The organism is Fundidesulfovibrio butyratiphilus (assembly GCF_054657235.1).
In genome coordinates, this window is the sequence record NZ_BAAHXA010000003.1 from 1 (window position 1) to 230686 (window position 230686).

At 63.2% G+C, this 230686-nt stretch carries 193 protein-coding genes, 2 tRNA genes, 1 other RNA gene and 2 riboswitches (1 of these 198 cut by a window edge); of the genes, 77 read left to right on the top strand and 119 right to left on the bottom strand.

Annotated features, from left to right (window positions below; genetic code table 11):
- The 30 genes from ACYQ01_RS16120 to ACYQ01_RS16265 form a co-directional block, all read right to left on the bottom strand.
- Positions 1-700, bottom strand: a 700-nt coding sequence (locus tag ACYQ01_RS16120) for a terminase large subunit domain-containing protein (RefSeq protein WP_459934870.1), incomplete at its 3' end; no start/stop codon positions are given.
- Entirely contained in the window at positions 697-1236 is a 540-nt protein-coding gene (locus ACYQ01_RS16125; RefSeq protein ID WP_459933921.1) for a phage protein Gp27 family protein, read from the bottom strand. The genes ACYQ01_RS16125 and ACYQ01_RS16120, both read right to left, overlap by 4 nt.
- Positions 1237-1247: 11 nt before the next feature.
- Positions 1248-1544 carry a VpaChn25_0724 family phage protein gene (locus ACYQ01_RS16130; RefSeq protein WP_459933922.1) on the bottom strand — a complete coding sequence of 99 codons (297 nt, stop codon included), beginning with the start codon at positions 1542-1544 and terminating at the stop codon, positions 1248-1250.
- The gene (locus ACYQ01_RS16135) at positions 1541-1909 is read right to left on the bottom strand and encodes a DUF2730 family protein (RefSeq protein ID WP_459933923.1); all 369 of its coding nucleotides are present in this window, start codon (positions 1907-1909) and stop codon (positions 1541-1543) included. The genes ACYQ01_RS16130 and ACYQ01_RS16135 overlap by 4 nt, the downstream gene beginning before the upstream one ends.
- Positions 1910-1912: 3 nt before the next feature.
- Entirely contained in the window at positions 1913-2113 is a 201-nt protein-coding gene (locus tag ACYQ01_RS16140; RefSeq protein WP_459933924.1) for a TraR/DksA C4-type zinc finger protein, read from the bottom strand.
- A gap of 1 nt (position 2114) precedes the next feature.
- Positions 2115-2531, bottom strand: coding sequence for a hypothetical protein (locus tag ACYQ01_RS16145; RefSeq protein ID WP_459933925.1), 417 nt, complete (start codon positions 2529-2531; stop codon positions 2115-2117).
- Positions 2532-2672: 141 nt separating this feature from the next.
- Positions 2673-3236 (bottom strand): transglycosylase SLT domain-containing protein, encoded by a 564-nt coding sequence (locus ACYQ01_RS16150; RefSeq protein WP_459933926.1) that lies wholly within the window; start codon positions 3234-3236, stop codon positions 2673-2675.
- Between the two features lie 188 nt (positions 3237-3424).
- Positions 3425-3652: a hypothetical protein gene (locus ACYQ01_RS16155; RefSeq protein WP_459933927.1), complete on the bottom strand. Its 228-nt coding sequence runs from the start codon at positions 3650-3652 to the stop codon at positions 3425-3427.
- Between the two features lies 1 nt (position 3653).
- Entirely contained in the window at positions 3654-4232 is a 579-nt protein-coding gene (locus ACYQ01_RS16160; RefSeq protein ID WP_459933928.1) for a Rha family transcriptional regulator, read from the bottom strand.
- 277 nt (positions 4233-4509) lie between these two features.
- The gene (locus tag ACYQ01_RS16165) at positions 4510-4860 is read right to left on the bottom strand and encodes a hypothetical protein (RefSeq protein ID WP_459933929.1); all 351 of its coding nucleotides are present in this window, start codon (positions 4858-4860) and stop codon (positions 4510-4512) included.
- Between the two features lie 157 nt (positions 4861-5017).
- Entirely contained in the window at positions 5018-5428 is a 411-nt protein-coding gene (locus tag ACYQ01_RS16170) for a hypothetical protein (RefSeq protein WP_459933930.1), read from the bottom strand.
- Positions 5421-5954, bottom strand: coding sequence for a hypothetical protein (locus ACYQ01_RS16175; RefSeq protein WP_459933931.1), 534 nt, complete (start codon positions 5952-5954; stop codon positions 5421-5423). Before ACYQ01_RS16175 ends, ACYQ01_RS16170 begins: the two co-directional genes overlap by 8 nt.
- Position 5955: 1 nt before the next feature.
- A complete protein-coding gene (locus tag ACYQ01_RS16180; RefSeq protein WP_459933932.1) occupies positions 5956-6201 on the bottom strand; it encodes a hypothetical protein in 246 nt (81 codons plus the stop codon).
- Positions 6198-6395, bottom strand: coding sequence for a hypothetical protein (locus ACYQ01_RS16185; RefSeq protein WP_459933933.1), 198 nt, complete (start codon positions 6393-6395; stop codon positions 6198-6200). Before ACYQ01_RS16185 ends, ACYQ01_RS16180 begins: the two co-directional genes overlap by 4 nt.
- Positions 6396-6407: 12 nt before the next feature.
- Positions 6408-6821, bottom strand: a complete 414-nt coding sequence (locus ACYQ01_RS16190; RefSeq protein WP_459933934.1) for a hypothetical protein — start codon at positions 6819-6821, stop codon at positions 6408-6410.
- Positions 6822-6835: 14 nt separating this feature from the next.
- Positions 6836-7372, bottom strand: a complete 537-nt coding sequence (locus ACYQ01_RS16195; protein WP_459933935.1) for a phage protein GemA/Gp16 family protein — start codon at positions 7370-7372, stop codon at positions 6836-6838.
- A complete protein-coding gene (locus ACYQ01_RS16200; RefSeq protein ID WP_459933936.1) occupies positions 7369-7569 on the bottom strand; it encodes a hypothetical protein in 201 nt (66 codons plus the stop codon). The genes ACYQ01_RS16195 and ACYQ01_RS16200 overlap by 4 nt, the downstream gene beginning before the upstream one ends.
- Positions 7569-7913, bottom strand: a complete 345-nt coding sequence (locus tag ACYQ01_RS16205) for a hypothetical protein (RefSeq protein ID WP_459933937.1) — start codon at positions 7911-7913, stop codon at positions 7569-7571. Before ACYQ01_RS16205 ends, ACYQ01_RS16200 begins: the two co-directional genes overlap by 1 nt.
- The gene (locus ACYQ01_RS16210) at positions 7910-8278 is read right to left on the bottom strand and encodes a hypothetical protein (protein WP_459933938.1); all 369 of its coding nucleotides are present in this window, start codon (positions 8276-8278) and stop codon (positions 7910-7912) included. Before ACYQ01_RS16210 ends, ACYQ01_RS16205 begins: the two co-directional genes overlap by 4 nt.
- 9 nt (positions 8279-8287) lie before the next feature.
- An RNA gene (locus ACYQ01_RS16215) (hammerhead ribozyme type II) lies at positions 8288-8354 on the bottom strand.
- Positions 8355-8584: 230 nt separating this feature from the next.
- Positions 8585-8878 carry an HU family DNA-binding protein gene (locus tag ACYQ01_RS16220; RefSeq protein WP_459933939.1) on the bottom strand — a complete coding sequence of 98 codons (294 nt, stop codon included), beginning with the start codon at positions 8876-8878 and terminating at the stop codon, positions 8585-8587.
- Between the two features lie 8 nt (positions 8879-8886).
- Positions 8887-9498, bottom strand: a complete 612-nt coding sequence (locus ACYQ01_RS16225) for a DUF3164 family protein (RefSeq protein ID WP_459933940.1) — start codon at positions 9496-9498, stop codon at positions 8887-8889.
- A complete protein-coding gene (locus ACYQ01_RS16230) occupies positions 9495-9725 on the bottom strand; it encodes a hypothetical protein (protein WP_459933941.1) in 231 nt (76 codons plus the stop codon). Before ACYQ01_RS16230 ends, ACYQ01_RS16225 begins: the two co-directional genes overlap by 4 nt.
- On the bottom strand, positions 9722-10075 hold the full coding sequence (locus tag ACYQ01_RS16235) for a hypothetical protein (RefSeq protein WP_459933942.1): 354 nt from the start codon (positions 10073-10075) through the stop codon (positions 9722-9724). The genes ACYQ01_RS16230 and ACYQ01_RS16235 overlap by 4 nt, the downstream gene beginning before the upstream one ends.
- A 110-nt stretch (positions 10076-10185) precedes the next feature.
- Positions 10186-10587 (bottom strand): hypothetical protein, encoded by a 402-nt coding sequence (locus ACYQ01_RS16240; protein ID WP_459933943.1) that lies wholly within the window; start codon positions 10585-10587, stop codon positions 10186-10188.
- Positions 10584-11183 (bottom strand): hypothetical protein, encoded by a 600-nt coding sequence (locus tag ACYQ01_RS16245; RefSeq protein ID WP_459933944.1) that lies wholly within the window; start codon positions 11181-11183, stop codon positions 10584-10586. Before ACYQ01_RS16245 ends, ACYQ01_RS16240 begins: the two co-directional genes overlap by 4 nt.
- Positions 11180-11908, bottom strand: coding sequence for an AAA family ATPase (locus tag ACYQ01_RS16250; protein ID WP_459933945.1), 729 nt, complete (start codon positions 11906-11908; stop codon positions 11180-11182). Before ACYQ01_RS16250 ends, ACYQ01_RS16245 begins: the two co-directional genes overlap by 4 nt.
- 64 nt (positions 11909-11972) lie before the next feature.
- Positions 11973-14003 (bottom strand): Mu transposase C-terminal domain-containing protein, encoded by a 2031-nt coding sequence (locus ACYQ01_RS16255; RefSeq protein ID WP_459933946.1) that lies wholly within the window; start codon positions 14001-14003, stop codon positions 11973-11975.
- Positions 14004-14023: 20 nt separating this feature from the next.
- Entirely contained in the window at positions 14024-14260 is a 237-nt protein-coding gene (locus tag ACYQ01_RS16260) for a hypothetical protein (RefSeq protein ID WP_459933947.1), read from the bottom strand.
- Positions 14257-14685, bottom strand: a complete 429-nt coding sequence (locus tag ACYQ01_RS16265) for a hypothetical protein (protein WP_459933948.1) — start codon at positions 14683-14685, stop codon at positions 14257-14259. The genes ACYQ01_RS16260 and ACYQ01_RS16265 overlap by 4 nt, the downstream gene beginning before the upstream one ends.
- Before the next feature lie 272 nt (positions 14686-14957).
- Between ACYQ01_RS16265 and ACYQ01_RS16270 the strand changes: the two genes are divergently transcribed.
- Positions 14958-15437, top strand: a complete 480-nt coding sequence (locus ACYQ01_RS16270) for a helix-turn-helix domain-containing protein (protein WP_459933949.1) — start codon at positions 14958-14960, stop codon at positions 15435-15437.
- A gap of 620 nt (positions 15438-16057) precedes the next feature.
- On the opposite strand, the gene ACYQ01_RS16275 is transcribed toward ACYQ01_RS16270, so the two are convergent.
- The gene (locus ACYQ01_RS16275; RefSeq protein ID WP_459934871.1) at positions 16058-16942 is read right to left on the bottom strand and encodes a DUF2333 family protein; all 885 of its coding nucleotides are present in this window, start codon (positions 16940-16942) and stop codon (positions 16058-16060) included.
- A gap of 566 nt (positions 16943-17508) precedes the next feature.
- Positions 17509-17702: riboswitch (cobalamin riboswitch) on the top strand.
- A gap of 116 nt (positions 17703-17818) precedes the next feature.
- Here ACYQ01_RS16275 and ACYQ01_RS16280 point away from each other — a divergent pair.
- The 7 genes from ACYQ01_RS16280 (at position 17819) to ACYQ01_RS16310 (ending at position 24851) form a co-directional block, all read left to right on the top strand.
- On the top strand, positions 17819-19816 hold the full coding sequence (locus tag ACYQ01_RS16280) for a TonB-dependent receptor plug domain-containing protein (protein WP_459934872.1): 1998 nt from the start codon (positions 17819-17821) through the stop codon (positions 19814-19816).
- Positions 19806-20531: an adenosylcobinamide amidohydrolase gene (locus tag ACYQ01_RS16285; RefSeq protein WP_459934873.1), complete on the top strand. Its 726-nt coding sequence runs from the start codon at positions 19806-19808 to the stop codon at positions 20529-20531. Before ACYQ01_RS16280 ends, ACYQ01_RS16285 begins: the two co-directional genes overlap by 11 nt.
- Positions 20528-21556 (top strand): ABC transporter substrate-binding protein, encoded by a 1029-nt coding sequence (locus ACYQ01_RS16290; protein WP_459934874.1) that lies wholly within the window; start codon positions 20528-20530, stop codon positions 21554-21556. The genes ACYQ01_RS16285 and ACYQ01_RS16290 overlap by 4 nt, the downstream gene beginning before the upstream one ends.
- Positions 21553-22557, top strand: coding sequence for a FecCD family ABC transporter permease (locus ACYQ01_RS16295; protein WP_459934875.1), 1005 nt, complete (start codon positions 21553-21555; stop codon positions 22555-22557). Before ACYQ01_RS16290 ends, ACYQ01_RS16295 begins: the two co-directional genes overlap by 4 nt.
- Before the next feature lie 62 nt (positions 22558-22619).
- Complete coding sequence (locus tag ACYQ01_RS16300; protein WP_459934876.1) at positions 22620-23471, top strand: ABC transporter ATP-binding protein; 852 nt, start codon at positions 22620-22622, stop codon at positions 23469-23471.
- A 116-nt stretch (positions 23472-23587) separates the two neighbouring features.
- On the top strand, positions 23588-24259 hold the full coding sequence (locus ACYQ01_RS16305) for an energy transducer TonB (RefSeq protein ID WP_459935440.1): 672 nt from the start codon (positions 23588-23590) through the stop codon (positions 24257-24259).
- 154 nt (positions 24260-24413) lie between these two features.
- Entirely contained in the window at positions 24414-24851 is a 438-nt protein-coding gene (locus tag ACYQ01_RS16310) for a nucleoside 2-deoxyribosyltransferase (RefSeq protein WP_459934877.1), read from the top strand.
- A gap of 102 nt (positions 24852-24953) precedes the next feature.
- On the opposite strand, the gene ACYQ01_RS16315 is transcribed toward ACYQ01_RS16310, so the two are convergent.
- The gene (locus ACYQ01_RS16315; RefSeq protein WP_459934878.1) at positions 24954-26075 is read right to left on the bottom strand and encodes a response regulator; all 1122 of its coding nucleotides are present in this window, start codon (positions 26073-26075) and stop codon (positions 24954-24956) included.
- A gap of 298 nt (positions 26076-26373) precedes the next feature.
- A riboswitch (cyclic di-GMP riboswitch) is annotated at positions 26374-26448 on the bottom strand.
- A 248-nt stretch (positions 26449-26696) separates the two neighbouring features.
- Between ACYQ01_RS16315 and ACYQ01_RS16320 the strand changes: the two genes are divergently transcribed.
- Positions 26697-27062 (top strand): translation initiation factor Sui1, encoded by a 366-nt coding sequence (locus tag ACYQ01_RS16320; protein WP_459934879.1) that lies wholly within the window; start codon positions 26697-26699, stop codon positions 27060-27062.
- A gap of 59 nt (positions 27063-27121) precedes the next feature.
- Here the strand turns inward: ACYQ01_RS16320 and ACYQ01_RS16325 are convergent, their stop codons facing one another.
- Positions 27122-27883: an exodeoxyribonuclease III gene (locus tag ACYQ01_RS16325; RefSeq protein ID WP_459934880.1), complete on the bottom strand. Its 762-nt coding sequence runs from the start codon at positions 27881-27883 to the stop codon at positions 27122-27124.
- 95 nt (positions 27884-27978) lie between these two features.
- Complete coding sequence (locus ACYQ01_RS16330) at positions 27979-28641, bottom strand: metallophosphoesterase (RefSeq protein WP_459935441.1); 663 nt, start codon at positions 28639-28641, stop codon at positions 27979-27981.
- A 75-nt stretch (positions 28642-28716) separates the two neighbouring features.
- Between ACYQ01_RS16330 and ACYQ01_RS16335 the strand changes: the two genes are divergently transcribed.
- The 13 genes from ACYQ01_RS16335 to argB all read left to right on the top strand — a co-directional run bounded on the left by ACYQ01_RS16335 (position 28717) and on the right by argB (position 40959).
- Positions 28717-29319: a 5-formyltetrahydrofolate cyclo-ligase gene (locus ACYQ01_RS16335; protein WP_459934881.1), complete on the top strand. Its 603-nt coding sequence runs from the start codon at positions 28717-28719 to the stop codon at positions 29317-29319.
- Complete coding sequence (locus ACYQ01_RS16340; RefSeq protein ID WP_459934882.1) at positions 29310-30041, top strand: purine nucleoside phosphorylase YfiH/LACC1 family protein; 732 nt, start codon at positions 29310-29312, stop codon at positions 30039-30041. Before ACYQ01_RS16335 ends, ACYQ01_RS16340 begins: the two co-directional genes overlap by 10 nt.
- A gap of 173 nt (positions 30042-30214) precedes the next feature.
- Positions 30215-30466, top strand: coding sequence for a hypothetical protein (locus tag ACYQ01_RS16345; RefSeq protein WP_459934883.1), 252 nt, complete (start codon positions 30215-30217; stop codon positions 30464-30466).
- Between the two features lie 115 nt (positions 30467-30581).
- Entirely contained in the window at positions 30582-31673 is a 1092-nt protein-coding gene (locus tag ACYQ01_RS16350) for a BMP family ABC transporter substrate-binding protein (protein WP_459934884.1), read from the top strand.
- Between the two features lie 330 nt (positions 31674-32003).
- Positions 32004-32657: a type I phosphoribosyltransferase gene (locus tag ACYQ01_RS16355; protein WP_459934885.1), complete on the top strand. Its 654-nt coding sequence runs from the start codon at positions 32004-32006 to the stop codon at positions 32655-32657.
- Positions 32654-34156 (top strand): ABC transporter ATP-binding protein, encoded by a 1503-nt coding sequence (locus ACYQ01_RS16360; protein WP_459934886.1) that lies wholly within the window; start codon positions 32654-32656, stop codon positions 34154-34156. The genes ACYQ01_RS16355 and ACYQ01_RS16360 overlap by 4 nt, the downstream gene beginning before the upstream one ends.
- A complete protein-coding gene (locus tag ACYQ01_RS16365) occupies positions 34153-35190 on the top strand; it encodes an ABC transporter permease (RefSeq protein WP_459934887.1) in 1038 nt (345 codons plus the stop codon). The genes ACYQ01_RS16360 and ACYQ01_RS16365 overlap by 4 nt, the downstream gene beginning before the upstream one ends.
- A 43-nt stretch (positions 35191-35233) precedes the next feature.
- Positions 35234-36151 carry an ABC transporter permease gene (locus tag ACYQ01_RS16370; protein ID WP_459934888.1) on the top strand — a complete coding sequence of 306 codons (918 nt, stop codon included), beginning with the start codon at positions 35234-35236 and terminating at the stop codon, positions 36149-36151.
- Entirely contained in the window at positions 36151-37419 is a 1269-nt protein-coding gene (locus tag ACYQ01_RS16375; RefSeq protein ID WP_459934889.1) for a M16 family metallopeptidase, read from the top strand. Before ACYQ01_RS16370 ends, ACYQ01_RS16375 begins: the two co-directional genes overlap by 1 nt.
- Positions 37416-37970 carry a macro domain-containing protein gene (locus ACYQ01_RS16380; protein ID WP_459934890.1) on the top strand — a complete coding sequence of 185 codons (555 nt, stop codon included), beginning with the start codon at positions 37416-37418 and terminating at the stop codon, positions 37968-37970. The genes ACYQ01_RS16375 and ACYQ01_RS16380 overlap by 4 nt, the downstream gene beginning before the upstream one ends.
- Positions 37971-37984: 14 nt before the next feature.
- Positions 37985-38527, top strand: coding sequence for an ATP-dependent protease subunit HslV (hslV, locus tag ACYQ01_RS16385; protein WP_459934891.1), 543 nt, complete (start codon positions 37985-37987; stop codon positions 38525-38527).
- Positions 38524-39897, top strand: a complete 1374-nt coding sequence (gene hslU, locus ACYQ01_RS16390) for an ATP-dependent protease ATPase subunit HslU (RefSeq protein WP_459934892.1) — start codon at positions 38524-38526, stop codon at positions 39895-39897. The genes hslV and hslU overlap by 4 nt, the downstream gene beginning before the upstream one ends.
- Positions 39898-40071: 174 nt before the next feature.
- Positions 40072-40959 (top strand): acetylglutamate kinase, encoded by an 888-nt coding sequence (gene argB / locus ACYQ01_RS16395; RefSeq protein ID WP_459934893.1) that lies wholly within the window; start codon positions 40072-40074, stop codon positions 40957-40959.
- Positions 40960-41054: 95 nt separating this feature from the next.
- Here argB and radA read toward each other — a convergent pair whose 3' ends face one another.
- From radA to ACYQ01_RS16425, 6 genes are all read right to left on the bottom strand, one after another.
- Entirely contained in the window at positions 41055-42401 is a 1347-nt protein-coding gene (gene radA / locus ACYQ01_RS16400) for a DNA repair protein RadA (RefSeq protein ID WP_459934894.1), read from the bottom strand.
- 5 nt (positions 42402-42406) lie between these two features.
- Positions 42407-43414 carry a DUF3426 domain-containing protein gene (locus ACYQ01_RS16405; RefSeq protein WP_459934895.1) on the bottom strand — a complete coding sequence of 336 codons (1008 nt, stop codon included), beginning with the start codon at positions 43412-43414 and terminating at the stop codon, positions 42407-42409.
- Between the two features lie 2 nt (positions 43415-43416).
- Entirely contained in the window at positions 43417-43947 is a 531-nt protein-coding gene (hpt, locus tag ACYQ01_RS16410; RefSeq protein ID WP_459934896.1) for a hypoxanthine phosphoribosyltransferase, read from the bottom strand.
- Between the two features lie 4 nt (positions 43948-43951).
- Positions 43952-44419: an N-acetyltransferase gene (locus ACYQ01_RS16415; protein WP_459935442.1), complete on the bottom strand. Its 468-nt coding sequence runs from the start codon at positions 44417-44419 to the stop codon at positions 43952-43954.
- A 4-nt stretch (positions 44420-44423) separates the two neighbouring features.
- Positions 44424-44894 (bottom strand): TlpA family protein disulfide reductase, encoded by a 471-nt coding sequence (locus ACYQ01_RS16420; RefSeq protein ID WP_459934897.1) that lies wholly within the window; start codon positions 44892-44894, stop codon positions 44424-44426.
- Positions 44895-44996: 102 nt separating this feature from the next.
- Positions 44997-47417 (bottom strand): homocysteine S-methyltransferase family protein, encoded by a 2421-nt coding sequence (locus tag ACYQ01_RS16425; RefSeq protein WP_459934898.1) that lies wholly within the window; start codon positions 47415-47417, stop codon positions 44997-44999.
- Between the two features lie 118 nt (positions 47418-47535).
- On the opposite strand from ACYQ01_RS16425, the gene ACYQ01_RS16430 reads away from it, so the two are divergent.
- The 5 genes from ACYQ01_RS16430 to tkt all read left to right on the top strand — a co-directional run bounded on the left by ACYQ01_RS16430 (position 47536) and on the right by tkt (position 53685).
- Positions 47536-48597, top strand: coding sequence for a sigma-70 family RNA polymerase sigma factor (locus tag ACYQ01_RS16430; RefSeq protein ID WP_459934899.1), 1062 nt, complete (start codon positions 47536-47538; stop codon positions 48595-48597).
- 4 nt (positions 48598-48601) lie between these two features.
- Entirely contained in the window at positions 48602-50320 is a 1719-nt protein-coding gene (locus ACYQ01_RS16435; protein WP_459934900.1) for a tetratricopeptide repeat protein, read from the top strand.
- On the top strand, positions 50317-51138 hold the full coding sequence (locus ACYQ01_RS16440; RefSeq protein WP_459934901.1) for a hypothetical protein: 822 nt from the start codon (positions 50317-50319) through the stop codon (positions 51136-51138). The genes ACYQ01_RS16435 and ACYQ01_RS16440 overlap by 4 nt, the downstream gene beginning before the upstream one ends.
- Before the next feature lie 95 nt (positions 51139-51233).
- On the top strand, positions 51234-51677 hold the full coding sequence (gene rpiB / locus ACYQ01_RS16445; protein WP_459934902.1) for a ribose 5-phosphate isomerase B: 444 nt from the start codon (positions 51234-51236) through the stop codon (positions 51675-51677).
- Positions 51678-51687: 10 nt separating this feature from the next.
- Positions 51688-53685, top strand: coding sequence for a transketolase (gene tkt, locus ACYQ01_RS16450; protein ID WP_459934903.1), 1998 nt, complete (start codon positions 51688-51690; stop codon positions 53683-53685).
- Positions 53686-53842: 157 nt separating this feature from the next.
- Here the strand turns inward: tkt and glpX are convergent, their stop codons facing one another.
- On the bottom strand, positions 53843-54826 hold the full coding sequence (gene glpX, locus ACYQ01_RS16455) for a class II fructose-bisphosphatase (RefSeq protein WP_459934904.1): 984 nt from the start codon (positions 54824-54826) through the stop codon (positions 53843-53845).
- A gap of 604 nt (positions 54827-55430) precedes the next feature.
- On the opposite strand from glpX, the gene ACYQ01_RS16460 reads away from it, so the two are divergent.
- Both ACYQ01_RS16460 and ACYQ01_RS16465 read left to right on the top strand, forming a co-directional pair.
- Positions 55431-58454: a response regulator gene (locus ACYQ01_RS16460; RefSeq protein ID WP_459934905.1), complete on the top strand. Its 3024-nt coding sequence runs from the start codon at positions 55431-55433 to the stop codon at positions 58452-58454.
- Complete coding sequence (locus ACYQ01_RS16465) at positions 58423-59517, top strand: HD-GYP domain-containing protein (protein ID WP_459934906.1); 1095 nt, start codon at positions 58423-58425, stop codon at positions 59515-59517. The genes ACYQ01_RS16460 and ACYQ01_RS16465 overlap by 32 nt, the downstream gene beginning before the upstream one ends.
- Positions 59518-59667: 150 nt before the next feature.
- Here the strand turns inward: ACYQ01_RS16465 and ACYQ01_RS16470 are convergent, their stop codons facing one another.
- From ACYQ01_RS16470 to ACYQ01_RS16485, 4 genes are all read right to left on the bottom strand, one after another.
- Positions 59668-60015, bottom strand: coding sequence for a cytoplasmic protein (locus ACYQ01_RS16470; RefSeq protein WP_459934907.1), 348 nt, complete (start codon positions 60013-60015; stop codon positions 59668-59670).
- Positions 60016-60167: 152 nt separating this feature from the next.
- Positions 60168-60677 (bottom strand): ferritin, encoded by a 510-nt coding sequence (locus ACYQ01_RS16475; RefSeq protein ID WP_459934908.1) that lies wholly within the window; start codon positions 60675-60677, stop codon positions 60168-60170.
- Positions 60678-60680: 3 nt separating this feature from the next.
- Positions 60681-61058 (bottom strand): desulfoferrodoxin, encoded by a 378-nt coding sequence (locus ACYQ01_RS16480; protein WP_459934909.1) that lies wholly within the window; start codon positions 61056-61058, stop codon positions 60681-60683.
- A gap of 133 nt (positions 61059-61191) precedes the next feature.
- Positions 61192-62121 (bottom strand): sulfite exporter TauE/SafE family protein, encoded by a 930-nt coding sequence (locus tag ACYQ01_RS16485; protein ID WP_459934910.1) that lies wholly within the window; start codon positions 62119-62121, stop codon positions 61192-61194.
- 387 nt (positions 62122-62508) lie between these two features.
- On the opposite strand from ACYQ01_RS16485, the gene ACYQ01_RS16490 reads away from it, so the two are divergent.
- From ACYQ01_RS16490 to ACYQ01_RS16505, 4 genes are all read left to right on the top strand, one after another.
- Positions 62509-63480, top strand: a complete 972-nt coding sequence (locus ACYQ01_RS16490; protein ID WP_459934911.1) for a FlgO family outer membrane protein — start codon at positions 62509-62511, stop codon at positions 63478-63480.
- 9 nt (positions 63481-63489) lie between these two features.
- Complete coding sequence (locus tag ACYQ01_RS16495; RefSeq protein ID WP_459934912.1) at positions 63490-63747, top strand: hypothetical protein; 258 nt, start codon at positions 63490-63492, stop codon at positions 63745-63747.
- Between the two features lie 20 nt (positions 63748-63767).
- The gene (locus ACYQ01_RS16500; RefSeq protein ID WP_459934913.1) at positions 63768-64433 is read left to right on the top strand and encodes a FlgO family outer membrane protein; all 666 of its coding nucleotides are present in this window, start codon (positions 63768-63770) and stop codon (positions 64431-64433) included.
- Between the two features lie 225 nt (positions 64434-64658).
- The gene (locus ACYQ01_RS16505) at positions 64659-66623 is read left to right on the top strand and encodes a monovalent cation:proton antiporter family protein (RefSeq protein ID WP_459934914.1); all 1965 of its coding nucleotides are present in this window, start codon (positions 64659-64661) and stop codon (positions 66621-66623) included.
- Positions 66624-66740: 117 nt separating this feature from the next.
- Here ACYQ01_RS16505 and ACYQ01_RS16510 read toward each other — a convergent pair whose 3' ends face one another.
- Complete coding sequence (locus ACYQ01_RS16510; protein ID WP_459934915.1) at positions 66741-67244, bottom strand: hypothetical protein; 504 nt, start codon at positions 67242-67244, stop codon at positions 66741-66743.
- Between the two features lie 10 nt (positions 67245-67254).
- Positions 67255-68097 carry a pseudouridine synthase gene (locus ACYQ01_RS16515; protein WP_459934916.1) on the bottom strand — a complete coding sequence of 281 codons (843 nt, stop codon included), beginning with the start codon at positions 68095-68097 and terminating at the stop codon, positions 67255-67257.
- A 51-nt stretch (positions 68098-68148) separates the two neighbouring features.
- Between ACYQ01_RS16515 and ACYQ01_RS16520 the strand changes: the two genes are divergently transcribed.
- A complete protein-coding gene (locus tag ACYQ01_RS16520; RefSeq protein ID WP_459934917.1) occupies positions 68149-70284 on the top strand; it encodes an AsmA family protein in 2136 nt (711 codons plus the stop codon).
- 134 nt (positions 70285-70418) lie between these two features.
- Here the strand turns inward: ACYQ01_RS16520 and ACYQ01_RS16525 are convergent, their stop codons facing one another.
- Positions 70419-70742 (bottom strand): hypothetical protein, encoded by a 324-nt coding sequence (locus ACYQ01_RS16525; protein ID WP_459934918.1) that lies wholly within the window; start codon positions 70740-70742, stop codon positions 70419-70421.
- Between the two features lie 186 nt (positions 70743-70928).
- Here ACYQ01_RS16525 and ACYQ01_RS16530 point away from each other — a divergent pair, with 186 nt between their 5' ends.
- Together ACYQ01_RS16530 and ACYQ01_RS16535 are read left to right on the top strand one after the other, a co-directional pair.
- Positions 70929-74123 (top strand): UvrD-helicase domain-containing protein, encoded by a 3195-nt coding sequence (locus ACYQ01_RS16530; protein WP_459934919.1) that lies wholly within the window; start codon positions 70929-70931, stop codon positions 74121-74123.
- Entirely contained in the window at positions 74120-77095 is a 2976-nt protein-coding gene (locus tag ACYQ01_RS16535; RefSeq protein ID WP_459934920.1) for a PD-(D/E)XK nuclease family protein, read from the top strand. Before ACYQ01_RS16530 ends, ACYQ01_RS16535 begins: the two co-directional genes overlap by 4 nt.
- Before the next feature lie 67 nt (positions 77096-77162).
- Here the strand turns inward: ACYQ01_RS16535 and ACYQ01_RS16540 are convergent, their stop codons facing one another.
- Entirely contained in the window at positions 77163-77936 is a 774-nt protein-coding gene (locus ACYQ01_RS16540) for an OmpA/MotB family protein (protein ID WP_459934921.1), read from the bottom strand.
- 304 nt (positions 77937-78240) lie between these two features.
- On the opposite strand from ACYQ01_RS16540, the gene ACYQ01_RS16545 reads away from it, so the two are divergent.
- A complete protein-coding gene (locus ACYQ01_RS16545) occupies positions 78241-79464 on the top strand; it encodes a C45 family autoproteolytic acyltransferase/hydrolase (RefSeq protein ID WP_459934922.1) in 1224 nt (407 codons plus the stop codon).
- A 135-nt stretch (positions 79465-79599) separates the two neighbouring features.
- Here ACYQ01_RS16545 and ACYQ01_RS16550 read toward each other — a convergent pair whose 3' ends face one another.
- From ACYQ01_RS16550 to ACYQ01_RS16580, 7 genes are all read right to left on the bottom strand, one after another.
- Entirely contained in the window at positions 79600-80100 is a 501-nt protein-coding gene (locus ACYQ01_RS16550; RefSeq protein WP_459934923.1) for a DUF2127 domain-containing protein, read from the bottom strand.
- Between the two features lie 100 nt (positions 80101-80200).
- Positions 80201-81184 carry a tyrosine recombinase XerC gene (locus ACYQ01_RS16555; RefSeq protein WP_459934924.1) on the bottom strand — a complete coding sequence of 328 codons (984 nt, stop codon included), beginning with the start codon at positions 81182-81184 and terminating at the stop codon, positions 80201-80203.
- Positions 81159-82118 carry a GGDEF domain-containing protein gene (locus ACYQ01_RS16560; RefSeq protein ID WP_459934925.1) on the bottom strand — a complete coding sequence of 320 codons (960 nt, stop codon included), beginning with the start codon at positions 82116-82118 and terminating at the stop codon, positions 81159-81161. The genes ACYQ01_RS16555 and ACYQ01_RS16560 overlap by 26 nt, the downstream gene beginning before the upstream one ends.
- Position 82119: 1 nt before the next feature.
- Positions 82120-82959, bottom strand: a complete 840-nt coding sequence (locus ACYQ01_RS16565) for an HDOD domain-containing protein (protein WP_459934926.1) — start codon at positions 82957-82959, stop codon at positions 82120-82122.
- Between the two features lie 13 nt (positions 82960-82972).
- The gene (locus ACYQ01_RS16570) at positions 82973-83296 is read right to left on the bottom strand and encodes a hypothetical protein (RefSeq protein WP_459934927.1); all 324 of its coding nucleotides are present in this window, start codon (positions 83294-83296) and stop codon (positions 82973-82975) included.
- 21 nt (positions 83297-83317) lie between these two features.
- Positions 83318-84724: a DNA-processing protein DprA gene (gene dprA, locus ACYQ01_RS16575; protein ID WP_459934928.1), complete on the bottom strand. Its 1407-nt coding sequence runs from the start codon at positions 84722-84724 to the stop codon at positions 83318-83320.
- Positions 84725-84728: 4 nt separating this feature from the next.
- Positions 84729-85955, bottom strand: coding sequence for a tetratricopeptide repeat protein (locus ACYQ01_RS16580; RefSeq protein WP_459934929.1), 1227 nt, complete (start codon positions 85953-85955; stop codon positions 84729-84731).
- Between the two features lie 513 nt (positions 85956-86468).
- Here ACYQ01_RS16580 and ACYQ01_RS16585 point away from each other — a divergent pair.
- Entirely contained in the window at positions 86469-87395 is a 927-nt protein-coding gene (locus ACYQ01_RS16585) for a hypothetical protein (RefSeq protein WP_459934930.1), read from the top strand.
- A gap of 73 nt (positions 87396-87468) precedes the next feature.
- Here the strand turns inward: ACYQ01_RS16585 and ACYQ01_RS16590 are convergent, their stop codons facing one another.
- Genes ACYQ01_RS16590 through ACYQ01_RS16620 form a run of 7 tightly spaced genes read right to left on the bottom strand, consistent with a single transcriptional unit; the run spans position 87469 to position 96384 of the window.
- Entirely contained in the window at positions 87469-90552 is a 3084-nt protein-coding gene (locus tag ACYQ01_RS16590; protein WP_459934931.1) for an Hpt domain-containing protein, read from the bottom strand.
- Positions 90553-90588: 36 nt separating this feature from the next.
- Positions 90589-90957 (bottom strand): response regulator, encoded by a 369-nt coding sequence (locus ACYQ01_RS16595; protein WP_459934932.1) that lies wholly within the window; start codon positions 90955-90957, stop codon positions 90589-90591.
- A gap of 9 nt (positions 90958-90966) precedes the next feature.
- On the bottom strand, positions 90967-91644 hold the full coding sequence (locus ACYQ01_RS16600) for a chemotaxis protein CheW (protein WP_459934933.1): 678 nt from the start codon (positions 91642-91644) through the stop codon (positions 90967-90969).
- On the bottom strand, positions 91641-92417 hold the full coding sequence (locus ACYQ01_RS16605; protein WP_459934934.1) for a ParA family protein: 777 nt from the start codon (positions 92415-92417) through the stop codon (positions 91641-91643). Before ACYQ01_RS16605 ends, ACYQ01_RS16600 begins: the two co-directional genes overlap by 4 nt.
- A gap of 40 nt (positions 92418-92457) precedes the next feature.
- Positions 92458-93336, bottom strand: a complete 879-nt coding sequence (locus ACYQ01_RS16610) for a CheR family methyltransferase (protein ID WP_459934935.1) — start codon at positions 93334-93336, stop codon at positions 92458-92460.
- On the bottom strand, positions 93337-95265 hold the full coding sequence (locus ACYQ01_RS16615; RefSeq protein ID WP_459934936.1) for a HEAT repeat domain-containing protein: 1929 nt from the start codon (positions 95263-95265) through the stop codon (positions 93337-93339). It lies immediately after the preceding gene.
- Between the two features lie 21 nt (positions 95266-95286).
- On the bottom strand, positions 95287-96384 hold the full coding sequence (locus tag ACYQ01_RS16620) for a protein-glutamate methylesterase/protein-glutamine glutaminase (RefSeq protein WP_459934937.1): 1098 nt from the start codon (positions 96382-96384) through the stop codon (positions 95287-95289).
- Between the two features lie 178 nt (positions 96385-96562).
- Here ACYQ01_RS16620 and ACYQ01_RS16625 point away from each other — a divergent pair.
- A tRNA-Pro gene (locus ACYQ01_RS16625) sits at positions 96563-96640 on the top strand.
- A 229-nt stretch (positions 96641-96869) separates the two neighbouring features.
- On the opposite strand, the gene ACYQ01_RS16630 is transcribed toward ACYQ01_RS16625, so the two are convergent.
- The 3 genes from ACYQ01_RS16630 to ACYQ01_RS16640 all read right to left on the bottom strand — a co-directional run bounded on the left by ACYQ01_RS16630 (position 96870) and on the right by ACYQ01_RS16640 (position 99901).
- A complete protein-coding gene (locus ACYQ01_RS16630; protein ID WP_459934938.1) occupies positions 96870-97478 on the bottom strand; it encodes a hypothetical protein in 609 nt (202 codons plus the stop codon).
- 24 nt (positions 97479-97502) lie between these two features.
- Positions 97503-98771 carry a hypothetical protein gene (locus ACYQ01_RS16635; RefSeq protein WP_459934939.1) on the bottom strand — a complete coding sequence of 423 codons (1269 nt, stop codon included), beginning with the start codon at positions 98769-98771 and terminating at the stop codon, positions 97503-97505.
- Between the two features lie 479 nt (positions 98772-99250).
- A complete protein-coding gene (locus ACYQ01_RS16640) occupies positions 99251-99901 on the bottom strand; it encodes a hypothetical protein (protein ID WP_459934940.1) in 651 nt (216 codons plus the stop codon).
- A gap of 828 nt (positions 99902-100729) precedes the next feature.
- Between ACYQ01_RS16640 and ACYQ01_RS16645 the strand changes: the two genes are divergently transcribed.
- The 7 genes from ACYQ01_RS16645 to ACYQ01_RS16675 all read left to right on the top strand — a co-directional run bounded on the left by ACYQ01_RS16645 (position 100730) and on the right by ACYQ01_RS16675 (position 108609).
- Positions 100730-101806 carry an HD domain-containing phosphohydrolase gene (locus ACYQ01_RS16645; RefSeq protein ID WP_459934941.1) on the top strand — a complete coding sequence of 359 codons (1077 nt, stop codon included), beginning with the start codon at positions 100730-100732 and terminating at the stop codon, positions 101804-101806.
- Positions 101807-101879: 73 nt separating this feature from the next.
- On the top strand, positions 101880-103649 hold the full coding sequence (locus tag ACYQ01_RS16650; protein ID WP_459934942.1) for a methyl-accepting chemotaxis protein: 1770 nt from the start codon (positions 101880-101882) through the stop codon (positions 103647-103649).
- 23 nt (positions 103650-103672) lie between these two features.
- Positions 103673-104236, top strand: coding sequence for a chemotaxis protein CheW (locus ACYQ01_RS16655; protein WP_459934943.1), 564 nt, complete (start codon positions 103673-103675; stop codon positions 104234-104236).
- A complete protein-coding gene (locus ACYQ01_RS16660) occupies positions 104233-104589 on the top strand; it encodes an STAS domain-containing protein (protein WP_459934944.1) in 357 nt (118 codons plus the stop codon). Before ACYQ01_RS16655 ends, ACYQ01_RS16660 begins: the two co-directional genes overlap by 4 nt.
- Positions 104586-106685: a chemotaxis protein CheA gene (locus ACYQ01_RS16665; protein ID WP_459934945.1), complete on the top strand. Its 2100-nt coding sequence runs from the start codon at positions 104586-104588 to the stop codon at positions 106683-106685. Before ACYQ01_RS16660 ends, ACYQ01_RS16665 begins: the two co-directional genes overlap by 4 nt.
- A 159-nt stretch (positions 106686-106844) precedes the next feature.
- On the top strand, positions 106845-107711 hold the full coding sequence (locus tag ACYQ01_RS16670; RefSeq protein WP_459934946.1) for a CheR family methyltransferase: 867 nt from the start codon (positions 106845-106847) through the stop codon (positions 107709-107711).
- A gap of 235 nt (positions 107712-107946) precedes the next feature.
- Positions 107947-108609, top strand: a complete 663-nt coding sequence (locus ACYQ01_RS16675; RefSeq protein WP_459934947.1) for a metallophosphoesterase — start codon at positions 107947-107949, stop codon at positions 108607-108609.
- A gap of 162 nt (positions 108610-108771) precedes the next feature.
- On the opposite strand, the gene ACYQ01_RS16680 is transcribed toward ACYQ01_RS16675, so the two are convergent.
- From ACYQ01_RS16680 to ACYQ01_RS16705, 6 genes are read right to left on the bottom strand one after another with little or no spacing between them, the layout of a single operon-like run.
- On the bottom strand, positions 108772-111381 hold the full coding sequence (locus tag ACYQ01_RS16680) for a PEP/pyruvate-binding domain-containing protein (RefSeq protein ID WP_459934948.1): 2610 nt from the start codon (positions 111379-111381) through the stop codon (positions 108772-108774).
- The gene (locus ACYQ01_RS16685; RefSeq protein ID WP_459934949.1) at positions 111378-113792 is read right to left on the bottom strand and encodes a PEP-utilizing enzyme; all 2415 of its coding nucleotides are present in this window, start codon (positions 113790-113792) and stop codon (positions 111378-111380) included. The genes ACYQ01_RS16680 and ACYQ01_RS16685 overlap by 4 nt, the downstream gene beginning before the upstream one ends.
- A gap of 2 nt (positions 113793-113794) precedes the next feature.
- Positions 113795-114229 carry a response regulator gene (locus ACYQ01_RS16690; RefSeq protein WP_459934950.1) on the bottom strand — a complete coding sequence of 145 codons (435 nt, stop codon included), beginning with the start codon at positions 114227-114229 and terminating at the stop codon, positions 113795-113797.
- A complete protein-coding gene (locus ACYQ01_RS16695) occupies positions 114226-116790 on the bottom strand; it encodes a PEP/pyruvate-binding domain-containing protein (protein WP_459934951.1) in 2565 nt (854 codons plus the stop codon). The genes ACYQ01_RS16690 and ACYQ01_RS16695 overlap by 4 nt, the downstream gene beginning before the upstream one ends.
- Before the next feature lie 5 nt (positions 116791-116795).
- Complete coding sequence (locus ACYQ01_RS16700; protein WP_459934952.1) at positions 116796-117542, bottom strand: TIGR02186 family protein; 747 nt, start codon at positions 117540-117542, stop codon at positions 116796-116798.
- A gap of 2 nt (positions 117543-117544) precedes the next feature.
- Complete coding sequence (locus ACYQ01_RS16705; protein ID WP_459934953.1) at positions 117545-118486, bottom strand: sulfite exporter TauE/SafE family protein; 942 nt, start codon at positions 118484-118486, stop codon at positions 117545-117547.
- A 296-nt stretch (positions 118487-118782) separates the two neighbouring features.
- On the opposite strand from ACYQ01_RS16705, the gene ACYQ01_RS16710 reads away from it, so the two are divergent.
- The 9 genes from ACYQ01_RS16710 to ACYQ01_RS16750 all read left to right on the top strand — a co-directional run bounded on the left by ACYQ01_RS16710 (position 118783) and on the right by ACYQ01_RS16750 (position 128262).
- Complete coding sequence (locus ACYQ01_RS16710) at positions 118783-120237, top strand: sensor histidine kinase (RefSeq protein ID WP_459934954.1); 1455 nt, start codon at positions 118783-118785, stop codon at positions 120235-120237.
- Entirely contained in the window at positions 120227-121570 is a 1344-nt protein-coding gene (locus ACYQ01_RS16715; protein ID WP_459934955.1) for a sigma-54-dependent transcriptional regulator, read from the top strand. Before ACYQ01_RS16710 ends, ACYQ01_RS16715 begins: the two co-directional genes overlap by 11 nt.
- Positions 121571-121794: 224 nt before the next feature.
- Positions 121795-122868, top strand: coding sequence for a protein-glutamate methylesterase/protein-glutamine glutaminase (locus tag ACYQ01_RS16720; protein ID WP_459935443.1), 1074 nt, complete (start codon positions 121795-121797; stop codon positions 122866-122868).
- A gap of 165 nt (positions 122869-123033) precedes the next feature.
- Complete coding sequence (locus tag ACYQ01_RS16725) at positions 123034-123474, top strand: MarR family transcriptional regulator (protein ID WP_459934956.1); 441 nt, start codon at positions 123034-123036, stop codon at positions 123472-123474.
- 114 nt (positions 123475-123588) lie between these two features.
- Positions 123589-124725, top strand: coding sequence for an HlyD family secretion protein (locus tag ACYQ01_RS16730; protein ID WP_459934957.1), 1137 nt, complete (start codon positions 123589-123591; stop codon positions 124723-124725).
- A gap of 21 nt (positions 124726-124746) precedes the next feature.
- Positions 124747-126354, top strand: coding sequence for a DHA2 family efflux MFS transporter permease subunit (locus ACYQ01_RS16735; RefSeq protein WP_459934958.1), 1608 nt, complete (start codon positions 124747-124749; stop codon positions 126352-126354).
- Positions 126351-126779 carry a universal stress protein gene (locus tag ACYQ01_RS16740; RefSeq protein ID WP_459934959.1) on the top strand — a complete coding sequence of 143 codons (429 nt, stop codon included), beginning with the start codon at positions 126351-126353 and terminating at the stop codon, positions 126777-126779. Before ACYQ01_RS16735 ends, ACYQ01_RS16740 begins: the two co-directional genes overlap by 4 nt.
- Positions 126780-126954: 175 nt before the next feature.
- Positions 126955-127527 (top strand): UbiX family flavin prenyltransferase, encoded by a 573-nt coding sequence (locus ACYQ01_RS16745; RefSeq protein WP_459935444.1) that lies wholly within the window; start codon positions 126955-126957, stop codon positions 127525-127527.
- 15 nt (positions 127528-127542) lie between these two features.
- On the top strand, positions 127543-128262 hold the full coding sequence (locus ACYQ01_RS16750) for a metal-dependent hydrolase (RefSeq protein ID WP_459934960.1): 720 nt from the start codon (positions 127543-127545) through the stop codon (positions 128260-128262).
- Between the two features lie 52 nt (positions 128263-128314).
- On the opposite strand, the gene ACYQ01_RS16755 is transcribed toward ACYQ01_RS16750, so the two are convergent.
- From ACYQ01_RS16755 to ACYQ01_RS16765, 3 genes are all read right to left on the bottom strand, one after another.
- The gene (locus tag ACYQ01_RS16755; RefSeq protein WP_459934961.1) at positions 128315-128755 is read right to left on the bottom strand and encodes a hypothetical protein; all 441 of its coding nucleotides are present in this window, start codon (positions 128753-128755) and stop codon (positions 128315-128317) included.
- Positions 128756-128844: 89 nt separating this feature from the next.
- A complete protein-coding gene (locus ACYQ01_RS16760) occupies positions 128845-130455 on the bottom strand; it encodes an AlbA family DNA-binding domain-containing protein (RefSeq protein ID WP_459934962.1) in 1611 nt (536 codons plus the stop codon).
- 107 nt (positions 130456-130562) lie between these two features.
- Positions 130563-133037 (bottom strand): glycogen/starch/alpha-glucan phosphorylase, encoded by a 2475-nt coding sequence (locus ACYQ01_RS16765; RefSeq protein WP_459934963.1) that lies wholly within the window; start codon positions 133035-133037, stop codon positions 130563-130565.
- A gap of 171 nt (positions 133038-133208) precedes the next feature.
- Here ACYQ01_RS16765 and ACYQ01_RS16770 point away from each other — a divergent pair, with 171 nt between their 5' ends.
- Positions 133209-133667, top strand: a complete 459-nt coding sequence (locus ACYQ01_RS16770; RefSeq protein ID WP_459934964.1) for a hypothetical protein — start codon at positions 133209-133211, stop codon at positions 133665-133667.
- A gap of 333 nt (positions 133668-134000) precedes the next feature.
- On the opposite strand, the gene ACYQ01_RS16775 is transcribed toward ACYQ01_RS16770, so the two are convergent.
- Positions 134001-136061 (bottom strand): DEAD/DEAH box helicase, encoded by a 2061-nt coding sequence (locus ACYQ01_RS16775; RefSeq protein ID WP_459934965.1) that lies wholly within the window; start codon positions 136059-136061, stop codon positions 134001-134003.
- Positions 136062-136424: 363 nt separating this feature from the next.
- Between ACYQ01_RS16775 and upp the strand changes: the two genes are divergently transcribed.
- The 8 genes from upp (at position 136425) to ACYQ01_RS16815 (ending at position 144804) form a co-directional block, all read left to right on the top strand.
- Positions 136425-137051 carry a uracil phosphoribosyltransferase gene (upp, locus tag ACYQ01_RS16780; RefSeq protein ID WP_459934966.1) on the top strand — a complete coding sequence of 209 codons (627 nt, stop codon included), beginning with the start codon at positions 136425-136427 and terminating at the stop codon, positions 137049-137051.
- 38 nt (positions 137052-137089) lie between these two features.
- Complete coding sequence (locus ACYQ01_RS16785; RefSeq protein ID WP_459934967.1) at positions 137090-138364, top strand: uracil-xanthine permease family protein; 1275 nt, start codon at positions 137090-137092, stop codon at positions 138362-138364.
- Between the two features lie 520 nt (positions 138365-138884).
- Complete coding sequence (locus tag ACYQ01_RS16790; protein ID WP_459934968.1) at positions 138885-139709, top strand: tetratricopeptide repeat protein; 825 nt, start codon at positions 138885-138887, stop codon at positions 139707-139709.
- Complete coding sequence (locus ACYQ01_RS16795) at positions 139709-140350, top strand: HDIG domain-containing metalloprotein (RefSeq protein WP_459934969.1); 642 nt, start codon at positions 139709-139711, stop codon at positions 140348-140350. The genes ACYQ01_RS16790 and ACYQ01_RS16795 overlap by 1 nt, the downstream gene beginning before the upstream one ends.
- The gene (locus ACYQ01_RS16800; RefSeq protein WP_459934970.1) at positions 140313-141257 is read left to right on the top strand and encodes a D-alanine--D-alanine ligase; all 945 of its coding nucleotides are present in this window, start codon (positions 140313-140315) and stop codon (positions 141255-141257) included. Before ACYQ01_RS16795 ends, ACYQ01_RS16800 begins: the two co-directional genes overlap by 38 nt.
- A gap of 79 nt (positions 141258-141336) precedes the next feature.
- Positions 141337-142464 carry a glutamine-hydrolyzing carbamoyl-phosphate synthase small subunit gene (gene carA / locus ACYQ01_RS16805; RefSeq protein WP_459934971.1) on the top strand — a complete coding sequence of 376 codons (1128 nt, stop codon included), beginning with the start codon at positions 141337-141339 and terminating at the stop codon, positions 142462-142464.
- A gap of 72 nt (positions 142465-142536) precedes the next feature.
- Complete coding sequence (locus ACYQ01_RS16810) at positions 142537-143346, top strand: tetratricopeptide repeat protein (RefSeq protein WP_459934972.1); 810 nt, start codon at positions 142537-142539, stop codon at positions 143344-143346.
- A gap of 3 nt (positions 143347-143349) precedes the next feature.
- Positions 143350-144804, top strand: a complete 1455-nt coding sequence (locus ACYQ01_RS16815) for an FAD-binding protein (protein ID WP_459934973.1) — start codon at positions 143350-143352, stop codon at positions 144802-144804.
- Here ACYQ01_RS16815 and ACYQ01_RS16820 read toward each other — a convergent pair.
- The 6 genes from ACYQ01_RS16820 to ACYQ01_RS16845 all read right to left on the bottom strand — a co-directional run bounded on the left by ACYQ01_RS16820 (position 144796) and on the right by ACYQ01_RS16845 (position 154564).
- The gene (locus ACYQ01_RS16820) at positions 144796-146310 is read right to left on the bottom strand and encodes a nucleotidyltransferase family protein (RefSeq protein ID WP_459934974.1); all 1515 of its coding nucleotides are present in this window, start codon (positions 146308-146310) and stop codon (positions 144796-144798) included. The two genes, ACYQ01_RS16815 and ACYQ01_RS16820, sit on opposite strands and share 9 nt — an antisense overlap.
- A complete protein-coding gene (locus ACYQ01_RS16825) occupies positions 146297-147454 on the bottom strand; it encodes a hypothetical protein (RefSeq protein ID WP_459934975.1) in 1158 nt (385 codons plus the stop codon). Before ACYQ01_RS16825 ends, ACYQ01_RS16820 begins: the two co-directional genes overlap by 14 nt.
- A gap of 241 nt (positions 147455-147695) precedes the next feature.
- A complete protein-coding gene (locus tag ACYQ01_RS16830) occupies positions 147696-147845 on the bottom strand; it encodes a hypothetical protein (protein ID WP_459934976.1) in 150 nt (49 codons plus the stop codon).
- Positions 147846-148311: 466 nt separating this feature from the next.
- A complete protein-coding gene (locus ACYQ01_RS16835; RefSeq protein WP_459934977.1) occupies positions 148312-150429 on the bottom strand; it encodes a methyl-accepting chemotaxis protein in 2118 nt (705 codons plus the stop codon).
- A gap of 257 nt (positions 150430-150686) precedes the next feature.
- Complete coding sequence (locus ACYQ01_RS16840) at positions 150687-152873, bottom strand: RelA/SpoT family protein (protein WP_459935445.1); 2187 nt, start codon at positions 152871-152873, stop codon at positions 150687-150689.
- The gene (locus tag ACYQ01_RS16845) at positions 152870-154564 is read right to left on the bottom strand and encodes a peptide-binding protein (RefSeq protein ID WP_459934978.1); all 1695 of its coding nucleotides are present in this window, start codon (positions 154562-154564) and stop codon (positions 152870-152872) included. The genes ACYQ01_RS16840 and ACYQ01_RS16845 overlap by 4 nt, the downstream gene beginning before the upstream one ends.
- 77 nt (positions 154565-154641) lie before the next feature.
- Here ACYQ01_RS16845 and ACYQ01_RS16850 point away from each other — a divergent pair, with 77 nt between their 5' ends.
- The 3 genes from ACYQ01_RS16850 (at position 154642) to ACYQ01_RS16860 (ending at position 159380) form a co-directional block, all read left to right on the top strand.
- Positions 154642-157863, top strand: coding sequence for a DEAD/DEAH box helicase (locus ACYQ01_RS16850; RefSeq protein ID WP_459935446.1), 3222 nt, complete (start codon positions 154642-154644; stop codon positions 157861-157863).
- A gap of 234 nt (positions 157864-158097) precedes the next feature.
- Complete coding sequence (locus tag ACYQ01_RS16855) at positions 158098-158484, top strand: RidA family protein (protein ID WP_459934979.1); 387 nt, start codon at positions 158098-158100, stop codon at positions 158482-158484.
- Between the two features lie 428 nt (positions 158485-158912).
- Positions 158913-159380: a PaaI family thioesterase gene (locus ACYQ01_RS16860; protein ID WP_459934980.1), complete on the top strand. Its 468-nt coding sequence runs from the start codon at positions 158913-158915 to the stop codon at positions 159378-159380.
- A 10-nt stretch (positions 159381-159390) separates the two neighbouring features.
- On the opposite strand, the gene ACYQ01_RS16865 is transcribed toward ACYQ01_RS16860, so the two are convergent.
- The 3 genes from ACYQ01_RS16865 to pyrR form a co-directional block, all read right to left on the bottom strand.
- Positions 159391-160677, bottom strand: a complete 1287-nt coding sequence (locus ACYQ01_RS16865) for an Nramp family divalent metal transporter (RefSeq protein ID WP_459934981.1) — start codon at positions 160675-160677, stop codon at positions 159391-159393.
- An 18-nt stretch (positions 160678-160695) separates the two neighbouring features.
- Positions 160696-161982: a magnesium transporter gene (locus ACYQ01_RS16870; protein ID WP_459934982.1), complete on the bottom strand. Its 1287-nt coding sequence runs from the start codon at positions 161980-161982 to the stop codon at positions 160696-160698.
- Positions 161983-162437: 455 nt separating this feature from the next.
- Positions 162438-162983 carry a bifunctional pyr operon transcriptional regulator/uracil phosphoribosyltransferase PyrR gene (gene pyrR / locus ACYQ01_RS16875; RefSeq protein ID WP_459934983.1) on the bottom strand — a complete coding sequence of 182 codons (546 nt, stop codon included), beginning with the start codon at positions 162981-162983 and terminating at the stop codon, positions 162438-162440.
- A 139-nt stretch (positions 162984-163122) separates the two neighbouring features.
- Here pyrR and ACYQ01_RS16880 point away from each other — a divergent pair, with 139 nt between their 5' ends.
- On the top strand, positions 163123-163449 hold the full coding sequence (locus ACYQ01_RS16880) for an IscA/HesB family protein (RefSeq protein WP_459934984.1): 327 nt from the start codon (positions 163123-163125) through the stop codon (positions 163447-163449).
- A 114-nt stretch (positions 163450-163563) separates the two neighbouring features.
- On the opposite strand, the gene ACYQ01_RS16885 is transcribed toward ACYQ01_RS16880, so the two are convergent.
- Complete coding sequence (locus ACYQ01_RS16885) at positions 163564-164016, bottom strand: periplasmic heavy metal sensor (RefSeq protein WP_459934985.1); 453 nt, start codon at positions 164014-164016, stop codon at positions 163564-163566.
- A gap of 482 nt (positions 164017-164498) precedes the next feature.
- Here ACYQ01_RS16885 and ACYQ01_RS16890 point away from each other — a divergent pair, with 482 nt between their 5' ends.
- The gene (locus ACYQ01_RS16890; RefSeq protein ID WP_459934986.1) at positions 164499-164816 is read left to right on the top strand and encodes an IscA/HesB family protein; all 318 of its coding nucleotides are present in this window, start codon (positions 164499-164501) and stop codon (positions 164814-164816) included.
- 281 nt (positions 164817-165097) lie between these two features.
- On the opposite strand, the gene fabZ is transcribed toward ACYQ01_RS16890, so the two are convergent.
- The 6 genes from fabZ to lysS form a co-directional block, all read right to left on the bottom strand.
- Positions 165098-165553 (bottom strand): 3-hydroxyacyl-ACP dehydratase FabZ, encoded by a 456-nt coding sequence (fabZ, locus tag ACYQ01_RS16895; RefSeq protein ID WP_459934987.1) that lies wholly within the window; start codon positions 165551-165553, stop codon positions 165098-165100.
- Between the two features lie 67 nt (positions 165554-165620).
- Positions 165621-166145, bottom strand: coding sequence for an OmpH/Skp family outer membrane protein (locus ACYQ01_RS16900; RefSeq protein WP_459934988.1), 525 nt, complete (start codon positions 166143-166145; stop codon positions 165621-165623).
- A gap of 121 nt (positions 166146-166266) precedes the next feature.
- Entirely contained in the window at positions 166267-168996 is a 2730-nt protein-coding gene (bamA, locus tag ACYQ01_RS16905; protein WP_459934989.1) for an outer membrane protein assembly factor BamA, read from the bottom strand.
- Positions 168983-169666, bottom strand: coding sequence for an ABC transporter ATP-binding protein (locus tag ACYQ01_RS16910; RefSeq protein ID WP_459934990.1), 684 nt, complete (start codon positions 169664-169666; stop codon positions 168983-168985). Before ACYQ01_RS16910 ends, bamA begins: the two co-directional genes overlap by 14 nt.
- Positions 169659-170888 carry an ABC transporter permease gene (locus tag ACYQ01_RS16915; RefSeq protein ID WP_459934991.1) on the bottom strand — a complete coding sequence of 410 codons (1230 nt, stop codon included), beginning with the start codon at positions 170886-170888 and terminating at the stop codon, positions 169659-169661. Before ACYQ01_RS16915 ends, ACYQ01_RS16910 begins: the two co-directional genes overlap by 8 nt.
- Entirely contained in the window at positions 170885-172480 is a 1596-nt protein-coding gene (gene lysS / locus ACYQ01_RS16920; protein WP_459934992.1) for a lysine--tRNA ligase, read from the bottom strand. The genes ACYQ01_RS16915 and lysS overlap by 4 nt, the downstream gene beginning before the upstream one ends.
- 167 nt (positions 172481-172647) lie before the next feature.
- On the opposite strand from lysS, the gene ACYQ01_RS16925 reads away from it, so the two are divergent.
- Positions 172648-172723: transfer RNA gene (locus ACYQ01_RS16925), tRNA-Asn, on the top strand.
- A gap of 123 nt (positions 172724-172846) precedes the next feature.
- Here the strand turns inward: ACYQ01_RS16925 and ACYQ01_RS16930 are convergent.
- The 12 genes from ACYQ01_RS16930 to ACYQ01_RS16985 form a co-directional block, all read right to left on the bottom strand.
- Positions 172847-173008, bottom strand: a complete 162-nt coding sequence (locus ACYQ01_RS16930; protein ID WP_459934993.1) for a hypothetical protein — start codon at positions 173006-173008, stop codon at positions 172847-172849.
- A gap of 481 nt (positions 173009-173489) precedes the next feature.
- Complete coding sequence (locus tag ACYQ01_RS16935; RefSeq protein WP_459934994.1) at positions 173490-174200, bottom strand: TIR domain-containing protein; 711 nt, start codon at positions 174198-174200, stop codon at positions 173490-173492.
- Between the two features lie 9 nt (positions 174201-174209).
- Entirely contained in the window at positions 174210-176915 is a 2706-nt protein-coding gene (locus ACYQ01_RS16940; RefSeq protein ID WP_459934995.1) for a hypothetical protein, read from the bottom strand.
- A 361-nt stretch (positions 176916-177276) separates the two neighbouring features.
- The gene (locus ACYQ01_RS16945; RefSeq protein WP_459934996.1) at positions 177277-181083 is read right to left on the bottom strand and encodes a tetratricopeptide repeat protein; all 3807 of its coding nucleotides are present in this window, start codon (positions 181081-181083) and stop codon (positions 177277-177279) included.
- A 68-nt stretch (positions 181084-181151) separates the two neighbouring features.
- Positions 181152-181817, bottom strand: a complete 666-nt coding sequence (locus ACYQ01_RS16950) for a hypothetical protein (RefSeq protein WP_459934997.1) — start codon at positions 181815-181817, stop codon at positions 181152-181154.
- Complete coding sequence (locus tag ACYQ01_RS16955; protein ID WP_459934998.1) at positions 181814-183724, bottom strand: CHASE2 domain-containing protein; 1911 nt, start codon at positions 183722-183724, stop codon at positions 181814-181816. The genes ACYQ01_RS16950 and ACYQ01_RS16955 overlap by 4 nt, the downstream gene beginning before the upstream one ends.
- Before the next feature lie 5 nt (positions 183725-183729).
- A complete protein-coding gene (locus tag ACYQ01_RS16960; RefSeq protein WP_459934999.1) occupies positions 183730-188058 on the bottom strand; it encodes a CHAT domain-containing protein in 4329 nt (1442 codons plus the stop codon).
- A 178-nt stretch (positions 188059-188236) separates the two neighbouring features.
- On the bottom strand, positions 188237-188944 hold the full coding sequence (locus ACYQ01_RS16965; RefSeq protein WP_459935000.1) for a hypothetical protein: 708 nt from the start codon (positions 188942-188944) through the stop codon (positions 188237-188239).
- Positions 188945-188981: 37 nt separating this feature from the next.
- Positions 188982-191156 carry a caspase family protein gene (locus tag ACYQ01_RS16970; protein WP_459935001.1) on the bottom strand — a complete coding sequence of 725 codons (2175 nt, stop codon included), beginning with the start codon at positions 191154-191156 and terminating at the stop codon, positions 188982-188984.
- Between the two features lie 159 nt (positions 191157-191315).
- Positions 191316-192242: a hypothetical protein gene (locus ACYQ01_RS16975; RefSeq protein WP_459935002.1), complete on the bottom strand. Its 927-nt coding sequence runs from the start codon at positions 192240-192242 to the stop codon at positions 191316-191318.
- Positions 192243-192703: 461 nt separating this feature from the next.
- Positions 192704-194041: a YihY/virulence factor BrkB family protein gene (locus ACYQ01_RS16980; protein ID WP_459935003.1), complete on the bottom strand. Its 1338-nt coding sequence runs from the start codon at positions 194039-194041 to the stop codon at positions 192704-192706.
- 91 nt (positions 194042-194132) lie between these two features.
- Entirely contained in the window at positions 194133-194867 is a 735-nt protein-coding gene (locus ACYQ01_RS16985) for a basic amino acid ABC transporter substrate-binding protein (protein WP_459935004.1), read from the bottom strand.
- A 351-nt stretch (positions 194868-195218) separates the two neighbouring features.
- Here ACYQ01_RS16985 and ACYQ01_RS16990 point away from each other — a divergent pair, with 351 nt between their 5' ends.
- Complete coding sequence (locus tag ACYQ01_RS16990; protein ID WP_459935005.1) at positions 195219-196214, top strand: polysaccharide deacetylase family protein; 996 nt, start codon at positions 195219-195221, stop codon at positions 196212-196214.
- Positions 196215-196269: 55 nt separating this feature from the next.
- Here the strand turns inward: ACYQ01_RS16990 and ACYQ01_RS16995 are convergent, their stop codons facing one another.
- The gene (locus tag ACYQ01_RS16995) at positions 196270-198219 is read right to left on the bottom strand and encodes a CBS domain-containing protein (RefSeq protein ID WP_459935006.1); all 1950 of its coding nucleotides are present in this window, start codon (positions 198217-198219) and stop codon (positions 196270-196272) included.
- Between the two features lie 230 nt (positions 198220-198449).
- On the opposite strand from ACYQ01_RS16995, the gene ACYQ01_RS17000 reads away from it, so the two are divergent.
- The gene (locus tag ACYQ01_RS17000) at positions 198450-198845 is read left to right on the top strand and encodes a restriction endonuclease (RefSeq protein WP_459935007.1); all 396 of its coding nucleotides are present in this window, start codon (positions 198450-198452) and stop codon (positions 198843-198845) included.
- A gap of 60 nt (positions 198846-198905) precedes the next feature.
- Here the strand turns inward: ACYQ01_RS17000 and ACYQ01_RS17005 are convergent, their stop codons facing one another.
- Entirely contained in the window at positions 198906-200231 is a 1326-nt protein-coding gene (locus tag ACYQ01_RS17005) for an NAD(P)/FAD-dependent oxidoreductase (RefSeq protein WP_459935008.1), read from the bottom strand.
- A 367-nt stretch (positions 200232-200598) separates the two neighbouring features.
- Here ACYQ01_RS17005 and ACYQ01_RS17010 point away from each other — a divergent pair, with 367 nt between their 5' ends.
- From ACYQ01_RS17010 to ACYQ01_RS17025, 4 genes are all read left to right on the top strand, one after another.
- Positions 200599-202695 carry an acetate--CoA ligase family protein gene (locus ACYQ01_RS17010; protein ID WP_459935009.1) on the top strand — a complete coding sequence of 699 codons (2097 nt, stop codon included), beginning with the start codon at positions 200599-200601 and terminating at the stop codon, positions 202693-202695.
- A 21-nt stretch (positions 202696-202716) separates the two neighbouring features.
- Complete coding sequence (locus tag ACYQ01_RS17015; RefSeq protein WP_459935010.1) at positions 202717-203784, top strand: phosphotransacetylase family protein; 1068 nt, start codon at positions 202717-202719, stop codon at positions 203782-203784.
- 24 nt (positions 203785-203808) lie between these two features.
- On the top strand, positions 203809-207420 hold the full coding sequence (nifJ, locus tag ACYQ01_RS17020) for a pyruvate:ferredoxin (flavodoxin) oxidoreductase (protein ID WP_459935011.1): 3612 nt from the start codon (positions 203809-203811) through the stop codon (positions 207418-207420).
- 371 nt (positions 207421-207791) lie between these two features.
- Positions 207792-208040 carry a hypothetical protein gene (locus ACYQ01_RS17025; RefSeq protein ID WP_459935012.1) on the top strand — a complete coding sequence of 83 codons (249 nt, stop codon included), beginning with the start codon at positions 207792-207794 and terminating at the stop codon, positions 208038-208040.
- Between the two features lie 588 nt (positions 208041-208628).
- On the opposite strand, the gene ACYQ01_RS17030 is transcribed toward ACYQ01_RS17025, so the two are convergent.
- The 9 genes from ACYQ01_RS17030 to ACYQ01_RS17070 form a co-directional block, all read right to left on the bottom strand.
- A complete protein-coding gene (locus tag ACYQ01_RS17030; protein WP_459935013.1) occupies positions 208629-209714 on the bottom strand; it encodes an acyltransferase in 1086 nt (361 codons plus the stop codon).
- 593 nt (positions 209715-210307) lie between these two features.
- Complete coding sequence (locus tag ACYQ01_RS17035) at positions 210308-210730, bottom strand: hypothetical protein (protein WP_459935014.1); 423 nt, start codon at positions 210728-210730, stop codon at positions 210308-210310.
- A 691-nt stretch (positions 210731-211421) separates the two neighbouring features.
- Entirely contained in the window at positions 211422-211763 is a 342-nt protein-coding gene (locus tag ACYQ01_RS17040; RefSeq protein WP_459935015.1) for a hypothetical protein, read from the bottom strand.
- 195 nt (positions 211764-211958) lie between these two features.
- Entirely contained in the window at positions 211959-213542 is a 1584-nt protein-coding gene (locus ACYQ01_RS17045; protein ID WP_459935016.1) for a sigma-54-dependent Fis family transcriptional regulator, read from the bottom strand.
- A gap of 98 nt (positions 213543-213640) precedes the next feature.
- Positions 213641-215323 carry an energy-dependent translational throttle protein EttA gene (gene ettA / locus ACYQ01_RS17050; protein ID WP_459935017.1) on the bottom strand — a complete coding sequence of 561 codons (1683 nt, stop codon included), beginning with the start codon at positions 215321-215323 and terminating at the stop codon, positions 213641-213643.
- Between the two features lie 71 nt (positions 215324-215394).
- The gene (locus ACYQ01_RS17055; RefSeq protein WP_459935018.1) at positions 215395-216621 is read right to left on the bottom strand and encodes an acyltransferase family protein; all 1227 of its coding nucleotides are present in this window, start codon (positions 216619-216621) and stop codon (positions 215395-215397) included.
- A complete protein-coding gene (locus tag ACYQ01_RS17060; protein ID WP_459935019.1) occupies positions 216618-217520 on the bottom strand; it encodes a delta(1)-pyrroline-2-carboxylate reductase family protein in 903 nt (300 codons plus the stop codon). Before ACYQ01_RS17060 ends, ACYQ01_RS17055 begins: the two co-directional genes overlap by 4 nt.
- Before the next feature lie 7 nt (positions 217521-217527).
- Positions 217528-220623, bottom strand: a complete 3096-nt coding sequence (locus ACYQ01_RS17065) for an efflux RND transporter permease subunit (RefSeq protein WP_459935020.1) — start codon at positions 220621-220623, stop codon at positions 217528-217530.
- On the bottom strand, positions 220620-221738 hold the full coding sequence (locus ACYQ01_RS17070; protein WP_459935021.1) for an efflux RND transporter periplasmic adaptor subunit: 1119 nt from the start codon (positions 221736-221738) through the stop codon (positions 220620-220622). The genes ACYQ01_RS17065 and ACYQ01_RS17070 overlap by 4 nt, the downstream gene beginning before the upstream one ends.
- 295 nt (positions 221739-222033) lie before the next feature.
- On the opposite strand from ACYQ01_RS17070, the gene ACYQ01_RS17075 reads away from it, so the two are divergent.
- Positions 222034-223335, top strand: coding sequence for a M23 family metallopeptidase (locus ACYQ01_RS17075; protein WP_459935022.1), 1302 nt, complete (start codon positions 222034-222036; stop codon positions 223333-223335).
- A gap of 88 nt (positions 223336-223423) precedes the next feature.
- Here ACYQ01_RS17075 and ACYQ01_RS17080 read toward each other — a convergent pair whose 3' ends face one another.
- From ACYQ01_RS17080 to ACYQ01_RS17095, 4 genes are all read right to left on the bottom strand, one after another.
- Positions 223424-224023 (bottom strand): YceI family protein, encoded by a 600-nt coding sequence (locus ACYQ01_RS17080; protein WP_459935023.1) that lies wholly within the window; start codon positions 224021-224023, stop codon positions 223424-223426.
- Between the two features lie 166 nt (positions 224024-224189).
- Positions 224190-225305 (bottom strand): peptide-methionine (R)-S-oxide reductase MsrB, encoded by a 1116-nt coding sequence (gene msrB / locus ACYQ01_RS17085; RefSeq protein WP_459935024.1) that lies wholly within the window; start codon positions 225303-225305, stop codon positions 224190-224192.
- A 270-nt stretch (positions 225306-225575) separates the two neighbouring features.
- A complete protein-coding gene (locus tag ACYQ01_RS17090; RefSeq protein ID WP_459935025.1) occupies positions 225576-229124 on the bottom strand; it encodes a PEP/pyruvate-binding domain-containing protein in 3549 nt (1182 codons plus the stop codon).
- Positions 229125-229228: 104 nt separating this feature from the next.
- Positions 229229-230686: the final stretch of a pyruvate carboxylase gene (locus ACYQ01_RS17095; RefSeq protein ID WP_459935026.1), read on the bottom strand. Its footprint extends 2238 nt past the window's final position; only the last 1458 of its 3696 coding nucleotides appear in the window; its start codon lies off the right edge, out of view; it ends in the stop codon at positions 229229-229231.

Below are 230686 nucleotides of genomic sequence, written 5' to 3' on the forward strand. Positions count from 1 at the left end.
TTTCCAGAAATTGCAGCTCGTATTCCTGCGCCCAGGCCTCTTCGTCGTTCAGGCCCGCGCGCAGCTCCGCGATGTTGCGGTCCAGGCCCTGGCGCACGGCCTCGTGGATGTCCACGCGGTGGCGGCTCCAGACATTGTCGTTGGCCGACCAAATCTCGTAGAACTTGTTGTCCTTGCCGTTGGGCGTGGAGGTGATGCGCAACCGCAAGCCGTTCTTGGAGATTACCGGGAAAAGGGCTTTCCAGATTTCGCGGGAATTGTCGTGGATGGCGAATTCGTCCAGGTAGACGTTGGCCGAATAGCCGCGCGCCGTGTCGGGATTGGCCGGCAGGCCGGTGATGCGCGAGCCGCCCGGAAACTTGACCTCCTGGGCCAGGTAGGCCACGTCGCCGCCGGTGTGGAACTTCTGCTCCTCGAACACCGGCGCGCCCTTGAGCGCGCCATAGACGTGGTAGAACGCCTTGGTGAAGGGCTTGATCGTCTCTTCCACGGTCTCTTTGACCTGGCGCTCGCCCCGAGACAGCATGACCCAACGCACCCGGCGGCCTTCAATCTCAGCCCGGATGCAGTCTTCCACGATCTCGGCGCTGGTGGTGAAGGTCTTGCCAATTTGTCTGGAGAGCATGCCGATCTTGAACCGGGCCTGGTCGTTTTTCCAGGCCATCTGGTAAGGATGAAAATGCAGCAGGGTGTCGCTCATCCGCCAAACCCCAGGATGCGAAGCGCCTCTTCGGCCGCCTCGGCGTCCAGCTTGCCCGTGCCCACGGCCTCGCCCATCTTCTGCTTGGCCTCGGCCTCCACTTCCTTGCGGGCCGCCTCGCGGATGCGCAGCTCCATGTCCGCGCTGGTCTTGGTGGCGATGATGGTGTCCTTGAGGGCCTTGCCCAGGGCCATCAGGTCGCGGGCGCTCACATCGGGATCGTCGGCGTCCAACTGTTTGAGCGTCACCTGAAACAGCAGCTTGTGGAGCAGCTCCGTGGTGATCCGGCCCACGTTGTTGGGCAGATCGTCCAGGCGCGAGCCCAGGAACGTGGCGATATCGCGGGTTTCCCGAAGCTTCTTGGCGACTTCTTCGTAGTTCTGGGCGTAGCGTCCAAGCGCCGAACGCGAGACCTTGGCCCCCATTGCGTCCAGGTGCTGGACGATCTCGTCGAGAGTACGCCCGGAATCCAACAGGCGGTGGATGCTCTCCTGAACCGCCTTGGGCAGTTGTTTCACGGTGGACTTGCGAGCCATGTTTACCCCGTTTACCGGGGCATCGGACGTTTCACGCCCGGCTGCTCGGCCCGACCGGAGGCCACGTCCACGCCGCGCGCGGTGATCTTGACCACGGTCACGGGACCGACCTTTTCCAGTTCCACAAGCCCCTGCTCGGCCAGCCAGGCGGCCAAAGTGTGTACCTCGTCGCGGCTCACGGTGTGACCGATGGCGCACAAGGCGTCTTGCAATACGCTGGTGTTGAGAGAAAACCCTTTGTCTTCCGCCAGGAAGCGCAGGATGCCCAGACGGCGGTCCTCGCTGACGAGCGCGGCAAACTGATTCACGACGCACCTCGCAAATGGTGTTCCATCAAGAGATTGAGCGGGCGTTCAACACGTTCCATGACCTGTTCCTGGCCGTCGATCCGGGCCGACAACGTGTCGATCTTTCCGCCAAGCTCGCTCAGCTTGGCGGAAAGCGCCCGGATGTCGCTTTCCGAGGGCAGGCGCTCCAGCCGGGAGTCCAGGCAGGTGAGCGTGGTTTCGGCCTTGGCGACCCGGCCGCTCATTTCTTCGCGGCACTTGGCGCACTCTTCGCTAGGCACGAACTTCTTGTTCATCGACCAGCTGGCCCACGCCAACACGCTCTGGAACACCAGTACGACGCAGGGGACGATGATGCTCGCCCACTTGAGCGTTGTTTCTTCCATTGTTTACCCCTCGTCGTATTCGGTTTGACATCCCACGCACCGGCACGCCCCAGGCACGGCGGCCAGCCGCCCGGCCGGGATGGGCTCGCCGCAGTCCAGGCAGACGACGCGGCCGGCGCGCGTGCGTTGACTCTGCCGGGGGGCGGCCTGCCCGGCGCGGGCCAGAGCCTGGGCCAGGTAGACGCGTTCCGCCTCTTGAGCCATGTCACAAGCATCCATCACTGCCCGCCGGGACCGGAGCGACAGGGGCCGGCTGGGGCGCGGGCGCGGGTTGCGGCGCGGGCGGGGCCTGCACCGGCGGCGCTTCGGGCCGGACGGACAGAATGGGCTCGGCCACGGAAGCGAGATACGGCCCGGCGGGCGGATCGACGGATTCCAGCGCGCCGCCGACGTAGCTCCCGGTGATCAGCGCCGGCTTGCCGATGGCGGCCGTGGCCTTGAGCCGGCCGATCAAGGCCATGACGCCGCCCACGGCCCCGGCCAGGGTCGTCAGCTCCCGGCAGAGCAAGACCAGGTCTTCGCTGGACACATGCATGCCCAGCAGGTTGAGACACGCGCCGGCCAGCACAATGAGCGCGCCGACCACGCCGGTCGATCGATACCAAGGTTTGATGTCGTACATGGGGTCACCTGTTGTAGAGGATGCGGTTGACGAGACGCTCCCAGGTTGCGGCCCAGCGCCTGGCCCGAGAGGTTGAGAGCCCGAGACCGCGCAGCCGGCAGTACACATGCGCGGCGTTGCAACACTGTTGCAGCCAGGCCCTCACGACGGCCACGCGCCGCCCAGGGCCAGGGCGATCTTGTCCACGTAGGCCTGGTTCTCCCACGTGCCGTCAGGCGTCTTGCGCGGGGAGCCCGCGTTGTAGGCCGCCAGCACTCCGGGCCAGCCGGTGGAGGCAAGAAACTGGTCGCGCAGGCGGGACAGGTGTTGCAGGGCGTAGGAGAGCCCCACGCCGGGTTCGCACAGGCCGGTCAAAAACTTGCCATTGTAGCCCAAGGCCCGGGCGTTGGCGCCCATGATCTGCCCCAGGCCCCAGCTGGCCTGCTGGCCCCAGTACTCGGCGTCGGGATCAACGCCGGGCGGGGCCGGAAAGCCCTTGGGGGGGTACTTGGACGCCAATTCAGCGGGAGTGAGACGTTTGAAAGGTCGGTTTTCCCGCACGTCCCACAGGTAATTGTAGCGGGGTTCAGGGTTCCAGGCGTCATAGCAGCCCCCGGATTCCACGTGGACCAAGGCCAAAGCGATCTCGGGGGGTATCCGATACCCCGGAGCCATGTCGGTCACAAACGAAGAGAACACACCGGGAGACGAGAAGATGATGTGCATGAAAACACCGTCCACGTTGAGGTTGGCAACGTGGACGGTGTAGAATTTGGCGGGCGGGAGGCTAACCCGGAAAATTTTCCGGGGTGGTCGGGAGGGGCGGCCTATTCTGCCTCTTCGCAGATCAAATAGGCGATGTCAAACAAAGGCCCCCGCGTGAGCGGGGGCCGGTTGGTTGTCGGTGTTCGGCGTCAGGCCGCCTGGCGTTGGGTTTCCAGCCGGTGGCGCTTGGCCGCCTGGTCGGCCATGTCGGCCAGCAGCAGGGCTATCCAGCTCAGGCCGGCGACCGCCCTGGGCGAAGGAGCCGGCGAGCCCGGACCGTGGTCGAGCCAGGCCGGAACGGCCTCGGCCAGAAAGCCGGTCAGCTCGCTTACCTTCTCCAAGAGGTCCGCGCAGGTGTCGTCAGGGTCCACCAGCATGCTACGCCTCCAGGCCGAGGGTGCGGGCCTTGCGCGCCCACATGCGCACCGTTGTCGCACCCATGTCCATGAGCTTGGCCACCTCGGACGTGGAAAGCCCCATGCGCTTGTAGCGCACCACCCGGCGAAAGGCCTGCAAACGCTCCGGCGAGACCGCCAGCACGGCCCTGGCCCCAACGGCCACGCCCTCGCGCCGGGCCGTGGCCGCGTCTTCCAGGGCCTGTTGCCGGGCGTTCTCCAACGCGGCACGCTCCAGGGCGTTGAAGGCTTCGATGTACTTGAGCTTCCACTCGATGGCCCGCTGGCTGTTCCAGCCCATGACGAGCAGGGTGAAGGCGTCGCGGGTGAGGAGGAAGGCGGGCAAGGTGCGGCCGGTCGAGTCTCGGTATTCACTCGGCCCAAAGTTGGGCTCAGTGAAGGATGCCGGAAGCTTCTTCCGCAATCCGTCAATGTCGCGCAGCACATGCTTGTGCTGCAAGCCGAAATGCTGGGCCAGCTCGACAGACCGAACAGCCGGACGCTCGCCAGACAGGAACTCAACGGAAATCGCGGGGGTGGGAAGGGAAATGGTCGTGGACATGAAAGGCCTCCTACAATTTTCTGATGGACAGCTTCGGAAATGAAAACTGCCGGGTGCTCAGAACCGCGTAGGAGCGGCGGGCGTATTCCCCCGAAAGGTATTGTATTAGCCCACACCCGGCAGAGAACCGGTCAGGTAAAACAAACGGCGCTTGCGCGCCTATGGCACGGCTGACGGGCGTGGGGCCGTCCTACGATAAAGGAGTTCTGAGGCTCCTGGACGGCCCATGCCTGAAACGTTCGGTGGTGTCAAGGTTGCTCACGGGGACTGGCGACCTTCAACGCTTCAGCTCGATTCGCCCGTCTTCGAGGAAACCTGTAGCCAGCAGGTCTTTACTGACTTGTTCGCGGATGAATACATAAGGCTGGTTTCCGCCACGTTTTTCAGAGAACACTCTCATGATGGTCAACGTGAAAAGCATCTTGTCTTGCGTGGTGAAGCCTTTCCACCCAAGAGGCTCAATAAATGCGGTGTTATTGTCAATATCAACAGTTACATACCCCTTCCGACTCATGATAACGGCGGCCTTAATCGCTTCCGTCACTTCTTTTTGAGTCGGTGGCCATCCGGCATAGGCAGTTGAGCAGAATAGGGCTACACAAACGACGAGCAGAAACAGTCTTTTCATGGCAGGTACCCATCCCGTTTTTTAGGTCGCGACGGCCGCCGTAGCGACTCCACACACTATCCAAGCAACGAATATCCACATACACATTCTCCCGCAGGCTCAAAGGTTCTCTGCGCAAGCGTGTAAACGAATCTCGTCATCTGGTAAACACCGGGCGTCAGGCGATATCGTCTACAAGAACAGGGGCGTTGAACAGCGCACAAAACACCCGCCACCGGCCGTCCACACCCTGGAACGGCGGGCGGATGGTGTGGGTGCGGGTGTAGAGCTTCGCGCCGGCGATCACCCGGCTGGGGACGCGCACCCAACTACCCACGGGGATCTTCGGGGCGGGCTCGGACGGGGCCACGCCCGCCAGGCCGGCCAAGACGGCGAAGGCCTCCTGCAAGGTCACGAACACGTACTTTTCGCCCGGCGCGTACCAGGCCCGATCGATCCGCACCCGGTAGCGCCCGGGCGTGGCGCCAGGGCGCCCGGCAAACAGCTCCGCCGGGAACAACTCGGCCACGCGCCGGCCGGCGGGAGTCTCCAGGGTGATACGGGCCTCGGGCCGGCGACGGTCAGCCATTTTGCTCACCTTCAAACGCCGGCCCTGTCCAAACCCACTGAAACACGTTGAACAGTCGAGGGGCGAGCAGCTCCAGCACGGCGAGATCAAAGCCCTTGCGCCACCGCTTGGTCGGTATGGCCACGAAAAAGCCATAGCTGTTCCCGGTGGCGCGACACTTGACCGCGATCTGCACAACGCGCTCGCCTGGCCCCGCGTCTTGCAGACCGGAAACAATGCGCAGGCGGTTTTTGGCCTGGTCGGCCGCCAGGCGCAACCGCAGGGTCTCCCGCTCGGACATCTCGGCTTGCAGCTTCCTCAACTCCTGGATGCGATGGTCCACGCGGCGATGGCCGCTCGCCTGGTCGATAAGCACCTGGATGGGGTCAAGTTCCTGACCGCAGGCGTCGCAAAAGACCCGGCGCGCGCCCCTGTCCACCGCGATCACCTTGTGGGAGCATGGGGGCAGATCCGCGAACGTCTTTTGTATCACGGGCGGCTGGCGCTTCGTGAAATCCACTTCGATCACGCGACCGTCGTCAGCCATGTCAGTGCGCCTTGCTCCGGAGATACGCGCCCATCTGGGCGACGATGCCGGGCGTTTCTGCTTCCGCCTTGCGTTCGGCCTGCAACCTGCCGGCCCGCAAACCGGCCGCCATTCGCTCCATCGCGGCGGCCATGCGTTCCATGTAGGGATCGTCAGGGCCGTAAATCTTCTCCGCAGCCATATACATCAGCTCGACTTCTGCGACGTATTCGTCCTTGGCCTTGTTGAAGCGTTCCAGCGCGTTCATAGCAACCCTTCCTTTCTGGCCAGCCACAGGGGCATGGCCAGGGTGATCTTCTCGCCGCACCGGGCGCCGTCCCGGTCATAGCGCAACAGCCTATCCGGCAGGGTCACGGACCGTCCGTCGTCCAGCACCAGCAGGATCGAGCGGGCCGAGCCGTGCGCCAGCAGCGCGTTGCACAATGTAAATTCCTCAGTCATGGGCAAAACTCCTCAAAACAGCGTGGTCTGGTCGGAGCGGAGGCCCTTGCGGTCCCGCCGGGCGGCCTTGAGGTTGCGCACGGTGCGGTCCGTTACTCCGACCAGGCGGGCGATGGCGGCCTCGGACTCGCCTCGCCGGGCGGCCTCGCGGATTGCGGCATGCACCCTGGCCCGGTTGCCGGCGTACGGCCCCAGCGGTATCTCCACGTCGCCGCCGCCCAGGCGGGCGGCGATGGCCTGGGCGGCCTCCATCCCCACGGCGGCCACCAGCCAGTGACCAGGCAGCAAGCGGTCCGGACCGGGCAGGTAGGCCCGCGTGCCGCCCTTGGCACGGGCCACGGCCACGGCGGCGGCCTCGCCGGCCACGGCCGCGATCTCGGCCAGCACGCCGGGCAGATCGAGGGAGGAGGTGTTGACCTGGTCCACGCTGTAAACGCTCGCTAAACGGTCTCGCGCAGGCCGGCGGCCTTGCGCATGCTTTCGCGCCACACCCGCAGCACTTCGAGGCGCGTGTCCTTGTCTTCGAGCGCCTGCCTGATGAGCTTGGCCACGCGCTTGTCCAGGGCCGCGATCACCGCGCGCAGCTGGTTGGGCGTGGCCCATTCCAGGCGGTCGACCTTGTACATCCGCTTGAGGATGGCGTGGGCGTAGTCCCACGGCACAAAGGCGTCCTGCATGTTGGCCAGCTCGGCCAGCAAGGCCTCAATCTTCGTGAGCATCGGCGTGCGGCGCAGAGCCTTTTCGCTGGGGGCCTTGTCGCCCTTGCGGGCCTTGGTGGTGCGCGGCTGCCAGCCACAGTTGTCCTCGAAGTGGCGCAACAACTGGTCGAGCTGGCGCGTGGTCAGGGCCTTCGAGCTGGCCGCCCGAAACATGGTCTGGAGCAACGCGCGGTAGTCCGGGTCGCTGATGCCCAGTTGGGCCTTGGCCACGTGGATCTTCGTGGTCAGGGCCTTGCGGTAGTTTTGTGCGGCGCTCATGCCTTTTTCCCTCCGGTGCTTTTCTCGTGGAGCTGATTCAACGCGTCAGCGAAAATCACGGCCAATTTGTCCGCCGCTCCGGGTTTTTCCGGGTCCGGCAGCACGATGCAGACCGCCCGGCCCTTGCGGTGGGTGTCGATCACGGCCAAGGAGCCGCCGTAGGCGCGGCCGGGGAGGAAGCGTTTGGGGGCAGACATCACAGGGACTCCTTGCGAAGCGTTTTCACCGTCTTGATGTTCAGTTCGAACACTCCCTGAACGACTTCATGCGTCACCCCTGCTTGCGTGGCGATTTCGGCTACTGTGAGCCCGGACCACATCAGGTTCAGGATGTTCTGGCGTTGCTCTTGCGACAGTTCTTCCTTGACCTTTTTCTTCAGGGCCGCCCGAATGGTGGCCGCCGTGACCCGCTTTGGCTTTGTTCCACATTCCGCTTTGTTCACTGCTCGAACAGCCTGCTCCCACGTCGTTTTTGAAACTGAGCCATACGACTTTCCCCCAATTTCGAGGGTCACGGTGAAGTTTTTTGGTTTACGGTTCATTGCTGTATCCCCAAGCGCTTGGCCATCTCCGGGTCTTCGGCGAGAAGCCTCGCTCTTTCGTCTCTAATCTGTTGAGCAACCTCTGAAATTTTTCTGCATTTATAGTCATTTGCTCGCGCAAGATATTCAAGATGTTCTTCTTTCCACTCTGGCACGAGATACATATCTCGCGGTTTCTTCCATGCCGGGCAGTCTTCTGGCATCGGCGTTTCTTCGCCAAACCCGGCTGCGAATCCATAGTGACGCGGGACGCGACAAGACGGTCTGAACATGCAACGACCATGCAGCTTGCCGTCATAACCGCTACGTTCCCAATGGACACCCCAGCCGCATGTTGCACAATCACGTTTGTTGCGTTTTGCCACGATATTTCCTTTCGGCTGCTCGTCAGGCCGGACGCGCCACCGTCCGACGACCGCCCCGCGTGGGGCGGTTTCGCAATCAGGCTTGGGGTATGGGGATGACACGCGAGAGGCTATAGCCGCCGGATATCCCCACAATCATGACCAACACGCCGCCAGAAGGAGTAATCCAAGCTTGCGAACGCGTGCGCGTCTCCAGGACCTCGCCCCGATCCTTGACCACTTTGACTTCCGTCCCAATCGGGTAGTGCAAGTTCCACGTATCCACCAACGCAGTGGCGGCCTCGTCCGTATGTTCAGTTAAGCGTCTCACTTCAGCGCCTCCTTGAGGGCCTTGCCCGCATTAAACGCCACCCGACGGCCGGCGGGGATGTCGAGAGGCTCCCCGGTCCGGGGGTTGCGTCCCTGGCGGGCCTTTGTCGCCTGGGTCACCAGCTTGCCCAGGCCAGGCAGGGGCGCTTCGCCCCCGCCCAGCAGCTCGGCGGCGATCACGTCGCCGGCGATGTCGAGCACGCTGGCCACATGCTTCTTGCCGATGTGCATGGTCTCGGCGTCCGTCTTCAGCGTCCAAACAATGCGGTCGATCAACTCTTGCTTGGTCATAAATCCCCTCACATCGCCGCCAAATCCAGGGCGATGGGCACGTATTTGCCGTCTTCGCGGCGTTCATAGACGCGCAGGTAGGTCTTGCTGCCGGCCACCCGCAGGCTGTCGCTCACGGCCTGCATGGCCTGACGCCACCGGTCGTCGTCGATCTTGAGCCGGCGCAGGCCGAGCACTCGGCCGGTGTTGATCCTGCCCTCCTTGTCCACCTGAAAGGCGTCGTTGATGAGGGCTCGGATTTCGTCCCGGCTGCCCGTGGTCCATTCGGTGATGCACTCGTCCACAAGCGCCTTGGCGGCCTGCAAGCGCTCGTCAAAGGCCAAGGTCTCGGCCACCTGGCGCTGCACCTTGTACCGGCCATCGTACGAGACCAGGGACAGGTTGCCCTTGTCGCCGCCGATCTTGACCCCGTACTGTTCGGCCGAGAGCTGGACGAAGGCGGCAACGTCGGCCTGGACGTCGGCCTGGAATTTGGCCAGGTCATCGTGAACGGCGCGGGCCTTGCCCACCACCTCGAGCACCAGCTCGTGCCGGGCCAGGTCCACGTCCTTGACCATGGCCAGGGGCACCAAGCGGCCCTGGGGGTCTTCCATGTAGCCTTCAGGTATCGTGGCGGTCATTGCGCGCCGTCCTTGCTCGTGAGAGTCTGCCACCGGCGCTTCGCCTTCCGATTGGCGGCTTCGAGGGCTCTCGTGGCCACCACCTGGGCCTCCAGTTCTCCGGCCAGGTCCGCCGTGGCGTCCAGGCGCTCGCGGCAGAGCAGCAGGACCGCCCGAGTTTCCTGGTCCACGCGTTCCATTGCGGTCCCCAGGGCCAGCCGCACGGTCTGTATTTCGCTCGCAATCATGCACATTCCTCCGCAGTAGTCTGGCGCTTGGCCAGGTGGTTGCAATCGCTCATGGCTGCCAGCACATGCTCGTGCGCCCGCGTCAGCAGCTCGGCCCGCAGCAGGGGCTTCGCGGTCTTGATGGCGTCGGTCAGGGCCACGCTCGCCTGGGTAAGGCGCGTCTGCATGCGGTCGAGCCCGTCGAGGCGGCACCTCGCAATCACGTCCCGCGCTCGGCCGAGGTCCACCCAGGCGCAACGCAGCAGCTTGCGCCTGGTGTCGTCAGGCAGGCGCGTCGCGTCCTGCAGGGTGATGTGTACCGAGCCCACCAGCAGCTCCAGCCGCCGAATGTCAGCGTTTTGCGTACTCACGCAGCACCCCCTCGAGTTGACGTTTGGTGGCCCGCTCTTCGCGCCGCCGCCACTTTCTGGCCGGCGTCGCCCGCCGTGACGCGGGTTGCCCCAGCCGGCGGATTGACCGGTCAATGCCCCGCACGGTCATCGGTCAATCGACTGTGGGCACAGCCGTCCCGGCAGGCGCGGTAGAGCCGCACCCGCATGTTGTTGGCGGCCGAAAAGGGCCGGGCCTGGTTGGCCTCGCACTCGGCCAGGGATATTTCGCCCAGCACCGGGCAGATCACGCACTCGGCCAGCCAAGCCCGGCGCACGGCCTCTTCGATGCGCGTGGTGTCGCTCGTCCAGTCGTTGCGGACAATGCGGCTCACCGCGCCCTTGGTGACGCCCAGCTGCGCGCCCACCTTGGCCATGCTGGCCGCCTGGTCGCACTGCACGGCCAGCTCGCGCACCCAATCCGGCAGGTCCGCGCCCCAGGCCGCCTGGGCCTTGGCCAGGGCGGTTTCGCGGGGGATACGGGAGGGGATCATGAGGTCACCCCGCCCAGGTCCATCCACACGATTTCCTTGCGGTTGGGGTCATAGACCGCCTTGGTGCGCAGCACCTGGGGCGGCAGCCCCCCCGTGCGTTTCACCAGCCGGTACACGGCCTTGCCGCCCTTGGGAGAGGCCGGCTTGACAAGGGCCAGGTAGCCGGCGCGATAAAGATGCGAAACGTAATCCTGGGCGTCGGTCTCAAGCACGGGCACGTCTTCCGTTGACGCGGCCAGGGCCAGGTTCCGCGCGGTAAAGGCGCCCAGGCCCGGCATGGTGCGCCACATGCTCTCGCGTTTTGTCGGCGGGCAGGACGTGCCGTCCTTGCGCACCCTCGGCGCTTCGCGGCCGTTGTCCCTGACCAGCCGGTACAGCGCGCGCTTGAACGATCCCGGATTCCCGCCCGGGCTCTCGGTTTCGCCCGCGATCGCCACGAATCCGGCCTTGCGCAGACTGGCGATGTAGTCCGCGACCATGGCGAGGGTCGCTCCGGTCAAGCGAACGAGGTCCTGGGCCACAAACTCCCTGCGCTCGCGCATCACGTCCCAGACGTCCTGGCGGCTTGGCGGGCGTTGCAGCTTGGCCGTGATCACGACCGTCCCCCGGGACGGCCGCTGAACAGCTCGCCGTCGTAGTCGGCCCGGCACAGGGCCGTAGCTCCCCGTGCGGCCGCGTAGTCGCGCACCCGGTCCAGGCTGACGCAGATGCGGCGCGTGCACCCGGCCGCCGCCTCGTGGATGGCCGCAAGCATGTCGTCGGCCAGGTCCACGCCCGGGCAATAGAGGCGCGCCAAGTGCCTGGTGTCGTCAAGGCTGGCCGGCTGGGCGCGCTTCATGTCCAGCATGCGGTTGTGGATGCGCTCCCACTTGCGCAAGGCGCTTGGCATATTTTCTTCGCCGATCAGGATGACTGAGGAGTTCGAACTTTCGTAAATGTCGCGGACAATCTCGATCAGCCCCTTTTGCACAAGGAAGTCGGCCTCATCGATGATGAGCGGCCGGTGGGAGTTGCTTAGTTCCTCGGCGATCTGGTCGACCATGGCGGGCACCGTGCGCTCCTGGTCGATCGACATTTCGCTCAAAATCTGCTCGCAGAGCTTCTTGCGCGTCCAGACCGACTTGATTTGCACGACAAACGCTCGGTACTTGTTGGACGCGTAGGTGGATGCAAAGGTCTTGCCGTAGCCCGAAGGCCCGTAAAAGCAGGCCATGCCCGGCAAATCCGGCGCCCGGTTCATCACGGTCTCCACCAGCCCGGCGAACAGGCTCACGTTGAGCAGGGGCGCGATGGTCTTGTCTTTTGCGACGGTTTGCTGCATCTTGACGTCTCCTTTTTGGTTCGTTTCGGGGCCTCGACCGTGGCAGCGGTCGGGGCCTCACCGTTCATCCGCCAAACATCGCCTCGCCAAAATCTTCGTACAGGCTGGCCTCGGCCCGGTACTCGTTCGATGTCCGGTACCGGGCGAGCCACACAGTCTCTTCAGGCGAAATGTTTTCCCCGGCGTTCAGCCGGCGTTCGAGGCCAAGCGCGCGCCGAAAGCGGTCGCGCTCGGTTTCCCGTTCCGGCTTGAGCGGCAAAACCTTGGCCGTCTCGATCTCCTGGGAGACCCGCTGGTGGAGCACCAGCTCGCTATTGGAGAGCGGCGAAACCTCCAGCACCGGCTTGCCGCCGTTCAACTCAGCCAAAATTTCTTCTTCCTTGCGCTGCACGCGCTCCATGCGGCCCTTGGCCCGGTCTTCGCGCGCCTTTTCGACCACGGATTTGGGGAAATAGTCGTGGACGTTGCCGTTCAGTTCGGCCGTGCAGACCGGGCGCTCGTTCAGGTCGCGAATCCAGACGCGGGAAGGATCGTGAACGTCGTAGCCCACCATGACTTCCTGCCCGTGGTAGGGGGTCAAGGCCCGGCTGAAGTATTCCTCCCCGTTGATCTTGACCCAGCAGCGCTTGACCAGCTTGACGGCATAGGGGCGGAAGAGATCGGCCAGCACCTCGGGCGACTCCATGATGATGTCCGCCTGGGGGGCCAGGGCGTCCCACTGTTCGTTCGGGGACCGGTGGCGCTTTTTGCCCGTGACCTCGTCACGGATCACCGGCAGCGTGGAATGGGGCCGGTCGTTGTACGCCTCGACCCGGCCCGCGACCCAGGCCAGGAACTGCGGCCACTCGATCAGACTCTTGGCCCGACCAAAATCCTTCACTTCCGCCTTGACGCGGTCGAACATCAGCTTTTTAGCCTCACGGTCCATGTCCTTGCCCACAAAGGAAGGCGAGGCCTTGGCTTCGCGTATCCACATGGCCTGGAAGCGCTCGATCACGCCCCTGGCCTGCGAGTTGTAGGGGATGGAGTGTTCGACGCTCGTGCCGATTCTGGCCAAAATGCCAAGGCCCGGGCCGTCCAGCATGTCGTTGCGGAAGCCGGCCCCCCGGTCCGAATAGAAAATTGCGGAGATTCCACCATGCTCGACGCCACAACGTAAGGCGTCCGCGACCAGCAGCGACGATTCGGCCAGGCCCACGCTCCAGCCCACACACTTGCGGGTGGCCAGGTCCAGGATCGAGACGATCTCCGGCCGAAAAGCCCGGCCGTGGTCCGGGTGCTGCACCATCATGTCGGCGGTGTGGCCGTCGCCCGTGTAGACATCCGTGGGCAACAGGTCATCGAAATCGCGCTTGACGTAGGCCTTGAGCCGCTTCAGCTCTCTCGGCCCCATGCGGCCCCGGTTGGCCTCCAACGCGCCGAGGCTCTTGATTGTGCGCTGCACGGTGCGCAATTCGGGCAGCTCGACGCCAGCGGCCACCAGCTTTTCATGGCACCAGGCGATGGATGGCTTCTGCGGCTGGCGATACTCCTTGAGGAAGACCGGCAACCATGTTGGCAGCGGCTTGTACGGCCGCATGCGCGGGGCCAGACCGTCCGGGCCTTGCGTTTGCAGCACGTCCAGCCAGTTGCGCAGGGTCGAGAGGCACAGCGCCCGGCGCTTGCCCTTGCGGGCGTTGGCCGTGACCACGGCCCGGTCCAGGGCTTCGTTGAGGCTCCCCTCGTTTGCCAGGGCCAGGAAGTGTTTCATCGCCTTGGGCATGCCTTCGAGCAGAGACATGCGTTCCAGCTCGCGCAAAATGATGAGTCGTGCGTCGCGCACCTGGCGTTGCCACTTGGTGAGCACCTCGGCCTTGACCGGCGGCAGGGGCACGGGCTCTTGCCGGCGGATGGAGTCCACCGGAGCGACGAGCGGCCCTTCGGCCAGGGCCTCGCGCACGTCGGCGGGCAGGGACGCGAGAGGATACAACCGGCCCCCGCCCCGCACGCGGCCGTCCGCGCTGGGCCAGGCCTCGCGGCCGGCGCGACGGGTGACACTCCGCACTGCGATGCCGAGCACCATAGCGATTTCAGCTGTTGTGTATGTATCCTTCACGATTTCCTACCGCCTGTAGCTCACGCCGCCCGCTGGGATTTCATGTCTTCCGGCAGGTCCAACCACTTCTCCGAGCACCCCAATTCCAACAGGTACGCCAGCACCTTCCGGTGGTTCCGTTGGCCGATGATGGTCTCCCTGACCGGGCTGTAGTTGCGGAGTCCCAGCGCCCGCTGGACGTCCTTCATGCCCATCCCTTTGGAGCGCAGGTGACCACGGATTTTCCAGGCATCCCGGCGCATTCCCGTCTCCATCATGACAGTCCCTCCAACAATTCCTCCTCAAGGCGGCGCTTGGCCTTGGCCTTGGCTTTCTGCTCGATTATCGCGCGGCCATAAGCGGCATATTTGCGGTCCTCGGGGGTCATCACGTCCGCACCCAAGGGCCGCAGCGCCTCCCGCATGGGCCGCAGGTCACCCGTGGCCAGGCAAAAGACGACCACGGCCAACAGGTTTGGCACATGGTCCCGGTCCGCAGGCGACAACCACTTGTCGAGCGTGTCCTTGCTGATGGATTTCGTATTGCCGGCCGTGAGGCGCACCCCGCCGGAAGCGGCCAGGGCGTTGATCTTGTCGACCAGGAGCTTGCGCCCGTCCGGATCGAGCCCGGCGGCTGCGTTCATGGCGGCCCGCACGGCCGGAATCAGCCCGGCCAGCTGTGCGTCGCCCTCGAACAAGCTCATCTGCCTCATCGGTCCCACCCAGCGGGTCGGCGTCAATTTTTGGTGTTCCGATTGACGTTGACCCAGGTTTTCGCGGGCGGTAGACTCAAGGTGTAATTTGGCAATGTTTTTTTGGCACCGCCCGCAGGACTTTCTTGCCCCGTTTTTGGTAGTTGGTCAATTCGTTTTTTGTGTCCAAGTTAAAAAAACGGGAAAAATTTTTTCCAACACTATTTCAATGTGTTGGTAAAAAATGGCGTGTCCGACTTCCTGTCCAACTTCGGGAGGCAAACTTGGACACCCCCTCAACGACAGCCGCACGTCTGAAATTTATTCGCGGTAAGCGAACCCAAGCCGAGTTCGCTCAGGTGGCTGGGATTCACAAAAATACGTTAGGAAGGTATGAACGTGGGGAATCTGAACCGGATTTGGTTGCTGCCAGGCAAATCTGCCTCGCCTTTGGTGTAGAGCCCAAATGGCTTCTATTTGGCGATGGCCCAGTCACCGTAGGCAGCGACCAAACAACGCCTGCCCCCAACGCCACAACGGCCATTGAGCCAGCGGGTGTTGACCCGACGAGCGAGATCAATGCCCTGCGCCAAGAGAACCGGGAACTGCGGGGTGAGAACCGGGAGCTTCGGCAGGAGAACCGGGAACTGCTCAAGCAGAATGCCGACCTACGCGTGGAATTGGCCAGGCTTGAGGCCCGAGCCGCGCCAGACAAGGGCTCTACCGAGGTGATGCAGGATGAATCGGCCAGGAAAATCGCGTAACCAGAAGATGTCTATTGACCATTGTGAGGCGATGAGAATCGTAGCTATCTATGCCTACGGAAATACACGCGAGCTTTCAATAAACAATGCGAATGGATTTCGTATATACGATTGTCGTTTTGCCTGGAGAAGCGGCATGAGGCCTGGGCGCGCTTGTGCAAAAGCAACTGTCGTTTTGGCCTCGGCCTGGGCAAAAACGTGCAAAAGCAACTTTCGCGCGCCCAGGCCGAAAACGCTTTGCCAGGCGCTGGCCAAGTTGGCGCAATCATTGGGCTGGCGTCCCATTAAATCCCACATTCTCCCGACATATCCCGGCTCAGCCTAGAACCAGAACCAAGTGTCGCAAGACACTGATGTGCGAGCGATTCGGCTCGTCGTTTCCACTCTTGTCCCACGTTCTATTGCCGATGCGAGCAGCGGGGACAGAAGGCGATTGTCCGAAGGTGTCGACCGAACATGGGCGTTTCATTGCCGTCGGGCCAGGACAACGTGATCCACCGCCGCACGCCCGACATCCCCGCTTGCAAACGCAAAAGGACGTCAAGTCCTGGCGCAAACACAACGCGCCCCGGGCCTGACGTCCTCTTGACGACACATCCAATCGGGATTGCTATGAATCGCTACGGTCTGCTCCCCACTCCGCTGCCGGTCCCCCTGGCGATGGCGTCTCGCAAGGCGTTAAGCTGGACAAGCGTATCGGAAATAGTGCCCATCAGCGCATGAATGTTTCCTCCCAGCACGCCAAACCCGCTGAAATTGAGGACAAGGGCCGGCTTTTCCCCGACACTGCCGCCTGATGTTTCAATCAAAATATTCATCGTATTGACAGCGGACTGCCGTTCCAACACGGGCTGAAAATCGTGCTGTATGGCCTTGAACAATTCACTCGTGGCGTAGACAACGCCCTGGGCATGATAAAACGCGCCCCTGACGTTCCACACGTAATTTCCTTCCCTGTACACGTTTCTCAAGCGCGTGTACTCTGAACTGAGTATCGCATTCATCTCATTGATGATATCTTCCAGCTGATCGCTTCTCGGACTCAACTGGGGAATTTCTCCCTTTCCCAGGCGGTCATTAAAAGACTTGTAGCGGTTCAATCCCTGGGCAAAACGGTCCCTGCTGTCATCTTCACTGAAAAGAGACCACGAATCAGGGCTTCTATTGAAATCGTCGGCTGCGTCGAGCAACTCCGCTCCCGCGGGGCTTTCAGCTCCGATTCTGAACAGATGAGGTATGTGCTGGCTCATTCTCCGAAGAACAAAATGCTCGCCCCTTTGAAAAGCCTTCACGTCCAGGCGCATTCTGATTGGAGACACCAGTGCGCTGGGAGCCCATCCGGTATCGAGTTCGCGCTCGATCATGTCACTCATCGTTTGTATGATGTGACTTTTCCCGGAAGCAAGTTCATGCTCGGGAAGATATTCCGAATTGACACGTCCTGAAATTTGCCCAACACCATAATAAAGGCAGACGAGCAACAGGACGACCAGCAGGATCTTCACTGGTTTTCCAAAGCGGACTCTCTTGCATTGCTTTATTGCCGAAGTAACAGCAGACAATACGCCCTGGACACGAAAAATGGGTGACATACGACCTCCCCCAAGACAAAAATGATCAGTCAGATTGAAATTGAAAAAACTCCTACCGTTTTGTCAGCGGCAGGAGTCAGCGGCTGCCAACACCAATTTTGAACGACTCCATCTTCTTGTGAATTTTTTAACTCGTTCCTTGAATCAGGTCAAGGCGTGTCATACTATCGTTTTTCTTGGCACTTCGCCCCGCGACCTCGCCTGGAAGCCGAACCCAACCGAAAGGAGAGACTTTTCCCGCCTATTTGTCAGACTCCGGGCCTCCCTCCGCCCCACCAAAGCCCCACGAAGGGCCGGCGAACGAAATAACAACAAAACCGTGACCGCGCGAAGATCCTGCGCCACCGGGTCCGCGCATTCCCGATGTGCGTCTGAAAAACAGGAGCGGCGCGCCGCTCCCCGAACAGGACCGCAGCCCGCAATACGGGTCGCGCGCCCCTTCGGGCCTCGCCTTGACAGGGCGCACTCCCGGTTGTAGGGCCACTGCCAACGTCGCAGGTCCTCAATATCCATGAGGCGAAATGGGAAGTCCGGTGAAAGTCCGGCGCTGGCCCGCAACCGTAAGAGGGGACGAAAGCCGCGTGACGCCACTGTCCGCCAGGGCGCGGATGGGAAGGTGCGGCGAGTAGAACGATCCTTAAGCCGGGAAACCAGCCTGCGACAGCGTGTCGTAGGCTTCGAGGCCAAGCCGAAACGCGGACGCGTCCCCTTTCCGAAGACGGATGGGGCTTTTCGTCCGTTCCCTCCTCGAAGCCTCCTCTTCAACCCGATGAAGAAGGAGGTTTTTTTATGCGTTGTGCGGCGTTAGTCCTTTCTCTGCTTCTTTTTTCGGCCAGCGCGGCCCTGGCCGAAGATCGTGGCGGACAACCACGCGAACTGCCGGAAATGGTGGTCACGGCCACGGCCGAGCCCTCGGCCAGCACCCAGACCCCGGTCCACGTCCAGGTCATCGATCGAAAAGCCATCGACGAACTCGGGGCTTCCACACTGGACGATCTCGTCGCCCTCAAGGTTCCGGCCTCGGTGACCAAGTACCCCGGGGCCTATTCCAGCGCCAAGCTGCGCGGCTTCGACACCTACGCCTCGCCCGGGGCCAACATGGACGCCAAAACCCTGGTTCTGGTGGACGGCAACCCCGTGGCCACGGGCAACCTGGCGCTCATCCCCCTGGGCAACGTGGAGCGGGTGGAGGTCATGCGCGGACCGGGTTCGGTGCTCTACGGCGCTTCGGCCATGGGCGGGGTCATCAACGTGATCACCCGGCGCGGCAAGGGCAAACCCTCGGGCGCGGCGGAAGTCCGCTACGGTAGCTTCAACCGCGTCGAGCCCCGGGCCGACATCCAGGGCGGATTGGAAAACGGCTCGCTGGGAGCCAGCCTGGCCGGACGCGTCACCAGCGTCGACGCCTACGACGCCAGCGGCGGATGGCGCTACCCCAACACCGCCTACCACGACGGCGCGGCCTCGGGCACGGTGACCATTCGTCCCGTCGAAGGACACGCCCTCCACCTGATGGCCAACTTCTTCAACGCCTACGACGTGGGGGATCCCGGCCCGGTCTATTCGCGCACCCCCAGCGCCAAGGTGGACGACGTGCTCAAGAATTTCGCCGCCACCTACACCGGCGGCTCCAGCGCCGTCGACGTGGACTGGCGGCTGGCTTTCTGGGCCAACCGGCACGAGTACGACAACACCGACACGCCCTATTACGACAGCTCGAAGTTCAATACCGATCAGATCGGCCTGGACGGACGCGTCACCGTGCCCACCTTTTCGTTCGGCCGTTTCACCCTGGGCGCGCGATACCAGAACACCGAGGAAAAACGCGACGGGGACGGGGTCTATGCACCGGATTCCCGCTACGCGAACTGGGCCGCCTATGGGGAGGAAAAGCTCACTCTGGGCGACATCACGCTGCTTGGCGGACTGCGATACGACAACTACCAGCTGCGCATAAACGGCAACACCGTGCTCTGCGACGTGGTTTCGCGGGACAAGACCATGGATCACCTGAGCTGGCGATTCGGCGCGAACTGGAACGCCACTGACTGGTTGACCCTGCGCGCCACGGCCGGCTCGGCCTTCACCCCGCCCGACGCCTACAAGTTCAGCGGACGCTTTCAGCAGTGGGGCACGTGGTATTTGGGCAATTCGGGCCTCAAGCCCGAAACCAGCGTCACCGGCGAGGCCGGCGCGGACGTGACCTGGAACGGACTGGAATTCTCGGGGACCTACTTCAACACCGCCTACAACGACGCCATCACCACGGCCACCCTGCCCGCAACCGCGTCCCAGACATGGGTGAACTCCTCGGGTTGGCGGCTCTCCGGCCTGGAAGGCTTCGTGCGCTACACCCACACGTTCGACGCCGGAACCAATCGTTTCAGCCTTACGCCGTCGCTCAACTGGATCTGGTTCTTCGAACGCGCCGAGCTCGACGACACCCTGGTCAACGCGCGCGGCACGGACACGGTGCTCGGGCTTTCGCGCTACACCCTGACCCCCGGCCTGCAAATCGGCTGGAACGAAACCCTGCGCCTTGACCTCTCCGCCCAGTGGCAGGGCGATCAAAAGGTGCAGGACTTCAACCCCTATTCCCCGGCCTACGGCAACGTGGTGGACAAGGACCCCTTCTTCGTCTTCAACGCCAAGCTCTCGTACCGCCCCGTAGAAAAGCTGGAAGCCTCGATCTCCGTGAACAACATCGCCGACGAACGCTACAGCTACGTTCGCGGCTATCCCATGCCGGGCAGAACCTTCAGCGTCGGACTGCGCTATGCGTTCTAGACAAAGCCCCGCCTTGGCGGCGGGGCCTCCCCTGGTGACCGCCGGGCCCGGCGGGCTTGTTCTGGAACGCGGCCCCGGTCACGTGTGCCTCACCCTGCCCGGGCTCTGGCGCACGTGCGGCAACGCCCCCCTGTGCGGCGGGTTGTCCCGGGCCACGCGGCTCTTCATCCTCAAGGTGGGAGCCAACCTGGCCGGGCGCACCCGGGGCTTCGCCCCGCCGCAACGCACCCTGGCCGACTACGCCAAGGCCCAGGGCTGGAGCGGACCCAGCGTCGGACTCATGACCGCTGCCGAATTGGGGACCCTCGGCACGGCGAGCCTGTGCGCGGGCGAAACGCGGGTCAGCGTGGCCGTGACCGCCGGGCTGGCCAATGCCAGGCGGGCCGGTGATCCGGCGGACTGGCGGCCGGACGGAACCACCCCGCCCGCCGGGACGATAAACATCCTGGCCGTCACCGACGCCCACTTGACCGACGCGGCCCTGGCCGAAGCCCTCATGATCCTCACCGAGGCCAAGGCCGCAATTCTCGGCGAGCAAAACATCACCAGCACCCTGACGGGGCGGCCCGCCACAGGAACAGGTACGGACTGCACCGTGGTGGCCAGTGGACCGGGCTCCGTCCACCGGTTCTGCGGCAAGCACGTTCCCCTGGGCGAAATTCTGGCCCGCACGGCCATGCACGCCCTGCGCATCGCCATTCGGAGACGGACGTGACCGCCGGTTATTTGCCCGCGCGCCCTCGCGTGTCCACGTCTCCGCCGGTGTTCCGGTCACCGGTCCCCTCGGCCGTTCGGCTGCTCGTGACGGCCCACACCCTGTTCCTGTTCCTGCTCCTGGCCGGTCCAGGAGAAGCCGGACGCGCGTTCGCCGCTTCGCCCTGGCAACCCGCGGACGCCCAAGCGCCGCCCCATGTCCGGGCCAAGCCGGCCCAAACGGTCGCCGCCGCCCCCGGTTTTCCCCTTCGGGTGGTCTGCCTGGCGCCCAGCGTGGCCGAAATAGCCTGCGCGCTGGGTCAGGCCGACCGTCTGGTCGGGGCCGCCGCGTTCAGCGACTCTCCCGAGGCGGCGGCGCGTCTGCCCAGGGTAGGCTCTTATGCCGATCCCGACGTAGAACGCATCCTGGCCCTGACCCCGGACCTGTGCCTGGGCGTTACCGGCATGACCCCTCCCGGCTGTGTCCAAAGATTGCGCGAACTCGGACTCCGGGTCGAACTCCTGGACACGACCGATCTGGACGCGGTGTCGCGCTCCATCCTCCGGGTGGGGGACCTGTTGGACGCCAAGCCCCAGGCCGAAGCCCTGTCCTTGTCCATGCGACGACGCATCCAAGACGTGGCCGAGGCCGTCAGGGGAACCGTCGACAGACCCGCCGTGCTCTACCAAATCGGCATGGCCCCCATGCACGCGGCCGGAGCGCACACCTTTCTCGACGAGCTCATCCGCCTGGCCGGAGGACGAAACGTGTGCGCCTCCCTGTCCGGCTATCCCCGCCTCAGCCTGGAGCAGGCCGTGGCCCTGCGGCCCGAGGTGATTTTCATCCCCACCATGGGACACGACCGTTTCGGACGGGCCAGATCCCGTTGGGCCGACTGGCCCGAGGTGCCCGCCGTGAAGTCCGGACGCATTCACATTCTCGACTCGGACCTGTACGACCGCCCCGGGCCGCGCCTGGTTTTGGGGCTGGAAGAGATGGCCCGCCTGCTCCACCCGGAAGCTTTTCCCCGTCAGGATCAGCCGTGAACGCGCCGACGCTCTCCCGCCGTCTGCTTCGGCTCTGCCCGCCCCTGGCCTGTCTGCTGGCGGCGGGGCTCGCGGCCGGGCTGGTGCTGGGCTCCAGCGGGCTCGGCCTGGACGAAGCCCTGCGGGCGGTGTTCGATCCCGCTGGGGCCGACGCCACGACCTCGGCCATCGTCTGGCGCCTGCGCCTGCCGCGCGGACTGCTGGCGGCCCTGGCCGGGGCCTGCCTGGCCGTGTCGGGACTGGTCTACCAGGCCGTGGTGCGAAATCCCCTGGCCGAACCCTATATCCTGGGGGTTTCCGGCGGCGCGGGGTTGGGAGTGGTGGCGGCCATGCTCCTCGGACTGTCGGCCTTCTGGGGCGCTGCGCCCCTGGCCTTTGCCGGCGCGCTCGCGGCCTTCGCGGCGGCGGCCGCCCTTTCCGTGCGCTCCGGCAAGCTCAGCCCCGAGGCACTGGTGCTCTCGGGCGTCATGGTCAACGCGTTCTGCTCGGCGGCCATCCTGTTTTTTCTTTCCACGGCCCGCGACCACGGCGTCCGCGCCAGCCTGGTCTGGCTCATGGGCGACGTCTCCTCGGCGGATATGGCCAGCCTTTTTCCCCTGTCCCTGGTGGTCCTGCCCTGCCTGGGCGTGGCGTTGGCCCTGTCGCACCGCATGAACCTGCTGCAACTGGGCGACGAGGCCGCCGCCAACCTGGGGATTCGGGTGCGCCTGACCCAGACGACGCTCGTGGTTTCGGCCACTCTCATGACCGCCGCCGTGGTCAGCCGCACCGGGTTGCTGGGCTTTGTCGGCCTGGTCTGCCCCCATGTGGCGCGCCTGCTGGCCGGCTGCGACCATCGCCTGCTCGTCCCCTGCTCGGCGTTGCTCGGAGCGGGATTTCTGACCGCCTGCGACGTGGGAGCCAGGCTGCTGTCCAGGGAGGGGGCCATGCCCGTGGGCGTGCTCACGGCCATGGTCGGCGCGCCGGTGTTTCTCGTTCTGTACAGGCGTTCCGGCTCGTGATCCCGGCGGTGGACATCCGCGGTCTGGAAGCGCGCCGCGGGACCCGGACGGTGCTGGGGCCCTTGGATCTTCGCATCGACCGGGGGGAATTTTTCGTGGTGGCCGGCCCCAACGGGTCGGGCAAATCCACCCTGCTGTCCGTGCTGGCCGGGCTGATCAGGCCCTCTCGGGGCGAGGGGACCGTTCTGGGGCGCAATATCGCTCGCCTGCGCCCGACCGACCTGGCCCGCGAAGCGGCCTACCTGGGCCAATTCGGCGACCCGTGCTTGAACGTCACCGTGGAGATGGCCGTCATGCTGGGCCGCTCCCCCCGGCAGGGTCTGTTGGGCACTGCCGGCGAAGACGATCGCGCGGCCGTGCGCCGGGCCATGGCCCTGACGCGGGTAGTCGGCCTGGAACGCCGCTCCCTGGCGAGCCTGAGCGGCGGGGAGCGCGGACGCGTGCTGCTGGCCCAGGCCCTGTGCCGCGACCCCGAGCTGCTTCTGCTGGACGAGCCCACGGCCAGCCTGGACCCCGGGCACCGGATGCTGGTTCTCGACATGCTGGAAGACCTGCGCCAGCGGACCGGCCTGACCCTGGTGCTGGTCTCCCACGACCTCAACCCGGTGGCGGCCTACGCCGGAAGGGTGCTTCTTTTGCACGCCGGCAAGGTGGCGGCGCTTGGCCCGCCGGACCAGGCGTTCACACCGGAAATCCTGTCGCATGTCTACGAATGGCCCATGGCCGTGGATCGGGCGCCGGAAAGCGGAGCGCCCCGCGCCGCTCCCCTCCCCGGTCCCGCGCTGAGGCAACGGTCCGTCCCGGAGACGCCGCCCCCGCGAATCGGAAAAGGGTCGGACGAAAAGACTTCACCCGACCTGGGCCGCGAAAAACCAGCGGACGCCCGGTCCTCGGCAAAGGGCCGGCAGGCGTGAAACAGCGCCCGGCCTGGACCGGCATGGCGGCTTCCCTCGCGGGGCATGTCCTGCTTCTGTTCCTGGCCGTCTGGCTTGGGGCCGCCTCGCCGGAACCGGCCCGGGATACGGTCCTTATGGTGGAGACGGTGCGCCTGATCCAGGGCGATCCCCGCGCGGGCGGAACCTCCGCGACAGGCCGGCGCGCGGACGAGCCCACGGAATCCGCAAGCCGGTCCGCCCCCGGTGCCACCGACCCCCTCCCGGCCGAGGCCAAGCCCGCGAACACGCGTCGCCCGCACCGGGGCGCGCGGGCAAAACCCGCTCCGCCCCCGTCCCCCGGACCGAAGCGTCAGGATCACGCTCCACGGCCTGCACCGGTTCCAAAGCCACTCCCCGCGCGCTCCGAGAGTTCGACAACCGAGGAGGGGCGCGAACGCGAAGCGGCGTCGATCAGCGCCTCCAGACCGGAAAAAGGGCAGGGAAACAGGCAGGGTCCGGGCGAGGGACCCGGGCGATACGAAGGAATTTTTGGCGCGGGCGAAGGACCGCGCTTCAAACGACGGGTCCTTCCCGTCTACCCACCCACGGCAAGACGCCAAGGCAGACAAGGCGTGGTGGTGTTGCGCTTGGCCATCGACGCCTCCGGGACGCTCACGCATGTGGAGGTCGTACAAAGCGCCGGACACGCGCTGGACGAAGAGGCCGTGCGCGCCGTCAAGGCTTCCAGCTACAACCCGGCCAGTCGGGGCGGACGCTTTGTGCCGTGCCTGGCGGTCATCCGCATTCGGTTCAGCCTGACGTCGTGAGGCGCGGCCCCGCCGGCGCTTGCCCTCCCCCGTCGGACGGCTTACACAGCGGCTGGTGGAAAAACGCCCACCCGGCGCGCACGCGCCGAACGGACGCGCCCGCGCCCGAGCCCCTTCAACCGTTCAACGACCACTTCACGGGAGCCGCAAGACCATGCAGTCCAAGCCCGCCCTCTATCTGGCCGGTCCCCTGTTCAGCGAAGCCAAGCAGGACTGGCACCGCAAGACCAAGGCCCGGCTTCAGGCCGAAGGCTACCGCGTCATATGGCCCTTCGAGCTCTTCGACCAGTCGGAGATCGCCTCCTGGGGAGAAGCCGCACCAACCAAGGTGATGGAACAATGCCGAGACGCCCTGGTCTCCTGCGACCAGGTGGTGGCCCTGCTGGACGGGCCCCAGGTGGACGACGGCACGGCCTGGGAGATCGGCTACGCCCATGCCCGGGGTATTCCCGTGCTGGGCATCCGCACCGACTTCCGCGCCGCCGGCGACGTGACCGGAGCCCTGGTCAACGCCATGATCCACGCCTCGTGCCGGGTCATCGCCCGCAACGTGGACGAGCTGGTGTCCGCGCTTGAAGACGCTGCGCGCTAACGGCCCGCCCAAACAGTCGATTTTTGCAGCCTGTTCAAAAAACTTGCGGGCGGCGGCGCGTCAAGCGACGCCAAGCGCTCCTCCTCGGACCGGCCCGCCGGCTCAGGCTTTTTCGTCTGGCGTAAAGACGGTGATGGGCTCGATGATGCGCCTGGTTTTGGTCAGAATGGCCAGGCGTTCGAGAATGTACCGGCTAAGCTCCAGCCCCTTGGCCAACATGAGCCCGCCTTGATAGGACCGGACGTCCTGGGCAAGCACCATGCCCGGAGTCAGTTCGTCCAGGGTCACTTCCCGCAACTGGTAACCTTCCTCGCGTTTCAAGAAACGCTCCAGCGCCATCAGCTTGTCTTCTCCGTACCGGACCGAGGAGCGCCGCAGCTCTTCCAGGGCGTCGTTGGCCCCCATTCCCGTCTGAAGACAGTCGTCATAGTCGAGAGCCAGGCGCAAAAGGGTCCCGCCCAGGGATTCCTCGGGCCGCTCGCAGCCGGCTATGGACTGGCACGCCACGATGCGGCTGACCTCTTCGAGCCGGGGAATGCGCGCGATAAGACTCACGGCCACGTGCACGCTCATCTCGAAGATCTGCTGCTCCTCGGGGTCGAGCTTTTGCCCGCAATACTTTTTGGCCAGGATCTCGCTGGGCACACTCACGCAGCCGATCTGGGAAAGCATGGCCGCCAGTTCGTACTTGAGCGCGTTCTTGAGACAAAGTTCCTTCACCATGCCCACAACCACGCGCCGCACCCGCTCGGAACGGCCGAACGCCTCGGGGTTGACCAGGGACAGGATCTCCGTGAGCACCTTGACGCTGGCGAACAGCGTGCTGCGCAACAATTCGGATTCGAGGGTGGTCAGGCGGTACTGTTCCAGGGCCGATTCAAGGGCTCCGATCAGGAGGTCCTGCGGACAGGGCTTGGTGAGAAAGCGAAAGACCGAGCCTTTGTTCACGGCGTCCACGGCCATGTCGATGTCGGCATGTCCGGTCAGGATGATGCGTATGGTTTTGGGAGAGAGTTCGCGAATCTTGGACAACAGGGCCACGCCGTCCATGGAGGCCATCTTGTAGTCGCTCACCACCACCTTGAAGGGGCCTTCGGTGCGCAGTTTCAGCAGGGCCTCGTTGGGACCGCCAGCCACGCGGACGTCGTAGCGCCTGCCCAGGGACGCCTTGAACGCGTCCAGCACATGCGCTTCGTCGTCCACGAAAAGTATTCTGTCAGCCATGATGCGAACCGCCTTGTCCACTATGCCGTTGCAATCTTCTCCACCACCGCGTCCCGAGCAAAAACTCACGGATGGAACACTCCGCGTTCATGATATGCTCTCGCATACGACGGTTTCTTTCCACCCCGACGAAAAAGCTGGTGGAACCATTCTCGATGCGCACGAACAGCGCCTAGCCTAAAGGAAACGTTTTTCGAGAGACACAAACTCGGCAAGGCAACGCGACACAGGCCGAACAGCTCGAGAGAAAACAAGCCGCGACCTGCACGCACAGTACGAGGAACAACGCTTCGACCATGTCGGCAACCCTTCTACCTCGGGGAGGCAAGTGGCTTTCCGTCCCCGCTTCGCAGCGGGTTTGGCTTTTTATGTGTTGTTTTCGATACGCCGGCCAAAAAAGAATGTCAATGCGGACACATCGAGCACACTTTACAAGTCCCTCGCTTTCGATACAATCCGAGCCCGGCTGACGCCGCCATCCGCGTCTGCGGGACGTCCTCAATCAACGCCCTTGCTCTCCGGATCATGGGGCGCCGCCATCCGCCTATGCGGGGACATCCTTTCCGCCGCCCACGCGATACCACAAGACGGCCACATCCGGCCGTGACCAGGGAGTCTTTCATGCCGCCGCGCTCCACCTCGAATTCCGTTCCGGTCTATTCCACCGAACAGGGCCGCATGTGTCCCAAGTGCGGCAAGCCGGACGCCTCCTGCGCCTGCCAACGAACCAAGGCCGCGCCCAAGGGCGACGGCGTGGTGCGGGTGGCCCGCCAGACCAAGGGGCGCAAGGGGAAAGGCGTGTGCCTGGTCACCGGCCTGCCCCTGTCCGGAGAAGACCTGGAAAAGCTCGCCCGCCAGCTCAAGCAGCGCCTGGGCGCGGGCGGAGCGGTCAAGGACGGCGTGGTCGAAATCCAGGGCGACCGGCGCGAAGCCCTGGTCCAGGAACTGGCCAAGCTCGGCTACAAGGCCAAACTGGCCGGGGGATGACGCAAAGAGACCAAAGGCCCTCTCGGTCACACGGGGGCGCGTTTTGTCTTCGCTCCGATTCAGAGCGCGAGTTCAAGCCCCACGGGGCAGTGGTCCGAGCCCATGACGTCGCTGGCGATCCAGGCGCGGGCCACCTTGGGGACCAACTCTTCCGACACGAAAAAGTAGTCGATGCGCCAGCCCACGTTGCGCGACCGGGCCTGAAAGCGGTAATCCCACCACGTGTAGTGCCCCGGCCCCTTTTCGAACAGCCGAAAGACGTCCGTATAGCCGTTGGCCACAAAGGCGTCGAGCCAGGCGCGTTCCTCGGGCAGAAAACCCGAAGTTTTCTGGTTGGATTTGGCGTTCTTCAGGTCGATTTCCGTGTGGGCGGTATTGAAGTCGCCACAGGCCACGATGGGCTTGGTTTGGCGCAGATTCTGACAGAACGCCAGAAAGGCGTCGTAATACCCGAGCTTGTATTCCAGCCGGTGGGAGCCCATCTGGCCGTTGGGAAAGTACACGGTGAGGAAGTGAAAGTCAGGATATTCCAGGTGGATGAGCCTGCCTTCCCCCTGGTATTTCGGGTCCGGCAATTCGAGCGTCACGGCCAGCGGCTCGGCGCGGGTCAGGGCGGCGACGCCCGAATACCCCTTTTTCACCGAACTCGAACACAGGTGCGCCCTATAGCCGGGCACGTCCTTGAAGGCCGCTTCATGGCCGGGTTGAAGCTTGGTTTCCTGCAAGCCGACCACGTCGGCGCCGCAGGCCGACAGCCAGTCCCAGAACCCTTTGCCCGTCACGGCCCGCAAGCCGTTGACGTTCCAGGAATAAAGAATCACGCGGTCTCCTTTGCGGGACACGGTCCGCCCGTTTCGGGCCGATGCCACCATGTTTCCGGGCGGATCTTCAACCCTCTTCTTCTGTGGAAACGACGCTACACCGTGAGCAATTCGGCCCGGGGCGTCTTGCCGTCCCAATCCACGCGCACGTAGCCCCCCGAGGCCAAATCGCCAGGGTTCACCACCAGGGTGTCGTACAGCATCTGGCTGCCCCGCGACTCGTGAATGTGTCCGGTCAAGCACAGGGCGGGACGCACCCGGGCGATAAATTCGCGCACGCTCGTGCTGCCCACGTGCATGCCCGAGCCGGTCCGGTCCGCGACCGTATCGTGAGGCGGGGTGTGGCTGGCCAGGATGAGGGCGTCGAACCCCTTGGCCCTGTCCTCCAGGCCGGACAGCCAGCGGGCCACCTGATCCTCGGAAACTTCGCTGGGCGTGCCGAAGGGCGTGGGAGTGGACCAGCCCACGCCCAGGAGTCCCAGGCCCGGAGCCAGCTCCACCACCCGGGCGTGCAGGCCCAGGCCTTCGTCGTCCAGCCAGGTCTGCACGGCGGCGTGATCCATGTTGCCGATCTGGGCGTACAAGGTGGGATTGATCCGGCGTATGACCTCGACCACCCGGGAAGCCTCGGCCACGCCGCCCCGCACCGTGAGGTCACCGGTCACGATGACCCCGCCGGCTTCGGCCAGGCCGGGAATTTTCGCGATGTTGCCCGTATCCGAGTGAATGTCGCCGAAAGCGATCCAGTAGGGGCTCATTTTTGACACGTGCGCCTCCACATGCGGCTTTTATGCGTGCGGAAATTAGGGTAACATGGCTAAAGGTCAAGTACAATGCACCCTCCCACGCCCCCTTTTTCCGCCGCCGACAAGCAGGCCCTGCGCAAATCCCTTCTGGCCAGGAGACGTTCCCTGACCCCGGAGGCGCTTGAACGGGCCAGTCGCCACGTGCGCGACCGTCTGGCCGATCTGCCGGCCTGGCGAAACGCCGGCGAAGTGCTCCTTTACAAGGACTTCGCCGGAGAAATCGCCACCGGCCCGCTGCTGGACGAACTGTGGCGGCGCGGCGCGCGCGTGCTCATACCCCGCTGCCGCCCGGGTGAAACCGGCCTGCTGGACCTGGCCAATCCCCTCGGTCCGCAAGACCTGACCCCGGGCGCGTACGGCATTCTCGAACCAAACCCCGAAACCTGCCCGGCGGTCACGGACTTCTCGCCCGATCTGGCGCTGATCCCGGCCGTGGCCTTCGACCGGACCGGAGCCCGCCTCGGCTTCGGCCAGGGATATTACGACCGACTCCTGGCCGGTCCCGGCTTTTCCCGCACCCTGCTGGCCGGACTGGCCCACGCCTTCCAGGTGGTGGACCGCCTGCCCAGCGATCCCTGGGACAAACCCGTGCAGGTCATCGTAACCGACGAGGAGACACTATGGCCTTGAGCTTCATTCCCTTCGCCTTTCCCGGACTGCCCCGGGTGGGCGCCGTCTTCACCACCGCCCAGGGGGACCTCTCCCGGGGCAACGTCTCCCACCGCGCCGGCGGCGACCCGCCGCGCGAAGTGGCCTCCAACCGGGTCTGGCTGGCCGAAACCCTGGGGTTTTCCGCCTGGGGGTCCCTCAAGCAGGTGCACGGCGCCGACATGACCTTCGATCCCCCGGCCGTGGACGCCGATCAGGCCTCCGGCCTGGAGGCCGACGGCTCGGCCACCCGCCAGCCCGGCCTGGCCCTGGTGATCAAGACCGCGGACTGCCAACCCATCCTGTTGGCCCATCAAAGCGGAGAATGCGTGGCCGCCTTGCACGTGGGCTGGCGAGGCAATGCGCAGGGCTTCATCCAGAAAGGCGTGGCCGCGCTATGCGAGCGGTACGGCTTCGGTCCGGACGAGCTGATGGCCGTGCGCGGACCGAGCCTCGGGCCAGCCGCCAGCCAGTTCGTCAACTTCGCCGAGGAGTTCGGTCCGGATTTCGCCGCCTACCACGATCCCGCGTCGCAAACCGTGAATCTCTGGCGGCTCACCAACGATCAACTCCTCGAAGCCGGACTGAAGCCCGACCGCATCTTCCGGCTGGATCTGTGCACCTTCAGCCTTCCCCTGTTTCACTCCTACCGCCGCGACCGGCAAGGCGCGGGCCGCCAGGCGGCGTTGGTGTGGATACGGTAAAAAAAACCGGGAGGAGAGCCCCTTTCCCCAAGCACGGGGGCTCCCTTCCCTGGCTTGTCCTCACCGCCCCCGATCCACCATGACATGTTGCCCGACAACGCGGGGCGGGCTATAGGCGGGGCACGTCGCAACCCTCACCCGTCGGGCGCGTCCCGCGGCTTTTCGGTCACACCATGCCCAACGACTCCCGCCCCCGCTACACTGAGAATTACGCGCTGTTCGTCACCAAGGAAGTGCTCAAGGAAGCGGCCGGCTCCATCTTCGACGACTTGCGCCAGACCCTGGCGACCCACTTCGCCAACCACCCCGCCCCAGGTTGCGAAGAGCAGGCCAAAAAGGTCCTGGAGCTTCTTTCCGACGTTGAATGCCGCTACTACAACACCTTCGACCTGCCGGCCGTCTTTCACGAGGTGATCGAACGCTGAGGCCGGCCGAGCCCTTCCGCTCCCGGAGGCTTGAGGTCCGATTTACACGACCGGAAAAATGCGGCATTTGTTCACCTCGGCCCCCATGTCATCGCCAACACCGCCAGGAGGTTCCATGCGCCGTCGTCCCTTTCTCGCCATGCTCGTTCTCAGCCTTTGCCTGGTCCTGCCGGGCCACGCCCACGCCAAAAAACTCAAGGTGGCCTTCGCCCTTCTGGAGTCGGTCAACGACCAAGGCTGGTCCCAATCCCACTCCCTGGGCATAGAACAACTCAAGGCCGCCCTGGGCGACCAGATCGAAGTGAGCTATACCGAAAACGTGAAGGTCGCCGACGCCGAGCGCGTCTTTCGCCAGTACGCGCAAGACGGCTACGACATGATTTTCGGCACCACGTTCGAGCACATGGAACCCCTGCTCCTGGTGGCGAAGGAGTATCCCGACATCGCCTTCGAGCACTGTTCCGGCTACAAGACCGCGCCGAACCTGGGCACCTACATGGGCGCCATGGAACAGGCCGAATACCTGGGCGGCTACATGGCCGGACTCATGGGCTACAAGAACGTGGGCACCGTGGCCACGTTTCCCATTCCCGAACCCGTCCGGGGCATCAACGCCTTCACCCTCGGCCTGATACGCGGCCTGAACGAATCCGGCGCGAAGTTCGACCCGGAAAAGGTCAACACCGTGGCTTGGCTCAAGAAGTGGCGCGACCCGGTGGGCGAGACCGCCATGGCCGAAACCCTGGTGCAAAACAAGCACGATCTCATCCGCCAGATGGCCGACACGCCCGATTCCTCCCTGGCCGCGTGCGCCAAGAACGTTCCGGCCGTCGGCTACGGAGCCGACGCCGCCAAGTCCGGGGCCAAGTGCGCCCTGGTTTCCACGTTGTGGAACTGGGGACCGTTCTACATTCAGGCTGTCAAGGCCAAGCTCAACGGCACCTGGAAGGCCGAGGAGTGGTACCACGGCTTCGAAGCCGACGCGGTGGCGCTCTCGCCCTTTGGCGATCAGGTGCCCCAGGAGGTGCGGACCAAGGTGCTGGCCGAGATGGAACGCATGAAGAAGGGCGAGGACAATTCCTTTGCCGGACCGGTCTTCGACCAGGCCGGAAAGCAGATGATCGCTCCCGGCGACAAGGCCAACCTCAAGGAGCTGCTCACCATGCGCTGGCTGGTCAAGGGTGTTTCGGGCGCCGTGCCGGAATAAGGAAGCAAAGGCCTCCGGGCCCTGACAGCCTGTGAAAAATCCTTGCTGGCTGTGTTGCTGCGCAAAACGCAAACCCTCAACGGATACCAACTCCGCTTCGGGCTTGACTTTTTTGTGCGTCGTGCCAGCAAATTTTTTGAACAGGCTGCAAGAATCGACTGTTCGGGCGGGCTGCGAAGGGACGCGGTCCTCCGGAAGGCGCCCGGCGGCCCCGTGGTTGCGCCGGACCACCGCGTCCAGCCCGAAGCGTCTGGCCGGTTCGGGACCCTCCCATCCGGCCCGGCGCTTGTAAATTCGAGAAAACGGCCCGCGCCAAGACAAGGATACGACGTGAACGGCGAACGCCCCTGCCGGGAATCCGGCGAAAAATACCGCATGACGGTCGAAGGACTGGACTATGCCGTCGATCTGCCCTGGGTCTGGCTGCCCGCCGACCAGGGGTTCGTGCGCATCGCCTCGCTCAATCTGGTGGGACAGACCCGGCTGAACGCCGACCTGGGGCGGCTGTTGGCCGACAAACTGGCCCCCCATATACGCGGCAAGGCGCGGGTGGGGATGCTCACGGTGGTGGAAAAGGGGTTGCAGTTGGCCCAGGTGGTGGCCGAGCGTCTGGGGTTTTCCGAAATCGCCGTGGCCCACAACCGGCTCAAACCGCACATGGAGCCGCACAGACGGCCCTACATTCAGGTGGGCGCCGACTCCATCACCAGCGGAGACAAGTTCCTGGCGCTCTACGAACGCGACCTGAACGTGCTGGCCGAAGCCACGGACGGGGTGATCCTGCTCGACGACGTCATTTCCACCGGCTCCACCATCCTGGCCTTGCAATGTCTGCTTGAAGAGACCGCCCGAATCAAACGGCTGCCGGAAATTCCGCGCGTGTTGGCCACGGCCTGCGTGGCCGTGGAGGGCGCGTGTCCCCTCTCCTCCCTGATCAGCCTGGCCACCCTGCCCGCCCCGGTACGCGGAGATCCGGACCGGTGATCGTCCCCCGCCTGGAGCTTTCGGGCGTCACCAAGCGCTTCGGCCCGGTGCTGGCCAACGACGACGTGACCCTCTCGGTGCGCGGCGGCGAGGTGCTCGCGTTGCTGGGCGAAAACGGCGCGGGCAAGTCCACGCTCATGTCCATTCTCGCCGGTCACTACCAGCCCGACGCGGGAGACATCGTCCTGGACGGACGCGCGGTGCGGTTCGCCTCGCCGGCCGACGCGCTGGCTCTGGGCATCGGCATGGTACACCAGCGATTCATGCTGGTGGAGGCCATGACCGCCGTGGAAAACGTCTCCTTGGCCGTGGGCGGGGCCTTCCGGCTGGACCTTCGCGCCGAAGCCCTGGAAATGGAGCGCCTGGGAGCCGAGCACGGCCTTTGGGTGGACCCCTGGCAACGGGTGCAAGACATGTCCATGGGCGAACGCCAGCGGGTGGAAATTCTCAAACTTCTGCGCCTGGGCGCCAGGGTGCTCGTGTTCGACGAGCCCACCACCGTGCTGGCGCCCACGGAGATCGAGGCCTTTTGCGCCATGCTCCGGGGACTGCGCGACGCGGGTCGGGCCGTCATCTTCATCACCCACAAGCTGGACGAAGCCCTGGACCTGGCCGACCGCATCGCCATACTGCGCAAGGGCCGGCTGGTGGCCCGCACCACTCCGGCCGAGACCGGCGGCAAGCGCGACCTGGCCCGCCTGATGGTGGGGCGCGAGGTCATCTTTTCCATCGACAAGCCCAGGGTCGCCCCCGGTCCCGAAGCCCTGGCCCTCAGGGGGCTGACCGGCGGACCGGACCCGAAACGCCCGGCCTTTTGCGACATCGACCTCACCCTGCGCCAAGGCGAGGTGCTGGCCCTGGTGGGCGTGGCCGGCAACGGCCAGACCGAACTGCTCGAAGCGTTGGGAGGGCTCGCCCCCTGCCTCTCCGGGGAAATCGCGCTGTGCGGGCGCTCCTGTGACGCCCGAGCCTGGCCGAAGTCCGACCGAAGCGCCCTGGCCTACGTCCCCGAGGACCGGCACGGCGAAGCCTGCCTGGACGACCTGCCGCTCACCTGGAATTTCGCGCTCACGCAAGTGGGCCGCTACCTGCGGGGAGGCCTGCTCGACTGGACCGCGATCGAGGCCGACACCCGGCAGACCCTGGAACGCCGCGCCATCAAGGCCGACGGTCCCCTGCAACGGGCCGGGACCCTTTCCGGCGGCAATTTGCAGAAGCTGGTCCTGGCCAGGGCGCTCGCGGCCCGGCCCCGTGTGTTGATCGTGCACCAGCCCACGCAGGGACTCGACGTGGGCGCGACCGAGGCGGTCTGGGACGAAATGCTCGCGGCCCGCGCCCACGCCGGGGTGCTGCTCGCCACCGGCGACCTCACCGAGGCCCTGACCCTGGCCGACCGGGTGGCGGTGATGTTTCGCGGTCGGATCCTGGATGTGCTCGACGTCTCCAGCGAGGAGGACGTGGCCCGCATCAGTCCGCTCATGGCCGGAGTCGCGGCATGAACGGACAACCGAGGCCCCGCTTGGCGAACGCGGAGCGGATGCTCCCCGTCCTGGCGAGCGTCGTTTTGCCCCTGACGGCCGGAGCGCTCCTGTTCGCCTGCCTGGGGACCAACCCCCTGAAGGCCTACCAGGCCATGCTGGCCGGAGCGTTCGGCTCCACGGCCCGAGCGGCCGAAGTACTGGTCAAGGCCACGCCGCTCATGCTGACCGGACTGGCCGTGACCCTGTCCGCGCGCATGTCACTGTGGAACATCGGCTGCGAGGGCCAACTCGTGCTGGGCGGCGTTTTCGCCACGGGCGCGGCCCTGTGGCTCGGCCCCGGGCTTCCGGCCTGGGCCGCCCTGCCCCTGTGCGCCCTGGCCGGAGCCGTCGGAGGCGGCCTGTGGGCCCTGGGGCCGGCGTACATGAAAGCGCGCCTGGATGTGAGCGAGATCATCACCACGCTGCTCCTCAACTACGTGGCCATAACCTTCATGGAATACCTGTATTTCGGGCCGTGGCGCGATCCGGGGGGCATGGGATTTCCCGGCACGGCGCTTTTCCCGGACTCCACCGTGCTGCCCCGTCTTCCGGGCACGCGCATTCATCCCGGACTGGCGGCGGCCCTGCTCCTGGCCGCGGGCGCGGCCTGGATGTTGGCCAAAACCCGCCTGGGCTTCGAACTCACCGTCATGGGTCAAAATCCCAGGGCGGCGGCCTATGCGGGCATGGACGCCCGGTCCCGGTGCCTATGGGCGCTCACGGCCGGCGGCGCGCTGGCCGGACTGGCCGGCGCCGGCGAGGTGTGCGCGGTGCATCACCGGTTGCAGGCCGGACTGGCCGCCGGATACGGTTACGACGGCGTCATCGTGGCCTGCCTGGCCGGACTTTCCCCGGCCTTCGTGCCGGCGGCGGCCGTGGTTCTTTCCGCCGTGCTGGTGGGGGGGGACTACCTCCAGACCCGCATGCAACTGCCCTCCTCGGTGGGCCAGGTCATGGAGGCCTGCCTGCTGTTCGCCCTGCTCTGGCTCCAGTCCAGAAGGCGGACGTCGTGAGCGGACGCGCGACGCGCGCCCGCCCGAAAAGGACCGTTCCCGCATGAACGACCTCTGGTTTCTCGTGGCCCTCACCCTCAAGTCCTCCATGGCGGTGCTCTACGCCGCCCTGGGCGAGGTGGTCTGCGAACGGGCCGGAGTGATCAACCTGGGCCAGGAGGGCATGATGCTCGCCGGAGCCCTGGCCGGTTTCGCGGTGGGGTACGCCACGGGCCAAACGAGCCTGGGATTTGTCGCCGCCGGGGTCGTGGGCGCGGCGCTGGCCCTGATCCATGGGTTGTTCTGCGTGCGCCTGGGCGTCAACCAACTGCTCTCGGGCATCGCCCTGACCATTCTCGGCTCGGCCCTGGCCAGCTTTCTGGGGCGTCCCTGCATCGGACTGGTCGGACCGCGCCTGACCGAGTTGAAAATTCCCCTGCTTTCCGACCTGCCGGGCGTGGGACAGGCCCTTTTCGCCCAGAACGCCCTGGTGTATGCCGGTCTTGTCCTGACCGCGGGCGTATGGTGGCTGCTGGAGCGCACCCGAGCCGGACTGCTGTTGCGCGCCTGCGGCGAAAACCCGGAAGCGGCCCAGTCCATGGGGGTGAACGTGGCCCGGGTCCGGTTCGCGGCGGTGGCCGCGGGCGGGGCTTTTTCCGGAGTGGGCGGAGCCTCCCTTTCGCTGGCCTTCACCCCCGGTTGGAAAGAAGCCATGACCGCCGGACAGGGCTGGATCGCCGTGGCCATGGTCATCTTCGCGGGCTGGCGACCCCTGGCGGCTCTGGGAGGAGCGCTTTTTTTCGGTCTGCTCACGGCGGCCCAGTTTCTGTTTCAGACCACGGGACAGGAGTTCGTTCCCATCTGGGTGTTGCGCATTCTGCCCTATCTGCTCACCGTGCTCACCTTGTGCCTGGCCGCCCTCTGGGGACGCCGGGGCAAGGCCCCCGCCGCCCTCGGCCAACCCTTTCACCCGGAGCGCTAATGTCCACGTCGTACGACTTTCGCTTTCACACCCTGCCAAACGGCCTGCGTCTGGCCACGGAACGCCTGCCCGGCGCACGCAGCGTAAGCATCGGCGTGCTCGTCAAAGCCGGCGCCAGGCACGAAGCCCCCGGACAGGAGGGCATGGCCCATCTCTGGGAGCACCTTGCCTTCAAGGGCACCTCCGCCCGTTCGGCCCTGGACATCGCCAAGGAGCTCGATCTCATGGGCGGCCAGTCCAACGCCTACACCAGCCGGGAGACCACGGTCTTCCACGCCAAGGTGACCGATCGCCACATGCCCGACGCCCTGGACATCCTTTCGGACATCGTGCTCGACCCGACCCCCACCAGAGACGACCTGGAGCGCGAAACCGACGTGGTGCTCCAGGAGATCGCCATGGTGGAGGACGACCCCGAGGACTGCCTGATGGAGTCCTTCTGGTGTTCGCTTTGGCCCGACGGCTCCCTGGGGCACTCCATTCTCGGCACTCCCGAAAGCGTGAAAAGCTTCGACCGCAAGTCCCTGGTCGCCTGGCGCGCGGCCAACTACCGGCCAGAACGCATGCTGCTGGCCGCGGCCGGCAACCTGGACCACGACCACCTGGCCGAGCTGGCCGAAAAACGCCTGGGATCGCTTGCGTCCGCTCCCGAACCGCCGGTCCCCGCAAGCGGAACCTACACGCCGGGTCTGCTGTTGCGTCGACGCGAGTCCGAGCAAAACCACGTGGTGCTGAGCTTTCCCGGCCTGGGCGCAAGGGACGAACGCCGCTTCGCCCTGAGCGTGCTCAACGCCATTTTGGGCGGCAACATGTCATCGCGGCTTTTTCAGGAAATCCGCGAACGTCGGGGACTGGCCTATTCGGTCTATTCTTTCGTCAACGCCCTGGAAGACCGGGGCGTGGTGCAGGTCTACGCCGCCGTGGACCCGGAGCGCACCCCCGAGCTGCTGGCCTGCCTGCGCGAGGAACTCACCGCCGTGGCCAGCGGAGAAATCGTGGCCTCGGAGTTGGATCACGCCCGGGACCACCTGACCAGCCTGCTCTACCTGAGCCTGGAATCGAGCGAGGAGCGCATGTCGCGCCTTTCGCGAAACTATCTGCTCTTCGGCCGACATATCGCGCCGGAGGAAACGGCCGCCCGCTTCGAAGCCGTCACCCTGGACGAAGTGAGCGCGCTCGCCGCCGAGCTCATCGACCTCAAAGCAGCCGGGCTGGGGCTGCTCGGCCCCACGGCCGACCCCGCCTGGGAGGAGATCATCAGACTATGAGCGCCCAATCCGTCGAATTTTCACTGGAACCCGGAACCCTGGGCCTTGGCGTGGGCGATATTACCACCTGGCCCGTCACCGCCGTGGTCAACGCCGCCAATTCCCGCCTGGCCGGGGGCGGCGGCGTGGACGGTGCCATCCACCGCGCGGCCGGACCGAAACTGCCCGAGGCCTGCCGCGAGGTTATCGCCAAGGTGGGCCAGGTCAAGGCCGGACAGGCGGCCATCACGCCCGGATTCGCCATGAAGGCCAAGTACATTCTCCACGCCGTCGGCCCCATCTGGCGCGGCGGAGCCCACGGAGAACCCCAGGCCCTGGCCTCGGCCTATCGGACCTGCCTGGAGCTTTGCCGCGAGAACGCCATCGACTCGGTGGCCTTTCCGGCCATCAGCTGCGGGGCCTACGGCTATCCGGTGGAAGAAGCCGCGACCATAGCCCTGTCGGAGTTGGCCAAGGGACTGCGCCAGGGCCTGGTGGCCAAGGCCTGGATGGTACTCTTTTCGCCCCAGGCCTACGACACCTGGCTGGCAGTGGCCCGCAAAACCCTCTAAGGAGCCCCCTTCATATGGAGATACACGCCACCACCATACTGGCCGTGCGCGACGCCTCGGGCGTGGCCATGGCCGGCGACGGGCAGGTGACCTTCGGCCAGGCCGTGGCCATGAAGCACACCGCCCGCAAGGTGCGCCGCCTGTACAAGGACAAGGTCCTGGCCGGATTCGCCGGCTCCACGGCCGACGCCTTCACCCTGTTCGAACGCTTCGAGGCCAAGCTGGAGGAGTTCTCCGGCAATCTCACCCGCGCCGCCGTAGAACTGGCCAAGGACTGGCGCAAGGACAAGTTCCTGCGCCGGCTCGAAGCCATGCTCCTGGTGGCCGACGCGCGAACCGTACTCATTCTGACCGGCGCCGGCGACGTCATCGAACCCGACGACGGCCTGGCCGCCATCGGCTCGGGCGGTCCCTTCGCCCTGGCCGCGGCCAGGGCCCTGGCCAGAAACACCGCGCTGGGCGCCGGCGAAATCGCTCGCCAGGCCATGTCCATCGCCTCGGAACTGTGCGTCTACACCAACGACAACATCGTCCTGGAGACTTTATCCGCCCCATGAACACCCTGACACCCCGCGAAATCGTTTCGGAACTGGACAAGTACATCGTGGGCCAGACCCAGGCCAAGCGCATGGTGGCCATAGCCATGCGCAACCGCTGGCGTCGCCAGCAGGTCGATCCGGCCCTGCGCGACGAAATAGCGCCCAAGAACATCCTCATGATCGGACCCACGGGCGTGGGCAAAACCGAGGTGGCCAGGCGTCTGGCCAAACTGGCCGGATGCCCGTTCCACAAGGTGGAGGCCACCAAGTTCACCGAAGTGGGCTATGTGGGACGGGACGTGGAATCCATGGTGCGCGACCTCATGGAGATCGGCGTGCAACTGGTGCGCCAGGAGGAAGCGGCCAAGGTGCGGGCCAAGGCCGAGTCCGCCGCCGAGGAGCGCCTGCTCGACCTGTTGCTTCCGCCAAGCTCCCACTCGGGTTTCGGCTTCATGTCCTCCCAGACGTCCTCCCAGGCGTCCCCCCAGCCCGCGATCGAGGAGTCCGGCTCCACCCGGGACAAGCTGCGTCAGCTTTGGCGCAAAGGGGCCCTGAACGACCGGCAGGTGGAGATGGAAGTCACCCTGCCCTCGCCCTCGGTGGAGATCATGGCCATCCCGGGCATGGAGGAAGTGGGCTCCCAGTTCAAGGACATGTTCTCCAAGGTCTTTCCCCAGCGGAAAAAGACCCGCAAGCTCAAGGTGAGCGAGGCCTACGAAATCCTGGTGGCCGAAGAGGCCGAACGCCTGGTGGACATGGACAAGGTGGGCGAAATGGCCCGCGAGCGCGTGGAACAGACCGGCATTCTCTTTATCGACGAGATCGACAAGATCTGCGGCCGGAGCGCCCAGGGCGGTTCCGGGCCGGATGTCTCGCGCGAGGGCGTGCAACGCGACCTTCTGCCCGTGGTGGAAGGCTGCGTGGTCAACACCAAGTACGGCATGGTCAAAACCGACCACATTCTGTTCATCGCCGCCGGGGCGTTCCACTTCTCCAAGCCTTCGGACCTGGTGCCCGAGCTTCAGGGCCGTTTTCCCCTGCGGGTGGAGCTTTCGGCCCTGGGCAAGGAGGAATTCCTGCGCATCCTCACCGAGCCCAGGAACTCGCTCACGGCCCAGTACACGGCCCTGCTCGCCACCGAAGACGTGACGCTCACCTTCACCGACGACGGCCTGCAAGAGGTGGCCTCCTTCGCCCAGAAGGTCAACGAGGAGACCGAGAACATCGGCGCCAGGCGGCTCTACACCATCATGGAAAAGATCGTGCAGGATCTCTCGTTCGAGGCCCCGGACCGGGGCGGAGAGGCCGTGTCCATCAACGCCGCCTACGTCAAGGACAAGCTGGCCGACGTGGCCCAGGACCGGGACCTGACCCGCTATATTCTCTAACGCCGCCTTTTCGGATACACAGCCTTGCGACGTTTGTGACGCCGGCCGACCGGTACGGCACAAGGATATGACCCCAAACCCGCCCGCCGGACCCGGCGCGTTCCGGCGGGCGTTTTTCCGTACGGCCGCCGGCCCCGCCGCGACCACGCGGAGACATTACACCAGGAGACGCCCATGGATCAAAACGCCCACAGCCAGGCCCGCATGCTGCTGGAGTCGCTGCCCTACATCCGCAAGTTCTTCGGCCAGACCGTGGTCATCAAGTACGGCGGCCACGCCATGATCGACGAGGCACTCAAAAAGAGCTTCGCCCTGAACGTGGTGCTGCTCAAGTACATCGGGGTGAACCCGGTCATCGTACACGGAGGCGGTCCCCAGATCGGCAAAATGCTGGCCCAGCTTGGCATCGAATCGCGTTTCGAACAGGGGCTGCGCGTCACCGACAAGGCCACCATGGACGTGGTGGAAATGGTGCTCGTGGGCAAGATCAACAAGGAAATCGTGGGCCTGATCAACTTGAACGGCGGCAATTCCGTGGGGCTCTCCGGCAAGGACGGCTGGCTCATACGGGCCAGGAAAGTGGAGCTGGTGGTCACGCGCGAAGACGCCCCGCCCGAGATTATCGACATCGGCAACGTGGGCGAGCCCGTGTCCATAAACGCCAAGCTCATCAACTCCCTGACCGCAAGCGGCGTCATTCCGGTCATCGCGCCCGTGGGCGTGGACGAGAACGGCGGCACCTACAACATCAACGCCGACACCGTGGCCGGAGCCGTGGCCCAGGCGCTGTCGGCCAAGCGGTTGATCCTGCTTACGGACGTGGCCGGAGTGCTGGACGCCGAAAACGCCCTCATTCCCTCCCTGAGCGTGGGTCAGGCGGCCAAAGCCATCGAGGACGGCGTGGCCAAGGGCGGCATGATCCCCAAGCTGCAATGCTGCATGGAAGCCGTGCAGTCCGGCGTGGACAAGGCCCACGTCATCGACGGACGGGTGGAAAACTCGCTCATTCTCGAACTGTTCACCAAGTCGGGGGTGGGTACGGAAGTATTCCACAAGGCCTGAACGCCGCGTCGACGCTTCGTGCGCGCTTCAAGCCCCCGGTGGACGAAAAGCCGGGGGCTTTCGTCGTTTGCGCCGCCGGCCGGCAAGCGCGAATGTCAGGGATTCTCGCTACGCCCCGCTCCGAACAGCATCCGTTGCAGGGCGCGCAGGGTGGGCACCCCTCCCGCTCCCGGATGCAGGACCGGATGATACCCCAGGCGCTCGGCCTGTTTGAGGCGCACGTCCTGCCCGGTCACGGGCCGGACCCGTCCGCTCAGGTCCACCTCGCCCCAGAACACCGCTCGCGGCGGCAGGGGACGATCGTAGTACGACGACAAAATCGCGGCCACCAACCCCAGATCCAGGCCGGGGTCGGTCAGACGCAGACCGCCGCCGGTCTTGGCGTAGATGTCGAACTGGCCGAGCCCCACCCCCAGGCGTTTTTCCAGCACCGCCAAAAGCAGGTTCAGCCGGTTGAGGTCCAGGCCCAGGGCCGTGCGCCGGGGCATGGCCAGAAACGACTTGCTCACCAGGGCCTGCACTTCCACGGCAAAGGGCTTTTTGCCCTCCAGGGCCAGCACCACGGCCGAGCCGCTGGCCGTTTCGTCGCGCTCGCCCAAAAAATACGTGGACGCGTCCGGCACCGGGGACAGGCCGTCGCCTTGCATCTCCAGCACCATGAGTTCGTCGGTGGGGCCGAAGCGATTCTTGAACACCCGGAGAATGCGGCAATAATGCTGCCGATCGCCTTCCAGATAGAGCACGGTGTCCACCATGTGCTCAAGGATCTTGGGTCCGGCGATGAGGCCTTCCTTGGTGACGTGGCCCACCAGCACCAGGGTGGCCCGGCTTTTCTTGACCGCGTCCACCAGTTCCGCAGCCACGGCCCGCACCTGGGCCGAGCTGCCCGGAACGCCGGAGGCCAGGGAAGAACTCATGGTCTGCACCGAATCCACCACCAAGAGGGACGGGGCGTCCGGGCCGGCCAGAATCGCGGCGGCCTCGGCCGCGCTGGTGGAGGACGCGGCCAGAAGCTCGGGCTGGTCGATGCCCAGGCGTTTGGCCCGGCCGGCCAACTGGCCCAGGGACTCCTCCCCGGAAAAATACACGGCCCGCTTTCCCGAAGCCGCCACCTGCCCGGCCAACTGCAAGAGCAGCGTGGATTTGCCGATACCCGGCTCCCCGCCCACAAGCACGGCGGCCGAGGGTTGCAACCCCTGGCCGAGCACCCGGTCCAACTCGGGCAGACCGCTGGGAGCGGCCAGGGCCTGGTCTTCGTGAAAATCGCGCAGGCGAACGGGGGTGGTCTGGGAAAGCGGAGAGGACGGTCCCGGCGTCGCGCCCCTGGCCGCGGCCTGGGCTTCGAGGGTGTTCCACGAACCGCAGGCCTCGCACTGGCCGCGCCACAACGGACTGATCGCTCCGCACTGGGAGCAGGCGTAGACGGTTCGCGCCTTGGCCAAGGAGGCTACTTGCCTTCGGAATGCTGGGCCGGCGGCGATGCCGGAGCGGCGGCGGGCGCTGGAGCGCCGGCGGCTGGCTGCCCCCCTTGGGCCGCGCCGGCGGCGGGCGGAGCCACGTCCTGGAAGCTGGTGACTTGCAGGGAGTACTCCTTGGTTTCCGGAGGAATATTCTCGAAGACCACCATGAAGGGAATCTTTTCGCCGGGCTTGACGTCGCCGTTGTTGAAAAGAATCTCCTGCTTGGAGGTAAGACGGGCGTCCAGGTCGGTCTTGCTCAGGAACTTGAGCTCGTAGTTGGGCACCTTGGGTCCGGCGTCGATCTCCTTGGACAAAATGACCTCGCCCTTGTCGTTGCTCAACGAAGCCTTGACCTTGACCCATCCCACATCGGTGGCGTTCTTGTTTTCCACTGCTCCCTCGATCACGTAGAGCTTGCCGATCTTGGGGTTGTCCACAAGATACTGCGTGTAATCGACGATGGGCAGATTTTCCAGGCGCTCTTCCATGCTGGGCAGGGCCGCAGCCGCGGCCTGGGTCTGCGGAGCCTGCTGCACCGCGGCCGGAATGGGTTCTTCCATGGCCGACTTGGCGGGCTTTTTGGAGAAGGGCCAGAATTCGAAGAAATAGGCCGCCGTCGCGTACGAACCGCCAAGCATCACCACCAAAAGTCCCGACAGGGCCAGAATCTTGGCCAGCTTGGAGAACCTGGGCTTGTCCGGCTTGGTCAGTCCCAGCTCATCGAAGTCCGCGGTGCTGGGGCGCACGTCCTCGAAGCGGTCCTTCCTGCGTTCGGAATCGAATTCGTCCTCCCGCTCCGGCCGTTCCTCCTCATCCGAAGCCGACCAGGCGGGCTTGGCCCCGGATTCGCCGAATCCGGGAAAGTCGTCAGGCTCGGGCGGCTCCACGGTAAACACCGTCTTGCACACGCCGCAACGCACCTTGGCGCCGTCCGGCCCCACTTTTTCGTCGGGCAGGTTGAACTTGGTCTGGCAGTTGGGGCACTCGACGATCATGGCTAGTCGTCCTTTTGCAGATGGAGCTCATAAAGACCCGGAAGACTTCTGTAGTCTTCACCGTAGTCCATGCCGTAGCCCACTACAAAACCCTTTGCCAGTCGAAATCCGTAAAAGTCAACCGCAACTTCCACTTCCCGGCGTTCGGCCTTGTCCACCAGGGCGCACAGGGCCACGCTTTCGGCTCCTTTTTCCCGCAGCAACTCCAGGAGCGCCACCATGGAATGGCCGGTGTCCACAATGTCTTCCACCACCAGGACATGCCGGCCCCGGCAGTCGAAATCCGCATCGCGCACGCGCGTACCCTGGCCGCGCGTATCCGAATCGCCGTAGCTGGAAAGGCGCACGAAATCGACCTGGACGGGAATGGTCAGGGCGCGGGCCAGGTCGGCCAGGAAAACCCACGCTCCCTTGAGCACACCGAGCAGCAGCAGGGGCTTGCCGGCGTATGCGGTCGATATCTCCCGGCCCAGGCGGGCCACTGTGTCTTTTACCGTGTCAGGGGAATGGATGACCTCAAGGCGTGAAGGCATGAACTCACATCTCCATGACCATGGCGATTTCATCGCATTCGGGGAACTTGGGGCACCGGATGCAATCGGCCCAGACCTTCTGGGGCAGTTCGTCCTTGGTGACCTCCACGAAGCCCATCTTTTCGAAAAACGCGCGCTGATAGGTCAGGGTGAACACCTTGTACACGCCCAGGGTCACCGCCTCGGAAAGGCAGGCCTCCACCAGGCGTTTGCCGTGGCCGTGCATTTGGTGGTCCGGGGAAACGACCAGGGAACGGATCTCGGCCAGATTGTCCCAGGTGATGGACAAGGCGCAGCAGCCGATGGCCAGGTTGCTCTCGGACTCGGCCAGCACGTAGAAATCGCGCAGATGGCTGAAGAGTTCGTTGAAGGACCGGGGCAGCAAAAGCTCGTTCCGGGCGCAATCCATGAGCATGCCGTGGATGGTCTTGACGTCCTGGATGCGGGCCTTGCGCAGATAGTAGGTATTCACCACGTCAGGAACCCAGAACCTTGGTAATGATGTGTTCAAGCTCTTCCGCGCTGACGTAGCCCTCGCGCGAGACGATCTGCTCGCCCTTGGGGCCGTAGATCACCGTGCGGGGAATGGCGCGCAGCATAAAGGCCTGGGGCACGTCGGGCCCGGCCAGGTACACGGGGTAGTTGAACCCGGCCTTGGCCACGAAGGCGGCGTAGGCGGCCTGGTCCTGGTCGATGCTCACCCCGAGCATCACCACGCGCGAAGCCGGCAGGCGCGAGCGCAAGGCTATGAAATCGGGCACTTCCACACGGCAGGGTCCGCACCACGACGCCCAGAAGTTCACCACCACGACCTTGCCCCTGGACTGGGTGACGGTCTTGATGATCTCCTGATGCGAGATATACGTCACCTTTCGTTGCGCCATGGCCTCGCCGGACATGGCCAGAGCCAAGACCAGCCCCAGGACGATTACGCTGAGTTTCTTCATGCGGTACCGTTTTGCGGCCTTCCTCCGGGAAGGCGGGAAGACGTTGCGACAAAGTCCAGACGGCCGGCCGAAAAAACGAACGCGACCGCGGTCGACAAAACGCTACTCCAACTCCTTCCAGGCGTCCACCAGATGCTTGGCCAGACGCACGGCGTCCACGGCGTCCACGGCGTGACCGTGCGCGCCGATGGCCCGGGCGAAGGCCTCCGTGACCACGGCTCCGCCCACCATCACCTTCTGGGGCAAGTTCTTCTCGCGCAGCAGACGCACGGTGTCCTCCATGCGCACCATGGTGGTGGTCATGAGCGCGGAAAGCCCTATGACCTTGGCCCCAAGGCGCTGGGCCTCGTCCACGATGCGCTCGGCGGGCACGTCCTTGCCCAGGTCCACCACGTCGAAGCCGTGGTTCCTGAGCATGAGCGCCACGATGTTCTTGCCGATGTCGTGGATATCGCCCTCCACCGTGGCCAGCACGATGCGCGCCTTTTCCTCCTGCCCGCTGGCCGCTTCAAGCAGAGGCTTCAGGCGTTCGAAGCCCGCCTGCATGGTTTCGGCCGAAAGCAGAAGCTGGGGGAGAAAATACTTTTTGGCCTCGTAGAGCTTGCCCACGTCCATGATGCCGGGAATGAGGTCCGCCGAAAGAATGTCCTGGGCGGTGCGGCCCTCGGCCAGGGCGGACTCCACCATGGGCAGCATGGCCTCCTTGGCTCCGCGCACCACGGCCTCGCGCAGGCTGTCCACGCCCTTTTCCTTCGTGGCGGCCCCGGTTTCGGCCTTGATCCCGGCTCCGGGCTTCCACTCCGCGCAGGCCGCGATGAAGCGTCCGGCCTGGGGGTCGCGGGCCAGAAGCACTTCTGCGGCCAGGCCCACCTCGCGCGGCAGGGCCGACGAGGGGTTGGAGATGTGCGCGGCCATTCCCGCGCCCAGGCACAGGGTCAAAAACGTGGCGTTGATGAGCTCGCGCGCGGGCAAACCGAACGAAATGTTGGAAAGCCCCAACACCGTGGGCAGTCCCCAGGCCTGGGCGCAGTGGCGAATCGTTTCCAGGCAGTGCTTGGCCGCCTCGGGCTTGGACGACACGGTCAGGGCCAAGGCGTCCACCACGATGAGGCGCTTGGGCACGCCCAGGGCCAGGGCCTTGTCCACCAGCCCCTCGATGACCGCCAGGCGCTCGGCCGCGGTGACCGGGAGCTTCTTGCCCGCGATGGGCAAAAGGATGAACGGCGCGCCGAAACGCCGGCACAGGGGCGCGAGTTCCTCCATGCGGCCCGGTTCTCCGCTTATGGAATTGACCAGCGCCGAGCCCGGCACGGCCCACAGTCCCTCGGCCAGGGCCTCTGGCTTGGTGGAGTCCAGGCACAGGGGCACCACGAAGCGCGACGAAAGCTCCCTGACCAGGGCGGGCAGAAGTTTTTCCTCGGCCACCAGGGGCGCGCCCACGTTGACGTCGAGCACGGCGGCTCCGGCCGCGACCTGCTCTTCCGCCAGCTTGAGGGCGTAACCGAACTGTCCGGCCTGCAACTCCTCGGTGAGCACCTTCTTGCCCGTGGGATTGATGCGCTCGCCGATGCACACCGCCGGCAGGCCCACGCCCACGGCCACGGAACGCGAACGCGAGGTAAGCATGAGCGGACGCCCCTCGGCAGGCTCGGGCTTCGTCCAGGTGCGCTTTGCCGCCAGGGCCGCCACCTGGGCGATATGGGCCGGGGTGGTGCCGCAACAACCCGACACGCACTTGGCCCCCATGTCCAGGAAGGGCTCCATGCCCCGGGCGAACTCCTCGGGCCCCATGGGGAACACGGTACACCCGTTTTCGAGCCGGGGCAGGCCGGCATTGGGCTTGATGAAGAACGGCGTGTCGATGCGGGGCAGAAAGTCGCGGGCGATGGCCACCATCTGGTCGGGGCCCAGGCCGCAGTTTATGCCCAGAATGTCCACGCCCAGATTCTGCATAGTGTCGGCGAACGTGGCCGGAGGCGTTCCGGTGAGCGAACCGCCCGGCTCGAAGGTCATGAGCACGGCTATGGGCAGGTCGCAGGCTTCGCGGCAGGCCAACACCAGGGCCTTGGCCTCGGCCAGGTCGAAATGGGTCTCGCCCACGATCAGGTCCGCCCCGCCTTCGGCCAGGCCTTCGATCTGGGTCTTGAACGCGGCCACCAGCTCGCGCATGGAAAGATCGCCCAGGGGTTCGACGAAATGTCCGGTGGGCCCCACGGAGCCGGCCACGAAGTTCGTGTCTCCGGCGGCCTGACGGGCCACTCTGGCCATCTCCCGGCTTACGGCCCGCACGTCGGCGTCGGGCGGCAGTTTGAACCGGGTGCCGCCGAAGGTGTTGGCCGTCACCACCCGCGAGCCGGCGCGCAGATAGTCCTCGTGGACGGCGCGCACCATCTCGGGATTGGCCATGCCCCACACCTCGGGGGAAGCGCCGGGGGGCAACCCCCTGGCCTGCAACAGGGTGCCCATGGCCCCGTCGAACACGAGAATGGAATTGTCGGCCAATGCCTTGCGAAAGTCCGCCACCGCTTTCCTCCTTGTCCGGTCGAAGCCCTGGCTCGTACTGAAAAACGTTGAATCCGGCAAATGGAAAGAGTACACGGACACAATCGCTGCGGTGCGGCGTAACCTTACGAAACGAGCCATGGGCAACCACGTGACCATACGCCAAGCAAAAGCCGCCGGATCGGACGACACTTTCGATCTGGAGCAACCCATCGAAAACACGGAGGAAGCCGAACGTCTGGCCTCCGAAATGGCCTCCGAGGAGGACGGCCCGGAGTCCGCGCCCGACGAGGCGACGGATTTCGCCTTGCCCGTGCCCAAGGGATCTTCCACGCCCGTCTCCGGACGCGACCCCCTGCAACTGTACCTGCGCGAAATCGGCAGGTTTCCCCTGTTGGCCCCTGAGGAAGAATACGAATTGGCCCGAAAGGTGCGCGAAAACGGCGACCAGCGGGCGGCCTTTCGCCTGGTCACCTCGCATCTGCGGCTGGTGGTCAAGATCGCCATGGACTTTCAGCGCCGATGGGCCCAGAACGTGCTCGACCTCATACAGGAAGGCAACGTGGGGCTTATGCGCGCGGTGAAAAAATTCGACCCCGAAAAGGGCATCAAGTTCTCCTACTACGCCGCGTTCTGGATCAAGGCCTACATCCTCAAATATATCATGGACAACTGGCGTCTGGTGCGCATCGGCACCACCCAGGCCCAGCGCACCCTGTTCTACAATTTGAACAAGGAACGCACCCGGCTCCAGTCCCTGGGGTTCGATCCCACGGCCTCCAACATCTCCAAGCAGCTCAAGGTGAGCGAAGCCGACGTGGTGGAGATGGACCAGCGCCTGGCCAAGAACGACCTTTCCCTCGACCTGTCGTTGGGCGACGACTCGTCCTCCACGCGCCTCGACTACTTGCCGGCGCTCACTCCGGGCATCGAGGAGCTGCTGGCCAAGGACGAAATCGCCGCCGTGGTGGAAAAACATCTGCAGACCATCCTGCCCGAGCTGACCGACAAGGAACGCGACCTGCTCGAACAGCGCATCCTTTCCGACTCGCCGGTCACCTTGCGCGAAATCGGCAACAAGTACGGCATCACCCGCGAACGCGTGCGCCAGATCGAGTCGCGGCTTCTGGAAAAGATCCGCGACCATTTCGTCAAACGCATCGACGACTTTTCCTCGGAATGGATACGCAAGGAAGACTGACACCATGAGAGTACGCCTGCCGCGCGCCTCGGCCCGCACCTTGCTTCTCGCCCCGCCGCTTCTGGCACTGGCCTTGTGCCTGGTCCTTCTGCTGGTCGCATGTGCGGAGAAAAAAACCGCCGCGCCCCCCAACATGCTCGCCAAGGGCATGAACGAAGACACGGCGGCCAACTACTATTTTCTGCTCTATCAGGACCTGCAGCGCCAGGGCAAAGTCCAGGAAGCGGCCCTGGTCCTGGAACAACTCATCCAGGTGGCGCCGTCGCCCGACTTTTACAAGGACCTGGCCAACCTGTACTGGGGACTCTCCCAGCCCGAAAAGACCCGCCAGACCCTGGAAGCCGGCATCGAGAAATATCCCGAGGACAAAGGCCTGCGGTTCTATCTGTCCAATTCGTTTCTCTTGCAGCGCCGCTTTGACGAGGCCGTGAAGACGCTTCAGGATTACCTGGCCTCGCACCCCTACGATCAGAGCGCCACCCAGGAACTGGCCGCGGTCTCCGTGGAGTCCGGCCAATACCAAAACGCCCTGGCCCTGCTGGCCGCCATGCCGCGCGACAAGCGCACCCCGGCCATGGCCTACTACGAGTCCAAGGCCTACTCGGGCCTGAAAAAGCCCCGCCAGGCCGCGGAAAAGCTCCGTCAGGCCCTGCGCGAAGACCCGAACATGCTGCCGGCCTGGTCCGAACTGGCCTTTCTCTACGAAAAGCAAAAGGACTACCGCCAGGCGGAACAGGCCTACCGCCATCTGCTCGAACTGGGCGAAGACAGCCCGGAACTGTGGATGCGGCTGATGCGCCTGGCGCTCAAGCGCAAGGATCCGGAAAAGGCCTTGGAGCTTCTGGACAAGGCCCCCAAGGACCGGGGATTTCGCTTCGAGGTGATGGCCCTTTTCCTTGAGGAAGGCTATCCGGACGAAGCCCACGCCGTGGTGGACAGGTTGGCCCTGGAACAGCCGGACAACCCCGACGTGCTTTTCGTCCGGGCCATGCTGGCCGTGGAAACCGAAAAGAACCCGGAAAAGGCCCTCGACCTCCTGGGCCGGGTTCCCAAGGATTCCAAACTCTACGACAAGGCCCTCTCCGCCAGGACCCAACTGGCCCTGGACAACAACCGGCTCGACCTGGCCAGGGAACTCATCGTCCAGGGCAAGGCCCTGCATGGCGACCGTCCCGAATTCTGGTTTTACGACTCCATCGCCTGGGAAAAAGCCGGGGACGGGCAAAAAGCCGTGGCCGCCCTGCGCGAGGCCCAAAGCCGCTGGCCCGACAACACCGAGGTGCTCTACCGCCTGGGCGCGGCATTGGAACGCCAGAAGAACCGGCCCGAAGCCCTGGCCGTGATGGAAAAAATCCTGACCATCGAACCCGACCACGCCGAGGCGCTCAACTTCGTGGGCTACTCCCTGGCCGAGGAAGGACGCGACCTGGACCGCGCGCTCGACCTGATCAACCGGGCCCTGGCCATAACCCCCGACAACCGCTTTTTCATCGACTCCCTGGCCTGGGTCCACTTCAAGCGCGGCGACCTGGAAGCCGCCTGGAACGAAATCCAACGCAGCGTGTCCCAACCCGTGGTCGATCCCACCATCTGGGAACATTACGGCGACATCGCCCTGGCCAGGGGCGACAAGGGCGAGGCGGCCAAGGGCTACAAAGAGGCCCTGGCCATGCATCCTTCCAACGCCGAAGAAATCCAACGCAAACTCGAGGCCCTGCGATGAACATCCGTCGTTTCGCCCCCGCCCTCGCGGCCTGCCTGCTCGTGATCGCGACCCTTTCCGGCTGCGCCGGAACCCGCGGCAAACTCATCACCGACCAGGACGAGGCCAGGGGGCTGTGGAACGTCTTTCAGAGTCAGTCGCGCAAGGCTTCCGGCGCGTTCTCCCTGTCGTCCAGCCTGACGGTCACGTCTCCCCAGAAATCGAGCCGTGTGGTGCTTAATTTCTGGGGCGAGCTCGACCGGCCCCTGCGTCTGGACATCAGCACCTCCATGGGCCAAATCTACGCCAGATGGCGGGAAGATTCGTCGGGTTGGACGGGCGTCTACCCCATGTCGCGGGTGGCCTTCACCCACAGCGACACGCGCAAGGCCCTGGCCAAGCTGGGCCTGCCCCTGCCGTTTACCCTGCGCGACTTCGCCGCCCTGGCCATCGGACGGTTCGACGCCCTGATCCCGGCGACCTACACGCAGGTCAAGCGCACGCCGGAAGGCTACCAGTACTCCCTGCCCCCTTCGTCGCCCATCGCTTCCGTCACGCTTGACAACCTTGCCAATCCCGTCCATCTCACGGGCCGGGGCGTGGAGCCCTGGAAAGTGGACCTGTCGGACTACTCCCATACGGTCACCGACCGTCGGTCCATGGCCGACAAGATACGGCTCACGACTTCTGGCGGAGTCACGGTGTTCTTGCGCATCAAGAAGCTCGAACTCTTCGCCAACCGGTCGAGCCTGCCCACGCTCGAACTGACCGAGCCCCCGCAGACGCGAACGATCCCCCTGGACACCGACCAGGACGTACAGGCCCCGGCCATGCCCTGAACCGGCCGAGCCGGACCCGTTGCCCGCAAGGGGATTTTCGCCGCGGTCAGGCCGCATCGTTATCCGACCGACCCATCTGGAGGCAGGAGGCCACCATGGACGCTTGCGTTGTTTTCGGTTCCGACCACGCCGGATTCGCTCTGAAAAAAATTCTGGCCAACCACGTTTCCGCCTCGGGACGCACCGTGGTGGACGTGGGCTGCGACGCCCCCCAGAGCTGCGACTATCCCCTGTTCGCGGCCAAGCTCTGCGATGTCGTGCTCGAACGCGGCTGCCTGGGCGTGCTCATCTGCGGCACGGGCATCGGCATGTCCATGGCCGCCAACCGACGCCGGGGCATCCGGGCCGCCGTGTGCGCAAACGAATACATGGCCCGCCTGACCCGAGCCCACAACGACGCCAACGTCCTCTGCCTGGGCGAACGCTGGATCGGCGTGGGCCTGGCCGAATCCGTTCTCGACGTCTTTCTGGGCACCGCCTACGAGGGAGGACGCCACCAGCGCCGCCTCGACCTCTTCGATTCCATCCCCACCCTGTAAGGAACACGAAATGTCCGCGCATCAAGACCTGGACCGCCTGGCGGTCGACAGCATCAAGGGCCTCGTCATGGACGGCGTCCGCAAAGCCAATTCCGGCCATCCCGGCGGGGCCATGTCCTCGGCCGACTTCGCCTATGTCCTCTTCAAGGACTACCTGCGCTTCGACCCCGACGACGCGAACTGGTTCAACCGGGACCGCTTCGTGCTCTCGGCCGGACACGAGTCCATGCTGCTCTACAGCCTGCTGGCCTTCAGCGGCTTCCTTTCCGTCGACGATCTGAAGCGCTTCCGCCAGTGGAAGTCGCGCACGCCCGGACACCCGGAACGGCACGCCACCCCCGGGGTGGAAGCCACCACCGGCCCGCTCGGCCAGGGCTTTTCCATGGCCGTGGGCATGGCCGCGGCGGAGACCATGCTGCGCGCCCGCCTGGGCGGCGACATAGTCAACCACCACACCTACGTGCTGGCCTCGGACGGCGACCTGCAGGAACCCGTCTGCCTGGGCAGCGCCAGTCTGGCCGGACTGTGGGGCCTGGGCAAGCTGATCGTCTATTACGACGCCAACAAGGTGCAACTGGCCGGTCCCACCAGCCGATGCGACTGCGCCAACTACAAGAAGGTGTTCGAAGGCTTCTGCTGGCGCGTGCTCGAAGTGGACGGACACGACCGCCAGGCCATCGGCGAAGCCCTGGAGACCGCCCGTTTCGATCAGGAGCACCCCACCCTGATCATCGGCCACACCACCATGGCCAAGGGAACCGCCAACCGCGAGGGGGACTTCAAGACCCACGGCGAACCGCTTCCCCCCGAGGAAATCGCGGCCACCAAGCGCAAGATGGGCCTGCCCGAGGACAAGGAATTCTTTATCCCGGCCGAAGCGCTGGACCATTTTCGCGTCCGTTTTCCCGAATTGCGCCAGAACGCGGTCCAGTGGAAACGCACCTTCGAATCCCGTTTCGAAAAGGACCAGGAGTTCGAGAAAACCTGGCGGGCCATCAAGCGCGAGCCGGCCAACCGCACCTTCTCCTGGCCGACCTTCGAACCCGGGACCAAGCTGGCCACCCGCGCCGCCTGGGGCAAGTGCCTGGACTCCCTGGTGGAGCAAATGCCCCTTCTGGTGGGCGGTTCGGCCGACCTGGACCCCTCCAACCAGACCATGAAGTTCCGCCAGGTCACGGGCGACTTTTCCTGTGAAACCCCGCTCGGACGCAACCTGCCCTTCGGCGTGCGCGAGTTCCCCATGGGAGCCGTCGTCAACGGCATCGCCCTGCACGGCGGGCTGGTTCCCTTCGGGGCCACGTTCCTCATGTTCTCCGACTACGAGCGCAACGCCCTGCGCATGTCGGCCCTGCAGGAGTTGCCCGCGCTCCATGTCTTCACCCACGACTCCTTCCACGTGGGCGAAGACGGCCCCACCCACCAGCCCATCGAGCACACAAGCTCCCTGCGCCTCATCCCCAACATGCTGGTGTTGCGCCCGGCCGACGCCGGCGAGACGGCCGTCTGCCTGGAAATCGCCCTCACACAGAAGACCCGGCCCTCCTGCCTGCTGCTCACCCGCCAGAACCTGCCGGTGCTCGACCCCAAAACCTACCCGTCCGTCACGGACGGAGCCAAGCGCGGCGGCTACGTGCTCCGCGACGCCGCCGGAGGCGCCCCCGAGCTGATTCTGGTGGCTTGCGGCTCGGAAGTGAGCCTGGCTCTTGAAACCGCGGATCTTCTTTCCGATCTCAAGATCCGCGTGGTGAACATGCCCAGCATGGAGCTTTTCGAGGAGCAGCCCGAGGACTACAAGCGCCAGGTGCTGCCCCCGAACGTTACCGCGCGCGTGGCCATGGAAGCCGGACGTCCGGAGATGTGGTATCGCTATGTGGGCCTCGACGGCCTGGTCATCGGCCTGACCCACTTCGGCGACTCGGCCCCGGCCTCCGAACTGGCCAAGCACTACGGCTTCACCCCGGACCAGGTAGCGGCGCGCATTCGCGAGCACCTGGCCCAGAAGTCCTAACCGCCCCCCTCTCGACAAAAAACGGGGGAAGCGTCCATGCGGATGCTTCCCCCGTTTCTTTTTCGGAAAATCCGTGTGTTGCGTTCGTTTCTTGTAGCGTAGACAACGTTGCCAGACACGCTCTTCAAAGACCGACGCGCCCGGACACGGCCCCGGATCAGTCGTACTTGACCGAGGAAAATTTCATGAGCTTGTCCCAGGTGTGGGTGGACTCGATGCGGCGCATGGTGCCGGTCTTGCCCCGCAACACCAGGGAATGCGTGGTGGCGCCCAACCCGGAAAAGCTCACCCCGCCCAAGAACGACCCGCCCGAAATGCCCGTGGCCGCGAAGAAGGTGTCGTCGGAGCGTACCAGGTCCTCCACCGTAAGCACCTGCTTGAGGTCGAGCCCGGCGTTGAGCACGGCGTCACGTTCCTTGTCGGACTGGGGATCGAGTTGGGCCAGCATCTGCCCGCCCACGCCCCGGATGGCGCAGGCCGAAAGCACACCCTCGGGGGTGCCGCCGGTTCCCATCATCACGTCCACCATGTCCTTGGGGTCCAGGGCCATGAGCGATCCGGCCACGTCGCCGTCGGTGTGCAGTTGGATGCGCGCCCCGGCCGCGCGAATCTCGTCGATCAGCCCCTTGTGGCGCGGCTTGTCCAGCACAAAGACCACCATGTCGTCCATATCCTTGCCCAACGCCTTGGCCACCTTGCGCAACGTGTCGCCCACGGGGGCGTCCAGGTCGGCGGCGTCCTTGGCTTCGGACGGCACCACGAGCTTTTTCATGTAATAGCTCGGGCCGGGATTGAACATGGCCCCCTTGGGCGCCATGCCCACCACCGAAATCGCGTTGGGACGGCCATAGGCCAAAAGCCGGGTGCCTTCCACCGGGTCCACGGCCACATCCATTTCGGGCCCCTGGCCGTCGCCCACGGCCTCGCCGTTGAAGAGCATGGGCGCTTCGTCCTTTTCGCCTTCGCCGATGACGATGATCCCGCTCAGATGAATACTGCGAAACGAGATGCGCATGGCGTCCACCGCCGCGCCGTCCCCAGAGTTCTTGTCCCCGCGTCCCAACCAGCGGGCGCTGGCCAGGGCCGCAGCCTCGGTGACGCGCACCAGTTCCATGGCCAGATTTCTGTCCGGAGCTTCCATGCCGTTCTCCATCATGTCGATTTGGTGGCGGAAAGGTAGAGCAATTGCCGCGCGCCGTAAAGACGCCTCCGGCCGGCGGGCGTCCCGGATTCCACCGGAAAAACGGTTGCGCGGCCCGTGCGCCCGGTTCGAAAATCGAGCCATGTCGTCCCCTTTCTTCCAGAGGCACAGCGCATGGAATATTCACAAACGATACACAAAGGAAATATTCTCCGGGAAAGGTGCAGCAAAGTAATTTGTGTGTGTGCTTTATTTTTTCTCGAAAGCGATCTATCATAAAAAATAGAATGGTTAAAAAAATCGCTCCCGGAAGCGCGCGGACCAAGAGACGATAGCCGCCGGTCCATTCCGATCCCAGGCGCCCGGAAAAGATTCCGGTCCAGGACCCGCCAGGTCGGCCCGGGACGAGCGTTCACAAGGCTCCCGCCAATCTTTCCGGCGACGTTTACGCGACAAGCCTTGCCGGCTTTCGAAGCGAACCCGCGATGCGACGGGTACGAACGAAAAACGAAACGCCTTTCGCGCGCCTCGCCCTGAGGGCAACCGCCCATAGTCCCGTCGCGCGACGACGCCTGCATGCACAACCCTGAACACAGGGGGCGTGATGGACCACTTCGACGAAAAGACTCTGCATCGTCTCAAGGTCGTATACGGGCTGGCCCTTGGCTTTGTGGCGCTGACGCTGCTGACGTCGTTTCTGTTTCTGCAACTGGCCATCGGCGGGGGCGAAGACGACTCCAGGGTGATCAACCTCGCCGGCAGACAGCGCATGCTGAGCCAAAGGCTGACCAAATGCGTTCTCGCCATGGCCCTGGACCCTCCGTCCTTGTCCGACAAGAGAGATCCGACCCTGGACGAAATGCGCCGGTCCTTGTCCGACTGGGTCGCGGCGCAACGCGGCCTGCAACACGGAGACAACGCACTCGGACTTCCCAGCCCGACCCTTTCCCCCGTCATCGAGAACCTCTTCGTGCGCATCGCGCCCTATCACGATCGCATGGTGCGGACCGTGGAGGAACTCCTGAAGGCGCACCAAGATGGCGTTCTGTCCCCGAACGACCTGAGCGTCGCCAGCCGGACCATGACCGCCGACTCCGCGATGTTTCTCGAACTCATGGACGCCATCACCTTTCAGTTCGACAAGGAAGCCTCGGAGCGCATGACCCTGCTCGAACGTTTGGAGTTGATCGTGCTCCTGGTGGGCCTTTTGGTGTTGAGCCTGGAATATCTTTTCGTCTTTCGCCCTTCCGCCATCCACATGGAGGCGATGTTTCGCTCCCTGCGCAGTCAGGGCGAGGCCCTGCGGGAATCCAACGAACGCCTGCGGGCCAGTCTTGACGAGAGCACGCGCCTGGCCGAACTGGCCAAGACCGCCGACCAGGCCAAAAGCGAATTCCTGGCCCGCATGAGCCACGAAATCCGCACGCCCCTCAACGCCGTCATCGGCATGAGCCATCTGGCGCTCAAGACCGATCTGTCGCCCAAGCAGCAGGATTATCTCTCCAAAATCCGCAACTCCGCGGACGCGCTTTTGGCCGTGATCAACGACATACTGGACTTTTCCAAGATCGAGGCGGGCAAGCTGTCCATTGAATCGCTTCCCTTCGACCTGGACTCCGTGCTTGGCGACGTGATCAACATCACCACCCTGTCCGCCGAGGAAAAGCAGCTTGAATTTCTCCTGCACGCCGGGGAAGACGTGCCCGCCAACCTGGTCGGCGACCCGTTGCGCTTGAGCCAGGTGTTGCTCAATCTGGTCAACAACGCGGTGAAGTTCACCGAGCACGGCGAAGTCCTGATTTCGGTCACCCTTGAGGAACGCTCGGACAAAAGCGCGCGTCTGTGCTTCGCCGTCACCGACACGGGCATAGGCATGACCGAAGAACAACGGTCCCGACTCTTCAAGCCCTTTTCCCAGGCCGACGGCTCCATCACCAGACGATACGGAGGCACCGGGCTGGGCCTGAGCATCTGTTCCCGGCTGGTCGAGCTCATGGGGGGAGTCCTGGACGTGGAAAGCGCTCCGGGCAAGGGCAGCCGGTTCTTTTTCTCCCTGACCTTCCCCTTGTCCGAAGCCAAACGACGCCCCTGCGCGGACCTGGGTTCGCCGCTGGAAGGGCTCCAGGTGCTCGTGGTGGACGACAACGTGACCTCCCGCCAGATTCTTAACGATTTTTTGACGTCGTTGCGTTTTCAGGTCCTCACGGCCGCCACGGGCGAAGAGGGGTTGCGTCTTCTGGAGCGCTCCGAAAACAACATTCGCATCGTTCTGCTCGACTGGAAAATGCCCGGCATGGACGGCGTGGAATGCGCCAGGCACATTCGGGCCATGCCGCTGCCCAAGCAGCCCGCCATCATCATGGTGACGGCCTACAGCCGCGAAGACATACGGCGCGAAGCGGAATTCGTGGGCGTGGAAGGATTTCTGCTCAAGCCCGTAGGGCGTTCGGTTCTTTTCAACACCATAGCCGAGGCGGTCGGTCTCGACCGGGAAGACGCCGTCTGCCCGGAAGAAGGCGCGAAGGAACAGAACCAGGCGGCTGCGCTCACGGCCAAGCTGCGCGGCGCGCATGTGCTCGTTGCGGAGGACAACGAAATCAACCAGCAGGTGGCCCGCGAGCTTCTCGAAGACGTGGGCGTGGTGGTCACCCTCGCCGGAAACGGAGAGGAAGCCTTGCGCCTTGTGGCCGAAAAGACCTTCGACGCGGTCCTTATGGACATCCAGATGCCCGGCATGGACGGCCTGGAGGCCTGCATGCGCATCCGCAAGAACCACGAGGCCCGGTCCCTGCCCATCATCGCCATGACCGCCCACGCCACGGCCAGCGACCGCAAGCTCAGCCTGCAGGCGGGCATGAACGACCACGTGAACAAGCCCATAGACCCCAACGATCTCTTCGAGGTCCTGGCACGCTGGATCGTCAAGGACCACCCCTGGCGCAAGGAGCCCGACGCGCAGGCACAGCCCTCCGGGCCGGAGGCCCCAAAGTCCGCGCCGACGGACCTGGACGCCGTGACGGGACTGTCCAGGGTGCGCGGCAATGAGCTTCTCTACCGCCGGTTGCTGGGGACTTTCACCACGAAGTATTCGACGGTCGTCCCCAGCGTGCGCGAAAAACTCGACGCCGACGACATCCAGGGGGCCAAGCTCGCGATTCACACCTTCAAGGGCGTGGCCGGAAACATCGGAGCCATGCGCTGCCACCATGCCGCTCTGGAGGTCGAATCGTGCATCGGGCAGTTTCCGAAGCTCTGCCAGAAACAGCTTGATACGCTGGAAACGGTCCGAAAAGACGCCAACAGGGCCATCGAAAGCTATCTGGACGCACGCGCCGAACGCCCGGCCGGGGGCAAGCCGGATCAAGAGGCCGTTTCGGCTCGGGAGGCCGCCGCATCCCTGGAACGGCTGTCGCTTTTGCTCCAACAAAACGACACCCAGGCCCTGGATCTGGTCGAAGAGCTGCGACCGACACTGGAACGGCTCGATCCGGACGCCGCCGCATCCCTCAAAACAGCCCTGCGCAACCTCGATTTCGAAACCGCCCGAGCGAGCGTCGTCCTTTTGCAGGACGTCCTGAACACAAAGGAATCGCCGGATGAAGAACAAGAAGCGCGTTCTGGTCGTTGACGACACTCCAGACAACATCTGGATCTTGCGGGAAATACTTGCTCCCGAATTCACCGTTCTGGCCGCTTCGAACGGTTTCGAAGCCTTGAAGGTGGCCGCGGCCAACCCGAAACCCGACTGCATCCTGCTGGACGTGCTCATGCCCGGCATGGACGGATACGAAGTCTGCCGCAGACTCAAGGCGCAACGCGAGACCCGATCCATTCCCGTGCTGTTCGTGACGACCCTGGACGACGAAGACGACGAAACACGCGGGCTGGAACTGGGAGCCGTGGATTTCATCACCAAGCCGGTCCGTCCCCCGGTGGTTCGGGTCAGGGTGCGCAACCACCTGCAACTCAAGGAGTACCAGGACTCTCTGGAGCGGGAGATCCAGTTCCGCACCCAGGAGATCGTGCGCACGCAGGACGTGGCCATCATGAGCCTGGCCGCCCTGGCGGAAAGCCGAGACAACGAACTGGGCGGACACTTCCTGCGCACCCAGCGGGTGGCCCGTCGGCTGGCCAAGGACTTGTCCGTCATGCCGGACTACATCGACTTCTTTCGCCACGTATCCATTGACGTTCTCTACAAATCCATACCGTTGCACGACGTGGGCAAGGTCGCCATACCGGACCACATCCTGCTCAAGCCCGGGCCCCTGACGGCCGAAGAATTCGAAGTCATGAAGGGGCACACGACCCTGGGCGCCGAAATCCTGCAACGGGCGGACGACCAGCTCGGACACGACTCGTTTCTGCGCGTGGCCCGGGACATCGCCCACACCCATCATGAAAAGTGGGACGGGACAGGCTATCCGCAAAAGCTGCCCGGCCCGGACATTCCCATTTCCGGGCGCATCATGGCCGTGGTCGACGTCTACGACGCGCTCATCAGCAAGCGGGTCTACAAGGCTCCCCTGCCCCACCGCCAGGCCGTGGAGATCATCGCCAAGGGAAGCGGCGGCCATTTCGATCCCCAGATCGTCGACGTTTTTTTGAAACACGAAAACGCGGTTCGCATCATCTCGCTGGCCCACGCCGACTGCGACGAAGAGCGCCGCGCCCTGTCTTCCGGCGCCTGAACGCGCCGGGTCGCGACACGCCAAACCGGCCCGGAGAGTCCCGGACCGCGAAACAACCGCCCCAAGCCGACCGGCGAAGACGAAAAAAGAGGCTCCCCGGCGGAGGTGCTGGACCCCTCGCCGGGGAGCTTCCCTCCCGGGAACGACCAGCTAAAAGGTGATGATCGTATACCCCTTGGCCAGATAGGGAGCCATGCCGGCATGGCCGTGCATGTCGTCGGCCATGGGCAGTCCCTCCCGGGCCACGGCGTCCTGGGTGCCCATCATATAGGCGCAGGCTTTGCAGACTCCGGTGATGAGTCCCAGGGATTTGGTCCGCTCGAAGAGCTTGTGCATGGGATGTTCGGGCTTGGAAAGCTCGGCCAGCACCTTGGTGGACTCGCCTTCCAGCACGATGGCCACCTCGAATCCTTTTTCCCGCAGGTCGATGGCGTTGAGCATGACATGCACGAAACAAACCACTTCGCCGCGAAAGGCGAACAAGGCGTATTGTTCCACGATGAGCCTCCGCATGAGATCGGTGCGCCGCGTTCCGGCGCGGTGTCGGAAAAAAAGGCCGCCGGAATCGCTTCCGACGGCCTTCCGGTTCGCTTGCCGCTTCCGTGGTTCGTCACAACGGCTGACGCCCGCGGAAAGGGGCCGGCCCGGATCTAGTTGATCACGGGCGGGGTGAACACCCTGGCGGCCAGCTCCTGATCGAGCATGTACAGGGCCGACGGGTTGTCCTTGATGAGCTTGAGCTTGTTGATCACGTCGGTGACGCTGGATTCCTCCTCAACCTGCTCGTCGATGAACCACTTGAGGAACGAGCCCGTGGCGTGGTCGCGTTCCTCGATGGCCAAATCCATAAGCGCGTTGATGCGGGCGGTCACTCCCTGCTCGTGCTTGAGGGCGTCCCCGAAGGCGGCCAGGGGGGAATCCCAGTCGCTTTGCGGAGCCTCGAACGGCTGAAGCCGGATGCGTCCGCCACGTTCGAAGGTGTAGGAATAGAAACGCTCGGAGTGGAATTTCTCCTCTTTTTCCTGCACCTTCATCCAATTGGCGAAGCCCATGAGCCCTACGCTCTCGAAGTACGAAGCCATCGAGAGATACAGATAGGCCGACCAGGCTTCCCATTTCACCTGGTCATTGAGGGCCGCTTCCATTTTCGGGCTGAGCATGAACTACTCCGCTTTCCAGAGTCCGTGCAGGTTGCAGTATTCGCGCGCGTAGACCTTTTCGGCCTGGATGCAGAACTCGGCTTCGGGCTTGTCGCCGGGGTTCAGATCCTGGCGATAGATCTTGCCATCGGCGACCAGTTCGATGAACTCGATCCAGTGCTTTTCTTCCATGGGATGGGCGACGCTGCCGACCTTCACCAGGTAGCCATTGGCGGTCTTTTCGATGACCGGAACGTGTTTTTCTTTCGCGCCGTCGGTGGTGTTTTCCTTGAAGAGCTTCATGGGTTGGCCACAGCAGACCAGTTCGCCGGCGGCGGCATGAAGAACTTCCACGATGTTACCGCAAACGTTACATTTGTAGATGGCGAGTTTCTCGGTCATGGTTACTCCTTTTTGCGTGAGGCAAATTTTGCGAGGGGTCGTCCCCGCCAACAAGAAGCATTATTGTTTAAGAAACCCTAGACGCTTCCCCAAAAATTGCAACCGTTTTTCCCGGTTGGTTCCAAAAAACCCGTCAGCGAAAAAATTCCGCAACGTAGCGCACAGCCAAAAACAGAATGCACCCGGACAATAAGCCCTTGATATACTTTGCCGGAACATACTTCTGGCACCGCGCCCCGACATACATGCCGGCAAAGCCGCCCATGCCGAAGAGAACGCCCAGGCTCCAGTCCGGAGCGGCGGACTGCGCGAAACCCACGGCCTGCATGGCCTGGTAGAAGAGCACGCCGCACACGCTGGTGAGGAACGTGCCCATGAGGGCGGCTCCGGCTACAGTGTATACGGGCAAATGGAAAAAGGCCACAAAGAACGGCGCGATGAATGATCCGCCACCGATTCCGTACACGCCGCCTATAATGCCCACCACAAAACTCATGAACAGAACGCCCCCGGTGGAAAATCCGTGGCGCTGCCCCTGAAAGGTGAACTCCACCCGGCGCATGCTGTAGCAGGTGTCGGTCACGGCCATGTCCGCGGCGAGACAACCGGACGACGCGGACGGTTGGGGACTGGACGTGGGTTGAGCGGCGGCTGCCGGCCTGGCCTTGGGAAAGAAGGTGTCACGAATCAGACGCAACCCGATGTAGGCCAGCACCAAGGCCACGAACATCTTGAAATTTCTGGGGTCTGGCAACCACTTGACCCGAATGACCGCCCCGATGAGCACGCCCGGCAGCGTGCCCACCGCCGTGGCGTAGGTCAGCGGCCAGACCATTCGTCGCTCCTTGAGATAGCGATAGACCCCGCTGGGAATCGCCACGATGTTGAAGACCTGATTGGTGGCGCTGACCGAAGGCGAAACGTAGCCCAGCACGCTCATCTGAAAGGGCAGGAGCAGAAACGCCCCTGAAACACCGCCCATGGATGTGCAAAGGGATACGCAAAACGCCACAACCGGGGGGACCCACGGAGAAACTTCAATCCCGGCCACTGGAAAGTACATGGCTTATTCTCCTGCCAAGTTGTGTCAACTCTGTCCAGGCTTTTCCACAACAACGGCTCCGAACCGGTCTCGGACCGACGTGCGTCCGCGAACCTGGATGGCCCGCTTCGTCGGGTATTTTCCCGAACGCACGGTGAGGATCCAGGCGCCTTTTCGACATCACGTTTTTAATAAAAAGCGTGTACCAATGTCCACATGAAATTCCTACCTTTCCACTCTTAATCCTCCAGAAATAGCGGCGCGGGCCGGAAACTCACGCCCTGGAATAAACCTTGCTTACAAATTTGCGGACCACGCCGACGGTAAATTCTACCCGGGTTCCCGCACGGGTAAAGCCTGTCCGTCCGTTGTCCGATAGGATAGGATAAATGACTGGAGGTGGCGACGATGCGGGCAAGTGTCTTTCTTGTCGCGCTCCTGAACCTGACCGCGACGGCCGTCTGGGCTCAGACCATAGGCCCCGTGGACCCCGGCGCGCCGGTGGTGGTGGGCACCCCCAAGTGGGTGACCGTCAACGGTGTGACAGGAGTGCGCGTCAATTCCACCCCCGGCGTGAGCCAGGGCTATCTCGTGCCCGACGACAGGGGCGGCTACATTTATTACGGTCCGGGCGATCCTGTGGCCAAACCCAAGCCGGCCCGTGTCGACGCCGAGGAAATACGCCTCTACGCCAGGGAATTGGCCGCCCAGATCACGGGCGGGCTCTCGGGCGAGAATCCGCTTTTCGGCGTGGTCAGCGTTCCCACGGCCTTTGTGGACCAGGACACCCGGGCCACGTCCTCTTTTGGTCGTCTCATGGGCGAACAAATGATTTACGAACTGACGAGCCGCGGCTTTCCGGTCAAGGAAGTCCGCGGCGCTCCGGCCAAGTCCCGCAAGCGCGGAAGGGCCGCTCCTTCGGAAAATCTGGCCATCCTGGCGGGCAGCTACTATCACGACAAGAACAATCTTTTCGTCAACGCCCGGCTGGTGGAGCCCTCGGGACGCGTGATTCGCGCCGCCAGCGTGCTCATCCCCATGACCGGCCCGCTTCGGGCCATGCTGGGCATTCCGGACTACGGCGGACTTTCGCCCACCCCGCCAACCATCGTCACGGCTCGCGACATCAACGATCCGCCGGGATATGGCGCCGGGGGAGCGTTCGTCCCCTATACGCCCAAGGCCAAGACGACCACGCGAAGCGTCCATCGGAAAAAGCGGTCCGCCAAGTCCAAGACCACGGTCAACTGTCCGCCGGGCTGCGAACCCCTCGACACGGCCAAGGCCCCGGTCAAGGCTCCGGCTCAGGCCTCGGTCAAGACGCCGGCCCCGGCTCCGGCCGCGCCCGCGACCACCGCGACGGAAAAGCCGGCGAAGTAGGATGACGCCATGAAACGCCTTGTCCTGTCCGTTCTCGCGTGCCTGTGCTGCCTTGGGGGCTGTTCCCGGGGACTGGTGGTGATCCCCGACGACGCCCACAGCCTGGAACAGTATTCCCTTGGCCTCAAGTACAAGCAGGAAGGCCGCTACCTGCTCGCCCGAGAGAGCTTTCAACTGGCCAAGGCCACGGCCCGGAACCCGGACATGCGCTCGCAGGCCGACCGGGAACTGGCCGCCGTGGAACGGGCCATCAAGGACCTGCGCTGAGGCGCTCCGGGAGAATGCCTATGATACGCCTGCTCGCCGTCTGCCTGGCCTGTCTGCTCGCCGCCTGCGCTCCCTTCGTCAATGGGGAGATCGGCATGCTCCTGCCCTCTTCGGAAAAGAAAAAGGACATGCGCGAATACTACCCCGAAGTGGCCGGACAGATGGTGGAGGAACTCGACGCCCAACTGGCCACCCGGCTGGGATTTGGCCCCGTGACCACGCGGGGCTTGCAGTGGGTGATCGTGACCACCCCCGCCGACATCAACCAGATGGACAAGTCCACGCCGCTGTCCCGCGCCCTGACCGAAGAGCTGGCCAAGGCGCTCACCGCCAAGGGCTACTACGTTCAGGAGATCAGAAAGACCTCGGAAGTGGTCTTCTCCAAGACGCAGGGGGAGTTCATGCTCACCCGCGACACCAAGGCCCTGGCCACCAAGCGCTTTCAAAGCACGCTCATCGTCACGGGAACGTACGTGCCCTCGCCCTACGGTATCCGCTTCAACGTGGAGGTGATGGACGCCCGCAACAACGACGTGCTGGCCAAGTCCAGCCGGACCCTGCCCATGAGCACGCCCGTGGCCTATCTGCACTACTCCGGCGACGGAAACGCCGTGGCGCCTTCCGTGGTCACGCAGCCGGACTGGCGCACCTCGCGCCAGAAGACGCCGTCGTTCCTGCTGCCCTAGCCGCCGGTGAAAAATCCTGGCTGGCCGCGTTGCCGCGAATAACGCAAACCCGGACGCACGCGCATTGCGTTTCGGGTTTGACGTTCTTTCGCGCCTTGCCAGCGTCCCCGGTTTTCCACGCCCCCGGCCGCTTCCCCCTTCTCAATCCTCAAGCGGTCGTGTACCGTTCCGCCGTCGGCGTCGTGCCTTTTTTTCGCCCTTGAATAGCAAACAAAACGGATCGTTATGGAAATACCTGTCCTTCCTGATCTGGTGATCATCCTCTCGCTTTGCGTCGCGGTCACGTTCGCCTGCCACTGGGCGAAACTGCCCTCCATCGTGGGATTTCTGGTGGCCGGCGTGCTGGCCGGCCCGGGCGGCCTGGGGCTGGTGAAGTCCGTCCATCAGGTCGAGATGATGGCCGAGATCGGCGTGGTGCTCCTGCTGTTCACCATCGGCCTCGAACTCTCCTCCTCGGAGCTCATCCGCCTGCGACGTCCGGTCATTCTGGGCGGGTTGGTGCAGATCGGACTCACCATCGCCCTGTTCGACATCCTGGCCAACGTCTGCGGATTCGGACAGCGCGAGGCCCTGTTCTGGGGCTTTCTGGCCGCGCTTTCCTCCACGGCCATCGTGCTGGGCGAATACCAGAACCGCGGCGAACTGGGCGCTCCCCACGGCCGGGTGACACTTTCCATTCTCATCGCCCAGGACGTGGCCGTGGTGCCCATGATGATCATCCTGCCCCTGCTCAGCGGACAGGCCGTGGGCCATTCCGGCGCGCCCTGGGCCATGCTGGTCAAGGCCGTGCTGGTGGTCGGCGCGCTCGTGGGAATGGCCAAGTACGGGGTGCCGTGGTTCTTTTTGCGCGTGGCCCGCACGCGCAGTCGCGAACTGTTTCTGCTGGCCACCATCGTCTTCTGCATGGGCGTGGCCCTGCTCACCTCGGCGGCCGGCATGTCGCTTTCCCTGGGCGCGTTTCTGGCCGGGCTTCTGCTGTCAGAGTCGCAATACGCCCAGAACGCCATGGAAGGGGTGCTCCCCTTCAAGGACGTGTTCACCAGCCTGTTCTTCGTGTCCGTGGGCATGCTCGTGAACGTAAGCTTTCTTCTGCAGCATCCCCTGGCGGTGCTGGGCGTCGTGGCCGTGGTGGTGCTGCTCAAGGGTGTGGCCGCCACCCTGGCCGGGCTGAGCCTGGGGTATCCCATCCACACGGCGGTGATTTCCGGCCTGGCCCTGGCCCAGGTGGGCGAATTCTCGTTCGTACTGGCCAAGAAGGGCCTGGCCTACGAACTCATCAGCCGCGATTCCTACCAACTCTTTCTCGCCGGCAGCGTGGTCACCATGGCCATCACCCCGCTCATGATGACCGTGGGCAAGCGCCTTTCCGACCGGCTGCGCCCCAAGGCGAAAATCACCAAGGAAGCCCCTCACGACGACAAGCCCGTGGGCGACGGCCACCTCATCATCGTGGGCTACGGTCCGTGCGGCGAGCAGGTGGCCGGGGCGGCCAAGCGACTGGAGATTCCCTACACCATCCTTGAAATGAACATCGACACGGTGCGTCGCGAGCTCAAGAACGGCCAGCCCATCCGGTTCGGCGACGCCTCGTACCCGGCCGTGCTCGAACATGCGGGCATCGCCCGGGCCAAGGTGATCGTGGTGGTCATCTCGGACGCGGCGGCGGTGCTGCGCATCGTGGCCACGGCCAGAAGCCTTTCGCGCGACGTGAAGATCATCGCCAGGGTGCGCTACCAGGACCAGGCCGCCGAGCTGCTGCGCCTGGGCGCGGACGAGGTGGTGCCCGAAGAGTTCGAGGCCTCCATCGAGATCTTCACCCGGGTCATGACCCGCTACCGGGTGCCGCGCCAGACCATCGAAGGTTTCGTGGCCAAGGTGCGCGACGAAAACTACCGCATGTTGCGCTCTTCGTCGCTTTCCATGGACGCGCTGGCCAGCCTTGGCCCCCACATCGAGGACATGGATCTCACCGTGATCCAGGTCGAGGCCGGCTCTCCCCTGGACGGCAAAACCCTGGCCCAGTCCAACCTGCGCAGCGAGCACGGCCTGACCATGGTGGCCGTGCGTCGGGCCAAGGAGGTGACCGTCAACCCGGACGGACACGTGGAACTGCACGGCGGAGACGATGCCTACGTGTTCGGCTCCCAGGAACTTCTCGCCGCCAAGGCCTGGCTCTTCAAGGCGGCCTGAGCCCGCCCTCAACGTCCGAACAAAACGGGGGAGGCCCGCGCATGACGCGCGAGCCTCCCCCGAAGTTTTTTCCGCCGCTTCACGCGACGGCGTTCCGGACGCCGCCGCCGGCCTGGCTCACTTCCGGGACGTGTCGCCCAGCATGGCCCGCAAGTGGCGATAGGTGGCTTCGTCCAGGTCCCGCACCGTGTTCGCGTGCCTGCGGAATTCCTCTTCCAGATTCTTTTTCGTCTGGGGGTCCTTGGCGCGCTCGGAAGCCAAAAGGGCGGTCAGGGCGAAGCTCTCGTGAATCCTGGCCAGGCGCACCGGGCGTTCCTTTTCGGGAAAGGTGTTGGTCTGGGCCTTGTAGGCCTTCAGGGCCTCCTCGTTGTCGATTCTGGCCGCGTCGTAATCGCGCATGGCCAAGTGCACGGCGTTTCTGGTGAGATAGTTCTCGTACGAGGCCGGATTGGCGGCGATCATCTCGTCCACCACGCCCAGGGCGGCCTTGGGCCGGCCCATGTCGAGGTACTCGTTGATTTTGTCCTTTTGCTGTTTTGTCTCCGTTTCGGCATTCTTGGAAGACGCCCAGGAGCACGAGCACAGGACGATCAGGGTGCAAACGACCAACAGGGCGCGCATGAAGCCCTCCTTACAGTTCAAGTTTGACTTGAAGTTCCGGCCAATCGGGATCGACCCGGGCGAAAAAGCCCGCGAACCGCACGGCCACATGGTGCAGGCCGAGTCCCGAGGGACGATCCGGCCCGCCATAGAGCGCGTCGCCGGCAAGGGGATGTCCGGCTCCGGCCAGGTGGGCCCGAATCTGATGCCGCGCCCCTCTGGCGATGGTGGCCAGCACCAGCGTCAACTCGCCCACACGGGCCAGCGGCTGGACCAGCGTATGGCGCAAGGGATCCGGGTTGTCCCTGGCGAGCACCCGTACCGTGGCTTTGCCCGCCGTGTCCAGGGCGGCCGTGAGGGTCAGGGGCCGGTCGATATGGCCCACGGCCAGGGCCAGATAGCGTTTTTCCACCCCGCCGGCGCACTCCAGGGCGCGAAAACGCGCGACGCCCTGGCTGGAAAACGCCCCCAACACCAGGCCCGAGGTGTCCCGGTCCAGACGGTTCACCAGGATCACCGGCCGGTCGGTCAAGGTCGGCAGCAGGGCCTCCAGGCTGGGAAGCGCCGACCCGGCCTGGGCCTGGGTGTTCAGCCCGGCGGGCTTGAAAAAGGCCGCGAAGTCCTCCCGGACGACGACCAGACGGGGAGCCGGTCCGTGGTAGGGATCGGCCCGGTCGGAAACCTCCACCCGCTGGCCGACGCGGGGACGATACCCCGCCGGGCGCGTCCGTCCGTCCACCAGGACGCGTCCGCGCTCCACGAGACGTCTGGCCGCGCGAAGGCTCACCCCGTCCAGGCGAAGAGCGAGCAGGCGGTCCAAACGTTGGTCCGCCCCGTCCGCGTCCAGGGTGAACGTGATTTTTGAATTTGTCATGGCCGGTTTCGGCACGATATACCAACCCCAACCCGTTTGAAAGGAGCCTGGATGTCCGGTTGGCGAAACATGACCTGGAAACTCTGCGGGGCCGTGATCCTGCTGTGCGTCGTGGTGCTGGTGGTGAGTCCGGCCGTCAACCCGGACTCGGTTCGCGACCGCCTGAGCGAGACCATCCGCGACACCACCGGCCTCCGCGTGGCCTTCCAGGGGACCATCAAGCCCCGGTTCTTTCCCCGCCTGGGCGTGGAGATGCGCCATGTCGCGCTCCTGCCCCCGCTGGAGACCGACGGCCCTCCCCTGGCCACCCTGGACCGGCTCGACGTGGGCGTGCGCATTCTCCCCCTGTTGGGGAAACGCATCGAGCTGGGACTCATCGAGATCGAAGGCCTCAACGCCTCCCTGATCCGCTTCGCGGACGGCCGGTTCAACCTGCCGCGCCCCCTGGTCAAGGACGTGCGCGTCGAGGGGAAAACCCTGATCGTCACCACCCGGGACGACACCGTGCGCTCCATCGACACCACCTGCCGGGGAATCCGCCTCAGCCGGTCCAGCCTGCGCTTCGAGGACCGGGTGGCGGGAGTGACGGCCACCGGCAGCGACATCACCCTGGCCACGGGACCACTGGGCGGGGACACCCCTTTCGACGCCCGTCTGCGCTTCGACTACGCCCTGAGCGATCCGAACCTGAGCGGACAAATCGACTTTTCGGGCAAGATCCGGGCCGTGTTCGAGGCCCCGCGTTTCGAAGCGCGGGAGATTGCGGCCAGCCTGAGCGCGCGCGGGCCAGGACTGCCCGTGGAAGATGCCCGGGCCGACCTGGCCGGCGAGCTTTTTTACGACCAGCGCTCCGAGCTGGTCACGGCCAGGGGGATACGCCTGAACATGCGGGCTTCCGGCAAGGCCTTGCCCGCCCAGCCGGTGGAGGCGTCGGCCGGCCTGGACGCGGACATCCACTTGAGGGATCGCCGAGTCGAAGCGCGTTCCCTGGTCCTCGATCTGGCCGGAACGCGCCTTGGCGGCGAAATCGACGCCCGGCTGGGCGAACCCGCTGTGCAACTGCGGGGCAAGCTTTCCGGGGACGAATTCGATCCGCGCGCCCTGTGCCGGGTCCTGGGCCTGTCCCTGCCGAGCGCACTCCCCCCGACGGCCCTGACCAGGGCCCGACTGGATCTGGCCTTCGAGGCCACGCCCGAACGGGCGCGCGTGGAGGGGAAAGCCCTCAGGCTCGACGACACGACCTTTTCCCTGACGGCCGAGGGACGCTTCGCTCCCCGTCCATCCCTGGAAGCCTGGATCAAGGCCGACACCCTGGACCTAAACCACTACCAGCCTCTCTCCGAGCAGGCCGAAACGGCCCCGGAACACGCGGCCCGGGCGGAAAAACCGGCACCGCTCATGCGCGCGGCCCCGCCGGTCGCGCTTTCCCTGGAAGTGGGCACCCTGCGCGCGGGCAAACTTCTTTTGACGGAGGTGGCGGCCCGGGGGCGTGCCCGGGGAAGCGGGGTCACGGTGGAGTCCTTCCGGGCCCGGTTGTACGGCGGTCACGCCTCGGGAACCCTGGAGGCCGATCTGGGCCGGCCGGTCCCGGCCTGGTCCGCGCACGCCGACGTGCGATCCGTCGCGCTCGCCCCCCTGCTCGTGGATCTCCTAGGCAAGTCGGTGCTGTCCGGTCGGCTCGACACGTCGGGGGACTTGACCGCGGAAGGCCTTGAAGGGAAGCGGATGCTGCGAACCCTCAATGGCAAGACCGCCATCATCATCGCCCACGGCGCGATTCAGGGGCTCAGCCTGCCCGTGGCGACCGTCGCCGGCCCCAACGGGCTGCAATCCGTGCCTTTCGAAAAGGCCTGGGCCAACGTGCGCTTCACCAACGGCGTGGCCGCCAGCACGGACTGCAACGTTGTGGCCCCGCCCAACCGGCTTCTGGTCCACGGCTGGGTGAACCTGCCGGCGCGAACCTTGTCCCTGGCCGCCATCGCCACCCTGGGGGGGACTACCGTTCCCATCCTGGCCAGCGGCAGCCTCGACAACCCCGCAGTGTCCGTAAACACCCAGGCCCTGGCCAAGAATCTGCTGGAAGACGTGGCCAAAGCGCCGGGGGCGCTTTTGGACGTTCCGGTCGACCTGGGCAAGGACGCCCTGGACGCGGTGGGCAACATCCTGGGACTGACGAAAAAAAAATGACGTCGACGTCCGGCTGACGCCGCGCATTCCGGTTTCGCGCGCGGGTCAAGGCCGCGTTCGCCCCGTGTCGCAGGGACCGCGTGCATGGTTTTGCACAGGCCGTGTCGATCCTCCGGCGCGTCTTTGCGCGATGGTCAATGGCACACCGCCGGCCGCAAGGACCAATGCCCGTGAGGCACGCGCAAAATCCGCATGGACCGCTCGGTGCTGGCGCAGATGACCAACTCCAGGTTGTCTTCCACCCAGTAGGCGCTGAAAAGCGGACCGACGACCGGCGCTTCCAGGCCTCGCAGGGCCGCGTCGGCCAGTTCCTGCAACACGCGCAGCACGCCTTCCGGTACGAAAAGGTCGTCGAAGTCCACGCCGTGGAGCCGGGTCGGCCCCAATCCCAGGGTGGAAGCGACGCGGGCCGGCAGATCGGGGGCGTTTCGAGCGGTTGGATCGGTCTGGATGAGCATGGGCGACTCCTTGGTTGCGGCGCCCGTCCCGGCGTGTGCGGATGGTTGCACATCCCGCCGGACGCCTCCAAACATAATGCACAAACCATGCCAAAAGAAAACGCCGCGCGTTCCCGCTTCCCGTTGCCCCCGGGCCGGTCAAGGTTTACACTCCCTTGATTCATCCACCCGAACGTCTGACCCTTCATGATCGAGCAACTGCAAGCCTCGGCCGGCTCCGGCAAGACCTACAGCCTCACCAGGCGGTTCCTTGGCCTTCTTCTGGCCAGCGCCGCCCACTCCCCGGCGGCCTGCGGAGAAATGCCCGGAGGCGACTTCGGTCCCGAGTCCATCCTGGCCATCACCTTCACCAACAAGGCCGCCGCCGAAATGAAGGCGCGGGCCATCGAAACGCTCAAGCATCTGGCCCTGGGCCACCCCGACCCGGACTTCGCGGACAGGCGGACCGAGGCGGCCGCCTGGCTGGAAAACATCCTGCGCCACTCGCACCTGCTCAACATCCGCACCATTGACAGCCTGCTCCACCTCATGGCCCGGCTTTTCGCCCTGGAACTCGGCCTTCCCCCGGACTTCGAGGCCAGCCTGGACCAGGAGGCGGTGTTCGAGGCCCTGTTCGACCGGGTGATTGCCGGACTCGACCAAAACGACCCCGAACTGGAGGCCCTCATCGCCGGGTTGGCCGACGCGCTCATGGAAATAGACGGGGTGAAAGGATTCTGGCTCGGTCGGCGAGTGCGCGAACGGCTCCTGGAGGTCTTTCGTCACCAGCTCGACGGCAAGGGCGCGCCCGCGCCGGACCCGCTGGCCCTGCGCGACGAGGTGGAAACCCTCATGCTGGCGCTGCTCCAATCGGTCGAAGCCATGGCCGACTCCCTGGCCAAGTCCGGGGTGGAAGCGCTGTCGGGTTTCGCCACCCTGCTCGGCAAGCTGCGCGAGCAGACTCCATGGCGGCCCCTGCCCACGGCCGACACCTACGCCTACAAGTCCGACCTGTCCGAATGCGTGAAAAAAGCCTTCCGAAATTCCCTGACGCCAGACCAGCAAGCCCTCTACACGGACTTTCGCCGCGCCTGGTCCCAGGCGAGAACCCGAACGCCGCTTTTGCGCAAGTCGCTCGCGTTGCATCCTTTCCTGGAGCTTGGCGACCGATTGGCCCAGGCTTTCGAGGCCCACATCCGCGAAACCGGAACGGCGCTGCTTTCGAGCCTGCCGGCGAAGGTGGCCGCCCTGCTCGCCCAGGCCGGGGGCGTGCCCGAGGCCTACTGTCGACTGGGCGTGCGCCTGCATCACCTGCTCATAGACGAATTTCAGGACACCAGCCTCAGCCAATGGGCCGTGCTGGTCCAGTTGGCCCAGGAATGCCTGTCCAAGGGGGGATCGCTCTTCTACGTGGGCGACGTGAAACAGGCCATCTACGGCTGGCGCGGCGGCGAACCGGAACTTTTCGCCCAGGCGGCCACCCAGCCCGAGCTCACGATCCTGGCTCAAACGCGGGTCGACAGTCTCCCCTGCAACTGGCGCAGCGAACCGGTGGTGGTGGAGTTCAACAACGCCCTCTTCGGCCAGTTCGAAAAGGGGGACGCAAGCGACCAAGCCGCCGGCCTGCTGTTGCCGGAAGGGCCGGAGGCCGTGCGCGCCAGGCTGGCCGAGTCCCTGCGCCAGGGTTTTTCCGGCTGCCGCCAGACCACTCCCGCGAACCGGGACCCCAAGGCCGGCTACGTGCGCGTCCAGGCCCTTTCCGGAGACACCCAGGCGGACTACGCCCAAAGCGTGCGCGAGGCATTCGCCGAGCTCATGCAGGACGATCTGCTCAAGCGGCTCGATCCCGGCGAAGTGGCGGTGCTCACCCGGTCCAACACCGAGGCCTCGCTGGCGGCCAAGTGGCTTACGGACATGGATCAACCCGTGGTCACGGAAAACAGCCTTCTGGTCGGCGCCCACCCCATCGTGCGCGGCGCCCTGGCCTTTCTTGGCCTCATAGACTACCCCGCCGACAATATGGCCTTTTGGAACTTTCTGGCCTGCCAGGAACTCTATGGCGCCATCTCGGGCACGACCCGGCAACAGATGGCGGACTGGCTGGCCAGTCAGTCCCCGGGACAGCTTTCCGCCAACTTCCGACGCGACTTTCCCGAAGTGTGGAGTGATTTCTTCGCCCCCTTCCTGCACGGGGCCAGCCTCATGACTCCCTACGACGCGGTGCGCGAACTTTTCGCCGCCTGCGACACCTTCGCCGTCCACCCGCGCGACGAAGCCTTTCTTCGTCGCTTTCTCGAACTCGTGCACCAGGCGGAAACCGCGGGATACGGTTCCCTGTCCTCGTTTCTGGAATTCTGGCGCGAACGCGGGCACGAGGAAAAACTTCCCCAGTCCGAAGAGGCCGTGGCCGTGCGCGTGCTCACCATGCACAAGGCCAAGGGTCTGCAATACCCCGTGGTGGTGACGCCCTTCACCCTGTTTTCCACGCGGGCCTCCGCCTCCCTGGCCGACCTGGACGTCGGCGGCCGCACCCTCACCGTCCCCCTGACCAAGGACGCTGGCGAACCCTACCACGCGGCCCAGGCCAAGACCCTGCTCGAACAGATAAACCTGCTCTACGTGGCCTGGACCAGGCCCGTGCGCGAGCTGCACGCCTTTGTGCCCGCCTGCGACAAGGTGCGCAACCGCCACCCCCTGCAACGCGTCCTGGCCCCCCTGCTGGAAACCCTGGGCGGAAACGGACGGGGGCTCGTGCGGGGGACGCCCCCGCGCCGCCCGACCAACCAGGGCGCCTTGCTGGACGACTCGGCCGGCATGGCGAGAGCGTGGGCGGTTTGTGGGACGAGCGCCCTGGCCGGACGGGTCCCCCTGGACTGGCTGGGCAGCCTGAAGATCGCGCGCAGCCCTCTGGAACCGCCCGACGATCGCAACATCCTGAGCGAACGAAAGCGCGGCCTGGTGTTGCACAAGGCCCTGGAGTTCCTGCGCGTCCGGCCCGACGCGCTCGACCTGGACAGGGCCAGGCTGGCCATAGCCCAGGGGGCCTGCGCCCTGGGACAGCCCGTGGATTCCGAAACCGTGGAAGACCTGGCCCAGGGCCTGGCCTGGCTGTGCGAGCGGGACTTCTTTGCCGAGAGCCTGCGCCAGGGACTGAGCGAAGCCGAACTGCTGGACGAAGACGGCCAACGCCATCGGCCGGACCTGCTTGTCTTCGCCGCCAAGGAAACCCTGGTCATCGACTACAAAACCGGCCGCCAAGACCCCGAGCACCACGACCAGGTGCGTCGTTACCTGCGCCTGGCCCGCCGCCTGCCCCAGGGAAGGGGCAAGCCCGCGCGGGGCGTCCTGGCCTATGTGGACGCGCGCGTGCTGGTCGCGGTCGAGGACGGAGAGCGTCCGTGATTCCCATCACCGTCATCCCCTGGGACCGGGATTTTCTCTCCGGTCTGGCCCGCTATCTGGCGGAACGCTTCGGCGGACGTTTCGAGAACGTGGTGGTGCTCTTTCCCCATCGCAGACCCAGACGCTACCTGTTCGACCGCCTGGCGGCCGAGCCCCGGCTGGGAAAGCCCTGCCTGCTGCCCGAAATCGTGTCCATCGGCGAACTCTTCGACAAACTCTGCCTCAGCACGCACCCTGACCCGTTGGGCCGGTTGGGACGGCTCGACCAGGTGGGCATGCTGCACCGGGTCGTGACCGGGCTCGGCGCAGGACTGCGCGGACGCACGGACGGATTTCCCCAGGAAATCAAGGACTTCTTCCCCTGGGGCCTGCGCCTGGCCTCCCTGATGGACGAATTTTTCCAGCAAAACGTGACCGCCACGGACCTGGACCATCTGCAAGGCGAGGTCATGTCCACCGCCGCCACCCTGCTGGCCAACCTGCGGGCCATTCAGCATCACTATCGCCAGGCCATGCTCGACCGAAAAGCCGTCACGCCCGGCCTGGCCGCCCAGTTGGCCATACGCGACCCCGAGGCGTTCATGGCCGCCCTTGCCGGCAAACAGGTGCTGGCCTGCGGATTCAACGCCCTCACCGGCTGCGAAGAAACCCTGCTCCACACCCTGTGGCGCGCGGGCCAGGCCGAGATTCTCTGGCACACCGACCCGGCCGTGGCCACGCCCGGCCAGCAGGCCCACTGGTCCTGCGCCCAGCACCGAAAGTGGCTTGCCGACTGGAAGGCCAAAGCCGCCCTGCACACCGATGAAAAGCGCTCGCCCCTGCCGGTGTGGCGCAGGCGCAGCGACCAACTGTCGCTGTTTTCCGACGACGCCCGAACCGAACCGGCCAAGCGCGGCCAGGTGCGCTTCTTTCAGGGCTTCGACCTGCACACCCAGCTCAAGGCCTTGAGCGAACAGCTCGACGGGTTGGCCAGTCTGGAGTCCACCGCCGTGGTGCTCACGGACACGAGCATGCTCATGAGCGTCCTGCACCACTTGCCCAGACGCGACGTCAACGTGTCCATGGGCTTTCCCCTGTCCCGATCGCCGCTCTTTCAGTTCGTGGAGCTGCTCTTCGCCCTGCAGGACGGTCGCATGCCCGCCGGCTGCCACTGGCGCGACCTGGTGTCCTGCCTGCGCCATCCCCTGCTCAAGTTCCTGGAGGTCGAGGGCACCCATCCCCTGCGCCAGATATTCCACGCCTGGGAACAGGCCCTGCGCGTGGGCGAAAGGTTCGTCGATCCCCTGGCCTGGCGACCGGGCGAGGACGTGGTGGCCCAACTGAACCATCCCGAGGCGGCCCTGGCCTTGCTGGACCGGGTGCGCGAGGTATGCTTTTCCGCCTTCGAAACGACCGGAACGCCCGAGTCCATGGCCAAGGCGTTGACCGGACTCGCCGGTCTGCTGCTCGACCCGGCCCTCAATCCCGGCCGATGGGAGCGCTTCGTCATCGACGCCCAGTGCCTGGCCCGGCTTCTGGACGTCGTGATCCCGGAATTGGCCGACAGCTCCATCAGCCGCGAATCCTTCGAGCCGACGGCCATCCGGGCCATGGCCCGCGAACTCGTCGCGGCCCAGCGCGCGCCCTTCGAAGCCGACCCCCTCTCCGGCCTCCAGGTGCTCGGCATGCTGGAAACACGTCTGCTCACCTTCGAACGGGTGTTCGTCCTGGGGGCCACGGAAGAACTCCTGCCCGGCGCGCCCAGTCCCGACCCGCTTTTGCCCGACCCCCTGCGCGAGCCCCTGGGCCTGCCCGACCGGCGCGGACGCGACTTCATCGCCGCACACACCTTCTATCGCCTCATACAAGGCGCGCGCGAGGTGGGACTTTTCTATTCCACGGGGGTCACTCCGGGGCTCTTCGACGGCAAGAGCCAGCCCAGCCGCTACGTGGAGCAATTGCTCTGGGAAGAAGAAAAACGCCAGGGCCACCTGCTTTCGCCCACCGACGAACCGCGCCACCTGATCACCCTGCCCAGGCAAAGCCTGACCCGAAGCACGGGCGCGGTGCGAAACACCCCGGCCTGCCGGCAAAAACTGGACACCATCCTGCGCGACAGCGGTCTTTCCGCCACCTTCCTGGACAACTACGCCGGGTGTCCGTTGCGCTTTTTCTACACCCACCTCACGCCCCTTCGTCCGCTGAAGGAAGTGGCCGAAGACGGCGACCCGCCGGAGTTCGGCAAGCTAGTGCACGTCCTGTTGCAGGACTTTTTCACCCCGCACCTCAATCAGCCGCTGGACCCCTCCCTGCTGGACGCGAACCGTCTGTGCGACGAACTTTCGCTTCGGCTGCACCAGGCGGACTTCTTCCGGCAAATGCCCGCGAGCTCGCGCATCCTGCTCGAACGGGCCGGGCGCAGGCGCCTGTCGGCCTTTGTCCGCTCGGTCAAGCCCACCACCATTCTCCGGCTGGAAACCCAAATGCGGACCAGCCTGGAGACCACGGTGGGCTCCGTCAAGCTGCGCGGAGACGTGGACCGCGTGGACCGGCGGGAAGACGGCCTGATCGTGCTCGACTACAAGACCGGCACGCCCAAGAAACCGCAGGAGTCGTTCTTTTCCGACGAGTGGTTGTGGGACTGGATACGCTCCCCCGACCCCGACCGGATCGAGGAGATGCTCCCCCCGCTGAGCCGGGCCATGGGATCGGTGCAGTTGCCCCTCTACCTCTGGCTGAACAGCCGAACCCAGGACGAGGGAGCGGTGGACGCGGCCTTCGTCTGCCTGGGCGAGGACGGGCGGGAAGAATTGCTCTTCGGCCCCAAGGTCGCCCCGGAAGCCCGCGCCCGCTTTGTCGACCAGGACGTGCCGGCCCTGGTGCGCTGCCTGCTGGACCTGATCCTGAACGCGCCGAGCTTCATCCCCCTGCCCTCGCGGGCTTGCGCCTGGTGCGCCTACGCCCAGTCCTGCCCGGACGCCCAGGAAGACTGAAAGCCCCGGCGTCCGAAGGCTGGCCGCGTCCGCGTCGCGTCACAGGCCTGGCCGCCGCGGTGGGAAGCTATTTGATGGTCGCCAAGTCCTCGGAGTGAAAAAGAAATTCCACCCTTCGGTTGATGGCGCGGTTCTCGTCGGAAATGTTTGGCACCAGGGGTTTGCTGTCGGCGTAGCTGACGGACTGCACCCGCGTGGAATCGATGTTTCCCTTTTCGATGATATACCGCGCCGCCGCAGCCGCGCGCAGGGCCGACAGTTCGTACTTGGACGGCTGGCCGTTCTTGCCGCTGGCCTCGACATCGTCCGTGTGGCCGCGCACCACCAGGCTGACCTTGTGCGACTGGAGCACCTTGATCACGTCGTCGAGAATTTTGAGGCCGGCCGGTTTGATGGTCGCCGAACCGGGCTGAAACATCACCGCGTTGTTCACGTGCAAAAGCACACCGAACTTGTCGGAACTGATGCCCGAGTTCTGCTTGAGGTTGGGATTGTTGGTGATGAGTTGCTTGATCATGAGGGCGACCTGATACTTGAGCTGCTCTTCCTGCGAGAGCTTGAACTGCGGTGCGCCCTGCACGCTGTCCTTGGCCACGTAGGTGGGCAGGACGATGGTTTCCTCGGGTTTTTTCTTCTTGGGCAGCTCCTGATCCTGAAAAAAGGCCGAAAGCGAATCTTTCTGCTGGGGCTTCAAGGCCATGCACAGCCACAACAGAAGAAAAAGCGCCATCATGGCCGTCACAAAGTCGGCGTAGGCCACTTTCCAACTGCCGCCGTGGGCGCCGGCGTGGCCTTCTTCCTCGCGCTTAACGATTATGGGAGCCGGTTTGTTCTTGGACATGGAGCCTTATCGTTCAGGAAACAGTCTGAGTTCCGAGCTTACGCAATGTGCTTAGTGCGCAACGGCCGGCATTGCAAGCCCGGGCGACCGGGAAGTCCCCACCGGACGACGTCCGTCCCCGCACCCCGCCCCGTCCACGCCGCCACGCCACCAAAACCCTCGGCCCGGGGGATTTCCTTGCCCAGGGCAAAACCACTTGAATCCCCGCCTTCTTCTGCGTTATACTCAAAAAAGGCACAACTTCAGCCTATTTTCATGGTGAAAAAGGGCTCAAGCAGGTTTGAAGCACTCCAGTCGAGGTCGTATGTCGAGCAACTCCGCACTTTCTTCCATCGAAAAAGTTGATGGCCTTTATTACAAAACCACCCTGGATTTCACCAAGGGTTCACACTTCGATGTAGGACAAGCCTACGCGGAAGCAATAGTCGAGGCCATGCCGGAATATGGCTCCATTATTGATAATTTTCTGCTTCTTTCCGTCGAGTCTTCGCCGGAGCACCTGGACCTTTCGACCCTGATATCGCGCGCCGACAACCTCATCGACGACATGCCCCAAGAGTATATCGACGAGTTGAACGGCATGAGCACGGTCTTCAACTCTTCCGTCGACAAACTGGGCGACGGCGTTCTGTCGACCAATGAACTCAAATTGATTCAGGTCGTGCACGACATCGTGGATCCGGGAAGTTGTTCGGCCACGGCGGTCTTCGGCCAAGCCTCGGCCACGGGTTCGACCATCGTCGGCCGCAACCTGGACTGGTACGACATGCCGGGGATTTCCGATCTGCATACCGTCCAAATGTACAAAAACGGCGACTCCGCCAACGACGTGGTCGGCATTGGCATCCTCGGCCAGCTCTTTCCCATGTCGCTCTTCAGCGATCAGCATATCTCCGGAGCGGTCCTGGATAGCGACATGACGCAAGGCTATTTCACAACCGAAGGGGCCACGCCCTATCTTGCCGACATTCGATACAGCCTGGAGCACTACGACACGTTGGAAGGCGTGAGCAGCTATCTCCTCAACCAGAAAAACACGCATTCCTACATCGGCTTTCTTGCCGATGAAAATACCGCCGTGGTCCTGGAGAACGACCTGGAACACCCGCAGGCCAAGGGGGTTCGCTCCGACGATTCGATCCTGCGCGATGGCCTCAGTTGGGAATACCCGGACACGCTCGTGGCCGTGAACACGTTCTTTCTGCCAGGCACGACAGACAACTATACCGGGGCCTTGTCGAACGAGAAGCGTTACGCCAGCTATCAAAGCCAGTATGCGGACAAGTTCGCCACCAAAAGCGCTCTGGACATGCAGGACGTCCAGGACATCATTTCGTACTCGTCCACCGATGGGATCGCGAAAAGTTCCGGCGCGATTTATCGCGCGACATACGACTACCCAACGTATCAATCCTACGTCCTGGACATGGGCTCATTGGCCCTGACGGCATGTTTCGGCCCCACCAGCGGGAACCCGCCCGATCCGACCTATGTGCAGGTTTTCGCGTCCAACCCCTTCACGGGGTAGCGCCGCCAGGATCGAATACCGCAACGCCCAGAGAAAACGCCCACGTCTTCCGACAAATCGGTGGACGTGGGTTTCTTTTTCGTTCCTGCCAACAGGGCGAACTTGCCCGTGGTCACACGCGGCGACGCTGCAATATCACTGTGAAACGCGCGAAATCCCGCGGTGCAGATGTTGATACTCCAACCAGGTCAAGGCGATAACGAACAGATCGAGTATCGTAAGGAGCAGCAATGACGTTTTGTGCGTAAAGAAATACAGATAGACCTGATACACGATGAACAAACCGAAAACACCCATGGCCGCCGGATAGTACCACATTTTCCTTCTCCAGAGACCAAGGATGAGCCAGAATTTTACCACGCCATGGCTGAACAGATAGAAAGCCGTAAAGTGCTGAGCCGATAGGGACAAGCCCTGGGCGGCATGCAACAGGGAATTCGCAATGAAATCGTGAGGGTCTTCCGTCAGTTCCACTTTCGTGACGAAATCCACAATATTGACAAGAAATTCCTTTGTCACAAAGTACGCGGCAACGCCTGCAATCATTTCTCCGACAGCGAAAATCCCCTTGAAGGCAAGGCTTATTTCGAACGCCAGATGAATGTTGTTTTCGCTAAACAGCGTCTTTGCGTTCATGTCTTTGCATCACCCCATATACAGCGGCAAGCATGCCCGAATCGCCCCCGAGCAATACAGTGAGACGCGATCCTGCGAAGAGACGCCGGTTTTGCGGCTGTCATTGCCCCTTCGCACCTTTTTTTCCTCCGCCCTTTTTGTCCAACGCCCCTTTGGCCTTCGGGTGCGCCGTATCATAAATTTTTGTAATCCTGGCCAGATCGAGGTGGGTGTAGCGCTGGGTCGTGGAAAGCCGCTCGTGCCCCAACAGCTCCTGCACGGCGCGCATGTCCGCTCCCGACTGAAGCATATGGCTGGCGAAGCTGTGGCGCAGCATGTGCGGATGCACGGACGTGGGCAGGTGGGCCTTGGCGCTCAGGCCGGCCAGAATGCGCTCGGCCTGTTTGCGTTGCAGCCTTTTGCCCCGCACCCCGAGAAAAAAAGCCTGCTCGGCGGGGTCGTCCACAAAGGCGTGTCGCGCACGCAGGTAGGCGTGCAGGCTCGTGGTCGCGGTGTCGGAAAGCGGGGATAGACGCTCCTTGGAGCCCTTGCCCACCACGCGTACGAACCCGGCCGACAGATCCAGGTCGTCCAAGTCCAGGTTCAGGGCCTCACCGATGCGCAACCCCGATCCATAGAGCAGCTCGGCCAGGGCCACGTCGCGCAAGGCTTCGGGGTCGCCCGGGTCTTTGGGCGCGTCGAGCAGGGCAAAGGCCTGGTCCACGTTCAGGCTTTTGGGATGGTGCACGGCCTGTTTGGGATTGGAAAGGCCGGCGGCGGGATTCTTGTCGATAATCCTGTGGCGCAAAAGATGTCGAAAGAGGCCGCGCAGGCAGGAAAGCCTCCGCGACACCGAGGACTTGGCCAATCCCTGGCGATGCATGTCCGCCATGAAGCCCAGCAGGTCGCGCCGGGTGATCAAGCCGGGCTGCTCCAGGTTGCGGCCCTTGTTCTTCAAGTATTGCTCGAAGTTTTCCAGGTCGGTGCGGTAGGCGTCCACAGTGGCCTGGGAGTATCCCTTTTCCACGGCCAGCCAGCCCAGAAACCCCTCGGCCCAGTCGGACAGGACCGGATGCGGATCAGCTTTGCCGCTTGTCGAGGACATAGCTGCTCTTGGGATTCTCCTTGGCCTTTTTCTTCAGCGTCATGGCGATCTGCGAAGCCTCGCCATAGTGTTTCAGGCGTCCGTTCTGGTTGAAGACCACGGCGATGGAGACGGCCATCAGGGGAAAGGTGCGCATGTTGCCTTCGCGGTCCGTGGACTGGATGTAGCCCTTGGCCCGGTCCTCTTCGTCGTAGAAGTGGGGAACGATGGAGTCGAAGTTCTCGATCACCCGCTGGCAGGCCAACTCCACCTTGTCCGGCGGCAGCATGAACACGAAGTCGTCGCCGCCCACGTGGCCCACGAACGAGCGCACCCCGGTGAAGGAGCGAATGGTGTTGACGATGATGCGCGCGGTCATCATGAGCACCTCGTCGCCGCGCGAAAAGCCGTATTTGTCGTTGAAGCTCTTGAAGTAGTCCAGGTCCGCATAGGCCAGGGCGAAGTCTTCGCCCCGGTCGATGAGCTCCTGGATACGCTGAATGATGGACGTGTTGCCCGGCAGCTTGGACAGGGGGTTGGCGTCGAAGGCGCGCGAGGCCCGGGCCAGCGTGAGGTAGATTCTGGCCTTCACCCGGGCCGGGGTCACGGGCAGGATGATGAGGTCGTCCACCTCGGAGGAGCACCAATCCACTCCTTCGAGCAGGACCTCCTCGCGTATGGCCAGGATGACGGGAAGCTGACGGTAGACGTTTTCGCTCTTGACCAGGTTGACCACGTCCAGCCCGGGCATGTCGGGCAGGGCTTCGTCCACGATGAGCAGGTCCGGCAGTTCGTTGAAGAGCACCTCGATGGCTCCGCGTCCCCGGTCGAAATGCGAAAGCTCCAATTGATCCGCTCCCCACAGGCCGGCCAGCATGTCGGCCAGGCCCTGGTCGGCGGTGAGCAGGTAGATGCGCTGCTGACGAATAAAACGACACCCGTGGGCTTCGGTCATATCAGGTGAAACTCAGTTCGGCGATGTCCACGAATTGTTCGCACAGCCGGTCGAGGATGATTTCCAGATCGCGAGGCCTGAGCTTGAGCTTTTTCAGGGCGTCGGGTTCCAGGTAGGGGGCGTTGTCGTCGCCGCCCGAGCCGTACTGGAAGATGCGCACGAGAAAGTCGCCCACATGCACGCAGCAGGCCACGTCCGGGTAGAGGCGGGCCAGTTGGGGCTTATGGTGGTAGCCCATGCCTTCCTTGATGCTGGGAGGCAGTTTCCAGTGATCGGCCAGCCAGACGTTGACCCGGTCGTGCCCCACGCCCATGAGTTGCTTTTCGGCTTCCAGGTAGGTGAGATCGCGCAGCTTGACCTGCTCCTCGATGACGACCTTGAGTTCGGGCAACTGCACGGCGGTCACCACCTTGCCCAGGTCGTGCAGCAGCCCGGCCACGGACACGTCCTCGATGTCCTTCATGCCGCACTGTCGGGCCACGGTGGCGCTGGCCAGAGCGCAGCCCACGCTGTGTTCCCACAGTCCCACCATGTTCTTGGTCATCATGTCGAAGACCGACGTGCTGACGATGACGCCGCGCAAAACGTTGAATCCCAGCAATACCAGGGCGTGGTGGATCGAGCTTATGCGGCCCGGAAACCCGTAGATGGGCGAATTGACCATCTTGAGCACCTTGGCCGAAAGCACCTGATCCATGGCGATGAGTTTGGCGATCTGGTCGGTGGAAGAGTCCGGGTCCTTGACCAGGCGGGAGACTTCCTCCAGCACCTTGGGAAGGGTGGGCAGGTCCTTGACGGCCAGAATCTGACCCTTGCGTTCGAGCTTGAGGTCTTGGGCCATGTTTTCCCTTCTCCTACTTGGCTCCGGCCACTTTCATCTTAAAATATTCGGTGAGCACCTCTTTGATCTGCATCATCCAGTCGTCCTTCACGTGCTTGCGAAAGAGGTGGTCCAGGCTTTGGAGCCGGGCGTCGTAGTTGGTGCCGGAAACGACGCCTTCCATCTCCACGGGTTCGCCTTCCACGACGATGTAGTCCACGCCCATCATGTCGAACTTGTCGATGAGCGAGTCGGACAGTTCCGTGCCCGGGGCGGCTACGACCACGCCGTCGCCTCGGGCCACGGGTTTGGCCAGGGTGAATCCGGCCTTGGCCAGATTGAGGGGAATCTTCTGCATGACGACGCCTCGCTCCTTCAATTACGCCGTGAGATAATAGCCTCCGGGAAGTCGTCGGACAACCCCCTTGAGTTCCAGAACAACCAAAAGCCGGCTCATTTGCGCGACCTGAACGTGAAAAACCCGGCACAGGCTGTCGATGTGGGTCGCGCCCACGGCCGCCAAATGCTGGGCCACCTCGTCCTCCAGCCCCCCGGCCTGGCCGGATGCCGGCTTGGCCTCGGGAGACGCAGCGCGCTCTTCCCCTTCTCGCGCCTTTCCGGCGGGGGCGGCGTCCCGGTGGGCGCATTGCGCGCCGCTCGCGCCGGGCGCGGTCGGGGCCTTCGCACCCTCCTCCGGGGACCCGGCCGGATCGCAAATCTCCTCGCCGCGAGCCGGCCTCGACAGTTGCGCCGCCTCGGCCGGCGGACAACACCGCGTCCGTCTTGCGGGACGAGCGCGCTGCGTCTGCGCAACGGCGTCCCTTTCGGCGTCGACCGGTCGGCGGCCCCGCCCCGCCGTCGCGCGGTGGGGAGAAGCGTCCGTCTTGCCGCGCACGAAGTCCTCGATCTGGGGGGCCAGTTCCACCAAAATATCCTCGGCCCCGTGCACCAGCTTGGCCCCCTGGTTGATGAGCTCGTGACAGCCCCGGTAGCTGGGCAGGGAGACCGGCCCGGGCACGGCGAACACGTCCCGGCCCTGCTCCATGGCCAGGCGGGCGGTGATGAGGCTGCCGGACTTGACCTTGGCCTCCACCACCAGCACCCCGAGGGAAAGCCCGCTCATGATGCGGTTGCGTTGGGGAAAGTTGGCGCCGAGCGGCTTGGTTCCGGGGGGAAATTCCGTGACCACGAGCCCTTTTTCGCAAAGGCCCAACCACACGTCGCGATTGCTGGACGGATAGAGCACGTCGATGCCCGTGCCCAGAACCGCCACCGAGCTTCCCGGCCCGGAAAGCCCACCCAGATGGGCCTCGCGATCGATGCCGAAGGCCAAGCCGGAGACGATGGTCATGCCCTTGTCGCTCAGGTCGCCGGCGATGCGCCGGGCGAGTTCGATGCCATAGCGCGAGGCCTCGCGCGAGCCCACCATGGTCAGGGAGGGATTGTTCAAAAGACTCAAATCCCCTTGATAGTACAAAAGGATCGGCGCGGAACCGGTCTGGCGCAAACGGGACGGGAAAGCCGGGTCGGACCAGCACAGAACCCGCGCGCCCACCTTCCTGGCCTGGTCCAGCTCCTGTTGGGCGCTTTCGCGCCATGTTTCGGCCAGAAAGCCCTTCACCTGACGGGAGCTCGCCAGCCCGAGGCTTTTCCAATGCCTGGCGTGGCGGGCCGCCTGGACCGCCCCGCCGAAGTGCTCCACCAACCCGTTAATGGTGCGCACCCCCAGATCGAGCCCATGACGCAGGCTCAGGCTGGCCCAGAGTTCCTCGTCCTGGTCGGACATGGCCTCACTGGCCGAGTTGCTTGAGCTTCTGCTTGGCCTTGCCCGCGAGCTCGGAGCCGGGATATTCGTCCACCAGAAGCTTCAGATGGAAAATGGCGTTGCTCTTGTCGCCCAGGCGCTCGTAGGCTTCCGCGACCTTGTACACCGACTCCGGGGCCTTGAAACTCTTGGGATAACGGGTGGTCAGGTCCTTGAAGGCCAAAATGGCCTGGTTGTAGCTGCGCTCGTTCATGTAGCTTTCCCCCACCCAGTACAGGGCCAGGGGGGCCTTGTCCGTGTTGGGGTACTTGGTGAGCAATTCGTTCATCTTGCGCCGGCCGTCGTCGTTTTTGTTGGCCGCGATGGCCCGCATTCCGTCGGTGTAAAGCTGGGCGGCGTCGACGGGGTCGCTCTTCCCGGCGGAAGCGGCCGAAACCGGAGGCGTGGCCGGGGCGGACGGGGTCGCGGCGACGACGGGAGCAGCTTCCGGGGAGGACTTGGACGTGCCGGAACGCGACCGACTCACGCTCGGGGCGGATTTGACCACGCGGTCATACGGCACCGGCTTTCCGGCTTGTGCGGACAGAGGTTGGGGGGCGTACGCCTGGGGCGCCTGCTGTTGGGGAGGCAAGGTGACCACGGGCGGTTCCAGGCCCAGGGAGCTCCCGGCTGGTTGGCCTTGGGGCTGGACCGCCTGGAGGGGCTGAACCTGGCCCAGTTGCACGGGCGCCGGGGCTGGAGTCTGGGGACCGCGTCCCGACGGATTGGGCGTCAAGGGCTGAGGCTGGGGGGAAACGGACTGCGGGGCCTGAGCCAGGGGCGTGGGCGTCTGGGCCAAGGGCGTGGGCGTCTGGGCCAAGGGCGTGGGCGTGGGTGCGGAAGCCTGGGCCACGGGTCGCGCGGGCGGCGTGCCGAAGGCCGACAGGGGAATCACCTGCCCGGCCACCAGGGGAACGGTGCTTCCGGCCTGGACGCTGTGCACGGGTTTGGCCGGTCGAGCGGCCTTTGCGGACTTGGCCCCCGGAGTCAGGCTGTCGAGCCGGGTGGCTATCTGGTCGAGCTTGGCGTCAATTTCGGAGTCGCGCGCTTGACGCTGTTTCTGGGCGAGAAGCTGATCCTGCTGGAACGACTCGAAACTCGTTTCCAGTTTTTGCAAGCGGCTGGCGGTGCTTCCCCGGGTCTGCGAACCGTCCTGCGCGCAACCGATACATGCGGCCATGAGGGCCAATACGGCCCAGGCGAATCCTTTCACCCTGTCCTCCCAGGCATGACGCTCGCGTCGTAGAGGTTCGTCGGCCTTCCCGTCCCGAAACGTGACGCGCCGAAATGTGCTATCGCCCTGGAGACCACAAGACTTTCGCCGTGGGCGGCGCGGCGTATCGCACCCGTCACGTCGCGGCTTACGTCCGAGGGAATTCCTCGGACAGCCTTGTAAGCGATAAGCGAGGTTGCAAGCGATGGCAAGCTTTCGCCGGGATTTGCACGCAGGGCGCGCCGCGCCGGCCACACTTGCCGCCCGGATGCGTCGCCCAAGTGCGTCGCCCGAATGCGTCGACAAATCCGCCGCGCCCGCCGGGCAACAGGTCGCGCACTCCGCAACGTCGCCCCGGCCTGTCGCGCGCCCGGCCGGGAAAGTCCCGCTTCATTTTCGCCACCCGGTCCGCGGAGCCGCACTCCCTTGTAAACATTGCCTCATGGCGTATTTTCAGGCAAGACAACAAGGCCCGCGCCGTCCGGCCGGGACCATGAAAAGGAGCGCACCGCAGTGAGCGAATACACCGTGTTTCTGGCGACCCTGGCCCTGTGCTGTCTGCCCTTGACGCTGGCCCTGGCCGCCTCCGGCTTGCCCGCCCTGGCGGCCTCGCTTTGCCTGCGTCCACCCAAAAGGCTCAAGGTCTTTCGCGACAAGTTCGGACAACAGACGACCACGTTCGCCCTGTTCGCCGGCCTCGTGGCCCTCTTCGCCCTGGCCGGCGGCGCCTTGACCCTGGTCTCGCGCCTGCCGGACGTGGCCCTGTTCTGGCTGGGCTGGCCCCTGCCGGACGCCCCCCTGGCCGGCTGTCTGGGAGGAGCGGCCCTTCTTCTGCTCGTCTACCGGGCCTCCTGGCGATCGCTGGCCGGCGCACGGGTCCTGCATTCCCTGCTCGGCATTCTGGCCAGCCTGTGCGGCTGGGTCTTCGGATACCTCTGCCTCGCCGCCCTGCGCCACTTTCTGCTCTCGCCCACCACGCCGGCGGCCGAGCAAGCCTATTTTCTGCCCGAAAAGACCTCGGCGGTCTGGCTCATGGCTCCGCTGACCCTTTTGCTCAGCTTCGCTTCCGCCGCCGCGCTGGGGGCCTGCTACCTGATCTATCGACGCGACAAGGACGATTTCGGACGCGACTACTACAACTACGTCCTCAAACTGTGCGCCAAGCTGGCCCTGGCCGCCACCCTCCTGGCCCTGGGAGTCCAGGGCGGCCTGTGCTGGAAGCTCTGGTCCCTGGTGCATGAAATGCCCATACGGCCTGTGTTCTTCTGGGGCCAGTCCCTCTCTGGAGCGTTCGCGCTTTTGGCCTGCCTGCTCTGGATCCTGGTTTTGCGCAGCAAGAACCCCCTGCGCATGAAACTCCACCTCGTCGCCGGAGCCGTGCTCTTCTGGTCGGCCGTCACCGGTCAACTCGGCGGATACGGCTTATTCTATCTGGGCTGAGACCGCCCCGAAAAAACGAAAAGCCCGCTCCGGTCGACCGGAGCGGGCTTTTTCTTTTTTGTGTCGCCAAGGCTCAAAACGTCGTGGAGCGTTGCGAAGTGGACATGAGATACAGTTCGTGCGGATCGAGAATAAGCACCACCGAGCCGTCTCCCATGATGGTCGCGCCGGAAATGCCGCGCATGTCGAACTCCGAGAGATAGGCCCCCAGGGGCTTGATGACGATCTCCTGACGTTCGAGCAGCCGGTCCACGATCACTCCCAGGCGGCGGTCGTTGTCATGCAGAATGACCACGGCGGCCACCTCGCGCTGATCGGCCTCGGGGTCGGGGTCGAGCCCCAGCACCTCGCGCATTTCCACCACGCCCAGCACTTCGCCGCGCAGGGTGACGGCCTTGCGCTTGTTGATCTCGGTCATGCGGGCCATTTCGATCTTGGTGGTTTCGGAAACCGCGTCGAGCGGAATGGCGTACGTCTCGTTGCCCACCATGACCATGAGGGCGTCGATGATGGCCAGGGTGAGCGGCAGGGTCATGGTGAACTTGGAGCCCTTGCCCACTTCGCTCACCACGTTCACCATCCCCTTGAGATTTTTGATATTGGTGCGCACCACGTCCATGCCCACGCCTCGACCCGAAATGTCGGTGATTTTTTCCGCCGAGGAAAAACCGGGCATGAAGATGAGTTCGAGGGAGTCGCGGTCATCCAAATTTTTGGCCTCGTCGGGTCCGATGAGGCCCTTGCGCACGGCCACCTCGCGCATAACGGCAGGATCGATGCCCTTGCCGTCGTCCTCCACCTCGATGGCCACGGAGTTGCCCCGGTGGTAGGCGCGCAGCCACACGTGCCCCATGGCGCTCTTGCCGGCGGCCAGGCGCACGTCTTCAGGCTCCAGGCCGTGGTCCACGCTGTTTCGGATCAGGTGAACCAGCGGATCGCCGATGACTTCCACCACGCTCTTGTCGAGTTCCGTTTCCTCGCCTTCCATGAGCAGTTCCACTTCCTTCCCCGACTTGCGCGACAGGTCGCGCACCAGGCGGGGAAAGCGGGAAAACACCGACGATACGGGCACCATGCGCACCTTCATGATGGTGTCTTGCAGATCGTCGGACAGCCGGGCCATGGCGTAGGTGGTTTCGGTGAGCTGCTGGGCGATGGCCTGCACATCGAGCTTGCCTTCCTCAAGGGAGCGAGCCAGCAGGGAGTACCGGTTGCGGTTGATGATGAGCTCACCGATCAAGTTCATGAGGTGGTCGAGCTTTTCGTGGTCCACCCGAATGGTGGAGCTGACCTTGGTTCCCCCGGCGGCCTGGTTCGGGGCGGCTTCGGGCTTGGCGGGCGTCGCGGCGGGCTTGGCGGCCGGCTTCGCGGTGGGCTTCGCGGCGGGCTTGGCGGGCTGGCGCGGCGGTGTCGGAGCGGGCTTGGCGGCGGGCGCGGCCGACGTCTCCGGGCCGGGCGCGGCCTTGGCGACCGGCTCCCCCTTGGGGGCGGAGGGGACCGCCGAGGTCGGTTCGGGCTCGACCGGCGGCGGCGCAACGGTCTTCGCCGCCTCCTGGGCCTGGGAGCTTTCCGCCTTAGGGCCGTCCGCTTGGGGCGCGTGCGCGTCATGGCCGTGATCCGGCTCCATGGGGGCGGCGCTGAGCACCACATCCGGCGTGGGCGGGGCGGCCGGCTCCTCCGGGGCCGGAGCGATTTCGTCGGCTGGCTTGCCCGTTATCTCGGTCAGGACCTTGCGCAGCATGTCTTCGAGAATGGCGCACTCCTGCTTCAGGATATCGAGCATGAGTTCGAACGAAATGCCGGATTTGCGTCCCTGGTCCACCAGGCCGGCCGTGCGTTCGGCATAGACCTTGAGGTCGGAAAACCCCATGTAGCCGGCCGAATTGCGGATAGTGTCCAGCGTGCGGAACAGACCGTCGATATAGTCCTTGTTCGTGCCGTCCTTGGCCAATTCGGCCAGGGCGATGTGCATCTTTTCCAACTGCTGCTGGACGGTCTGCTCGAAAATTTCCACATCTTCAGGATCGAGTCCGTCGGACGGCTCGTTTTCGTCGGCCTGGGGCGCCGGTTCGGCATGGGGGTCCGGCGTGGCGCCGGAAGCGCCGCCACCCAGGTCCACCTCTCCGGTTTCCGAGGCTTTTTTGAGCTTTTCCACCAGAAAGGCGATATCCACCGGGATGGCTTCGTTGTGCTTGGGATCGATGCGCGTAAGCAGCGATTCAATGAGGTCCACCGCGGCCAACAGCAGGTCGATCATGGGGCGCGAGGCCTTGAGCTCGCCTTTGCGTACCCGGTTGAGCAGGGTTTCGGCCTCGTGGGTCAGGGCGTTGAGCTCCTTGTGGCCGATGATGCCGGAATTTCCCTTGATATTGTGAAAATACCGGAAGATGTCGTTGACCAGCTCCCCTCCGGCCTCGGGATCCTTTTCCAGCTCGAGCAGGGAAACGTTCAAATTTTCGATAATCTCGCGGGCTTCTTCGAGAAAGTCGTTGAGATGGCCTTCCCCGATGGCCTGCAGGGGGTATGCGGGTCCCGACTCGTGGAGTTCGGGCATCATGAAGCCGCGAACCTCCGCCGGAGAGGCGGCCTGGCCCGTTTCGTTCCGACCGCCGGATTCCGCAACGCCCTGGGAGCGGCCGGCTTGGTCGGCTCCGGATTGGTCCGCCATGATGTCGTCCTCACTGGACGACGCCGCCTGCCCCTGGGGGCCAGACGCGTCGACCTGCTCCGGGCTGGCCGGGGTTGCGGGCTGGCCGAAGGGCTCTCCGGCCAGAATGGCCTCGATACGGGCGATGATGTAGCTGGTGTCGACTTGGCCTTCGCTTCCCGTGGTTTCGAGGTTGTCGATCATGGTCCGCAGGGCGTCCGTGGAAGCCAGAATCACGTCCATGATCTCGGGCGTCACCGCGATCTTGCCCTTGCGCAGCTCGTCGAGGATGTTTTCGGACTTGTGGGCCAACCCGTTGATGCTGTTGAGCGCCAAAAAGCCCGATGCCCCCTTGAGCGAATGCATGGGACGAAAAATCTCGTTCAAAAGCCCTAAATTCGCCGGATTTCTCTCCAATTCGAGAAGATTCGGCTCAATCGTCTCCAGATGCTCTTTGGCTTCGACAATAAAGTCGGCAAAGAGTTCCGGATCCATGAAATCCTGGCTCATGCGCACCCCTTGGGAACTAAAGGCATAATTCGGCCATCAACCAAGCAGCATTTTGATGTTCTTCACCATCTTCTCGGGCTGCGCCGGCTTGACCATGTAGAGGTTGGCCCCGATGGAAAGGCCCGCCTGAATGTCTTTTTCCTGGCCTTCGGTGGAAAGCACCACGATGGGAATGTCGCGATACGCTTCCTGTTCTCTGACGCTCTTGATGAACGTGAAGCCATCCATCCGGGGCATGTTGATGTCTGAGACGATGAGATCGACCTTGTCCGATGAATAGAGTTTTTCCAACCCGTCAAGGCCGTCCTCGGCTGTGACGACCTTGAAGCCTTCCTTCTTCATGATGAACGCCACGAGGTTGCGGACCGTCTTGGAGTCATCCACGATGAGAATCGTCTTGGACATGCGTCCCCCTTAACTCTTAAGCACCTTTTTGAACAGAAGGCTTACCGACAGAATTTTGATCAACCTGTCCTCGTCCTTGAGAAGGCCCAACAGAAACTCGGGGTATACCCCCACTCTGGACTCCACGGACCATTCGATATCGCGTCGGGAGGCCTTGTGCAGAGTGTTTATGGTGCGAACTTGAAGCCCTATCTGAAAATCGTCCATCCGGCACACGACCAGAAAACCGGCCATGTCGCCTTCGGCCAATCCCACGCCCAACAGCGCGGCCAAATCCACCAGGGGAGTCACGTGCCCGCGCAGGTTGACCACGCCGGCCAGAAAGTCGGGGGCTCCCGGCAACTCGGTCACCGGCAGGGCCCGCAGCACCTCCTGCACCATCATGATGGGCACGGCGAACACCTGGTCGCCCACGTTGAAGCTGACCAGGCGCAACTCCTCGGCGGCCATGAGTTCGGTTTCCAGTTGGACGCCGACGGCCGTTTGCGCCGGCGTCTCGGCCACCACCAACACCTGCTCGGGCTTGCTTTCCACAAGCAGGGTCTGGCGGGCCGCCGGGGTTTCGAGCCAGCCCGAACCCACGTATTTTTCGAGAAAAGCCCGCTCCGAGGAAGACAGCCGTTCAGACCCGGAGGAGGCCTCCGGGGGAGCGATGGCTTTTTCGAAGTATTGTTCCATACTGTTCATAACGCCAGAATTTCCTTGGCCAAAAGCATGTATTGCCTGGCTCCGCGGCTGTCCGGAGCCACGTCGTAGATCACCTTGCCCAGACCGCTCGCCTCGCGGAACTGGGTGTCCAAACCAATAACCGTCTCGAACATGCGCTCGCCGAGCTTTGTCCGCAGCAACTTGAGCACCCGTCTGCACGCTCCGGCCCGACGGTCGTACATGGTGGCCAGGGCCTTGTAGGGCACGGGCCGGGAAAGCGCCTTGTTGAGCAGTCGCAACGTGTCGAAAATAAGGCGCAAGCCATGCAAGGCCAGAAAATCCGTCTGGATGGGAATGACCAGCAGGTCCGCGGCCACCAGCGCGTTCACCAGCAGCACCCCCATGTTGGGCGGACAATCCAGCACGACGAAATCGTAGCCCTCACCGCCCTGCGCGAGCAGGGTGCGCAAGACCACGCCCTTGTTGTCCCGACCTTTGAACTCCAGATCGAGCTCGCTCAATCGAACATGGCTCGGACAGACATCCAATCCGCTCGCCCCGGACAAGACCGCCTCGCGCCACAGGGCGGAGTCGTACTCCCCGGCCAGCAGCAGGTCGTAGGCGCTTTTTCGCACCCGTTCCGGGTACAGCCCCAGATGGACGCTGGCGCAACCGTGCGGGTCCAGATCCATGACCAGGACCCGGTGTCCCAGCCTGGTCAGGGCCGCGCCCAGAGACAAAGCGGTGGTGGTCTTGCCCACACCGCCCTTCTGGTTGGCTACGGCTAGAACCGAGGCGCGCTTCGCCAGCATCGTTCGTCACCCGCTTCATTCGGATGGTCCTGAAAAATGTTTAGCCTTCCTTGAGGTATACAATAGCCCCAGGATGGTGCTTCGGCTTGAAGGCCCGGGAAATGTTGTGCAGCGACTCCGAATGCCCGATGAGCAGGTATCCTCCCGGCAAAAGATTGTCGTAAAACGCCCCGATGACGTTCTTTTTCATGTCGTCGTCAAAGTAGATGATCACGTTGCGACAAAACACGATTTGCGATCGCTCGACCCGCTTGAGCTGCAACTTGTCGCTCAGGTTGATTTGGCCGAAGGTCACCAGCCGCTTCACTTCGGGCTTGACCTTGAACTTCCCGTCTTCGCTGGCGAAATAGCGGGTCACGATTTCCTTGGGGGTGGTGCGCAGGGAGTAGTCGCTGTACACGCCCCGTCTGGCCGAAGCCAACACCGCCTCGGAAAGGTCGTTGGCCGTTATCTTGATGTCCCAGCTGGAAATTTCTCCCCGAAGCACCTCATGCAGGATGATGGCCAGCGTATAGGGTTCCTCCCCGGTGGAGCACCCCGCCGACCAGATGCGCAGCTTCTTCATGCCGGCCTTGCGCTGGCGATCCAGCACTTCCTTGAGCACAAAGTTCTGAAACACCTGCAGTTGGGGAGGATTTCTGTAGAAGCTGGTCTCGTTGGTGGTCACCACCTCGAAAAGGCGGTTGAGCTCCTGTTTGCGCCCGGCATCGTATTGCAGAAAGGAGTGATATTCGGCGAAACTCTTGAGGTTGAGTTCCTTGATGCGATTCGCCAACCTGTTTTCCAGAAGGTACTTCCGGTTGTCTGCAATGTAAATTCCACTATGCTGGTAGATGAAATCCCGCAATTGCACGAACTCGGAATCTGAAACCTTCAGTTCCTTCCGCAGGGAAATCGTCTTGGAAAAAAGCGAGGACATCTACAGATCCTCATTTTGTTCGTTTTGAATCTTGGCTATGGCCTCTTCCGCCGCGCCCGTCAGTTCGAGGTCGTCGCCGTTGAGAATATCCAACAGGGCGCGGAAGGCCGTTTTCCCTCCGATCTCGCCCAGGGTTTCGATGACCTTGATGGCCAGAAGCTTGCTCGGATTTTCGAGCATGCTGATGAGCTTGGGCACGGCCTCGGAAGCCATGCGCATGCCCAGGGCCTCCATGGCCCGGATGCGCACCCAGTCGTCGGGGTCGTCCAGGGCCTGGATAAGGTACTCCGTTCCCAGGGAGAGCGAGCAGCGTCCAATCTGCTCCACCACGGCCAGACGCACCTCGCGCGATTCGTCGGTCATGCGCGAAGCCAGGAGCGCCAGGCCGTCCTCGCTGGTGGAGCACAAGCCGGCCACGGCCTCCAGGGCGATCTTGCGGATGTCCGGCACCTCGTCCTCGAGTGCGGCCTTGATCGCTTCGAGATACTTGGTCGCGTCGATCTTGCCCAGGGCGTAGATGGCCATGAGCCGGGACATGGGGTCCTCGCTGCCGGCCATGTCGAGAAAGCGCGCGGCCATGTCGTCCCCGTCGATGCAGACACAGGCTTCGAGAGCGGCTTCCTTCACGTCGTCGTAGGGGTGTTCCAGCATGGCGAACACCGCATCGGCGGCCCGGGGTTCGCGCATCTTCCGACCCAGGAAATTCATGGCCGTCTTGACCACCGTGCCGTCCTTGTGGCGGGCCAGCACGTCGAGAAAGAAGTCCACGGCTTCGGCGTCGGCCACCTCAAGCAGGGCCTCGGCAATAAGTCGCTGCACGTCGCGGTCGCGTTTCCAGAAGGCGTTCATGAACAGTTCCGAAACGTCGGGACCGCCCACCCGCGACAGGGCGCTCACCGCGATCATGGCCCGGCTCTGGTCCCCTTCGACCAGGGCCTCGGCCAGGGCCTGGCTTTTGCCCATGGTGGCCAACGACTGCACGGCCAGGTCGAGGCGGTCCTGGTCGCGGTCGTGGTCAAAGGTGGACGCCAGGTCGAGAACCGCCCGGGACGCCTTTTCGCCGCCGATGAAGGCCAAGCCGTGGATGACGGCGTCCTGAATTTCGGTGTCCTCGTCGGTGATGGCCGCCAGCAGGTATTCGCCAAAGTTGGCCCGCTCGCTCGCCGACAGAAGCGACAGGGACTTGGCCCCCAGAATTTTCACCACCGCCTTGCAGATCTTGTTGCGCAACGCGGCGGGCGAGGTCTCCAGATGCCGGATGAGCATGGTCACGGCCTTGAGGTTGCCGATCTCGCCCAGGGCGTCCACGATCATGGAGGCCACCAGGTCGGTGGATTTGCCAAGCGCCCCCACCAGCGCGCTGACCGAGGATTCGTCACGGATCTTGGCCAGGGCTTCGATCACCGCGAACTGTACCCACTCCTCGTCGGCCAGGGCCTTGTTCAGGCACTTGGCGGCCTCGTGCTTGCCCAGTTCGCCCAGGCTCACCGCGGCCTGGTAGCGCACGTTGACTTCCGGATCCTTGAGCAGGGCGTCGCACAGGCACGAAACCGAAGCAGGATTGTCGGCCGAACCGATGATGTCCGAGGCGAAGATGCGCAGATCGACATCGTCGTCATGCATCAGCTTGGCCAGGCTGGGAAAGTCCTGCCCGCCCACCTCGCGCAACACGTCCATGGCGATGTTTCGGGCGGGCGGATCGTCATTGCGAAGCAGAGGGATGACCGCCTGGACGACCTTTGGTCCTCCAATCTGCCGCAAAGCCCGGTCAGCCGCTTCTTGCACGCCCAAGTTGGCGCTTTGCACCAGGGTGATGAGTTGCGGAACGGCTTCTTCGACACCGCTCTCCCCGGCCGCGAAGGCGGCTTCGCGTTGCGCCTCGACATCGTCTGAGCCCAGTTGTTTCAACAGCTCGGCATGATCGGCCATAGGGTCGCTCCCGCTCGTCTACTATTTGTACACATTGGCCATGATGGCCTGGGCCATGTCGTCGATGTCGACGATCTCGTCGGCCAGGCCGGCGTCCACGATGGCTTTGGGCATGCCATACACCACGCACGAGGAGTCGGATTGGGCCAGCGCGCGCCCGCCCTTCTGCTTCAGCACCTTGACTCCTTCCATGCCGTCGTTGCCCATGCCCGTCAAAATGACTCCCAACGCCCTGCGTCCCACTCCTTCGGCCACGGAGGTCACCAGCACATTGGCCGAAGGTTTATACAGGGCCTCCCGGGGTTCGTCGGCGACTTCGATTTCTATCTTGCTGGTACGATTGTGTATCTTGAGATGTCGCCCGCCAGGTGCAATGAATACCATACCCGGAAGGAGTTTGTCGCCTGTTTGCGCCTCTTTTACCGTCAATTGGCACACGCCGTCCAAACGTTTGGCGAAAGGACCGGTGAAGGCGGCCGGCATGTGCTGGGCGATGACGATGCCCGCCGGGAAGTCCGCAGGCAGGGAGGACAGCACCTTCTGCACGGCCGGCGGACCGCCCGTGGACACGCCGATGGCCACCACGTCGCGCGCGACGGCCCCGCTCGGCCGGACGAACTCGCGTTTGGACGCCTGGGCGCCCGCTCCGGCGGAGGGCGCCGTCGACGCATGCAGCTTGGAGGCGAGCGCCGGCGAGGTCCGGGCCAGCGACAAGGGCCGGATGCGCCGCTTGGCGATCTGTTTCACCTTGGCCCGCAGGTCGTCTTCAATCTTGACGATATCGAGGCTGACCTTGGAAAGTTGCTTGGGAATGAAATCCACCGCGCCAAGCTCCATGGCCTTGAGCGTGGCTTCGGCCCCTTCCACGGTGAGGGAGCTGACCATGAGCACGGGCTTGGGCATTTCCATCATGATATGACGCAGGGCGGTCAGCCCATCCATGCGCGGCATCTCGATGTCGAGGGTGATGACGTCGGGGTTGAGCTTTCGTATGAGGTCAAGGCCTTCCTGCCCGTCACGCCCCACGCCCACGACTTTGATGTCCGGGTCTTTTTCCAGCATGGTGCTGAGCGCCTTGCGCATGAACGCCGAATCATCGACAATGACTACGCTTATCACGAAAACCTCGCCTTGGGGTCTCCGGCGGCTGGCTCGGGAAGGAAGGCGACCGGCCGGACAACACCTTTTTTCTATCACATACCGAAATTAAAATTCTAGGGAAAACACGGTTCCTTGACAATATGCAATTCCAGCTTGCAAATTCTCTCCGTATCGACTAGGTAGGCTCTCTTCGCAACGGGATGTAGCTCAGCTTGGCTAGAGCGCTGCGTTCGGGACGCAGAGGCCGGAGGTTCGAATCCTCTCATCCCGACCAAAAGTTCAGGATCCCGCGGTGGTTGCCGCGGGATCCTTTTCTTTTCCGCCTGCGAACCGGCGCCTCGGGGCTAACAGCCTGTTGGAAATCCTTGCTGGCTGCGTTGCTGCGAAAAGCCCAAACCCTCAACGGATGCCAACTCCCCTTTGGGCTTGACTTTTTTACGCGCCTTGCCAGCAAATTTTTGGAACAGGCTGCAAAAATCGACTTTTTGGGCGGGCTGCTACCCTCAGTCCGCACTCAACGTGTAGGTGTTGCCCGCCTTGAAGGTTCCCTTGATCTTTTTCTGCCCCACCCAGATAGCGCACAATTCGGTTTGGCTGCGCAGATCGACCGTGGCGCGGCCCTTGCCGTCCGTGAGCACGCTGGACTTGACCTCGCCCGTGAACATGCCGCAGCTCACCCCCATGACCCGGACGCCGAACAGGGGCGTTCCATCCTTCACCACCGTAACATACAGATAGTAGTTCTTCTGGGGCGGCTCGGGGGGACGCAACTTCGCCGGCTCCTTCGACTGGCCGCTCCCGGAACCCGAGGCTTCCCGCGCGGGCGGAGCCGACTGGCCCGAGGAGCCCCCGGAAGCGGCGGATTCACGCATGGCCTCGCCCACGGGCCGCCAGAATTCGCGGACCTGCTCCTGTTTGCGCACGGATTTGTCCGTGTTGTTCCTGTGCGCCTCGCGCACTTCGTTCCGGTCGATCAGATCGTCGCCCTTCTTGACGACCTTGCCCGACCCCTTGGACGCGTTGAGCGAGTCGAAATCGTACTGGGCCCGGGCCGAAACCGCGCCCAAAGCCAGTACGGCGATCACCAGCAGCGCAATGCGAATGCGATTCATGATAACGGCCTCCGCTCCACACGGTTACAGGACGGGAGACACGTCGACGATTTCCGCTTCGAACCGGACGTCTCCGGTGGCCTGGCACCGGGTCGTCCCGCCCATGAGCCCCACGTCCGTGTAGGACAGGGGGATGTCGCTTATGGTCACCGTGCCGCTGTCGGACAGGGCGCCCGGCCGGATACGCAATGTCACGGTATTGGAGCGGGTGGCCGTGTCCTCGTAGTCGCGGTTGCCCAGCACGTTGCTGCGCAGCACGCAGGAACGCTCCACCGAGCAGGAAACCTTCACCTTGACGTTGAGGGCGTTGTACTTGATGGGCATCACGGACTGGCTCTTCACCCGAACGCCCACATTGACCACCATGCTCTGGGTCGTCTGGAAGGCCTTCACCTTGAAGAGGCCGGCCGAGCCTTCATAGCTCTCCTTCTGGCCCTTGCTCGGCGAGATGCTGAGGTCGAAGATTCTGGTCTTGTCCTGCACAATGTTGAGGGCCGCCACTTCCAGCCGGGCCTTTTCCTCCCTGGTGCTCGCGGCCTGGGCCATGGCGTTGAAATCGGATTTCGCGCCGGAAAGCAAGTACGCGCTGTGGAGACGTTCGAATCCCCCCAGGGCGCGCAATTTCTCCAAAACCGGGCCCTTTTCGTACTGGGGATAGTGTTCGTAGAACTCCTTGATCCCTTCCGGCCGGGACTCGGCGAGACGCATGGCGTCCTCGCGAAGCTTGCGGGTCAGCAGCCTGTCCACGGCCTGGCCGATCATATTGATGCGGTCGCGCTCCACCACATGGTGCGAATAGGCCACGTCCGCGTGGCGCTTGCCCTTCTTGCCCGTCGAGGACAACACCGTCAGGGGCAACAGGGCCGTGCCCAGCACCGAGCCGACCGGATTGTTGATTTCGGCCCCGAAATACACGGACACCATGTCCGTTCCGGTCAGCTTGCCGCAGTTCAGGCAGTGATACGAGCCGTCCCTCTTGATGAGCAGGTAGTCGATCATGACGCCCTTGTCCTTGAAGGCCTGGGCGTTTTGTCTGTACACCTCCACCAGCTCGTTCTGCTTGGGAAACGACTGCTGCATCACGTCCACGATCTTCAACTCGCTGGATTTGAGGTCGAAGCTGAACTTCACCAGGACGTCTTTTTTCGATTTGAGCGACGCCTGGTACACTCCGGTTTGCTCGCCCTGCGTCTGCTGGCTCACCCCGGCGCGCATGGCGGCCTTGTCCACGGATTTCGCGCATCCTCCAAACACCAAGGCCGCCGCCACGAGAAACAGGCACGCGAGAGGCAAACGTGGTTTCAGCCGGCTCCGAGGGGATTCCCCCTGACTTTCCGCAATGGCCCGATGCGACGAAAACGCCATGACCGCCTCTCCTTGGCTAAGGGTCGAATTGGATTCCATAGGCTCGCAACGCCGATCTCAAGAAACGGACATGCGCACGCGCGTCCGGCGACCTGGCCCCGACTCGCCGGAGGCGCGCAGTCGCCGGGCGCAAGTCCGCGTCCTCGGATGCGAAAACGGCCGATCCTGATGGGGCCAAGTGAAAGTCACGCGCCTTGCGACGAATCCATGAAACGACCAGATGTGCGACGGCGAGTCGGACGGCGGCATCAAGATGTGCGTCAGCACCACTGCCGGTTTCATACCAAAACCATTACAAATCGGCAACAAATGAAATGGAAACACAGACTTGCGACATATTCCTTTGTCTAAGGCGCACCCATTTTCCAGGCGGGGCCATCGGATATGTCCATCGCCCGCTCCGGGCCTCAGCGCGAGTAGCCGCAGCGGTAGAAGCGCTCCCAGGCTTTCCCGTCCTTGTGGATCTCGATGCGCTTCGGAGCTTCGACGCCCTCGCGGAACATTCTGTCCGACAGGTTGTGGCTCACATACGCCGTCGCCCCCCGGACCTCGCCGGACAGACGGGCGTCGGCAAGCGTCAGGTACGTCGCGTCGTAGGGAATCTGACGCCACCAGACGACGCCCCGGCCCGAGAGCTCCGCGATGTACAGGTTCGGTTCCAGGTTCCGGGAAACGGTCACGCCCGAATCCGACACGGACGAAAATGCAAAGGTCTGGTCCGTGCGTCCCAGGTGCCAGACCACGGTGAAGCGGGCCACGTCGCCGCAGTGAAGCGCGACCGCGTGGCCGTCGAACTGAACGCGGGCGTCCGCGTCCCCGGCGAAAACCACGATCGAACAGATCCGTCCCCCAAGAAGGGTGGACACCAACAACAGGCACAACGCTCCCCAAAAGGCCCTGGACAAGGTCAACCATCGCCAACGCAAAAAAACCGTCGGACGAAACGCGAAAAGCGAGATCAGCGCCAATACCGCCGTCATGCCGAGCAGCATGGGCAGACTCAAGAGGTTGGGGCCGGCGGGAAACAACACGCCCAGGCAACTGGTATATTCTTTCATGGTGTCCGATGAAGGCCGCATCCGCCGCGACCGGGGCGCACGTTGCAAAGCGAGGCGCGGTACGCGACCGGAAACGCGACTCGCACGCGGGCGACCCGCCGCGAGCATGGCGATTTTATGTTGTCAGGACATGGTGCGGGCGGAGGGCGGCGCCCCCCCGCGCACGCATGGCGCTTTTACGTCCTCCCTACCAGGATTATTTTTCGACGCCACATCAACAATCAGCATATATACCTTTGCGGCATTCCTCTCGGGAATTTCAGTCGCCCGCCATATTCCTCCACGTAATTATCCACGAGGGCAAAAAGCCCGTAAAACACACCCCGAACGATCAACATAGTGATTCCATGAATACCTGCCACCCTATCAATTTCATTTCCAAGGGCATTCCGAGACGCGTACACGTTAGCGGTTGATATATTTGAAAACTTCCTGAAAATGTCGACTACTGGCTGTACAGCTTTCATAGGCTGTGCTAGTTTGAATGAAGGAATGGTTTTCCTTGATCTTCTCACCTAGGAGCCGTTCCGGCGATTTGCTTCCGTGTGGACGCTCCTCTTTTCGGCTCCTCTCTGAGCCCTTGCGAGAGGCAGAGGCCGCGCATCACGAAATCTTAACCAAAGTGAACCTCGGGAACCTTAATGGACATGTTTTAAGGAAATCATAACAACGACTTTGTCGATCCAGCTAAGCCGTAGAAGACTGCGCAGTCGCAAAAGATATATTCGTCAATACATATTATAACAACGCTATATATTTCGTTTTTTTGACGAACATTTTCCGCGAACGGAACCACGCGCGCCCAGTCACGGCGAATCGAAGGCAGGCATGAAGAAACGCTCGATTCTGGTTATTGACGATTCGAGGTCCACGCGGGAATTTCTGGTCGAAACGCTTTCCGAGGCGGGGTATCATGTTCTTGCGGTCAGGAATGGAGACGAAGGACTCAAGTCGATCAAGCATTGGGAATGCGACATTGTCCTGTGCGACATGCAGATGCCCGTGATCGACGGTCCAGCGCTTCGCAGAAAACTGCTTTCCCACCCGCGTTTTTCCACCATCCCCTTCGTGGCCATGAGCGCCAACGACACGGTCGAGAACTTCGAAGCCATGCGTCAGCTCAAGGCTGCGGCGTTTCTCACCAAGCCCTTCAAATCCGAGACTCTTTTTATTCTGTTGGACCGAATCCTGAGCGATTCCGATCTGATCGAACGCACCCGCAACGACTTGGCCCGCCTGGAAAAAAAGATGCTGCTCGACAGCATCATGAGCCTGGCCCACGCCCTGGAGGCCAGGGACGGCTACACTCGCAGCCACTCGGACAGCGTGGCCAAAACGGCCGTCAAAATCGGCCAGGCCATGGATTTCGACCGGCACAGCCTCAAACAACTGCTCATCGCCGGCAGGCTGCACGACATCGGCAAGATCGGCATCCGCGACGCCATCCTCCAGAAACCGGGCGCCCTCACCGACGAGGAGTACGAAATCATCAAGACCCACCCCGCCGTGGGGGCGAAAATTCTCAAGCCCATTCCCAGCCTGGGCGACGTGGCCGAAGTGATCCACTCCCACCACGAACGGTTCGACGGGAAAGGATATCCGCGCGGCCTCAAGGGCGCGGCCATCCACGTCAACGCCCGGATTCTCGCCATAGCCGACGCCTTCGAGGCCCTCACCAGCGATCGGCCCTACCGGCGGGGTTTTTCACGCGACCAAGCCCTGGACATCATGCGACGTGAGCGCGGCAGTCAATTCTGCCCGGAATGTCTGGACGCTTTTTTCAACGCCGTCGCGAAATCCTCCGCGACGCCCCCCCCTGAGCCAGAGGAGGCGGACCGCGTGGACACCGATGTGTCGGCGGACCACCAAGCCGCAACAGTCAACCAGGAGGGGGGCCTGGCTTAACACATCCCCCAACGGACCGGTCCTGTCGGCAGGTGAAAAACCGTCAACTCAAAATTTTAGGGAGTCCCGCACCATGAAAATATCGCTCAAGCTCGTTCTGAGTTTCGCCATGACCACAGTGCTCATTTTGATCGTGGGCGTGTTCAGCCTCTACAAAATGTCCGACATGAGCAAAAACATAAACGGTCTGACCAACAATTGGCTGCCCAGCATCCGCGAGCTTGGAGCCGTAAGCCGGGATTTCGCCGCCATGCGTCGGGCGCAAACCGCCGCGCTCATCGCGAAGACGGATGAAGAAAAGATCCAAGCCAAAAAGAACGTCCAGAAAACGGTGGACCGCCTGTTGGAGGCGCAGAAGCGCTATCAGGCTTTGATCTCCCTCGACGAGGAGCGCAAGGCCTACGACGATATGCTCAAGAACGAAAAGGACTACTTCACCCTCATCGACACGATGAACGACTTCAACAAGCAGGGACGCACCGACGAAGGACACAGATTGGCCACGGTGGACCTGCCCAAGATCGCCGGCGCCATGCAGGAGGCCATGAACCGTTGCATCGAGGCCAACAACAAGGGCGCGGCCGATGAAGGCTCCAGAGGACAGGCGGCCTACGAGCAGGCGCGACTCATTTCGCTTGTTGTTTTGGCGGTGGCGGTCGTGATCGGCATTTTGCTGAGCATCCTCATTCCCCGTTCCATCGTCAACCCGCTCAACAAGAGCGTGGCCTTCGCCAACCAGTTGGCCGTGGGCGACCTGACCGGCAAGCTCGACATCAACACCACCGACGAACTGGGCGTGCTGGCCGATTCCCTGCGCAACGTGGCCAAGGCGGAAAAAGACGTGGCCTCCCTGGCCGAACAACTGGCCAAGGGCGACCTGCGGGCCGACGTCAGCCCCCGTTCGGAACAGGACGTGCTGCTCAAGTCGCTTTCCGCCATGATCTCAGGCATCGGCGAGATCGTGCAGGAAATCCAGGAAGGCGCGGAAAACGTGGCCGCGGGCAGCGAAGAACTTTCCAGCACGGCCCAGGCCATTTCCCAGGGCTCCACCGAGCAGGCGGCCGCCGTGGAGGAGTCCTCCTCGTCCATGGAGGAAATGGCCTCGTCCATCGTGCAGAACGCGGACAACGCCAAGCAGACCGAAGCCATCGCCTTCCAGTCTTCCCAGGCCGCCCAGGAGTCGGGCCAGGCCGTGGCCCGCACCGTGGAGGCCATGAGCAATATCGCGGGCAAGATCTCCATTATTGAGGAAATCGCCCGCCAGACCGATCTGCTGGCCCTGAACGCCGCCATCGAGGCCGCGCGCGCGGGCGAGCACGGCAAGGGATTCGCCGTGGTCGCCTCGGAAGTGCGCAGGCTGGCCGAACGCAGCCAGGCGGCGGCCGGAGAAATCAACCAGATGAGCGGCGAAAGCATGGCCGTGGCCCAAAAGGCCGGAGACCTGCTCGAAAAGCTCGTGCCCGACATCCAGAAGACCGCCCAGCTCGTGCAGGAAATCGCCGCGGCCAGCGCCGAACAGAGCAGCGGCGCCAACCAGGTGAACAAGGCCCTGCAGCAGCTCGACCAGGTCGTGCAGCAAAACGCCTCGGCCGCCGAAGAGCTGGCCTCCACCGCCGAAGAGCTTTCCACCCAGGCCGAGCAGTTGCAAAGCGTCATCACGTTCTTCAAGCTCAAGGATATGGGCCAGCTCGGCCGGTCCCACGGCGCCAAGCCGCGCTCCCTCGCCGCCAAGACCAAGGCCAAGCCCGAACCGCAGCGCAAGGCGCAGCAGGCCCCGTTGCGGCTCGAACTGGGACCGGAATCGGACATGGACGACCGCATGTCCGAATTCGAAAAGTTCTAGGCGACACTTCGAGGAGACCGCACATGACCGATGAAGCGAACGGCAAGACCCTGACCAGCCTGAGTTTTGTGCTGGACAAGGAACTCTTTGCCCTGGATATAAACAACGTCCGGGAAATACTGGACTTTACGGAAATAACCCGCATTCCTCAAACCCCGGAATACATGCGCGGCGTGGTGAACCTGCGCGGTAACGCCATTCCGGTTGTGGACCTGCGCCTCAAGTTCGGCATGGGCCGCACGGAACAGACCATCTATTCGCGCATCATCATTCTGGAAGTGCCCCTGGAGGACGAAGTGGTGGTGGTCGGCGTGATGGCCGACGCCGTGAAGGAAGTGTTCGAAATGGAGCGCGACCAGATAAAACCGCCGCCGAAAATGGGGGCTGCGGTCAGGGCCGACCTGCTCAAGGGCATCGGACGCCACAGGAAACAGTTCATCATGCTGCTCGACGTGAACAAGGTCTTTTCCGACGAGGACCTGTGCGCGGCGACTCAGCTCGTCTCGGACGTCCCGGTCGAACGCGAGGACCCGGCTTCGACGCCGGAAGCCGACGTCAACGAACCCCAGCCGGGAGAACGGCCATGATCCTCAGGCTCAGCGCCTCCTGCACCGTGGAGGACGCCGAGCAATTACGCCAGTCCCTGCTGGAGGCCCTGGCCCGCGACGCGGAAACCACGCTGGATTTCCACGACGTTCGCGAAGTGGACATGTCGTTTTTTCAGGTGCTCGTTTCGGCCCAGCGCAGCTTCGCCCGGGCGGGCAAACCCCTGACCTTCACCGCGACCCTGGACCCAAACGTGGCGAAAAAGGCCCGACAGGCCGGAATCGTCGCCCTGGCCGCCTTGGAGGAACAGGATCAAGCCCTTGAAAACTCCGGCGAAGACGACGAATGCCTGGCGGACGAGGAGGATGAACGTCAGATCGAGGTGGCGTTATGAGCGACGATCCGGGAAAATTGACTTTTTTCGACGAAGCCCGCGAGTTGCTCGGCGAAATAGAAGAATCGCTGCTCGAACTGGAAGTCTCGCCTGAAGACTGCGACCAGGTGGCCAGGCTTTTTCGGGCCATGCACACGCTCAAGGGGTCGGGCTCCATGTTCGGCTTCGACGAAATAGCCCGGTTCACCCACGAGGTTGAAACCGTCTACGACATGGTGCGTGCCGGAACGGTGCCCCTGAAGCTGGAACTCCTGGGCCTGACCTTCGAGGCCAAGGACCACATCGAGCGCCTGCTTACCGCCACGGACACAACGCCCCTGAAGTCTCGGTCCGACCTGTTGATGGCCCGGTTCCGCCGGTTCTCCGGACTCGGCACACAGGAGACTTCCGCCGACGCGCAACCGGCCGCCTCCCGGCAGCAGGCCTCCGCGGGCCCCCGGCAGACCTTCTGGGTGCGCTATCGGCCATCGGCGACCTCGTTTCATTCCGGCATAAACCCCCTGGGCCTGCTCGAAGAACTCTCGTCCCTGGGCCTCTCCTGGATCAAGTTCCGCGACGACGAAATTCCGCCCCTGGAATCTTTGGAGGCGGAACACGCCTACGGATTCTGGGACGTGTTGCTCGTCACCGACAAGGGCGAGGACGCCCTGCGCGACGTGTTCATCTTCGTGGACGACGACGGCGGCGTCTCCATCCACAAGATCTCGGACCTGTCCATGCGCGACGCCGACTCCCAGGACCTTTTGGCCCTGGCCGAAAGCCGCAGCCATCTGCCTTCCGGCCAGGTGGCCGGAGAACTGGCCGACCTCATGGCCTCGCGCACGGCCTTCCGCGGCACGGGCGTGAGCGCCCCAAGCGACCGCCGCGACAGCCAGGCCCAGGACAAGGCCGTGGCCGCGCCGCATTCGAGCAGCATTCGCGTGGATTCGACCCGACTCGACAGCCTGGTCAACCTGGTGGGCGAGCTGGTCATCGTGCAGTCGCGCCTCACCCAGGCCGCGCGCAACGGAAACCTTCAAGCCGTCCGGGGCATTGCCGAAGAACTGCAACGCCTGACATCGGAAATGCGCGACCACACGTTGGGCATACGCATGGTGCCCATCGGCTCGCTCCATTCCACCCTGCGCCGTCTGGTGCGCGATCTGGCGTCCTCGTTGAACAAGGACATACGGTTCGTCACCCACGGCGCGGAAACCGAACTGGACAAGAACGTCATCGACCGTCTGAAAGACCCCCTGGTGCATATTCTGCGCAACAGCGCCGACCACGGCATCGAGTTTCCCCAGGAACGCCTGCGCGCCGGCAAGCCTGAAAAGGGGACCGTCACCCTGACCGCCGGACACGACAGCGGCAGCGTGCTCATCACCATACAAGACGACGGCCAAGGCATAGACCCGCAACGCATTCGGCAAAAAGCCGTGGAAAACGGTCTCATCGAGCCCGAAGCCGAACTCAGCCAGGAACAGATCTACGATCTGCTCTTCCAGCCCGGATTTTCCACGGCCAAAACCGTGAGCAACATCTCCGGCCGCGGCGTGGGCATGGATGTGGTACGCAAGAACATCGAAGCCCTGCGCGGAGCCATCTCCATCGAAAGCACGCCGGGGAGGGGAACGTCTCTCAACATTCGCCTGCCCCTGACCCTGGCCATCATCGACGGGCTCATGTTCCGGGTGGGGCGCGAGCTTTTCATCATCCCCCTGCCCCTGGTGCTGGCCTGTCAGGAAAGGCCCGGCGTCTGGCCCCAGAAAAAGGTGGACGTGGTGGAAATGCGCGGCGATCTCATTCCCTGCCTGAGCCTGCGCAAGCTTCTGAACATTCCGGGCAAGCCCCCGGCATACGAGCGCATTATCATCGCCGGAGTGGAAGGCGCGCTGGTGGGACTGGCCGTGGACTCCGTGGTGGGACAACAACAGGCGGTCATCAAGAGCCTGTCCCGCCTGTACCATAACGTGCGCTGGGTCTCGGGAACGACCATCAACGGCGACGGCGGCGTCTCCCTCATACTGGACGTGCCTCAGCTCGTGCGCTTCGCCCAGGAACAGAGCGAAGTCTCCAAGCTGGCTCTGCCCGCCGAAACCGGCGCCCAAACGTGACGATTTGAAACTGGACGCGAAACCGAAAACGAAGCCCATATCCGGACTTCGCACGCGGCTTCGCGCAAAAGAGACGAACCGGGGCCCGGCAAGGGCCCCGCGTTCGGTGCGCGTCAAGACCATCCATGGTCCGCGAGCAGCGATGAAAGAAGGTTCCCGGTGAGCGCGCCACGTCAACTCGCCCTCAAGGGCCTTTCCACCCTGCCCAGCCTGGGCATGGCGGAATTCAAGAAACTGAGCGAACTGCTTTACGACCGTGTGGGCATCAAACTGCCCGACATGAAGCGGTCGCTTGTGGAATCGCGGACCCACAAAAGATTGCGGGCCCTTTCCCTGAACAGCTTCATCGCCTACTGCGACTACCTCTTCAGCGAAGAGGGGCTGCGAAACGAGCTCTGGCAGCTCATCGACGCCATCACCACCAACACGACGCACTTCTTCCGCGAACGCCAGCATTTCGACATTCTCCAGCAACTGGTCGTGCCCCAGTGGTTGCGCAAACGGCCTGCGAACAAACCGTTCCGGGTGTGGAGCGCGGGATGTTCCACCGGAGAGGAGCCCTACTCCCTGGGCATGGTGTTGAGCGAATGCGCCGAACGCTACGACGCATTCGACTTCTCCATCCTGGCCACGGACATCTCCACCCGGGTGCTCGACCACGCCAGACGCGGCGTCTATCCGGAAACGGCCATCCATGCCGTGTCGACGGCCTTCAAACGGAAATACTTTCTGCGCGGCAAAGGCTCCCAGAAGGGGAACGTGTGCGTGTCAGACGCGCTGCGCAGTGCCGTCCACTTTGAAAGATTGAATTTCATGAACGATTTCAAGCTGAAAAAACCGCGTGACGTCATCTTTTGCCGCAATGTCATCATCTATTTCGACCGTGAGACGCAACGAAGCCTTCTCAGCAAATTCTGCGACAACCTGACCCCGAGCGGCTATCTCTTCATAGGCCACTCCGAAAACGTCTCCGGCATGGGCCTGCCGCTCAGACAACTGGCCCCGGCCACCTACCAGCGAATTTGACCCGGGCGCGACCCGTCGAACCGCCAGACGGGGACGCGGACCTCTCCCCGGCGCGTTAGGACGCGCACCGCCGAAACGTCTCCCCAGACAGCGCGCTCCCGGCTTGCTTTCATCGGCCCGGGCACGTACCGTTTCCAGACCCGCCGGCATGGAAGCGATCGCCCGAAACCGAGGGCCTCGCCGCCTCCCGGGCCGCCGCGCGGGCAAGGAGGAAGCGCTGCGGCGCGCACCCAACGTGTCTTTCCCTGGAACGCTCTTCGCCGTGGGCGACATTCACGGCCAGGCCGACAAGCTGGAAGGCCTGCTCGGCCGGCTGGCCGGCCTTGATCCCGACGCGTCCTTCCTGTTTCTGGGCGACTACATCGACCGGGGCGCGCACACGCGCCAGGTGGTGGAAAGACTGCTCCAACTGCGCCGGGCCAAGCCCGACACCGTGTTTCTCATGGGCAACCACGAGGCCGCCCTCCTGCGCTACGATGTCACCCGCTCGCCCGAGGACCTGCGCATGATGCGCCGGGTCGGATTCCAGGCGACCCTGGACAGCTACGCCTGCCAACCCGGAACCACGGGGCTGGATTTCATGCCCGAAGAGCACCGGGAGTTCTTCCGGGGACTTGAGCGTTGGCGCTCAAGAGGCCCCTACGTGTTCTTCCACGCCCCCCTGCCCCTGGACGCGGACCCCGAACGGGCCAATCCCGCCGAACTGGACCGGCTGTTGTGCAACCGGTTCGTCGACGCCAAAACCTGGGCCAAGAGCGGGCGCACCCTGGTGTTTGGCCATGTGCCCATGGAAACCCCTCTGGTCGCGCCGGGCCTGGTGGGCGTGGACACCGGCGCGGGGGCCAGGCGCGTACTCACCGCTGTGGAATTGCCCGCCCTGCGCTTTCACCACGCATAGCAGACCGCCCAAAAAGGCGATTCGTGCAGCCTGTTCAAAAAGCTCGCCGGCAAGGCACGAAAAAAAGTCAATCCCAAAGCGACGTTCGCATCCGTTGAGGGTTTGCGTTTTTGGAGCAACGCAGCCAGCGAGAATTTTTCAGCAGGCTGATAGGGTCGCGTTTCAACCGCCAGGCGTCTCCTTGCGCTCCGCCACTTCGGCGGCCAGGCTTTCCAGGTCGTAGTCTCCCGACAGAAAGGCCCGGGCCAGGCGGTCCGGCATGTCATCGTCCACCATCACCGCGTCCAGCAAGCGGCTGAAGCCCAGAAAGCGGCCCAACATCTCCATCTTGGCGCGTACGGTCTCGCGCGAACCTTCGCTCAGCACGGCGGTGACCATGTCCTTCTGACGCGTGGTGAAAAATTCCTCCTCGCCGAGCACGCTCTCCACGAACCTGGCCCGGCGCTCGCGCTGCACGGCCGTGGTTCCTCCCCCCTTGAACCGGAAGCGGATGGAGTTTTCCCTGGGATTGGCCCCGCACACCGCGTCCACCATGGCGAAATGGTAATCCACACGGGCGTTCAAGTTCAGGTAGTCCCTGGAGGCCAGGGCGTAGTTGGGATTGCCCACGGGGCGTTCGCCGCGCCCGTCCAACATGGCGCGCGACATGAGCCCGGAGACCCCAAGCACCGGCGGGGGCTTGCCCCAACGCAACCCCGGCGTGCGCATCCCCCGGCACAGGGCGGCCAGGGGCTCGCAGAGAATGTCCCCGGCCCCGGCCTGGCCGCGATGACCGGGAACCAGGGCCCCGCCCAGGTCGATGATGAGAAACGACAACCCCGACTCGTCCTCGATGCGTCGAACCAGGGAAAAACTCTCCTCCGCGATGGCGTCCCCGGCTTCGAACAGGGCGATGACCGCCTTTTCGTGGATGAAGCGCACCATGTCGTGCAGGCTTTTGCACTCCAGGATGGAAAACGTGGGCCCGTAGGCGTCGGTGAGGTTGAGCGGCAACACCAGGTCGCGCAAGGCCTTGCCTTCCCCGCCGGCCTTCAGCACCCGGCGTGGCGCGGCCGGGGCGTCGCGCCAAACCAGGGGATCGGCGGTGAGCATCATGCCCCGGTCGCCGTCCACCAGCACCCAGCGGCCGATCTCCACCACCGTGGTGGCCGTGCCCAGGCCGGTGACCATGGGCAGGCCCTGTTCCCGCGACAGGGCGGCCAGATGGTCCAGAGGGTTGCCCATGTCCACCACGATGGCCGCCACTTCCGACACCAGAGAGGCCGCCTCCACCAGGCTTTGATGCAAGGCGAGCACCACCGGCTTTTCGGCCTTGGCCGCCGCGTCCAGATCCCTGCGCGAGCGGGCCGCGAACAGGCGGCCGGCGGCGCGCCCGGGGGAGGCCCCCACTCCGCCCTGCAACAGCACCTCTCCGGGCAGACGCACGTCTTCCGCGCCGGGGCGTCCGGGTCTGGACGACCCTCCCAGTCTGGCCGGGCGCGATTGCAAGATCCAGACGCGACCCTGACGGTCTATGGCCCATTCGATGTCCCGCGGTCCGCCGGCCAGGGCTTCGGCCCGCAGGGCCAGGCCGCGCAGGGCGTCGATATCGGCCGGGGCAAGCAGGGGCGCGGTCCGCTCGTCGCCCGCCACCTCTTCCAGGCGCAGCCCACCGGCCTCGGCCTGCACTTCTCGCCGGGTTTTTTCCGCGATCTCGGCCGGCGTATTCTCGGCCGGCTCGCCGGCCATGTCGCGGGCCGGGCGGTACACATCGGCCGGAGAGCGGCCGGAAACGGCCTGGGTTCCAAGCCCCGGCACGGCCGTGACCAGCATGCGCCCGCTCTCGGGATTCATGGGATCGCGGGTGAAGAGCACCCCGGCGGTGCGGGCGTCCACCATCTTCTGGCAGAGCACGGCCATGTCCAGGGACTGGCCCCCCACCCCGGCCTGGGCGCGGTAGGCCATGGCCCGGTCGGAAAAGGCGCTGGCCAGCACCGTCTTGAAGGCCCGCAGCATGGCTTCCGGCGAGTCCACCCCGAGCACGCTGGCGTACTGGCCGGCAAAGGAATGTTCCGATCCGTCCTCGGAGGAGGCGGAACTGCGCACCGAAATCCGTGTCCCGTCCCCGCCTTCGGCCAGGCGCGCCCAGGCCTGACCCAATTGCCTGACGAACGCTTCCGGCGGCGTCGAGGCCTCGATCATGGCCTTGGCCTGGACGGACAGATCCCGCAGATCGGCCTCCGGCGAGGCGCTTTGACGCGAAATGGCCTGAAGCCGGTCCTCCAGCCGCGTCTGGCGCAGGTACTCCCGGCACGCGCGCCGGGTCAGGCACACGCCTTCCGGCACGGGCAGTCCGGCCCGGATCAGCCCGCCCAGGGGAAAGGCCTTGCCGCCCACCTGCTGGCGCATGTCCGGGGTGACCTCGGCCAGATCCAGCCAGACCCGGCGCGGGGAGAGCGAACGTTCGCCCAGGGCCTTTTCCAGTCTGGCTTCGAGCGAGGCGAGCTGGGGATACAGCGCCGGATAGGCGTTGTCGGTCAGGCGATTGAGGCCGTCGGCCAGTTCGAGCACGGTTTCGCAAAACGCGGCCACCGCCGCCGTCAGCCTCGTGGGTTCGTTCTCGCCCAGCAGACGGTCGATCTCGGCCATGGATTCCAAAGCGCGCTCGTTGTTGGCCAAAAGCACGCGAAAAACGTGGTAGCGGGCCTTGATCCAGCCCAGAGCGTACTCTTCGCGCCGTTTTTTACGTCCGCGCCAGCCTGCGACCCATTTTGAGACGATTCCCGAAATCACGCCACCTCCCGCGAAGAAGCGTCCAGCCCGCACGCCTCCAGGAACATTCGGGCGAAGCGTTTGGCCTCGTCCTCACTGACCAGCTCCACGTCGAGTTGCCTGCTAAAGGCCGAAAGCGCGCCCAGTGCGCCCAGCACCGCAAGGGCTTCTTCCCGCTCCATGAGCTTGCGCTTGCCCACCACCAGGTCTCCCTGGCGCGAGGCCAGAAAGCCCAGGCGTTCGAGCACCCCGAGGATAAGCACGGCCCTGCGCCTGCGTCGGTCCGTGTCCGCGAAACCGCCCGCGTAGCGGAAGTAGACAAAGGTGTGCTCGGGGCGGTCCGAAACCGCGGCGTCGATCACGCTGAAATGATACCCCAGACGCAAGGTGATGTTGGCGTAGTCCCTGGCGGCCAGCACCAAATTGGCCGCCCCGGAGCCGGAAGCCGCCTGGGAGGTGCGCCCCATGCCGGCGAAGATGTCGCCCAGTCGCAGCCGCGCCGGCCCCTGACGCTGCACGCTTTCCAGGGAAAGCCCCTCCAGGAAGGCCTTTAAGGGCAGACTGGTCACGTCCGAGGCGTCGATGTCGCCGGTTTGGACGTTTTCCTCCCCGGAAACGGACAATGCGCCGCCCAGGTCCACCACCGTGAACTCGAAGGGACCGCACCCGCGCAAACGGCGCGCCCCTCCGGTTTCCGCCCCCCGGGAGGCGTCCACGTCGAGCAGGAGATCCACGGACTTCTCGTGGGCGAAATGAATGATGTCGTGACAGGTGCGGCAGTTTTCCGGTCGAAAAGCGTCCGCCTGGGGGTCCACCAGATTGAGGGGCCGAATATGGCGCAGCAACCGGCGCAACACCTGGTATTCCGGGTCCGCGCCCGTGGCCTCGCCCAGCACCGCCGCCTGGCGCAAAAGGCTCTCCATCACACCCGGGTAGACGGCGGCGGCTTCGGCGTCCACCGTGACCAGGGCGCCGGGGGTCAGGGAGGCCGCGCCCGTCAGGCCGAACAGGGCCGGAACGCGGTTTTCCCGGGCCACGGTGGCCAAGTGGCTGGCCGGTCCGCCCACCTCGGCCAGAAGCGCCCCCAGCCGGGGCACGATGCGCGAGAGCGCCGGCGAGGCCGCCCGGGCCGCGCCCACGCTGCCCAAGGGAACGGACTCGGGCGTGGTGTCCTCGGTGAGAAGGACCACGGGGCCGGCCCCCACGCCGCCGCAGGCCATCTGCCCGCCCGAAAGCAGGGGACCGGGTTCGTCCGCAGACAAGGCGGCTCCTGGCGCCATCTTCTGGGGCCACTCGGGGAAAGCCGCCCGGGCCGGCTCCAGGCCGGTAATGGTCACTGCGCCGGAATCCGAAAGCGTCCACGAGAGAAGCCCCGGTCCGCCCATGGCCCGCTCCGTGGCCAAACCCAGCTCGGCAAGCAAAGACGATTTGTCCGGGGTGAGCCAGGCCGAACCGCGAAGCGACCAGCCGCGAAAGGGCTCCAGGGCCTTGCCACCCGGCAACGACGCGTCCAGGGGCTTGGCGGAAAGCCTGGTGCGCAGGGGGTCGTGGGGGGCGTTGCGCGAGATCCAAAATCTGTCCGCCAGTCCCGGATATTCCGGGGACTCGGCCACCATGAGCATGGCCGGGGGCAGGTTGGGGTCGTGGGCCAGGGTCTGCACCATGCCGATCACCGGACCGGCCACGTGGGGGCGCACGCATACGGCCAGCGGCGCGAAAGCGCCGTCCGCGGCGCCGGGAGTCCGGTCCGCGCCGGACAGGGCCATGGACAACACCGCATCGGCGGCCTGTTCGGGGGATTCGGCCAGGATCACGGACAGCACCCCCCAGTCTCCACCTTCACCGGCCCGGGAAAGGGTCAGCTCCAGCCTCCGGGGGCCGCCCAGACGGGTAAAAAGCGCGCGCACGCCCTCTTCCACTTCGTCCAGGGTCCGGTCCTTTTCCGGCCCGGCCAAACGGCGCATGCCCGTGGCCGTGACGCTGAACCCATCCGGGGCGGGCAACCCCATGCCCCGGCCGAGCACGGCCAGGCCGGCGCTTTCGAAACCCACCAGGGGCTGGGTCTCCCAGCCGATTTCGTCGAAAGGCAACACGCTGCGGTCCGACAGCGGTCCCATGCCGCCGGAGAGAATGTCTTCCAGCGAGTCCTTGACCGACAAAAACGCGTCGTACAGGGCCACGAAGCCTTCGCCGGACATGCCGTTCAGGTGGTAGACCGAAAGGTGCGTCAGGCGACAGACCTCGCGGACCGAGCTTTCCAGAAAGGCCTTGTCGAAGACGTATTCTCCGCCCAGGGCGCGCTCCATCTGGGCCATGCTCTCGAGCGCGCGGGTGTTGGCTTCCAGCAGACGCTTGAAGCTGCGAAACGAAAACCGCACCGAGCCCGGCCCCATGGCCTTGGCGTTGGTCTTGGGCCGCTTGCCGGAGGCCATGGCTAGGGGGCGGTAAGCCCCCGCTCCTTCTCGACGCGGCGGACGCAGTCCAAAATGTCCGCCAGTTTGAAGGGCTTGGCCACAAAGTCGAACACGCCCTTGCGGAAAGATTCCCGGGCCGTCTCCATGGTGGCGAAGCCGGTGATGACGATGACGTCGGTGTCGGGATGCAACTCCTTGACCTTGCCCAGGAAGGCCAGTCCGTCCAGGCCCTGCATCTTGAGGTCGGTGATGACCACGTCGAAACGGCGCTGGCGGACCCGCTCCAGGGCCTCGGCCGGCTTGGTGAAGGCTTCGGCCTCGTAGCCGGCCTTCTGGAAATAGGGTTTCAGGCGCTTGCAGACGATGGGTTCGTCGTCGAGCAGCAGAATGCTCGTGCGGCCCCTGACGGAAACGGCTCCAGACTCCGGGGCCGTGTCGTGCGCGGCGGCGGTCATGATTTTGTCCCCCTGGCTTCGGCGATGCGGTTCAGAAAGTCTTCAAGGTGGCGACGCCCGGCCTCGTCGGAATCGAGAACGGCGTCGAGCTGACGGGTGTAGCCGATCAGTCCGCCCAGCATGAACATCTTGTCCAGCATGGCCCGGGTGGGGTGCTTCTTGACCCGGCCCGTGACCATGTCTCCCTTGGTTTCCACCACGAAATCGAAATGTTCCAGAATGGCCGCCACCAGCCAGGCCCTGCGGGAGCGGCGGGAAAAGTCCGTCACTCCCCCCATGAACCGGAAATAGATGGCGTTGTCGTTGATCGAGCCGCCCAGGTAGGCGTCCACCACCGTGAAGTGGTAGCCCAGGCGCAGATGCAGGTTCAGGTACTCGCGCGAGACCACGGCCAGGTTGCGCCCCATGCGCGAGGGATGGGACTGGTCGGCGGACAACGTTCGAGTGACACTTGAAAGAAAGCTGCCCATGTCCACGGCCACGGGACGCGTCTCCCACATTCCGGTGGAATTCACGCCGTCCAGCAGAACCTTGAGCGGACGGCAGACAATGGCGTCTTCGGTGATTTCTTCGCCGCCGCCTGGCTCCAGGCCGTCCTCCACGTCGATGATCGTCAACCCCAGGGGCAGCTTGGAGTCCAGCTTGCGCGGGGAGCGCCCCCCCACTTCGCGGTCCGACTCGGACAGCGAGATGAGCTTGTCCACGGCCCGCTGGTGCACGTAGCGGGCGATGTCGTGGTAGGTCTTGCACGACTCGGGACGAAACGCGTCCGACTTGGGGTCGAGCAAGGTCAGGGGGCTTATGTGCTTGAGAACGCGCTTGAGGGTGCGGTACTCCCAGGACTCCTCGAACACGTCCTCCCGGGCCAGTTCGATCTGGCAGAGAAGCTCCACCGCGCCGTCGTAGACCACGCCGTGGTCGGCGTCCAAGGTGATCTCGCGTCCGTGGGTGAGGACCTTGGTGGCGTTGCCCGCCCCCACCAGCGTGGGCACGCGCAGTTCCCGGGCTATGGTGGCCATGTGCCCGGTGGCCGAGCCCACGTCGGTGATGATGCCGCGCAGCCTGGGCATGAGCTTGGCGAAACGCGGCGACGAATGCCTGGCCACCAGAATGGCCCCATAGGGCACGTCGGAAAGATCGGCCCCCTCGCCCACCAGGTAGACCGGCCCCGACGACACCCCGCCCATGGCGCACACGCCCTTGCCCGTAAGCAGGGCCGTGGCGTCCCGGGCGGCCAGGGCCGCGCGTCCTTCCAGCGAACAGGCCCGGGGCCGGATGGAAAGCGGCCTGGCCTGGAGCACCACGATCTCGCCTTCCGGGGTGATGGCCCATTCCACGTCCAGGGGCCGCTTGAAGAATCGCTCCAGGGCCATGGACGTGCGAGCCAGGGCCGCCAGTTGGTCCTTGTCCAGGCAGGCGCGGGTCTGTTCGTCCTCCGGGACGGCCCGGGTCACCGTGCCGCCGTGGGAGTCCAGCTCCAGACGGGTGGTCTTGGACGCCACGTCGACGCTCAGGATTTCGTGGGGCGGGTCGCGGCGCAACAGGTAGGTGTCGGTCTCGGCCGTGCCGTCCACGATGGGCTTGCCCAGGCCCCAGGCCGCGCTGGCCACCATGACCTGATCCTCTTCGGGCAGGGGGGCGTAGGTGTAGAGGCCGCCGCTGATCCTGGCCTCGGCCATGAGCATGACGCCCACGGCCATGGCCGGCTCCTCTTCGCACTGTTGGCGATGCACCCGGTAGCGCAGAGCCTCCTCGGAAAACAGGCTGGCCAGGACCTGACGGTAGGCCGCCAGAATGTCGTCCGGCTCCACGCCCAGCACGGTCTCGTACATGCCCGCGAAGCTGGCCTCCCCATCCTCTCCCCAGGCGCTGGAACGCACGGCCAGGAGCTTGCGTCCGTCGCCGGAGAGCTTGCGGGACGCCTTTTCCACGGCCTTGGCCAGATTCTTGGGCAAGGGCAGTTCCAGCACGGCCTGGCGCAGGCGTTTGGAGGCTTCGGCGATGTCCTGGTCGTCGCCGTGGCACAGGCGACGCACGGTTTCGGCCGCCTGACGGCGCAGGCCGGCCTTTTCCATGGCCTCGAAATAGGCCCCCACCGTGATCACGAACCCCTCGGGCACACGAAAGCCCAGGATGTTGCGTATGTCGCCGATGCTGGCCATCTTGTTGCCGCCTTCGTCGGCCAGGTCGTAGGTAAGTTCCGACAGGGGCAGGATGTGGTCGGTGCGCGAAAGCGCCCGGCGACCGGCCAGCTCTTCCCGGATCTGATACTGTATGCGCTCGAACGCGGTGAACAGGGCCACGTTTTTGCGCTGACACAAAACGCTCAGGTCCGAGACGAGCTTGAAGAGCTGGTCGCCGAGGCGCTCGCAGGAATCGAGGATGTACTGCCGGTCGAAGACGTAGTCCCCGCCCAGCTTGTCGCCCATGTCTCCCATGAGTTCAAGGATGGCGTTGTTGCGCTCCAGGATGCTCTGGAACTTTTTGAAGAGCACCGAGAAGGGCACGGGCGGCTTGCCCTTGAGCGCCGCGAGGAGGTCCTTGAAGCCGGGAAGCGCCATGGGAGTTAGTGCGGCTCCTTGCTCTGGAAGATCATGCCGATGCCAAGACCCGCCAAAATGGCGATGATCGAGGCCAGCACACCGTACCAGGCACCGTGGTTGAAGGCCAGATTGGCCATGAGGGCGGGCACGCCCACCAGCTTCACGTCAAAGGGCCGTGCGGCCTTGCCCACGACCTGGCCGTCCTTCACGGCAATGACCTCGAGCGTGTACTGGCCGGACGACAGGCGCGACGGCAGGGGCAGGTCGGCGTGGAAGGAACGCGCTCCGTCCTTGGCTTCGGCCAGGGACACCGCGGCCTGGCTCTCGCGGTACAGGCCTTCGTGACGCTTGAGCAGCAGGAATTCCGAAACCAGGGCCGCGCGGTCCTTCGGCGCGGGCTCCACCACGAAATTCTTGGCCAGACCATCCAGGCCGAGGTCCGCGCCGGCGCCGCCCAACCCGGACACCGGGGACGAGGACTCCACCAGGCAGACCGTGGGCGCGCCGGAAAAGCTCAGGCTGTCCATGTTCATCCAAAGAAGTCCCAGGGCCTTGCCCTTGCGCTTCATGTGCACGGTCTTTTCGGCTCCGATGAAACGCATCACCACCTGGGAACCTTCGGGAACCTCGCCTTGAACCTTCACGGATGCGCCGTTGTAAAAGGCGTTGATGCTCAGTTCCGGGGGCGTGGCGCTGAAATCGACCCCCTCGGCCGTGGCCGTCTGGGCGGTCAGAAGCAACAGGGCGAGAAGAATGACGGCTCGCTTCATGACTAGTGGCCTCCCACATAGGCCAGCAGCACGTCCGGCCTGACGATAAGTTCGTAGAACATCTTGAACATTACGATAAGCACCAGCGAAGCCAGCAGAATCTTGAGCTGGTCGCCGTGCAGCTTCTTGCCGACCTTGGCGCCGATCTGCGCGCCCAGGGCCGAACCCACCAGCAGCAGCAGGGCCAGGACGAAATCCACGGTATGGTTGGAGATGGCCTGCATCACCGTGACGTTTATGCAGGTGAAGAGAATCTGGAACAGGCTGGTGCCCACCACCACGTGCATGGGCATGCGCAGCAGGTAGACCATGACCGGCACCATGATGAAGCCGCCGCCCACGCCCATGATGGCCGAAAGCACGCCCACCAGGCCGCCCAGGAAAAGGGGCAGGATCGGCGACATGCGAACGCCGGAGCGCTTGAAATCCATCTGCCAGGGCAGCGCGCCCACCATGCGGGCGAAGGCTCCGGGCTTGGCGGGCTTGTGCGCGCCTTCCTTGACCGGGGCCTTGGACTTTTTCATGGATTGCAGGCTTTCCACGAACATGTATCCGCCCACCAGACCCAGCATGAGGACGTACGTGACGTTGATCAGAAAGTCCGCGTTGCCCATCTGGCGCAGCATCTTGATGAGCACGACGCCCACCGACCCGCCCAGCACGCCGCCGACGAGCAGCAACACGCCCATCTTGACGTCCACGTTGCCCAGGCGCAAATGGGCCAAAGTGCCCGAGGTGGAGGCGCCCACGATCTGGTTGGAGTCGGAGGCCGCGGCCACCGTGGGCGGAATGCCCATCATGATGAGAAGCGGCGTCATGAGAAAACCGCCGCCCACGCCGAATATGCCCGAGAGCAGGCCCACCGCCCCGCCCAGGCCGAATACGGCCACGATGTTCACACTGTTGCCCGCGATGGGCAGGTAGAGTTCCATGGGTATGCTCATGTCCCGTCCTTTCCGGTCGATGCCGTGCCGTGTCCCGGACCCGCGTTTGGCCTGGCCGGACACCCGTTTGCCATTTTGTTTTTCAACACCCGATGCGATTGCCAACGGCTGGGCCTAAGCAAACACGGGGCCAAACCGGATTGCCACAATAACACACTGATATATTTTATTCTTTTTTATGAGACAGGGCGGACGGATCGGGCGACGTTCCACTTTGAAATAATTTTCGGCCAGACCTTGTGCCAAAATGAAACATGTTCTAGGAGAAAAGGACTTCAGGCCGGAGGTACGCGGCAATGACAGGCGGGAAAGGCTTCAAGGTGTTTTTCAACTCCATCAAGGGCAAGATCCTCACGCTCTTTCTGGTGGCGTTTCTGGCCGCCTGCGGCCTGACCACCCTCAACATGTGGACGCTGTCCGCCGTGCGCGAGCGCCTCAACCTCTCCGAGCGCTACGACGACCTGCTCAACGCCATTCTCGAAGCCAGGCGCTACGAAAAAAACCTGCTCATCTACCGCGATCCGCAGAACATGCGCGAAGGCATGCTCTACCTCGAACAGATCGACGCCGCCCTGGCCGGACTTGGCGACGACATCAGCCGGGTGACCAGTCCGCGCAACTACCAGGATTTTCGCCAGGCCCTGGGCCTTTACCGGCGGGAATTCGTCGCCCTGGCCCAGTCCGGTCAGCGCGATGAGGACGTGGCCCGCAGCACGGGCAAGCATCTGGTGGACATGGCTGAAAACCTCATCGCCACCAAACGCGAGCGCATCCACAAGACCATCTTCGAAGTGTCGCTCATGCCCCTGGCCTACCTGGGCATTTTTTTGGTTTTCATGCTTTTTCTCATCAAGGTCATCGCCAACAGCCTGCTTCGTCCCCTGAGCCTGATCGGCCGGATCACCGACCGGGTGGCCAAGGGCGACTTCAGCCCGGTGGACGGCGGCGGGCATCACATCGAGGAGGTGGCCGGCCTGCTCGACGCCCTGAACCGCATGGCCCTGGAGCTGACCGCCAACCAGGAAGACCTGCTCCAGGCGCGCAAGATCGCGGCCATCGGCACCCTCACCGCCGGGGTGGCCCACGAAATCAACAACCCGATCAACAACATCATGCTCTCGGCCGAAAGCCTGCTCGAAACCCACGGCGACACGCTCGACGAGGACGGCCGGGAAATCGCCACCGACATTCTGGCCCAGGCCGAACGCGCCGGCGAGATCGTGCGCAACCTGCTGGACTTTTCCCGCACGGAAAAGGCCAGCCTCAGCGCGCTGGCCCCGGACGTGGTGGTGATGAGCTCCCTGGCGCTGATCAAGAACCAGTTGCATGTCGCGGGGCTCTCCATGCACGTGGACGCCCCCCACGACCTGGACAAGATAGCCGGCAACCTGCGCCACCTGCAGCAGGTGTTCGTGAACCTGCTGCAAAACGCCATCCACGCCACGCCCCCGGGCGGAACCGTGGACGTGAGCGTCAAGGACGCCAGCGATTTCGTGTGCTTCCAGGTGCGCGACTCGGGAAAGGGCATCCCCGCCGACAACCTGCCCCACATCTTCGAGCCCTTTTTCACCACCAAGGACGTGGGCGAAGGCACGGGCCTGGGACTGGCGGTGACCTATTCCATCATCCAGCGCCACGGCGGGCGCGTCGAGGTGGAAAGCGAACCCGGCCAGGGCACCGCCTTCTACGTCTACCTGCCCAAGGCCCGCGCGGCCCTGTCCCCCCGTGCGGAGTCGGAAGATGCCCTGTAGGCTGGCGGTGGTGGACGACGAGGCCACGGCCCGCAAGCAGCTCTGCGCGGCCTTCGTGCGCCAGGGCTACGACGCCGTGGCCTTTGCGGACGCGGAGTCGTTTCTCAAGGAATGCGGAGCCAACCCCTTCGACGTGGCCCTTCTGGACCTGCGTCTGCCCGGCATGGGCGGCCTGGACACCCTGCGCCGGCTCAAGGCCGGCGGCGCGGAGACGGAAGTGATCCTCGTCACCGGATACGGCGGCATGGAGACGGCCATCGAGGCCATCAAGATGGGCGCGTTCCACTTCGTGACCAAGCCGGTCAAGCTGGCCGAGATACGCAATCTGGTGCGCGGGGCCTGCGACAAGGTGCGCATGGGCCGGGAAAACCGCCAGTTGCGCCAGGCCCTGCGCGACGGCTCGGGCCTGGAGTCCATGATCGGGGCCAGCCAAGCCATGCGCGACATCTTCGAGCTGGTGCGCAAGGTGGCCCCGGTGGACTGCAACGTGCTCATCCAGGGGGCCAGCGGCACGGGCAAGACCCTGGTGGCCCGGGCGATCCATCGCCTTTCCCCCCGGCGGGAAAAGCCGTTCGTGTCCTTCAACTGCGGCGGGTTCACCGAAGAACTCATCGCCAGCGAGCTTTTCGGCTACGAAAAAGGGGCCTTCACCGGAGCCAACGCCGCCAAGACCGGCCTCCTGGAGTCGGCGGACGGCGGCACGGTCTTTCTGGACGAAATAGGCGAAATGCCCGCCTCCATGCAGGTCAAGCTGCTCCACGTGCTCCAGGAGCGCCAGATCCGCCGGGTGGGCGGGGCCAAGCCCGTGGACCTGGACATCCGGGTCATCGCGGCCACCAACCGCGACCTGAAGCAGGAAACCGCCAAGGGGGCCTTTCGCGAAGATCTCTATTACCGCTTGAACGTGGTGAGCTTCCATCTGCCCAGCCTGGCCGAACGCAAGGACGACATCCCCCTGCTCATCGGGCACTTTCTGGACAAATACAGCCTGTTGTTCCACAAGACCGTGCGCACGGTCGATCCCCAGGCCCGCCAAGCCTTGATGCATCACGACTACCCTGGCAACGTGCGCGAGTTGGAAAACATCGTGGAACGGGCCGTGGCCCTGTGCGACTCCCAGACCCTCACCCCGGCGGACCTGCCCGCGGAACTGCGGGGGGGCGACCCCGCGCCCCGGGCCGAGCGGGAGCTCATGACCCTTGAAGAAATGGAGCGCGGACACATCGCCCGGGTGCTCGAAGTCACGGGCCGAAACAAGGGCATGGCCTCGCAGGTGCTGGGCATCCCCAGGACCACGTTGTGGAGAAAGCTCAAACAATTCAAGCTGGAATAACCTGAGTTCCAGATTGAAACATGCGGGTGATCGCGCCGCAAAGACAGGGGCGCCGATCCGGTTCGGGCCAAACCTGAGCGCCGCGCTTCTTTTCGCTTTGGATTGAACGCAAAACTGTGGCAGTTTGTTCGCGTACGGATATTGTGGTTCGTGATATCGAAAACCGCCATCCGATCCGGGATCGGTTCCGACCGGAAGTACGGAGGCAAAGCGACGGGTTGACCATGGCGGCAAACGGCAAGATCAAGGTGCTCATCGTCGACGACTCGGCCCTGGTGCGTCAGGCCCTGCAAAACGTTTTCAACTCCGATCCCCAGATCGTGGTCGTGGGCACGGCGGGCGACCCCTACCAGGCGGTCAAGGTCATCGAAAACGTCATTCCCGACGTCATCACCCTCGACATCGAGATGCCGCGCATGGACGGACTCACCTTCCTGCGCAAGCTCATGTCCCAACACCCCATTCCGGTGGTCATCTGCTCGACCCTGACCGAGTCGGGTTCGGAAACCACGCTCAAGGCCATGGAATTCGGCGCGGTGGACATCGTGCAAAAGCCCAAGCTGGGCACCAAGCAGTTCATCGAGGAATCGAGCATCCAGCTCTGCGACGCGGTCAAGGCCGCGGCCAAGGCCAGAATGCGCACCAAGATCACCCCGCCCATGCAGGTGGCGCCCAAGCTGTCGGCTGACGCCATGCTGCCCGGTCCCACGGGCAAGGCCATGTTCGGCACCACGGACAAGGTGGTGGTGGTCGGAGCCTCCACCGGCGGCACGGAAGCCCTGCGCGTGTTTCTCGAAGCCCTTCCCCAGGACTGCCCCGGCGTGGCCATCGTCCAGCATATGCCGGAAAATTTCACCGCCGCCTTCGCCAAGCGCCTGAACGGTTCGTGCCGGATCACGGTCAAGGAAGCCCGGGACAACGACAGCATCCTGCGCGGCCAAGCCCTCATCGCTCCGGGCAACCGGCACATGCTGCTCAAGCGCAGCGGCGCCCGCTACTACGTGGAAGTCAAGGACGGCCCGCTGGTGCGACGCCACCGGCCAAGCGTGGACGTGCTCTTTCGATCCGCCGCGCGCTACGCGGGCAAGAACGCCGTGGGCGTCATCATGACCGGCATGGGCGACGACGGCGCGGAAGGCATGAAGGAAATGAAAGAGACCGGGGCCTACACCATCGCCCAGGACGAAGCCAGTTGCGTGGTCTTCGGCATGCCCCACGAAGCCATCAAAAAGGGCGGGGTGGACCGGGTCATGACCCTGACCGCCATCGCGCCGGAAGTGGTGCGCGCCTGCGATTGACCTGTTTCATCCCGGCCGAAAAAAACGGCGCCCTTCCCCGGCCGCCCGCCAGGCGGCCGGTTTTTTCGCGTGGCGAGGGCGCCGCGGGGTGGTCGGCGCGCGGCGTCGCCTTGACAAACTAATACCGACCTACTAAATAGCAACCAACCAAAGTGGAACACCCTCATGGCGCGAGAACCTCGTGAAGTGATCGGCTTCAAAGTGGCCCTTTTGGGCCGTCTCTGGCGCACCCGTCTGGATGAGCGCCTGGCCCCCCTGGGTCTGACCCAGGCCAAATGGCTCATCCTGGTGCATCTTTCCAAGGCGCGCGGCGCACTGCCCCAGCGTGGCCTTTCCGAACGCATCGGCGTGGAAGGCCCCACCGTGGTGCGGGTGCTGGACGGGCTGGAACGATTGGGTCTTATCGAACGCCGCCCCCTGGAGGGCGACCGCAGGGCCAAGGCCGTACACCTCACCGACCAGGCCACCCCCCTGCTGGACGACATCATCGCCATAGCCGCCGAGGTTCGGTCCGAGATCCTGCACGGTCTTTCCGACCGGGAAATCGCGGACTGCGAGCGCACGGTGTCGACCATGCTGGGCAACCTGGGATTCACGATGCCCTGAGGACCGGCAACCCAATCCCTGACGCCGCCGGCGAGCCCCACCCCGGGAGCTTGCGCGGGAAAACCTCCGGCCTGGTCTTCGACAGACCTCCCGGACTTTCGCAAAGGAGCTTCCATGCCCGCCAGCGCGCCCCTCGGCACCGGCCGTCCCCGGTTTCTGCTTACGCCCACGCCCCGGATCAAGAAGCGCCTGCTCTACGCGGCCGCGGCCGTCGCGGTCCTGGGCGCGGGATTTTGGGGATATTCCCGCCTCTCGCACGTCACGGAAAACGACGCCCGGGTCATGGCGGACATGGTGACCCTGAGCAGCCGCGTGGACGGCTGGGTCCACAGCCGCCCGGTCACGGACGGGGACCGCGTGGCCCGAGGCGACGAAATCGCGGTCATCGACCAGCGCGAATCCGGTTTCCAGCTCGAAGAACTCAGGGCCAAGTCCCAATCGCTTCGCCTGGACGCCGAGCGGGTGAAGGCGCAAATCGACATTTCGCAATCCACCACCGAGGGAGCCGTGGAAGCGGCCAAGGCCCGACACGAGTCGGCCCTGGCCAACCTGCGCTCGGCCCAGGCCGAACTGGAACGCACGCGGCTCGACTTCGAACGCAACCAGCGCCTGATCAAGGGCGACATCATTTCGCGCCAGGCCTGGGACGTCACCCGCACCACCACCCGGCAGATCGAGGAAAAGCTCGCCCAGGCCAAGGCCCAGTTGTCCGAAGCCAAGGCCGGATTGTCCGACGCCCTGGCCAAGCGCGGCGAGGTGGAGGTGCTGAAAAAGGAATACGAACGCCTGGGGCGTGACCGTCAGCAGGTCGAGGCCCAGATTCGCCGGAAGGAGATCGACTTCCAGGACCGGGTGGTGAAAAGCCCCATCGACGGCGTGGTGGACCAGAAATTCGTCGAGCCCGGGGAATACGTCATCCCCGGCCAGCGGCTGGCCATTTTGCACGACCCCAAGGCGGTGTGGATCGAGGCCCACGTCAAGGAAACCAAGTTAGCCGACCTCAAGCCCGGACAACCCGTTTCCCTTTGCGTCGACGCCTACCCGGGCCGACGTTTCTCGGGGCGGGTGGAACGCATCGGCAACGCCACCACCAGCCAGTTCGCCCTGTTGCCCAGCCCCAATCCCTCGGGAAACTTCACCAAGATCACCCAACGCGTTCCCGTGCGCATCAGCGTCGACCAGCCCGAAGACAATCCCCTGCGCCCCGGCATGATGGTGGAGGTGGACATCGACGCCGGCGGCAAGGGCTAAACGCGGCCCCCGGTAACGACGATGCCCCAGACCCCGAACTCGGTCGAAGCCCTCGCCGAGCGTTACGGCCCGGCCTACAAATGGCTGGCCACCCTTTCGGTCATGCTTGGCTGCGTGGCCACCGTGCTCTCGGCCACCATCGTCAACGTGGCCATGCCCGACATCATGGGCGAATTCGGCATGGGGCAGGACAAGGTGCAATGGCTCTCCACGGCCTTTCTCGCCTCCATGACCGTGACCATGCTGGCCACGGCCTGGACCCTGGCCACCTTCGGCCCCCGGAAAACCTACGTGACCTCCCTGGCGGTGTTCGCCGCCGCCTCGATCCTGGGCGCGGCGAGCCCGGGCGAAGAGACGCTCATCCTGGCCAGGACCCTGCAAGGCGCCTGCGCCGGTTTGGTGCAGCCCCTGGCCATGGTGGTCATCTTTTCGGTGTTCGATCCGTCCAAGCGCGGCCTGGCCATGGGCATCTTCGGCCTGGGCGTGGTGCTGGCCCCGGCCCTGGGTCCCACGGTGGGCGGCATGCTCATCGACAACTACTCCTGGCGATACGTGTTCCTGCTGGCCCCGCCCCTGTGCGCGGGCAGCGCGGTCCTCTCCCTCGTCTATCTGCCGGAACAATCCGGGCGCTCCGCCGACCCCTTCGACTGGTGGGGCTTTCTCTGGCTCTGCGCGACCGTGGCTTCCTTTCTCACCGCCCTGTCCAGCGGACAACGCGAAGGCTGGGACTCCAACTTCGTCCGCACCGCCTTTTTCCTCAGCGGAGCCGGGATGGCCCTGTTCATCCGCCGCCAACTGCGCTCCGCCCATCCCCTGCTCACCCTGGAGCTCTATCTCAATCCCCGGTTCGTGGCTTCGTCGGCCGTGGCCTTCATCCTGGGCATGGGACTTTTCGGCTCCACGTACCTCATTCCGCTCTTCGTGCAGACCGTCCAGGGCTACATGCCCACCGAATCGGGACTGTTGCTCATGCCGGGCGGCATCGCCCTGGGGCTGGTCTCGCCCTTGGCCGGCCGGTTGGCCGACCACATCGCGCCGCGCTGGCTCATCGCCCTGGGGCTGGCCCTTTTCGGCTGGTCCAGCCTGCTCATGGCCCACGCGGACACCTCCACGGAGTTCTGGAGCTTTGCCGGATGGGTGGTCCTGGGACGCCTGGGACTGGGCTTCATCCTGCCCTCGCTCAATTCCGGGGCGCTGCGCGTGCTGCGGCCCGACCAGGTGAGCCAGGGCGCGGGGGCGGTCAACTTCATGCGCCAGTTGGGCGGCGCGGTGGGAGTGAGCATCCTTTCCGTCTACCTGGAACGCCAGACCACCCTTTACGCAGCCGAGTTCAACGCGCTACAAAACGGACGACACGCCACGTACGACGCCCTGGATCTGATCAGCATGCTGCTGGGCCGGGCCGGAGTGTTCGACGACGTGGCCCAGGCCCTGCGCCCGCCCGAGGTGTATCGCTATTTTTCGCAAATGGTTTCGGCTCAGGCGAGCATGATGGGATTTCGAGAGAGTTTCTTCCTGGTGGCCCTCATCGCCTTCGCGGCCCTGGTTCCGGCGTGGTTCATGCGCCCGTCCAGGCGGCAAGGCGCCAGCGCCGCCCGCACCTTCATCCGCAACGGGTCGTCGTCATGATTCGCACCATCCTCGCCGCAGTGGACTGCTCCCAGCAACAACGCACCGTCCTGGAACACACCGCCTGGCTGGCCATCCAATTGGACGCCCGGGTCCACGTGGTCAGCGTGGCCAGGCCGGACAGCGGCTGGACCGCCGCCCTCTCGGGCCAGTTCGGCGCGGTGAGCCAGGTCGTGGAAATCGAGGTGCGCAGCGCCCTCGACCAGGCCTGCTCCACGCTTTCGGAAAAGGGCATCCCCTGCTCCACCCACTCGGCCGTGGGCTCCGTGGCCCAGGAAATCGCCCGGCTGGCCGAAGAACTGCAGGTCGACCTCGTGGTCATCGGACACCGCGAACTCTCCTGGCTGGACAAGCTGGTGGACAGTTCCGTGGGGCAAGACCTCATCGCCTGCGCCCCGTGCAACGTTCTGGTGGTCCGGGACTGAGGCGACGCTTGCCAAACCCGCGAACCGGGCGAAAATCCCTGCCCCCGGACCATCCGTTCGCGCGACCCGGGGCCGAAAAGACCGCGCGCCGCCAAAGCGAAAAGCGTTTTTCCGACTGGACGCCCGCGCCGCATACGGCTATTTTCCAGACAATACGACGAGCATCGGCATGGTCATGAACACACGACGCATTCTTCTCGCCCTGACCGGGGCCTCCGGCATGCCCTACGCGCTGTCCCTGGCGCGCGCCCTCTCGGCCGCGGACGGGCTGGAGCTGCACCTGATTTTTTCCCACGCGGCCAAGCGCGTGCTGGCCGTGGAGTCCGACGTGCAGGTCGAAGACCTCATGCGCCTCGCCTGCGAAACCTACGACCAGACCGACCTCGACTCGGGACCGGCCAGCGGCTCCTGGCGGCACTCCGGCATGGTGGTGTGCCCCTGTTCCATGGCCTCGCTGGCCGCCATCGCCTCGGGACTGGGCTCGAACCTGATCCACCGCGCCGCCGACGTCACCCTCAAGGAGGGACGGCCGCTCATTCTCGTGCCGCGGGAAACGCCCCTCAACGAGATCCACCTGCGCAACATGCTGGCGGCCAAACGGGCCGGAGCCGTCATTCTTCCGGCCTGTCCGGGCTTTTACGCCAGACCGAAAACCGTCGAAGACTTGGCCGACTTCATAGCCGCCCGTATCCTCGACCAGTTGGGTGTCGAACACCGACTGGGCAAACGCTGGAAAGACCACGACTGACGCCAAGGAGCCCCTATGAGCCACCTTCTCACCTGGAACGGACACTCCAACTTCACCCTGAGAGCCGACGGCCTCACCCTTCTCATCGACCCGTTTTTCGACGGCAATCCCTCGGCCGGTCTGTCGGCGGCAAAGGTGGGAAAGGTGGACTACGTTCTGGTCACCCACGACCACGGCGACCACGTGGGGCAGGCGGTGGAGATCTGCAAGACCACCGGCGCCAAGCTCTTGGCCATCGTCGAGACCTGCGCCAAGCTCGTCGGCCAGGGCCTGCCCCAGGAGCAGGTCGTCAACGGCATCGGCCTGAACATCGGCGGAACGACCGACCTGGGGCTGGTGAAGGCCACCATGACCCAGGCCGTGCACTCCAGCGAATCGGGACGGCCCGTGGGCTACATCCTGACCCTGGCCGACGGCTACACCCTCTATCACATGGGCGACACCGGGCTGTTCGGGGCCATGGCGCTCTACGGCGAACTCTACAACATCGACCTGGCTCTCATGCCCATCGGCGGCACCTTCACCATGGACCCCCGCCAAGCCGCCCTGGCCTGCGAACTGCTGAAGTGCAAGGCCGTGGTCCCCATGCATTGGGGTACGTTCCCCGTGCTGGAAAGCGGCACGGAAAACTTCGCCAAGGAGTTGGAAACCCGCGACCTGCGCACCAACCTCATCCCGTGCCGACCCGGAGAAACAGTGGCCCTGGACCGCTCGTCCATCGCCTGCGGCTGTTAGCAAAGGGAGCCTCCTCGCGGGGGCTCCTTTCTTTTTTGCGCCGTGTCTCGGGCTACGTGAGCTGATTGCTCTCGTAGCGCTGTTTCACCACGTACATGTGCATGGAGTAAAAAAGCGAAATGGACCAGGCGAAAAGAATCACGCCGGTCAGGGCCTGAAAGGGCGGGAGCAAGGTCCAGGAGCTGTTCCAGGCCGGATCCGGCCCGCCCAGGGTGGTGTAGTTGGCCAGGGCCATGGTGAAGGCCGTGCGGAAGTCGGGCTGGGCGTCCACGGCCAGGGCCGCCAAGGCCCAAAGGGCCACGTTGGAGAGATGTTCGACCGCGATGACGATCAGCGACCAGCCCAGGAACAGCACCACGCGCAAGCTTCCGCCCTCGATGGCGGACCGGCCGTGGCGTCGCACGAACAGACGCACGAGATACGTGCTGATGCACACCTGGTTAATGAACACCAGCAGACATACGGCCAGACACAGCGCAAGTTGGCCAAGCATGCGTTTGCCCTCACTTCCCGGGGATACCGGTTGCGGGGGCGCTCACGGCCCTTCCGCCCGGATGTATCCCCGAAGGCCGCCCGCCCGCCTCATTCGGCGCGCCCTTTGCGCCTGGCCATGTGGGCCAGGAACTGGCTCAGGCTGAGCTTGCGGTTCGAAGGCCCCACCCGCATATAGAACTCCTCTTCCTCCTTGCCGCCGCGCACGTACACCGGATCGTCGCTCGGGACGCAACACACCACCAGCACCCGCTTGCCTTGAACCGGGCGCACGCCGAAGGTCATGTTGCGCGCGCATTCGATGCCCAGATGCTGGTTCACCAGGCCGGTGAAGTGTCTCAGCAAGTGGTCGTCGTTGGTAAAACCGTCCGGATCCAGTCCCAGCACCTGGCCCGCGTCGTCCACGCCCACCACCAGGCACCCGCCCGCGGTGTTCATGAAGGCCGCCAAAGGTTTCATGGCCGCGAGTTCGATTTCCTTGCCGGGCTTTCCGGAGTTCAGGTTGAAGCGCAGGCTGGACTTGAACTCCAACCGGTCGCTCTCCCCCTTGGCGAGCAGGTCCAGCACTTCCCGTTCGGTCTCGAAAAATCCCGGTTCGTCGCTCGCCTGGCCGTGACGCCTGCGCCGCAGGATCATCAGCAGGAGGACCAACCCCGCCACAACGAGAACCGCCAGGATCTCCAGCACGAGCATGGTACGCCCAGCGAAGAATTCGCCCCACAACTCCGACTGGGCGATGGCCACTCCGGCATAGAGAATGTTCTCCCCGCCGGAAACCTGGCTCAGGGCCATCCACCAAGTCTGACCGCCGCTTTGATAGGGAAAGGCCCGGATCAGAGGTTTGCCCTGGCTCCACCAGGCCTGGGCCGCCGCACCCAACTGGGAGTCCATGGCCTGAACGGGATCGAGAAACAGGGGGATGTCGCCCTGGGCCGCTTCCGTCCGGTTCGTCTGCCCCTTGTCCACGGGAGCGTGGTCGGTCTCGTCGTGCAGGCGTCCGAAGTCGAGCACCCGGCCGTTGGCGTCGAGAAGAAGCACCCGCTCGTGTCGGGAGGCCAGATCCCTGGAACAGACCTGATAGATGTCTTCCACGCTGAACACGTAGGTGAGCATGTACGCGGTCTGCCCACCCACGAAGGTGGAGGCCGAGAGCACCGCCCCCTTGGCCACGGGCAGGGAGAACGCCCTGGACCAGACCGGCTTGCCCACATGGATGTTGGTCCGCACGTCTTCCAGGGCCTCCAGGGCGGCCTTGGTGAGTACGGGTTCGGCCAGGGCCGGCCCGGCGAGCTCGCGCGAGGCCTCGTAGCGCCGCCAGGAGAGTTTGCCGTCGGCGTCGGCCACGGCTCCCAGGAACCCGTCGCCGTCACGGGCCAGAAGCACCGTGGGACCGTTCCGGTTCGAGGCGATGACCGCCACCAGGGCGGGTTGTTCGGTCAGGGCCGGGAACAGCAGGGGCACAAGGTCGGCCGCGGGCTTGTCCGCGGACTTGTCCTGCACGAGAAACCCCCTGGCCAGCACCAGGCTGTCCAGGGGGGGAGCCAAAAACAGAACCAACCGATCGCGCAGCCCCCGCGAGGCCGCCTCGGTGATCTGAATGTAGATGTTTTTGCTGACGCGCGACACCTCCACCGCCGCCAGTCCGGCCACGACCAGCACCAAGGCGATGAGCGCCATGACCACTTTGCGATATCCGACCAAGGACTGTACCTCATTGCCGCCGCAAGCCGACGCGACACGGACCGCCGGACGAACCGCGACCCGGTCGTCCGGCGCCGGCCCCGCCGGGAGGCGGCCGTTTCTTCACCTCACCCGAGGGAAACGTTCCAGATCTTTTCGCAATACTCGGCGATGGCCCTGTCCGAGGAAAAAAAGCCCATGCGGGCCACGTTGAGAATGGACATGCGGGTCCACCGTTCCTTGTCCCGGTAGGCCTGGGCCGCCCGTTCCTGACATTCCATATAGGAGTCGAAATCCGCCAGGGCCATGAACTCGTCCCGGTCGCGCAAGGTGCGCACCAGGGGGGCGAACACCTCCCGGTCGCCCCTGGAGTACGCCCCGGCTTCAATCTGGTCCAGGGCCAATCCCAATTCCGGGCTGGCGTCTATGCAGCGTCTGGGGTCGTATCCCTCGCGCCAGCGCGCTTCCACCTGGTCGGTGGTCATGCCGAACAGGAAGAAATTCTCGGGCCCGACCTTCTCGCGTATCTCCACGTTGGCTCCATCCAGGGTGCCGATGGTCAACGCGCCGTTCATGGCGAACTTCATGTTGCCGGTGCCCGAGGCCTCCTTGCCGGCCAGGGATATCTGCTCGGAAAGGTCGGCTCCGGGGTAGATGAACTGGCCGTTCTTCACATTGAAGTTGGGGAAAAACGCCACCCGCAGCCTTCCGCCCACGTCCGGGTCGGCGTTCACGACCTCGGCCACGCCGTTGATCAGCCGAATGATCCGCTTGGCCAAAAAATATCCCGGAGCGGCCTTGCCGCCAAAGAGAAACGCCCGGGGAACGATCTCGATGCCGGGATCGGCCTTGATGCGGTTGTACAGGGCAATCACCCGAAGAATATTCAAATGCTGACGCTTGTACTCGTGAATGCGCTTGACCTGCACGTCGAACATGGCCGTGGGGTCGAGATCCACTTCCGCGCGCGAACGCACCAACGCGGCCAACTTGTTCTTGTTGAGAAACTTCGCCAGCCGCCACAGTTCACGAAATTCCTCATCCTCGACCAGGGGTTCGATCCGGGCGATTTCATCCTCGAACCGGGTGAGCCATCCCGTGCCGATGCGGGCGGTCACGATGCGGGCCAGGCGGGGATTGCACAAGGCCAGCCAACGTCTGGGCGTCACCCCGTTGGTCACGTTGTGAAACTTGTCGGGAAAAAGCCTGGCGAAATCGCTCATGACGTCGGTCTTGAGCAGCTCCGAATGCAGGGCCGCCACCCCGTTCACCGCCCGGCTGCCCAGGGCCGCCAAATGGGCCATGCGCACGTACTTGGGACCGGACTCGTCGAACAGCGAAACCCGGGCCACCAGGCCCTCGTCGCCGGGATGGGCGCGACGCACTTCGTCGAGAAAGCGCCTGTTGATCTCCTCGATGATCTCGTAATGCCGGGGCAGCACTTCGGCGAAAAGGGGAGCGGCCCATTTTTCCAGGGCCTCGGGCAACAGGGTGTGGTTGGTGTAGCCGAAGGTGCGCCGAGTCACGTCCCAGGCATCGTCCCAGGCCATGCGGTGTTCATCCACGAGAATGCGCATGAGTTCGGCCACGCCCACGGCCGGGTGCGTGTCGTTGAGTTGGATGGCGAAATATTCGTGAAAGCGCTCCAATGGCTCCCCGAAGTAGCTGTAGAGCCTGAGCATGTCGCGCAACGAACAGCTTGTGAAAAAATACTGCTGTCCCAGGCGCAATTGTTTGCCGATCGCGGGATCGTCGTTGGGATAAAGCACCTTCGAAATGGTCTCGGAAAAGAGCTTATTGTGTACGGCCTTGAAGTATTCGCCCATGTTGAAGGCCTCGAAGTCGAAGGACTCCACGGCCTGGGCCGCCCACAGGCGCAGGATGTTGCAGACCTTTCCACCCTGGCCGATGACCGGCACGTCGCAAGGCACGCCCCGCACCCTTCTGCCGGGAATCCAACGCACCCGCAGCAGGCCGTGCTCATCGCGGTAGCGTTCGGTGTGACCGCCAAAGCCCACCTCGTGCCCCAACTCGGGGCGCACGATCTCCCACGGAAAGCCGTTTCGCAACCACTTGTCGGCCTGTTCCACCTGCCAGCCGTTCTCTATGGTCTGGGTGAACATGCCGAACTCGTAGCGGATGCCGTACCCCATGGCCGGCACCCCCAGGGTGGCCAGGGAATCCATGTAGCACGCGGCCAGACGCCCCAGCCCGCCGTTGCCCAGCCCCGGCTCCACCTCGCGCTTGAGGATAGTCTTCAGGTTCTGTCCCAGCTCCTTGAGGGCCTGTTCCATCTTCTTGGTGAGCCCAAGCGACAGCAGATTGTCCCCAAGCTGCGGCCCGATGAGAAATTCCGCCGACAGATATCCCACGATGCGCGGCAGCCCGCCCTTGGCCACGGCCTGAACGCGCTCGATCCAGGCCTTGAGCATATGGTCGCGCACGCAATAGGCCACGGCGGCATACCAGTCTTCCAGGGTGGCGTCCGCCTGGATGCGAGCTTGCAGATAATAGAGATTATCGAGCACCGCCCGCTTGAGCGACTCCACGGAATCATCCGTTCGGATGTCCTTGAACTCGGCTTTATCGGATGCGCACGCCATGAGCGACTCCTTGCCGTGACAGGCTGGCGAGAATGTTGGCGGGATGAGGCTGAAAGCCTTACGCTCTATACCCCGTGCGCGCCCCCCTGACAACCGCCAAGCCACTTGGCGACGTTGCCTCGCACCGCGCCCTGGGCTACCCTTTCCCCACACCATACCAGGAGGCCACCCGTGAACCCCGAAGAAGCCCCGCTGCGCCTGATCGCCCACAAGGCGCTCTACGCCAGGGTGCAAGACGCCCACCAGCGACGCGACGAAGCCCTGCGCGAAACCCTCGGCGCGCTCCGTCCGGGGTTGAGCCCGGACGAACTGCAATCCCTGGCCGCCAAAATCCCCCCCCTGATGCCCGAACTCCACCGCGTCTGGATCGCCCTGTTCGTGGACCGACTCTTCGAAACCGCCTCGCGCGAACAACTCGCCACCCTGTGCGACAACTCCCCGAACAACAACGCCGCCCTGGCCCTGGCCTATGCCATGTTCCTCGAATCCGAACGCATGGAAGCGCGCATGCGCCAGGACTTCGCCGCCCTGGGAATCTCCCCCGAAGACGCCCAGGACCTCGCCGCCGTGGGGGCCGCCCTGTGCGCCGGCGATCTGCGGAAGATGGGCGGGGGAAAGGCGCGAGGATAAGAAAGGGCAGGAGAAGAGGAAGAGGCCTCCGGCGGCCAGGGGCCTTGCCCCCGGCCCCCCCCGCGATTCGCTTCGCGTTTCGATGGCAAACGACGTCATTTGACGAGAAAAGCCCTCGGGAGCGGCAAGGCCGCTCCCGAGGGCTTTTTATGATCTTAAAACGCGTAAGGGTATTGCGCCTGTTTTCTTTCAGGCCTTCCTTTCGCGCCAGTCCGGCCCTTGGCGCGGTCGCCCCCGCAGCGCAGGCCACTGGGGAGTCCGAGGGGGTCACCCCCTCGGGCGGGAGACCGGGGGCGGCAGCCCCCGTTTCTCTCTCGCGCTCCCCGTTTTATTCTACACGGCGCCTTCGCTTCTGGGTGCGGACACGTCCAGAAAAACCCGGCGACGAGTCGGATGGGCTGAGCCGTCGCGGCTTGACCGGTCCGCATGGCGCGGACGTTCGGGGCGGCGCTGTTCCTTCTGCTCGGCCTCCTCGGCGTGAAGCCTGGACGGCCGATCGAATTCGCGGGGCTCGCAGGTCGGCGCGGACGTCTTCGGCGGCACGTAGCTTGCCCGCAACCGAGGCGCCGGGGCGTCCACTCCGCCGGGGTACAGGTCCACAGGCTGAACAAAGTCGAAGGGATTGTACCGAGACTCGGGAGCGATCACGTTGCCGTTGACGTTACCGTTGGCCTCGCCCTTGCGCGTGGCCTGGCGATACCCGCCGTCCCCGCCGCGCGAGCGGTTGGACCGGCCTTCGACAAAGGCTCCCCGGGGAGCGCGGCGCTGGCCGCGATTGTCGCGGGAGACGCCGGACGCGGCGCTGTCATACGTCCCGGGCTGACGGTCGTCGTACCCGGCCATGGCGCGGGGACGGGGCTGACGGTCGCCCTGCTCCCTGGCCACGCGGGGCCGACGCTGGCGCTCGCCGACGTTCCGGGAAGCGGGGTCATGAAAAAACTGGCCGCCATATTCGGAAATGGTGTCGAAACTCGGCTGCCGATCGCCCAGGGGCTTGCGCCCGTGGGGGCGTTGCGGCCGCTGGCCGGGACGAGCCCCGGGGCGCGCGCGACGCTCGTCGCGTTCGCCGACGGAAACGGCCCCCGGCTGACGGAAATCGCTCCCCGTCCGGTTCGGACCGCCCTGGCGGTCGCCGCGGGTCGAGGGAGCCGAAAACCTGGGACGGCTGTCCTGCCGGTCCGAAGCCATGGCGGGCCGGAAGGGACGTTCGCGCCGGTCGCTCGGGGCATGGAAGCGGGGCAAATCGTGTTCGGGGGGCGTTTCCTGCCGGTAGTCGAAGCCTTCCAGATTGCGGCGCGGCAAAGGCTTGCCCAGCAGGCGTTCGATGGCCCGCACCATGGACTGGTCCTCGCGGGTGACCAGGGTATGGGCCATGCCGGTGCGCTCGGCGCGACCGGTGCGCCCCACGCGGTGGGTATAGGTTTCCGGGGTGTCGGGGATGTCGAAGTTGATCACGTGCCCGACGCGGGTCACGTCGATGCCGCGCGCGGCGATGTCGGTGGCCACCAGCACGTCGAAGCGCCCGTCGCGGAAGCCGTCCAGGGCGGCCTGGCGCTGACGCTGGGAAAGGTTGCCCTGCAGGGCGGCGGCGCGGTGTCCGGCCTTGCCGATCTGTTCGGCCAGACGTTTGGCCCGGTGCTTGGTGCGGGTAAAGACCAGCACGGACCCGCCTTCGGCCTTGCCCAGGAGGGCCAGGAGCAGCTTGGTCTTGAGCCGGGGTTCGACGGGATAGATGGCCTGGGCCACGGTCTGAGCCGGGGCCGCGTGGCCGATTTTCACCGTGACGGGATCGACGAGAATGTCATTGGCCAATCCGCGAATGCTTTCGGGCATGGTGGCGGAAAAAAGAAGCGTCTGGCGCACGGAGGGCAGCTTGGCCAGAATGCGCTTGATGTCGGGGAGAAAGCCCATGTCGAACATGTGGTCGGCCTCGTCGAGCACCAGCACTTCCACGCCGGAGAGGTCGGCGTGGCCCTGGTTGACGTGGTCGAGCAGGCGTCCCGGGCAGGCCACCACCAGATCGGCTCCGGCGCGCAGCTTGGCGATCTGGGGATTCATGGACACTCCGCCGTAGACCGTGACGGCCTTGAAGATGGTGCCGGCACTGAGTTCCTGGGCGGCGTCGCTCAACTGCTCGGCCAGTTCGCGAGTGGGGGCGATGACCAGGGAGCGAACGCACCCGCGCTTGCGGGCGGGATTTTTCAGAAACCGCTCGATGATGGGCAACATGAAGGCCGCGGTTTTCCCGGTGCCGGTCTGGGCCAGGCCCATGACATCCTTGCCTTCGCGCACCGGCGGAATGGCCTGTTGTTGAATGGGGGTGGGGGTTTCGTAGCCCAGGCGGGCGATGTTGGCTGCGATGCGGGGAAGAAAGGCAAAAGAGTCGAAATTCAAAGGGAATCCTTTTTTTGATCGTTGGCCGCAAGACGGCGCGATGAAATACGGGCGTGACGCGATACGCTGCCTTCCGGTCAGGTCGGCTTCATCGGGGTACGAGGCCCGGCAGGATCAAGACTGTACTGTATGGATGGAGCGAGGTGCAGCGTGTTCCCCGCGTGACAGGCAGGCGTGCCGGATCGGAAACGTCGTTTCCGTGTGTGGCCAATTATATCCGGCGCGACCCTCTGTCAACACCCGAAGCCCTTGTGACAAATTTAGCATATTGACCCCGGAGGCCGAAGCCGGCAAACCAAGCCGGATTCGTCCGCGCCCCCCGCGGCGCGTGGGACCGTAACGCCAAAGACCAAGGAGCCGACCATGTCCGTCATCGTCGTCGACCACCCGCTGGTGCGCCACAAACTGGGCATCCTGCGCGAGGAGGGCGTGAGCACCAAAAACTTCCGCGACCTGGCCAACGAAATCGCCAGACTGCTCACCTACGAAGCCACCAAGGACCTGAAAACCGAACGCAAGACCATCACCGGCTGGGCCGGCTCGGTGGAGGTGGATCAGATTGCCGGCAAAAAGGTCACGGTCGTGCCCGTCCTGCGCGCGGGACTGGGCATGATGGACGGCGTTCTGGACATGATCCCCGGCGCGAAGGTCAGCGTGGTGGGCCTCTACCGGGACGAAAAGACGCTCAAGCCCGTGCGCTATTTCGTCAAGCTGGCCAAGAACATCGAAGAGCGCAGCGCCCTGGTGCTCGATCCCATGCTGGCCACGGGCGGCACCCTGTCCGCCACGGTGGACCTGCTCAAGGAGGCCGGCTGCCCCGGAATCAAGTGCCTCTGCCTGGTCAGCGCGCCCGAAGGCCTGGCCGTCATGGAAAAAAACCACCCGGACGTGGACATCTTCACCGCCGCCGTGGACGAACGCCTCAACGACCAGGGTTACATCCTGCCGGGATTGGGCGACGCCGGCGACAAGATCTTCGGTACGAAATAGCCCGCCCCCCTCAATCCGAAAAGAAAAAGGAGTCCCCGATGGCCATCACGCCAACGCACTATCGGCTTCGCCTGGGCGACGCTCCCGTGGGCGCGCAGATGCTCTTCGTGGCCTTCGGCGCCCTGGTGCTGGTTCCGCTACTCACCGGCCTGGACCCCAACGTGGCCCTGTTCACGGCCGGCTTGGGCACGCTATGCTATCAAGTTCTGACGAAATTTCGCATTCCCATCTTCCTGGGCTCGTCGTTCGCCTTCATCGCCCCCATCATGCTCTGCACCCAGCGCTACGGACAAAGCGCCACCCTGGGCGGACTGGCCTGCGTGGGGTTCATGTACGCCCTGTTCGCGGGGCTCATCAAATGGCGCGGACAGGGATTTCTCCACCGCTATCTTCCGCCGGTGGTCACGGGGCCGGTCATCATGGTCATCGGCCTGATCCTGGCCCCGGTGGGCGTGTTCATGGCCATGGGCAAGACCGGAGACGGAGCCAAGATCCTCTACCCCGAAAACAAGGCCATGCTCATCTCCATGCTTTCCCTGGCCGTGACCGTGCTGGTGGCCATCCGGGGACGGGGGATATTGCGGCTCATTCCCATCATCTGCGGCATCGCGGCCGGATACGCGGCCTCCCTGTTCGCCGGCATGGTCGACTTTTCCCCCGTCGTCGCCGCGCCCTGGTTCAAGATTCCCAGCTTCACCGCGCCCACGTTCAACTTCGAGGCCGTGGTGCTCATCGTGCCCGTGGCCATCGCCCCGATCATCGAGCACTTTGGCGGCATCCTGGCCATCGGACAGGTGACCGGCCGCGACTACCTGCAAAATCCCGGCATCCATCGCTCGCTCATGGGAGACGGCGTGGCCACGGCCCTGGCGGGCTTTCTGGGCGGACCGCCCCTGACCACCTACGCCGAGGTGACCGGAGCGGTATCGCTCATCAAGATCTACAATCCCGGGCTCATGACCTGGGCGGCGCTCACCGCCCTGTGCCTGGCCTTCGTGGGCAAGCTGGGAGCCCTGCTCCAGACGATACCCGGACCGGTCATGGGCGGCATCATGCTCTTGCTGTTCGGGGCCATCATGGTGGTGGGACTCAACTCCCTGGTGTTGGCCGGGCAGGACCTCCTGCGTCCGCGCAACATGGTGCTGGTGGCGCTCATCGTGGTGCTGGGCATGGGCAAGATGAGCTTTTCCTTCTTCGGCGTGCATCTGGAAGGCATCGGCCTGGCCGGCGTGGCCGGCGTGGCGCTCAACATCATCCTGCCGCGAGAGGCCGAAGCGCCGGGAGAAGAGGGCATGGAGTCCGCCAAAGACTAGACCGCATCCCGTGCGCCCGACCGAAAGGACCATTGTCTGACAAAATACAGCCACGACCGCAAGTCCATGCGCCAGCACCGTCGCCATCGGCTTTTCATGTTTGTCGTTGGCGACGAATAACGGATCTCAAATGAACGTCGTGTCCGTCGGACACACTTCACCGGTTCGCCAACGCGGCATCCCGACGCGGCGCTGTGTGCTTTTCTCCCGTGGAGACCCATATTGCTTGTGCCGCGCCATGCTGAACATAAAACAACTGTTGATAGCCACATAATTCGTTTTCAAGGTTCCGTGAACCGGCCGTGAAAGCCCGATCAGCGCGTAACAGGAACCTTTCCGAGACACGGTTTGGGAAACCATGCCACCGCATTTGCCGCCCTCCGCACCGCGCACAACGGCGGCAAGGCGACGCTTTCCCCGGAGCATACGCCGGCTCGTCAAAATCAGTTGCCTAGATTTGCTTTCTTTTCTATACTGTTATTGAAACGGCGTAATTTGAGCAGGTTAACAGGTCCCCTTCATGCAGCATTCGCCCCAAGATCTCCTCGTCCAGGCACGCAAACACTTGATGAACATCGTGGTCATTCTCAAGGACGGCGACATCGACGCGGCCATCAAGTCCGTTTTGTTCGGCCTTTTCGTCTACATGAAGCACGGAAATCTACTTATCCGACAGGAAAAGAAAGAATTTCAGAACCTCCTGGTCAAGGCCGTCAACCTCATCAATCTCGATCCCCTGGTGAAGCAGGTCAGTTCCACCGCCCTGGAGTATCAGCCCAAAAAAGAGACCGAACTGCTCACCAAGCTCCGCGCCCTGCCCCCGCTGCTGGAAGCCGTACGCAAGCAGCGCGAGGACCAAATGGCCGGGCAACGCGAACAGTCCCGCATCGACCGGCTGGAAAAAGGCAAACAACTCATCGCCCAGCGCTATTTCGACGGCGCGTTGCAGCACTTTCGCCGCCTCAGCGACGATTTTCCGCAGGACGCCGCGCTCCACGCCCAGATCGGCAAAATTCTTTTTGACATCAACCACGTGGAATGCATAACCTTTCTTGAGAAGGCCGCCGAGCTTGATCCCGCCGACCACAAAAGCCTGGCCATGATGGGCGTGGCCCTGCGCAAGACGAAAAAATTCGACCAGGCCGAGCGCGCCTACATGGCGGCACTGGACATCGACAAAGACAACATTAATTATCTCTTCAATCTGTCACGGGTGTACATCGACTCGACAAACTGGGCCAAGGCCCAGGAGGTGCTGGGCAAGGTGTTGGCCCTGGACCCGTCTTTGGAACCCGCCAAAAAAGGACTGGAATTCTGCACCAGACACTGCCGGGACAGCCTGTAATGAGCGTACCTTCCCTCCAGGGCGGGCCTTACGCCCCCTTGACCCGGCTGGGACCGCCCGACCGGCCGGACCCCGCCGCCCTTCCTCCGGCCCCCAGCGACGAATCCTGCTTCGCCCTCTGGGACCGCTTCGACATGTTGCCGCACATCCGCGAACACAGCCTGATGGTCGCCGAGGTCGCCACCAACCTGGCCCTGTGCGCCAAACGGATCGGACTCGACGAAGACGTGCAGCTCGTACGGGCGTCGGCCCTTTTGCACGACATCGCCAAGACCTACACCATCCGCTACGGCGGCAGCCACAGCCAACTCGGCGGCGCCTGGATGCAGGAGGAAACCGGAAATCCCCTGTTGGCCATGGGCATCGTCCACCATGTCCATTGGCCCTGGATCCTGGACGTGAAAAACTACTTTCTGCCCCTGGCCATCATCTACGGCGACAAACGCGTGCGACACAACGTGGTGGTTTCCCTGGACGAACGTTTCGAAGACCTGTACGCCCGCTACGGGGCCACACAGGACATCAGAGGCCGTCTGGCCGAATCCCAAAAGCAGGCCGCGTCCCTGGAAGCGGCCTTCGGGAAATTGCTGGGAGTCGATCTCAATGAACATCCTTTTGATTGCGGGCGGGTGGTCAAGTGAACGCGAGGTTTCCCTGGCGGGAGCGGCCCAGATAGAAGAGGCGCTCAAACGCCTGGGCCACACGGTAACCCGCTTCGACCCGCTGACCGACTTCGACCGGTTGACCTCGGCCGCCGCCGGACACGACTTCGCCTTCATCAACCTGCACGGACAACCCGGCGAGGACGGACTGATCCAGGCCATGCTCAACGCCTGCGGCCTGCCCTACCAGGGCAGCGGGCCGGAACCGTCGTTTCTGGCCCTGAACAAGGCCTGCGCCAAACAGGTTTTCCGCGCCAACGCCATCGCCACTCCGGACTGGCGCCTGCTCATCGGCCAAGCCCCCGAGGGCTGGGTGCCGGACTTCGCGTTCCCCGTGTTCGTCAAGCCCAACACGGGCGGATCGAGCGTGGGCATGAGCCTGGTCAAGACGCCGCAAGACCTGCCGGCGGCCCTGGAACTGGCCTTCTCCCAAGGGCGCGAGGTGCTGGTGGAGCCGGCCGTGGACGGCCCGGAAGTGACCTGCGCGGTGCTGGGCGACCGGGCCTTGCCGCCCATTCTCATAAAACCCAAGGTCGGCGTGTTCTTCGATTACGACAGCAAATACGCCCAGGGCGGCGCGGACGAAATCTGTCCCGCCCCCCTGCCCTCCCGCATTCTGCAGGCCGTGGAGGCCGCGGCCCTGGCCGCGCACAAGGCCCTGGGACTGACGGGATACAGTCGCAGCGATTTCATGCTGCAAGGCGAGACGCCGCTCATTCTCGAAGTCAACACCCTGCCCGGCATGACCGCCACCAGCCTCATTCCCAAATCGGCCAAGGCCACCGGCATGGACTTCGACGCCCTGGTGGCCAAGCTGGTCGCCCTGGGACTGGAAGAACGCCGCAAGCCCGCGGGGAATGCGCGCAACAACGAACTGGACCTTTGACCCCAGGCGGGATACACAGCGCGGCGTCCTGACACCGCATACAGTCAACGACCGCCCCGAGCGGATTTCTGGAGAGTTCATGAGAGCGTTTCTTGCCCTGGAAGACGGCGCCCTGTTTGAAGGGAAGTCCTTTACCGGAGAAGGATTCTCCGGCGGAGAAGTCATCTTCAACACCGGCATGACCGGCTACCAGGAGGTGCTGACCGACCCCTCCTATTTCGGCCAGATGGTGTGCATGACGTATCCGCATATCGGCAACTACGGCGTCAACCTGGAAGACGTGGAATCGAGCCGCGTCCAGGTGGCCGGCTTCATCGTCAAGGAGTGCTGCAAACAGCCTTCCAACTGGCGTTCGCGCGAGTCCCTGCCCGACTACCTGGTGCGCCACGGGGTCATGGGCATCGAGGGCGTGGACACCCGGGCGCTCACCCGCCACCTGCGCCTGCACGGAGCCCAACGCGCGGTCATCTCCACCGAGTCGGACGACCCGGCCACCCTGGTGGCCCAGGCCAAAGCCCTGCCCCCCATGGAAGGCCTCAACCTGGCCGATAAGCTTTCTCCCTTGCAGCCCTACGTCTGGAAGGACGGCCGTCCCCATCCCGTCGAAATCAAGGACGGAACCTACGACTGGCCCGGCCCCGGGCCGCGCGTGGTGGCCTTCGACTGCGGCATCAAGTGGAACATCCTGCGCCTGCTGGTGGCCGAAGGGCTCGACATCCTGGTGGTTCCCTCGTCCTACACGGCGGCCCAGGTGCGCAAGCTCGCTCCGGAGTCGGTGTTTCTTTCCAGCGGCCCCGGCGACCCGGCCGTGCTCACCGGACTCATCGAGGCCACCCGCGAACTGTGCCAGGAATATCCCACCGCCGGCATCTGCCTGGGCCACCAGTTGCTCGGACTGGCCCTTGGCGGCAAGACCTTCAAGCTCAAGTTCGGCCACCACGGCCTGAACCATCCGGTAAAAGAGGTGGCCACCGGGCACATCGAGATTTCCTCGCAGAATCACGGCTTCTGCGTGGACACCAACACATTGAAAGATGTAGAGATTACCCACGTCAACTTGAATGACGGCACCGTGGAAGGGTTTGCGCACCGGAAAAAGCCCATCATGGCCATTCAGTTTCACCCCGAGGCCGGCCCGGGTCCCCACGACAGCCGCTCGTTCTTCAAACGGTACAGGCAGATGCTTCTGCGGGAGCTGGGCAGGTAGCACCCACCGGCCAAGGGTCCCGCGCAAAAAACGGAAGACTCGGCCGGAGGCTGAACCCCAGGCGGACGAACGATGTCGGCTTCACTCACCAAGGCCAGGGCGCAGATTGCCCGAGTGGGCGGTTTTCTCAAGCAGGGAAAGCCCTTGCCCGCCGCGACCGCGTTGCAGGAAGCCCTGTCTTCCATGCTGCGCCAGCAGCTCATGAAGGCCGAGCGGGCCGAGTTCGCCAAGATGATCGAACAGGCCGTCTATCTGCTCAACAACAACGCGGAACTGCGCAAAAGCTACCCCCTCATTTTGCCCTACAAGCCCGGCGAGGAGAAAGAACTCCTCGCCGCGCTCAACGACCTTCTCGGCGCGCTGCAAACGGAAGCCGTGGACGAGGCCAAGGACCAGATCGAGCAGATGGAGCAGCGGCGTTCCCGAGCGTTCGAGCAAGGACGCGAGCTGTTGGCCAAAAAGGAGATCGCCCCGGCTCGCAAGCTGCTCTCCTCCCTGGTGCGGGAACATCCCTCGGATTCGGCCCTGCGGGCCGAGGTGGCCGAACTCTTCATCGAGTTCGAATACTACGAGGACGCTTTCAACTATCTCGACGAGGCCCTGGCGCTCAGCCCCGAGCAACTCCACCTGTACAACCGCATTGGTATCGTGCTGCGCAAAATGCGTCAGTTCGACGTGGCGGAAAAGTACTTCATGCGGGCCGTGGCCTACGCCAAGCACGATCCCAACCTCTACTTCAACCTGGGCCGGCTTTATGTCGACTGGCAGCGCTACGACAAGGCGGAAAAGGCCGCCAAGCTGGCCCTGGGCCTCGACCCCGACTTCAAGGAAGCCCACAAGCTGCTCGTTTTCTCCAGACGCAAGCTCGACGGCGCGGGGTAGGCCTTGCGCGTCCTGGACGCCGACGTCCTGGTGCTGGGAGCGGGCCTGGCCGGTCTGCGCGCGGCAATAAGCTGCCTGGAAGCCGATCCCGCCCTTCGCGTGCTTGTGGCATGCCGCACCCGCGGCCCGAGCGGTTCTTCTTTCGCCAATCCCAACAACGCCCTGGGCATGCTCGTCTGCCTGACCGACGCCGAACGCCGGGACTATCTTGACTACACGCTCGCGGGCGTGGGCGGCGCCTTTGTCGATCCCGCCCTGGTCCGCCTCCAGGCCGAGGAAGGCCTCCGCCGCTTCGAGGACCTCAAGCGCCTGGGGCTGCCCTTTTCTCGCGGCGCGGACGGGGCCTTCCTTCGCCAGGGATCGTGCTTCGCTCCCCAGGCGCGGCGGGCCTTCGTCTTCACCGGACTGGCCCGGGCCCACGCGGCCTTTGCGCGCCGCCTTGACGATCTGGGATGCTCCTTCGCCCCCGGCCTGAGCGTGGCGAGGCTGGTCACCGACAACGGGAAACCGGGCGGCCATATCATGGGCGCGCTCCTCGTGGACGCGGCCGAAAAACCGGTTCTGGCCAGGGCCCAAGCCGTGGTGGCCGCGCTCGGAGGGCCGGCCCGGCTCTTCGCCCACAGTCTGGTTCCGGCCGACGTGAGCGGCTTTTCGCACGCGCTGCTGGCCGAAGCCGGGGCGCGCCTGGCCAATACCGGCTCCCTGCAATATCTTTGGGGAACGTGCCCCGGCGGGGCGTTCTGGCAACCCGCCGATCTGGCCGGAGGCGATTTCACCCTGCTCACCCCGGACGGACGGCGCATCGACCCCGTACAAGGCCTGGAGCGGCTTGCCGACCTGGCCGCCAGCCGCGCGGGGCACTGTCCCTACGGCTACGCCCTGCCCGACTCCGCCCTGGACCTGGCCCTGGCCGAGCACATGGACAACGCCGGCCGGGTCACCCTGCTCCGCCCTTCGGGCGAGCGTCTGGTGGTGGCGCCCATGGCCCACGCCACCAATGGGGGGGCGGTCATCGACGAATGGGGGGAAACGACCGTTCCCGGGCTGTTGGCCTGCGGCGAGTGCGCCACGGGCATGCACGGAGCCAACCGACTGGGCGGGGCCATGGTGCTGGCTACCCAGGTGTTCGGACACCGGGCCGGGGCGCGGGCGGCGACGCTGGCCGCCAAGCGGGCCCACGGGTCCGCCAACAGCCAGGACGCCGTGACGCTCGAAACGGCCCGTAGCCTGGCCACCGCCCTGGCCGTCGACCCGGAGGAGCGGCGCGAAGGCCTTGCCCGCCTGGGCCTGGAACTGGCCCGCCACGTGGTTCTCGGCGGCGGACCAGGGTTCGAAGATTTTCAGGCCCGCGCGCGCCAAACCCTGGAGACCGCCCGGGACTGGCGGCTGCGCTTGTCGCTGGAAACCGTCCTGACCCTCGAACGCATGACACAATGGCCGCACGAAATTCTATTGTGAGAGGATGATCCTGACGACGCCCGCGATCTTTTTTCGCATCCAGCGCCAATTCATCGACCGCACAACCTGCCTGCGCTCCACGGCGGACAAGGCGATCATATTCCCCAGACGCCAGCGAATGCCTTCCAGCAAGATATACGGACGCGTCCCCTGCCGAGACAACCCCCGCAAAAACGAAAAGGCGTTGTGAAACAATACAAGGGTCGCTGTGCCGCTGCGCATAAACACGGCGCATGCTTCAAGAGCCGTATCAAGACGCGCTGTCGCCTCTTCCGCGACAACCCGATTCCTAGCAGACTCGATTGCTCTGCGTTCACTTTCCCTCTTTGCCAGGACTCTCTCCTCGCGAGAGGCAGCAAAGGCTTCCCGCAATGTCCCCATCTCCCTCATGGCATCCGATACTGCCTGCCGCGTAGCGGCCAGGTCCTCGCGGGTCGATTCGAGACTTACTCCGCATGCGACAGCATTGGCATTGGACTTGGAAAGACTCTCATGGACAAGACGCAACTCTTCCCTTGCCTCGTTCAGCTTGGCACGAGCAATATCCCCCTCTACTCCAAGCTCATTTCTATACTGTATATCAATTGGAGACATCCAGAACGCTTTTTCATAATGGTTTACAGAAAAGGCGTCTGGGATTTTCCAGCCGAACAAGAATGATCCTGACAGAAGGTAGTCAAGGCAGACGTCATACTGGCCCGTTTTCTTGAAATACCCGATGACCGCTGGCCAATCGATTTCATCCTTCCAAAATGAGGCCATCCTCACAAAACCATACAGCTTGCGCAGGTGCGCAAGCCCTGGATGCATGAACGCGGCTTCAAATACCGTATGCGTCACATGATGGTGAATCGACGGAACATGCAGAGCCTGGCTCTGCGTTTGAACCAACACCGCATCGCGAAAGATAGCCTCTGCAGGAAGTACCGCCCTATGGGAAGGCGACATGACTATTCCATGATGCAACTCAAGAGAGACAGGACTCTCATGATGTACAAGAGGCGCTACATGATGATGATCAACATAAAAATTCTCGTCACAAGGCGCCTTGGTCCAACCGGCGTTCTTGAGTTCAGACAAAGCGTCATCAATTTCCGCCTTGTCTACAAGAACGTCTATATCTCCGACGATCAGCGCAGCAGGATCAGAATAAACACCGGTATTCAGATTGGAAGCGCCTTTCAAAAAAACTGGCCGCCTCTGAAGGCAGCCAAGAGTCGACGATACCTTGTAGAGCGTACCAATCACTATCCGAGTGCGCTCCACATTAAGCGCATACACTTCTGACAAGAAATCTTGAACATCCTTCGGAGCACAAGGCAAAAAACAGCTATCACGAAGAGCGCAATAGAGCGCAGGCAGAAGAAATGTTTCACTGGCGGCTCGCACCAGCCCTTGCCAGTCTATTTCCCGTTTGCGGACAACATCCTCTTCGCCCGGATCAACACCATTCAGATTCGCCGCCAGGAAATAACAAAGCAAGCGATAGGATTCAGGGGAAATCACGACAGACACACTCTTTCATCATAGCAACAGCTTGTCTTAAATCAGCATAACAAAGCGCGAACGACGGAACCGTCTCAAGCCATTTGAGCAACGAACCCAACTTGTTGCCATCAGGATCAACCCAACTCCGTCCCTCAATCAACCGAACAAAAGTCTCTGTCGCGGATATTCGAACACATTGAGGCGAAGCCGCCTGACTGCGGTGGAGAAAACACATCCCCCTCAGACAAAACCCCTGTCTGAGCCTGCCCAATGACACCTTGGCGCTTGAGACAAACTTCACCGGCTCACCACAACGCATACAGATGGGCGCATGGCGGACCTCGCGAGAATACGCATCCAGCAAATCCCAACTCTGCCGTCTTAACTTGACAGGCAGGGGGAGGGTCTTCACCTGATGTCTTTCACCGCATACAAATGCGAACTCGTCATTGAGCATCTCAAAGCCGGAACAAGACAGGGCTGTCGCAAACGTGCTTTTTCCCGAAAGCGATTTCCCAGACACGAGAAAGGCCGCCTCTCCTCTGAGAAGTACTGCGGCATGGAAACATGCACGGACATCGCGCCCGCCGGCAATGGTGCCAACGAGCCTTTTGAAAAAACAGCTTGAAATCCCACTTGCATCGTGTGAACTGTCGACCACATGGCCATCTTCATACAGCGCATATCTTTCGCGATTTCGCACAATACAAATCGAGGAATCAACAGAACTCTCGCACTCATCCAGGTAGCACGCGAAGAGTTGTTCCAAGGCATTTCGCAACTCACCATCCGGGAAGCCAAGCGAAAAATGCAGACCGCAGATCGTATATCGTTTCTGCTGCGGGAGCCTTACCGGTTGGGGAGCGTCAGCGGATTGCTCATGCGCTGCTCTAGCGTTCGAAGGGAGGGTTTCGTCCACCAGCAAACCAGACGCTATCCAGCTCGATAACGCCTCGCCAAACAGCTTGTCGGCCTTCCACTTGCTTATGCCGTGAGAAAAAGAAACAGCCTGAACTATGCTTTCCCGACTCAACCCCGCATGCAGTCCAGAAAAAATACGCGCAGCCAGGGGATTCAGCACCCAGCACTGTTGCCTGACGGAGTGATGTACTACGAGATTCCTCTCAATCGGAATCAGGTTGATACCATCTAGAAATCGCACATCCACTGATCCCAGAATAGAAACGGCAGACTAGACATATGCCAACACGACGATACGACTGTATTCACGGCAACATGCCGCATGTTTTCAACGACAAAAAGAACATCACACGGCACGTGAACATCAGTGATGTCAACGGTAAAACAAGGCAACGGCATCACCAACAAAGCGCCATACTTCATATTATGTCGGTTCGCACCCTCCTCTTTCTTCATGCTGATTCAATACGGTCATACCACTCTCATACGCCAATAGTTGAAATCGAACTCGCATTTTCAGGGAGCAGCAATGTCAGCGTGACCACTGACGCACAGGCCAACACGCCAAATCGCTCGATAAACTCACGACGAGTGAGATCCTCTTGGGATTCGCAGCCTTCAACCGTATCCACGTTTTCATCCTGCATAACGTCATCCCCTATAATATCGCACGGTTAACAGCCTGTTGAAAAGTCCTTGCTGGCTGCGTTGCTGCGAAAAACTCAAAGCCTCAACGGATGTCAACTACGCTTGGGGCTTGACTTTTTCTCGCGCCCTGCCAGCACGCTTTTTTGAACAGACTTCAAGAATCGACTTTTTCAACGGGCCGTTAAACTAAATTTATTTATAATTATCCTGGCTATCAATACATTGTCAAGGCACAACAATAAATACTCACCGGTCCCCGTACACTGGAGATCCCACATCCGCGAGACACTCAACACAATACGTATTCCATACTCAATCAGCGAAAGACCCTCATTCAAGCGTCTTGCAATGTCTTATGATATATTCACGACATGCATGCCGATACGGCAACAACGCGTCCCCACACATCTACGATTTAATACACGAGACATTATCTGCATTTACACCTTTTTAATTCAACGCAAAGTCAGCATACGATGTCTGGGACCGGACTTCCGTCGTCTGCCCTCCCCGCCGAAGGCCCTGCCCGCTCGCCTCTCCCCCGGAGCGCATCTCCGCGATGAGTTCGCCCAGCGCCCCGGCCTGGATCGACAGGTCCGAAACCGCCAAGGCGCACTGGCGCATGGCGTGCGAGGTCCGCTCGCTGACGCGGCTGATTTCCTCCACCGAGCGGTTGATGTCGTGCGCGGCCTGGGACTGCTGACGCGCGGCCCGGGCAATGGAGTCCATGCGGGCCGAGGTGTCGTCCACCAGGGTCACGATGCCCTCCAGGGCTTCGCCGGACCTGCCGGCCAGTGCGGATGCCGCGGTGATGCTCTCCACCACGTTTTGCGTGGCCTGACGGCTGGCGTCCGTACCCTGGCGAATGTCTTCCAGGGCGTCCTCCACCTCGTGGGTGGCGGCCATGGTCTTTTCGGCCAGTTTGCGCACCTCGGCGGCCACCACGGCGAAACCCCGCCCCGCGTCTCCCGCCCGGGCGGCCTCGATGGCGGCGTTCAAGGCCAGCAGGTTGGTCTGATCGGCCACCGCGCCGATCACCCCGAGGATGTGCTCGATGGACCGTGTTCGCTGTCCCAGGCGCTCCACGTCGTTCATCAGGGTCTGACAGTGGACGCTGGCCGTGGCGATGTCCTCGATGACCCGGCCCACCACCTTGGCCCCTCCCAGCGCCCGCTCCCTGGCCTGAGTGGCCACCTCCGCCGCTTCGGCGGCGGTGCGGGCCACGTCGAGCACCGTGGCGTTCATCCGCTCCGTGGCGTCGGCGGCCGCGCCCGCCTTGTCGGCCTGATCCGCCGCGCCGCGCGTCGACAGATCGATCTGGGTCGAAAGTTCACCGGAAGCCTGGCCAAGGACCAGCACCACGTCGCCCAGCCGGTCGGCGGCATGAATCATGCCGTCCAGGCGGGCCGTGTCCGCCCGCAGCCTGGCCTGTTCGGCCTCGCGGACGGCCTGCCCGGCCTTTTCGACTTCGATCCGTATGGCCTGGTTCTGGGCCTGGGCCTCCCGCTCCTTGCGCCTGAGGCTGGCGGCCATGGTCCGAAGCGCTCGCACCAGATCGCCGATTTCGTCGCGCGAAGCCACGCTCAGGTCCGCGTCCAGGTTTCCGTGGGAAATGGCCTCCGCGAACCGCGTAGCCCGCACCACGGGACGGGTGATGCGCACGGCCAGCAGCCAGCTTCCGGCCAGGAACGCCAGTCCCACCGCGAGTCCCACGACCGCGAGCAGGGCCAGGGTGCGCTCGCGCTCGGCAATGAGTCCGGCCTTGGAAAGTCCCAGGCCCATCATGCCCACGGTGCGCCCGGAAAGGTCCTTGAGCGGCGTATAACTGGCGGCGTACGGGACGTCCCCGATGCGCTGTTCGACTTGCAGCGGCTCTCCCTGGCCGAGCACCACGGAAAGCGCCCGGGGGTTGTCCACGCCGCCGCCCACCTGGCGCCGGCCGCCGGATTCCATGGTGGTGGCCACGCGCACCGGGCCGTCGGTCAAACTGACCGTGCAGCCGGTGAGCAGTTTGATTTCATCCACCAGGGCGTTGTTGCCGGCCAACTTGGCCCCGGCCGCCACCATGCCGAGCGTCTGGGCGTTGTAGACCACGGGAAGCGAACACACGAGATAGAGTTCGCCCGAAGGCCCCCGCCAGATTCCCTTTTCCGCCTGCCCGGCCAGAATGCGGGCCTTGCGGTCGCGGTCCAGTCCCACGGCTTCGTCGGCCTTGGGGGGATAGCGGCCGATAAGTTCGCCCTTGGACGAAAAAAAGAACAGATAGTCCAGACCCGAGCGGGAGCACTCCTTTCTGGCCAGGCGCACCAGGGGAGTGTCGTCACGGGACATGAGCGAGGCCAGCACGTCGTCCGTGGACGCGAGCTTGGACAGCAGGACGTGCAGGCGTTCCTGGTGCTGGTCCAAGGAGAACCTGGCCGTGCGCGCCAGGGACTCCACCTGGGCCAGAGCCTCCCGGTCCTGGCCTTGGCTGAAGAGCGCGCCGGCGGCCAGGGACAGGGCGGCCACCAGGATGACGATGGTCGATACCAAAAAGAGAAGCTGCTTTCTGAGGATGCCGAGTTTCATGAGGGTCTCCGCAACGGCTGACGTATCCGAGGCTCCTAGCCGCGTCGCATGGCGAACCGGTGACGCTCGCATGACGCTCTCCCGCGCTGAGCCCAGCGAAACCCGTTGAATTCTCAAGCAAAACAGAACACGTTCCCTCCGGTTCACAAGGCACAGAGCGGGTCGCCGCCCACCCGGCGCGCCAAACGAAACCGGCCGGAAGCGCGCAAGGCGCTCCCGGCCGGGGATTGGCTCGTCCGCCCCGCGTTCGGGGCGAATCAATTCGCGGTGTCGTCGGTGATGCGCCGGGCCTCTATGACGTCGGCGAGCTTGGTCAGGTGGCTCAAGGTGCGGTGCAAATGGGAGTAGTCGCGCACTTCCACGGTGAGAACGAAGTCCGTGCGGCCGTCCACCGTGGAGGTGAAGCTGCCGGAGTCGATGTTCACCTGATCCTCGGCCAGCAGATTGGCGATCTTGGCCAGCACGCCGCGCTGGTTGTGGGCGATGATGCTGATCTTGGCCGGATAGGGCTTGTCCTCCTCGCCCTCCCAGAGCACCTGGGTCATGCGTTCGGGTTCCAGGTGCATGAGGCTGGGACAGTCGTGGGTATGCACGATAAGCCCCCGGCCCCGGCTCACGTAGCCCACGATGGGCTCGCCCGGCAGGGGGTTGCAGCAATGCGCGAAGTGCACCAGCAGGTTGTCCACGCCCTGAATGCGAATGGAGTCGCTCCTGGGCTTGGCCGCGGCCTGGTCGTCGCGCGCCGCCTGGGCGGATTGGGCCTCGTCCCTGGTGGTCTCGGTCTTGGCGACGGCCTCGGGCTTGGGCAGCAGCGGACGCAGCACCTTGCCCGGAGTGAGGCGCGAATAGCCCACGGCCACGAACATCTCGTCCACGCTGGGCAGGTTGAACTCGGTGAGCACCGGCGAAAAGGCGTGCTCCTTGAGGAGCTTGGCCACGTTGAGTCCGAGCTTGCGCCCCTCCTTTTCCATGAGCTCGCGCCCGAAGGCGATGGCCTTGGCCCGCTCCTCGGTGCGCACCCAGTACTTGATTCGGGTGCGGGCCTTGGCGGTCTTGACGAACTTGAGCCAGTCGCGGCTGGGGGCGCGGTTCTTGTCGGTGATGATCTCCACCGTGTCGCCGTTCTTGAGCGGGGTGGAAAGCGGCGTGAGCCGACCGTTGACCTTGGCGCCGGCGCAGTGGTTGCCCACCTCGGTGTGCACCATGTAGGCGAAGTCCACGGGCGTGGCGCCCTCGGGAATCTGCTTCACGTCGCCCTTGGGCGTAAAGACGTACACCTCGTCCTGGAACAGGTCGTAGCGCAGGGAGCGCATGAATTCCTTGGGGTCGGTGGCCTCGCGTTGCCAGTCCATGATCTGGCGCAGCCAGGTGAAACGCTCGGCGTCGCGGGCCTGCATCTTGCCGCCCTTGCCCCGCTCCTTGTAGGCCCAGTGCGCGGCCACGCCGTATTCGGCCAGTTGGTTCATCTCCTCGGTACGGATCTGAATCTCGATGCGCTCGCCCTCGGGCCCGATCACGGTGGTGTGCAGGCTCTGGTACATGTTGGCCTTGGGCATGGAGATATAGTCCTTGAAACGCCCGTGAACGGGCTTCCAGAGGGAGTGCACCAGCCCGAGCACCGCGTAGCAGTCCTTGAGGCTGTTCACGATGACCCGAAAGGCCACGATGTCGTGCACCTGATCGAAGGCCAAGCCTTGCGCCTTCATCTTGTTGTGGATGGACCACAGGTGCTTCTTGCGTCCGTGCACCCGGCCCTTGATGCCGTTTTCCTTGATGAGGTCGCAAAGCAGCGCCAACACCCGCTCGATGTACGCTTCCCCCAACACCTGGTGGGTTTCCATGCTCTGCTTGAGCTGTTCGTACAGGTCGGGCTTGATCTGGTGAAACGACAGGTCTTCAAGCTCCACCTTGATGCGGTGCAGGCCCAGACGGTTGGCCAAGGGGGCGTAGATGTCCATGGTTTCCTGACCGATGAGCTGGCGCTTCATGGGGGCCTGGAATTCGATGGTGCGCATGTTGTGCAGCCTGTCGGCCAGCTTCACCAAGATGACCCGGATGTCCTCGGCCATGGCCATGACCATCTTGCGGATGTTTTCGGCCTGGGCCTCTTCCTTCGATTCGAAGGTCATGAGGCTGATCTTGGTCACGCCATCCACGATGTCGGCCACTTCCTCGCCGAACTGGTCTTCGATCTCGTCTACCGTGGCCTTGGTGTCCTCCACGGTGTCGTGGAGCAACCCCGCGGCCACGCTGGGGGCGTCGAGACGCATCTCGGCCAGGATGTTGGCCACTTCCAGCGGATGGGAGAGGTACGGCTCCCCCGAAAGCCTGGTTTGCCCGGCGTGGGCCGTGGCCGAATAGACGTAGGCCTTGGTGATGAGGTCCTGGTCGTCCTGGGACATGTACGGAGCGACCTTGTTGATGATTTCGTTTATGCGGATCATTGCGTGAGTGCGCTTTGCTGCTGATCCCTGGGAATCCACCAGCGGTTGAAGTTCCACGAGATTCCCGCCGGGGCGGGCTCCACGCCGTGAATGCGGGCCGAAAGAATGGGCAGGGCGTAAGGCGTGTAGAGAAAGAGGTAGGGCTGATCCTCGTGCAACAGGACCTGGAAACGGTCGTAGAGCGGCTTTCTCTTGACCGGGTCCACCATGTTGCGCCCCTGTTCGAGCAGGGCGTCCACCTCGGGATTGACGTAGCCCACGAAATTCAGTCCCGGTTTTTCGATCTTCGAAGAGTGCCAGACATCGAAGGCGTCGGGGTCCTGGGGAATGCTCCACCCGAGCAGCACGGTCTCGAAACGGCGCTGGTCGATGAATTCCTTGATGAAAGTGGCCCATTCCACAGTGCGCACCTTCACCTGGATGCCGATGCGGGCGAGCTGGTTCTGCAGGATGGCGGCGGTCTTGATGCGCTGCTCGTTACCCTGGTTGGTGAGAATGGTGAACGCGAAGGGACGGCCGTCCTTTTCCAGGGGGCCGGTGGGGGACTTTCTGGTCCAGCCGGCCTGGGCCAACAGCATGAGCGCCCGACCCGGATCGTGGGGATAATCCTCGATATCATGGTTGTAGGCCCAGGAGTCCGGCTTGTAGTGGCCTATGGTGGGCACGCCCAGTCCCATGAGCGCGCCCTTGACGATTTCGGCCTTGTCCACGGCGTATGCCAGGGCCTGGCGCACGCGCCGGTCGGAAAACAGCGGGTGCGACACGTTGTAGCCCAGATAGGTGTAGCTGGCCGAAAGGTACTTGTATTTGCGCCAGTCGCGTTCCCAGACCGGACCGTTCGTGAGGTACAGATACTGGGGGGGCGACAGTCCCATCATGTCGAGCGTTTTGGCCTTGAGCTCCATGAACTGGGTGGACTGGTCCGGCACCGAGCGGTAGACCACCTCGTCGATGTAGGGCCGGCCTTCGAAATAGTCGGGATTGGCCTCCAGAATGACGCGCTGGTTCTCCACCCACTGCTTGAGCTTGTAGGGACCGCATCCCATGGGGTTTCGGGCCAGGGGGGTGTTGGTCAGGTCCTGGCCCTCCAGGGAATGCTTGGGCAAAATGGAGGAGGTCCATGTGGAAAGAGCCCGGGCAAAGGGCTTTTCGTAGAACACCTCGAAGGTGTAGGGTCCGGTGACCCGAAACTCCTTGATGACCTGGTAATCGCCCGCGTAGGCCGTGGGCGTCTTGGGGTCGATCATGAGCTTGTAGGTGAATTCCACGTCCGCGGACGTGAGGGGTGTCCCGTCGTACCAGTGGATGTCCTTGCGCAGGGTGAACTTGAGGTGGCGTCCCTCGTCGAGCACCTGGAAGCTTTCTGCCGCATAGGGCTCGATACGAATGTTCTTGTCGTAGCGCAGCGGCGACACGTAGAGCAGGTCCGCCACCTCGTGCGAGGCGCTGTCCGTGGCCAGGGGAGGAATCAGGTTCGAGGGTTCCCCCATGGTGGCCATGACGATGCGCCCCCCGGAGACGGGAGTTTCCTCTCGCGCGGACGCGGAGGCCGGCGCGGATTTGGGGGTGCTATCGTCTTCCCGACGCGAACACCCCAGAAGAAAAAGACCGCAGAGCAGGCACGCCAGGGCGATGACGCGAAAAGAGCGCGTCTTGTTTGCGAAGGGCTTGCCTTGAGAAGAAAAATCCATAGAATATACAGCTACACTTCGCTACGTGTTGATAAAAAACCTGACGAATGTCCGTCAGTTACGGAGAATCCACCACCATGGCCCTCACCGCCGAGGAGACCAAAGCCGTCAAGCTCATGCAGCAGTTCGTGCGCAAGACCATACCTGAATATATCATTGACGGCGCGCATTCAATCATCGCCCAGGATGGGGTCCTCAAAACCGCGGTCAAGAAGCGCGATCAATACTGGGACGTGGAAGGCCAGATCCAGGGGGACGACTTTCAGGTCTACACGTCCGAACTGGGCGTGAACCTTGAGGAAGAGTCGGTCAGCCATTTCTGCAACTGCCCGGATTCCTTCTCGGGCGTGTGCCGTCACGTGGGCGCCACGGCCCTTTCGTTCATCAAGGGGCTCGAAGGCAAGCAGAACCCGGACAAGGACTCCTCGACCAGGCCCAAGGGCGAATGGCGTCACGCGTTTCGACCGTTTTTTTCCACCGAGCTCGAACCCGAAGCCGGAAAGCACTACATCATCTACCGATTTTTTCCCGAGCCGGGCCGTCTGCAGGTGGCCTTCTACCGGGGCCGGCAGAACAAGTCCGGCCTCTCCCAGGTGCATAACGAAATTACCCTCGAGCAGATCATAAACAACCCCGATTGGTGCGAAATCGCCCCCGGGCTGCCCGTGGTGGCCGAACAGATCGGCCACCTGCTCGACTACCGGGGCCACCGGGTGGACATTCCCCCCGGACTCATCACCTGGTTTTTCTGGTCCATCGGGCGCGAATACTACCTCTACTGGAAAGACACCGAACAGCCCGTGCGCATCGAAGCCAAGACCATGCGCCTGCAGCTGCGCCCCACGATCATAGAGGACCAGGGTCTCTCTTTCGACATCTACCTGGCCAGCCCGGGCAAGGCGCCCTTTTCCATAGTGGGCCACGACGTGTTCTTTTACGGTCACATGCCGCTGTGGGTGTGCTGGAACAAGAGCTTCTATCCGGTGCAGACCAGCCTGCCCTCCTCGCTCATCCGGGAACTGGTGGAAAACCCGCCGTTCATCCCCAACGCCGAATTCTCGGAATTTCTCGACCGGGTCTGGACCAAGCTCCCCACATCGGACCTGCACGGCCAGCAGGATTTCCTCGAACGCATGAAGCCCATCTTCGTGCCCGCCACCTACAACCCCAAGCTCTATCTGGACGAAGAGGGAAGCCTGCTCACCCTGCAAATCCAGAACACGTACGAAACCGAACACGGCGACATCGCCCTGGAAGGCCCCAATCCCGAATTGCAGACCGGCAGTTACCAGTACGAATCCAAGAGCTTCCTGCTGGAACGCAGCCAGGAGGAAGAGGCCGCGCTCATCGCCCTGCTGCAGGAGATGAACTTCCAGCCGCGCAACAACGCCAACTGGTTCCTCGAACCCGAGGAAGCCATCGTGTTCCTGCTCGACGCCTATCCCAAGCTGGTGGAAAAATACCGGGTGTTCGGCGAAAAGAACCTCACCCGCTACAAGGTGCGCCTGTCGCAACCGGTGATCGTGGCCGAGGTCGAGTCCGACGAAAAGGAAAAGTGGTTCAACCTCGACTTGGCCGTGGAATACGACGATCAGCGCGTGCCCATCGAAAAGATCTGGAAGGCCTGGACCCAGGGCAAGCGCTATGTTCAGCTCAAGGACGGCTCCTATACCAGCCTGCCCGAAAGCTGGCTCAACCGGCTGGGGCACAAGCTGCGCGCCCTGGGCTTCGACCCGGAGAAGCCGCCCCAGAAGAAATTCAAGCAGTTCGAGGCCCCTGTTCTGGACAAGATCCTCGAAGACCTGCCCGAGGCCCAGACCGACTCCTTCTGGAACAAGCTCAAGGAGAAGATCCACAGCTTCAAGGAAATCACGGCGCTCAAGCCCCCAAAGGGGCTGAACGCCAGCCTGCGCCCCTACCAGTTGCAGGGCCTTTCCTATTTGAACTTCCTGCGCGAGTACGGCTTCGGCGGTATACTGGCCGACGAAATGGGCCTGGGCAAAACCGTCCAGACCCTTTCCTTCGTACAGCACATGGTGGAACACGGCTCCAAGGAACCCAACCTCATCGTGGTGCCCACCTCGGTGTTGCCCAACTGGGACCGCGAAGCCGAAAAGTTCGTGCCCCAGCTCAAGCGGTTGATCGTCTACGGGGCCAAGCGCGAAGGGCTTTTCAAGAAGATCGCCGAGTCGAACCTGGTCATCACCACCTACGCGCTGCTTCGGCGCGATCTGGACGAACTGCTCAACTTCGAGTTTCAGGCCATCATTCTTGACGAGGCCCAAAACATCAAGAACCCCAACACCATAACCGCGCGCTCCGTGCGCCGGCTCAAGGGGCGCATGCATCTGTGCCTGTCGGGCACGCCCATCGAAAACAACCTCTTCGAGCTTTGGAGCCTGTTCGAATTCCTCATGCCCGGCTTTTTGGGCAGCCAGAACGCGTTCCAGCGCGGCATCGTCAAGCCGATCAAGGACGGCGACGAGGAAACGCTCGACTACCTGCGCGGCCGGGTGAAGCCCTTCATCATGCGCCGCACCAAGGGCGAGGTGGCCAAGGACCTGCCGCCCAAGGTGGAAAACGTGCACTACTGCGCGCTGATCGAAGAACAGTCCGAACTCTATTCCGCCCTGGCCAAGAAGCTGCGCGACCAGGTGCTCAAGGACGTGGACGAAAAGGGCATGGCCAAGAGCCAGATGTCGATTCTCGACGCCCTGCTCAAGCTGCGCCAGATCTGCTGCCACCCGCGCCTGCTCAAGCTGGACATGCCCGGGTTCAACACCAACCTGCCGTCGGGCAAGTTCGACACCTTCAAGGACCTGGTGACCGATATCGTCGAGGAAGGGCACAAGGTGCTGGTGTTCTCGCAGTTCGTGCAGATGCTCCACATCATCCGCAGTTGGCTCCAGATCAGCCAGATGCCCTTCGCCTACCTGGACGGCTCCAGCAAGGACCGTTTCGACCAGGTGGACCGGTTCAACAATTCGCCGGACATCCCGATCTTTTTGATCTCGCTCAAGGCGGGCGGCACGGGCCTCAACCTGACCAGTGCGGACTACGTGATCCACTACGATCCCTGGTGGAACCCGGCCGTGGAAAATCAGGCCACGGACCGAACCCACCGCATCGGCCAGTTGCGGCAGGTGTTCGCCTACAAGCTCATCTGCCAGAACACGGTGGAAGAAAAAATCCTCAAGCTGCAGGACATGAAAAAGGGCGTGGCCGAAGCCATCATCCCCGGTCAGGACGCCTGGAAAAGCCTGACCCGCACCGACCTGGAGATGCTGTTCGAGGTGTAGCCCATTCGCAAAGCCTCCATACGACGAACGGCCCGATCGAGGTCGGGCCGTTCGTCGTGGAACGGACACACGCCGTGCCTGTCTGGAAGCTCCTTGCCTTGGGAGCGAAGCCCTTCTCCGACAACCGCCAGCGCGGAGGGCGGCGGCGGAAAAGCCTTTCGCTTCCATCGCATTTGGCGCTATGGTCCAAGGCATACAGCCCGTAACGACAAGCCCCCACAACCCGGAGTCCCCATGCCCAGCAAGACGATCGTCAGCACCACGTCCGCTCCCGCGGCCATCGGTCCCTACTCCCAGGCCGTGTGGGCCGGCGACCTGCTCTTTACCTCGGGTCAGATTCCCCTCGATCCCTCCACCGGCCAGGTGGTGGCCGGCGACGTGCTGGACCAGACCCGCCAGTCCCTCAAGAACGTCCAGGCCGTGCTCGAAGCCGCCGGTCTCACCCTGTCCGACGTGGTGAAGGCCACGGTCTTCATCAAGGACATGAACGATTTTCCCCGCATCAACGAGGTCTACGCCACGTTCTTCCCCACGGACTGCCCGGCGCGCTCCTGCGTGGAAGTGGCGAGGCTGCCCAAGGACGTCCTGGTCGAGGTGGAGGTCGTGGCCAAAAAGCCCTGACCGACGCCCTGTGAGACCAGGAGGCCGACGGGGTCGAACGATGGTCCTCGGGAGACGCCCCGGGCGCGCCCCCTGCAAGGTTGCAGTGCCCGTACCCGCATCCCCGAAACGGGTTTCCGATTTTCCTGATGCCAGACGAAAAGGAGCCGGCAGGTTCGCCCCGCCGGCTCCATGTTCGCGCTCCCGGCGCGACGCCGATTACACTCCGTCCGGGACGCGGGACGAATCCGACCCGTTTCCCGTGGCCCGGTTGGCGGCGAGCATCTTGTAGATGGCCTTCACGGACAGGCAATGCCGCGACGCGATGTCACACACGCGGCTTCCACAGCGATACTGTTCCACCAGCAAGGCCTTCCTGTCTTCAATCCGCTTCTTGGAGTTCTTTACCTCTCCCCAGGCTTTGCCAGCCCCAAACAGGAGCCACGCCCATGGACACCACGCCCCCCGCCGACGAACCCGTTTCCGGCAAGACGCACCCCCACCCGCCCGTGGGGGACCTCATAGGATTTCGCATCGCCCGACTGGAAGGCGGAACCTCCCTGGTGGAGTTCACCGCCGACCACCGACATACCAACCCCATGGGCACGGTGCACGGCGGCATCCTCTGCGATATAGGCGACGCGGCCATGGGCGCCGCCCTGGCCTCAATCATGCCCGACGACGCGAGCTTCACCACCCTGGAGCTCAAGATGAACTTCCTGCGCCCGGTCTGGAAAGGCCCCCTGCGCAGCGAAGGCCGGGTCATCAAGGCCGGCAGGACCGTAAGCCTCACGGAATGCGACATTTTCGACGAACAAAACCACCTGGTCGCCCACGGCACCAGCACCCTCATGACCTTGCAAGGCGACCAGGCCCAGGGCCGGCGGTTGCCGAGTCGTCATGAGGGGGGGAAATAGTCTCGTTCGCTCAAAAGCCGAACAGCCGTCCGATGAAGCCGGGGAAGATGGTGTCCAAGGTCATGAGCAGGGTCAGGCCGATCATGACGGCCACGGTGGTCCAGGCGACCACGTTGAAGACCGGACCGTTGACGAACTCGCCCATGAGCTTCCGGTTGTTGACCAGCAGCAGCATGAACACCAGCACGAAGGGCAGCACCGCGCCGTTGACCACCTGGGACACGTACATGATGGCTATCAGCGGAGCGTCGGGCACCAGAATAATGAGCCCACTGATCACGATGGAGAGGGTGAACAGCCAAAAGAACTGCGGAGCCTCGCGGAAGTCCTTGTCGATGCCCAGTTCCCAGCCCATGCCTTCGCAGATGTAATAGGCCGTGGAGAGCGGCAGCACGCAGGCCGCGAACAGCGAGGCGTTGAACAATCCAAAGGCAAAGAGCAGCGACGCGTTCTCGCCCACCAGGGGCTTGAGGGCCAAGGCCGCGTCGGCCGCGGTTTCGATGGTCAGCCCATGCATATGGATGGTGGCCGAACACGAAACCACAATAAAAAAAGCCACCACCACGGCCATAATGCAACCCACAATGACATCGAGACGGCAAAAGGCGTACTGATCGCGGGTAATGCCCTTCTCCACCACCGAGGCCTGCTGGTAGAACTGCATCCAGGGGGCGATGGTGGTGCCCACCAGGCCGATCATCATGGCCACATAGGAACTATCGCTGCGAATCTGGGGCATGACCGAGGCCTTGAACACCTCTCCCCAATTGGCGCCGGAAATGAACGCCGCCACGGGATAGGCCACATACACCAGACATGCCACCAAAAAGACTTTCTCCACCACCTTGTAGGAACCTTTCACCACCAGGAGCCACACCGCCACGGCGCTCACCGGCACCGAAACGTAGCGGCTCACACCAAAGATCTCCATGCTGGCGGCGATACCCGCGAACTCGCTCACGGTGTTGCCCAGGTTGGTGAGAAACAGCGCGATCATGACATAGAAGGTGATCTTCAGGCCGAACTGCTCGCGGATCAGGTCCGAGAGCCCCTTGCCCGTGACCGCGCCCATGCGCGCGCACATTTCCTGCACCACCACCAGGGCCACGGTGGTAGGCAGCATCATCCACAAAAGCGTGTAGCCGAACTGGGCGCCGGCCAGGGAATACGTGGTGATGCCGCCGGCGTCGTTGTCCACATTGGCGGTGATGATGCCCGGTCCGAGGATCGAAAAAAACAACAGTAAATTGCGCAGGGTGAACTTGCGGGTCGAGCCCGTCTGGGTCGTCTGGATCATGGCGATCGGCTCCCCCGGCTAGAAGGTCCGCGCGCCGCTGGCGCGCTTCCACTTGATGGCGTAGGGCATGAACAATCGCAACACGTCCTCGGACGACACGATGCCCACCATGCGTTGCTCCTGATCGAGCACCGGAACGGCCAGCAACTTGTACTTGTCCACCAGCTCCAGGACGTCGAAAGGCTCGCTGTCCGTGTCCACGGACTTGACCTTGGTCCGCATGATCTCGGTCACGGGCAGATGCGGCTCGGCGGCCAGCAGTTCGCGCAAGGTGGCGACTCCCAGAAGCCGCTCCTCTTCGTCGAGCACGTAGACGTAGTAGACCATATCGAACTCGTCGCAGCAGCGGCGCACGGCCTCCACGGCCTGGCCCGCCGTGCTGTCCGGTCCCACTTGCACGAATTCGTTGTTCATAAGACCGCCGGCGGTGTCTTCTTCGTGTTCGAGCAGTTCCTGGACCTTCTCGGCGTCCTCGGCGTCCATGCGCTCCAGAAGTTCCTTGGACTTTTCCTCGGGAAGCTCGGCCAGCATGTCGGCGGCTTCGTCCGGGTCCATCTCCTCGAGCAGGTCCGAGGCGTACTCCACTTCCAACTGGCTGAGCACGCGTCCGCCCACCTCGGGATCGAGCTCCTTGAGCGCCTCGCCCGCGGTGTCCAGTCCCATGGACGAGAGCACCGCCTGGGCGCTCTGAACGGGAATCTGGCTGATGATCTGGGCGATGTCCGCCGGGTGCATGTCCTCGAGCTTGTCCCGGGCCACGGTGAGCGTGAGGCGGGAGAGGTTCATTTCCAGGTGCTGCACGAACTGCCAACTGATCTCGGTGTGGGACAGTTGCCTGCCCAGAAGCCGCGCCACCCAGCCCCAGAGGCGCTCCTGCCCCAGGCGGCGGGCCACGCCGCGCAGCCCCACGTCCACGGAAACCAGGCACATGCGGTCCCGCACGCGTTCGATCTTGAGATCGTTGACCCGGACCAGACGGGCGCCGTCGATATCCACGATCTGCTTGTCGAGGATGTCGCGGCGCATGAAGATCTCGTCGTCCCCCGGGGTGAAGGGATCGGGTTTGAAGCGTTGCTCCGCCAGGGAGATGACAAAGGGATTGAAAAGGGTCACCTCGTCCCAGCGCACGGCGTGCAGGGTCCTCCCGGAGCGCACAACAAGGCGCGACACCACAGGGAACACGTCGCCAAGCTCCACCTGGACATCCCAAAGAGCGCCAAGCGGACGCCCGCTCGCCAGAATGACCGGACGACCGAGCAGAGCGCTGAAGAAAAACGCTGTGTCGTGAAAGGTTTTTTCGTGCATGGCGGCCAGCCTTTTGGGTCTTGCGACCCGCAAACGTTTGGCGTCCCCCGTCTCCGGGTTCGGCCGGCCGGCCAGAATCAGGAGGGGGAAAACACTGGGACGGCCAGGCACGCGGAAGCGCTCCCGACCAGCCGATGCCAGATGAAAACCAGATAACCGATGTAGCTGTTTCTCGATCGGTTAGGGGGTTCCGTATTCATACTCTCTTGTCGTGTCGCAGTTAGGGTTTGGCGCGGGGAAGGATCCCCCCGCCTGAAAAAACAAAAAAACGACGCAACCGTCCCTCGGAAGTCATCGCTGGCAGCGCTGTAGGCCATTGGGCCAAATATTGCAACTGTTAACGAGCCGGTTCCGAAAAGAATTCCCGCGTCGAAAAAAAGCTAGCCGCCCCACGCCGGTCGACGGCGCGCCGCGTCCCCGGAGGCAACGAACCGGGCGAACCCGCCGCGGGACGATCACCCCGCCGGGTTGCTGCCCAGGCGGACGCGATCCTCGCCGTCAAGTTCCTTGACGTAGACGTCCACCCGTTCGTCGCGGGCCGTGGAGACGCGTTTGCCCACATAGTCGGGCTGCACCGGCAACTCGCGGTGCCCCCGATCGATGAGCACGAGCAGCTCGACGCTTTTGGGTCGGCCGTAGTCCATGATGGCTTCCAGGGCGGCGCGAACCGTGCGCCCGGAAAAGAGCACGTCGTCCACCAGCACGAGCTTGCGCCCGTCAATGGCGAAGGGGATGTCGGTCTGGTTGATTTTGGGCTGGTACGACAAATTGGTCCAGTCGTCGCGGTAGAGGTTGATGTCGAGCTTGCCCATGGGCAGGTCGCAACTCAGACGCGACTCCAGGATCTTGCGCAACCGCTGGGCCAACTCGACCCCCCGACGCTGGACGCCCATGAGGGCCAGTTCGGAGCAATCGCCGTGGCGTTCGAGAATTTCGAAGGCAAGGCGTTCCAAGGTGCGCTGCATCTCCTTGGAGTTCATGAGAATTTTCTGATGGTTCATGTCTTGACCCCTTGCTGGGATGAAAAAACCATAGCCAAATGCCCTGAAACTGGCAACAAACGCCTGCCACTTTCGATTTGACAAGCGACTGTCCTGTTCTTACTTGCTGTGGGCGAGAATCGAATCTCAGGAGGCATACATGTTCACGCTGACGCAAGAGGCCAAAAAACAGTTGGATGCCTACTTTGCCGACAAGGCGAAGTCCCCCATCCGCATCTACCTGGCCTCTGGCGGTTGCTCCGGACCGAGCCTGGCTCTGGCCCTGGACGACCCCAAGGACGATGACGACGTGTTCCCCACCGAAGGGTATACGTTTGTTGTGGAAAAAACCCTCATGGAAAAGGCCAAGCCCGTTACCGTCGACTTGACGTACATGGGTTTCGAAGTCCGCTCCAACCTGGAACTGGGTGGAGGCGGCGGATGCTGCGGTACGTGCTCGTGCTCTTCGGGTTCGTGCGGAAGCTAGCAGGCTTTTTGTTCTACAAGCCGAAAGCGCCCCCTTCCGGGGGCGCTTTTTTTTCGGTCCATTCTGCTGGTGGGAGCCCCGCATCCTCTCTCAAAAGGGAGGGGCGTTATCGCGTCAGAACATTCCCATTCCGTGCCCGAACCCATAGCCGGGCCCCATCATCCCGCCGCCGGATATGCCGCCCATCAACGGAATGTCTTCCTTTGCCAACTGGCGCTGCAAGGTCACCTGCGCGTCAAAAAGCTTGGAACGAAGTTCGCTGATTTCCTTGGACAACTCTTGGATTTTCTTGTCGTCGGCCTTGGCGCCATAAATCATGGCGTTCAATTCGTATTGTTTCGTGATCAGCTGTTGGCGCAAGGTGCGTGTCTGGGAATAGAACGCCGAGTAGAGCTTTTGAGCCACGGCCTGTTTTTCCGGAGTAAGGCTATGATACCCTCCCCCATATCCGTATCCATAGCTCCCCATCATCCCTGGCCCCATTTGCGCATGTGCCACGCCGGCAAAAGCGAACGCCATAACGGCGAACAGGATCGCAGCCAGCCAAGACCCGCGTTTTCTGCCCATGTCTTTCCTCCTTCGGTCGAAGTTGGTTCCACGTGTCGGCAAAACCGACACGCTGTGCATAAACATCCGCAAGGCCCTAAAATCACTCTGTGAGAATCGACGTCGCCTCAGGAAAGTCCACGGTGGGGTCACACGTCCTTTCCCCCAACAACGTCATCGTCAAAGCCGTACGCCTCTATCGAGCACGCGACCTCAACACCCCCACCGAGTATGGACAACATACACTGCGCATCAAAAGTCGCAATACGAAAAAAGGAACAAATTCGAAGATTCTCCACGAGCGCCAAGAAAACACAAGCGATATACGGTGTTCTGCGTCACGAGGGATGAGGGGGAACGTCGCGTGGCCTGCCGAACGCGCGGGAACGTAGGCTCTCGGAAACCACCCGTCGTCCCCGAGAACCATCCCGGTGGGCTCCTGTTTGACAAATCGCTATATAGACTCTATCTATGAAACCACGCACATTACCCAGGAGGCTCAAATGGTTACCCTGTCACCGGCTGCCAAAACGCAGCTCGATTCCTACTTCGGCGACAAGCAACGGTCGCCGATCCGCGTGTACCTCTCTTCCGGCGGCTGAGCGGGGCCGCGTCTGGCATTGGCTCTGGATGAGCCAAAAGAAAATGACGAGACTTTTGATGTGGACGGCTACACGTTCCTGGTCGAAAAAGAACTTATGGCCAAGGCACGGCCGATTCATGTGGAATTGACCTACATGGGCTTCCAGGTGGTTTCCAGCCTTGAACTTGGGGGGGGAAGCTGTTCGGGGTCCTGCTCGTCAGGGTCCTGCTCCGTGTAAGAGGCGACCTCGGGCGGCGACTTTCGGGTCGCCGCCTTCGTTTTTGCCGACGCGCCCTCCTTTGGGGCTGGCCGGAGAGGAAAGGCGACCGCTTCCCCCGCACAAACGTCGTTCGCTGCGGACCATTCCGTTTTGCCAGCGGGAGCCCGCATATCCGCCAAGCCAAGCCGCGTTTTCGCCTTCCCTCTTTATTCCCCGCGCCGGGAGTGCGCTCCAAAAAAAGAACCGCCCGAAGGCGGTCCCGCTTGTTCTGCTCCATGTCGCCAAGGGCGACGCGGCGATCACATTTTTTGCTTGTCCACCACGGCAGCGGTCAATTCGGCCTGGGCGCAGACTTCGCCGTCCACGGTGACCTTGCCGTTCATGCGCCAGAGGTTCATCTTGCCCCGCATATCCGTGCAGGTGAGGATGATCTGATCGCCGGGGACCACGGGACGACGGAACTTGGCGTTGTTGATGCCGGTAAAGAGAAAGACCTTCCCTTCCAGGTTGTCCTGCCCCAGGCTCAAGAGCACCGCGCCGGCCTGGGCCATGGCTTCCAATTGCAGGACGCCCGGCATGACCGGAAGGCCGGGGAAATGCCCCTGGAAAAAGGGTTCATTGATGGTCACGTTTTTGAGCGCCTTGATGCTTGAGCCGATTTCGTATTCCAGAACCCGGTCCACCATGACAAAGGGATAGCGATGCGGCAGACGTCGTAAAATTTCCTCGATGAAAATCGGGGGCGTCAGGGACATATCCAGTGACCTCCTGAAATAAAAAAAAGCGGCCCCCGGGCGGGGGCCGCCAATGTCGTTTTTGAGACTACTTCGCGCCCCTTCTCGCAGCGGATTCGAACTCCTTGGTGACTTCAGCGGTGACGTCCACGCCGCCGCCCGCAAAATACACCATACGCTTTTCAACAATCAGGCTGAATCCGTTCTTCTTGGCGTAATCGGCCACGACCTGCTGGAAGACCTTCAGCAAAGGCTCCATAAGACGCTGCTGCTCCCGCGCCATCTGCTGCTGGGCGGCGTTTTGATCTTCCATGAACTTCTTGAACTTGACCTCCAGAGCACCCTGCTCCTTGGCTCTGGCCTCACTGGACATGGTCACGCTTTTTTTACGAAACTCTTCGTCCTGACGCTTGAGGTCATCCCCCTGGCGGGCAAGTTCCTTCTGCTTGGCTTCGACCTTGGCGGCGAAATCGGCCATGGTGCGCTTGCCCACGTCGGAATTGGCCATCACGTCATCAGCGCTCACGACGCCGACCTTGTCGGCGGCTTGCGCCAGAAGGGGCATGGCCAGGAGCATGGAGACCACAAGCAAGCATTTCAAAATGTTACGCATTCGGTATATCTCCTTATTGCAGCGTACGGTTCGTCTTAGGCCGTGTCACACAGCCGCCATGACGGCTCAGTCTATCCGGCGTTAGGCAAGATACCCTTTTTCGAAGAAAGTCAAGCAACCTTTAAAAACTCTGCCCGATGGTGAAGCCCACCTGAGAGGGGTTCATATTGTGAGCTTCGGCATCCAGGCCGTAGCCATATTCCACTCGCAGAAGACCCATGGGAGAGAACCAGCGCAGCCCAACGCCCACGGACTTGTAGACCCAGGGGTTGAAGCCGTCGCGTTCGCGCCAGATGGTGTTGCCCGCGTCGAAGAAGCCCAGACCGTAGACGCCGTAATGCTTGTTCAGGGGGAAGATGTACTCCAGGTTGGCGAAGTACATGGTGTCGCCGCCCACATGTTCGCCGGTCAGATGGGAGCGCGGCGAGATGGAGTCCACGGCGTAGCCGCGAATGTTGTTGATGCCGCCCATGTAAAACCGTTCGAACACGGGGAAGTCGCCGAAGCCGTTCTCGATGAGCACCGAGCCCTGAGCCCTGATGTGGAACACGGTTTCCAGGGGCAGGCTGCGATACCAGTTGAAGCTGTAGAACGGCTTCACGTAGCCCACGTCGCCGCCGAGGCCGGCGTAGGTGACGGCGAATTCGTTAATGGTGCCCTTTGTCGGCTTGGTGCGGCTGTCCGAGGTGTCGCGGGTGAAACCGCCGTAGACCGAGCTCGTCCAGTGCCAGCCCCTCCACTCCTGAATCATGGACGTGGCGAAGAGGTTGGTGTGGTAGATGTAGTCGTGTTCGAGGCGATAGTTCCAGGCCAGGGTGGAATATTCGCCGATGGGATACGCGAAGCGGATGTCGCCGCCGTAGGCGTCCTTGTAGAAGTCGTCGAACTGGCGCTTGGTGGCGTAGAGGTCCGTACCGGCCGAGAGCTTGGAGTCGTAGACCGCCGGGTTGGTGAACGAGAGCACGAAGCGGGTGGTCCGGCCGCTAATCATGCCCGAGAACTGGGCGGCGTAGCCCTTGCCGAAGAGATTTCGCTCCTCGATATTGCCGCCGAAGAACACCGAGTCGGAAGTGGAGTAGCCAACGCCCGCCGAGATGGAGCCGGTATTCTTGTCCTTGACCCGCACGCGCAGATCGACTTCACCGGGGTTTTCCGTGGGCACGGTCTCCACGTCGACCTTGTCGAAGTAGTCGAGCTTGTTGAGTCGCTCGTTGGACCGCTTGACCTTGGAACCCGAGAACAGGTCGCCGTCGGAAAGCCGCAGTTCGCGGCGGATGACGTTTTCGCGGGTCTTGTCGTTGCCTTCGACAGTCACCCGGCGCACGTACACTTTCTGGTTCTTGGTGATGACGTACGTCAGGTCGACGATTTTTTCCTCACCACGCTTTTTCATGTCCACATCGCAGTCGGCGAAGGCGTAGCCCATGTCGGAATAGGCTTCGGTCAGCTTGGCGATGTCGTTGCGCACCACGGAGCGGTCGAAGAACTCTTTTTTCTGGGCCAGCTCCTGGGCCTTGGTCAACGTGGCGAGCTTGTCGTTATCCATGAGCAGGTCGCCACGGTAGCCCACCGAGCCGACCTTGTAGCGTTCGCCCTCCTCCACCTGGAAGGTCAGGACGATTCCGTCCGGCTGGATATCCACCTGCGGCTGGCCCACCCGGGCGTCGATGTAGCCGTGATTGGTGTAGTAGTTCTCGATGGCCGCGGTATCGCGTTCGAGCAACTCTTCCTTGAGCACGCCGGTTTGCATGATCCAGGAGAGGAAGTTCTTCTCCTTGAGGCCCATTTCGTCCTTGAGGTCCGAAACGCTGACCTGCTTGGCGCCCAGGATGCGGATTTCCTTGATGTAAAGCTTCTTGGCTTCCTTGATATTGATATTGAGGCGGGCCAACCGGGGGTCGGTCTGCTCCAGGGAGTAGCTGACTTCGGTCTGATAGTAGCCTTTCTTTCTGTAGAGCTCGCGGATCTTTTCCAGGTCGTCGGCCAGCACCTGGAGGTTGAGCACGGAACCGGCCTTGGTGCTCATGGCCTCAAGGATGTCGTCCTTCTTGATCTCGACGGCTCCATTGACGCCCACGGCCTGGATGCGAGGCTTTTCCTTGACCACGAAGACCACTTTCTTGCCGCCGCGCACGTTGTCCACGCGGATCTGCACGTCGTCGAAATAGCCGAGGTCGAAAAGCCGTTTCAGGTCTTCGTTCACGGTCTTGCTGTCAAAGGGCTCGCCCACCTGGGTCTTGACCTTGAGCAGCACCACGTCTTTCTCCAGGGCGTTGTTGCCCTCGACATCCACCTCGGCGACCTTTTCCCCGGTCAGGCCCGATCCCGGAGCCCCGGCGGGCGCGGCAGCCCCGGCGACGAATTCTCCCTTCAGCTTGCCGGCCAGGTCGTCCACGGCCGCGGACAAGCCGACAAGCCCCGGCCCGGTGGCGTACACGCCTGCCGATTCCCGCAGGTTGGAGCCGACTCCGACGCTTTTGGCGTCCAGGCTGAGGCTGTCGCCCACCACGCTCAGGGAACCCATGACGGCATAGGACGCCTTGGCGGCCCGGGCCAGTTCCCTGGCCTGCTGGGCGGAGACGACCTCCTTGACCTTCTTGGCCTTCAGAACCGAGGCGGCCGTAGCGGAATCCACCACGGCCACTCCTTCCTTGCGGAGACGATCGGAGAGCTGCTGGCTGATACTTTTCCGCAGACTCTCGGCATCGCCGGGCGCGTTCACCTTGAAGGGCAACACCAGAACCTTTGCCTTGCCGCGCTCGGATTGGGCCATGGCCTCCTGGCCGAAAACGGCCAGGCTCAAGATTGCGACCAAGCCAAGGAACAAACCGGTGCATTTACGTCCGCGCATAGAGTTCTCCGCCATGCAGTTCCATCCGCCGCCCCATAAGGGAGGCCAGGTTATGGTTGTGGGTGACCACCACCAGCGTCATGCCGAGGTCGGCGTTGAGTTGGGCCAGGAGTTCGCCTACCCGCTGGCCGGTGGAATCATCCAGGTTGCCGGTGGGTTCGTCGGCCAGCAGAACTTTGGGCCGAAGAAGAAGTGCCCGGGCAATGGCGGCGCGTTGGCGTTCGCCACCGGAAAGCGTTGTTACCCTGTGATGCAACCTTTGTTCAAGTCCTAAAAGGCGCAAGACCGTCTCCGCCCGTTCGAAAACTTCGTTGCGCGGCATGCTGGCGATGAGCCCCGGCATGGCCGCGTTCTCCAGGGTGGTGAATTCGGGCAACAGATGGTGAAACTGAAACACGAACCCGATGTCGCGATTACGCAGTCTGGCCGCTTCATGGGGTTTCAGGGACTCCAAGGGTTGTCCGTCAAACAGCACCCGCCCTCTGGTAGGAGTGTCCAGGGCCCCCAACAGTTGCAGCAAAGTGGATTTTCCCGATCCAGAGGCCCCCAGAATGGCCACGGACTCGCCGGCCGCGATGTCCATGGTGATTTCGCCCAGCACCCGTACGGTCTCCAAGGGGCCTTGATAGTCCTTGCCCAGGCCGGTGACGCGGTACAGGGGGCTACTCATGGCGCAACGCCTCGGCCGGCTTGAGGGAGGCGGCCTTTCCGGCCGGATACAGCGTGGAAAGAAAACACAGGCCCAGGGCGGTCAGGGCGATGAGCGCCAGGTCGTGCCCCCGAATGAGCACGGGCAGGTGGTCCATGGGATAGACGCCGGGGGGCAGTTTGATGAACTGGAATTTCTTCAGCGCCCAGGCGGTGGTAAGCCCCAGGACGAAGCCGAGGGAGGTGCCCACGACGCCGATGATCACCCCCTGGAGCAGGAAAATGCGCCGTATGGTCTGGCCCGTGGCCCCCATGGACATCAGGATGGCGATGTCGCGCGTCTTTTCCATCACCAGGAGCATGAGCGAGGTCACGATGGAAAACGACCCCACCAGCACGATCATGATCAGCACCACGAAAAGGCCGAGCTTTTCCAGTTGCAGGGCGGCGAAGATGTTGCCGTTCGTGTCGATCCAGGTGCGCACATAGAAGGGAGGCCCGCCCACGGCCTTCTCCACCGTGGCGGCCATTTGCGTGGTGGCGTCCAGGTCGGACAGGCGCAGGTCGAGATACATGGTGGCGTCGGACTTGAAGCCGAGCATCTGCTGGGCCGAGGCGAGCGACACGAACACGAAGGACGAATCGAAGTCGTAAATGCGGCTCTTGAAGATGCCCACCACCCGGAAGATCTTGACCCGGGGGGTGAATCCCACGGCCGAGCCCCGAAAGGACGGAGAGAGGACGTTCACCTGCCCGCCCACGGTGAGCGCCATCATGTCGGCCAGTTCCTTGCCGATGACGATGCCCGGCACTTCGGCGTCCTGGCCCAGGGCGTCGAAGGAGCCTTCCACCATGTCCTGGCTGACGGTGAGCACGTTTCCGGCGGTTTTGGTATCCACTCCGCGCAGGATCACGCCCTTGGGCGATCCGCCCCGGGAGAGCATGACTTCGGCGTAGATGATGGGCGTCACCCCCGCCACGCCGGGCACGGCGGAGAGTTTGTCCATCACCGCCGAATAATTGCGAAGCGGCGCTCCGCGCACGCCCGTGATCATGTGCGACTGCATGCCCAGCAGCTTGTCCCGAAAATTCGTGGAAAAGCCGGTCATGACGCCCATCACCACGATCAAAGCGCCCACGCCCAGCCCCACGCCCAGAACGCTCATGAGCGAGATGACCGATATGAAGGAGTGCTCGCGCTTGGTGAGCAAATAGCGCAACGCGACGAACAACTCGAATTTCATTCGCTGGGCGTCCCCTCCGGCTTGAGCAGCGGAAACAGAATCACCTCGCGGATCGAGGCGTTGTCGGTGAGCAGCATCACCAGCCGGTCGATGCCGATGCCCTCCCCGGCCGCGGGCGGCATGCCGTACTCCAGGGCGCGGACGTAGTCCTCGTCCATGAAGTGGGCTTCCTCGTCGCCGGCGCTTTTTTCACGCACCTGGTCTTCGAAACGCAAACGCTGGTCCACCGGGTCGTTGAGTTCCGAGAAGGCGTTGGCCATCTCGCGTCCGGCAATGAACATCTCGAAACGGTCGGTGATGTCCGGATTGACATCGTTGCGCCGGGAAAGGGGCGAAATGTCCGTGGGGTAGCTGTGGATGAAATGGGGCTGGATGAGCTTGGGCTCCACGAGCAGATCGAAGAGTTTGGCCTGCAGCTTGCCCAGCTTTTCGCCCTCGACGGCCTTTTCGCCCTGCTTGATGACCAGGGCCTTGCAGGCGTCGTAGTCGTTATAGACTTCGGGCGGCACGCCTCCGACGGTCTCGATGGACTCGTGAAAGCCCACCCTCTTCCAGGTGCCCTTGGTCAGGTCGATGGTTTGGCCCTGATAGGTGATCACGGGCGAGCCGCAGACCGCGGTGGCCAAGTGGTCGTAGAGTTCCTCGGTGATGTCCATGAGGTTCTCGAACCGGGCGTAGGCCCAGTAGAACTCGCACATGGTGAACTCGGGATTGTGGCGGGTGGAAATGCCTTCGTTGCGGAAATTGCGTCCCACCTCGTAGACCTTGTCGAACCCGCCCACCAGCAGCCGCTTGAGATAGAGCTCGGGCGCGATGCGCATGTAGAGCTTCATGTCCAGGGCGTTGTGATGGGTCTCGAAGGGTTTGGCCGTGGCGCCGCCGGGGATGGCCTGCATCATGGGGGTCTCCACCTCGATGAAACCGCGTTCGTCGAAGAAGCGGCGCAAGGCGGAGATGATCCTGGTGCGGGCCTTGAAGATTTCGGCGGCGCGAGGCGTGACGATAAGGTCCACATAGCGCTGACGATAGCGGATCTCCACATCCTTGAGGCCGTGATACTTCTCGGGCAGGGGCCGCATGGATTTGGAAAGCAGGCGTACCGACTTGGCCTTCAGGGTGAGCTCGCCGGTCTTGGTGCGAAACAACGCGCCCGACGCGCCCACGATGTCGCCGATGTCGAATTTTTTGAACACGGCGTAGGCCGCGTCGCCCAGGTCTTCCTTGGCGGCGAAGCATTGCAGGCGTCCGGTGGCGTCTTGCAGGTGAAAAAAGGTCACCTTGCCAAACGACCGCAGGGCCACGATGCGCCCGGCCATTTCGAAACGTTTTTCCAGGGCTTCCAGGGCCGCTTCGTCCAGGGCTTCGTACTCGGCGCCCACGGCTCCCGGCGAGGCGTTCTTGTGGAAGTCGTTGGGGTAGAGCGGGACGTTTTCGTCCAGAAGCTGACAGGCCTTGGCCACACGGTTCTTGAGCACCTCATTGAGTTCGTCACGCGCGGCCAACGCTTCCAACAGGGGATAGAACCGCGGCGCCTTGTCCGACTTGTAAGGCAGTTTGAACTCGGGGCGACGGGAATTTTCCTTACTTCCCAAGGGATGACTCCATGATGCGAAACGGGGGTATGAACGAATCGGCATGACCTAAGGCAAAAGGGTGTAAGCGTCAAGGAAACCCGGCCCGGGATGAGAAAAGAGAAAAAAAAGAGTTGACGGCCAGCGCAGGTTTGCATAAAGGGTCCTCTCGCGTCGACGCGAAATGTTCCCTGGTAGCTCAATCGGCAGAGCGGGTGGCTGTTAACCACTAGGTTGGGTGTTCGAGTCACCCCCAGGGAGCCAGAAGATCCAAGGGTCCCGGATGAAGAATCCGGGACCCTTTTTCGTTGGAACGCCTGGGGCCCGCTGTCTTTCACGTTGTGGGGTGCAAGGGGTTGAAAAGCATGTAGGAAAATCTGGCGTTCCCTATGAGCGATATTCTTTCGCAATCGGCTCTCCAGCGTGTACGGTCGCAGGGAGATCGCTGCAGATCATGTCCACCATGATATCGCTGAACGCCTCGTCCTCCATGAAGCCTGTGACGATGGCGTCATTTCCGGCCATGCATCCGATCACGAAGTCGATCATGCGCCGCTTCAAAGCGAGCAGGAAATTTTCTTGTTGTTGCCCCCCGACCTGATGACATGTTCGTCAGCCAGGGACTTCGCCCGCACCTGGGGAAAAAGAGCCGTTCCACCACGGCGAAATTTGTACCCAAGCTCGTTCGGCACCTCGATGCTCCTGGAGAACGGAGCCTCGCCTTCCTTGGCCCTGCCCGTGCCGCCTGCGGTTGGGGCTCTTCACGTCATTGGCCTCGCCCCTTGCCGTCGTCCCCCGGCTCCTCCTACGCTCCAGGAACATGCGGCGCCCGAGGATCTCCAGGAACAAGTCGAACTGAAGCACGTCCTCCCCAAAGTATCCAGGTGGTAGCCCACGGGGCGGGAGAGTTCCCTTTGCCTAGCGCACCGGTCCGGGGGGACCGGCTCTGTCGAGCGACAAGAAGAATGTGTCTTCCAGGCCAGCCGAGGGACATGTGCGCGTCGTTGGGATCGGCCTCGAAATGACTTTTTCAACGGGCTGCTAACGCTCTGGCGATGAATTGATGAAGCATGATTGTGCAGGCATCAAACTGATTGGCGTAAAAATTGAAAGCGTTGAAGTCCAACAGTTGGCGAATATTTTCTGGAAGCGCGCGAACCTCAGGCAGTGACGCGTTGTTAACCAATACCGGGACAATCATACGGGATTGCGAAATCGCGCATTCGATCTCCTGGCGGACCCAGTCGTTGATGTCCATGATCCTATCGAAAGTATTCGGACATATCATCAATAGAAAGACATCACACGCGCGAACGGAATTCTTCAGCTGCTCCGGGAAAGGGCCCGCTGTCAGGGCTGATTGATCGAAGAAGACTTCAAACTTAAAGAGGTGACCCATGGTATGGGCAAGGTGACGAGTAAGGTCGACAGACTCGCTGCGGCGATAACTAAAGAACAATCGCAAGGGGCCCTTCCCCCCGACCGTTCCGGATGCGCCAAGGACCTCCAAGGCCTTCTTTCTAAAAGCTGTCTGAAACCACCGACGTTGAACAATCGCGGTAATTTCTTCGCGATAGTCGTGAGGAGAGCCATGCAACCGTTTCAAATGATCGGCTGACAAGTCAGACGCAACAAGATCAGCCACATTTTTCAACTGTCGCACGTCAACGGAATCCGGGATGGAACCGCTGTAGTACGACAGGACAACATCCACAAATCCAGAGATATCATTCGTAGACATTATATTTCTTTACTTAATTATTAGTCTAACCATAAATGCAATAACAGGAAGACCGACGACAGTAGGCCAAAAGATACTGTTGATCAACATGCATCGACGGGCCGCGGATACGGTTTTCTTCAAAACATCGCCTTGCTCGGAGGCGTAACGATCCAACAATTCGCAACGCTCGACAGAGCTCAGTGGTAAAAGCGAAGCAAACATCCCCTCGACAGCTGGCCTAAGACTGGGATCGTTAAGAGTCGCAAGCCGTGCCGCAACGTACCGTTGGACAAAGCTCAATTGCACCTTGTGACGATGCAACTCCGGGGAGGGACGACTCGCAAGGTCTTGTTTCCGTTGTTCCTCTTTCTCCCGCTGCTTAATCATTTCTGTGCGCTTCGCTTCTTGGCTTCGCTCAATCACCCGACGTATGCCTAATATGACATCTGCGGCAAACGAGGAAACCGCTGGCGACTTCGCTGTTTCAGACCATGAAAACATTTTCTTCTGGACTGGAGTATTTTCTGGGACCTTGTCATACCACAAGGGACAATCATACTCGCCGACGCAGAGCAAAAGATCACCCCCCGATTGACGGCTCCTCTGGTAGCAATGCAGATCAACCATGCGAGCAACAAGCTGCGTACGCTCTTCGTTTGTGAGCAAATCAATAGCTTCAGGCAGTTCCTCTGACGCCAAGTCAAATTCATCATGCAATATTATATTAAGCGCCATCATTGATATAGACCGCACAAACGGATGCTTTTCAATGGAAAGTATCCGTATGATATGCCCCACCGCCGCATGAGGATCAAGAGGAGCGGTCTCGCCTTTCGGGGACACTCCTTCATTGGAGGGCTGCACAAAGGCCATGGAAAAAGCCGCGACAGCGAGCTTTTTTTCCCGCAAGGAAACTTGGCTCGCATCATATCCGCGACCACTGTGTTGAAGACTCTCATCAATCCACTCGAGCAAGGTCGATGACAGACCATGACGCAAAAAGCGTAACGCCAGGCCAAACCCGTACCCGGCCCCCGAGACAAGCCATGCGTACATCTCCCAGGTTCCCCGGACACGATCCAGGAGATCTGGAATAATCTCGAGCATTTGAATTGTATGGGCGCGACACAGGACCGGAATGGCCGTCAAGGACATTTGCGTTATAATATGTTCGTCGTTTGACGATGCATAAGCGCGAATGAGTCGTTGTATTTCTTCATCCAAACTGTTTGGCGGATCTTCAAGGGCCAATTGTCCAACAATAGTAGCCACAGCAGAGCCAATAAGCTGGTTTGCTGTAATCCCCTCCTTGGAGGACATGCGGATCGAGACAAAGGCAATCGCTCTTCTATCCACTCGCCAATTTCCAAGCATCTTGAACAACTCATCACGCTTGTTTGCCCTGAGAACGCGTCTTAAAGCGGCCGCGACGACATTGTGCGCCTCGATGCTCCCGGAAGCGATGAGGGTCAGCAGGTGGGGCTCCACATCTTCCATCGACAACAGAGCGACCTCGCCAAGGGACTCGGCAACTGAGTCCCGAAAGTAATCGATATGGCGTGTCGACCGGAGCGTTTCCAGCTCGAAGGGAGAGTGCTTGACGGATTCAAGGACTAGTTCTGTCATTGTGGACAGCGAGGCAATAACTTGTCTCCTATGCGTGCTCCATGCCGCGTGCAGTATTGCGGAGCGCGTTTCGTCCCCGAGAGACTTCAACCGGGCCTGTCCTGTGCCGTCATCTTCAAACTCAAAGTAGCTTCCGCGTATGTTTGCAAGGTCGCTATAGTCTATGAATTGCAATGCCGTATCGCGCTGTCTCCAGGCTCCGGACATCAACTTTTCGATTGCGGAAAAAGCGATTCGCTCGTCAACGCCCTCAAAGAGAGCCAAGGCGATGGCCACAACTTTCTCACGGTCATTGATTTGATGATGAAACCATTTTTCTATTGTTTTCTTTTTGCTGCGCGCATGGGATATGAGCGTATCGATGTCAATATATTCGTCGTCACGCAACCGAAAGCTACTGACGAAGGCCTCGATTGCATAGGGAGACCCAAGCTCCAACGCCAAATAGCCGGCGACATCATCCGCCCCTGTCAGCCGGCTGAGTTCCGCCAAGTCCTCTTCATCAAGCTTCTGCTTAATAAACAGAGCCAGGTCGCCCGCGTTAAAGAGCTCGCTTTCCTCTGGTTCCGTCCAACTCTTTTCGAGAGACGAATCCAGCTTCCAGGCATGTCTGCTGCTTGTTGTGGCAATAACTATCCAATGCCGCGTATTGAGAACGGAATGCAAAGCATCTATATTTCCGCCTATGATAGACGGATCGACTTTCGTAACAACAAATATTGCAGGTTCCGTCTTACTTGATATCTTTGAAAACAAATCCTCATGCGCTGTGGAAGCGGTCAAAATTTCAAAGGCATCAACCTGATCCTCAGCGCCCTTGTCATTAAGCAGCTGCGCAAATTCCCATCCACATCGCAGTGCAGTCTCACGTTTGTTGCCGAGCCCGCCCGCAATAATCAAGATGCGCTCTTTTTCCAGGATTTCAATCAGACTTCGGAGGTTTGGTTCAGGGCGCTCCCCCGCTTCACTGTCATAGAGGATACGGCGAAAGTCATTATCGTACGTTTCACCTTTTTGGTCGATTAACGATGCATAGTTTTCAAGGATTGAAGAATTTGCTTTAAACATCGAATCCTTGCCGGTGGGGTTTTCCGTAGTCTCGGCCATACTTATCCCTTGGCTCATGTTAAAAGTATATTTTTGTATTTCCGCGCGAACAGCATGTCAAGACAATTGATTTAACACTTTCGCTTGACCGAACTCGCAGTCCTAAAAGCGGGCGTCGACTGTCATGGTTTTCTCCCCTGATCCTCGCAGAGTGTTGCAGCCGTACCCCCTGACAACCCGCCAAAAAAACGATTCGTGCAGCCTGTTCAAACAACGTGCTGGCAAGGCGCAAGAAAAATTCAATCTCGAAGCGGAGTTGGCATCCGTTGAGGGTTTGAGCTTTGCGCAGCAACGCAGCCAGCAAAAATTTTTCAGGCTACTGACCTCGGCAGGCCCGTGCGCGGTCCTCCTGCAAGGGATTTCACCGCCAATTGCCCATGAGAATAAACGGCGCCCAATAGAAGGGATGGGCGTAGCCGGCACTGGCGCCCTGCCCTGTCCGGGCATCGGTTGTCTCAGGCCTTGAAGCTTGCACCGCCTCGCCCCGTTTTGCGGAAGTATTTTCCTGTGTTATCCTGCCTTCCAGGAAGGCCATTTGCGTCTGGCGCAGGGCCTGGGAACGCGACAACTTCTTATTTTCTCGCGAGTTGTAAAAGCATTCCATGAACAAGGCCGTGCTTTCGTCCGCCACGGGCCAAAGGGTCGCCAGAACGCCTTTGGCTCCTTTGCGTTGGGCCAGGGCGCCAAAGCTTTCCACTTCGCGTCCGTCACCCATCTTCGTTCCCCCGCCCACGGCGGTCTCACAGGCTGAAAGCGTCAGCATGTCCAATCCCTTGAAGTTCAGATCCGTCTTCACGGCCTCCAAAGTGAGTCTGCTCCCGTCTCCGACAAGCAGGAAGGAGTCGCGTTCCGTTCCGGGTTTGAAGTGGAAATGGCTGGCAATATGCATGACCGGCTGTCCCGAGCCCAACGCCGTCCGCATGACGGACAGGGTGAAGTCGTTATCCAGATAGACGTTGCCAGGCAGAACATGGCTGATGGCCTCCATTTCGGCCCGCACCCCCGGCAACGGGGCAAAGCCTTGTTTCGCGTGCGTCAAACCGAGCCCGATCATACGCCAGTGCGTAACGGGCGTGTCCAGGTAGGTGCCGCGCGCGGCCTCGGTGAACATGGCCACCCCGTATTTCTGGACCAGATAGCCTTGGCCGTCGTGTAACGCGGCGAAGGGGACGTAGCGCAGGCTTCCGTCCAGGGAGACCATCAAATTTTTGGCATGCGCCTTTTCCAAGTCGGAAGCGATGGGACCAAGCAGCAGATCATAAAGGCGTCTCGCCATGGGCATCGGGTCGGTGGAGGGCGACTTGAGCCGTTCGCGATATTGAGCCACCAACGTATTGACCTCGCTGGACGCAATGTCCGTTCCCTTGTGGACGATTCCATCGGAGGTGGTCAGAATGACCCAAAGTTTATTTTCGGCCACGATGTAGTGCAACAGCACCGCCCCATCACCCAATTGACGCAAATCCGCCTTGATGACCTTGGTGTCCGGCAAATCCAGGGGCTTGACCTGGGCGGCCCCGAGGCTTTTTTCCAGATCGGCGAGATAGGATGTGAATTCCGTTCGGTAACCGGCCAACTGCTTTTCCAGTTCCTCCAGACGGCGTTTTTGGGTTTCATCCGGCATTTTGAGTCCCTTGAGCCGCGTATATTCCGTGGCCAGTGGCTTCATGCGACTGGAAAACTCCTCGAACCGCCTGGCCCAAACCGCTTCTTCTGGCGTGTAGACCGCTTTTGTGGCCCGCACGTCCCCTTGCGAGGCGTCGCGCCGCACAAAATCAAAGTACTCCTCCTCCTTGAGCATGCGCAAAACCTGCTGCGCCTCCGGAATGCGGCCCTGGGCCATGAGCAGGTCGGCCAGGCGGGTGAACACGAAGCTGTTCTTCTGGAGGAGATTTTTCTGAAGATATATTTCTAGACTTCCCCCACGCTGACGCATAGTCTGGACGATGTTGACGGCCTGTTTGCCATAATAAATGGCAGGCCCCGGTCTACCAAGCTGCACCAGCAAGCGTGAGTATGCATCCAAAATGTTCTTTTTCCATTCTTCATGCCCGCTGAGCAACACGACCATGACGGCCTTTCGCCTGAGCTCCCGTTCTTTTTCTGTTGCTCCAAGCCTTTCGTAGCTCCTGGAGAGATTATGCATCGCGGCCGCCGTGTCCGGATGAAACAAACCAAATGACTGTTCCCTGATCGCCAGGGCGCGCTCCCTGTAATTCCTGGAAGCTTCATGGTCGCCCAGTTCATCCAAGGCTGACCCCAATGCGGCAGCGCTCTCTCCGGTTCGCAGATGCTCCGTCCCATAGTATTTTTCAGAGAGCGACAACGCACGCTCGCACAGGGCCCTTGCTTTTTTGTGGTCGCCTAACCCACTATAGAAAAAAGAAAGATTACTGAGCTCATGCACTAGCACGGGGTTTGACGAACCCCTAACGGTTTCATAAATATCAAGAGCTTTCTCACCCAACTGACGAGCCTTGTCGTAGGAACCCAGCCGATAATAGACCATGGCGAGATTGCTCAAGGCTTGGGCAGTGTCGACATGCTTACCCAACTTTCTCTCCCGAACAGCCGCCGCTTTTTCAAAGAGGGTCTTGGCTGCTGCGTAGTCTCCCCACACAAGGTAAATCGCACCCAGGTTGTGCTCGGTCGTGGCGGTACTCACATGGTCGTCGCCCAGGCGCTTCTTCTGGATGACAACAGCCCGTTCCAGATAGGCTTTTGCCTTTTCGTAATCCCCTAAGTGTTCATAGCATGTTCCGATATTATTTAAACGTATCGCTACCCAAGGATGCTCGGGCCCGAGACTACTTTCCTGGATTTTCAGGGCCCGCTCAAAATAGACTAGAGATTGTGCCTCATCCCCCAGCAATCCATATGTCACACCAATATCGTTCAATACGTTTGCCAGATCACGGCCATCCTGCCCAGACCGCTTCGACAAGATGTCCCTCGCCAACTTAAGGTTCTCAAGAGCCTTGGAATACTCCCCAACCTGCTTGTAACCTTTTGAGATCACTTCCATTACCACTGCGACATGCAGGTCCTTTTCTCCATACCGCTTCTTATATAAAGAAAGACACTCCTCAAGCATTGGCCGTGCTACGGTAATATCTCCAATATCTAAGAGAACGTCCCCAAGCAAACGCATACTATAGGCTGTCCATGGACTGTTTGGACCGAGATACTCCTTTCGAATGGACAATGTCCGTTCATGAATACTTTTTGCTTTTTCATATTCTCCCATACACGAATAAAGCAGCCCAACTTGATCCAACGTTTTTGCTGTATCCACACTGTCTGACCCTGCTTTTTGCAAGATGGACAACGCACGATCAAGACACTGTTTCGCCTTGGGGTACTCTCCCAACTCTCGCAATATGCCACCAAGATCCGTCAATACGCCGCTCATAACGGGTTTACTCTTGGCATCCATCGCTTCATACAGAGCAAGGGCGTATTCATACCAATAACGAGCCTTGGGCAGGTCCCCAAGCTTCCAGTACGCAAGGGCCACAAACTGAATAGACAAAGCATAGTCCTCGGAGCTTGCCTCCGGTAGAGAACGAATACGCTTGACTTTTTCAAAATATTCAAGGGCGTGATTATAATCACCCGCCTCAATGAAACATTCTCCCAAATTCTTTAACGTATTTCCAACCAACTGATGGTCCCCGCCCAGGTGTCTTTCCCGCGCGACCAAGGCGCGCTCCAGGCAGGGCTTGCCTTTGTCCGGTTCTCCATTCAGAACATATGCATACCCCAGCCCGTTGACCGCCTCAGCCGCCTCCAGACTCTCCTTGCCCAACGAACGCTCCCGTATGCCAAGAGCCCGCTCCAGGTAGGGAACGGCGTCCACATATTCGTCGAGGTTTATATACTGCCATCCCAGTTCAAAAAGAGTATTGGCCAAATCAAGGTTGTTTTTGTCCAACCTCGCTTCCTGTATTGCCAAAGCCTGTTGGAACAAACCCTTCGCCCGCTTGTACTCCTTTTTGCCGTCTGCTTCCTGGCCTTGAAGAAACAACGCCTTTGCCCTGTTTAATTCGTCCTGCCCCTGCGTGGCGGCGAAAGTCGGTGAAAGTCCGCACAGGCTCCCCCCCAGGAGAGAACAGGCCAATGCGGCCACTATCAGAACATAGCGCCATTCTCTCCTGAGCTTGTTCACGCCTCCCCCTCAAATTTGGCAGTTTTCCACTGTCCAAGATTCATCACAATACAATAAAAAGGACGCCCTCATCTCCCTGGCGCGTACAGCCCCTTGAGCATGGCGGCCAATTCGCGGTTGGCGCCGTCTTTGTCCAGCAGGTTCTGGAGCACCTCGGCCATGGTGGCCTTTTGGCCCAGGCGATCCAGCGAGGCCAGGTAGAAGAGATACGGAGTCGCGTCGGTTGGAGGCAGGGTCTTCACAAGGCGCCGGTATTCGGCTTCCGCCTTCAGCAGTTGATTCCGTTGGGAAGCGTCCAGAGGGGCGTTTTCCGGCGTGACGCCCATGGAACCGCGAACGGTGATCTGGCCGGCCACGAGTTCCTTCTGGTCGCGCAACATCGGCGAATCCTTAAGCAGCGAGGCATCGGTCCCCAGCTTGACCACCTGGGGCTTTTTCTTTCCGAGCGTGTCCTGGGCGCGCTCGGGCTCGATGACGAGCCTGGCCGGTCCGCTCCAGGTTTCCGCCTTGCCCTGGGCCAGATAGCTCAAACGCAGGGAACTGCCCTGGGGCAAGTCCACCTGGTCGCCGGGCAAAAGCTTTTTGAACGTGCTCAACCCGACCGGCTGTCCTCCGTTGCGCACCAGGGCGGCCTTGCCGTCCAGGCTGGAAACCATGCAGGCCACCTGCGCGAACGCCGGCGAGGAAACGAAACAAAGCACGACCAGAACCAGCAGAACTACGCGCCTTTTCACGAGAGGCTCTCCTCTTTGTTTTCGATGTCGACGACTTCAAACACCGCCACGGGACGCGCCTTGCCCTTGACCGCCAGTTCCGCCTCTTTGCCGGTGACCACGGACGGGCCGGCGGCGATCACGGTGTCGCGGCTGGCGACCACGACGCATCCCAGTTGCTTGGTCAGTCCCTCCAGACGGGAGGCCGTGTTCACGGTGTCGCCAATGGCGGTGAACTCCATGCGTCTGGGCGATCCGATATTGCCCACGATGGCTTCCCCCGTGTGGATGCCCACGCCTATGCGAAAAGAGGACGGACCCAATTGGGGAAACCGTCGGACCACCCATTGCTGAAATTCCTCGGCCACGGCGCGCAGCTCAAGCGCCGCGAGAACGGCGTTGCGGGCGTGATCGGCGCTGACGTACGGCGTGCCGAAGACGCCCATGATGGCGTCGCCTATGAACTTGTCGACCATGCCGCCGTGTTGCTGCACGGCCTCGCAGGCTCTGCCGAAGTAGGCGTTGAGCAACTCCACCACTTCGACGGGCGTGAGCGTTTCGCTCAACGTGGTGAAGTTGCGTATGTCCGAAAAGAGCACCGTGATTTGCGCGCCGTCACCGCCAAGTCGGGGCTCGTCGCGGCTGCGCAGAATGTGTTCCAAGGCCTCTTCGGAAACGTATTTCCCGAAAAGACGTCGGATGCGGGCCCGATCCCGTTCGGTGCGGGTCATGCGCAGACCGCTCACGCCGGCAAAAACCGCCCCCAGCCCCACCACGAGCCCGCCGACAGGAAAGAGCTTTCCGGCAAGAAAGAACGCAAATCCCATGAGCCATCCAAGACCGAGCAGCGCACTTTTTACCCCGCCTCCGGTCCAGGGGCTTGAACGGTCGCAGACCAGGGCGGCCCCGACCAGAAAAGGCAACCAGAGCAGCGCGGCCAGCCAGAGGGGAAACATGCCCAGCCGTCCGGGATGCAGAAGGGTTTCCGCGATATTGGCATGGATTTCCACGCCGCTCATATCCCGGTGGCCCATCCAGAAAAGTTGACGGCTATAGGGCGTGGGCTGTCGGTCTCCCGAGCCCTTGAATTCCGCGCCGAGAAAGACCACGCGCCCCTTGACCTTGGCCGCGTCCGCCGGCGACAGCTCCGCATCGCCGACAAGATCGGCCAACGAAAGACGCTCGATGGTCCCCGGCGGACCGCAAAAGGCTATGGGCGAGGCTTTGGCCGGAGCGGCCGGCAACACGCCCTCCCCCTTGGCCGTTCGGACCGCCAAGGCGGACAGGGTCCACCAGGGAGAGGGCGGCTCGTAGCCGTCGGGAGCCCCGGGAGCGTCTTCCCGGCGGCCTTCGCCTTGGGGGTCGTAGGCCGGCACCATCCGACGCACCACGTTGTCGCCGTCACGGTGCAGGATGGTCAGGCCGACCTGGCGCAAATGCCCGGGCAAGGCGTCGAGATATTCACGGGCCGGGAACGGCACCTCGGTCGCCCCGCCGTCCCGCACGGGCCGCGCGCTCAGCAGGACCCCGCCCCCCGCCAGGGATTGGTCGAACGTCTGGTCATAATCCAGAAGCCCGTCCGGGATGTTGGCGGGACCCAGCGTTCGCAGCCATTGTTCCGGCGTTATGCCCAGGTACATGTCCATGGCGATGGCGGCGGCCCCGGCTTTTTTGAGACGTTCAAGGGCCTTGGCGTAAAGCGGACCCCAAAAGACCAGGGGGGTGTCCGAATTGGCCGCCAAGACCCTGTTGTCGAGCGAAACGATGAGCGTGTCCCGAGGGTCGTGCCGCTTGCCGCCGAGCACATGATAGACGTCCCAGCACCAGCGATCGGCGCTGGAAAGCAAGCCCGCGCTTGTCCCGGACAGGGCGGCGGCAAGGGAGAAGAAAACCACCGCCGCCAAAGAAAGGGCGCGACGCCTGTCCATGCATTTCACCGCCAATTGCCTATGAGAATAAACGGCGCCCAATAGAAGGGATGGGCGTAGTCCACGGAGGCGGCGGTTCGACTGGAATCGGACCGCTCTGCCCCGCCCGAGGCCTGCACGGCCTCGCCGCGACGGACGGCGGCCGTGGCCCGCGTGACCTTGCCCTCAATGAGCTCCAATTGCGCCTGACGCAGCGCCTCGGCCTTGGAGAGCCCGCCGCTTCGGCGCAGCCCGTAGAACAGACGCATCAACTCGCCCGTGCTGTCGTCGTCCACGCTCCACAGCGTGGCCAGCACCCCTTTGGCGCCCTGACGCTGGGCCATGGCCCCGAAGCTTTCCACTTCCTGGCCGTTGCCCATCTTCGCGCCGCCGCCCACGGCCGTTTCGCAGGCCGAAAGTGTGAGCACGTCCACTTCGTTGAAGTCCATGAGTTTCAGCTTGTCCAGGGTCATGCGGTCTCCGGTGCCCAGCACCAGGAAGGAGTCCTTTTCCGTTCCCGGATTGAACTGAAAATGGCTGGCGATGTGCAGGACCGGGGCCGCGTCCAACGCCTGGCGCAAGGCGTCTTCCGTGAACTGGTCGTCCAGTTTCACCGTCCCGGGAATGGCCTGGGACACCGACTCCAGTTCTCCGCGCACCGCCGGCAGGGGGTTGAAGCCCGCCACGGCATGGGTCAAGCCCAGGCCGGTGAGAGTCCAGTCCTGGGCGGGCTTGTCCTTGAGATTCTGGCGCGCCACTTCGGTGTAGACCACCGTGGCCCAGCGTTGAGCCACCCACTGCTTGCCATCGTAAAGCGCGGCCATGGGGACGTAGCGCAGGGCTCCGTCCAGGGAGAACATGAGCGTCTTGGCCTCGAACCGTTCCAGATCCGCCTGGAGCGGGGCCAGGATATACCTGTAGAGCTCCTGGGCCAGGGGGCGCGCGTCCTGGCGGGGATCGCCCAGGGCCTGGCGAAAGCGCCCGATCAACGTATTGAGGTCGGCGGCCTTGATGGTCGATTCGCGGGCGATCTGGGCGTCCGGCGTGGTCAGGATGAGCCAGAGCTTGTCCGGGGCCGCGATGGTGTGAATAAGCGCCGAACCCTGTCCCAACTCCCTGAGTATCCCCTGCAGGGCCTTCAGATCCTTGAGTTGCATCTCGCCCAGTTCGCGAGCCCGTTCGGGCGAAACCTGCGCCAATTGGGTTTCGACTTCGGCCATGCTCTTGAGGAACTGGGCGCGTCCGGCCTCCAGGTCCTTGGTCAAGGCGGCGTAGCGGGCCTGCTCCTCGGGGGTGAGGCCCTGTTTGAGCTTCTTGCGCAGTTCGCCGTGTTCCTTGCCCAGGACGACCAGCGTAGCGCTGATTTCCTGAAAACGCTTGGCGCAGCGCTCCTCGGCCGGGGTGAAGGAGGCGGTGGTGGCGCGCACGTCCTGGCCCGCGTCACGACGCACAAATCCGAAATACTCCTCCTCCTTGAGCATGCGCAAAACCTGCTGCGCCTCCGGGATGCGGCCCTGGGCCATGAGCAGGTCGGCCAAACGCGAGTATATCACTGCATTGTCTTGGAGGAACGACTTCTGAAGCACCTTGTCCAGGGAGGCGATGTTTTGGCGCATGGCTTGAAGGACATTCACGGCCTGCTTGCCATACAGAATGGCCGAAGACGGATTGCCCAGTTGCGTTTGCAGATCGGCCATGAGGGACAGGATACTTGACTTAGAAGAGAGGTTATCAGAGGCAAGAATAATGGCCAGGGCGCGTTCAACGCATTGCTTGGCTTGGCTTGGCTCATGCAAGTGCCAATACGTAAAGGCTAAATTGCTCAAGCTCACCGCCGTGTCCGGATGATCCGGCCCCAGCGCCTTCTCCTGGATGGCCAACGCGCGCTCATGCAGCACTTTTGCCCGGGCGTGCTCGCCAAGGGAGGAAAGCAAAAACGCCAAGTTGTTCAGACCGGTTGCCGTGTGCGGGTGCTCCGGTCCCTGTGCCTTTTCCCATATGGCCAACGCGCGTTCATACAGCGCTTTGGCCTGAGCGTATTCGCCCAACGATTCATGTTTACCAGCCAAATTGTTCAAGGCCACCGCCGTGTCCAGGTGATCCGGTCCCAACACCTTCTCACTGATGGCCAACGCTCGCTCATCCAGCACCTTTGCCTGGGCGTGCTCGCCAAGGTAGGAGAGCACGGCCGCTAGGTTATTCAAACTGGTGACCGTCTCCGGCTGCTCCGGTCCCAGCACCTTCTCACTGATGGCCAACGCTCGCTCGCACAGTGCTTTGGCCTGGGCGTACTGGCCAAGAGAGGAAAGCGCACATGCTAGGTTGTTCAAACTGGTGGCCGTGTCCGGGTGCTCCGGTCCCAGTTCCTTCTCACGGATGGTCAGGGCGCGTTCGTACAGCACCTTGGCCTGGGCAAAGTCCCCAAGGGAGGAAAACACTCCCGCCAAGGCGTCTAGATCCGTGGCGACTTCCACATGTTCCGGTCCATATCGCTTCTCATCGACAGCCAAAACGCGCTCGTACAGCGCCTTGGCCTGGACGAAGTCCCCAAGGGAAACGAGCACTGCAGCCAAGGCGATCAAATCTGGGGCGACTTCCGCATGTTCCAGTCCATATCGTTTCTCATCGGCAGCCAGGATACGCTCGTACAGCGCCTTGGCCCCAGGCAAGTCGCCGGACTGCTCCAAGCCCGTCGCCAGGCTGAACATCGTGACGGTCGTCTGCTTGTCCTCCGGTCCGCCCCCCCCTTTCCGGATGGCCAACGCACGCTCGCACAGCGCCTTGGCCTGGACGGAGTCCCCAAGGGAGGAGAACACTCCCGCCAAGGCGTTTAGATCCGTGGCGACTTCCTCATGTTCCGGTCCGTATCGTTTCTCATCGGCAGCCAGAACGCGCTCGTACAGCGCCTTGGCCCCAGACAAGTCGCCGGACTGCTCCAGCACGCTCGCCAGCCTGAACATCGTGACGGTCGTCTGCTTGTCTTCCGGCCCCAGCACCTTCTCCCGGATGGCCAGGGCGCGTTCATACAGCGCCTTGGCCTGGACGGAGTCCCCAAGGGAGGAAAACACTCCCGCCAAGGCGTTTAGATCCGTGGCAACTTCCTCATGTTCCGGTCCGTATCGTTTCTCATCGGCAGCCAGAACGCGCTCGTACAGCGCCTTGGCCCCAGACAAGTCGCCGGACTGCTCCAACACGCTCGCCAGCCTGAACATCGTGACGGTCGTCAGCTTGTCTTCCGGCCCCAGCGCCTTCTCCCGGATGGCCAGGGCGCGTTCGTACAGGGGCTTCGCCGCTGCGTAATCACCGTCTGCTTGCGTGATGTCGGCCAGCACGCTTACGGTCACGGCCGTGTCCGGGTGCTCCGGCCCCAGCGCCTTCTCCCGGATGGCCAGGGCTTCCCGTGCGGGCTGCAAGGCTTGTTTGTACTTTCCCTGGTCGCGCAGCGATTCGGCATACTCCAACAAATCGGTCGCCACGGCCTCGTCCGGATTTTCCCCGCGAGCCTGCGCCATACGGGCGCTCCATTGCTTCAGCCCAGGAATATCATTCTGTTTTTTGGCAATGGATATCAGCCCGTCCAGAGCGTCGACACCTGCTGGATTCAATGTGACGGCCGCTTCAAATTCCCGCTTGATGCCAGGGAGGTCCTCAGTCCTCCAGAGCCCCCACCCCAACCAGTTGCGGGCCAGGTAGGACTCGGGAGCCAGTTGGGTCGCCTGTTGATACGGGGCAAGGGACGGTTTGGCCTCTTTTGCTTTGAACCCCTGAACAGCGTAATGCTCCCGGGTGGCCGCTCCCAGGGCCTTGAGTGCGGGGAGGCTGGTTTTTTCCTCCCACAGGGCCTTGGGGCGCTGCTGCGCCGAAAGGGGCAGGCCGTTGGCGGCAAGAACGTTCAGGAGCCCCTCGCGCAGGCCCTTGAGCCCCGTGTCCGCGTCCAGGGGAAGAACGGACTCGGCCGTCGATCCGGTCTGGGCATCGAAAAGTCGAACCGACACGGTGCGTTGCGCGGCGTCCGTGATTCGGCCTTCCAGCACGTAGCGCACCCCGGCCTGTTTTGCCGCCTGGGCTAGCGACAAGCCCGGTCCTGCCCCGGCGGCATAGTCCAGAAAGTCCTTTTCGGACGGAAAGAGTTTTTTGATTTCCCAAAGAAATGCTTCTCGTTTCAGCCCGTCGTGCACGTAGAGCGTCATTTCGAGCGCGTTCTGCACCCCCAGGGCCAGGCCGTCGTCGGCCTGGCCCTGGGCGGGCAGGATGGGCAGAACCACGAGTTGGGGACGATCCGCGGCCCGGGCGCCGACCGCCAGCAACAACGTCAGGGCCACCGCCAGAATGGACGGCACCAAACGCGTTTGCATGTGTCACCTCACGTTTGCCCGACAGGCGGGCCTGACCGCGCTCTCCCTGTGCATGCTCCAGCCAAAAGAAGCAAATCCGGGAGATATGAAAAAATGCAACAGAAACAAGGTGCTACTGTGCATAAAAATTCCTGACCAACGGGCGCGACCCAAAGGCCGCGCCCGCGACGCGGTTGCGTCAGGGAATCAGAAGCAGATAATCGGACGACACGTTGCCGTTGTTCTTGACCTTGATCTTGAAGGGGCCAGTCCAACGGGGACGCCATTCCACCAGGCACCGGGAGGTGCTGTCATCATCCTTGCCGATGAGGTTGCCGTTTTGGTCGTAAACAAACAGATCGAGGTCGGTGTCCCCGTCGCCGATGATGGCGGCGGCGGCGGGTTCACTTTCCCTGAAGGTCAGGGTGAAGACGTCGGTGGTGTGGGCCTTCACGTTTTCAAGAATCCGCTTGGGACCGCCGACGACCTGACGCGAACCGCCCATCTTGCTTTCCTGCTCGATGAGTTCGAGCAGCTTGGGATTGTCTTTCGCCATCGCCTTGGCCTCGACCAGCAGCTTCTCGGGCGAGGGGACCTGGCCCTTGCCGGCGGCCTGGCTGGTCGCCTCCCCTTCGGTGGCCTTGGCCTGCTTGGCGTCGGCGCTGGGGGTGTTCTTCATGATCTGGGCGGCCGTCAGAAGAGCCAGGGCAGACTTGTGGGTCCGGCCGTAGTCGATGAGCTGGGCGGCCATGGCCAACGCCTCGACACGCTTGACGTCGTCGGAAGGCTTGGCTCCCTTGGCGTCGGAGACGTTGGTTTTGGCATCTTGGGCCAGGGCGGCCGGAACCGCCAGCGAAAGGGCCAGCATGGCGTACAGGACACAGCGAAGCACACGTTTGAGCATCATGATCCTCCTGAATGCTAAAGGGTTTCTTTACAAAATTTCATTGCACCACCTTGAACGCGGCGAGAAGGGAAGACCATTCCTCCGCGGGTTGCGCCGAAACGGCCTCCCCCCTGGTCTTGTTGCCGACGCTTCCCGCAAGCAGGGTCTCCAGCGTATTGCCTGCGCCGCGAATACCGCCGTGAAACGCGTCCTGTTCGACAATGCGAACATCCACCGGCGTTTTACTCGCCAAGACGCGAAGGTATTCCACGTCCTCGGTCATTTTGAGCCCGCTCTCACAGAACGCCTTGGATTCCCCGGCCTTGACCAGATACACCGGATCCGTGGGGTTGATGGTGGAGCCGGAAAGCGGGACGGCCAAGACATGCCCGTCGCGGGTGAAATTGATGATGTAAAACCAATAGTCCTCATTCGACTGGTTGCGTATTTCAAAAAAAACCATCGTCGGCGCGTTCGGTCGTTCGAGTTCGGAGAGGTTCGAAAGGCTCGCTTTTCCTACGAATTTATACAGCTTGTTCAGGATGCGCTTGTATTGTCCGCATCCCTCCTGAGGCTCCTGGGCCGAATCCGCGGGGAGGTACAGCTTGACATCGACGGCGTATCCCCCGCCCTGTCCCGGCGCGGAGGGCAAATCCAGGAGCCCGCGCACCTTGAGCAGCCTTCCCAGATCCTCCTGGAGGCGCTTCAGGCCCCGGTCGTCCAGGAGATAACGCAACTGCTTCTGACCGTTCAGGAAACGTTCCGCCGGTGTGAGCATCCAGCACTGAACCGGATTTCCGGGCGCTGACGCGGGCAAGCCCCTGCCTTCGGGAGCTTCGAGGTAGCTTTTGACATCGCCTTCACCGGGGCGAAACACCCATAGGACCACATCGCTGTCGGATTGGGCGCCGGTCACTTGGATCGCGGGCATTTCCTTCAGGCGGGCGCGCAGCGTATCGAGCTGCCTTGCGTCCTCCGGCGAGTCGGCATGGAGATGCACGCGCAACGGCCTGTCGGCAGGCATGTACGAGGACAAAATGAGTTGGTCGCCGGCCTGGATCGATCCCGAGATCGATCCCTTGGCCCGCGTGGTATCCAGCAAGTCGATGGTGACGGTCCCCTCTTGGCCCGGGGCGGCGTCAACCTTCCGGAAGACCGACCCCTTGGTCACGCCCAGGATGGAACCCGCCTCGATGGTGGCGACCGTCTTGTCTGAAGACACATAGAGCACGGCATACCGGCCTGGTCCCGCTTCAGCCCGTTGGCCGCGCACTCCCAGGGTCTTGTCGCCTTCGAACTGCGGCTGCTGACCGTATCCCGCGTTGGAGAGCATGGCGGCGGCTCTCTTGAACACATTGAACCATGTTTCCGATGGACCGGCGTCGCGCAAGCTTTTGGCCCAGAACCAGGTGAATGCTCCCTGTTTTTTCGCGGTCGCGGCGTCTTCGAACTCCATTGCCGGCTCCTCGTCGCGCGCCGCTCCGATGGCCAGCCAGTCGTGTTGGGGCTTATGGTAGGGAAGAAGGCCGAGCGGATGGGGACGTGCGTCCAGCGCCGTACCTCGCGTCTGCAAGGCCCCCGCGCCCCTGGTCACGGTTCCGGAATGGCAGGAATCCGACACGAATACCAACTGACCGCACTTTGCCGCCAGGGAGTCGAGCAGCCCATCCAACTCGTCGTCGAGCAGATCGTATGTATCGAGATTGTAGGTGGCCGGGAGGCTGATCTCGGACAATTGGGCGGGATTGCACTGCACTTTGGACGATGGCGGCTTAGAGTCTGCGCGCGAACCGCTCGTCACGAGAGTCGAATCCAGCCCGCTTCGACTGGATTCGTCTCCATTGAGATCGCACGCGCGGGAACCATGCCCCGAATAGTGGATGTAGACCAGATCGCCAGGCGATGCGGTTGTCGTCAGCGCCTTGATGGCGGCCACCACACGCGAATGCGTGGCCTGTTCGTTCTCCAGAACCGCCACGTCCTCTGCCTTGAACCCGAACGAAGGGGAAGTCAGGATGTCGCGCATCAGGGCGACATCGTTCAGGGCGCCTTCAAGGTCCTTGTTGTTGCCGGAGGCGCTATAGGAGTTGATCCCGATCAACAGGGCCCGCTTCGTTGCCGCCGAAGCGGTCCGGACATGGAAACAACAAAACACGACAAAGACCAACAAGGCGACACCCCAGCGGAATTTCTCGGTTTCCAGAGCGTATTGTGCCGTGCGAATCCTGGTCATACTCCTCTCCTGTGACCGGGAGGACATCCCCCCGTTATGGCCCGCCGCACATCGGGACGGGCGGGTCGACCAGGCCCGATACCATCCACGCGACGCATGCGCGATGAAAACAACCGGACGGGTTTCCCGGCCCCAGTCGATAAGACGGCCGTTTCGGTGTTACTTGTCGCCTCCGCCGCGAAAAAGTCGTGTTTCAAGATTCTCGACACGCATGCGACAATCCACGGCGGAATAATCCGGAGAAAAAGGCTTGGACAGGGCGCGAACGGCCAAGACAAGCCCGGCGTCGAGGCCATCGCCTTCGAGCCGGTCGCTCAGGCGTTGCAGCGTGGCCTCAAGATAGTTGCGGTCGCCGGGCGAAAGGGTGATTCGTCTTTCGCAGTACAGCTTGAGCAGCATCGCCACCTGCCCCAGTTCATGCCAGGTGGCCTCGGTCCTGTCCGTCCAAAGCCGGCCGCCCTCCTTGACGCCGTTCGGGATCAAGGCCGGAGGCGGCTGATCGCCGCCCTCGCCGGTCAGAATCCGCTGGAGACGCCATTGTCCCGCCGCGTAGGCCTTGGCCCGGTCCGGCAAGGCCGAGAGGGTCGCCGGGGACCATCCTTCCCAAGACAAGTGCAACGGGGCCGGTTGGCCCCGGCTGGCGACTAGCTTCGAGGGCGCGGACAGAAGAAATTCCTGGAAGGAGGGATCGAGCAGGCTCCGGTTCGTCCACGGGTTGACCATCAAGAGCAGCAATGCCGCCACGGCCAGGCTTCCCGCAACCAGGGACCAACGCGGAAAGACGAGACGCGCCACGGCGCGGTCCGGCCCGGACTGCTGGCCCGACGAAACGCCCAACGCGATCCACACGTTCCGGCAGGACGAACAGCGGTCGAGATGCTTGAGCATGTCCTCACGGTCGGGATAGCCAGCGGGATTTTCCGCGAACGCCGCCAAATCCCGGGCGTCAGGGCAGGCTCCCGGAGAGGGGTCGGGGACTTGCGCGACCAGGCCCAGCCTCGCGAGCCGCGCCGAATCGGGGTGTTGCGGCCCGTCGTCCTCCTTTGCGCCCAGGCCGCGCGAGATGTCTGAAGATTTTTTTGTCATGGCTCTCCATAAGACAGACGGACAAGGCGCTGTCCTTTGCCGTCACAAATTTCCCTGAAGGCTTGCGGTCCGCTTCACAACGAATTGTCCGAAAGGCGACCGAACCCGAACGCCGCGTCAAATATTGATATATCAATTGTTGTAATCACATCGAAAGGATATCTTTTCTATATCTATATATGACGGCGAATTCGTGTCAAACGCTTATTGATGAAAACCGCATAGATATCAATACAGAACGTTGTGACAACAACCCGCCACCCATTTTCGCCCCCGGGAATGCTCGCCGTAAAGCGCATGTAATATAGATAAAACGAAACAGAGACGCCAGCCAGCGTGAAGCAACGCTGCCGGCGGGGAGGGATCAACAGGCTGCCGGGTCGAGGCCGTAAAAACCAGGCGAAACGCTTTCAAGGATGAGAGAATCCTTTCAAGCTGTTATCGACGAGACCGGCGTGCGGTCATTTTGTGGACGCACCCGAGTCGTCGGAAGCCTCGGGAGGCTGGTCCAAGGGCGGGGAGTCTTCGGGAGGGGCGGCCGGCTTTTCCGGCAGGCTCAGCCACAATTCGCGCAGGGTTTGGGGGGCGCTTTCCCGTATGGCCCTGGCGGTTTCGTTCCGCACGGCCGACAGAAGGGAAAACCCCAGCCCGGGTTCCACGCCCTCGCCGGGGTCGCGCAGATTGTCCCAGGCGACCAGCAAGTCGCCGGCCACAATCCTGTCCGGGGCGGCGGCCAGGACGTACCCGCCCGCCTCTTCCCCTTCGGCCGCGCGCACAGCCGCGCCCAGTCGGACCAGGTCCTCCAGGGCCCGCGCGACAGGTTTTTTTTCCAAACCGAGAGCGCCGGCCGCTTCTGTCGGGTCCAGGGGACCGCCCCGGTCCTCGGCGCGCTCGGCCAGCATGAGCGCCGCCACCAACATCAGGTCGCGCCGGTCCGCCACGCAAAGCGCCTTGTCCTTTCGCGTGAGAAACGGTCCGGCAAGTCCTTGCAGGCACTTGGCCGTTTCGGCTCCCGCAAGCACCACAACCCAACTGATGTAGAGCCACAACAGCAGCAGGGGAACCTGCGCAAAGCCGCCGTAGATGGCGTTGTAGCCCGTCACGCCCACCTGATAGCGGATGTAGGCCGCCTGGGCCGCCTGCCAGCACAGGGCCGCCAGAAGGGCTCCCGCCAGGGCCGGGACCCGGCGCACCCGCGCGGCGGGCAAAAAGGCGTACAAAAGAAAGAGCGCCGCCCAGACCATGAGTACGGGCAACGCCTTGACCCCCAGGAGATAGATCTGGTTGGCCAGGGCGAAGCGCGCCAGCCATTGGGTCACAACCGCGTTGTGCAGCGAGGCCGTGGCGCTGAACGCCGCCAGAATGAACACCGGACAGACCAGCACCACGGTGACGTAGGAGGAAAAACGACTCCAGCCCGCGCGTCGGTCCCGGACCCCCCAGATGGCGTTGAGCGCGGATTCCATGGACCCGAGCAATCCCACGGAGGTGACGAACAGGGTGGCCACGCCGACCGCGCCCAGGGCCTGGAGATTGGTGTTGGAAATGTAGCCCAGCACCGCGTCGGCCACTTCGACCTTTTCGGCGCTGGCGCGCAAAAGGGCCTCGCGCAGAAAGGGGGCTTCGTACAGGCCGAAAGCCTTGGCCAGGCTGAAGGCCACGGCCAGAAACGGCACCAACGACAGCGTGGTGGCGTAGCTGAGCGAAGCGGACAGGATCAGACAGCGGTCGGCAAGAAAGTTCCGGCTCACGGCGAGAACAAACGCCAACGGACCGCGCGAAGCGAATTTCTTCGCCATGAAACCTCCCGGTCCCGGGGGACGCACAGACGGCCTGGCCGAAATCCGACCGTGCGAGCCGCTACGCCCCGCTTTCAACACCCCCGAGCGTCTACTGGACGATCCACTTGCGCATGAACCACTTGTCCAGCCCCTTGGACTTGACCGCGCGGATGCCCTTGTCGATCAGGCCCAGGGTTTGCTTGTCGCCCTTTCTGACGGCCACGGCGTACCGTTCGTCTTCACCGGTGTCGAGAATGCAGGCGATCTTGAACTTTCCTTTATACTTGTCGGTATGCAAGGCGTACTGGGCGGCCACGTTGTCGTCCAGGACCACGCCGGCTATGTCCCCCCGCAGCAGGTCCTCGATGGCCGCGCCTATTTCCGGGTAGGCCTTGTCGGCGACGCCCTGAGCCTTCTTGACCGCGAAATACCCCGTGGTGGAAATCTGCGCGCCCACGGTTTCGCCCCGCAGATCCGAAAGGGTCGCGACCGTGCTGCCTGCCGGCACGATCAGGGCCTGGCGCACCGTGAAGTAGGGAATAGAAAAGTCCACGGATTCCCGCCGCTCGTCCGTGATGGAGACCGACGAGCAGATGGCGTTGTAGTTGCCGGCGACCAGGCCCGCGAACAGGGTGTCCCAGGGCATGGCCACGAACTGGGCCTCGAAGCCCGCTTCCCGGGCGACGGCTTGCATGTAGTCGACGGAAAACCCCACGATGCGCCGGTCCTGGTCAAGGTATTCCATGGGCGGCCAGCTCGGGTCGGCGGCGAACACGATGGTCCTGGCCATGGCCGTGGAAGCCGTGCAGACCGCTAAAAGCAGAAACAGCAGGAGAGTGCGCATGGAATCCTCATCGGGCTAAGGGGGGTGACTGGACACAAACCGCAAGCACCGGAAAGGCCTTCGGTACGATCGAACAAAATGTAGTCCGAAAACACCGCGGAATACAAGGGCGTCCGCCGCCGGCCCGAGGAACGCGCCGCTTGCCAGACGCCACGCGCCAGCCTATCCTTGCCGACCTGTTGCAACCTCCCCGCCGGCTGCGCCCGCCGCACGAGGGTCATCCCTTCATCGGACGCGCATTCCGTTTCGGGCTTGACTTTTTCTCACGCCTTGCCAGCGCGTTTTTTTACGCAGGGTACGGGAATCGACTTTTTCACTGGCCGGACAAGGCCGCTCACAAGGAGTCACGACATGCGTCCACGTCTTTCCCGCGCGCTCTTCCTGGCCTGCGCCGTGTGCCTGGTCCCGCTTTCGGCCTGGGGAAGCGACCTGGCCCACACGCTCTGGACTGCGGCGGAGCTGGCCGGAAAACCCGGTGAAGCGCGCTCCGGCCCCCTTGTCGCGCCAGACCCTTCCGGGCCGGACAAGCCCGCCCCCGAGGCGACGCGAGCCTCCCTGCCTCCCCCCTTGCGCGGCTCGATCCGCCGGGTGGACACGGGCGGACGCAAGCTCGTGGCCCTGACCTTCGATCTGTGCGAATTGGCCGACAAGGCCGCAGGTTACGACTCCCAGGTGGTGGACGCCCTGCGCGAGCTGAACGTGCCGGCCACCTTCTTCGCCGGGGGGCGCTGGATGCGCAGTCATCCCGAGCGGACCATGCAACTGCTGGCCGATTCGCGCTTCGAGCTCGGCAGTCACGCTTGGACGCACGGCAATTTCGGCGTGCTCTCCGAAGAACGCATGCGCCGCCAACTCGATTGGGCCGAGGCCCAGTTCGAAGCCGCGCGCCAAGCCCTGGCCGAAAAGGCCCGCGCCGCCGGATGCGCGGAGTTCATGCGCGCGGTGCCGACCTCCATGGCGGTGTTTCGTTTTCCCTACGGACGCTGCCGCGCCGAAGCCCTGGACCTGCTGGCCGCCAAGGGCGTGGCCGCCGTGCAATGGGACGTCAACACCATGGACGCCGACAAGCACCAGACGCCCCAAGGCATCCTGTCCATCGTGACCAGGCGGGTGCGCCCCGGCTCCATCGTGCTGGCCCACGCCAACGGCAACGGCCACGGCACGGGTCAGGCCGTGCGGCTGGTGGTGTCCGCCCTGCGCGAAAAGGGATACGAATTCGTGACGGTAAGCGCCCTGCTGGCGGCGGGTCGGGCCGAGACCGCGACAGCGTGCTACGACTCCCGTCCGGGCGACACGGCCGCCTACGACGCCATCTTCGGCGACGGCACGCTCCATCCGCACCGGTGAAAACGGGACCAAACGCCGACCCGCCCAAGGACTGGGCTCCGCCGGCCTGTCCGGGTCAGGACTCGGCCGCTTCCGCGTCCCCATCCCGGGGAGGGGGATTCGTCTTGCTCTCCGAAACCACATCCGGCCCGGTCCGCTCCCCTGACGAGGCGCAGCCCCCGGCGCGCGCACCAGGCTTCGCGCTGCGCCCGGTCACGGAAGAAAACACACACAAACGGGGCGTTTCGCTTTCCGGTTTCGTTTCCTCGCTCGTCGGCTCCTTGGACTGGGGCTGGGGGGAGTCGGCGTCGGGCTCGGCGAAGCGGAAAGTGGAGCGCCCTCCCTCCTTGGCCTTGTACATGGCCATATCCGCCTTCATGATGAGAGTCTGGGCGTCCAGGCCGTCATAGGGGAACAGCGCGGCTCCCAGGCTCGTGGTGATGCGCAAATCGTTGCCCGCGATGCGTCGGGGTTCTCCCACGGCCGCCAGCACCTTGAGGGCCACGCTTTCAACATCCTTGGGTTCGCGGGCCTCGGGCATGACGATGAGAAATTCGTCCCCGCCCATGCGCCCCACCGTGTCGGACTTGCGCAGCACCCCGGTGAGCCGCTCCGCCACCTGGCGCAACAGCAGGTCGCCCACGTTGTGCCCCAGGGTGTCGTTGACCATCTTGAAGCCGTCCAGATCGAGAAGCATCACCCCGAGCAGGCATCCCTTGCGCGTGGCCTGGGCCAACCCCTGCTCCAGGCGGTCCGAAACCAGGAACCGATTGGGCAATCCGGTCAAAGCGTCGTGATAGGCCATACGGCGGATGGTCTCCTCGGCCAGTCGGCGCTCGGTGACGTCGCGCAGCATGCAGACGTAATCCTTGGGCTTGTCCCCTTCCCAGATGGCGGTGATGCGGGTTTCGACATACTGGTCGCGCCCGCCCGTCTTGCGATGAAAGGTGAAGATGTGGTGCTTGTTTCGCTTCACTTCGGCCAAGCCGTGCTTGACCCGGCGCTGACTCACGCCGAGAGAGCGGTGGAACTCGAAAAGTCCGCGCCCGATGACGTCGACCTGGTCCACATCGAGAATGGTCTGAGCCGCCTGGTTGATGAAGGCGAAATGTTCCCCGTCCGTGGCGGCTATGCCCATGTCCAGCGAGGCGTTCAGAATGGTGTCGAGATAGATGGTCTTCCTGGCGGTTTCGGCCACGGCCTCGCGCAGGAGCTGGTCCTTTTCGCGGATCACGTTTCGCAACGTATCCACGTAGTTGGATTCGATCCCCCTGACGATGTCGGACTGGGTCACCAGCCCGCACAGACGCCCCTCCTCATCCACCACGGCCAGACGGCGAATGTTGCGCTCGCGCATGACGGCAACGGCCTGGTGCACGGGTTCGCGCCGCGTGGTGGTATGCACCGGCGAAGTCATCACCTCGCCCAACTCCGTGCGGGCAAAATCGCGTCCCTGCGCGCCCAGGCGCACCATGTCGCGTTCCGTGACCATGCCCCTGGCGCGGCCGTCGCGCTCCACCACCACGCAACTGTACGGTCCCCGGGTCATGACCGCCAGGGCCTCTTGCAGGGTGTCGCGGGCAGAAAGGGACACCACCTGGGACGACATGATCTTTTCCACGCGTTTGACTTCGAGAAAGAACTCCACCCCCAGGTTCTGAATCATGTTGGTCTGGGTGACCATGCCCACGGCCCGGCCGGCCCGATCCACCACCACCACGCGACGAATCCCCCGGTCGAGGAAGGTGAGAAACGCCTGATGGATGTTGGTGTCGGCCGGCAGACTGACCACCGGGCTGGTCATGAATTCCCCGACCTTGCGGGAAAGCAGATCGTAGCCGTGGCCGGACAGGGCGGCCAGGACCCCGCGCTCGGTGAGAATGCCCACGGGCTTGCCCCGCGAAAGCGCCAGCACGGAGCTTATGGCGTTGTCGCTCATGGCTTTGATCGCCTTGGCCATGGAAGCGCTGGCCGAGACCCCGATCACCTGCGGGGTCAGGATGTCCTTGAGCGTGGTGGCTGCCATAAGCTCTCGAAGCGGGACGTTTTTTCAATCGCCATGTCTTTTTGCTTTTTTCCCCCCTTGCGTCAACCAAGTTGCCCGCGAACGCGGGGGGAAGAAGCCTCCGTCAGCCGGTCCGGGCAAACGAAACGGGTTTTCGCTTGCCAAGACGACATTTTCGCGCCAGGGGAAGACGTGGCGTACGGACCGGGTCCTATCGCGCCGCAACGCACCCGGATGCCCACGGAGAGGCCATGGAACCACCACGCGGCAGACGCGCCGGCATACTCGAATGCATTCGCAAGTTCTGCGTGGCCTGCATGGGAGGGTCCTACTCTTTGGTGGCCGAATGCGAGAACCTCGCCTGCCCCTTGCACGACTACCGTTTTGGCGTCCCCGCCCCCGGGGCCAGGCGTCCTCCGGTTCGGGCCGCGCGCTGCCAGTGTCTGTGCTGCTGCTGCGGCGACCGGGCCCTGGCCCGCTCCTGCGCCGCCTCCCCCAAGGCCAAACCGCCCTATGAACCCTGTCCGTTGTGGCGTTTTCGCCTGGGGTCGCGGCCGGAAATCTTCGAACGGCGCAAACGCAAGGCCGCCAAAACGCCCCTGACCCTGCCCGGCCTCGTCCTGCCGCAGGGGCCAAACCGAAATTGAGCGCCCCTCAAGCGCGCTCCCCCGAACATTTCCCGCGCGGCCGCGGGCGCAGGTCGCAAATCACGACGGTTTCGGCTTTTCGGCGCTGTCGGCCGCAACGCCCGCTTGGCACTCCGTCTTCGGTCCGGCCGGGGCCGGCATGATGAGACGCACGGCTTTCTCGAAAAAGAAATAGTCCCAGGCCCAGTCGAGCAGCACCGCCAGGCGATTTCGAAAGCCGATGAGCATGACCAGGTGGACGAAAAGCCAGCTCAACCAGGCCGAAAAGCCTGTCAGGCACAGGCGCGGTCCAAAAGTGGCCACCGCGGCGGCCCGGCCTATGGTGGCCATGCTGCCCTTGTCCCTGTAGCGAAACGGCTTGAGCGGGCGACCGGCCTCCAGACGGAGGATGGATTCGGCCGCGGCCCGGCCCTGCTGCATGGCCACCGGGGCGAGCATGGGCAGGGGCCCGGACGGACCGGGAAAGGCGGCCATGTCGCCCACGGCGAACACCCGGTCCAGACCGACCACGCGCAGGTTCCGGTCCACGGGCACGCGCCCGGCCGGACCGGGCTTCAGACCAAGTGCGGACGCCGCGCCCGGTCCGCGCACTCCAGCCGCCCAGACCACGGTCTCGGTTGCCAGGGACGAGCCGTCCTTGAAGGCCAACAGCGCGGAATCCACCCGCTCCACCTGGGCGCCCAGGCGCACCTCCACCCCCTTGCGCCCAAGCTTCTCCAGGGCGTAGGCGCGTAGCGTCGACGGAAACGCGGCCAGCACGGCCTGTCCGGCCTCCACCAGCACCACCCGCGCCTGGCTCAGGTCGAGCCGCGGATAGTCCCGGGCCAGGGGCCCGCGAATAAGCTCCGCCAGCGCGCCGGCGTACTCCACGCCGGTGGGGCCCGCGCCCACCACCGTGAACGTGAGCATGCGCCGTCTGGCGACCGGGTCGTCGGACAGATTGGCCCGCTCGAACAGACACAGGATGTGATTGCGCAGCCCGATGCCCTCTTCCAGGTTCTTGAGTCCGAAACAGTGTTCGGCCGCTCCGGGCACGCCGAAGAAATTCGTTTCGCTGCCCAGGCACAAGACCAGATAGTCATACGGGATGGACGGCCCGGACGTGTGCAGCACCCGGCACGCCGGATCGATGCGGCGCGCCTCGGCCAGGGCGAAACGCACGTTGCCGTACCTGCGAAATACCCCCCGGACCGGGTGGGCGATTTCTCCGGGCTCCAACTCCGCCGCGGCCACCTGGTACAGCAGAGGCAAGAAGGTGTGGTAGTTGCGCTTGTCCACGACCACGACCTCCGCGTTTTCGCCGGCCAGCCGCCTGGCCGTCCACAAGCCGCCGAATCCGGCCCCCACCACCACGACCCTGGGAACGATCGTTTTGTTTTGCGCCATGAGTTCCCTCCCTGCAATGACGTTGGACGTGGCGAAGTCGTAGCAAATTCCCCGGCCGACGAAACGCTTTTTCCAGAGAAACATCGGCAACGCAAAGGCCGGGAAACCGCCGGCGTCCGGATTTCGGGACAAAATCCCGGACTTTCAGTCCGATTTTTCGGACTGCAACGCCCCCGTCTGGAATCCAAGACTCGAAATTACATTTAACACCTCGAAATAAATACAAGTGCCAAAGTGGAACGAATGTTGTACAGAAGTCGACCTGATGTATTTGCGCTTCGGCATGAAACGTGCTAGAAGGATGACCGCTTCACAAGGAAGCTTGTTCCGTCATCTCAAATACATCTCACGCTATCTTGGAGCCACCATGCAACTTGACGCGCTTTTCAGCCCGAAAAACGTCGCCATCATCGGTGCGTCGCACCAGGCGGACAAGGTCGGGCATCATCTCGTCAAGAACTTGCTGGACGCCGGGTTCAAGGGAGAAATTTATCCCGTCAACAGCAAGGGGGGTGAAATTCTCGGACTGCCCGTCATCACCGACGCAGACGACCTCCCCACCCCGCTGGACATGGCCATCCTGGCCATTCCCGCCTCCAAGGTGCTGTCCACGGTAAAGACGCTGGTGGAGCATCGCCTTCGCGCAGCCGTGGTGGTGGCCGCCGGTTTCAAGGAATCCGGCAACCAGGGCTGGCGGGAAGAAAAAGACCTGGCCCGCATCTGCCGCGACAACGATATCGCCCTGGTGGGGCCGGGCAGCCTGGGTGTGATCTCCACGCCGCTCAAGCTCAACGTCTCGTGCGCGTCGTCCATTCCCAAGGCCGGCAACATCGCCTTTTTTTCCCGGTCCGGCTCGCTTTGCTCCGCGATCCTGGACTGGGCCCAGGAACACGACATCGGATTTTCCCAGTTCGTGAGCCTGGGCGACAAGGCCCTGGTGAACGAATCGCACATGCTCTACACGCTTTCCCACGACCCCGACACCAAGGTGGTGCTGGCCTACGTGGAGAGCATCGAAAACGGCGAGGCCTTCATGCGCATGGCCCGCAAGATCACCCGCGACAAGCCCGTGATCGTGCTCAAGGCCGGGTCCACCGCGGCCGGGGCCAAGGCCGTTTCGGCCCACACGGGCATCCTGTCCGGAGACGACAAGGCCTACAGCGCGGCCTTTTTGCAAACCGGCATCCTGCGCGTGGGCGAAATGGCCGAAATGTTCGATCTGGCCCGGGCCTTCTCCACCCAGCCCCTGCCCAAGGGGCCGGCGGTGGCCATAGTGACCAACGCCGGCGGTCCCGGCCTTTTGGCCGTGGACGCCACGGACTCCACCGCGCTCACCATGGCCTCGTTCGGAACCGAAACCGTGGACAAGCTCAAAAAGGCCCTGCCCGCCAACGCCTCGCTCTACAACCCTGTGGACGTGCTGGGCGACGCGGACTCCAATCGATTGGGACAGGCGGTCGCCCTGGCCCTGGAAGATCAGCGCGTAGACGCCCTGCTCGTGGTGCTGGCGCCTTCGGCGGCGGCTCCCGAGGCCGACCTGGCCAAGGCCGTGACCCAGGCCGCCAAGGACACGCCCAAGCCCGTGTTGTGCTGCCTGATGGGCGGCAAGCGCATGGACCCGGCCAGGGCCGTGTTCGCGCGGGCCGACATCCCCTGCTACGCCTTTCCCGAACCGGCCGTGAAAAGCCTGGACGCCCTGTACCGCTACTCGCAATGGAAGAGCCGGCCTTCTCCGGTGATGGCCAGCGTGGAGGGCCGGCGCGACGTGGTGCGGCGCATCGTCAAGGACGCCCGAGCCAAGGGCGTGGCCGAAATCGAGGAGGACCTGGCCCGCGAGGTGCTGGGCGCCTACGACATTCACACGGCCCGGACGGTGCTGGCCCGGTCTTCCGAAGAGGCCGTGGCGGCCGCGGCCGACCTTGGCTATCCGGTGGTGTGCAAGGTGGCCTCCCCCCAGATCAAGCACAAGGCCGACGCGGGCGGGGTGCGGGTGAACATCAAAACCCCGGACGAACTGCGCCAGGCCTTCAAGGAATTGACCGGCAAGGTGCGCGTCTCCCGGCCCGACAACCGGATTTCCGGCTGCCTGATCCAGTCCCAGGCCCCGGCCAACGCCATGGAGGTGATGCTCGGATTTCGCCGCGACGACCAATTCGGTCCGCTGTTGCGTTTCGGCCTGAGCGGTATTTTCGTCGACGTACTCAAGGACGTCTCCTACCGTCTGGCCCCGGTCTCGATGAACGACGCCCGCCAACTGGTGCGCGACGTCAAGACCTCCATGCTGCTCAAGGGATTCGAAGGCGGTCCGGCCGTGCATGTCGAATCGCTCGAAGACATCGCCATCCGGCTTTCCCAACTTTCGGTCGATTTCCCGGAAATCTACGAGGCTGAACTCAGTCCCGTTCTGGTCAATGACGAATTGGCGGTAGTGGCCGGCGTGCGCATGACGCTTCTGCCCCTCTAACCGCAGGGAGACGACGCCCCCATGCCAGGTCTCTATATCGGCTCCACGGCCCCTTTCGGAGGGAAAAACACCCTCTGCATGGGCATAGGCCTCAAATTCAAACAGGAGGGCCTCCAGGTCGGCTACATGAAGCCCGTGGGCGCCCAGGCCATGCCGCAAGACGGTCAGTGGTGCGAAGCCGACGCCCTGACCCTGCAGCAGGCCCTGGACCTCGACGCCCCCCCGGAACTGGTGAACCCCGTGCTGGTCACCCAGGACCTGATGCACGAAATTCTTTCGTCCCCGCCCTGCGAGGACCGCACCACCGCCGTCCGCGCCGCCTACGACAGGCTGGCCGCCGACAAACAGGTCATGGTGGTGGGCGGTTCCGGCAGCTTTCTCAACTCCAACCGGTACGCCTGCCTGGACGGTCCGTCCGTCTCGCAGGCGCTCGACCTGCCCGTGCTCATCGTCGACCGCTTCGGGCAGGACGTAAATTACGAGGCGCTGCTCTCGGTCAAATTCATCCTCGGCGACAAGCTGTTGGGATGTGTGCTCAACGACGTGCCCAGTTACGCTATGGACGAAGTCAACTCCGTGATTATTCCTTTTCTTCTGTCGCGAGGGGTTCCGGTGCTTGGCGTCATCCCCCACGACCGTTTGTTGGGATCGGTCTCGGTGCGCGACCTGGCGGAACGTCTCGGAGCCAAAATCATCTGTTCGGCCCACAAGATCGACCAGATGGCCGAGAATTTCATTATCGGAGCCATGCAGGTGGAAAACTTCCTTACCCACTTCCGCAAGCGCGCCAAGGCCGCCATCATCATGGGCGGTGACCGCTCCGATTTGCAATTGGTGGGCATTGAAAACAAATGCCCCTGTCTCATTCTCACGGGCAACCTCTACCCCAACGACATCGTGCTTTCCCGAGCCGAAAACGCGGAGGTGCCCATTCTGGTTGTTCGTGACGACACCTATTGCGTGGCCAAGCGCGTGGATGCCCTGCTGGGAGGGCACAAACTGCGCGCCCAGGCCAAGTTCCAACGTGCAGCGCAACTGGTGGCGGCCCATCTCGACCTTGCGGCCATCAAGCAAGGCCTCGGGCTCTAACCTGCAAGACAAAGGACTCGTAACATGGCGAAAACGTTGATGAAGACTGTGGATGGCAACACCGCCACCTCCTGGGTGGCCTACGCGCTTTCCGAATGCGCGGCGATCTATCCCATTACTCCTTCCTCCACCATGGGTGAGGTAATCGACGAATGGGCATCCCAGGGTAAAAAGAACATCTTCGGCCAGCTCGTAAAAGTAAAAGAAATGCAGTCCGAAGCCGGCGCCGCCGGCGCCGTGCACGGCTGTCTGGCAGGTGGCGCGCTCACAAGCACCTATACCGCCTCCCAGGGCCTTTTGCTCATGATCCCCAACATGTACAAGATCGCCGGCGAACTGCTGCCCGGCGTCTTCCATGTGTCGGCCCGGGCCATCGCCTCGCACGCCCTGTCCATCTTCGGCGACCACCAGGACGTCATGGCCTGCCGTCCCACCGGCTTCGCCGAACTGTGCTCCTGCTCCGTGCAGGAAGCCCACGACATGGCTCTGGTGGCCCACCTCTCGGCCGTCGAGGCCAGCGTGCCCTTCGTGCACTTCTTCGACGGGTTCCGCACCTCCCATGAAATCCAGAAGATCGAGGTGCTCGAATACGAAGAAATCGCCAAGTTGGTGAACTGGGACAAGATCGCGGCCTTCCGCGCCAAGTCCATGAACCCCGAGCATCCCCAGATCCGCGGCACGGCCCAGAACCCGGACATCTACTTCCAGGGACGCGAGGCCTCCAACCCCTACTTCGTGGCCGTTCCCGGCATCGTGAAGGAAATCATGGCCAAGGTCAGCGCCCTTACCGGTCGCCCCTACGGCCTGTTCGACTACTACGGCGCTCCCGACGCCGACCGCGTCGTGGTGGCCATGGGTTCGAGCTGCGAAGTGCTGCGCGAAGTCATCGACGCCATGGCCGAACGCGGCGAAAAGCTGGGCCTGGTCTGCGTGCGCCTGTACCGCCCCTTCGACTCGGCCTCGTTTTTGGCCGCGCTGCCCAAGACCGTCAAAACCATCACCGTGCTCGACCGCACCAAGGAAGTCGGCGCCCTCTACGAGCCCCTGTTCCTCGACGTGTCCGCCGCCGTGCGCGACGCGGGCCTGGATGTCACCCTGCTGGGCGGCCGCTACGGCCTGGGCTCCAAGGAGTTCTCGCCGGCCATGGCCAAGGCCGTGTTCGTCAACATGACCGAAGGCAAAAAGAACCACTTCACCGTCGGCATCATCGACGACGTGACCAACCACTCCCTGCCGGTGGTGCCCGTGCGCGACACCACCCCCAAGGGCACGGTGCAGTGCAAGTTCTGGGGCCTGGGCTCCGACGGCACCGTGGGCGCGAACAAGGAAGCCATCAAGATCATCGGCGACAACTCCGACCTGTTCGCCCAGGGCTACTTCGCCTACGACTCCAAGAAGTCGGGCGGCATCACGGTTTCGCACCTGCGCTTCGGCCCCAAGCAGATCCGGTCCTGCTACCTGGTCAACGCCGCCGACTACGTGGCCTGCCACAAGTCGAACTACGTCGAGATCTACGACGTGCTCGAAGGCGTGAAGGAAGGCGGCACCTTCGTGCTGAACTCCCACTGGTCCGCCGAGGAGATGGAGTCCAAGCTCCCCGCCAAGGTGAAGGCCGCCATCGCCAAAAACAAGCTCAAATTCTACAACATCGACGCCGTGAAGATCGCCCAGCAGGCGGGTCTCGGCGGGCGCATCAACATGATCATGCAGACGGCCTTCTTCAAGCTCTCGGGCGTGCTGCCCTTCGAGAAGGCCATCGAGCTGCTCAAGAAGTCCATCCAGAAGGCCTACGGCAAGAAGGGCGACAAGGTCGTCCAGATGAACATCACGGCCGTGGACAACACTGTGGCCGCCCTGAATGAAGTGTCCTACCCGGCCTCCTGGGCCGACGCCGTGGCCGCCCCGGCCCCGGCCGAAAACGTGCCCGAGTACATCTCCAAGGTGGCTCGTCCGGTGCTGGCCCAGCAGGGCGACAAGCTGCCCGTGAGCGTGTTCGATCCGGCCGGCCTGTTCCCGGTGGCCACCTCGCAGTACGAAAAGCGTTCGGTCGCCATCAACGTGCCCGAATGGATCAAGGAAAACTGCATCCAGTGCAACCAGTGCTCGTTCGTGTGCCCGCACTCGGCCCTGGTGCCCGTGCTGCTCGACGAGTCCGAAAAGGCCAAGGCTCCGGCCACCTTCGAGACCCTTCCCGCCCAGGGCAAGGAACTCAAGGGCCTCTCCTTCCGCCTGCAGGTGAACACCGCCGACTGCATGGGCTGCGGCAACTGCGCCGACATCTGCCCGGCCAAGAACAAGGCCCTGGTGATGAAGCCCATCGAGACCCAGTCGGAGACGCAGGTGCCCAACTTCAACTTCGCCATGAGCGCCGCCCCCAAGGACGGACTGCTCAAGCGCGACTCGGTCAAGGGCTCGCAGTTCTTCAAGCCCATGATGGAGTTCTCGGGCGCCTGCGCGGGCTGCGGCGAGACCCCGTACGTGCGCGTGCTCACCCAGCTCTTCGGCGAACGCATGATCATTGCCAACGCCACGGGCTGCTCCTCCATCTGGGGCGCCTCGGCTCCCACCACGCCCTATTGCGTGAACAAAAACGGACACGGCCCGGCCTGGGGCAACTCCCTGTTCGAAGACGCGGCCGAGTTCGGCTTCGGCATCAACATGGCCGTGAACCAGCGCCGCGAAAAGCTGGCCGACAGCGTGACCGAGGCCCTGAAGGGCTCGATCTCCGACGACCTGAAGGTCGCCCTCACCGGCTGGCTGGACGCCTGGCACGACGCGGGCAAGTCCGCCCTGTTCGCCGGACAGATCGTCAAACTGCTCGCGGCCATGCCCGACAAGACCGGCCCCCTGGCCGAAATCGCGGCCAACGCCGACATGCTGGTGAAGAAGTCCATCTGGTGCTTCGGCGGCGACGGCTGGGCCTATGACATCGGCTTCGGCGGCCTGGATCACGTCATCGCCTCGGGCGAGGACGTCAACATCCTGGTCCTGGACACCGAAGTGTACTCCAACACCGGCGGCCAGTCCTCCAAGGCCACGCCCACGGGCGCCATCGCCAAGTTCGCCGCCGCCGGCAAGCGCACCCGCAAGAAGGACCTGGCCCGCATCGCCATGACCTACGGCAACGTCTACGTGGCCGCCATCTCCATGGGCTCCAACAAGCAACAGCTGCTCAAGGCCTTCACCGAGGCCGAAGCCTATCCCGGCCCTTCCATCATCCTGGCCTACGCGCCCTGCATCAACCAGGGCCTCAAGCGCGGCATGGGCAAGACCCAGGAGCAAGCCAAGCTGGCCACCGCCGCCGGGTACTGGCCGCTGTTCCGCTTCAACCCGCTGCTGGCCGATGAGGGCAAGAACCCGCTGACCATCGACTCCAAGGCCCCCGACGGCACCCTGCAGGAGTTCCTGCTCTCCGAAAACCGCTACGCGGCCCTGGAGAAGCTCCTGCCCGCCGAGGCCGTGCGTCTGCGCCAGGTGCTGGCCCAGGACGTGTGGAACCGCTGGAAGCAGCTGTGCATGATGGCCGGCGTGGACCCCGGTACGCCCTCCGAAAGCGAAAACTGCACCCTGACCGCCACGGCCGAACACGGCGGCGGACAGTCCGAGCCCTGCGACGACGGCCGGGCCGGCAAGTAACCTCGAACGAACACTGCCTTGCGGCGGGCGCGAAGACCTCGGCCCGCCGCTCTTCGAATCCTCAAGCCAGAGGCCCCTCCGGGGGCCTCTGGCCGTTTCGGGCTCCGCACATCCTGCGCCCTCGACCGCGCAGCCGCCGGGCGCTGCGCTTCGGGCAAGGCGCGTCCCGGGTTCGCCGGAGCATCGCCGGCGCGCCGCCCTCCCGGTCCGCCCCTGCCGCCCGGGTCCAGGCGAAATCCGGGTCCCTGGCCCTCCCTGAGTCGGAATGGAAAAAATCTCACAGAAAGATGAACTGTTTGTAATGAAATCCCTTGCTAGCGCTCCGGCTGGTAGGCTAAGATGGCAAAAATTGCTCGGGTAAGGAGACAATTATGAAAAAGCTGCTGATTTCCGGGTTGGTTTTTGCTTTCGCCCTCTCCGGCGGCGTGGCCTTCGCCAAGGGAAAGGTCCACAAGAAAAAAGCTGCTCCCAAAAAGTGGGAATGCAGCATGGGCGACACCAAGGTCATGACCGCCACCGTGGACGAATGCCTGAAAAAGGGCGGCCTGGTGATGAACTACCCCGGTCCCGACCCGGTAAAGGCCACTCCGGTCAAGAAGAAGAAGGCCAAAAAGAAATAACTTTACGGCCGATGACATCGGCGTCGATGGCGCTGGCGGAAGGGGAAGGCTCTTTCCGCCAGCTTCCCTGACGCCCCGGCGAACGGTCCCGATCCGCACAGTTTCCCCTCACTCGATCGTTCGGGAAAAGAAGTGCGCGGCTTTGGGGCATGGCCCGCCGAAAGTCCTTACATCCTTGCGGTCGACGTGAGTCGATGCGCAGTGTCGCCTGTCGAACGTTTTTTTCCTTCCTTGGCGTTCGTTTCGTTTTCGTTCCCCCGCCTCTCGAACACCTCGCATCCCCTGGCATCCCGAAACGTTTCGGAGCCCCCTTCGTCTTGCTGAACAGCCCGCATGCCCTGCGGCTTCCGTGTGGAGGCCCACACGGAAGCGCAATTTCTTGATCCCGCGCGGCCGCCGTCTTTGGCCCGACGGCTTTAACAGCCTATTGGAAAATCCTTGCTGGCTGCGTTGCTGCGAAAAGCTCAAACCCTCAACGGATGCCAACTCCGCTTCGGACTTGATTTTTTCTTGCGCCTTGCCAGCACGTTTTTTGAACAGGCTGCAAGAATCGACTTTTTGGGCGGGCTGTTCAGGACCAGAGCGGCGTCATGGCACGGCGTGTCTGAGCACAGGGATACGCTTGAGGATGAAAACCAAGGCCAGGGAGAAAAGCAGAATGCCCAGGGCGCTCAACGGGATGCCCAGAATCGGATGCACGGTGTACGGAGCGAACCGGAATCCCAGCAAGCCGTTGCGCAGCATGTCGCGAAACAGGATGTGTACGAGGTACACCCCGTAGGAGGCGTTGCCGAAAATGGTCACCCATTTGGCGTACGGCTTCAACCAGTTGTAGGAGAACGAACGAAGCAGGGCGAAAGCCAGAACCGAGGAGAGAATGATGTTGAGGAACGAATAGTCGAAAAACAGAAGCGGATACGCGCTGTAGCTCCCTTTGAGGAGCCAGGACCCCACCATGGTGACGCCCACCATGAGGACCAATCCCAGTGCCAAAGCCTTGCGGTGGGGCACGATCGCTTGGGGCCGGCCGTAAAGATAATAGCCGACAACGTAATAGCCCAGATAGAGACAAAAGACCATATTGTAACTGTAGAAGGCGGCGTAAAAGACATGGAGCAAAACCATGTTGGGCGGCCCGAGCAAAAAGCACAGCAGAAAGAACCAGACAACATAGCGGTTCGGCATGTTGGCGAACATGGTGTTCAGAAAGGGAGCCGAAAGATAGACGCCTATCATCATATAGAGATACCAAAAATGCTTGGATATCTTGGCTTGAAGCAGATCGCGGAAAAAATAGCCGAAGTCGGCGAGCTTGAAGGTGTTCGGATCGTGCATGCAGAGATAGTAGACCACGGACCAAATAAAAAGCGGCACGAGGATCTTGGAAAGCCGGTGTTTATAGAATTGTATCAGGGACGGATACGTCTGGCCCGGCTTGAGCAGGAGCGCTCCGCTGCACATAAGGAACAGGGGAACGCCGATGATGGACAGCGAAGCGTATGTGATGCCGACCCACCACAGCCTCGGTTCCTTGAAGGTTCCGTCCAGAAACAGGTCGCAGGAGTGCAACACCAACACGCCCACAATGGCCACGATCTTGATGACGTCCACGGCCAACTGGCGTTCGTGATTCTGACCGGACACCATATTCACAGAAAGCTGTTCCGAAGGCATTTCGTCTCCATCGAGTCCGAACCGCCGGAGTCCGGCCTTGGTTCGCGTGGTCGAGGCTTGTTGGTTTACGAGGAGAAAATCTTCCTCAATATCAGAAACGGTCCGCCCACAACAGCGTTTTTCACAGCCGGCTCAAAAAAATCGCCGGCAGGGCGCGGAAGAAAACCACACCCCAAGCGGATTGCGCTGAGGGGGTGATTCTCTTGAGCCAACGCTGCCAGCGCGAATTGCTCGACAGGCCGCCAAAGACCTGCGCGGAAGCCGCCGAAGGCGGCCGCGCGTAGCCCCGCATCGCGCGACCGCCTTTTTCTGCATCGAAAAGCAAGCGGCACGCGAGTTCACATGTATCTTTTCGCAAAGAAAGACCACAAAGTTCCTACAGAGGAACGTCAAGCGGAAGGCTGTGCGCACACGCGCCGCGCCAAAGCTTCGCGTCCGTACGCGCCCGTTGAAGAAGTCGGTTTTCTCCGCCGGTTCGAAAAATCCGCCGGCGCGGCGCGCACGCCCGTCAACCCCAGGCCCCCGGCCGAACACGGAACACTGCGTCCCTCCCGAAGCGGACGTGGCCGGATGCCATGGTCAACAGACTGTTTCTACCACTTCCGGGTTTCGGCCCGGAACTGGGCGTTTCGAATGCGAGCTTCCGATTCGGCCTTGGCCAAAGCTTTCGCCGTGGCCAAAGCTTCGGGCGAGGCCGGAACGTCCTGATCTTTTTTCTTGGTCGTTCTGGGCTTGCGAGTGGTCGATTTGGCGGGTTTGGCCATCTTGGCCTGCTCCAGCACGTCCGGAGTGACCTCGGAAGACAACCAAAGCTCGAAGGTGGCGCACTTCGGCGCCTGGACCACGGTGAGATCCCCGGCGAGAATGGCCCGCTGGGTGAGCACGTTGAGTCCGGTTACGGTGGGATGTTCCTTCTTGAAACGATAGATGACGTCCAACATTTCCGCCTTGTAGACCGGATCGTCGGATGCGGCTTGCAGACGCTGGGTAATGGCGTCGTTGATGATGGTCCTCACGAAAAACTCCTTTCCCCGTCAAGACGGACTGGCCCACCGCGGCCGCGGGCGGACGTTCCGGTTCAGGGATGACTGATGGATAGTCACACGCAGGAAAACCAGATTCAGGTTGCCGTCGGGCGCTCTTTCCGTCGGTTGGCGACGCGCCGCCTTTCGGTTCAACCTGAAAACAACGCTTCAAAGCAGCAAAGCCCCAGCCTGGGCCAGGGCGAATCGCGCGCCGCATCGCTCGGCTGTCACGCACGGTCCGCCTTTCCCCCGGCTCCTGCGCAAGCAGGGGGACGGTTACACGCCTGGCGAAGACTGGTTGTCGGGCGTATGCCCCCGGGTTTGCCTCTGCAACGAAACTTCGGTTGTGGCCGGTCGCCGAGCACACGAACTTGACGAACGACGCGCACGAAACAAGAGTTTAATCCGAGCGCAGTTCGAGTTCAAGGAGCAAATCAAGCATGTCGCCTTGCGCCCTCGGCTTGACCGCCCCTGCGAAAGCGCTTTGGCGGGGGGGCTCCAGGCGCAATATGCACTCAATAAATATCACAAAATTGAAATATACCCTCCCCGTCTGAATGCCCTCCCACCGCGCTCGTCCTCCGAAAAAAAGACGTCCCGCCGACCCGGAAAACCGAATCGGCGGCCGCCTGGCAGGAGTCGATTCCCGCCGCCGAACGTCCTTCGGCGGCGGGTCGAAGGTTCACTTGGAGATGGTGGTGTCCTTCTGAATGGTCTGGGATTGCCCGCCGGGACCGGTGACGGTCTTGTCCTTGGACCAGGTTTTGGTGGAGGCGTCCCAGCTTCCGGTGGTGTTGGTGTTCACCGTCCTGTTGCGCGGTCCGGTGGAGGTCGCGCTACGGTTATAGCCGGTGGCGGTGCGCGAGGCGCTCACGTCCTGCGAGGCGCTTCTGCCTCCGGGGCCGGTGACCCGCGTACTGCGCTTGTAGGCCAGGGCGTCGCCTTCGAAGGCCAAGCCCAACATCAAAACGGAAAACGCCAGACACAGGGTGCGAATCGCGACGGTTTTCATGCGCATGGTCATGTGTGACTCCCTCTCGGTCGTATTGCCCGAGCAAGCCGGGTTCCCGGATCATGCCAAGTTCATGCCACCGTTCGAAAAGCCTGGAAATTCGCCGACACGCCCCTGAGAACGCGAAGATCTCCGGGGACGGCTCTCCGACAATGCGGCATTTTGCCGTATTGTCGTCAGATTCGAACCCCGGGGGAAAGCGGGCCGTCAGGCCTTGGAAAGTCCCAACTTGCGCAAGCGCGAATCGAACGTGGAGCGGTTGACCCCGGCCAGCTTGGCCGCCTTGGAGATGTTCCACTTCACCGATTCGAGCAGGTCGGTGATATAGGCCTTTTCCAGGGCCTCCCAGGTGTGATCGCGCAAGACCACCGCATGCCCTTCCCGTTCGCCTTCCGGGAGCTCAGGCGAGACGATCGCGCCCCGCGGCCCGTCGAGGGCCGGCCCGGCGGACGCGGACGCGGCCGGTTCCAGGTCGGCCGCCTCCCCGGCCACATGGGCCGGCAGGTGCGTCACGTCCACCACATCGTCTGGCACCACCGTGAGCAGGTACTTCACCAGATTTTCCATCTCCCGGATGTTGCCCTTCCAGGACGCGGCCGTCAGCCTGGCCAGTGCGGCAGGGGAAAAACGCTTGGCCGGAGCGCCCAGACGCTTGCAATCGCGCCTGACGAAGTAGTCCAACAGTTCGGGGATGTCGTCCCGACGGGCGCGCAGGGGCGGCAAGGCCAGGGGCAGGACGTTCAGGCGGTAGAAGAGATCCTCGCGAAATTCTCCGCGCTCCATGGCCAGGGCGAGGTCCTTGTTGGTGGCGGAGACAAGGCGGACGTCCACGCTACGCGCGGTTTGCGCGCCCAGAGGTTTGACCTCTCCGCTCTGGATGAGGCGCAGGATCTTGGCCTGCAACGGAGGAGGCATGTCCCCGATTTCGTCAAGAAACACCGTTCCGCCGTCGGCGGCCTGAAAAAGCCCCAGGCGGTCCCGATCGGCCCCGGTGAAAGCCCCCTTTCGGCAGCCGAAAAGCTCGCTTTCCAACAAGGCCTCGGGAATGGCCGAACAATTCTGCACGAGAAAGGGCTTGTCCCGCCTGCGGCTGGCCTGGTGGATGGCATGGGCGAAAAGCTCCTTGCCCGTGCCGGACTCCCCGGTAATGAGCACGGGAAAGTCCGTGCGCCCGTAGGCCGTAGCCAGGGCCTCGGCCTCGGCCACGCCCCGGGACCGCCCCACGATGGGATGGCCGCTGTGGCGCAGGTCCTCCAGGGCGCGGCGCAGGTCGTGGCATTCGCGGGTCTGGCGGTCGAAATCCAACGCGCGGCCCAGGGCCGCCGAGCCGATGGCCACCAGGGCGCCCAACAACTCCAGGTAGCCGGGATCGAGATTCAAGCGGTCTCCACCGGAACTCACGTCGATGAGCTCCACCGCGCCGTAGACCGAACCGTCCAGAAGCACCAGGGGAAAGCAGAGAATGAGCGTGCTCTTGACCTCCAGGTCGGCTTCCACGTCCTTGCAGTGCCGGGGGTCCTTTTCGGGCTCGGCGATGGTCATGCGGGAGTTTTCCATGACCCACCCCACCACGCTGGGCCTGTCGGCCGGCAGCCGGACCCCGAGCACCTGGTCGCTCTGCTCCCCCGCGGCCTCGATGCACTCCAGTTCCCCCTCGCGGCGCACCCACAAGGACCCCCGGCTCACGTTCTGCACGCGCAGAAGCGCTTCCAGAAAGGAGCGCTGGAAACGTCCCGGATCGGCGGGTTCGAACAGAAAGCGAACGAAGTCGAGGACCTTGTCGTATATCATGGGCGTTTTGGTCATCCGGTCGGAGAGTCGCGGACGGGACCGCCACCGAGACAGCCGGGACGAACGCATCGTCCCGGCCCGAATCGACATGCCGGGGACTATCCCCTGGCGAACTTGCGGTACTTGATCCTGTGGGGCTGATCCGCGTCCTTGCCCAGGCGGGCCTTGCGGTCGGCCTCGTATTCCGAATAATTGCCGTCGAACCACACGGCCTTGCTGTCGCCTTCGAAAGCCAGAATGTGGGTGGCCACCCGGTCGAGAAACCAGCGGTCGTGGCTGATGACCAGGGCGCAACCGGCAAAGTTCAAGAGGGCGTCCTCCAGGGCGCGCATGGTGTTGACGTCCAAATCGTTGGTGGGTTCGTCGAGCAGGAGCACGTTGGCTCCGCTCTTGAGCATGCGGGCCAGGTGCACGCGGTTGCGTTCGCCGCCGGAAAGCAGGCCCACCTTTTTCTGCTGATCCTGCCCGGTCAGGCCGAAACGGGCCACGTAGGCCCGGGCGTTCACCTCGCGCCGGCCCAAGGGAATGGTGTCCTTGCCCTCGGTCACGGCCTCGAACACGGTCTGCTCGGTTCCCAGGGCGTCGCGGCTCTGGTCCACATAGGCCAGGGCTACGGTGTCGCCCAGGCGCAGCGCCCCCGCATCGGGATTGTCCTGCCCGGTGATCATGCGGAACAGTGTGGTCTTGCCCGCGCCGTTGGGCCCGATGATGCCCACGATGGCGCCGGGCGGAACCAGCAGGTCCAATCCTTCCAGCAGCAGGTTGTCGCCAAAGCCTTTGCCCACCCCCTGCGCCTCGATGACCATATTGCCCAGACGGGGTCCGGGCGGGATGTAGATCTCCAGGTCCTTGGCCACCTTTTCCGATTCCTGGGCGGCCAAGGTCTCATAGGCGCTGATGCGGGCCTTGCTCTTGGCGTGGCGACCGCGCGGACTCATGCGTATCCATTCCAGCTCGCGCTCCAGGGTCTTGCGCCGGTCCGCTTCGGCCTTTTCCTCTCCCGCCAGGCGGGCCTGCTTCTGCTCCAGCCACGAAGAGTAGTTGCCCTGCCAGGGAATGCCCTTGCCCCGGTCGAGCTCGAGAATCCAGCCGGCCACGTTGTCCAGAAAGTAGCGGTCGTGGGTCACGGCGATAATGGTGCCGGGATAGGAGTGCAGATGGTGTTCCAGCCAGGCCACGGTCTCGGCGTCCAGGTGGTTGGTGGGTTCGTCAAGCAGCAGGATGTCCGGCTTTTGCAAAAGCAGACGGCAAAGGGCCACCCGGCGCTTTTCGCCGCCCGAAATCACCTTGACCGGCGTGTCGGGCGGAGGGCACCGCAGGGCGTCCATGGCCATTTCCAGACGGGAATCCAGGTCCCAGGCGTCCACGGCGTCGAGCTTTTCCTGCACCGCGCCTTGGCGTTCGATGAGCGCGTTCATGGCGTCGTCATCCATGGGCTCGGCGAACTGGGCGTTGATCTCCTCGAATTCGCGCAGGAGGGCCAGGGTGTCGACCGCGGCCTCCTCCACCACTTGGCGCACGGTCTTGGATTCGTCCAGGGCCGGCTCCTGCTCCAGATAGCCCACGGTGAAACCCGGGGCGAGCACGGTCTGGCCCTGGAAATCCTTGTCCACGCCGGCCAGGATGCGCAAAAGCGAACTCTTGCCCGAGCCGTTCATGCCGATGACGCCGATCTTGGCCCCATAGAAGTATGAGAGCGAAATGTTATTGAGGATGGGCTTCTTTTCGTAAAATTTGGAAACCCTGATCATTGAATAAATAATCTTGTTCGGTTCGTTCACGCGGGTCCGTCCTTCGGGGGGATGAAATATGACGGGTGGACGGCGTTGCGCCGGCCACCGATGGTCTTCGGCTAGCAGACTTGAAACGATTGATCAAAGGCTTTGCGCAGTCCGCCCACGAGCACCCGGTCAAAAACCCGCTGATAGAGCAATCCGATCAGGAGGAGCACGGCGTAGAGCCCGGCGCAGAAGGCCAACAGATGGTCGCTGAAGGGGGGAAAGGCCAGGGAGGCGAGATGGTCCAGAAAGCGACGTCCCCCGGGACTGGAGTTGGCCAGCCGCACGAGCAGGTAGTGGTAGAGATAGACGCTGAAGGTTGCCCGGCCCAGTGCGCGCAGGGCCCGGACCAGGCCGGGCCGGTCGCCGGGCAAGACGAATCCCAGGGCCACGGCCAGAAGGGCCAGGACCATTCCCGTGGCGTGGGTGTCGTTCTGGTAGAGGCCGCTGGCCGCCACCTGGACGTACACCAGGCCGTAGAACCGCCAGCCCAGCCCCAGGGCGCAGACCAGGCCCAAAAGGACCAGAACGCGCCCGCCCAGTCTGTCGAAGACCGGCCCCAGCCGCAGAAGGAGTTCGGCCAGGGCCGCGCCGGTGAGAAACAGGGGCAGACAGGAAAACAGGGCTCCATAGTCCGCCAGGACATGGCGCGCCTCCAGCCAGTACCAGGCCGCGCCCCACAGCGCGGCCAGCCCGGGCCAGCCCAGTCGGTTGTAGGCCAGGGCCACCAGGGGAAAAACCAGGTAGAGTCCAAGCAGCACGGCCATGAACCAGAGGGTGTCGTTGTAGAAGACCGTCTCCCTGGCCCGGGCCACGCCGAGCAGCAGATAATTGAAGTCGTGCTCTCCGGGCGTATGGCCCAGAACGGTCACGCCGAAAACGAACGCCGCGACGGCCGCGACGGCGTATCCCAAATAGACCCCGTAGAAACGCGAGGTCATGTACTGGCGCAGGTCGAAATATCCCCGCAGCCGGGTGGAAAACCACAGGCTCATCCCGCTGAGGAGGAAAAAGGCGTAATTGTAGGACCAGTACCAGTACATGCAGCCAAGAAACACGCGGTCGCCGGCCCAGGTCTGGCCGGCCAGTCCGGCCTTCCACAGGGGGAAGTCGCCCGGCGCGCTCGGGTAGCCCAGGCCATGGGAAAAGTGACCGTAGAGCCCCCGGATCTGCAACATGTGGCCGGAGACGATAAAGAACAAGGCCGCAAGGCGCGCCAGATCCATCCCCATGCCCAGCCTGGGCCGCCAGTCGGAGGGGGAGGACGGCGCGCGGTCCGTCCGGGTCGCCACGGTTTTCACGCCATGCCCAGGGCCAGTCGGGCGGCGGCCAGGTCCAGGCTGGCGTGGCCCACGCTCTTGTAGAGCACCGGCCCGCCGTCAGGTCGATCTCCCGAAAGAACGTCCTCAAGCGGAGTGACCGTCTCCCAGTCGATACCGGCCAGCAACAGGTCGCCGGCCTCCTCCCGGGCGCTTTCCAGGTCGTCCACGAACACCCTGGCCTCGCGCACCACCTCCGCCGGGACCTCGGCCCGCTTGGGGGAAAACGAGCCCACGGCCGCCACGAACACCCCGTCCGGAACGGTCTCGGGCAGCACCGGAATCTTGCTCGTGGTGGCGGTGACCACCAGATTCACCTTGCGAATCACCTCCACGGGATTTCGCACGGTCACGGCCCCCACGCCTTCGTCGCCCAGACGCTGAACAAAGGCCTCGGCGCCGACACGGGTGCGTCCGCACACGAAAACCTCCTCCACGGCCAACTCTTCGGTGAAGGCCCGCACATGGGCCAGGGCCTGCACCCCGCACCCCACCACCAGCATGGACCCCCAGGGCTTGGGCGCGAGCAGGCGGGCCGCCAGGAGCGAAGCCGCCGCCGTGCGCCGCGAGGTCACGGCCGGACCGTCCAACACGGCCAGGCGCTCTCCGGTCTCGGCCCGCATGGCCGTCACCTCGCCCACGATGAGGGGAAGCCCCCGCTTGGCGTTGTCCGGGCACACGCTGATGGACTTCACCACGGCCAGTTCACCGTCCGAGGCCGGCATGAGCAGCAAGAGCCCTTCCCCGGGCAGGGGCAGGGCCAGCCTGGACGGAGCGGAAACGCCCCCCCCCGCCTTCTGGGCCAGGGTGTGGGCAATGGAGTCGGCCAGGGAGCCGAACGGCAACAGCCTGCGGGTGGCTTCGGCGTCGAGAGTGCGCATGATGTCCTCAGCCGGCCGCCTGTTCGCGGTTGCGGCGCTTCCGGATCCAGGTCTGGACCTCGTCGAGATAGGTGTACACCACAGGGGTGAGATACAGGGTCACCACCTGGGAGATGATGAGTCCGCCGGCCACGACCAGCCCCAGGGGCTGCCGGGCTTCGCCGCCCGCGCCGTAGGCCATGGCGATGGGCATGATACCGGCGCAGGCGGCCACGGTGGTCATCATGATGGGTCGAAAACGGGTGATGCAGCCTTCAAAGGCCGCTTGCTGGGGCGTCTTGCCCGTTTTTTCCGCCTCTATGGCGAAGTCGATGACCATGATGGCGTTCTTCTTCACGATGCCGATGAGCATGATGATGCCCACGAATCCGTAAAGGTCCAGGGTCCTTCCGAAGATGAGCAGACACAAAACCCCGCCCAGGGCCGCCGAGGGCAGGCCGGAAAGAATGGTCAGGGGATGGATGAAGCTCTCGTAGAGAATGCCCAGGATGATGTAGATGACCACGATGGCGATGAGCAGCAGAAAGGGCACGCTGGCCGCCGACTGCTTGAAGGCCGTGGCCTGGCCCTCGAAGCGGTGGCTCACGTCGCCGGGAAGCTCCTTTTCGGCCAGCTTCTCGATGGCTTCCACCGCGTGCGACAGGGAATATCCCTGGGCCAGGTTGAAGGAAATGGTCACGGAGGAAAGCTGGCCCGTGTGGTTGACGGTGATGGGCCCCACGCCCTCGCGCATGGAGACCAGACTGGCCAGGGGGGTGAGCTTGTCCTTGTTCTTGTCCTTGTTGTTGTCCAGGTCCGGCTGCACATAGAGTTTGGAGAGCAGGTTCGGGTCGAGCTGGAAGCGGGGCTCCACCTCCACCACCACCCGGTAGGTGTCGGTGGCGGCGTAGATGTTCGATATCTGGCGCGCGCCGTAAGCGCTCCACAGGGCGGTCTCGATGGCCTTGGCCGAAATGCCCAGCATGGCGGCCTTGTCCCGGTCGATGCTCAGGGTGAGTTGCGGCCCGTCCACCTGCATGTCGGAGCTCACGTCGCGAATTTCGGGCAGCGTGCGCATGGCCGTCTCGAAGTGTCTGGCCGCTTCGTAGAGCTTGGCCGGCTCGGGCGTGAGCAGGGTGAACTGGTACATGGCCCTCGCGCTTCTGGCCCCGATCTGAATCGAGGGCGGGGTGAACATGAACAACCGCAGGTCGGAAATGCCGGCCAGCTTGGCGCGCATGCCGTTCACCACGGATTCGATGCCCTGCTTGTTCCGGCGCTGCGAGGGGGGCTTGAGCATGGTGAAGAAGGCGGCGTTGTTCATGGAGGGGTTGGGCCCGCCCACACCCACGATGCCGATGACCTTGAACACGTCCGGGTCGTCGGACACGATCTTGGAAACGCGCAGCAGACGCGCTTTCATGGCCTCGAACGAGGCGCTCTGTTCGGCCTGGGCGAAGCCGTAGACGAAGCTCATGTCCGTGGTGGGAATAAACCCCAGGGGCACCTTGGTGAACAGATACACCGTGAGCGCGAGCACCACGAACGAGGCCGCCAGGGTGATCGCCCGGTATTTGAGCACCCAATGCAGCGTGGACTCGTACTTGGCCTCCATCCATTTGAAGATGCGGCCCGAGCGGCCCACGTCTCCGCCCCCGTGCAGGAACTGGCTGCACAGCATGGGCGTGAGGCTCAGCGTCACGAACCCGGAAACGAGAATGGCGATGGTGATGGTGACGGCCAACTCGTTGAGAATGCGCCCCAGAATGCCGGCCATGAACATGATCGGCACGAACACGATGGCCAGGGAAAGCGTCATGGAAACGATGGTGAACCCGATCTGGCGCGCGCCGTCCAGCGAAGCGGCCAGGGGAGGCTTGCCCATTTCCATGTGGCGCACCACGTTTTCGAGCATGACGATGGCGTCGTCCACAATGAACCCCACCGCCAGGGTCAGCGCCATGAGGGACATGTTGTCCAGCGAAAATCCGGCGATGCTCATCATGGCGAACGTGCCGATAAGCGCGGTGGGGATGGCCATGCTGGCGATGATCGTGGCCCGCAGGTTCTTGAGGAACAAAAAGACCACCGCCACCACCAGGAGCACGGAAAGGCTCAAGGTGAACTTTACGTCGTTCACGGACTCCTCAATAGAGGCGGAACGGTCGTACATGACCTGAAAATCGATGGCCGAGGGCAGCGTGGCCTGAATAGAGGGCAAGAGCGCCCGGATGTCCTGCACGACCTTGATGGTGTTGGTGCCGGGCTGGCGACGCACCGCGACGGTCATGGAGGGCGTCTGGTTGTGGTAGGAGGCGTTTTTGTCGTTGATGGAGGAATCCACCGCCGTGCCCACATCGGACAGACGGATGGGACTGCCGCTGCGCCAGGCCACGATCTGGCGGATGTACTGGGCGGCGTCCATGAGCATGCCCTTGGTCTTTATGGTGTAGAGCTTGACCTTTCCGTAGAGCGAACCCGTGGGCAGGTTGACGTTTTCGGCCATGAAGGCGTCGGCCACCTGATTGACGCCCAGATTGTAGGCGGCCAACTTGTCCGGATCGAGCCGGATGCGCGGGGCGTAGGTCTGGTCGCCGAAGATGGCCACCTGGGCCACGCCCGACACCATGGAAATGCGCTGGGAAACGAAGGTCTTGGCGTATTCCGTCAGCTCGTACAGGGGCAAGGTGTCGGAGCGCATGCCGATGTACAGGATGGGCGCGTCGGCCGGGTTGACCTTCTGGTAGGTGGGCGGGTTGGGCAGGTTGGAAGGCAGGTATCCCGAGGCGGCGGAAATGGCGGTCTGCACATCCGAGCCGGCCCCGTCCATGTTTCGCCCCAGATCGAACTGCAAGACAATGGTGGTCTGCCCCAGAGTGTTGACCGAACTCATGGAGTTCAGGCCCGCTATGGAGGAAAACTGCTTCTCCAACGGGGTGGCCACCGACGACGCCATGGTTTCGGGATCGGCTCCGGGCAGTTGGGCCATGACCTGTATGGTCGGGAAGTCGATGGCCGGCATTTCGCTCACGGGCAGGGACCGGTAGGCGGTGAGCCCCAGAAAGATGATCCCGAAGGTGATGAGCGTGGTGGCGACCGGACGCTTGATGAATCCGTCGGTCACTGTGGGCCTCCGCCCGTCGAGTCGTTGACAACGTTCACCGGGGCTCCGGGCACCAGACGAACCAGGCCGTCGGTGACGACCCGATCGCCCTGCTTCAGACCCTGTTCGACGATCACCTGGCTCTCGCCCACGGTTCTGCCGTCCTGCACCTTGCGCAGTTCGGCCTTGCCGTCTTCACCGGCCACGAACACGAAGGCCCCGTCCTGGCGACGAATGAGGGCTTCGGAGGGCATGAGCAACTGGTCCTTCTGCACTTCCAGGGTGAGCTTCACCTGCACGTATTGGCCGGGCCAGAGTTCCAGATCGGGATTTTGAAACTCGGCCTGCAGGGAAATCATGCCCGTCTGGATGTCCACGGCGTTGTCCAAGGCGGTGAGCCGGCCCTTTTCACGCACCTCGCGCTCTTCCTTGGGAGATCTGACCGCCACGGGCAAGGGCTTGCCCGCCAGGTAGCGTTCGCGCACCAGGCCGAGTTCCGATTCGCTGACGGAAAAGCGCACCAGGATAGGACGCACCTGGTTGAGGGTAACCAGGGTCGAGGTATAGGCGCTCACCGGGTTGCCCGGCTTGATGAGCTGGTAGCCGGCCACGCCCGTGACCGGAGAGACTATGGCGCAGTAGTCCAGGTTGATGCGGGCGGTCTCCAGGGCGGCCTGGTCGGCCTGAACCTGTTTCCAGTCGGAGCGCTGCTGGGTCAGGCGTTGTTCGTAGTCGTCCTGGCTGACAACGCCCTGGCGCACCAAATCCTTGTAGCGCAGGTAGTCGCGGGTGGACTGCGCGGCTTTGGCCCAGTCGCGTCCCAGCGCCCCCCTGGCCTCCTCCACCTTGGCCGCGAAGGGGGCCCGGTCCAGGTCGAAGAGTTTCTGCCCCTCGCGCACGAACGCGCCGTCGGCGAAGTGGGCCGCGGCCAACAGCCCTGTGACCTGCGGCGCGACAGAAACCGTCCGATAAGCCACCACATGGCCCACCGCCTTGACCACCAGGGGAGCATCCGACAGGGAGACCACGGCCACGCGCACGTTGACCGGTTTTCTGGCCGGGGCCTGAACTTTCTTGTCGCAGCCCGCCACGGGCAAAAGAAGGAGGGCGAGAGCCAGGAGCGCAAGCTTCATCATGGGAGGGCCTCGAGATTCCGGTTTCCGTAGGGAAGTATCTTTTTCCCAGGACTTGGGCAAGCGGGACCGGTTTGTCCCACGGGACACGAACGCCTTTTCCGCCTTGGCCCCGCAACGGCTGGCCGCCCGTCCGCTTCCTCCTGCGAAGCCCGGTCCGCCATCACCATGACGGCGTTTTCCCGGCGCGCGGCGGGTTTTCCTTGTCGTTCGGACCGCATCGGGCTACACACATTCAATCACGACGTGCGATATTCTGCGTCGTTCCACCCTCAACCCCCACACAACACACACGATCATGGGAAAGATTCTTTCGCTTTTGTTTCTGCTGGTTTTGATCGGCCTGGGTTTCGGGGGCTATTTCATGCTCACGGACAACAAGGCCCCGGAAATCACCCTCTCGCCCGACACGACGGCAACAGGCAGCAAGCGCGAATTCACCGTCACGGCGCGCGACCTGCGCTCCGGCATCAAGGCGATCCGCGTCAGCGTGCTCCAGGCCCAGAAGGATACGCCGATCCTTCAGAAAACCTACGACAACGCCCCCCAGGAGGTCAGCGCGACCTTCACCCTGGAGAACTCCGGGCTGCGGGAGGGCAACTTCGAAATCAACGTCGCCGCCACGGACAAGTCGATCTTCAACTTCGGGGCCGGCAACACCGCCCGCCTCACCCGACCCATGGCCCTGGACAACCGGGCTCCGGTGATCTCGGTGCTGTCCATGGCCCACTTCATCAAGCAGGGCGGCGCCTGCGCCGTGGTGTACCAGATCAACAAGGACGTGGAGCGCTCCGGCGTGACCGTGGGCGACTACTACTTTCCCGGCTACAAAATGCCCTCCGGCAACTACTGCGCCCTGTTCGCCCTTCCCTGGGACATGGACACCAGCCGTTTCGTGCCCCGGATCCACGCCCAGGACCAGTCCGGCAACGAACGCTCCATCACCTTCCGCTACCAGGCCAAGCCCGCCAAGTTCAAACATGACAACCTGAACATCTCCGACGAGTTCCTTCAGGCCAAGATGCCCCAGTTCGAGGAAGTCTATCCCGACATAAAGGACCCGGTGCAACTCTACGTAAAGGTCAACCACGACCTGCGTCGGGAAAACGTGCGCAAGCTCGCGGAGTACGCCAAGAAGACCTCTCCCGAGATGCTCTGGGACGGCGGCCCCTTCCTGCGCCTGCCCAATGCCGCGCCCAAGGCCGGATTCGGCGACGGCCGGACCTACCTCTACAAGGGCCAGCGCATAGACGAGGAAACCCACCTGGGCGTGGACCTGGCCTCGCTGGAAAACGCGGAAGTTCCCGCGGCCAACAGCGGCCGGGTGGTGTTCACGGGATTTCTGGGCATCTACGGCAACGCCGTGATCCTGGATCACGGCTGGGGCCTACAGACCATTTATTCCCACTTGAGCCAGATCAGCGTCAAGGAAGGCGACGAGGTGAAAAAGGGTGACAAGATCGGCAACACCGGCGCCACCGGCCTGGCCGGCGGCGATCACCTGCACTTCGGCGTCATTCTGAACGGCATCCAGATCCAGCCCATCGAATGGTGGGACCCGCACTGGATCAAGGACAACATCACGAGCAAGCTCCAATAGCCTCTCGACCCACGAACGAAAAGCGGGGCGGGCCGGAAAGCATCCGGCCCGCCCCGCTTGTTTTTTTCCTTGCTTCACACAGCGAAAGCTACCGCAAGGCCTCCATGTTCACCACCAGCTGGGCCGTGTCTCCCACGAGCCCCATGCGGGTGAAGCGGCCGTCGCTGACCTTGTAGTCGGCCAGCACCACGGGAAAGGCGAAACGAAAGCCAGCCACCTTGACGCCCTGCTGCATGGGGTTGTCCTTGACGCCCCGGAACGTGAAGGGAATCTCCACCTCCCGGCTTTCGTTCTTGATGGTGAGCTTGCCCTTGGCAACGTACGCGTCGCCCTCCTTATGGAGGATTTCCGTGCTCACGAAGCGCATGTCCGGGTAGCGTTTCACCTCGAAAAAGTCGGCCCCGCGCAGATGTTCGTCACGCTTGGCCACGGCGGTGTTCACACTCGCGGTTTTCACGGTGATATCGAAGGCGCTGTCGTCTAAATTTTCCGGATCGAAGCTCAGTTTACCGGAAAACTTGTCGAAACGGCCAGGCACGTCGCCCAGGATGTGGCGAATGGTGAAGGTGAAGGACGTATGGTCGGGATCGATCTTCCAGACCGGGGCCTTCTGCCTGGCCTGGGCCGACGCGGCCGCCAGGACAAGCAGGACCAGGGTCAGGACCAGGGTTTTCAACTTGGCGTTCATGGAGAACCTCCTTCAGGGATGAGAACGTCGCCGAAACGCCGGAGTGGCGCTTCGGCGACGCCTGATGATGAGAAAGGGAAGGCATACGGGGAAAAAAGTCAACCCATGCGCACGGTGTCTCGCGCTTGGCCCGCTTTGGTCGTCAGGCGTGTGTCGCCTCCCCGGTTCATTGAAACAACGTGCGGTAGCGTCCGTAGCCTTCCTTTTCCAGGTCCTCCACGGGAATAAAACGCAACGCCGCGGAGTTCATGCAGTAGCGAAGCCCCGAGGGGGCGGGGCCATCCGGGAACACATGGCCCAGGTGGGAATCCGCCAGGCGACTGCGCACCTCGGTACGCGCGGGATAGAGCCTGCGATCCTGGCGCTCCACAAGGTGGCCCGGCTCCAAGGCCTTGGTGAAGCTCGGCCAGCCCGTGCCGGAGTCGAACTTGTCCAGGGAGCTGAAAAGCGGTTCGCCCGAAACCACGTCCACATAGATGCCCGCCCGCTTGTCCGCGTAAAAGGCGTTGTCAAACGGCGGCTCCGTGCCTTCGCGTTGGGTGACCTCGAATTGCAGGGGCGTGAGCCTGTTGCGCAGCTCCTCCGGGCCGGGCTTGACGAAGGGCGACGCCGAATCGGCTTGGTCCGCGCCCGCCTCCGGCGCGTCCTTCCAGGTCTGGGCCAGAAAGTCGTCACGCCCGGTGCCGGCCCGGTAGGACTTGTAGCGCAAGGGGTTCTTGCCGGGAAAGCCCTGGTGGTACTCCTCGGCCGCGTAAAAGACCTCGAAGGGCCGAATCTTCGTGGCCACGGTCTTTCCCGCGAAGCGACCGGAGTCGATCAAGGCCTGCTTCGAGGTCTGGGCCTCCCGATGTTGGGCCTCGTCGTGATAGAAGATGGCCGTCTGGTACTGGCTGCCCCGGTCCACGAACTGCCCCCCCGCGTCTGTCGGGTCTATGTGTCGCCAGTAGTAGTCGAGTATCTCGGAATAGCTGAGTTTTTGCGGATCGTAGAAGACCTGCACGGCCTCCAGGTGCCCGGTGGAGCCGGTGCTGACCTGTTCGTAGCTGGGGTTTTTCACCGTGCCCCCCGTATAGCCGGAGATCACGCGGGTCACGCCGGGCAGTTCCCCGAAATCGGCTCCCGTACACCAGAAACACCCTCCGGCCAACGTGGCCACGGCCTCGCCCGGACGCGGCGCCAAGTCCTCTGGGCTGACCGCCCTGGCCGGTGCGGCGAACGGCAACACAAATCCGGCCCAGGCCAGGGTGACCAACCAGGAAGGAAAGATACGCGGCAGAGTCATTGTTCACCTCGCATTCGATGGGATGAGGCTTTTCTCGCCGGGAAGGCCCTTCCCTGTGCGACGCCTCTTGCGCCTAATGGTGGGAACGAACGACAAAATGTCAAGTCTATCTTAGGTAAGTACCAGTCAAGATTTGATGCCCACACAGATCCTTCGGACGGCAGTTTGTTCTCCCCGTCGGGACGATGCCGGAGAGCCTGTGGGGAACAAAAAAACGGGCGGCCCGCAAGGAGCCGCCCGCCGTTGTCGATGGGATGAAAGGAACGCGTTCTACCAAGTCTTCTGGCGCTGCCGTTCCAGGGCCTGGGCCTGTTCTTCCCAGTCCTTGAAGCCGGCGTGATGCAGCGCCTTTTCCACCGTGTCTTCCCAGTCCCAGGCGGCGTAGATCACCGGCTTGTGGAAGGTGGACCGGTACTTTTCCAGCTCCTGGCGGTAGAAGGCTTCCTTGGGGGTTTCCAGGTTGTCGCGCAGCTCGGTGGCCATGCGCTCCAACTCCCCTTCGTACCAGTCGGCCAGATCCGAGGCGGACTGGTACTTCTTGAGGATATGCTCGTACTTGTTGTTCGTCAGCAGCTTGTGCAAACGATTCAGGTGCTGTTCGCCGAGCCAGGCGCCCAGCTTGCTCACCGGAATGTTGTGGGCCTCGAGCTCGGCCACGTCGATCTTGGTCTGATAGTAGGTGTCGGGCACAACCGAAGCCGACACGATGCCGGCAATGGATACCAAGCCCCGGATGATCAGGCTGTTGGACACGCCCTGGCCGCAGAAGCCCACCTTCTTGCCCATGATCTGGCCGGTGAAGATGGTGACCAGGATGGCCCAGACAACGGCCGGGTCCTCTTCGTCGTAGATGTGCGCGAGGCTCGAATTGTCGCGGTCCGTGGCCAACACCATCTGGGTCATGTCGTTGGAGCCGATGGAGAAGCCGTCGAACTCCTCCAGGAACTGCCGGGCCAGGATGGCGTTGGACGGAATTTCGGACATCTGGAGAATCTTGAGTCCGTCTTCGCCCGAACGCAGGCGGTGAACCTTGGACAGGTAACGCACCATGGACCGGGCTTCCTCGATGGTGCGCACAAAGGGCAGCATGATCTGCAGGTTCTTGCCGCCGAACATGCCCCGGGCCAGCTTGAAGGACTCAAGCTCCCAGTCGTGGATGTTGCGCGACACGCCCCGGTATCCCAGCATGGGGTTGTCCTCGTGGGCTTCGAACAGCGCGCCGCCCACCAGGTTTCTGTACTCGTTGGACTTGAAGTCCGTGGTCCGGTAGATGATGGGCTTGCCGTAGAAGGCCATGGCGAACAGTCCCAGGGACTGGGACAGAGTCTGCACGTAGAGTTCCTTGCCGCTGCGGTAGCCGCGCGAACGCAGTTGCTTGCCGATACGGTCGGGCAGGGTGCGCAGTTCTTCCATGTCGCGCTGGATGCGCACCTGACGGGCGATCTCGTTGCGCAGCGCCTGGATCTTGGCCAGGAAGTCCTTGATAACGGGCTCGTCGGCCACGGCCTGGGCCCGCTCCGCCACATGGCTCTTGAGCTCCATGCGATGGCGCACCGCGTCGGTGTTGGTCGAGGTCTCCTGCAGTTCGTCCCAGTAGCCCAGAATCACGGCCACATGGTCGCTTAAGTTCACCGAGGTCTTGATGATGTCCAGACGACGGGTGGCGTTGCTCACGTATTCGTCGAGCTTCTTGTCCAGCTCGCGCAACCGGCGATGGATGGCCAACACCTCGTCGGTGCCCTGGGCGCCTTCCTGCTCGGTCAGGGTTTCGAGCTCCTTGGACAGGCCGGTCACCAGGCCCACGTAGGGGCGCAGCTTCACGTCAAGGGAGATGTAGCCGGCGGCCATCTGTTCCTTGATGAGCTGGGTGAGCCGGGCTTCGTATTCCTGAAGCTTCTTGTCCACCAACTGGTTGAGGGTGCCGTTGTCATAGGCTTCCAGGGCCTGGGGATGCACGCCGATGTTGCCCAGCATGAACTCGGCCCGCAAGAGGCCGACTTCGAAGTCGGGCATGGTGCGCAACCGGGAGAGGAAGAGCGCCTGGCCCACGTCCGCGAGGATCAGGCCCACGCTGGTCTTGGTGGGAGCCAGCTTGGAAAGGTCCATCTCGCCGCCCACGCTCACCAGGGGAAGCAGGCCGCGATAGACCTTGCCGCGCGAGCCGTCCACGGTCACTTCCTGGCAGTCCAGGGCGCGCAGCAGTTCGGGGCGCTGGATGCCGATGACCGCCGGAATGCCCAGCTCGCGCGAGGTGATGGCCGCGTGCGAGGTGTCGCCGCCCACGTCGGCCAAAATGGCCGAGGCCACGCGCATGCCCGGCACCATGTCCGGGTCGGTGCGTTCGGCGGCCAGGATGTCGCCCTTGTTGATCTTGTTGAGTTCGAGCGCCGAGCGCAGGAACTTCACCGTGCCCTGGCCCGCGCCGCGCGAAGCTCCGTTGCCTTCGAGAATCACTTCGGCCCGGGGCAGCACTTTTTCGTCCACTTCCATGCGGCGCATGAAAATGGTGTGGGGATGTTGTTCGAAATCCTCGTTCCAGCGGGTCTCGGGGCGGGCCTGCACGAACCACAGCCGGTCGGACTGGTCGATGCAGAACTCCGTATCCATGATGATGCCGCCGTACGCCTTGGAAATGCCGCGCACGCCGCGCGCCACTTCCTCGGCCTGGGCCAGGGAGAGCGCCCAGCGATAGGCTTCAAGGTCGTCCACCATGACGAGCTTGGTGCCGCCGCGCTCGTCATAGATGATCTTTTTGTCCTTGTAGCCCATGTTGCGGATGACCACCTCGTGGCCGTCGTCGCGCTGGAACACATACAACTTGTCGGGCGTGACCATACCGCCCACAACCGCCTCGCCCAGACCGTAGCTGGCGTCGATGGACACCAGGTCCTTGCGGTCGGTGCCGCGGCAGCCGGTGGAGGTCTCGGCCGAAAACGCCGTGCCCGAGATGACCGGATTAATCATGCGCATGATGCAGACCGAAAGCGAGGTGTTCTCGATGGCCCACTCTTTCTTGGCCCGATCGGCGATGGAGTCGTCGCCCGTGCGCTCGGCCAGTTGCACCGCGTCGAGAATGGCTTCGCGGCGATAGGTCATGGAGCGCAGGTTGTAGGCCGAGGCGCAGTCCCACTGGTAGGCTTCGGCCACCCGGTCCTCGCCGGTGATGTTCAGGTAGGTGTCCTGAAGGCCGGCGAAGGCCTTCTTGCGCGAGTCCTCGCCGGCGGCGGAGGAGCGCACGGCCACGGGCACGTCGTCGAGCGCGGCGTCGTGGCAGATGTCCACGTAGGCGCTGCGCACCGCGTCGGAGGCCTCTTTGGGCATGTCCACCGCGAGAATGGCCACCTGCACCAGCACCGAGCGCTTGCGCAGTTGGTCGATCCCTTCGGGCGAGGTGGCGAACCCTTCGACAACGTTGTTGATGAAGGTGCGCAACTTGATATGGGTGGCCTTTTCCGGCGCGGTCTCGCGCACGTGCAACGCCAGTTTGCGCACAAAGTTGCGAATGAATTCAGGGTCTTGATTGACCTCGTCGCTGTGCCAATCGGTACGATTGTATTCGTGGTCCACGGCGGCCCGAATCTGGGCCGCGTTGACCTTGGTCTCGTCCAGGAGCTTGTGGAAAACGATGGAGGAGACGGCGCGAAACTGCGGAGCACGGATGCCCGGAACCTGGCTGATGATGGCCGTGTTGTAGTTCTTGCCGCCAACCAGGAGCTCAGCCTCCTCGCCGATCTCCACAATATCGGCTCCGGTGAGAATGAGCTTTTTCATAAGGTCCCGTTTTTCAGTGCCGGGAGCCTTGGGTGCGCCTTTTACCATGCGTATCCTCCTTAGCGGGCCGAGCCCGGGATTCGTGAGAGAGGCCTGCCTGGGCAGGTCGTGGTCATGGATCCTTCCCTTGGCGATCGAACGCGCCGATCACCCTACTCCATGCCATGCCCGCAGTACGGGCAGAAGTGGAAGTCTTCGTCGGCCAGAGGCTGCTTGCACTCGGGGCAGGACTTCTGGACGCTCATAAGCTCCACCAGCAGTTCGCCTTCCTTGACCGGGACCATTTTCTTGTCCTCGAAGTAGTCGGCGTTCTTGAGGACCCTCTTGACCAGGCCCTCCACCTGCGCATGAACCGATTTTTCCTGCTTCATCACCGAAATGTTGAAGATTTCCTCCCCAGGTTTCACGAAATCGCCTGGACTGACGTGCATAACCCACAAGTCGCCGTTGCACGGCGCGGCCACATGATACGGATTGGAAGGATCGGCCATCTCCACGGCATGGCCGGTTCCGGCCCCGACCGTGGCTTCGGCCACCTTCACTTGATAAGACAATATTTCGGAATCCAGCACATACCGCACCACGCACAACCCTTGAGCGTCCGGGTTAGAGATGCTCAAAAGCGTGTAGGTGTGGGGTTTGCCGTGCGAGTCTTCGAAAGTCAACTCCTCTCCGGGCTCCAGACCCTCAAACCACACGTCAAGGGGCAATTTATTGCAGTCGCCGTACTTGGTGCGGAACTCGATGGTCTTCAAGGCGTCGCCCGGATGGTTGAGGTACAGCACCACTTCTTCCGGCGTGGGCTCGCGTCCGATGCGCGAGGCCAAGCTTGCCCGCTCGGCCGGAATGTCGACGTCTTTCAGGGAAGCCAAGGGCGACTCTTCGGTACGCTGCTTGATGGCGTCGCGCCATTCCGGTCCGAAAGCCGACTCATACACCCAATCCGGAGGCCAGCCCAGAGGCAACTTGCCGTATTTGCCCAAAAGAAGTTGACGGAAGGCGTCGTTGGAGTCCGCATAGAGCGTGAGCCGGTCCGCTATACAGGCCTTGGTCAGGCCGGAATCCGGCGTTTCGGCCGTGGTTTCCAGCACTTCCAGCATGTCGCGCACCGCGCGTTCGCCCCCGCGCTTGTAGGCCTGGGTCACGGCCAGGAACGCCGTGTTCCAGGTGATTTGCGAGCCCGGGGTCACGTCGTGGTAGCGCACGATCTTGCGCGTGCCGGCCAAAAACTTGAGCATGTAGGGCAGCAGATGGATGTACCCCTGCTTCATGGCCCCTTCCTGCGAGGACGAAGTGGCCCCGCCGGGCATGCCGTGGTCCACCACGTCGTAGTCGATGCCCCGGAAGTACGGAGCGGTGTAGCGGTCGTAATAGGGCATGATCTGCTTGAGCACGAAGCCCGTGGTGCGGATCATCTCCTTGTTCAGGCTGGTCTTGAGTCCCAGTTCGCCTTCCATATAGGCTGCGGTGGAGAGCACCTCGCCCTGGCCGTACCAGCGCACGGACGCGCCGATGGCCGTTTCGATGACGTGGGCTCCGGCCTGGGCCGCCGCTCCCACGGCGGGCACGAACAGCCCGTCGGTGTAGTGGCGGTGGTAGGCGATGACCAG

What these genes read in the sequence shown, in the direction of transcription:
- ACYQ01_RS16930 (WP_459934993.1), bottom strand. Translation starts at nt 173,008, where the DNA reads ATGATCGACTTCGTGATCGGATGCATGGCCGGAAATGACGCCATCGTC.
- ACYQ01_RS16175 (WP_459933931.1), bottom strand. Translation starts at nt 5,954, where the DNA reads ATGGCTGACGACGGTCGCGTGATCGAAGTGGATTTCACGAAGCGCCAG.
- ACYQ01_RS16140 (WP_459933924.1), bottom strand. Translation starts at nt 2,113, where the DNA reads ATGGCTCAAGAGGCGGAACGCGTCTACCTGGCCCAGGCTCTGGCCCGC.
- ACYQ01_RS16340 (WP_459934882.1), top strand. Translation starts at nt 29,310, where the DNA reads ATGGCCTTGAGCTTCATTCCCTTCGCCTTTCCCGGACTGCCCCGGGTG.
- ACYQ01_RS16225 (WP_459933940.1), bottom strand. Translation starts at nt 9,498, where the DNA reads ATGACCGCCACGATACCTGAAGGCTACATGGAAGACCCCCAGGGCCGC.
- ACYQ01_RS16285 (WP_459934873.1), top strand. Translation starts at nt 19,806, where the DNA reads ATGCGTTCTAGACAAAGCCCCGCCTTGGCGGCGGGGCCTCCCCTGGTG.
- ACYQ01_RS16250 (WP_459933945.1), bottom strand. Translation starts at nt 11,908, where the DNA reads ATGCAGCAAACCGTCGCAAAAGACAAGACCATCGCGCCCCTGCTCAAC.
- ACYQ01_RS16485 (WP_459934910.1), bottom strand. Translation starts at nt 62,121, where the DNA reads ATGTACTTTCCAGTGGCCGGGATTGAAGTTTCTCCGTGGGTCCCCCCG.
- ACYQ01_RS16350 (WP_459934884.1), top strand. Translation starts at nt 30,582, where the DNA reads ATGCGCCGTCGTCCCTTTCTCGCCATGCTCGTTCTCAGCCTTTGCCTG.
- ACYQ01_RS16790 (WP_459934968.1), top strand. Translation starts at nt 138,885, where the DNA reads ATGCAGCATTCGCCCCAAGATCTCCTCGTCCAGGCACGCAAACACTTG.
- msrB (WP_459935024.1), bottom strand. Translation starts at nt 225,305, where the DNA reads ATGACTCTGCCGCGTATCTTTCCTTCCTGGTTGGTCACCCTGGCCTGG.
- ACYQ01_RS16910 (WP_459934990.1), bottom strand. Translation starts at nt 169,666, where the DNA reads ATGAGTAGCCCCCTGTACCGCGTCACCGGCCTGGGCAAGGACTATCAA.
- ACYQ01_RS16125 (WP_459933921.1), bottom strand. Translation starts at nt 1,236, where the DNA reads ATGGCTCGCAAGTCCACCGTGAAACAACTGCCCAAGGCGGTTCAGGAG.
- ACYQ01_RS16520 (WP_459934917.1), top strand. Translation starts at nt 68,149, where the DNA reads ATGTCCGGTTGGCGAAACATGACCTGGAAACTCTGCGGGGCCGTGATC.
- ACYQ01_RS16330 (WP_459935441.1), bottom strand. Translation starts at nt 28,641, where the DNA reads ATGAGCCCCTACTGGATCGCTTTCGGCGACATTCACTCGGATACGGGC.
- ACYQ01_RS16960 (WP_459934999.1), bottom strand. Translation starts at nt 188,058, where the DNA reads ATGCAAACGCGTTTGGTGCCGTCCATTCTGGCGGTGGCCCTGACGTTG.
- ACYQ01_RS16150 (WP_459933926.1), bottom strand. Translation starts at nt 3,236, where the DNA reads ATGCACATCATCTTCTCGTCTCCCGGTGTGTTCTCTTCGTTTGTGACC.
- ACYQ01_RS16595 (WP_459934932.1), bottom strand. Translation starts at nt 90,957, where the DNA reads ATGTCCAAGACGATTCTCATCGTGGATGACTCCAAGACGGTCCGCAAC.
- ACYQ01_RS16615 (WP_459934936.1), bottom strand. Translation starts at nt 95,265, where the DNA reads ATGGCCGATCATGCCGAGCTGTTGAAACAACTGGGCTCAGACGATGTC.
- ACYQ01_RS16955 (WP_459934998.1), bottom strand. Translation starts at nt 183,724, where the DNA reads ATGGACAGGCGTCGCGCCCTTTCTTTGGCGGCGGTGGTTTTCTTCTCC.
- ACYQ01_RS16640 (WP_459934940.1), bottom strand. Translation starts at nt 99,901, where the DNA reads ATGAAAGAATATACCAGTTGCCTGGGCGTGTTGTTTCCCGCCGGCCCC.
- ACYQ01_RS17010 (WP_459935009.1), top strand. Translation starts at nt 200,599, where the DNA reads ATGCAACTTGACGCGCTTTTCAGCCCGAAAAACGTCGCCATCATCGGT.
- ACYQ01_RS16380 (WP_459934890.1), top strand. Translation starts at nt 37,416, where the DNA reads ATGAGCGCCCAATCCGTCGAATTTTCACTGGAACCCGGAACCCTGGGC.
- ACYQ01_RS17075 (WP_459935022.1), top strand. Translation starts at nt 222,034, where the DNA reads ATGGGAAAGATTCTTTCGCTTTTGTTTCTGCTGGTTTTGATCGGCCTG.
- ACYQ01_RS16310 (WP_459934877.1), top strand. Translation starts at nt 24,414, where the DNA reads ATGCAGTCCAAGCCCGCCCTCTATCTGGCCGGTCCCCTGTTCAGCGAA.
- ACYQ01_RS16965 (WP_459935000.1), bottom strand. Translation starts at nt 188,944, where the DNA reads ATGATGCTCAAACGTGTGCTTCGCTGTGTCCTGTACGCCATGCTGGCC.
- ACYQ01_RS16755 (WP_459934961.1), bottom strand. Translation starts at nt 128,755, where the DNA reads ATGCTTGGCCAACTTGCGCTGTGTCTGGCCGTATGTCTGCTGGTGTTC.
- ACYQ01_RS16565 (WP_459934926.1), bottom strand. Translation starts at nt 82,959, where the DNA reads ATGGCCCAAGACCTCAAGCTCGAACGCAAGGGTCAGATTCTGGCCGTC.
- ACYQ01_RS16430 (WP_459934899.1), top strand. Translation starts at nt 47,536, where the DNA reads ATGGGCAACCACGTGACCATACGCCAAGCAAAAGCCGCCGGATCGGAC.
- ACYQ01_RS16370 (WP_459934888.1), top strand. Translation starts at nt 35,234, where the DNA reads ATGAACGACCTCTGGTTTCTCGTGGCCCTCACCCTCAAGTCCTCCATG.
- ACYQ01_RS16185 (WP_459933933.1), bottom strand. Translation starts at nt 6,395, where the DNA reads ATGACTGAGGAATTTACATTGTGCAACGCGCTGCTGGCGCACGGCTCG.
- tkt (WP_459934903.1), top strand. Translation starts at nt 51,688, where the DNA reads ATGTCCGCGCATCAAGACCTGGACCGCCTGGCGGTCGACAGCATCAAG.
- ACYQ01_RS16280 (WP_459934872.1), top strand. Translation starts at nt 17,819, where the DNA reads ATGCGTTGTGCGGCGTTAGTCCTTTCTCTGCTTCTTTTTTCGGCCAGC.
- ACYQ01_RS16935 (WP_459934994.1), bottom strand. Translation starts at nt 174,200, where the DNA reads ATGTCTACGAATGATATCTCTGGATTTGTGGATGTTGTCCTGTCGTAC.
- ACYQ01_RS16870 (WP_459934982.1), bottom strand. Translation starts at nt 161,982, where the DNA reads ATGCACGAAAAAACCTTTCACGACACAGCGTTTTTCTTCAGCGCTCTG.
- ACYQ01_RS16555 (WP_459934924.1), bottom strand. Translation starts at nt 81,184, where the DNA reads ATGTCCTCGACAAGCGGCAAAGCTGATCCGCATCCGGTCCTGTCCGAC.
- ACYQ01_RS16720 (WP_459935443.1), top strand. Translation starts at nt 121,795, where the DNA reads ATGGCGGCAAACGGCAAGATCAAGGTGCTCATCGTCGACGACTCGGCC.
- ACYQ01_RS16660 (WP_459934944.1), top strand. Translation starts at nt 104,233, where the DNA reads ATGATCCTCAGGCTCAGCGCCTCCTGCACCGTGGAGGACGCCGAGCAA.
- ACYQ01_RS16600 (WP_459934933.1), bottom strand. Translation starts at nt 91,644, where the DNA reads ATGAACAGTATGGAACAATACTTCGAAAAAGCCATCGCTCCCCCGGAG.
- ACYQ01_RS16645 (WP_459934941.1), top strand. Translation starts at nt 100,730, where the DNA reads ATGAAGAAACGCTCGATTCTGGTTATTGACGATTCGAGGTCCACGCGG.
- ACYQ01_RS16545 (WP_459934922.1), top strand. Translation starts at nt 78,241, where the DNA reads ATGTCGAGCAACTCCGCACTTTCTTCCATCGAAAAAGTTGATGGCCTT.
- ACYQ01_RS16715 (WP_459934955.1), top strand. Translation starts at nt 120,227, where the DNA reads ATGCCCTGTAGGCTGGCGGTGGTGGACGACGAGGCCACGGCCCGCAAG.
- ACYQ01_RS16220 (WP_459933939.1), bottom strand. Translation starts at nt 8,878, where the DNA reads ATGACCAAGCAAGAGTTGATCGACCGCATTGTTTGGACGCTGAAGACG.
- ACYQ01_RS16155 (WP_459933927.1), bottom strand. Translation starts at nt 3,652, where the DNA reads ATGCTGGTGGACCCTGACGACACCTGCGCGGACCTCTTGGAGAAGGTA.
- ACYQ01_RS17060 (WP_459935019.1), bottom strand. Translation starts at nt 217,520, where the DNA reads ATGCGCACTCTCGACGCCGAAGCCACCCGCAGGCTGTTGCCGTTCGGC.
- ACYQ01_RS16440 (WP_459934901.1), top strand. Translation starts at nt 50,317, where the DNA reads ATGAACATCCGTCGTTTCGCCCCCGCCCTCGCGGCCTGCCTGCTCGTG.
- ACYQ01_RS16835 (WP_459934977.1), bottom strand. Translation starts at nt 150,429, where the DNA reads ATGAAACTCGGCATCCTCAGAAAGCAGCTTCTCTTTTTGGTATCGACC.
- ACYQ01_RS16730 (WP_459934957.1), top strand. Translation starts at nt 123,589, where the DNA reads ATGCCCGCCAGCGCGCCCCTCGGCACCGGCCGTCCCCGGTTTCTGCTT.
- ACYQ01_RS16705 (WP_459934953.1), bottom strand. Translation starts at nt 118,486, where the DNA reads ATGAGCATACCCATGGAACTCTACCTGCCCATCGCGGGCAACAGTGTG.
- ACYQ01_RS16405 (WP_459934895.1), bottom strand. Translation starts at nt 43,414, where the DNA reads ATGATCGTCGAGTGCCCCAACTGCCAGACCAAGTTCAACCTGCCCGAC.
- ACYQ01_RS16915 (WP_459934991.1), bottom strand. Translation starts at nt 170,888, where the DNA reads ATGAAATTCGAGTTGTTCGTCGCGTTGCGCTATTTGCTCACCAAGCGC.
- ACYQ01_RS16865 (WP_459934981.1), bottom strand. Translation starts at nt 160,677, where the DNA reads ATGATCCAGACGACCCAGACGGGCTCGACCCGCAAGTTCACCCTGCGC.
- ACYQ01_RS16240 (WP_459933943.1), bottom strand. Translation starts at nt 10,587, where the DNA reads ATGATCCCCTCCCGTATCCCCCGCGAAACCGCCCTGGCCAAGGCCCAG.
- ACYQ01_RS16205 (WP_459933937.1), bottom strand. Translation starts at nt 7,913, where the DNA reads ATGAACCGTAAACCAAAAAACTTCACCGTGACCCTCGAAATTGGGGGA.
- ACYQ01_RS17090 (WP_459935025.1), bottom strand. Translation starts at nt 229,124, where the DNA reads ATGGTAAAAGGCGCACCCAAGGCTCCCGGCACTGAAAAACGGGACCTT.
- ACYQ01_RS16475 (WP_459934908.1), bottom strand. Translation starts at nt 60,677, where the DNA reads ATGCTCAGCCCGAAAATGGAAGCGGCCCTCAATGACCAGGTGAAATGG.
- ACYQ01_RS16735 (WP_459934958.1), top strand. Translation starts at nt 124,747, where the DNA reads ATGCCCCAGACCCCGAACTCGGTCGAAGCCCTCGCCGAGCGTTACGGC.
- argB (WP_459934893.1), top strand. Translation starts at nt 40,072, where the DNA reads ATGGATCAAAACGCCCACAGCCAGGCCCGCATGCTGCTGGAGTCGCTG.
- ACYQ01_RS16465 (WP_459934906.1), top strand. Translation starts at nt 58,423, where the DNA reads ATGAAGAACAAGAAGCGCGTTCTGGTCGTTGACGACACTCCAGACAAC.
- ACYQ01_RS16365 (WP_459934887.1), top strand. Translation starts at nt 34,153, where the DNA reads ATGAACGGACAACCGAGGCCCCGCTTGGCGAACGCGGAGCGGATGCTC.
- ACYQ01_RS16170 (WP_459933930.1), bottom strand. Translation starts at nt 5,428, where the DNA reads ATGGCTGACCGTCGCCGGCCCGAGGCCCGTATCACCCTGGAGACTCCC.
- ACYQ01_RS16900 (WP_459934988.1), bottom strand. Translation starts at nt 166,145, where the DNA reads ATGCGTAACATTTTGAAATGCTTGCTTGTGGTCTCCATGCTCCTGGCC.
- ACYQ01_RS17070 (WP_459935021.1), bottom strand. Translation starts at nt 221,738, where the DNA reads ATGATGAAGCTTGCGCTCCTGGCTCTCGCCCTCCTTCTTTTGCCCGTG.
- rpiB (WP_459934902.1), top strand. Translation starts at nt 51,234, where the DNA reads ATGGACGCTTGCGTTGTTTTCGGTTCCGACCACGCCGGATTCGCTCTG.
- ACYQ01_RS16540 (WP_459934921.1), bottom strand. Translation starts at nt 77,936, where the DNA reads ATGTCCAAGAACAAACCGGCTCCCATAATCGTTAAGCGCGAGGAAGAA.
- ACYQ01_RS16970 (WP_459935001.1), bottom strand. Translation starts at nt 191,156, where the DNA reads ATGACCAGGATTCGCACGGCACAATACGCTCTGGAAACCGAGAAATTC.
- ACYQ01_RS16480 (WP_459934909.1), bottom strand. Translation starts at nt 61,058, where the DNA reads ATGACCGAGAAACTCGCCATCTACAAATGTAACGTTTGCGGTAACATC.
- ACYQ01_RS16375 (WP_459934889.1), top strand. Translation starts at nt 36,151, where the DNA reads ATGTCCACGTCGTACGACTTTCGCTTTCACACCCTGCCAAACGGCCTG.
- ACYQ01_RS16995 (WP_459935006.1), bottom strand. Translation starts at nt 198,219, where the DNA reads ATGGCAGCCACCACGCTCAAGGACATCCTGACCCCGCAGGTGATCGGG.
- ACYQ01_RS16795 (WP_459934969.1), top strand. Translation starts at nt 139,709, where the DNA reads ATGAGCGTACCTTCCCTCCAGGGCGGGCCTTACGCCCCCTTGACCCGG.
- ACYQ01_RS16315 (WP_459934878.1), bottom strand. Translation starts at nt 26,075, where the DNA reads ATGGCTGACAGAATACTTTTCGTGGACGACGAAGCGCATGTGCTGGAC.
- ACYQ01_RS16665 (WP_459934945.1), top strand. Translation starts at nt 104,586, where the DNA reads ATGAGCGACGATCCGGGAAAATTGACTTTTTTCGACGAAGCCCGCGAG.
- hpt (WP_459934896.1), bottom strand. Translation starts at nt 43,947, where the DNA reads ATGCCTTCACGCCTTGAGGTCATCCATTCCCCTGACACGGTAAAAGAC.
- ACYQ01_RS16420 (WP_459934897.1), bottom strand. Translation starts at nt 44,894, where the DNA reads ATGAAGAAACTCAGCGTAATCGTCCTGGGGCTGGTCTTGGCTCTGGCC.
- ACYQ01_RS17000 (WP_459935007.1), top strand. Translation starts at nt 198,450, where the DNA reads ATGGAACCACCACGCGGCAGACGCGCCGGCATACTCGAATGCATTCGC.
- ACYQ01_RS16690 (WP_459934950.1), bottom strand. Translation starts at nt 114,229, where the DNA reads ATGACCGCCGCCGCGCACGACACGGCCCCGGAGTCTGGAGCCGTTTCC.
- ACYQ01_RS17045 (WP_459935016.1), bottom strand. Translation starts at nt 213,542, where the DNA reads ATGATATACGACAAGGTCCTCGACTTCGTTCGCTTTCTGTTCGAACCC.
- ACYQ01_RS16845 (WP_459934978.1), bottom strand. Translation starts at nt 154,564, where the DNA reads ATGGATTTTTCTTCTCAAGGCAAGCCCTTCGCAAACAAGACGCGCTCT.
- ACYQ01_RS16490 (WP_459934911.1), top strand. Translation starts at nt 62,509, where the DNA reads ATGCGGGCAAGTGTCTTTCTTGTCGCGCTCCTGAACCTGACCGCGACG.
- ACYQ01_RS17030 (WP_459935013.1), bottom strand. Translation starts at nt 209,714, where the DNA reads ATGCCTTCGGAACAGCTTTCTGTGAATATGGTGTCCGGTCAGAATCAC.
- ACYQ01_RS16850 (WP_459935446.1), top strand. Translation starts at nt 154,642, where the DNA reads ATGGCCCTCACCGCCGAGGAGACCAAAGCCGTCAAGCTCATGCAGCAG.
- ACYQ01_RS16320 (WP_459934879.1), top strand. Translation starts at nt 26,697, where the DNA reads ATGCCGCCGCGCTCCACCTCGAATTCCGTTCCGGTCTATTCCACCGAA.
- ACYQ01_RS16230 (WP_459933941.1), bottom strand. Translation starts at nt 9,725, where the DNA reads ATGATTGCGAGCGAAATACAGACCGTGCGGCTGGCCCTGGGGACCGCA.
- ACYQ01_RS16785 (WP_459934967.1), top strand. Translation starts at nt 137,090, where the DNA reads ATGGCCATCACGCCAACGCACTATCGGCTTCGCCTGGGCGACGCTCCC.
- pyrR (WP_459934983.1), bottom strand. Translation starts at nt 162,983, where the DNA reads ATGAACCATCAGAAAATTCTCATGAACTCCAAGGAGATGCAGCGCACC.
- ACYQ01_RS16985 (WP_459935004.1), bottom strand. Translation starts at nt 194,867, where the DNA reads ATGCGCACTCTCCTGCTGTTTCTGCTTTTAGCGGTCTGCACGGCTTCC.
- ACYQ01_RS16335 (WP_459934881.1), top strand. Translation starts at nt 28,717, where the DNA reads ATGCACCCTCCCACGCCCCCTTTTTCCGCCGCCGACAAGCAGGCCCTG.
- ACYQ01_RS16305 (WP_459935440.1), top strand. Translation starts at nt 23,588, where the DNA reads ATGGTGGAGACGGTGCGCCTGATCCAGGGCGATCCCCGCGCGGGCGGA.
- ACYQ01_RS16750 (WP_459934960.1), top strand. Translation starts at nt 127,543, where the DNA reads ATGAGCCACCTTCTCACCTGGAACGGACACTCCAACTTCACCCTGAGA.
- ACYQ01_RS16135 (WP_459933923.1), bottom strand. Translation starts at nt 1,909, where the DNA reads ATGGAAGAAACAACGCTCAAGTGGGCGAGCATCATCGTCCCCTGCGTC.
- ACYQ01_RS16460 (WP_459934905.1), top strand. Translation starts at nt 55,431, where the DNA reads ATGGACCACTTCGACGAAAAGACTCTGCATCGTCTCAAGGTCGTATAC.
- ACYQ01_RS16560 (WP_459934925.1), bottom strand. Translation starts at nt 82,118, where the DNA reads ATGACCGAAGCCCACGGGTGTCGTTTTATTCGTCAGCAGCGCATCTAC.
- ACYQ01_RS16765 (WP_459934963.1), bottom strand. Translation starts at nt 133,037, where the DNA reads ATGGCGTGCGCATCCGATAAAGCCGAGTTCAAGGACATCCGAACGGAT.
- ACYQ01_RS16975 (WP_459935002.1), bottom strand. Translation starts at nt 192,242, where the DNA reads ATGACAAAAAAATCTTCAGACATCTCGCGCGGCCTGGGCGCAAAGGAG.
- ACYQ01_RS16605 (WP_459934934.1), bottom strand. Translation starts at nt 92,417, where the DNA reads ATGCTGGCGAAGCGCGCCTCGGTTCTAGCCGTAGCCAACCAGAAGGGC.
- ACYQ01_RS16160 (WP_459933928.1), bottom strand. Translation starts at nt 4,232, where the DNA reads ATGTCCACGACCATTTCCCTTCCCACCCCCGCGATTTCCGTTGAGTTC.
- ACYQ01_RS16435 (WP_459934900.1), top strand. Translation starts at nt 48,602, where the DNA reads ATGAGAGTACGCCTGCCGCGCGCCTCGGCCCGCACCTTGCTTCTCGCC.
- ACYQ01_RS16840 (WP_459935445.1), bottom strand. Translation starts at nt 152,873, where the DNA reads ATGATCCGCATAAACGAAATCATCAACAAGGTCGCTCCGTACATGTCC.
- ACYQ01_RS17005 (WP_459935008.1), bottom strand. Translation starts at nt 200,231, where the DNA reads ATGGCGCAAAACAAAACGATCGTTCCCAGGGTCGTGGTGGTGGGGGCC.
- ACYQ01_RS16800 (WP_459934970.1), top strand. Translation starts at nt 140,313, where the DNA reads ATGAACATCCTTTTGATTGCGGGCGGGTGGTCAAGTGAACGCGAGGTT.
- ACYQ01_RS16745 (WP_459935444.1), top strand. Translation starts at nt 126,955, where the DNA reads ATGAACACACGACGCATTCTTCTCGCCCTGACCGGGGCCTCCGGCATG.
- ACYQ01_RS16515 (WP_459934916.1), bottom strand. Translation starts at nt 68,097, where the DNA reads ATGACAAATTCAAAAATCACGTTCACCCTGGACGCGGACGGGGCGGAC.
- glpX (WP_459934904.1), bottom strand. Translation starts at nt 54,826, where the DNA reads ATGGAAGCTCCGGACAGAAATCTGGCCATGGAACTGGTGCGCGTCACC.
- ACYQ01_RS16570 (WP_459934927.1), bottom strand. Translation starts at nt 83,296, where the DNA reads ATGCAGAAGATTCCCCTCAATCTGGCCAAGGCCGGATTCACCCTGGCC.
- ACYQ01_RS16550 (WP_459934923.1), bottom strand. Translation starts at nt 80,100, where the DNA reads ATGAACGCAAAGACGCTGTTTAGCGAAAACAACATTCATCTGGCGTTC.
- ACYQ01_RS17040 (WP_459935015.1), bottom strand. Translation starts at nt 211,763, where the DNA reads ATGACCATGCGCATGAAAACCGTCGCGATTCGCACCCTGTGTCTGGCG.
- ACYQ01_RS16710 (WP_459934954.1), top strand. Translation starts at nt 118,783, where the DNA reads ATGACAGGCGGGAAAGGCTTCAAGGTGTTTTTCAACTCCATCAAGGGC.
- hslV (WP_459934891.1), top strand. Translation starts at nt 37,985, where the DNA reads ATGGAGATACACGCCACCACCATACTGGCCGTGCGCGACGCCTCGGGC.
- ACYQ01_RS16525 (WP_459934918.1), bottom strand. Translation starts at nt 70,742, where the DNA reads ATGCTCATCCAGACCGATCCAACCGCTCGAAACGCCCCCGATCTGCCG.
- carA (WP_459934971.1), top strand. Translation starts at nt 141,337, where the DNA reads ATGAGAGCGTTTCTTGCCCTGGAAGACGGCGCCCTGTTTGAAGGGAAG.
- ACYQ01_RS16180 (WP_459933932.1), bottom strand. Translation starts at nt 6,201, where the DNA reads ATGAACGCGCTGGAACGCTTCAACAAGGCCAAGGACGAATACGTCGCA.
- ACYQ01_RS16695 (WP_459934951.1), bottom strand. Translation starts at nt 116,790, where the DNA reads ATGGCGCTTCCCGGCTTCAAGGACCTCCTCGCGGCGCTCAAGGGCAAG.
- ACYQ01_RS16810 (WP_459934972.1), top strand. Translation starts at nt 142,537, where the DNA reads ATGTCGGCTTCACTCACCAAGGCCAGGGCGCAGATTGCCCGAGTGGGC.
- ACYQ01_RS16650 (WP_459934942.1), top strand. Translation starts at nt 101,880, where the DNA reads ATGAAAATATCGCTCAAGCTCGTTCTGAGTTTCGCCATGACCACAGTG.
- ACYQ01_RS16510 (WP_459934915.1), bottom strand. Translation starts at nt 67,244, where the DNA reads ATGCGCGCCCTGTTGGTCGTTTGCACCCTGATCGTCCTGTGCTCGTGC.
- ACYQ01_RS16980 (WP_459935003.1), bottom strand. Translation starts at nt 194,041, where the DNA reads ATGGCGAAGAAATTCGCTTCGCGCGGTCCGTTGGCGTTTGTTCTCGCC.
- upp (WP_459934966.1), top strand. Translation starts at nt 136,425, where the DNA reads ATGTCCGTCATCGTCGTCGACCACCCGCTGGTGCGCCACAAACTGGGC.
- ACYQ01_RS16655 (WP_459934943.1), top strand. Translation starts at nt 103,673, where the DNA reads ATGACCGATGAAGCGAACGGCAAGACCCTGACCAGCCTGAGTTTTGTG.
- ACYQ01_RS16195 (WP_459933935.1), bottom strand. Translation starts at nt 7,372, where the DNA reads ATGAGCGCCGCACAAAACTACCGCAAGGCCCTGACCACGAAGATCCAC.
- ACYQ01_RS16590 (WP_459934931.1), bottom strand. Translation starts at nt 90,552, where the DNA reads ATGAGCCAGGATTTCATGGATCCGGAACTCTTTGCCGACTTTATTGTC.
- hslU (WP_459934892.1), top strand. Translation starts at nt 38,524, where the DNA reads ATGAACACCCTGACACCCCGCGAAATCGTTTCGGAACTGGACAAGTAC.
- ACYQ01_RS17080 (WP_459935023.1), bottom strand. Translation starts at nt 224,023, where the DNA reads ATGAACGCCAAGTTGAAAACCCTGGTCCTGACCCTGGTCCTGCTTGTC.
- ACYQ01_RS16530 (WP_459934919.1), top strand. Translation starts at nt 70,929, where the DNA reads ATGATCGAGCAACTGCAAGCCTCGGCCGGCTCCGGCAAGACCTACAGC.
- ACYQ01_RS16880 (WP_459934984.1), top strand. Translation starts at nt 163,123, where the DNA reads ATGTTCACGCTGACGCAAGAGGCCAAAAAACAGTTGGATGCCTACTTT.
- ACYQ01_RS16610 (WP_459934935.1), bottom strand. Translation starts at nt 93,336, where the DNA reads ATGTCCTCGCTTTTTTCCAAGACGATTTCCCTGCGGAAGGAACTGAAG.
- ACYQ01_RS17015 (WP_459935010.1), top strand. Translation starts at nt 202,717, where the DNA reads ATGCCAGGTCTCTATATCGGCTCCACGGCCCCTTTCGGAGGGAAAAAC.
- ACYQ01_RS16725 (WP_459934956.1), top strand. Translation starts at nt 123,034, where the DNA reads ATGGCGCGAGAACCTCGTGAAGTGATCGGCTTCAAAGTGGCCCTTTTG.
- ACYQ01_RS16630 (WP_459934938.1), bottom strand. Translation starts at nt 97,478, where the DNA reads ATGAATCGCATTCGCATTGCGCTGCTGGTGATCGCCGTACTGGCTTTG.
- ACYQ01_RS16345 (WP_459934883.1), top strand. Translation starts at nt 30,215, where the DNA reads ATGCCCAACGACTCCCGCCCCCGCTACACTGAGAATTACGCGCTGTTC.
- ACYQ01_RS16260 (WP_459933947.1), bottom strand. Translation starts at nt 14,260, where the DNA reads ATGATGGAGACGGGAATGCGCCGGGATGCCTGGAAAATCCGTGGTCAC.
- ACYQ01_RS16940 (WP_459934995.1), bottom strand. Translation starts at nt 176,915, where the DNA reads ATGGCCGAGACTACGGAAAACCCCACCGGCAAGGATTCGATGTTTAAA.
- fabZ (WP_459934987.1), bottom strand. Translation starts at nt 165,553, where the DNA reads ATGTCCCTGACGCCCCCGATTTTCATCGAGGAAATTTTACGACGTCTG.
- ACYQ01_RS17025 (WP_459935012.1), top strand. Translation starts at nt 207,792, where the DNA reads ATGAAAAAGCTGCTGATTTCCGGGTTGGTTTTTGCTTTCGCCCTCTCC.
- ACYQ01_RS16885 (WP_459934985.1), bottom strand. Translation starts at nt 164,016, where the DNA reads ATGGGCAGAAAACGCGGGTCTTGGCTGGCTGCGATCCTGTTCGCCGTT.
- ACYQ01_RS16265 (WP_459933948.1), bottom strand. Translation starts at nt 14,685, where the DNA reads ATGAGCTTGTTCGAGGGCGACGCACAGCTGGCCGGGCTGATTCCGGCC.
- ACYQ01_RS16740 (WP_459934959.1), top strand. Translation starts at nt 126,351, where the DNA reads ATGATTCGCACCATCCTCGCCGCAGTGGACTGCTCCCAGCAACAACGC.
- ACYQ01_RS16500 (WP_459934913.1), top strand. Translation starts at nt 63,768, where the DNA reads ATGATACGCCTGCTCGCCGTCTGCCTGGCCTGTCTGCTCGCCGCCTGC.
- ACYQ01_RS16700 (WP_459934952.1), bottom strand. Translation starts at nt 117,542, where the DNA reads ATGAAGCGAGCCGTCATTCTTCTCGCCCTGTTGCTTCTGACCGCCCAG.
- ACYQ01_RS16495 (WP_459934912.1), top strand. Translation starts at nt 63,490, where the DNA reads ATGAAACGCCTTGTCCTGTCCGTTCTCGCGTGCCTGTGCTGCCTTGGG.
- ACYQ01_RS16165 (WP_459933929.1), bottom strand. Translation starts at nt 4,860, where the DNA reads ATGAAAAGACTGTTTCTGCTCGTCGTTTGTGTAGCCCTATTCTGCTCA.
- bamA (WP_459934989.1), bottom strand. Translation starts at nt 168,996, where the DNA reads ATGCGCGGACGTAAATGCACCGGTTTGTTCCTTGGCTTGGTCGCAATC.
- dprA (WP_459934928.1), bottom strand. Translation starts at nt 84,724, where the DNA reads ATGTCCGACCAGGACGAGGAACTCTGGGCCAGCCTGAGCCTGCGTCAT.
- ACYQ01_RS16855 (WP_459934979.1), top strand. Translation starts at nt 158,098, where the DNA reads ATGCCCAGCAAGACGATCGTCAGCACCACGTCCGCTCCCGCGGCCATC.
- ACYQ01_RS16145 (WP_459933925.1), bottom strand. Translation starts at nt 2,531, where the DNA reads ATGTACGACATCAAACCTTGGTATCGATCGACCGGCGTGGTCGGCGCG.
- ACYQ01_RS16685 (WP_459934949.1), bottom strand. Translation starts at nt 113,792, where the DNA reads ATGGCCTCCGGCAAGCGGCCCAAGACCAACGCCAAGGCCATGGGGCCG.
- ACYQ01_RS16990 (WP_459935005.1), top strand. Translation starts at nt 195,219, where the DNA reads ATGCGTCCACGTCTTTCCCGCGCGCTCTTCCTGGCCTGCGCCGTGTGC.
- ACYQ01_RS16860 (WP_459934980.1), top strand. Translation starts at nt 158,913, where the DNA reads ATGGACACCACGCCCCCCGCCGACGAACCCGTTTCCGGCAAGACGCAC.
- ACYQ01_RS16505 (WP_459934914.1), top strand. Translation starts at nt 64,659, where the DNA reads ATGGAAATACCTGTCCTTCCTGATCTGGTGATCATCCTCTCGCTTTGC.
- nifJ (WP_459935011.1), top strand. Translation starts at nt 203,809, where the DNA reads ATGGCGAAAACGTTGATGAAGACTGTGGATGGCAACACCGCCACCTCC.
- ACYQ01_RS16200 (WP_459933936.1), bottom strand. Translation starts at nt 7,569, where the DNA reads ATGTCTGCCCCCAAACGCTTCCTCCCCGGCCGCGCCTACGGCGGCTCC.